Annotated in this window: 195 protein-coding genes, 3 tRNA genes and 1 riboswitch; of the genes, 80 read left to right on the top strand and 118 right to left on the bottom strand. The window is 32.5% G+C overall.

Annotation, left to right across the window (positions count from 1 at the left end):
• Positions 1–156 precede the first annotated feature (156 nt).
• Positions 157–675 carry a hypothetical protein gene (locus CHRY9293_RS02550; RefSeq protein WP_162031476.1) on the bottom strand — a complete coding sequence of 173 codons (519 nt, stop codon included), beginning with the start codon at positions 673–675 and terminating at the stop codon, positions 157–159.
• Positions 676–787: 112 nt separating this feature from the next.
• On the opposite strand from CHRY9293_RS02550, the gene CHRY9293_RS02555 reads away from it, so the two are divergent.
• From CHRY9293_RS02555 to CHRY9293_RS02575, 5 genes are read left to right on the top strand one after another with little or no spacing between them, the layout of a single operon-like run.
• Positions 788–2,524, top strand: a complete 1,737-nt coding sequence (locus CHRY9293_RS02555; protein WP_162031477.1) for a glycoside hydrolase family 3 protein — start codon at positions 788–790, stop codon at positions 2,522–2,524.
• A gap of 10 nt (positions 2,525–2,534) precedes the next feature.
• A complete protein-coding gene (bshA, locus tag CHRY9293_RS02560) occupies positions 2,535–3,683 on the top strand; it encodes an N-acetyl-alpha-D-glucosaminyl L-malate synthase BshA (protein WP_122546035.1) in 1,149 nt (382 codons plus the stop codon).
• 27 nt (positions 3,684–3,710) lie between these two features.
• Positions 3,711–4,985 carry a DUF2851 family protein gene (locus CHRY9293_RS02565; protein WP_162031478.1) on the top strand — a complete coding sequence of 425 codons (1,275 nt, stop codon included), beginning with the start codon at positions 3,711–3,713 and terminating at the stop codon, positions 4,983–4,985.
• On the top strand, positions 4,978–5,199 hold the full coding sequence (locus CHRY9293_RS02570) for a PspC family transcriptional regulator (RefSeq protein ID WP_122546033.1): 222 nt from the start codon (positions 4,978–4,980) through the stop codon (positions 5,197–5,199). Before CHRY9293_RS02565 ends, CHRY9293_RS02570 begins: the two co-directional genes overlap by 8 nt.
• 2 nt (positions 5,200–5,201) lie before the next feature.
• On the top strand, positions 5,202–5,714 hold the full coding sequence (locus CHRY9293_RS02575; RefSeq protein WP_162031479.1) for a GNAT family N-acetyltransferase: 513 nt from the start codon (positions 5,202–5,204) through the stop codon (positions 5,712–5,714).
• A gap of 76 nt (positions 5,715–5,790) precedes the next feature.
• Here CHRY9293_RS02575 and CHRY9293_RS02580 read toward each other — a convergent pair whose 3' ends face one another.
• The 3 genes from CHRY9293_RS02580 to CHRY9293_RS02590 all read right to left on the bottom strand — a co-directional run bounded on the left by CHRY9293_RS02580 (position 5,791) and on the right by CHRY9293_RS02590 (position 8,180).
• Entirely contained in the window at positions 5,791–6,525 is a 735-nt protein-coding gene (locus tag CHRY9293_RS02580) for an SIMPL domain-containing protein (protein ID WP_162031480.1), read from the bottom strand.
• Between the two features lie 90 nt (positions 6,526–6,615).
• Positions 6,616–7,389, bottom strand: a complete 774-nt coding sequence (locus CHRY9293_RS02585; protein ID WP_228455447.1) for a carboxypeptidase-like regulatory domain-containing protein — start codon at positions 7,387–7,389, stop codon at positions 6,616–6,618.
• A gap of 5 nt (positions 7,390–7,394) precedes the next feature.
• Positions 7,395–8,180 (bottom strand): carboxypeptidase-like regulatory domain-containing protein, encoded by a 786-nt coding sequence (locus tag CHRY9293_RS02590; RefSeq protein ID WP_228455448.1) that lies wholly within the window; start codon positions 8,178–8,180, stop codon positions 7,395–7,397.
• A 143-nt stretch (positions 8,181–8,323) separates the two neighbouring features.
• Here CHRY9293_RS02590 and CHRY9293_RS02595 point away from each other — a divergent pair, with 143 nt between their 5' ends.
• Positions 8,324–11,464 (top strand): UvrD-helicase domain-containing protein, encoded by a 3,141-nt coding sequence (locus CHRY9293_RS02595; protein WP_162031481.1) that lies wholly within the window; start codon positions 8,324–8,326, stop codon positions 11,462–11,464.
• Between the two features lie 84 nt (positions 11,465–11,548).
• Here the strand turns inward: CHRY9293_RS02595 and CHRY9293_RS02600 are convergent, their stop codons facing one another.
• The 7 genes from CHRY9293_RS02600 to folE all read right to left on the bottom strand — a co-directional run bounded on the left by CHRY9293_RS02600 (position 11,549) and on the right by folE (position 20,346).
• Positions 11,549–12,058: a ferritin gene (locus CHRY9293_RS02600; protein ID WP_122546029.1), complete on the bottom strand. Its 510-nt coding sequence runs from the start codon at positions 12,056–12,058 to the stop codon at positions 11,549–11,551.
• Between the two features lie 127 nt (positions 12,059–12,185).
• Complete coding sequence (locus CHRY9293_RS02605) at positions 12,186–12,641, bottom strand: hypothetical protein (RefSeq protein ID WP_162031482.1); 456 nt, start codon at positions 12,639–12,641, stop codon at positions 12,186–12,188.
• A gap of 166 nt (positions 12,642–12,807) precedes the next feature.
• The gene (locus CHRY9293_RS02610) at positions 12,808–13,758 is read right to left on the bottom strand and encodes a hypothetical protein (RefSeq protein ID WP_162031483.1); all 951 of its coding nucleotides are present in this window, start codon (positions 13,756–13,758) and stop codon (positions 12,808–12,810) included.
• Between the two features lie 138 nt (positions 13,759–13,896).
• Entirely contained in the window at positions 13,897–16,545 is a 2,649-nt protein-coding gene (locus tag CHRY9293_RS02615; protein WP_162031484.1) for a 4-alpha-glucanotransferase, read from the bottom strand.
• Between the two features lie 132 nt (positions 16,546–16,677).
• On the bottom strand, positions 16,678–17,844 hold the full coding sequence (locus CHRY9293_RS02620) for a T9SS type A sorting domain-containing protein (RefSeq protein WP_162031485.1): 1,167 nt from the start codon (positions 17,842–17,844) through the stop codon (positions 16,678–16,680).
• 231 nt (positions 17,845–18,075) lie between these two features.
• Positions 18,076–19,542 (bottom strand): cysteine--tRNA ligase, encoded by a 1,467-nt coding sequence (gene cysS / locus CHRY9293_RS02625; RefSeq protein WP_162031486.1) that lies wholly within the window; start codon positions 19,540–19,542, stop codon positions 18,076–18,078.
• Positions 19,543–19,680: 138 nt separating this feature from the next.
• Positions 19,681–20,346: a GTP cyclohydrolase I FolE gene (gene folE / locus CHRY9293_RS02630; RefSeq protein WP_122545235.1), complete on the bottom strand. Its 666-nt coding sequence runs from the start codon at positions 20,344–20,346 to the stop codon at positions 19,681–19,683.
• 331 nt (positions 20,347–20,677) lie between these two features.
• On the opposite strand from folE, the gene CHRY9293_RS02635 reads away from it, so the two are divergent.
• Positions 20,678–21,370 (top strand): hypothetical protein, encoded by a 693-nt coding sequence (locus CHRY9293_RS02635; RefSeq protein ID WP_162031487.1) that lies wholly within the window; start codon positions 20,678–20,680, stop codon positions 21,368–21,370.
• Positions 21,371–21,502: 132 nt separating this feature from the next.
• Here CHRY9293_RS02635 and metF read toward each other — a convergent pair whose 3' ends face one another.
• The 6 genes from metF to CHRY9293_RS18660 all read right to left on the bottom strand — a co-directional run bounded on the left by metF (position 21,503) and on the right by CHRY9293_RS18660 (position 30,066).
• A complete protein-coding gene (metF, locus tag CHRY9293_RS02640) occupies positions 21,503–22,462 on the bottom strand; it encodes a methylenetetrahydrofolate reductase [NAD(P)H] (protein ID WP_162031488.1) in 960 nt (319 codons plus the stop codon).
• Between the two features lie 61 nt (positions 22,463–22,523).
• The gene (metH, locus tag CHRY9293_RS02645; RefSeq protein WP_162031489.1) at positions 22,524–25,184 is read right to left on the bottom strand and encodes a methionine synthase; all 2,661 of its coding nucleotides are present in this window, start codon (positions 25,182–25,184) and stop codon (positions 22,524–22,526) included.
• A 60-nt stretch (positions 25,185–25,244) separates the two neighbouring features.
• Positions 25,245–26,255 carry a homocysteine S-methyltransferase family protein gene (locus CHRY9293_RS02650; protein WP_162031490.1) on the bottom strand — a complete coding sequence of 337 codons (1,011 nt, stop codon included), beginning with the start codon at positions 26,253–26,255 and terminating at the stop codon, positions 25,245–25,247.
• Positions 26,256–26,279: 24 nt separating this feature from the next.
• Complete coding sequence (locus CHRY9293_RS02655) at positions 26,280–27,440, bottom strand: O-succinylhomoserine sulfhydrylase (protein WP_162031491.1); 1,161 nt, start codon at positions 27,438–27,440, stop codon at positions 26,280–26,282.
• Between the two features lie 145 nt (positions 27,441–27,585).
• A complete protein-coding gene (locus CHRY9293_RS18655; RefSeq protein ID WP_228455449.1) occupies positions 27,586–29,124 on the bottom strand; it encodes an ACT domain-containing protein in 1,539 nt (512 codons plus the stop codon).
• 3 nt (positions 29,125–29,127) lie between these two features.
• Entirely contained in the window at positions 29,128–30,066 is a 939-nt protein-coding gene (locus CHRY9293_RS18660; RefSeq protein ID WP_228455450.1) for an alpha/beta fold hydrolase, read from the bottom strand.
• 59 nt (positions 30,067–30,125) lie between these two features.
• A riboswitch (SAM riboswitch) is annotated at positions 30,126–30,233 on the bottom strand.
• A 179-nt stretch (positions 30,234–30,412) separates the two neighbouring features.
• Here CHRY9293_RS18660 and CHRY9293_RS02665 point away from each other — a divergent pair.
• The 4 genes from CHRY9293_RS02665 (at position 30,413) to CHRY9293_RS02680 (ending at position 37,719) form a co-directional block, all read left to right on the top strand.
• A complete protein-coding gene (locus tag CHRY9293_RS02665) occupies positions 30,413–33,028 on the top strand; it encodes an MGH1-like glycoside hydrolase domain-containing protein (RefSeq protein ID WP_162031492.1) in 2,616 nt (871 codons plus the stop codon).
• Between the two features lie 210 nt (positions 33,029–33,238).
• Complete coding sequence (locus CHRY9293_RS02670; RefSeq protein WP_162031493.1) at positions 33,239–34,909, top strand: T9SS type A sorting domain-containing protein; 1,671 nt, start codon at positions 33,239–33,241, stop codon at positions 34,907–34,909.
• Positions 34,910–35,368: 459 nt separating this feature from the next.
• Entirely contained in the window at positions 35,369–36,328 is a 960-nt protein-coding gene (locus CHRY9293_RS02675; protein WP_162031494.1) for a T9SS type A sorting domain-containing protein, read from the top strand.
• A gap of 422 nt (positions 36,329–36,750) precedes the next feature.
• Positions 36,751–37,719 (top strand): T9SS type A sorting domain-containing protein, encoded by a 969-nt coding sequence (locus tag CHRY9293_RS02680; protein ID WP_162031495.1) that lies wholly within the window; start codon positions 36,751–36,753, stop codon positions 37,717–37,719.
• 59 nt (positions 37,720–37,778) lie between these two features.
• Here the strand turns inward: CHRY9293_RS02680 and CHRY9293_RS02685 are convergent, their stop codons facing one another.
• The 7 genes from CHRY9293_RS02685 to CHRY9293_RS02715 form a co-directional block, all read right to left on the bottom strand.
• Positions 37,779–38,198: an OsmC family protein gene (locus tag CHRY9293_RS02685; RefSeq protein ID WP_162031496.1), complete on the bottom strand. Its 420-nt coding sequence runs from the start codon at positions 38,196–38,198 to the stop codon at positions 37,779–37,781.
• A 95-nt stretch (positions 38,199–38,293) separates the two neighbouring features.
• On the bottom strand, positions 38,294–39,616 hold the full coding sequence (locus CHRY9293_RS02690; RefSeq protein ID WP_162031497.1) for a DUF58 domain-containing protein: 1,323 nt from the start codon (positions 39,614–39,616) through the stop codon (positions 38,294–38,296).
• Between the two features lie 41 nt (positions 39,617–39,657).
• Entirely contained in the window at positions 39,658–40,680 is a 1,023-nt protein-coding gene (locus tag CHRY9293_RS02695; protein WP_162031498.1) for an AAA family ATPase, read from the bottom strand.
• A 98-nt stretch (positions 40,681–40,778) separates the two neighbouring features.
• The gene (locus tag CHRY9293_RS02700; RefSeq protein WP_162031499.1) at positions 40,779–41,936 is read right to left on the bottom strand and encodes a DUF4350 domain-containing protein; all 1,158 of its coding nucleotides are present in this window, start codon (positions 41,934–41,936) and stop codon (positions 40,779–40,781) included.
• Between the two features lie 15 nt (positions 41,937–41,951).
• Positions 41,952–42,749 (bottom strand): DUF4129 domain-containing protein, encoded by a 798-nt coding sequence (locus tag CHRY9293_RS02705; RefSeq protein WP_162031500.1) that lies wholly within the window; start codon positions 42,747–42,749, stop codon positions 41,952–41,954.
• On the bottom strand, positions 42,742–43,701 hold the full coding sequence (locus tag CHRY9293_RS02710) for a DUF4013 domain-containing protein (protein WP_228455451.1): 960 nt from the start codon (positions 43,699–43,701) through the stop codon (positions 42,742–42,744). Before CHRY9293_RS02710 ends, CHRY9293_RS02705 begins: the two co-directional genes overlap by 8 nt.
• Positions 43,688–44,671 carry a stage II sporulation protein M gene (locus CHRY9293_RS02715; RefSeq protein WP_162031502.1) on the bottom strand — a complete coding sequence of 328 codons (984 nt, stop codon included), beginning with the start codon at positions 44,669–44,671 and terminating at the stop codon, positions 43,688–43,690. Before CHRY9293_RS02715 ends, CHRY9293_RS02710 begins: the two co-directional genes overlap by 14 nt.
• Positions 44,672–44,697: 26 nt before the next feature.
• On the opposite strand from CHRY9293_RS02715, the gene CHRY9293_RS02720 reads away from it, so the two are divergent.
• Both CHRY9293_RS02720 and CHRY9293_RS02725 read left to right on the top strand, forming a co-directional pair.
• Positions 44,698–45,447, top strand: coding sequence for an RDD family protein (locus tag CHRY9293_RS02720; RefSeq protein ID WP_162031503.1), 750 nt, complete (start codon positions 44,698–44,700; stop codon positions 45,445–45,447).
• A 66-nt stretch (positions 45,448–45,513) separates the two neighbouring features.
• Positions 45,514–45,804, top strand: coding sequence for a GNAT family N-acetyltransferase (locus CHRY9293_RS02725; protein WP_162031504.1), 291 nt, complete (start codon positions 45,514–45,516; stop codon positions 45,802–45,804).
• On the opposite strand, the gene CHRY9293_RS02730 is transcribed toward CHRY9293_RS02725, so the two are convergent.
• The 5 genes from CHRY9293_RS02730 to smpB form a co-directional block, all read right to left on the bottom strand.
• Entirely contained in the window at positions 45,793–46,764 is a 972-nt protein-coding gene (locus CHRY9293_RS02730; RefSeq protein WP_162031505.1) for a glycosyltransferase family protein, read from the bottom strand. The genes CHRY9293_RS02725 and CHRY9293_RS02730 overlap by 12 nt on opposite strands.
• The gene (locus tag CHRY9293_RS02735) at positions 46,761–47,588 is read right to left on the bottom strand and encodes a UDP-2,3-diacylglucosamine diphosphatase (protein WP_162031506.1); all 828 of its coding nucleotides are present in this window, start codon (positions 47,586–47,588) and stop codon (positions 46,761–46,763) included. The genes CHRY9293_RS02730 and CHRY9293_RS02735 overlap by 4 nt, the downstream gene beginning before the upstream one ends.
• 56 nt (positions 47,589–47,644) lie before the next feature.
• On the bottom strand, positions 47,645–48,385 hold the full coding sequence (locus CHRY9293_RS02740) for a YebC/PmpR family DNA-binding transcriptional regulator (RefSeq protein WP_122634869.1): 741 nt from the start codon (positions 48,383–48,385) through the stop codon (positions 47,645–47,647).
• Between the two features lie 94 nt (positions 48,386–48,479).
• Positions 48,480–49,973, bottom strand: a complete 1,494-nt coding sequence (locus tag CHRY9293_RS02745) for an OmpA family protein (protein ID WP_162031507.1) — start codon at positions 49,971–49,973, stop codon at positions 48,480–48,482.
• Between the two features lie 77 nt (positions 49,974–50,050).
• Positions 50,051–50,509 (bottom strand): SsrA-binding protein SmpB, encoded by a 459-nt coding sequence (gene smpB, locus CHRY9293_RS02750; protein ID WP_122545953.1) that lies wholly within the window; start codon positions 50,507–50,509, stop codon positions 50,051–50,053.
• 121 nt (positions 50,510–50,630) lie between these two features.
• On the opposite strand from smpB, the gene CHRY9293_RS02755 reads away from it, so the two are divergent.
• From CHRY9293_RS02755 to CHRY9293_RS02775, 5 genes are all read left to right on the top strand, one after another.
• Positions 50,631–52,253, top strand: a complete 1,623-nt coding sequence (locus CHRY9293_RS02755) for an ABC-F family ATP-binding cassette domain-containing protein (RefSeq protein ID WP_122545952.1) — start codon at positions 50,631–50,633, stop codon at positions 52,251–52,253.
• A 238-nt stretch (positions 52,254–52,491) separates the two neighbouring features.
• A complete protein-coding gene (gene recJ / locus CHRY9293_RS02760) occupies positions 52,492–54,204 on the top strand; it encodes a single-stranded-DNA-specific exonuclease RecJ (protein ID WP_162031508.1) in 1,713 nt (570 codons plus the stop codon).
• Positions 54,205–54,276: 72 nt separating this feature from the next.
• Positions 54,277–54,858, top strand: coding sequence for a nicotinate (nicotinamide) nucleotide adenylyltransferase (nadD, locus tag CHRY9293_RS02765; RefSeq protein WP_162031509.1), 582 nt, complete (start codon positions 54,277–54,279; stop codon positions 54,856–54,858).
• A gap of 55 nt (positions 54,859–54,913) precedes the next feature.
• The gene (locus CHRY9293_RS02770; protein ID WP_122634873.1) at positions 54,914–55,255 is read left to right on the top strand and encodes a DUF3817 domain-containing protein; all 342 of its coding nucleotides are present in this window, start codon (positions 54,914–54,916) and stop codon (positions 55,253–55,255) included.
• A gap of 245 nt (positions 55,256–55,500) precedes the next feature.
• Positions 55,501–57,744 (top strand): TonB-dependent receptor domain-containing protein, encoded by a 2,244-nt coding sequence (locus tag CHRY9293_RS02775; protein ID WP_162031510.1) that lies wholly within the window; start codon positions 55,501–55,503, stop codon positions 57,742–57,744.
• Positions 57,745–57,849: 105 nt separating this feature from the next.
• Here CHRY9293_RS02775 and CHRY9293_RS02780 read toward each other — a convergent pair whose 3' ends face one another.
• Genes CHRY9293_RS02780 through CHRY9293_RS02800 form a run of 5 tightly spaced genes read right to left on the bottom strand, consistent with a single transcriptional unit; the run spans position 57,850 to position 63,437 of the window.
• Positions 57,850–59,073: a serine hydrolase domain-containing protein gene (locus CHRY9293_RS02780; RefSeq protein ID WP_162031511.1), complete on the bottom strand. Its 1,224-nt coding sequence runs from the start codon at positions 59,071–59,073 to the stop codon at positions 57,850–57,852.
• Positions 59,074–59,108: 35 nt separating this feature from the next.
• Positions 59,109–60,866, bottom strand: coding sequence for a discoidin domain-containing protein (locus tag CHRY9293_RS02785; protein WP_162031512.1), 1,758 nt, complete (start codon positions 60,864–60,866; stop codon positions 59,109–59,111).
• Positions 60,867–60,907: 41 nt separating this feature from the next.
• Positions 60,908–61,831, bottom strand: coding sequence for a citrulline utilization hydrolase CtlX (gene ctlX / locus CHRY9293_RS02790; protein WP_162031513.1), 924 nt, complete (start codon positions 61,829–61,831; stop codon positions 60,908–60,910).
• Positions 61,832–61,842: 11 nt separating this feature from the next.
• Positions 61,843–62,508: a CPBP family intramembrane glutamic endopeptidase gene (locus tag CHRY9293_RS02795; RefSeq protein WP_162031514.1), complete on the bottom strand. Its 666-nt coding sequence runs from the start codon at positions 62,506–62,508 to the stop codon at positions 61,843–61,845.
• Positions 62,509–62,522: 14 nt separating this feature from the next.
• A complete protein-coding gene (locus CHRY9293_RS02800) occupies positions 62,523–63,437 on the bottom strand; it encodes a dimethylarginine dimethylaminohydrolase family protein (RefSeq protein WP_162031515.1) in 915 nt (304 codons plus the stop codon).
• A gap of 859 nt (positions 63,438–64,296) precedes the next feature.
• On the opposite strand from CHRY9293_RS02800, the gene CHRY9293_RS02805 reads away from it, so the two are divergent.
• The 6 genes from CHRY9293_RS02805 (at position 64,297) to CHRY9293_RS02830 (ending at position 73,733) form a co-directional block, all read left to right on the top strand.
• A complete protein-coding gene (locus CHRY9293_RS02805; RefSeq protein ID WP_162031516.1) occupies positions 64,297–65,904 on the top strand; it encodes a thiol-activated cytolysin family protein in 1,608 nt (535 codons plus the stop codon).
• An 18-nt stretch (positions 65,905–65,922) separates the two neighbouring features.
• Positions 65,923–67,518: a thiol-activated cytolysin family protein gene (locus CHRY9293_RS02810; RefSeq protein WP_162031517.1), complete on the top strand. Its 1,596-nt coding sequence runs from the start codon at positions 65,923–65,925 to the stop codon at positions 67,516–67,518.
• Positions 67,519–67,760: 242 nt separating this feature from the next.
• On the top strand, positions 67,761–69,365 hold the full coding sequence (locus CHRY9293_RS02815; protein WP_162031518.1) for a thiol-activated cytolysin family protein: 1,605 nt from the start codon (positions 67,761–67,763) through the stop codon (positions 69,363–69,365).
• Positions 69,366–69,477: 112 nt separating this feature from the next.
• Complete coding sequence (locus tag CHRY9293_RS02820) at positions 69,478–71,064, top strand: thiol-activated cytolysin family protein (RefSeq protein ID WP_162031519.1); 1,587 nt, start codon at positions 69,478–69,480, stop codon at positions 71,062–71,064.
• A 6-nt stretch (positions 71,065–71,070) separates the two neighbouring features.
• On the top strand, positions 71,071–72,687 hold the full coding sequence (locus CHRY9293_RS02825) for a thiol-activated cytolysin family protein (protein ID WP_162031520.1): 1,617 nt from the start codon (positions 71,071–71,073) through the stop codon (positions 72,685–72,687).
• 53 nt (positions 72,688–72,740) lie between these two features.
• A complete protein-coding gene (locus CHRY9293_RS02830) occupies positions 72,741–73,733 on the top strand; it encodes a phosphatidylinositol-specific phospholipase C (protein ID WP_162031521.1) in 993 nt (330 codons plus the stop codon).
• A 149-nt stretch (positions 73,734–73,882) separates the two neighbouring features.
• Here CHRY9293_RS02830 and CHRY9293_RS02835 read toward each other — a convergent pair whose 3' ends face one another.
• Both CHRY9293_RS02835 and eno read right to left on the bottom strand, forming a co-directional pair.
• Positions 73,883–75,169: a citrate synthase gene (locus tag CHRY9293_RS02835; protein ID WP_162031522.1), complete on the bottom strand. Its 1,287-nt coding sequence runs from the start codon at positions 75,167–75,169 to the stop codon at positions 73,883–73,885.
• An 81-nt stretch (positions 75,170–75,250) separates the two neighbouring features.
• On the bottom strand, positions 75,251–76,543 hold the full coding sequence (eno, locus tag CHRY9293_RS02840) for a phosphopyruvate hydratase (RefSeq protein WP_162031523.1): 1,293 nt from the start codon (positions 76,541–76,543) through the stop codon (positions 75,251–75,253).
• Between the two features lie 149 nt (positions 76,544–76,692).
• On the opposite strand from eno, the gene CHRY9293_RS02845 reads away from it, so the two are divergent.
• Positions 76,693–77,118 carry a hypothetical protein gene (locus CHRY9293_RS02845; protein WP_162031524.1) on the top strand — a complete coding sequence of 142 codons (426 nt, stop codon included), beginning with the start codon at positions 76,693–76,695 and terminating at the stop codon, positions 77,116–77,118.
• A gap of 56 nt (positions 77,119–77,174) precedes the next feature.
• Here the strand turns inward: CHRY9293_RS02845 and rplQ are convergent, their stop codons facing one another.
• From rplQ to CHRY9293_RS02990, 29 genes are all read right to left on the bottom strand, one after another.
• Positions 77,175–77,693, bottom strand: a complete 519-nt coding sequence (gene rplQ / locus CHRY9293_RS02850) for a 50S ribosomal protein L17 (protein WP_162031525.1) — start codon at positions 77,691–77,693, stop codon at positions 77,175–77,177.
• Positions 77,694–77,699: 6 nt separating this feature from the next.
• Positions 77,700–78,695: a DNA-directed RNA polymerase subunit alpha gene (locus tag CHRY9293_RS02855; protein WP_122545933.1), complete on the bottom strand. Its 996-nt coding sequence runs from the start codon at positions 78,693–78,695 to the stop codon at positions 77,700–77,702.
• A gap of 33 nt (positions 78,696–78,728) precedes the next feature.
• Positions 78,729–79,337 (bottom strand): 30S ribosomal protein S4, encoded by a 609-nt coding sequence (gene rpsD, locus CHRY9293_RS02860; protein WP_122545932.1) that lies wholly within the window; start codon positions 79,335–79,337, stop codon positions 78,729–78,731.
• A 19-nt stretch (positions 79,338–79,356) separates the two neighbouring features.
• Positions 79,357–79,746: a 30S ribosomal protein S11 gene (rpsK, locus tag CHRY9293_RS02865; protein ID WP_034694697.1), complete on the bottom strand. Its 390-nt coding sequence runs from the start codon at positions 79,744–79,746 to the stop codon at positions 79,357–79,359.
• Positions 79,747–79,758: 12 nt separating this feature from the next.
• Positions 79,759–80,136 carry a 30S ribosomal protein S13 gene (gene rpsM, locus CHRY9293_RS02870; RefSeq protein WP_002983260.1) on the bottom strand — a complete coding sequence of 126 codons (378 nt, stop codon included), beginning with the start codon at positions 80,134–80,136 and terminating at the stop codon, positions 79,759–79,761.
• Positions 80,137–80,145: 9 nt separating this feature from the next.
• Entirely contained in the window at positions 80,146–80,262 is a 117-nt protein-coding gene (gene rpmJ, locus CHRY9293_RS02875) for a 50S ribosomal protein L36 (RefSeq protein WP_007839480.1), read from the bottom strand.
• A gap of 63 nt (positions 80,263–80,325) precedes the next feature.
• Positions 80,326–80,541, bottom strand: coding sequence for a translation initiation factor IF-1 (gene infA / locus CHRY9293_RS02880; protein WP_089793277.1), 216 nt, complete (start codon positions 80,539–80,541; stop codon positions 80,326–80,328).
• Positions 80,542–80,544: 3 nt separating this feature from the next.
• On the bottom strand, positions 80,545–81,924 hold the full coding sequence (secY, locus tag CHRY9293_RS02885; RefSeq protein ID WP_122634890.1) for a preprotein translocase subunit SecY: 1,380 nt from the start codon (positions 81,922–81,924) through the stop codon (positions 80,545–80,547).
• Positions 81,925–81,933: 9 nt separating this feature from the next.
• Positions 81,934–82,383 (bottom strand): 50S ribosomal protein L15, encoded by a 450-nt coding sequence (gene rplO, locus CHRY9293_RS02890; RefSeq protein WP_122545930.1) that lies wholly within the window; start codon positions 82,381–82,383, stop codon positions 81,934–81,936.
• A gap of 19 nt (positions 82,384–82,402) precedes the next feature.
• Positions 82,403–82,579: a 50S ribosomal protein L30 gene (gene rpmD, locus CHRY9293_RS02895; protein WP_007839493.1), complete on the bottom strand. Its 177-nt coding sequence runs from the start codon at positions 82,577–82,579 to the stop codon at positions 82,403–82,405.
• Positions 82,580–82,590: 11 nt separating this feature from the next.
• Positions 82,591–83,112, bottom strand: coding sequence for a 30S ribosomal protein S5 (gene rpsE, locus CHRY9293_RS02900; protein WP_047401284.1), 522 nt, complete (start codon positions 83,110–83,112; stop codon positions 82,591–82,593).
• Between the two features lie 20 nt (positions 83,113–83,132).
• Positions 83,133–83,486, bottom strand: coding sequence for a 50S ribosomal protein L18 (rplR, locus tag CHRY9293_RS02905; RefSeq protein WP_162031526.1), 354 nt, complete (start codon positions 83,484–83,486; stop codon positions 83,133–83,135).
• Positions 83,487–83,500: 14 nt separating this feature from the next.
• Positions 83,501–84,046, bottom strand: coding sequence for a 50S ribosomal protein L6 (gene rplF, locus CHRY9293_RS02910; protein ID WP_122545928.1), 546 nt, complete (start codon positions 84,044–84,046; stop codon positions 83,501–83,503).
• Between the two features lie 17 nt (positions 84,047–84,063).
• Complete coding sequence (gene rpsH, locus CHRY9293_RS02915) at positions 84,064–84,462, bottom strand: 30S ribosomal protein S8 (protein ID WP_162031527.1); 399 nt, start codon at positions 84,460–84,462, stop codon at positions 84,064–84,066.
• 148 nt (positions 84,463–84,610) lie between these two features.
• Positions 84,611–84,880 carry a 30S ribosomal protein S14 gene (gene rpsN / locus CHRY9293_RS02920; protein ID WP_121462208.1) on the bottom strand — a complete coding sequence of 90 codons (270 nt, stop codon included), beginning with the start codon at positions 84,878–84,880 and terminating at the stop codon, positions 84,611–84,613.
• A gap of 3 nt (positions 84,881–84,883) precedes the next feature.
• Positions 84,884–85,435 (bottom strand): 50S ribosomal protein L5, encoded by a 552-nt coding sequence (gene rplE, locus CHRY9293_RS02925; RefSeq protein WP_042720937.1) that lies wholly within the window; start codon positions 85,433–85,435, stop codon positions 84,884–84,886.
• 13 nt (positions 85,436–85,448) lie between these two features.
• Positions 85,449–85,775: a 50S ribosomal protein L24 gene (rplX, locus tag CHRY9293_RS02930; protein ID WP_122545927.1), complete on the bottom strand. Its 327-nt coding sequence runs from the start codon at positions 85,773–85,775 to the stop codon at positions 85,449–85,451.
• Between the two features lie 21 nt (positions 85,776–85,796).
• Positions 85,797–86,165, bottom strand: a complete 369-nt coding sequence (gene rplN / locus CHRY9293_RS02935; protein WP_007839504.1) for a 50S ribosomal protein L14 — start codon at positions 86,163–86,165, stop codon at positions 85,797–85,799.
• 2 nt (positions 86,166–86,167) lie between these two features.
• Complete coding sequence (rpsQ, locus tag CHRY9293_RS02940; RefSeq protein ID WP_027381310.1) at positions 86,168–86,422, bottom strand: 30S ribosomal protein S17; 255 nt, start codon at positions 86,420–86,422, stop codon at positions 86,168–86,170.
• A gap of 12 nt (positions 86,423–86,434) precedes the next feature.
• Positions 86,435–86,620, bottom strand: coding sequence for a 50S ribosomal protein L29 (rpmC, locus tag CHRY9293_RS02945; RefSeq protein ID WP_122545926.1), 186 nt, complete (start codon positions 86,618–86,620; stop codon positions 86,435–86,437).
• A gap of 12 nt (positions 86,621–86,632) precedes the next feature.
• Complete coding sequence (gene rplP, locus CHRY9293_RS02950) at positions 86,633–87,058, bottom strand: 50S ribosomal protein L16 (RefSeq protein ID WP_122634891.1); 426 nt, start codon at positions 87,056–87,058, stop codon at positions 86,633–86,635.
• Positions 87,059–87,155: 97 nt separating this feature from the next.
• On the bottom strand, positions 87,156–87,911 hold the full coding sequence (rpsC, locus tag CHRY9293_RS02955) for a 30S ribosomal protein S3 (RefSeq protein ID WP_122634892.1): 756 nt from the start codon (positions 87,909–87,911) through the stop codon (positions 87,156–87,158).
• Positions 87,912–87,918: 7 nt separating this feature from the next.
• Positions 87,919–88,317: a 50S ribosomal protein L22 gene (gene rplV, locus CHRY9293_RS02960; RefSeq protein ID WP_048510874.1), complete on the bottom strand. Its 399-nt coding sequence runs from the start codon at positions 88,315–88,317 to the stop codon at positions 87,919–87,921.
• A 2-nt stretch (positions 88,318–88,319) separates the two neighbouring features.
• A complete protein-coding gene (gene rpsS / locus CHRY9293_RS02965; RefSeq protein ID WP_002983209.1) occupies positions 88,320–88,598 on the bottom strand; it encodes a 30S ribosomal protein S19 in 279 nt (92 codons plus the stop codon).
• A 2-nt stretch (positions 88,599–88,600) separates the two neighbouring features.
• Complete coding sequence (gene rplB, locus CHRY9293_RS02970; RefSeq protein WP_007839515.1) at positions 88,601–89,422, bottom strand: 50S ribosomal protein L2; 822 nt, start codon at positions 89,420–89,422, stop codon at positions 88,601–88,603.
• A gap of 22 nt (positions 89,423–89,444) precedes the next feature.
• On the bottom strand, positions 89,445–89,735 hold the full coding sequence (gene rplW, locus CHRY9293_RS02975) for a 50S ribosomal protein L23 (protein ID WP_034678011.1): 291 nt from the start codon (positions 89,733–89,735) through the stop codon (positions 89,445–89,447).
• A gap of 3 nt (positions 89,736–89,738) precedes the next feature.
• Positions 89,739–90,368, bottom strand: a complete 630-nt coding sequence (gene rplD, locus CHRY9293_RS02980) for a 50S ribosomal protein L4 (RefSeq protein WP_122545923.1) — start codon at positions 90,366–90,368, stop codon at positions 89,739–89,741.
• Positions 90,359–90,982 carry a 50S ribosomal protein L3 gene (rplC, locus tag CHRY9293_RS02985; protein WP_122545922.1) on the bottom strand — a complete coding sequence of 208 codons (624 nt, stop codon included), beginning with the start codon at positions 90,980–90,982 and terminating at the stop codon, positions 90,359–90,361. The genes rplD and rplC overlap by 10 nt, the downstream gene beginning before the upstream one ends.
• A gap of 410 nt (positions 90,983–91,392) precedes the next feature.
• Positions 91,393–92,157 carry a DeoR/GlpR family DNA-binding transcription regulator gene (locus CHRY9293_RS02990; protein ID WP_162031528.1) on the bottom strand — a complete coding sequence of 255 codons (765 nt, stop codon included), beginning with the start codon at positions 92,155–92,157 and terminating at the stop codon, positions 91,393–91,395.
• 112 nt (positions 92,158–92,269) lie between these two features.
• Here CHRY9293_RS02990 and CHRY9293_RS02995 point away from each other — a divergent pair, with 112 nt between their 5' ends.
• From CHRY9293_RS02995 to CHRY9293_RS03020, 6 genes are all read left to right on the top strand, one after another.
• Positions 92,270–93,865, top strand: coding sequence for a glycerol-3-phosphate dehydrogenase/oxidase (locus CHRY9293_RS02995; RefSeq protein WP_162031529.1), 1,596 nt, complete (start codon positions 92,270–92,272; stop codon positions 93,863–93,865).
• Between the two features lie 12 nt (positions 93,866–93,877).
• On the top strand, positions 93,878–95,374 hold the full coding sequence (gene glpK, locus CHRY9293_RS03000) for a glycerol kinase GlpK (protein WP_162031530.1): 1,497 nt from the start codon (positions 93,878–93,880) through the stop codon (positions 95,372–95,374).
• A 25-nt stretch (positions 95,375–95,399) separates the two neighbouring features.
• The gene (locus CHRY9293_RS03005; protein ID WP_162031531.1) at positions 95,400–96,131 is read left to right on the top strand and encodes an MIP/aquaporin family protein; all 732 of its coding nucleotides are present in this window, start codon (positions 95,400–95,402) and stop codon (positions 96,129–96,131) included.
• A 96-nt stretch (positions 96,132–96,227) separates the two neighbouring features.
• Positions 96,228–97,175, top strand: coding sequence for an alpha/beta hydrolase (locus tag CHRY9293_RS03010; protein ID WP_162031532.1), 948 nt, complete (start codon positions 96,228–96,230; stop codon positions 97,173–97,175).
• Between the two features lie 140 nt (positions 97,176–97,315).
• On the top strand, positions 97,316–98,335 hold the full coding sequence (locus CHRY9293_RS03015) for a hypothetical protein (protein ID WP_228455452.1): 1,020 nt from the start codon (positions 97,316–97,318) through the stop codon (positions 98,333–98,335).
• Between the two features lie 68 nt (positions 98,336–98,403).
• Complete coding sequence (locus tag CHRY9293_RS03020; RefSeq protein ID WP_162031533.1) at positions 98,404–101,115, top strand: hypothetical protein; 2,712 nt, start codon at positions 98,404–98,406, stop codon at positions 101,113–101,115.
• A 33-nt stretch (positions 101,116–101,148) separates the two neighbouring features.
• Here the strand turns inward: CHRY9293_RS03020 and CHRY9293_RS03025 are convergent, their stop codons facing one another.
• The 8 genes from CHRY9293_RS03025 to CHRY9293_RS03060 form a co-directional block, all read right to left on the bottom strand.
• Positions 101,149–101,643, bottom strand: a complete 495-nt coding sequence (locus tag CHRY9293_RS03025; RefSeq protein WP_162031534.1) for a low affinity iron permease family protein — start codon at positions 101,641–101,643, stop codon at positions 101,149–101,151.
• Positions 101,644–101,702: 59 nt separating this feature from the next.
• Positions 101,703–102,536, bottom strand: a complete 834-nt coding sequence (locus CHRY9293_RS03030) for a GLPGLI family protein (protein ID WP_162031535.1) — start codon at positions 102,534–102,536, stop codon at positions 101,703–101,705.
• Between the two features lie 98 nt (positions 102,537–102,634).
• Positions 102,635–103,477: a carbonic anhydrase family protein gene (locus CHRY9293_RS03035; RefSeq protein ID WP_162031536.1), complete on the bottom strand. Its 843-nt coding sequence runs from the start codon at positions 103,475–103,477 to the stop codon at positions 102,635–102,637.
• A 290-nt stretch (positions 103,478–103,767) separates the two neighbouring features.
• The gene (rpsJ, locus tag CHRY9293_RS03040) at positions 103,768–104,073 is read right to left on the bottom strand and encodes a 30S ribosomal protein S10 (RefSeq protein ID WP_002661363.1); all 306 of its coding nucleotides are present in this window, start codon (positions 104,071–104,073) and stop codon (positions 103,768–103,770) included.
• A gap of 18 nt (positions 104,074–104,091) precedes the next feature.
• Positions 104,092–106,209 carry an elongation factor G gene (gene fusA, locus CHRY9293_RS03045; RefSeq protein WP_122545913.1) on the bottom strand — a complete coding sequence of 706 codons (2,118 nt, stop codon included), beginning with the start codon at positions 106,207–106,209 and terminating at the stop codon, positions 104,092–104,094.
• 6 nt (positions 106,210–106,215) lie between these two features.
• Positions 106,216–106,692, bottom strand: coding sequence for a 30S ribosomal protein S7 (gene rpsG / locus CHRY9293_RS03050; RefSeq protein ID WP_122545912.1), 477 nt, complete (start codon positions 106,690–106,692; stop codon positions 106,216–106,218).
• 23 nt (positions 106,693–106,715) lie between these two features.
• Complete coding sequence (gene rpsL / locus CHRY9293_RS03055) at positions 106,716–107,129, bottom strand: 30S ribosomal protein S12 (RefSeq protein WP_002983146.1); 414 nt, start codon at positions 107,127–107,129, stop codon at positions 106,716–106,718.
• A 173-nt stretch (positions 107,130–107,302) separates the two neighbouring features.
• On the bottom strand, positions 107,303–108,670 hold the full coding sequence (locus CHRY9293_RS03060; RefSeq protein WP_162031537.1) for a hypothetical protein: 1,368 nt from the start codon (positions 108,668–108,670) through the stop codon (positions 107,303–107,305).
• 150 nt (positions 108,671–108,820) lie between these two features.
• Between CHRY9293_RS03060 and CHRY9293_RS03065 the strand changes: the two genes are divergently transcribed.
• The 4 genes from CHRY9293_RS03065 (at position 108,821) to CHRY9293_RS03080 (ending at position 111,944) form a co-directional block, all read left to right on the top strand.
• A complete protein-coding gene (locus CHRY9293_RS03065; protein ID WP_162031538.1) occupies positions 108,821–109,297 on the top strand; it encodes a Dps family protein in 477 nt (158 codons plus the stop codon).
• 91 nt (positions 109,298–109,388) lie between these two features.
• Entirely contained in the window at positions 109,389–110,567 is a 1,179-nt protein-coding gene (gene pncB, locus CHRY9293_RS03070) for a nicotinate phosphoribosyltransferase (RefSeq protein ID WP_162031539.1), read from the top strand.
• A 12-nt stretch (positions 110,568–110,579) separates the two neighbouring features.
• Positions 110,580–111,095, top strand: a complete 516-nt coding sequence (locus CHRY9293_RS03075) for a YciI family protein (RefSeq protein WP_228455453.1) — start codon at positions 110,580–110,582, stop codon at positions 111,093–111,095.
• A 93-nt stretch (positions 111,096–111,188) separates the two neighbouring features.
• Complete coding sequence (locus tag CHRY9293_RS03080; protein WP_162031540.1) at positions 111,189–111,944, top strand: DUF5995 family protein; 756 nt, start codon at positions 111,189–111,191, stop codon at positions 111,942–111,944.
• Between the two features lie 58 nt (positions 111,945–112,002).
• Here the strand turns inward: CHRY9293_RS03080 and CHRY9293_RS03085 are convergent, their stop codons facing one another.
• The 5 genes from CHRY9293_RS03085 to CHRY9293_RS03105 form a co-directional block, all read right to left on the bottom strand.
• The gene (locus CHRY9293_RS03085; protein WP_162031541.1) at positions 112,003–115,092 is read right to left on the bottom strand and encodes an efflux RND transporter permease subunit; all 3,090 of its coding nucleotides are present in this window, start codon (positions 115,090–115,092) and stop codon (positions 112,003–112,005) included.
• A 12-nt stretch (positions 115,093–115,104) separates the two neighbouring features.
• Positions 115,105–116,211: an efflux RND transporter periplasmic adaptor subunit gene (locus tag CHRY9293_RS03090; protein WP_162031542.1), complete on the bottom strand. Its 1,107-nt coding sequence runs from the start codon at positions 116,209–116,211 to the stop codon at positions 115,105–115,107.
• Between the two features lie 2 nt (positions 116,212–116,213).
• Entirely contained in the window at positions 116,214–117,488 is a 1,275-nt protein-coding gene (locus CHRY9293_RS03095) for a TolC family protein (RefSeq protein ID WP_228455454.1), read from the bottom strand.
• Between the two features lie 288 nt (positions 117,489–117,776).
• Positions 117,777–119,144, bottom strand: a complete 1,368-nt coding sequence (locus CHRY9293_RS03100) for a sensor histidine kinase (protein WP_162031543.1) — start codon at positions 119,142–119,144, stop codon at positions 117,777–117,779.
• 1 nt (position 119,145) lies between these two features.
• Positions 119,146–119,820, bottom strand: a complete 675-nt coding sequence (locus CHRY9293_RS03105) for a response regulator transcription factor (RefSeq protein ID WP_162031544.1) — start codon at positions 119,818–119,820, stop codon at positions 119,146–119,148.
• A 123-nt stretch (positions 119,821–119,943) separates the two neighbouring features.
• Here CHRY9293_RS03105 and rmuC point away from each other — a divergent pair, with 123 nt between their 5' ends.
• Complete coding sequence (gene rmuC / locus CHRY9293_RS03110) at positions 119,944–121,452, top strand: DNA recombination protein RmuC (protein ID WP_394351018.1); 1,509 nt, start codon at positions 119,944–119,946, stop codon at positions 121,450–121,452.
• Between the two features lie 70 nt (positions 121,453–121,522).
• Positions 121,523–122,287 (top strand): TrmH family RNA methyltransferase, encoded by a 765-nt coding sequence (locus tag CHRY9293_RS03115; protein WP_162031545.1) that lies wholly within the window; start codon positions 121,523–121,525, stop codon positions 122,285–122,287.
• 82 nt (positions 122,288–122,369) lie between these two features.
• Here CHRY9293_RS03115 and CHRY9293_RS03120 read toward each other — a convergent pair whose 3' ends face one another.
• Positions 122,370–122,711: a hypothetical protein gene (locus tag CHRY9293_RS03120; RefSeq protein WP_122545902.1), complete on the bottom strand. Its 342-nt coding sequence runs from the start codon at positions 122,709–122,711 to the stop codon at positions 122,370–122,372.
• A 185-nt stretch (positions 122,712–122,896) separates the two neighbouring features.
• Between CHRY9293_RS03120 and CHRY9293_RS03125 the strand changes: the two genes are divergently transcribed.
• Positions 122,897–124,063 (top strand): hypothetical protein, encoded by a 1,167-nt coding sequence (locus CHRY9293_RS03125; protein WP_162031546.1) that lies wholly within the window; start codon positions 122,897–122,899, stop codon positions 124,061–124,063.
• The gene (locus tag CHRY9293_RS03130; protein ID WP_162031547.1) at positions 124,047–124,628 is read left to right on the top strand and encodes a hypothetical protein; all 582 of its coding nucleotides are present in this window, start codon (positions 124,047–124,049) and stop codon (positions 124,626–124,628) included. Before CHRY9293_RS03125 ends, CHRY9293_RS03130 begins: the two co-directional genes overlap by 17 nt.
• Here the strand turns inward: CHRY9293_RS03130 and CHRY9293_RS03135 are convergent.
• From CHRY9293_RS03135 to CHRY9293_RS03145, 3 genes are read right to left on the bottom strand one after another with little or no spacing between them, the layout of a single operon-like run.
• Positions 124,577–125,152, bottom strand: coding sequence for a 5-formyltetrahydrofolate cyclo-ligase (locus tag CHRY9293_RS03135; RefSeq protein WP_162031548.1), 576 nt, complete (start codon positions 125,150–125,152; stop codon positions 124,577–124,579). The two genes, CHRY9293_RS03130 and CHRY9293_RS03135, sit on opposite strands and share 52 nt — an antisense overlap.
• Positions 125,153–125,159: 7 nt before the next feature.
• The gene (locus tag CHRY9293_RS03140; protein ID WP_162031549.1) at positions 125,160–125,390 is read right to left on the bottom strand and encodes a ferredoxin; all 231 of its coding nucleotides are present in this window, start codon (positions 125,388–125,390) and stop codon (positions 125,160–125,162) included.
• Complete coding sequence (locus CHRY9293_RS03145) at positions 125,390–126,634, bottom strand: peptidase U32 family protein (protein WP_162031619.1); 1,245 nt, start codon at positions 126,632–126,634, stop codon at positions 125,390–125,392. The genes CHRY9293_RS03140 and CHRY9293_RS03145 overlap by 1 nt, the downstream gene beginning before the upstream one ends.
• Positions 126,635–126,932: 298 nt before the next feature.
• Between CHRY9293_RS03145 and CHRY9293_RS03150 the strand changes: the two genes are divergently transcribed.
• Positions 126,933–128,462: a trypsin-like peptidase domain-containing protein gene (locus CHRY9293_RS03150; RefSeq protein ID WP_162031550.1), complete on the top strand. Its 1,530-nt coding sequence runs from the start codon at positions 126,933–126,935 to the stop codon at positions 128,460–128,462.
• Between the two features lie 53 nt (positions 128,463–128,515).
• On the opposite strand, the gene CHRY9293_RS03155 is transcribed toward CHRY9293_RS03150, so the two are convergent.
• Genes CHRY9293_RS03155 through CHRY9293_RS03165 form a run of 3 tightly spaced genes read right to left on the bottom strand, consistent with a single transcriptional unit; the run spans position 128,516 to position 131,998 of the window.
• Positions 128,516–128,971: a hypothetical protein gene (locus CHRY9293_RS03155; RefSeq protein WP_162031551.1), complete on the bottom strand. Its 456-nt coding sequence runs from the start codon at positions 128,969–128,971 to the stop codon at positions 128,516–128,518.
• The gene (locus CHRY9293_RS03160) at positions 128,971–129,351 is read right to left on the bottom strand and encodes a RidA family protein (protein ID WP_122545894.1); all 381 of its coding nucleotides are present in this window, start codon (positions 129,349–129,351) and stop codon (positions 128,971–128,973) included. Before CHRY9293_RS03160 ends, CHRY9293_RS03155 begins: the two co-directional genes overlap by 1 nt.
• A gap of 58 nt (positions 129,352–129,409) precedes the next feature.
• Positions 129,410–131,998 carry a putative LPS assembly protein LptD gene (locus CHRY9293_RS03165; protein ID WP_162031552.1) on the bottom strand — a complete coding sequence of 863 codons (2,589 nt, stop codon included), beginning with the start codon at positions 131,996–131,998 and terminating at the stop codon, positions 129,410–129,412.
• Positions 131,999–132,062: 64 nt separating this feature from the next.
• On the opposite strand from CHRY9293_RS03165, the gene CHRY9293_RS03170 reads away from it, so the two are divergent.
• The 8 genes from CHRY9293_RS03170 to CHRY9293_RS03205 all read left to right on the top strand — a co-directional run bounded on the left by CHRY9293_RS03170 (position 132,063) and on the right by CHRY9293_RS03205 (position 137,728).
• Complete coding sequence (locus CHRY9293_RS03170) at positions 132,063–133,352, top strand: N-acetylmuramoyl-L-alanine amidase family protein (protein WP_122545892.1); 1,290 nt, start codon at positions 132,063–132,065, stop codon at positions 133,350–133,352.
• Between the two features lie 58 nt (positions 133,353–133,410).
• Positions 133,411–133,482, top strand: a tRNA-Glu gene (locus CHRY9293_RS03175).
• Positions 133,483–133,496: 14 nt separating this feature from the next.
• Positions 133,497–133,820 (top strand): hypothetical protein, encoded by a 324-nt coding sequence (locus CHRY9293_RS03180; protein ID WP_122545891.1) that lies wholly within the window; start codon positions 133,497–133,499, stop codon positions 133,818–133,820.
• 66 nt (positions 133,821–133,886) lie between these two features.
• Positions 133,887–134,141 carry a 30S ribosomal protein S20 gene (rpsT, locus tag CHRY9293_RS03185; protein ID WP_122634919.1) on the top strand — a complete coding sequence of 85 codons (255 nt, stop codon included), beginning with the start codon at positions 133,887–133,889 and terminating at the stop codon, positions 134,139–134,141.
• A gap of 11 nt (positions 134,142–134,152) precedes the next feature.
• Positions 134,153–134,224 (top strand) — tRNA-Glu (locus CHRY9293_RS03190).
• A gap of 65 nt (positions 134,225–134,289) precedes the next feature.
• Positions 134,290–134,361 (top strand) — tRNA-Glu (locus CHRY9293_RS03195).
• A 1,219-nt stretch (positions 134,362–135,580) separates the two neighbouring features.
• The gene (locus tag CHRY9293_RS03200) at positions 135,581–136,486 is read left to right on the top strand and encodes a T9SS type A sorting domain-containing protein (protein WP_162031553.1); all 906 of its coding nucleotides are present in this window, start codon (positions 135,581–135,583) and stop codon (positions 136,484–136,486) included.
• A 207-nt stretch (positions 136,487–136,693) separates the two neighbouring features.
• On the top strand, positions 136,694–137,728 hold the full coding sequence (locus CHRY9293_RS03205) for an alpha/beta hydrolase (protein WP_162031554.1): 1,035 nt from the start codon (positions 136,694–136,696) through the stop codon (positions 137,726–137,728).
• A 95-nt stretch (positions 137,729–137,823) separates the two neighbouring features.
• Here the strand turns inward: CHRY9293_RS03205 and CHRY9293_RS03210 are convergent, their stop codons facing one another.
• The 12 genes from CHRY9293_RS03210 to CHRY9293_RS03265 all read right to left on the bottom strand — a co-directional run bounded on the left by CHRY9293_RS03210 (position 137,824) and on the right by CHRY9293_RS03265 (position 151,645).
• Positions 137,824–138,768 (bottom strand): transporter, encoded by a 945-nt coding sequence (locus tag CHRY9293_RS03210; RefSeq protein ID WP_162031555.1) that lies wholly within the window; start codon positions 138,766–138,768, stop codon positions 137,824–137,826.
• Between the two features lie 9 nt (positions 138,769–138,777).
• The gene (locus CHRY9293_RS03215; RefSeq protein ID WP_162031556.1) at positions 138,778–139,824 is read right to left on the bottom strand and encodes a cytochrome-c peroxidase; all 1,047 of its coding nucleotides are present in this window, start codon (positions 139,822–139,824) and stop codon (positions 138,778–138,780) included.
• On the bottom strand, positions 139,817–140,647 hold the full coding sequence (locus CHRY9293_RS03220; RefSeq protein WP_162031557.1) for an MbnP family protein: 831 nt from the start codon (positions 140,645–140,647) through the stop codon (positions 139,817–139,819). The genes CHRY9293_RS03215 and CHRY9293_RS03220 overlap by 8 nt, the downstream gene beginning before the upstream one ends.
• 226 nt (positions 140,648–140,873) lie before the next feature.
• Positions 140,874–141,248, bottom strand: coding sequence for a hypothetical protein (locus CHRY9293_RS03225; protein WP_162031558.1), 375 nt, complete (start codon positions 141,246–141,248; stop codon positions 140,874–140,876).
• Between the two features lie 106 nt (positions 141,249–141,354).
• Positions 141,355–142,038, bottom strand: coding sequence for an SCO family protein (locus CHRY9293_RS03230; protein WP_162031559.1), 684 nt, complete (start codon positions 142,036–142,038; stop codon positions 141,355–141,357).
• On the bottom strand, positions 142,025–142,300 hold the full coding sequence (locus CHRY9293_RS03235; RefSeq protein ID WP_162031560.1) for a YHS domain-containing protein: 276 nt from the start codon (positions 142,298–142,300) through the stop codon (positions 142,025–142,027). Before CHRY9293_RS03235 ends, CHRY9293_RS03230 begins: the two co-directional genes overlap by 14 nt.
• A 180-nt stretch (positions 142,301–142,480) precedes the next feature.
• Positions 142,481–142,846 carry a hypothetical protein gene (locus CHRY9293_RS03240; protein ID WP_162031561.1) on the bottom strand — a complete coding sequence of 122 codons (366 nt, stop codon included), beginning with the start codon at positions 142,844–142,846 and terminating at the stop codon, positions 142,481–142,483.
• 182 nt (positions 142,847–143,028) lie between these two features.
• Complete coding sequence (locus CHRY9293_RS03245) at positions 143,029–144,966, bottom strand: heavy metal translocating P-type ATPase (protein WP_162031562.1); 1,938 nt, start codon at positions 144,964–144,966, stop codon at positions 143,029–143,031.
• 44 nt (positions 144,967–145,010) lie between these two features.
• Positions 145,011–145,430 (bottom strand): Fur family transcriptional regulator, encoded by a 420-nt coding sequence (locus CHRY9293_RS03250; protein ID WP_122545881.1) that lies wholly within the window; start codon positions 145,428–145,430, stop codon positions 145,011–145,013.
• A gap of 11 nt (positions 145,431–145,441) precedes the next feature.
• Entirely contained in the window at positions 145,442–146,686 is a 1,245-nt protein-coding gene (locus CHRY9293_RS03255; protein WP_162031563.1) for an efflux RND transporter periplasmic adaptor subunit, read from the bottom strand.
• 1 nt (position 146,687) lies between these two features.
• Complete coding sequence (locus tag CHRY9293_RS03260) at positions 146,688–151,049, bottom strand: CusA/CzcA family heavy metal efflux RND transporter (protein WP_162031564.1); 4,362 nt, start codon at positions 151,047–151,049, stop codon at positions 146,688–146,690.
• Positions 151,050–151,291: 242 nt separating this feature from the next.
• Positions 151,292–151,645, bottom strand: coding sequence for a DUF6660 family protein (locus CHRY9293_RS03265; RefSeq protein ID WP_228455456.1), 354 nt, complete (start codon positions 151,643–151,645; stop codon positions 151,292–151,294).
• A 298-nt stretch (positions 151,646–151,943) separates the two neighbouring features.
• Here CHRY9293_RS03265 and CHRY9293_RS03270 point away from each other — a divergent pair, with 298 nt between their 5' ends.
• A complete protein-coding gene (locus tag CHRY9293_RS03270; RefSeq protein ID WP_162031565.1) occupies positions 151,944–152,354 on the top strand; it encodes a type II 3-dehydroquinate dehydratase in 411 nt (136 codons plus the stop codon).
• Positions 152,355–152,436: 82 nt separating this feature from the next.
• On the opposite strand, the gene CHRY9293_RS03275 is transcribed toward CHRY9293_RS03270, so the two are convergent.
• The 13 genes from CHRY9293_RS03275 to rimP all read right to left on the bottom strand — a co-directional run bounded on the left by CHRY9293_RS03275 (position 152,437) and on the right by rimP (position 174,502).
• A complete protein-coding gene (locus CHRY9293_RS03275) occupies positions 152,437–154,311 on the bottom strand; it encodes an FISUMP domain-containing protein (protein ID WP_162031566.1) in 1,875 nt (624 codons plus the stop codon).
• Between the two features lie 342 nt (positions 154,312–154,653).
• Positions 154,654–156,273, bottom strand: a complete 1,620-nt coding sequence (gene pckA, locus CHRY9293_RS03280; RefSeq protein ID WP_162031567.1) for a phosphoenolpyruvate carboxykinase (ATP) — start codon at positions 156,271–156,273, stop codon at positions 154,654–154,656.
• Positions 156,274–156,398: 125 nt separating this feature from the next.
• Positions 156,399–157,304, bottom strand: coding sequence for a GYDIA family GHMP kinase (locus tag CHRY9293_RS03285; protein ID WP_162031568.1), 906 nt, complete (start codon positions 157,302–157,304; stop codon positions 156,399–156,401).
• Between the two features lie 13 nt (positions 157,305–157,317).
• Positions 157,318–158,193 (bottom strand): ACP S-malonyltransferase, encoded by an 876-nt coding sequence (gene fabD, locus CHRY9293_RS03290; protein WP_162031569.1) that lies wholly within the window; start codon positions 158,191–158,193, stop codon positions 157,318–157,320.
• A 72-nt stretch (positions 158,194–158,265) separates the two neighbouring features.
• Positions 158,266–160,200, bottom strand: a complete 1,935-nt coding sequence (locus tag CHRY9293_RS03295) for a LysM peptidoglycan-binding domain-containing protein (RefSeq protein WP_228455457.1) — start codon at positions 160,198–160,200, stop codon at positions 158,266–158,268.
• 39 nt (positions 160,201–160,239) lie between these two features.
• The gene (gene bshC, locus CHRY9293_RS03300; protein WP_162031570.1) at positions 160,240–161,826 is read right to left on the bottom strand and encodes a bacillithiol biosynthesis cysteine-adding enzyme BshC; all 1,587 of its coding nucleotides are present in this window, start codon (positions 161,824–161,826) and stop codon (positions 160,240–160,242) included.
• Between the two features lie 13 nt (positions 161,827–161,839).
• A complete protein-coding gene (locus CHRY9293_RS03305; RefSeq protein ID WP_162031571.1) occupies positions 161,840–163,777 on the bottom strand; it encodes a putative porin in 1,938 nt (645 codons plus the stop codon).
• Between the two features lie 301 nt (positions 163,778–164,078).
• On the bottom strand, positions 164,079–164,903 hold the full coding sequence (locus tag CHRY9293_RS03310) for a hypothetical protein (protein WP_162031572.1): 825 nt from the start codon (positions 164,901–164,903) through the stop codon (positions 164,079–164,081).
• 17 nt (positions 164,904–164,920) lie between these two features.
• Positions 164,921–166,531, bottom strand: coding sequence for a RagB/SusD family nutrient uptake outer membrane protein (locus CHRY9293_RS03315; RefSeq protein WP_162031573.1), 1,611 nt, complete (start codon positions 166,529–166,531; stop codon positions 164,921–164,923).
• A 12-nt stretch (positions 166,532–166,543) separates the two neighbouring features.
• A complete protein-coding gene (locus CHRY9293_RS03320; RefSeq protein ID WP_162031574.1) occupies positions 166,544–169,432 on the bottom strand; it encodes a SusC/RagA family TonB-linked outer membrane protein in 2,889 nt (962 codons plus the stop codon).
• Between the two features lie 307 nt (positions 169,433–169,739).
• A complete protein-coding gene (gene infB, locus CHRY9293_RS03325; protein WP_162031575.1) occupies positions 169,740–172,703 on the bottom strand; it encodes a translation initiation factor IF-2 in 2,964 nt (987 codons plus the stop codon).
• 79 nt (positions 172,704–172,782) lie between these two features.
• A complete protein-coding gene (gene nusA / locus CHRY9293_RS03330; RefSeq protein WP_122545867.1) occupies positions 172,783–174,018 on the bottom strand; it encodes a transcription termination factor NusA in 1,236 nt (411 codons plus the stop codon).
• A gap of 16 nt (positions 174,019–174,034) precedes the next feature.
• A complete protein-coding gene (gene rimP / locus CHRY9293_RS03335) occupies positions 174,035–174,502 on the bottom strand; it encodes a ribosome assembly cofactor RimP (RefSeq protein WP_162031576.1) in 468 nt (155 codons plus the stop codon).
• Between the two features lie 222 nt (positions 174,503–174,724).
• Between rimP and CHRY9293_RS03340 the strand changes: the two genes are divergently transcribed.
• The 22 genes from CHRY9293_RS03340 to CHRY9293_RS03445 all read left to right on the top strand — a co-directional run bounded on the left by CHRY9293_RS03340 (position 174,725) and on the right by CHRY9293_RS03445 (position 196,703).
• The gene (locus tag CHRY9293_RS03340; protein WP_162031577.1) at positions 174,725–176,038 is read left to right on the top strand and encodes a UDP-glucose dehydrogenase family protein; all 1,314 of its coding nucleotides are present in this window, start codon (positions 174,725–174,727) and stop codon (positions 176,036–176,038) included.
• 7 nt (positions 176,039–176,045) lie between these two features.
• The gene (rfbB, locus tag CHRY9293_RS03345) at positions 176,046–177,125 is read left to right on the top strand and encodes a dTDP-glucose 4,6-dehydratase (RefSeq protein ID WP_162031578.1); all 1,080 of its coding nucleotides are present in this window, start codon (positions 176,046–176,048) and stop codon (positions 177,123–177,125) included.
• Positions 177,126–177,140: 15 nt separating this feature from the next.
• Positions 177,141–178,004: a glucose-1-phosphate thymidylyltransferase RfbA gene (gene rfbA / locus CHRY9293_RS03350; protein ID WP_162031579.1), complete on the top strand. Its 864-nt coding sequence runs from the start codon at positions 177,141–177,143 to the stop codon at positions 178,002–178,004.
• 167 nt (positions 178,005–178,171) lie between these two features.
• Complete coding sequence (locus CHRY9293_RS03355; protein ID WP_162031580.1) at positions 178,172–179,020, top strand: ABC transporter permease; 849 nt, start codon at positions 178,172–178,174, stop codon at positions 179,018–179,020.
• Between the two features lie 36 nt (positions 179,021–179,056).
• The gene (locus CHRY9293_RS03360; RefSeq protein WP_162031581.1) at positions 179,057–180,316 is read left to right on the top strand and encodes an ABC transporter ATP-binding protein; all 1,260 of its coding nucleotides are present in this window, start codon (positions 179,057–179,059) and stop codon (positions 180,314–180,316) included.
• A complete protein-coding gene (locus CHRY9293_RS03365; protein ID WP_162031582.1) occupies positions 180,313–180,714 on the top strand; it encodes a sugar 3,4-ketoisomerase in 402 nt (133 codons plus the stop codon). The genes CHRY9293_RS03360 and CHRY9293_RS03365 overlap by 4 nt, the downstream gene beginning before the upstream one ends.
• Complete coding sequence (locus CHRY9293_RS03370; protein WP_162031583.1) at positions 180,704–181,126, top strand: sugar 3,4-ketoisomerase; 423 nt, start codon at positions 180,704–180,706, stop codon at positions 181,124–181,126. Before CHRY9293_RS03365 ends, CHRY9293_RS03370 begins: the two co-directional genes overlap by 11 nt.
• On the top strand, positions 181,116–181,667 hold the full coding sequence (locus tag CHRY9293_RS03375; protein ID WP_162031584.1) for an acyltransferase: 552 nt from the start codon (positions 181,116–181,118) through the stop codon (positions 181,665–181,667). The genes CHRY9293_RS03370 and CHRY9293_RS03375 overlap by 11 nt, the downstream gene beginning before the upstream one ends.
• Positions 181,668–181,692: 25 nt before the next feature.
• Positions 181,693–182,631, top strand: a complete 939-nt coding sequence (locus tag CHRY9293_RS03380) for a glycosyltransferase (RefSeq protein WP_162031585.1) — start codon at positions 181,693–181,695, stop codon at positions 182,629–182,631.
• 16 nt (positions 182,632–182,647) lie between these two features.
• Positions 182,648–184,144, top strand: coding sequence for a hypothetical protein (locus CHRY9293_RS03385; RefSeq protein ID WP_162031586.1), 1,497 nt, complete (start codon positions 182,648–182,650; stop codon positions 184,142–184,144).
• A 45-nt stretch (positions 184,145–184,189) separates the two neighbouring features.
• Positions 184,190–185,293: a DegT/DnrJ/EryC1/StrS family aminotransferase gene (locus CHRY9293_RS03390; RefSeq protein ID WP_162031587.1), complete on the top strand. Its 1,104-nt coding sequence runs from the start codon at positions 184,190–184,192 to the stop codon at positions 185,291–185,293.
• The gene (locus CHRY9293_RS03395) at positions 185,280–186,788 is read left to right on the top strand and encodes a glycosyltransferase (protein ID WP_162031588.1); all 1,509 of its coding nucleotides are present in this window, start codon (positions 185,280–185,282) and stop codon (positions 186,786–186,788) included. Before CHRY9293_RS03390 ends, CHRY9293_RS03395 begins: the two co-directional genes overlap by 14 nt.
• On the top strand, positions 186,785–187,399 hold the full coding sequence (locus CHRY9293_RS03400) for a DapH/DapD/GlmU-related protein (protein ID WP_162031589.1): 615 nt from the start codon (positions 186,785–186,787) through the stop codon (positions 187,397–187,399). The genes CHRY9293_RS03395 and CHRY9293_RS03400 overlap by 4 nt, the downstream gene beginning before the upstream one ends.
• A gap of 12 nt (positions 187,400–187,411) precedes the next feature.
• Positions 187,412–188,500 (top strand): glycosyltransferase WbsX family protein, encoded by a 1,089-nt coding sequence (locus CHRY9293_RS03405; RefSeq protein ID WP_162031590.1) that lies wholly within the window; start codon positions 187,412–187,414, stop codon positions 188,498–188,500.
• On the top strand, positions 188,500–189,441 hold the full coding sequence (locus CHRY9293_RS03410) for a glycosyltransferase family 2 protein (protein ID WP_162031591.1): 942 nt from the start codon (positions 188,500–188,502) through the stop codon (positions 189,439–189,441). The genes CHRY9293_RS03405 and CHRY9293_RS03410 overlap by 1 nt, the downstream gene beginning before the upstream one ends.
• 74 nt (positions 189,442–189,515) lie before the next feature.
• Positions 189,516–190,184 carry a Rossmann-fold NAD(P)-binding domain-containing protein gene (locus tag CHRY9293_RS03415; RefSeq protein WP_162031592.1) on the top strand — a complete coding sequence of 223 codons (669 nt, stop codon included), beginning with the start codon at positions 189,516–189,518 and terminating at the stop codon, positions 190,182–190,184.
• Positions 190,185–190,209: 25 nt separating this feature from the next.
• Positions 190,210–190,965, top strand: coding sequence for a class I SAM-dependent methyltransferase (locus tag CHRY9293_RS03420; RefSeq protein WP_162031593.1), 756 nt, complete (start codon positions 190,210–190,212; stop codon positions 190,963–190,965).
• A 27-nt stretch (positions 190,966–190,992) separates the two neighbouring features.
• Entirely contained in the window at positions 190,993–192,789 is a 1,797-nt protein-coding gene (gene asnB / locus CHRY9293_RS03425) for an asparagine synthase (glutamine-hydrolyzing) (RefSeq protein ID WP_162031594.1), read from the top strand.
• Positions 192,789–193,727, top strand: a complete 939-nt coding sequence (locus CHRY9293_RS03430) for a glycosyltransferase family 2 protein (RefSeq protein ID WP_162031595.1) — start codon at positions 192,789–192,791, stop codon at positions 193,725–193,727. The genes asnB and CHRY9293_RS03430 overlap by 1 nt, the downstream gene beginning before the upstream one ends.
• Before the next feature lie 19 nt (positions 193,728–193,746).
• Positions 193,747–194,736: an acyltransferase family protein gene (locus CHRY9293_RS03435; protein ID WP_162031596.1), complete on the top strand. Its 990-nt coding sequence runs from the start codon at positions 193,747–193,749 to the stop codon at positions 194,734–194,736.
• A gap of 19 nt (positions 194,737–194,755) precedes the next feature.
• A complete protein-coding gene (locus CHRY9293_RS03440) occupies positions 194,756–195,688 on the top strand; it encodes a glycosyltransferase family 2 protein (RefSeq protein ID WP_162031597.1) in 933 nt (310 codons plus the stop codon).
• A 73-nt stretch (positions 195,689–195,761) separates the two neighbouring features.
• Positions 195,762–196,703, top strand: a complete 942-nt coding sequence (locus tag CHRY9293_RS03445) for a glycosyltransferase family 2 protein (protein ID WP_162031598.1) — start codon at positions 195,762–195,764, stop codon at positions 196,701–196,703.
• Here CHRY9293_RS03445 and CHRY9293_RS03450 read toward each other — a convergent pair.
• The 7 genes from CHRY9293_RS03450 to CHRY9293_RS03480 form a co-directional block, all read right to left on the bottom strand.
• Positions 196,692–197,585, bottom strand: coding sequence for a hypothetical protein (locus CHRY9293_RS03450; RefSeq protein WP_228455458.1), 894 nt, complete (start codon positions 197,583–197,585; stop codon positions 196,692–196,694). The two genes, CHRY9293_RS03445 and CHRY9293_RS03450, sit on opposite strands and share 12 nt — an antisense overlap.
• Before the next feature lie 37 nt (positions 197,586–197,622).
• Positions 197,623–199,038 carry an MBOAT family O-acyltransferase gene (locus CHRY9293_RS03455; RefSeq protein ID WP_162031600.1) on the bottom strand — a complete coding sequence of 472 codons (1,416 nt, stop codon included), beginning with the start codon at positions 199,036–199,038 and terminating at the stop codon, positions 197,623–197,625.
• Between the two features lie 26 nt (positions 199,039–199,064).
• Positions 199,065–199,778, bottom strand: coding sequence for an SDR family NAD(P)-dependent oxidoreductase (locus CHRY9293_RS03460; protein ID WP_162031601.1), 714 nt, complete (start codon positions 199,776–199,778; stop codon positions 199,065–199,067).
• Positions 199,775–200,173 carry a MaoC/PaaZ C-terminal domain-containing protein gene (locus CHRY9293_RS03465; protein ID WP_162031602.1) on the bottom strand — a complete coding sequence of 133 codons (399 nt, stop codon included), beginning with the start codon at positions 200,171–200,173 and terminating at the stop codon, positions 199,775–199,777. Before CHRY9293_RS03465 ends, CHRY9293_RS03460 begins: the two co-directional genes overlap by 4 nt.
• Positions 200,173–200,412 carry an acyl carrier protein gene (locus CHRY9293_RS03470; RefSeq protein ID WP_162031603.1) on the bottom strand — a complete coding sequence of 80 codons (240 nt, stop codon included), beginning with the start codon at positions 200,410–200,412 and terminating at the stop codon, positions 200,173–200,175. Before CHRY9293_RS03470 ends, CHRY9293_RS03465 begins: the two co-directional genes overlap by 1 nt.
• A gap of 12 nt (positions 200,413–200,424) precedes the next feature.
• On the bottom strand, positions 200,425–202,149 hold the full coding sequence (locus CHRY9293_RS03475; RefSeq protein WP_162031604.1) for an HAD-IIIC family phosphatase: 1,725 nt from the start codon (positions 202,147–202,149) through the stop codon (positions 200,425–200,427).
• A gap of 314 nt (positions 202,150–202,463) precedes the next feature.
• Positions 202,464–203,234: an O-methyltransferase gene (locus CHRY9293_RS03480; protein ID WP_162031605.1), complete on the bottom strand. Its 771-nt coding sequence runs from the start codon at positions 203,232–203,234 to the stop codon at positions 202,464–202,466.
• A gap of 248 nt (positions 203,235–203,482) precedes the next feature.
• On the opposite strand from CHRY9293_RS03480, the gene CHRY9293_RS03485 reads away from it, so the two are divergent.
• The 9 genes from CHRY9293_RS03485 (at position 203,483) to CHRY9293_RS03525 (ending at position 211,201) form a co-directional block, all read left to right on the top strand.
• Entirely contained in the window at positions 203,483–203,887 is a 405-nt protein-coding gene (locus CHRY9293_RS03485; protein WP_228455459.1) for an acyltransferase, read from the top strand.
• The gene (locus tag CHRY9293_RS03490; protein ID WP_162031607.1) at positions 203,884–204,723 is read left to right on the top strand and encodes a glycosyltransferase family 2 protein; all 840 of its coding nucleotides are present in this window, start codon (positions 203,884–203,886) and stop codon (positions 204,721–204,723) included. The genes CHRY9293_RS03485 and CHRY9293_RS03490 overlap by 4 nt, the downstream gene beginning before the upstream one ends.
• A 1-nt stretch (position 204,724) precedes the next feature.
• Positions 204,725–205,885, top strand: coding sequence for a glycosyltransferase (locus tag CHRY9293_RS03495; protein ID WP_228455460.1), 1,161 nt, complete (start codon positions 204,725–204,727; stop codon positions 205,883–205,885).
• A gap of 2 nt (positions 205,886–205,887) precedes the next feature.
• Positions 205,888–206,451 (top strand): acyltransferase, encoded by a 564-nt coding sequence (locus tag CHRY9293_RS03500; protein WP_162031608.1) that lies wholly within the window; start codon positions 205,888–205,890, stop codon positions 206,449–206,451.
• A complete protein-coding gene (locus tag CHRY9293_RS03505; protein ID WP_162031609.1) occupies positions 206,452–207,606 on the top strand; it encodes a glycosyltransferase in 1,155 nt (384 codons plus the stop codon).
• 13 nt (positions 207,607–207,619) lie between these two features.
• Entirely contained in the window at positions 207,620–208,174 is a 555-nt protein-coding gene (locus CHRY9293_RS03510; protein WP_122637632.1) for a serine acetyltransferase, read from the top strand.
• Positions 208,175–208,483: 309 nt separating this feature from the next.
• Positions 208,484–209,152 carry a carbonic anhydrase gene (locus CHRY9293_RS03515; RefSeq protein WP_162031610.1) on the top strand — a complete coding sequence of 223 codons (669 nt, stop codon included), beginning with the start codon at positions 208,484–208,486 and terminating at the stop codon, positions 209,150–209,152.
• A 24-nt stretch (positions 209,153–209,176) separates the two neighbouring features.
• Positions 209,177–209,491 (top strand): hypothetical protein, encoded by a 315-nt coding sequence (locus CHRY9293_RS03520; RefSeq protein ID WP_162031611.1) that lies wholly within the window; start codon positions 209,177–209,179, stop codon positions 209,489–209,491.
• A gap of 117 nt (positions 209,492–209,608) precedes the next feature.
• On the top strand, positions 209,609–211,201 hold the full coding sequence (locus tag CHRY9293_RS03525; RefSeq protein ID WP_162031612.1) for a SulP family inorganic anion transporter: 1,593 nt from the start codon (positions 209,609–209,611) through the stop codon (positions 211,199–211,201).
• Between the two features lie 87 nt (positions 211,202–211,288).
• Here CHRY9293_RS03525 and pth read toward each other — a convergent pair whose 3' ends face one another.
• Positions 211,289–211,852, bottom strand: coding sequence for an aminoacyl-tRNA hydrolase (gene pth / locus CHRY9293_RS03530; protein WP_162031613.1), 564 nt, complete (start codon positions 211,850–211,852; stop codon positions 211,289–211,291).
• Between the last annotated feature and the right edge of the window lie 106 nt (positions 211,853–211,958).

A 211,958-nucleotide genomic window follows, 5' to 3' on the forward strand; every position in this document is an offset into this window, starting at 1 on the left:
AATAATTACAACAAAAATATTTTCAAAAAAAAATAGACTATTTATAAAAAAAATAAAGCTATCAATCACATAAAAATTATCACTCCCTAATCAAAAAAAGCTCTGGAAAATAATTTTCCAGAGCTTTTTAATAATTATAAAATTGAAAAGTTTCTTTTAATTAAATTTTTTGGAAGCCACTTTTGAATCATCCAAATTGTAATATTTTATTACTGCATTATAATCATTATAATCGACCGAAGTTGTACCTTTAGCTTGAGACGCCGGCACCAATACAATTCTAAAAGTTTGATTATTTAAAAACTGGTTGGCTTCAGTAGAAGTCATTGTGGATAGATCAAAGCTAGGATCGATATAAACCTCCACTTGTTGCGAACTGAAAAGAGCATTATAGTCAAGTTCTCTCCCTGCACTTAAAAAATACGTTTTAGGTATAAGCTGCCATGCATTATTTAAATTTACATCTCTTCTATATACTAATACTACGTCAGTAGATTGGATATTGATATTTTGAGTAAATCCATAGTTATTTGCACTAGTGAAGGTTCCTGTCACATCTGTCATCTTAGCAATAGTATCACCATCTCCCACATAAGTGGTATTATCCCTATTATCACAACTATACATAAATAATGTTGCAAGCGCCAAAAATAGAAATGGAAGTATTTTTTTCATTTTTATAAAAGTTTAGTTTATTCATAATTTATATTCAAATCATATACCAAAAAGTTCCAAAAACTTTCTCTTCATTATTTTTTAGTTGTATTTTTGTTCATATTCTAAAGTTATGATGAAATTCAGTTACTCTTGCCTGATCATATGCTTACTTATGAGCTCAAAAATTATGGCACAGTATCAACCAAAAGACTTTTCACCGACTGACCTTCAAAGGGCTCATCAATGGGTCGAAAAAACATATCAATCGCTTTCTCAAGATGAAAAATTAGGTCAGCTTTTCATTGTTGCTCTTTACACTAATAAAGGTGAAAATGAAATCAATAATGTAAGAAATATAGTCATCAATGATAAAATCGGAGGACTCATTTTGATGCAGGATGATGCCGCAAGAGAGATAAACTTGGTTAATGAATTCCAGCAAAAATCTAAAGTTCCTTTGATGATAGGAATGGATGCTGAATGGGGCCTATTTCAGAGAATTGCCACAGCTCACAAATTTCCATGGGCGATGACCTTAGGAGCAATTCAAGATAAGAATTTAATTTATCAAATGGCTACCAAAATTGCAGAAGACTGCCACAGAATGGGCATCAATTGGGATTTTGCTCCGGTGGTTGATGTGAATACCAATCCTAATAATCCTATCATCGGCAACAGAAGCTTCGGCTCTGAGGTAAGTAATGTCATCACTTCTGCGCTTGCCTATTCAAATGGATTACAAGATCATCATATTCTCGCAGCTATCAAACATTTTCCAGGACATGGTGATACCGACACTGATTCTCATCTCGATTTGCCGGTTGTTTCTCATGATTTAGATAGGCTTAATAATATTGAACTGGCACCGTTTAAAGCCTTAGTGAATAAAGGAATTGGAGGGGTGATGGTTGCCCATTTATATGTTCCTAATTTAGAATCTGGTAAAGGCATTCCAGCTTCTGTGTCTAAAAATATCATCACTAACTTATTAAAAGAGAAATTAGGATATAAAGGATTGATTATTACAGATGCTCTCAATATGGGCGCTGTTGCGAACAAATATAAACCGGGAGAATTAGATGCAATGGCTTTTAAAGCAGGCAATGATATCATGCTTTTTTCACAAGGAGTTTCAGAAGGTAAGAGATTAATTCAAAAAGCTCTTGATGAAGGAGAGATTGCCCCTTCAAGATTAGAAGAAAGTGTAAAGAAAATTTTATTAACAAAATACTTTTTAGGATTAGAGAAATATACGCCAAAAAGTCCTGAAAATATTAACTATGATTTGAATAATGATTCTCATAAAGATTTAGCTCAATCCCTTTATTCTAATGCATTAACATTAATAAAAGATAATAAAAAGCTTCTTCCGCTTTCTGACAACCAGATTTATTACGTACCATTAGAAGAAGCTCCTTATCAAGCTTTTGCTAATGAACTGGGAAAAAATATCATGATGAAAAAAGCCAATGAAATCAACTCTATTCCGGCACATTCTACTGTTATTATTGGTCTTCATAAAGATAACTCGACAGCATACAAACCTTATAAAATATCGTTAGAGTCTAAAAACATTATTAGTCGTTTAGCAAAAAATCAAAAAGTTATATTGACCGTTTTTGGCAGTGCTTATGCATTAAAAGATATTGACATATCTCCAATTTCTACGGTATTAATTTCCTATGAAAACAATGATGATTCGATGATATCAACAGCTAAAGCATTAAAAGGAGAAACAAAAATATGGGGTCGGCTTCCGGTTTTAGTCAATGATCAATTAAAAACTGGAATGGGAATTGATTTAGTTCCTAAAACAACTATGTCAAATACGAGCGAAAGTTCAAAAGTATTTACAACATCAAAATAAAAATAAAGCAATGAAAATAGGTATACTTTGCTATCCCACATATGGTGGAAGTGGAATTGTGGCAACAGAATTAGGAATGTCACTAGCCAATAAGGGATATGAAGTTCATTTTATAAGTTCTGCCCTTCCTGCAAGATTAGATATCACCAATCCTAATATCTTCTTCCATAGAGTAAATGTTCAAACCTATCCTCTTTTTCAATATCAACCCTATGATATTGCTTTAAGTTCGATGATTTATCGTGTTGTAAATCTTTACAAACTGGATTTATTACATGCCCATTATGCCATTCCTTATGCCTATGCAGCATTTACAGCAAAACAAATGCTTCAGGAAGATCATAATGACATCCCTTTGGTAACTACACTTCATGGAACTGATATTACTCTTGTCGGGCAACATCCTAGCTATAAACATGCAGTAGAGTTTTCAATCAATAAATCAGATACCATTACTTCCGTTTCCGAAAGTTTGAAAAAAGATACTCTTCAGTTCTTTACTATTAAAAAAGAGATTCAAGTTATTACCAACTTTATTGACAATTCTGAATTTGATGATTGTAATGAATGTCAAAGAACTCAGTTTGCCAATCCAGATGAAAAAATCTTGATTCACGTCTCCAATTTAAGACCAGTAAAAAGGGTTGAGGAAGTTTTACAAATTTTTAAAAATGTTCAAAAGCAAGTCAAATCAAAACTTATTATTATCGGTGAAGGACCAGATATGGAGAAAGTTAACCAGTTTTTAGAGGAAAATCCGGAATTGATATCTAAAATCCGGCTTCTTGGAAAGGTTAATGACTTATATAGAATTCTTCAGCTTTCGGATGTATTTTTACTTCCTTCGGAACAGGAAAGTTTTGGTTTAGCTGCCTTAGAAGCAATGGCAGCTTATACGCCGGTTATCAGCTCGAATGCCGGTGGAATACCTGAGGTTAATATCCAAGGGGAAACCGGATTCTTGGCAGAGATTGGAAATGTGGAAGCAATGAGTAATTATACAATCAAACTACTTAGCAATGATGAACTTTTATCTCAAATGAAGAAAAATGCGAAAGAACAAGCTGTAAAATTTGATTTGAAAAACATTCTTCCTATATATGAAGAAATGTATAGAACAACCATAGAAAATTTTAAAAAGGAGCTCACAAAAGTATAATGATTCTGGTATATTTGCGGCACGCTTATGACAGAAAAACTACTTCAATACCTTTGGAACTATAAGATATTTAACAATTTTGACTTCAAAGATATTGATGGCAATGCCATTGAAATATTAGAGTTTGGTACATGGAATACAGATGCCGGCCCAGATTTCCTTAGAGCAATAATTAAAATTAACGGGTTAGTTTTAGCAGGAAATATTGAGCTTCATGTCAAGTCATCCGATTGGATATTTCATCATCACTCAAAAGATCCTAACTATAAAAATATGATTTTGCATGTCGTTTTTTATAACGACATAGATATAGATGAATTAAAAATAAAGAATGTTCCCACTCTTGAACTAAAACACCATATAGATGAAAAGATCATTGATAAATATGGAAAACTAGTCAATGAGAGTCACTTTATTGCCTGTGAAAATGTTTTTTCAAAAAATGCAATTCCTATCCATTTTCATGAACAAAATATTCTAAAAAAACTCGAAGAGAAATCATTAGAGCTAGAAAAAAGCTTAGAAAAATATACTTATAATTTTGAAGCTGTTCTTTTTCACAATCTCGCGTATTCCTTTGGTTTAAAGGTAAATGCTTTACTATTTAAACAAATAGCAGAAAATGTTGATTTTAGTATCATCAATAAAATAAGACAAAATGTAACTCAACTGGAAGCGTTACTATTTGGAATTTCCGGTTGGTTGGATACTCCACAAGACCACCAAATGCAAATATGGAAAAGAGAATTTGATTTTATAAAAGTAAAGTTTAAAATTTCAGATATTATAATTCATCCTAAGTTTTTAAGATTAAGACCTCCCAATTTCCCCACTATTCGGTTATCTCAATTAGCCAATCTCTACCATACTCATCAAAATTTATTTTCTAAAATTATTCACACAAAAAATTCAAGTGAATTATTTGACATTTTTAGTAAAATAAAAGCGACTGAATACTGGAACAATCATTTTAATTTTGGTAAGATATCAAAAGTTGATCAGCCCAAGGGATTAAGTAAAGATTTTATAGAATTAATTATTCTTAATACAGTTCTTCCGCTGAAATATAAGTATCAGCAATATCAAGGAGAAGATAATATAGATACAATATTAGATTTTTACAAAAGTATTTCTGCTGAAAAAAATTCAATTATTAATAATTGGAGACAACTTGGTCTGAAAACCAAAAATGCATTGGAAAGCCAAAGTCTGATTTATCACTTCAGACATTCGTGTGAAACAAAAAAATGCTTAAATTGCGGCATTGGATTAAAAATTTTAAAAGAGTCAGCAAATGTTTGATAATATTCGCTATAAAATGGAAAGAGAATGGTTCGGCGTTCTCACAAGAATGGGAACAAAATTGGGAATTCCGGTTTCTAAATTGCGCCTTTTCTTCATTTATTCTATATTTGCAACAGCAGGTTTTTTCTTCCTAATTTATCTTGCATTGGCTTTTATTCTTTGGATAAAAGATATGTTTATTACGAGAAGACCTAATGTTTTTGATCTATAATTATGGAATTTTTGCAAATTACAGCTTCCGATGACTATCGGCTCGAGCAAATCTACAGCTCATACTCTACCACTTTTCCGGAAGATGAGAGACGAGAATGGATAAAATTTAGTCAATTATTAAATAATCCCCAAGCTAAAATAATCTCCGTTTTACATGAGTCCCAAAATATTGGATATCTTATTATTTGGGAGCTCAGCCAATTTGTATTTGTGGAGCATTTTGAGGTTTTTTTAGAATTTAGAAGTCAAAAACTAGGTTCTTTGATTACTCAATTTTTATTTGCAAACTATCCTAGAATCATTTTAGAAATAGAACCGGGACATTTAGGAGAAGAATGCCAACGAAGATATTCTTTTTATACAAAAAATGGTTTTACTATTATTGATGAAATGTATATACAACCAAGCTATGGAGAAGGTAAAAAAGACCTCAATCTATGGCTATTAGCAAACTATTCTCCTGAAAATTTAAAAGAGACCAAAGAAGAAATTTATGATACTGTGTATCGCTAAAATATAAAATCCGAAGAACTAACTTCGGATTTTTTAATTGCATATCGATTTGTAATTTTGTTGACTGCCTGAATATTTAATTCACTTGATATTCTAACTTAATTGTAATACTTGCTTCTTTTTCTTTTGAGGAAGTATTAAACGTTCCTCCGTAAGAATAATCTTCATTAGAATTAGGTGCCGTGATCTGAATTACACCCATCGTTGCTTTTTTAAGATTACCTAGACTACTTCCTGAGTTTTCAGCAATTTTCTCGGCACGCTCCTTAGCATCTTTAGTAGCCGAAGCTATCATTTCTTGTTTTACAGTTGCTAGTTTTGTATAAAAATAGGAAGGAGAAGAAGAAGTAAATTCAATTCCTCGGTTGATAATCTCTGTAATATTTCTAGAAAGATTCTCAATTTTAGCGACTTCTTTGCTTTCAATAGAAACTTTTTGGCTCAGATTATATCCCGAAAATTCTCCTTGAACATAATTTCCATTAGAGTCATTATAGCTTCTGAATTGCTTTTGAATATCTACCGACGAAAAAACAATTTCATCTTGCTTTATCCCTTTTGATAAAAGATAATCATTAATAACTTTTCGGTCCATAGCCAATTCATCATAAGCAGATTTTAAATCAAAATTATTTTTAGAAAAGCTACCGGACCAAGTAATCAGATCTGACGTAAATTGTTTCGTCCCTAAACCTGTAACCGAAATAGTATTCTCAGATTTATTTCTATTTTTTATAGCATTTCCTAAAAGCCCTAGACCAATAATAAACCCTAGAGCTCCCACTGCAATGGCAATAATATTTTTATTCATAAAATTGGTTATTAACGATTCATATTAAGAAGAATACATCAATTCTCATTCCAAATTTTAAGATTTTTTAACAAATTTATTATTCCTTTTTTACTTCAATCTTTTTAAAAATACCGGAACAATTTCTTCCATTTTGAGTAAAGCTCCTGAAAGATTTTTAGCTTTGACATACGTTCGAACTTGAGGAGTTTCCAAAAATGAAAATTCTATAAACTCTGAAATTCTTTCCCCAGGAATTCCCATACTTATAAAATAATCATCATCTATTCTCTTGCGAATCCAGTTAATATGTTCTTGTAAGTCATCATATCTATATTGCCGCTTTTGCCTTCTCGCTTTTCCACTGATTAAATCATAGGCACCCTGAACATTCAAATTACCCAAAAGTATTGGTAATAAAACCTGCTTTATTTCGGCAGGCTTTTCTCGCATCTTTCCTACCGGCTGTGGAAGTCCAACGGCTCTTCCAACAATTTCTCCTTTATCCACCTTTGCTACCGCTCTTGAATCTTTTGTTAAATCTCCGGTTATTTTATTTACTTTTACTTCTTCAATATCCTGAGCCACTCTTATAAGAGAAATCACGAGTTGAGAATTAATTCCATCTGGAAGAACCTTCCTGGAAGCTCTTTCAAAACCAGTTCTTACAAACCTAAGTTCATCATATGCAAAAGCATCAATAGAGAATACACCCTCTGCATTGCTATATACTTTTTGATCTGTTGACATATTAACAACAATAACTCCTGGCAAGCTTATACCATCCTCATCTGTTATTCTCCCAGACACTTTCTGTTGTGAAAATGTATTAATATAAATAAAATAAGGAATAATATATAGAATCCATTTCATTGAATCTTTCATCCTATTTATTTTGATGTTTGTGGACTACGATAAGAAGCTACTCTCGAAAGAACAGCCCCCTGAAACCTATACATATCAGTATCACTGCAGAACCCATATTTTAAAATATTTTTTCTTTCAAATCCTCCTGCAAGCACATAAAAAATAAAATGCTGAATATTGGCTTTATCGATTTTAAGATCTGTAAAATAGGTATCTCCAAGATTCACTTTAATATAGTTCATCAAATCTATATCATCCCATTTATTTTTAACTTTACCCACTGAAAAACCTTGCCCTTTGGGCTGTACAAACTCTCCGGATCTTGCCGCTAAAATTCTGGGATCAGATTTGCGAACTATATACCGATCAATCTCATTAATCAGCTTCTCTACTTTTTTAGGTTTATTAAGATTTTTGACATCCATCTTTAAATCTCCTGTAATTCCTTTTTTTATTTCAACCTCAGCAATGAGAGTGGCTGCTTTTATCAGTATAATATTGATGGGTACATTATTATTTTCGGAAGTAATTTTTTTATTAATACGTTCATATCCTAATTTTACAAAACGAAGTTCATCTCCTACTTTTCCTGAAATCATAAAATGACCATCATTATTTGTCATCGCTCTTTCATCAGTTCTAATGTTAATTACTGTTACATCCGGTATTTCAACTCCGTCTTCGGAATCTACTTTTCCAAAAATATAACTTTGAGCATTGATTTTGAAGAAGAAAATAATGAATAAAATAAATAGTAGTTTAATTTTCACGGGCAGTTTTTTATAAAACAAAGCTAAAATTATTTTCATAGCAAATGATAAGTTTAACCACAGTTAACTTGTTTTAGGATTTATTTTAAGGTTTTGAATAATAAAATTGTTAAATACGGAATCTAAATTGTTAAAATCTCACCTGAAATTTAATTAACTTGCAGTTTCAATACGATCATACCATGCCAAATTCTTACACAGTTATCAATGCTTCTGCGGGTTCAGGAAAAACTTATGCTCTCGTTCAGAAACTTCTGATGATCTGTCTTCGTTATCCCAATCAGCAACAATCGATCAGAAATATATTGGCTCTTACCTTCACCAATAAGGCGGCTAATGAAATGAAAGAAAGAATTTTATCCTGGTTAGGAAATTTCACTGATGATCATTTTGCTGAAAATGCTGATTTAAAAAATATTCAGACTGTATTTGAGAGTGAAGGGTTAAAAATAACTATTGAAGAGCTTCATCACCGTTCAAAAAAACTATTGGATTATATACTTCACAATTATTCAACATTGAACATCGGTACTATAGACCGATTCAACTCCAGGCTGGTAAGAAGTTTTTCTTATGAATTGGGCCTTGCAAAAAACTTCAATCTTGAAATTGAAGCTGAACCATTTTTGATTGAAGCCGTTGACAAAATGCTTGATCAAATAGGTGATAATGAAGTTATTTCCAGCTCTTTTATGGATTATATTGACTATAGCCTTGAGAATAATGAAAGAATTAATCTCAATAAAAGTCTTTATGATTCTGCTAAAGAATTTGTAAAAGACATTCACTATGAGCACCTTAAAAACAACAGTAGTTTTGACACAACTCATTATGAAAACATAAAAAATCTTCTTCGGAAAGAGATTATATTAAATAAAAAAAAATCGGTTGAAATTACCACAAACTCTATTGAATTATTTAAGTCAAAAAATATTGAAATTGAAGATTTTGCTCAAGGTAAAAATGGTATAGGAGGATTCTTTACAAAGGTATTGGATTTTTATCAACAAAAAAGATCCGGTTTTCCTTTTCCCACCACGCAAGAAGAATCTGTAGCCAACAATTATAAAAAAGGAGCTTCTGCAAAGTCTAAAAACAAAGAGCCCGAAATTTTTGAAATTCTGGATCAACTTTTGGCCAACAGAATGCAATTAATTCTCCTTTATATTGAAACTCAAAAAAAAGAAAAAATTTTATCGGCTCTTTTACCTTTAAAAGTAAATAAAGATATTCAGGATGAATTGAAAAAGATTGAAGAAGAAAATGATCTTGTCTTACTTTCAAAGTTTAACATTCTTATCAATGAAAATCTTCGGAACGAACCTTCTGCATTTATCTACGAAAAGGTAGGATCCCAATTCCAACATTATTTTTTTGATGAATTTCAAGATACTTCAGAATTACAATGGCAAAATTTTATTCCACTAAGAGATCATAGTGTTTCCATTGAAAATACATCATTTACATTAGTCGGCGATCCTAAGCAGAGTATATATCGATTCCGAGGAGGAGAAAGTAAATTGATGTTGGATATTATTAATAAAAAAGAAATTTCTCCTAAAGACGCTGAGGTTTTAATCTTAAAAGATAACTGGCGTAGTTCAAAAAACATTGTACAATTCAATAATGAGCTTTATCAATTTTATACGAACTACTTAGAAGAAGAGCATAAAAATATCTTTGGAATTGATGCCCAACAAAATCCAAAATCTAATATGGAAGGGCGTGTAAAGGTAAACCTCATTGAGAATATGACTCAAGAGGATTTTTATAATGATACTTCGGAAAGAATGCAAAAAGATATCCAAGAATGTTTAAATAATGGATTCAGATTTTCGGATATAACTATTCTATGTCGTGGAAACTTTGATATTTTTAGCTACTCTCAAAAATTAGGAAGCTTGAAAGTCGAGTATAAAGGAAAAGAGACGAATATTAGAACCATTTCTGAAAAAGGGCTTACTTTACAATTATCAGATACCTTAAAAGCCATTATTGAGTTTCTCAAATGGGAAACCAATCCGAGAAATAAACCTAATTTAATTATGATGATGTATTATCTGAACAAATTAGGAAGGGTAAATATATCCGATTTCACATTAGAAATGACCAAGATATTGGAAATTGAATCTCATGATGAACTTCTCCAATTCCTTCAAGACAACTATTCATTACGACTTAAACAGCAACACTTTCCAAGATTTAATCTATATAATTTCATAGAATATTACATCAATGAATTTTCCATAGAAAATAAAGAAACCGACTTTCTTCTTAACTTTTTGGAAATGCTTTTTAACTTTACTCAAAATGCAGGAGCCAGTACAAAAGAGTTTTTAAAATACTGGGATGAAGAAGCATCTTCTTATACTATACAAGCTTCGGAAAATATTGACGCCATACAAATTATGACTATTCATAAGGCCAAAGGATTAGAATTCCCTATTGTATTTATCCCCATGATAAATAAAAATAGAGATTCTGAATTTACGAGTTGGTTTGATACTAATAAAGATTCCGCTTTGACATCGGTTAACATCAATCAGTTTAATAAAAATTTGGAAGTTTATGATGTCGAAATTGAAAAATTCAACCGACAAAACTCGTATAAAAACTTTATTGACAGATTATGTTTGCAGTATGTAGCCACCACTCGTCCTGTGGAACAACTTTTCTTTTATGTTCAAAAAGCCAATAAAACGTCTAATAATCTGGAACTTTTAGAGTTTTTGCAATCTAAAAATACAGAGAATCTCAATGAATTTGATTTATATAACGTTAATTCGGAAATACTAAAGAAACATTCTAAGGAAAAATATTCATCATTTAAAACAAAAGATATCCAAAGTCTGAAAAATATTTCAGAAACGAGTACTTCAATAAAAATTGCTACTCCCTCAAAAAATTACCGCGTAAAAAACGAAAAAGTAAGAATTGGTCTTTTTGTACATGAATTGTTATCAAAAATAAATACACAAAAAGATATTCAAAAAGTATTGGAAAGGTATGTTTTGGATGGGCATATCACGATGGAAGAAAAAGATGAAATTCAAGAAAAACTGCAACACATTATCAAGACATATGCTGAATTTTTTGATGAAAAATGGGAGGTTATTAATGAAAAAGACATTATGATTTCTCAAAATGGAAAAAGTAAAATATTTAGACCTGATCGAATTTTAAAAGGAACTGAAGGATATATTATTGTAGATTTTAAAACTGGGGAAGAAACAGAAAAAAATATAAAACAGATTGAGAACTATAAAGATATTTTGGAAAACCTAGGACTGAAAGTTCTGAAAACGCAATTAATCTATTTATGACAATCCTCCACAAAGTGGATAAGTTATATATTTTCGGCGACACCTTTGGTGTCGCCGAAAATTTTATGATATTCTAGTATATTATTACGCTTGTGCATCGGGAACAAAAACTCTTTGAGCTAGTTCCTGATCAAAAAGATATAAGGCAGAAGGATTCTCATTCACCATTTTAATTTTAGTAACATACTGAGAAGCACTAGCCTCTTCTTCTACTTGTTCATTAATAAACCACTGAAGAAAAGAAGTCGTTGCAAAATCGCCTTCTTCATTGGCATTTTTCACTATATTAAAAATAAACTTCGTCACTTTCTTCTCATGTTCCAATGCTTTTTCAAAAATTTCTATTGCATTATTGAACTCATGTGGTGGTTTTGCAATTTCTCCTATGATGATTTCGCCTCCTACATCATTCAAATAATCAAACATTTTATCTGCATGCATTAACTCTTCTTTGCTCTGAACTCTGAAATAATTTGCAATTCCATCAAGATCTCTTGCTGAAAACCAAGCCGACATAGAAAGGTAATATTGTGCAGCGTATTGTTCGTGAGCTATTTGTTCGTTAATTAATTGAGCTATTTTTTCGCTTATCATAAGTATAAATTTGTAGTCAAAATTAGCGAATAAAACCCCGAAATCAAAAGATTTAATAAAATTTAATATAATAGGGTGGAATAAATCCCACCCTATTATTATATTAAAAAATCAAAATTACGGGTTATTAATTTACCGCTGGAGTTCCTGCATTCATTGGTGCATTCATCACTGTGCCTCTTCTTTGCTTCATCATCATTGCTTTTTTGCCATCCATTTTAGTTTTTCTATCCGCTTGCCACTTCGTATACTGTTCTGGAGTTAAAATATTCTTCATATCAGCATCCATTTGAGCTTTTTTAGCTTTCATTTGCTCCATTTTTGCTTGTCTTGAATCTTTGTTCTTATCAAAATCGGCCTTCATTTCTGCTTTTCTTTTTTCGTGAAGTGCTTTAATTTGAGTAACTTGAGTTGGGTTCAAATTGAGATCTTTTTGCATTTGAGCTAAATGATCATCTTCTTTTTGTTGCATTTTTTGCTGAAATTCAGCTCTCTTTGCTTGTCTATCTTGAGGAGTTGTTTGTTGTGCCATTGCTACACTTCCCATTCCAATAAATGCTATTGCTAAAACTAATTTTTTCATCTTTAAAAAATTTTTAAATATTTGTTATACATCTTTTTGATTATAGAACAAAACAGAAGTTAAAGTCTAAAATTCATAAAAAATGTTAAATTTAAATATCATTTTCTTAAAAAAAGAGCAGATTTCACAATCTGCCCTCACACCACTTAAATATCAAATCAGAAAATTAATTATTGGCTAATTTTCCTCTAAATCCTGAACTCTTCCTTTCGCTCCCTGTACTTTGTTGTCTTGGTACAGAATTTCCGTTTTCTTGTCTAAAACCGCCTCCATTATTAAACCCTCTAAAACCGCCGTTATCATTTCTTCTTTTAGATTCCTCTCTTCTCACCTCATTATTTCCTCTAAATCCATTATTCATTCTATTGTTATCAGCACTTCCTCTAAACCCTCTATTATTTCTGAAATCATTATTATAAGATTCATTTTTTACATTATTATTGCTTTGAGTTCGAAAGCCAGAATTTCCATTTCTAACGGGTCCTCTAAAACCATTTCCTTCTCTGCTGCTTGTCTTCACAATATTAAAAGTAGGATTATTTGCTCTACGGAAACTTACTCTCTCTACTCTATACACATTAATATTTACATTTCTGTAGCGAGGGATTGGTCTGTATATAGGAACATAGTGAGTTCTCCTATAATTTTGAAAATATACCACAGGGCTATACCCCCGATAAAAGTTATTTTGGAAAACAACAAAAACTCTTGGTCCCATAATTCTTTCTAATGCATAGAATCTGTCATAGTACCAACGATCCGGATTATATCCATAAAAGTTATTCCAAGCTGAGAAACTTACGTATAGATTATTTAGTCTTACAATTTGATCAACCTGCCAACGTGATAATCTATTTTGGGTGAAAAAGACATTCCAATTGACATTGACAATACTGTTTCTATAATCGTTATAATAACTTTGATAATAATCCTGAGGATAATAATCTTGAGGATAATTATAGTAATAATCATCAGGGAAATAGTTTTGGTCATCTTGATCAGAATAACTGCCCTCGTTTTGATAATATCCATCATCCCCCCATCCGTTGTTTGGATACTGCTGAGCAAACGATAAAGTTGCTAAGCTCAAAGTAAATCCAAAAAATATATTTTTCATTCCTTAGTTGTTAATTAGTTAATACATAGTCAAATATCTCTATTCTATCTTTTTGATATAAATACAAAAAAGAAGTTAAATCTTTTGATAAAACTTCTTCAAACCAACACTTAAACAACTGATAATCAAATGTTAAATTTATACCCGCCCACTATCTTTTATCCAATGGGCTATTTTTTGATTAAACAGTTTCTTTTGCTTTAGATCTTCAAGACTCAGATGCATTCTATACCGCCAATAATGAGGAAAAACAGCAGGATTGTTAATACGCTCGTTATCCATGTTCGGATTAATAAGCTCTAGATCCGTTGCAAAAAATTCTTGAATAGGAAAAATAGCCAGCATGGCATCAGTATACAAATGTTGTTTCATGATGATTTCGGAGAGATGAGTATTCAATTCTTCAGGCACTTTACCTTCTTGACCTAGTTGTTGATTAAAATATTTCTGAGTTAATTCCAAATCTTCGCTCCACCATTGTCTTAGTGTAGAACTATCGTGTGAAGAGGCAGTAACTACATTCAGATAGGTTGCATTTTTAGGATTATGGAAAGGGATATTTTCCGATGGCATACGCTGAACTTTCAAAGCAATAATAGCCAATTCATCCATTACAACAGGAACGCAATCCGGAACCAGACCTAAATCTTCTCCACAAATCAACATTTTGGTCGAATTAAGTATCATGGGAAGTTTTTCCATCCCTTTTTTATACCATAAATGATCATGTCTTCTAAAGAAATAATCATGATAAAGGTCATTGATAGAATTTTTTTCCTCATCTGAAAGATACTTGAATGAGTCTGTATTATAGACATTAAATCTTGGATGATATACGGTTTCTCCTTCTTTTTCTTCCGGTAAAAACAATACATTCGCACAAAGAGATATTAATTGTTCCTCAATTGGCCCTCGAGGATTTTTTTTAAAGAAATCTGTTAGTTTTCTTTGCGTATTAAATTCCTTTTTAAATGAATAGTTTCCATTATCATTATGAAGGAACTCGAGTGCTTTACCACTATCTTCTCCAAAATAATTCCAAAGAATCTGATTGTTGATAAAAGGTTTACAATATCTATCATAATTAAAAGGGATCCCCAACGCATTAAACTCTTCCCAAACAATAGGAACCGCCGGATAAAAGTACCCTAAAATCCCTTGTGTGGCAGAGATAGGCATTCTCCAAATTCTAAAAAAACCTAAAATATGATCAATCCTCATCGCATCAAAATACTGTTCCAATGCTTGAAACCTATTCTTCCACCATTTATAATTGTCTGCTTTCATCGCCTCCCAATTATAGGTGGGAAATTCCCAATTTTGACCTAATTCGGTAAATTGATCAGGAGGTGCACCTGCTTGAAAGTCCATACCAAATAATTCTGGTTCTGTCCAAGCTTCCACAGAATATCTATAAATACCAATTGGTAAATCTCCTTTTAAAGAAACACTCACACTGTGTGTATAATTAACGGCTTCAGTCAACTGCTTATGGAGCTGATATTGTACCCAAGCGTGGAGCATAGAAGAATCATAATCTTTGCTTTGGCTCGTAAAAAAATGAGAAGCTTCTTTTGGAATATATTTTTTATGCGTTTCCCATGCGTTGAAATTGGGCGTTTTATACAGGTCTCTTAACACACAAAATGCAGAATATGGAATCAACCATTTTTCATTCTCCTGAATGAACTTTCTGAAATCTTCATCTTTATAGATATTATCTTTCTCCGCATTGAAAATAAGTTTTATATATTTCCATTTTCCTGCTATCATTTTCTCATAGTCAATAAGCTCAAGAGAATTTAAAGTATCTTTTTCAAGTTGGTATTCTTTGATAATTTCTTTAGGCAGAGAAAAATCAAGATTTTCCAATGATATATATTGTGGATGAAGGGCATATACCGAAACAGCAGCATAAGGATAAGAGTCTGTCCAAGAGTAATTGGCTGTGGTATCATTAATTGGTAATATTTGAATAATTCCTAAATTAGTCTCTCTAGCCCAATCTGCTAGTTTTTTTATATCTAAAAATTCCCCAACTCCAAAACCGTCTTTACTTCTCAATGAAAATATAGGAACAGCCACTCCTGCTTCATGATACATCTGATATAGCTTGAAGCGGAAATAATGATTCGAATTAATGTGTAGAATATCTTTATTGTGATTAGGAAGAGTAAATCTATTATTCCCAGTTTCTACATCTATTACTTTTCCCGTTTCTTTATCGTAAATACAATATTTAAATTGAATAAATTCCTTCTCAGTGATTTCGACTCCCACTTCCCAAATTCCGAAATCGGTTTGTGATAAATGAATTACTTTTTCATAATCCCAATTTCCTAAAGAAACAGTATTTCCAAACATGACAATTTTCCAATTCGGATTATAGATTGGAGCCTCAAGACGGAATAAATGAGTATGATTCTCTAAAATGGTTATTTTCTCAGGAATAAATGGGCTAAGTTTATTATGGAAGATTTTATTATTTAGATAATTTTCAGGAAAGTTTTTATTGTTCCATTCATCAAAAATGACAAACTCTTCGTAATTATGAGGAAGATTAAGGTAATGTACAGCATATTCTTCCCTCAAAACATTTTCTTTTTCATCTATTAGCTGATATTTATAAGAAATTGCCCTTGAAAAGTAATCTATTTCACACTTCCACACTCCATTTTCTATATAAAACATTATATGAGGCTTATCGGTAAATCCGGCATCATTAATCACTAATCGCAAGCTCTCTCCTACTTTCACATTATAATCTACATTAAAATATAGCTTCATTTAGATTTTTTTTATAAAAATACATTTTAATCATGAAAAATAAAACTTATCCCCTATAGACTTATAACAAAAAAACCTCTCCAAATAAGGAAAGGTTTAATAATTATAATTAAATTAAAATTTGTTCGTAGATTATTTTGTTACGAGGATTTTTTTATTCAATACTACTTTCCCCGCTTCATCCGTAATATTTACTAAATATGCTCCTGTAACAAGGTTTTTCAAGTAAACTTGTTGATTTACATTCCCTTCTTTTACCGTTAAATTCTGCATCATTACATTTTTACCTGAAATATCAAAAACAGTAAGTTTAAGATTTCCTTTAAGAATTTTATCATTACCCTCTACACTTATAACTTGTCCTTCAACTTTCGTAGGATAAATGTCCAGCTTAGCAAAAGCATTAGTGGATGTTGCTCTATCATTGGCAAAATACTTACTTGCTAAGTCATAGATATGTAAATTTTGTTCTCCCGGTAACATTTTGGCTTGCAGGTGTTCTATATCAACTTCATACAATGGAGCTCCCTTAGCACTTGCAATTACTACCTTCCCTTTAGAATTAACTGCAGCTCCATTCACCGAATAGTTTTCAGGAATTCCAGAAATTTTCCCAACAAATTTAGCTTTTAGCTCTTTCGTCATCACTTTAAACACATTTCCAGATGCAGAAAAAACATAGAAATTATTATCTGTATCAGCAATCATATCTCCTCCAAAACCAGTTTGCATACTTGTAAAAGAATTCTTTCCGTTAGAAGCATCATCTTTAATAATTCCTAAGTCCTGAACGACATACTGAGTCCCTTTTTTGCTGATTTGTAAAAACTGATTCCCGGCATTACTCGTCGCATAAATATTTCCATCATAACCTGTTGACATTCTCGTAATATGAGAATTTACATCACAAGAGGTAGCTCTAGCCACATTATTTTCTACCAAAGTAACTTCTTTAGTTGTAGGATTCAAAACATAAATATTGGAAGAAAACATAGGCATATATACCAGGTTATTATTGGAAGAATCATAAGCCAATGTTGCCATCATGGTTGCCTGAGAATGATCATAAGAGTTTTTATTCTCTGTTAGCACCCCGTTTCTAGCTTGCGAAAAAACTTTTACAGAAGAATCTGCGGTAAAAATTTTTTCTCCGGAAGTAACTGTTGCTATATCCATAGCTCGAAAGTCATTGAAAACAATATTTGGGGTATCCTTGCCCACAAGAGCAAAAAAGTCTTGTTGTGCATACATATTTGCACTTAGCAAAATAGCAAATAAAGGCAATAAATGTTTTTTCATGGTTATAGAATTTTAGTAGTAATTATTTTATTATGACTAAGTTACATAATTTTCAAAATTAAAAGAATAAAATTCTCAACTATTTGAATAACATTTATATTTTATTACACAGCAAAGAGAAAAACAAGAAATAAATGGACGTGATTGTCAAATTTATTGTAATAAAAAACTCTCACTGATTTTACAAAAAAATAAAACCAGTGAGAGAATATATTAGGATGTATTACTTTTTTAATTTAAAACGTAAGTTGTTCCTTCTCTTCCATCCTTTAATTCAATACCTTCCGCAAGGAGTTTATCTCTTATTTGGTCTGAAAGTGCAAAGTTTTTTGATTTTCTTGCCTGGTTTCTTAATTCAATCAATACTTTTAGCGTCTGATCTAATTTTTCATTGTTATTCTCCTCTATCATTTGCAATCCGAGAACATCAAAAATAAGAGCATTTAATGTTGATTTTAAATCTTCCAGGTCGATTGCTGATATCGTATCTTTTTGATCATTTAAAGCAAATATATATTTCACCGCTTCAAACAAATGAGCAATAAGAATAGGAGAATTGAAATCATCTGCTAGGGCATCATAACATTTATTTTTCCATTCTTCAAGATTGAATGCAGACTTTTTTTCATTATCCGGAATGATTGAATTCAATACTTTCACGGCTTCCATGAGACGGATAAATCCTTTTTCACTAGCTACCATCGCATCATTAGAAATATCAAGAACACTTCTATAATGAGCTTGTAAAAAACAAAAACGTACAATAGATGGATGAAAAGGTTTTTCAAAAAAGTTATTTTCTCCCGAAACTAATTGCATCGGCAAAATATAATTTCCGGTTGATTTACTCATTCTCTGAGAATTCATAGTGAGCATATTGGCGTGCATCCAATAGTTTACCGGAGATACCTCATTGCATGCTTTCCCTTGTGCGATCTCACATTCATGGTGAGGGAACTTTAGGTCCATTCCACCTCCATGAATATCAAAAGTTTCTCCTAAATACTTCGTGCTCATTGCCGTACACTCTAAATGCCATCCTGGAAACCCTTCACCCCAAGGCGAATTCCATCTCATAATATGAGCCGGGGATGCTTTTTTCCAAAGTGCAAAATCTTGTGGATTCTTTTTTTCACCTTGTCCGTCCAAATCACGTGTATTAGCAAAAAGCTCCTCTATATTTCGTTTTGAAAGTTCACCATAATTCAAACCTCTTTTGTTGTATTCTAATACATCAAAATATACAGATCCATTACTTTCATAAGCAAACCCTTTATCAATTAACTTTTGAGTCAGCTCAATTTGTTCAACGATATGTCCGGTTGCTGTCGGCTCAATATTTGGAGGCAACAAATTGAACATATCCAAAACTTTATGAAAATCAACAGTATATTTTTGGACAATTTCCATCGGCTCCAATTTCTCCAAACGCGTTTGCTTTACAAATCTATCGTTATTTACATCTCCATCGTCTGTAAGATGCCCAGCATCGGTGATATTTCTTACATATCTCACCTTATATCCCAAATGAGTTAAGCTTCTATAAATAAAATCGAAGGAGAGAAAGGTCCTAACGTTTCCTAAATGTACATTGCTGTAAACGGTTGGCCCACAAACATACATTCCTACATTTCCTTCTAAAATGGGTTTAAAAATTTCTTTTTCGCCTGTAAGCGAGTTATATATCTTTAGTTGCATTGATTTAAAATTAAAAGATTTAATGATTAAAATATTCAAAAATTAGCTAAAACATATTCTATCACAACAAATAATTGTCGTGATGAAAATCTTATCTGAAACTTTTTTAAATTTTATCATTATTATTTAGAATTATATTTAATCCAATTTTGCATGACTCCCTACATAATGTAGAAACTCTTGTCTTGTAATAGGATTGGTTTTGAAAATCCCACTCAGCTCTGCAGTAATGGTTGAACTTGCTGTATCTTTAATTCCTCTACAATTTACACAAAGATGTTTTGCATCAATTATGCATGCTACATTTTTTGTACCCAATGCTTCTTTCAAAGCATTGACGATCTGCATCGTTAATCTCTCTTGAACTTGGGGCCGTTTAGCATAATAATCTACGATCCTATTAATTTTTGAGAGTCCAATTACTTCACCATTCGAAATATAAGCAACATGTGCCCTTCCAATAATTGGTAAAAAATGATGCTCACAGAAAGAATATACTGTAATATCTTTTTCAACTAACATTTGACTATACCTATATTTATTTGAAAAAGTAGAAACTCCAGGTTTATTTTCAGGAAGAAGACCTCCAAAAATTTCATTTACATACATTTTTGCCACACGCTTGGGAGAATCTTTCAAAGAATCATCTGTCATATCCAGCCCCAACGTCTCCATAATTTCCCCAAAAAGCTGAGTTATCTTCTCTATCTTCTCTTCTGGTGATTTATCAAAAGCATCTTCCCTTATAGGCGTATGTTCTTTTCCCGTGAAAATGTCATCATCGTTATCCGTTAAATCAACCATTTCAATTTATTTTTGACAAAAATACGGATAATATCTTTTGTTATATTTCAATTTAAATTAAAAAATATTCCCTTTTCTATTCATATTCCTAAAAACAATGACCGTTATTGAAAATAGAGAGAAACGAGTATCAAAAGGAAGCTTATTGTAGAATGGAGATGAACTTTTCATAAAAAACGAAAAAAATTATGTTAAATTCTCAATATAAATATAAAACCATGAACTGTTAGTTAAATAACAAAATAAAATCGTAAAAAACACGGCACAAATAAGAATTTTATTCATTAATCTTGTATATTTGAAATAATATAACCTTATAAAATTACAAAACATGAGAAATAGTGCTTTAATACTTCTTTTGGGAATAGGATTTTTCTCTCCAGCTCAAGTAGCAAGTTCCCCTTTTTCAATGAATAGTTTGCCAACCCCTGCATCAAATTTATTTTTAAATACAATATCTACTGTAAAAAACAATGGTCTGTTAACCTATGATGAAATCAAGGGTTCCCCTTATTACACAAAAGAGTTTTCTTTAGCTAAAATGGCAGAAAATTTTGAATCCGCACCGGCAAGATATAACCGCTATACAGATCAGGTTGAATTTCAAAAAGGCGATAAAAATTATGCACTACCTAAAGAAGCAACATTTTCTCATATCCTATTCTTGAACACGAAGGAGAAATTGGTTTTATTAGAAACTAAAGATGATAATGCGGGTTATTTCTTTGAGGTTGTAGGTGGTACATATTCTCTTTATAAAAAAGTAAAAACCAAATTTGTGGATATTAAAAAGGCCGCCAATTCATTTGCGGAAGATAAACCTGCTTATTTTTTAAATGTAGATCCTTTTTATTACATACAAACAGACAAAGGTTTTATAAAAGAACCTAAAAATCAAAAAGAAATCATTGATCAAATACCTGAAAAAAGAGCTGCTTTAGAAACATTCTTTAAGTCCAATAAGATAAAATTTAATAAAGAAGAAGACTTAATAAAGTTAGTTAACTTTTTAAATCAAAAATAAAAAAGAATAGATGAAAAATAATCCTCAATACCTTTTAGTTTTCATCTGCTTATAAGAGGACACCCATAAATTACTCATTCATATAACATTAAGAGACTGGCTAACAACCAGTCTCTTTATAATTATTTTAATTTAAAATAGTTCTCTTGCTACGTTTTTTATGTTATCGCTTTTACCCATGGAATAAAAATGTAAAACAGGGACTCCAAAATCTAATAGTTCTCGGCACTGGGCAATAGCCCATTCAACCCCAATTTGCTTTACTATATCATTATTTTTTGCTTTTTCTACTTCAGCAATCAGTTCTTCAGGCAAATCAATTTTAAATACTTGTGGCAGAATTTTTAAATGTTTTTTTGTTGCAATCGGTTTAATTCCCGGAATAATGGGAACAGTAATCCCCATTTCTCTAGCCTTTTGAACAAACTCAATAAATTTTTTATTATCAAAAAACATCTGTGTCACAATATAATCTGCTCCGGCATCTACTTTTTGTTTTAGCCATTTAAGATCATAATTCATGGAAGGTGCTTCCATATGTTTTTCGGGATAACCTGCAACCCCAATACAAAACTTATTATGTTCATCACAAATTTGATCTTGATTATGAAGGTACTTCCCTCTACCTAAATCATTAATTTGATGAACCAAATCCATCGCACTGGCATGCCCTCCTTGAGTAGGCTCAAAGTACTGATGCCCTTTCATTGCATCTCCTCTCAAAGCCATTACATTATCGATACCAAGATACATACAGTCTACCAAAAGATACTCTGTTTCATCTTTAGTAAACCCTCCACAAAGCAAATGGGGAACTGTATCTACATTATATTTATGCTGAATCGCTGCACAAATACCCAATGTTCCAGGACGCATTCTTGTAATTCGTCGCTCCATTAACCCATTTCCTTTATCAATATAAACATATTCTTCTCTGGAGGTCGTCACATCAATGAATGGAGGCTTGAACTCCATCAGAGGATCTATGTTTGCATACAAATCCTCAATACCAATCCCCTTTTGTGGAGGAACGACTTCTAGAGAGAATAATGTTTTTCCATTTGCTTTTTTTATATGATCCGTAATCTTCATATTATATCTAAATTGAATATTAAAAATTGATAGCATAAAAGCTTACAACAGTAACCTTTTCTTACTCTGTTAAATTTGGAGACAACCATCTTCTTGCTTCCTGAACAGTACAACCTCTCCTTTCTGCATACTCTTTGAGTTGGTCTTCTGTGATTTTTCCTAATCCAAAATATTTTGCATGGGGACTTCCCAAATAATACCCGGAAACTGACGCAGTAGGAAACATCGCTAAACTTTCTGTAAGATACACTCCAATATTTTCTTCTACTTTTAATAAATTCCAAATTGTTTTCTTTTCCAAATGGTCCGGACAAGCCGGATAGCCTGGTGCCGGACGAATTCCCTTATATTTTTCAGCAATTAGTTCTTCATTACTTAAGGATTCCTGAACGGTATACCCCCAATATTCCGTTCTGACTTTTTTATGTAAAAATTCGGCATAAGCTTCTGCAAAACGATCGGCCAGTGCTTTTACCATAATAGCATTGTAATCATCATTGGCTTTTTCATATTTTTCAGCAAGTTCATCTGTTCCAAAACCAGTGGTCACACAAAAAGCTCCCATATAATCTGATTTTCCTGAATATTGAGGAGCTATAAAGTCGCTTAATGCCAAATATTCTTTTCCTTTTGATCTTTGAGCTTGCTGTCTTAATGTTAAGAATCTGGCTTGCTCTTTATCCGTTTCATCAAAAATTAAAATATCGTCCGTCTCATTAGAATTTGCTTTAAAGATTCCGAAAACAGCTTTAGCTGTTAATAATTTTTCATCCAAAATTTTCTTTAAAATAACCTGAGCGTCTTTGAATAATTCTTGAGCCTGAGCTCCAACAATCTCATCTTCTAAAATATCTGGATATTTTCCATGTAAATCCCAGCTTCTGAAAAAAGGAGACCAGTCGATGAAAGGCACCAATTCATTCAAATCCTGATTTTGAAAAACTTGTACTCCTAATTGATTAGGGATAAAAATATCTTCGTTTTCCCAATCAATTTTACATTTATTTTCTCTCGCTTCTTCAATAGAAACATATTCTTTATCAACTTGCCTGTTCAGGAATTTTTCTCTGAAATCCGAATAATCACTTTTTAAATTATCTCTATATTCTTTATTTCTATCTCCTAATAATGAGCTCACAACATTTACCGCTCTTGAAGCATCATTCACATGGACAACCGCATTTTTATACTTTAAATCTATTTTCACGGCAGTATGCGCTTTTGAGGTTGTTGCCCCACCGATCAATAAAGGAAAATTTAATTTCTGTCTTTCCAACTCTGAAGCAATATAGACCATCTCATCCAAACTCGGCGTAATCAATCCGCTTAATCCAATAACATCTACCTTTTCTTCAATAGCCGTCTGGATAATTTTTTCTGCAGGAACCATTACTCCAAGATCAACAATTTCATAATTATTACACCCTAACACAACACTCACGATATTTTTACCAATATCATGAACATCGCCTTTTACGGTTGCCATCAAAATTTTTCCATTGGCAGGCTTCGCTCCATCTTTTTCAGCTTCGATGAAAGGCTGTAAATAAGCAACTGCTTTTTTCATAACCCTCGCCGATTTTACCACTTGAGGTAAAAACATTTTTCCACTTCCAAATAAATCTCCTACGACCCCCATTCCTGCCATTAAATTATTTTCAATAACATGTAATGGTTTTTCCGCATGCCGCCTTGCTTCCTCTACATCTTCTTCAATAAAACGATCAATTCCTTTTACCAAAGCATGTGTAATCCGCTCCTGTAAAGGTTGAGATCTCCACTCTAAATCTTCGTTTTTTTCTTTTTTGATAGATTTATGCTTTTCAGAATATTCAAGAAGCCTTTCTGTAGCGTCTTCTCTTTTATCAAGGATTACATCTTCAACTAATTCAAGAAGCTCTTTATTAATTTCATCATAAACTTCCAACATAGCCGGATTTACAATTCCCATATTCATTCCTGCCTGAATGGCATGATATAGAAAAACCGAATGCATTGCTTCTCTCACCGTATCATTTCCTCGAAAGGAGAATGAAACATTACTGACTCCTCCACTCACAGATACATAGGGAAGATTTTTCCTTACCCATTTTGTGGCTTCGATAAAGTCCACCGCATTCTTTCTATGTTCCTCCATTCCCGTGGCCACAGGGAAAATATTTAAATCAAAAATAATATCTTCCGCAGGAAAGCCGAGTTGGTTAACGAGTATATCATATGATCTTTTTGAAATTTCAATTCTACGCTCAAAATTGTCAGCTTGCCCAACCTCATCAAAAGCCATCACTATAACAGCCGCGCCATATCTTTTAATAGCTTTTGCCTGTTTAATAAACTCTTCTTCACCTCCTTTCAAACTGATAGAGTTGACCACACATTTTCCTTGAGCCACTTGAAGCCCGGCCTCCAAAATCTCCCATTTTGATGAGTCAATCATAATGGGAATTCTCGCAATATCAGGTTCAGAAGCAATTAAGTTTAAAAACTTGGTCATAGAAGCTTTTCCATCAATCAATCCGTCATCGAAATTAACATCCAGAATCTGTGCTCCTCCTTCCACTTGATGCCGTGCAATATCTAATGCTTCAGCAAATTTTTCTTCTTTTATTAGCCTTAAAAACTTCTTTGAACCAGCCACATTAGTTCTTTCACCCACATTGATAAAATTACTTTCTGGTGTAACAATCAAAGGTTCAAGACCCGATAATTTTAAATATTTCATTCTTTGTGTATCTTCTAAATATAAATTACCCTATACTACCCTCCTTCCAATCTTGAGAATTTATATCAATTCTCTTAATTTCCTTGGTGGGTATTGTGCGACCAAATCAGCGATTGCTTTAATATGGTCCGGAGTTGTACCACAGCACCCTCCTATTATATTGATTAATCCTTTTTCTACGTACTCTTTAATTTGTCCCGCCATATCTTCAGGGGTTTCGTCATATTTTCCAAAAGCATTGGGAAGACCGGCATTTGGATAAGCCGAAATATAAAAATCTGAATGATGAGCCAACGTTTCTAAATAGGGAGTTAGTTGATTAGCTCCCAACGCACAATTAAAGCCGACACTTAATAAATTCAAATGAGAAACTGAAATTAAAAATGCCTCTGCAGTTTGTCCACTCAATGTTCTCCCAGAAGCGTCCGTAATAGTTCCTGAAACCATAATAGGAATTTTAATTCCCTTCTCCTCCTGAATTTCATCAATAGCAAACAAAGCAGCTTTTGCATTCAGGGTATCGAAAATAGTTTCTACTAATAAAATATCAGAACCTCCCTCTAGTAAGGCTTCACATTGTTGTTTATAAGCCACCCGAAGTTCCTCAAAAGTAATGGCTCTATAGCCTGGATCATTTACATCAGGGCTTAAGCTTGCCGTCCTATTTGTCGGACCAATAGAGCCCGCCACAAATCTGGGTTTATCAGGATTCACTACTGTATATTCATCACAAACTTTTCTAGCAATTTTTGCAGATTCATAATTCAGTTCATAAACTAAATCTTCCATATGATAATCCGCCATTGCAATTGTTGTTCCCGAAAACGTATTGGTTTCAATAATATCTGCTCCTGCTTCCAAATATTTTTTGTGGACCTCTTCAATTGCTTGGGGCTGTGTCAAGGATAATAAATCATTATTACCTTTCACAGGATATTCCCAATCTTTAAAGCGATCTCCGCGATAGTCTTCTTCTTCAAACTTATATCGCTGAAGCATTGTTCCCATTGCACCATCAAGAATTAAGATCCTATCAGATAATGCTTTATATAATTGTTCTGAATTTGTCATTTTATTTCTCATTTCTACATTGAATTAATCCAATGCCTGTTTTAAATCTTCAATAATATCTTCCACATTTTCTAATCCTACAGAACAACGTACTAATCCTGCAGTAATTCCTACTTCTTCTCTTTCCTCATCTGATAATTTTGAATGTGTTGTTGATGCAGGATGTGTAACAATCGTTCTTGTGTCACCTAAATTGGCTGAAAGTGAGCACATTTTTATTGTATTTAAGAAGTTTTTTCCCCCTTCAATTCCCCCTTTGATCTCAAATGCGACAATGTTCCCACCTAATTTCATTTGTCTTTTGGCCACCTCATAACTTGGATGGGATTTTAAAAATGGATATTTCACTAATTCTACATTCGGATGATTCTCTAAAAATTCGGCTACTTTCATTGCATTCTCACAATGTTTTTCTACCCGAATAGCTAACGTTTCCAAACTTTTCGACAACACCCAGGCATTAAAAGGAGACATTGCAGGTCCGGTATTTCTCGCAAAAAGATAAATTTCCCGAATTAGATCTTCTCTACCCACTGCTACTCCACCTAAAACACGACCTTGACCGTCAATTAGTTTTGTTGCTGAATGAACTACAATATCTGCTCCATATTTTATGGGTTGCTGTAAATAGGGCGTTGCAAAGCAATTATCAACTATGAAAATAAGATTATGTTTTTTTGCAATTTGTCCGAAAAATTCTAAATCTAAAACCTCAATTGCTGGATTAGTTGGTGTTTCCAGATATAAAATTTTTGTATTTGGACGAATATAACTTTCCACATTGTTAGCATTTTCAGCTTTAAAATAAGAGGTCTCAATATTCCATTTAGGAAAATATTTAGTGAACAATGTATGCGTGGATCCAAAAACGGATTGGCAACTTACAATATGATCTCCGGCATTTAATAATGCTGCAAATGTTGAATAGATTGCTGCCATTCCTGTGGCAAAAGCATAACCAGACTCAGCACCTTCCATTCGGACAATTTTATCCGTGAATTCCGTGACATTAGGATTTGAAAAACGACTATAAAGATTTTTAGCTTTTTCTTCTGCGAAACTAGCCCTCATATCCTCTGCATCCTGAAAAATAAAACTAGAGGTAAGATACAAAGGGGTTGAATGCTCATCAAACTGTGATCTTTCAGTTTGTGTTCTTATAGCAAAGGTTTCAAAGTTTTCCATAAAAATTTAATTTACCAATTTAAAAGTGTAAAAAATGTAACAATCAGATTCTTCATTCCACTTCGTTTCATTCAAAATGACAAAAGTTGAAATAATTGGTAAACTGCTACATTATTATATTGCTACATTATATTATTAGATTAATTTATTTCGTTTCACTGACTCTTAAAATATCACCAAAAACACCTCTTGCCGTAACCTGTGCTCCTGCTCCTGCTCCCATGATTACAATTGGGTTTTCACCATAGCTTTCTGTATAAATTTCAAATATTGAATCTGATCCTTTTAATTGACCTAAGGCTGAGCTTGCAGGAACCGAAATCAACTTTACATCAAGCAATCCTTTTTCCTGTTGTAAATCTCCATACAAGTCTCCTACGTATCTTAACACATGATCAGGCTGTTGGTCTTTTTTAATTTTTAAATATTCTTCGTCAAGCTCTTCTAATCGAGAAAGAAATTCTTGCTTAGGAACAGAAAGTAAACTTTCAGGAACCAGGTTCTGAATATTGATATCTTCAAACTCATTGATTAAATCTAATTCTCTCGCCAAAATCAATAACTTTCGCGCTACATCATTTCCTGATAAGTCTTCTCTTGGATCCGGTTCTGTATACCCTTTTTCTAATGCTTCATTGATAACGGTAGAAAAACGATCATCTCTCAAAGAAAAATTATTGAAAACATAGCTTAATGTTCCTGAGAAAACTCCTTTGATTCTCGTAATATTTTCACCCGAAAGATGTAATAGTTTTATGGTATCTATTAGAGGTAAACCTGCTCCCACATTGGTTTCATATAAATAACGCCTATTATTTTTACTTAATGTATATCTTAACTTACGATATTCTTCTATGGGAAGAGTATTGAATATTTTGTTAGAAGAAACTAAATCGAATCCATTTTCTGCTAACAAGTGATAGTTTTTCACAAAATCTTTACTAGCTGTATTATCAACTACAATAAGATTCTCCAATTGATTTTCTTTTGAAAAATTAATCAATTCTTGGACATCTGAGGTCTTTTCAGCATTTAAAACCTCATCATTCCAATCATTGTTAAATCCTTTTTTATTAAAAGCAATTTTTCTTGAGTTAGCAACAGCTACTACTTTCAGATGAATATTTTTGCGTCTTTTAATTTCGTCGGAAGATTCTAAAATTTGATTGACCAAAGTTTTTCCTACATTTCCATGACCAATAATGGCTAAATGAACTGTTTTTGGTTTTTTGAAAATTTCGGATTCAATAATATTTTTTGCTTTTTCATCTTGTGAAGAGGCAACTACAATATTCACTCTGTTTTCACTTGCAATTTGATTTAAAAGTAAAGGGAAAACATTATTTCTAGCTAATTCTGCTAACACTTTATTGAAATCTTCAGTTACAAAGCCTAATACAGAAACATTATTGATACTATAAATCTGCGAAACAATTCCGGACTGTCTCTCTTTTTCAAATTCATGAATCAAGCAGTTAACCGCTTTTTCTGAATCATTTTCGTGAACCAAAATGGAAATTCCATTCTCAATGGCTTGTTGGGAAATTACTCCAACACTAATACGTGCTAAAGTTAGGGCTTTAAAAATTCGTCCATCAATTCCTATTTCTCCTAAAAAATCCTCACCTTCAAATTTGATGATTGATCTGTTTTTCAAAAACTTTATTTCGTTACCGCTCTTCATCTTCTATAAAATATTTTTTATGATAGTATTTAATTGTTCATATTCCATTAAAAAAGCATCATGCCCATGAATCGATTTTATTTCATGATAGAAAACATCTCTGTTCTCTCTTTTTAGCATTTCATAGCACATTCGAATCTCACATGCTGGAAAAAACAAGTCTGAATCAACTGAAATCAAATGTATTTGGGCTTCAATCTTTTTTATCATTTTTTCATCCGTATTAATATTCATCAGCAAATGATTCATGAGTTTATAAGCTTCCAAATGATATCTTTTATGTAAAGCGTTCCCATGATATCTCAACCAATCTTCGGACTCTAAACATTGCTGCTCTTCGTTATATTTATTTTGAAATCTTACATTTAAGGATTCGGGTGTTCTATAACATAGCATAGCATGAATTCTGGCTTTTTGGAGAGGTTCATCATTTTGATTCAATAAGAACTTCTGAACCAGACACTGTGCATGAAGCCAATCATGAGTTTTAAAATCGCAAGCAATAGGGATGAAAAGCTTTGTCAGTGTAGGATTTTTGGCTACCATTTCCCAAGCAATTCCTCCTCCTAAAGATCCTCCAATTAAAGCATGTAGGCTGTTAATATTTAAAACGCTTAGACCTTTCAAAAAGATATTTGCGATATCTTCACATGTAAAATCTTCGTATTCATCAATAAGAAAATCATCATAACCATTACCTATAATGTTAAAGCATAAAACAGTATAAGTATTTATATCTATAATTTTATTTTCACCAACCAGTTGCTTCCACCAACCTTTTTCTCCCGCAACATTTGAATTTCCAGTCAATGCATGATTAATTAATATGATAGGAGCTGAAAACAAATCTTGTCCGAAAAGCTGATAGCTCAACGAAATAGCGACTTCCCTCTTGGAATGGGTTTTGTACAAAAAATTAATATAATTTAGCTCTGTTTTCAATTCTATGATTTTAATACAATTGAAAATGCCACAAGAAATGGCTGAAAAAGAGCTTCAGTAAGTTATCTGTCCAAATTATTTTTGGTAGAACGTAGCACCTTCTTTGCTTTCACAAAGGGTTGCTAAGGTTTCACAGGGTCTATTCCCTCAACCTTTCTGGATAACATTTTCAATATTTTAATGAACGATGGTACAAAGATAGGTATTTTCTCTTAATATTAAAATAATAATAAAAAATAACAATGGAATATGGAAGTGTTTTGGTGTTATATTACCCAATATTCCGACAAAAGATCTTGGAATTATTTCTCAAAAAAATTAACTTCGTATAGAAAACTAATGAGATATGATTGCTGAAAGAAAAAGATTACAAGATAATAACTGGAAAGATTGGGGCCCTTATGTCAGTAATAGACAATGGGGAAACGTACGGGAAGATTATAGCCCCAATGGGGATGCCTGGAATTTCGCCAGCCATAATAATGCGGAAAGTTATGCCTATCGATGGGGTGAGGAAGGAATTGCAGGAATCTCTGACAAAAAACAACTTTTTTGCTTTGCATTTTCTTTTTGGAACAAAAAAGACAAAATAATAAAAGAACGTTTCTTCGGATTAAGTAATCCTCAAGGGAATCATGGGGAAGATATCAAAGAGTTATTTTACTATCTGGATAATACCCCTACTCATAGCTATATGAAGATGGTATATAAATATCCTATCAATGAATTTCCTTATGATGAGATTATCATAGAAAACGGGAAGCGTAATAAAAAACAACCTGAGTATGAAATTTTTGATACTGATATTTTTAATAATGATGAATATTTTGATATTTTTATTGAATATGCTAAAGTAGATCATAATGACATTCTCATCCGCACTACCATTTACAACAGAAGTAAGAAAAGTGCCCCGATTGTAGTCGCTCCTATAATTTGGTTCCGAAATGATTGGAAATGGGGATATAATCCCTATAAACCTCATACCAACGCTTCTCAAAAAGGTTGTATCAACATTCATCATGAACATATTTCTATTAAGAAATTTTATTCAAGAAACCCAAACGTAGAGAGTCTTTTTTGTGAAAATGAAACCAATAATCCAAGACTGTATGGTACTCCTTACCCAGAAGGGGCCTACTTTAAAGACGGCATCAACCAACATATTATCCATGGAAGCCCTACCATTAATCCTAAAAAAACAGGGACAAAAGCATCCTTTCTAATTAATGATATCATTGAAGCCAGTGAATTTAAAACGTTTGATTTTAGATTATCTCCAGATGAATTAGAAGATCCTTTTTCTCAATTTGACGAAATTTTCAATACAAGAATTCAAGAGGCCAATGAATTTTATAATGAAATTCAACAGGATATGCTCGATGATGATAAAAAGAATGTCCAAAGACAAGCTTTTGCAGGCTTACTCTGGAATAAACAATTCTACCATTACAATGTGGGGAAATGGCTGAAAGGCGATCCTAATTTTGATGCTCCAAGAGATTTTAACCATTACGTAAGAAATACAGAATGGAATCACCTTCATAATAAGGATATTATTTCCATGCCCGATAAATGGGAGTATCCTTGGTATGCTACATGGGATTTAGCATTTCATTGTCTTCCTTTCGCAATGATAGATGCAGAATTTGCAAAAGACCAACTCCTTTTATTAACAAAAGAATGGTATATGCATCCCAATGGACAGCTTCCTGCATATGAATGGAATTTGAGTGATGTAAATCCACCCGTTCATGCTTGGGCATCTTTTAGAGTTTTTGAGATTGATGAAAAGCTAAATGGAAAGCCCGATCTTTTGTTCCTTGAAAAGGTTTTTCAAAAGTTGCTCTTGAACTTTACTTGGTGGGTTAATCGAAAGGACAAAAACGGCAAAAATATTTTTGGCGGTGGTTTTCTTGGGCTTGATAATATAGGAGCCTTTGATAGAAATATGGTCCTAAAAGATGGTGAACATCTTGAACAGGCAGATGGAACAAGCTGGATGGCAATGTATGCTTTGAATATGATGCGCATTGCGATGGTTCTGGCTCAATACTATCAAGTCTATGAGGATATGGCTATTAAATTTTTTGAACATTACCTCTATATTGCCGAAGCTATGGAGAACTTGGGAGAAGGAACAAAAGGGCTATGGAATGAGGAAGATGGTTTTTTTTATGATGTCCTTCAACTCGGAAATGGAGATAGTGTTTCTTTAAAATTAAGGAGCATCGTAGGACTAATTCCAATGTTTGCTGTAGAAGTTATTGATCATCATCTATTGGAAAACATGCCTAACTTCAGAGCCAGAATGGAGTGGATTTTAAAGAACAAACCTGATCTCACAAAACTGGTTTCTCACTGGGATGAAGAAGGTCAAGGTAGAAAACACTTAATGAGCATTCTCCGCAAAAATAGACTCACTAAAGTATTGGCCAGAATGCTTGACGACCAAGAATTTTTAAGCATATACGGAATTCGGGCCATGTCAAAAATATATGAAGAAACTCCTTTTGTTTTTTCTGTACATGGCAATGAAAACATAGTATATTATACTCCTGCAGAAAGTGATAGTCGAATGTTTGGAGGAAACAGCAATTGGAGAGGTCCTATATGGTTCCCTATTAATTTTTTAATTGTAGAAAGTCTCCAACGTTTTCATTATTATTATGGTAACAGTCTCAAGGTAGAATTCCCTACAGGAAGTGAAGAGAAAAAAAATCTGGAAGAAGTTGCTCAAGATATTAGTAATAGGCTCTGTTCTATTTTCTTAAAAGATGAAAATGGGGAAAGACCTTTTAATGGAGGTAATGAAAAGTTTAATTATGATGAATATTTTAAAGATTATGTCACTTTTTATGAATATTTTCATGGAGATAATGGTCGTGGGCTTGGGGCTTCCCATCAAACAGGATGGACAGCTACTGTCGCTAAGCTTATTAAACCAAGATTATTCATATAAGCTAAAATAAATTCCTTACAAGGATAATAACACTATCTTGATGTATTATATTTATCTATCAATGATTCAATTTCGAGCCTTTTGAAAATAGCAATATATGTTTCTCTCAACAGACTTTTTTTCAAATAAAACATAATTATATTTTTCACCACAAAATGAATTATGATTAATAAAAACTCTATCTTTGCGCGATAAAATTAAAAAAATATTATGCAAAGACCGCTATTTCTTATTACATGTTTAATTTTTTCAAAACTATGTCTTACTTCAGTAAATGCTCAAGAATATCAGCCTCTTCTTATTCAAAGTGGATTAAATGCTGATGTCATAGCAAATGGCATAGGTTCTTCCTCCGATACTACAAACAATGATATTGACGGTGTAAGTTATGCATTTGTTTCACAGGATTTTCAACTTACTTCAACAAGTACTCCTATTACCTATGGACTTCCTGTAGATGGTATTATTAACTCCTCAGTCACATCAACCAATGGACTAAGTTACCAAATGGCTCCTTATAGTAGCAACAACGCCTTACGACTTCAAAACCCTGATGATTCAGGCACAATTACTTTTATAACTCCAACCCCAGCTATGCATCTTTATATGTTAGCCACAGGAGGAAGTGGTGAATGTACAGTGAATGTTACCGTCAATTTTGCAGATTCAACGAGTCAGACATTTTATGATATCAGTATTGCGGATTGGTATAATGGCTCTAATTACGCCATTCAAGGAATAGGAAGAATTAATGTCACCAATAATAATTTAGAGTCTGGAAACGAATATAATCCTCGTATCTATCAAGTGCATTTCCCCATTGATATTTCTAATCAACCCAAAAATATACAAAGTGTTACTATCACAAAAACAAGTACGGATGGTGTTTCTAATATTTTTGCCTTTTCTGTCGATGTTTATAACTCTTGTGCCGTTCCTAATGATATAACCTATGATTCAACCCCCACAAGTGTTACCTTACACTGGGCTCCTACAGCTATCGATCCATCTTCAGGCTATGAATATTATTATAGTACATCTTCTACACCTCCTTCTGCCAATACCGTACCTACAGGTTTCGTTACGGCCGGAAATACATCCGTATTAATCGATAACTTAATAACAGGACAAATTTATTATTTTTGGATTAGATCCAATTGTGGTACTAACAACGGGTTCTGGAAAATGAAGCAGTTTATACCAGGACAAATTTCTTCTATTTATACATCAGGAGACATCAACACGATGTTTAATAACTTTCCTGATCCTCACTCATCTACCAATTGTCCGGGAACGATTACAATAAACGTCCCTTCCGGATATAAAATAAAATCTACAGATGTTACCTACAGCATGACTGCTCAAGGGGAAGGCTGGATATCTGATCAGGAATCTTTACTGATATGCACAACTAATAATAATAGAGAATTATCCCTTGCATCTGCATTAGGATCAGGAGGAACCAATACCTATGAAAGAACTGGATTAAACATTGCAAATGGATTAACAGGAAGTGTTACTTTTGAATTGAGAGCTTGGAGAACTTTTGGAGGTTCCGACTGTGATTCGTCATATAATAAAGTTAACAACAATTCGTGGAAAGTAACCTTGACTTTAGAACCCATTACCCTAAGCGTATCTGAAATAAAGCTTGCAAAAGAAAAGTTAGTTTACCCTAATCCTTTTAGTAATACCCTTAACATTAAAGAAATAAAAGACATCCAACATATTTCTATACTTGATCTTTCAGGTATTGTTATAAAAAGAATCAAAAATCCATCTTCAGTACTGAATTTAGAGGATCTTAAATCTGGAGTGTACATGTTGGAATTCACCATGAAGGATAATTCTTTAAAATCTGCAAAGGTAATTAAGAAATAACAAATTTGACATGAACCTTCTGCATTACGATCAAACGATGAGTTGAGAAACCATTCACATAAGAAATGCAGACAATTCAATAAAATAGGCTGTCTCAAAAGGTCAACCCATGCTCTGAAATCCCTTAAATGACAAAAGTTGTCAGACAGGAGGGCGAGAAGGAAAGACTTTCGAGACAGCCTCTCTTTATATATAATATTATTCTACATTACATACATAATTATTATGATTTTAATTAAAAAAAACTACACAGCCATTAAAGTAAAAAATATTGACTTAATATATCTTTACACTCATTAGAAGAACCTTTTTAATTACTCTATAATTTCAACTGTGGATGAGAAAAGCAAATTTTATTTAACATATACAGAAACTATATACTCATTAACTTTTCAGTTTCCTACATCTTAGTTTCTTATAAAATTATAAATATTTTAATTTTTAAATAAATACACCATTATGAAAAAAAAATTTACATTTATCATGGTATTAGCAATATTTTCATTGTTCAATCCCATACATGGTCAAACCTATCAAACCTTATCTATCCAAAGTGGTTTTACTGCTGATGTAATTGCCAACGGATTTTCCAATGCCAACAATTCTTCCACAGCATTAGATGAAAACCCTGGAGGAGATAATCATGCACTTTACTCAGCTGACTTTCTTCCACCACCTACCACTACATTACCAATAGCAGGGCTCCCTATAAATAGAATAATCAATGTCAATTCTATTCCTGGGTTAAGCTTTCAACTAGCTTCTTATAGCAGTAACAATTCTATGAGATTATCAGGGACAAATAGCTCAGGGACATTTACATTATCAACACCCACGATAGCATCCGCTATTTATATATTAGCAACTTCTGGAAATCAACAAACTAACGCAGCTGTTACAATTCATTTTACTGATAATAGTACACAGGTCTTTTCACCTATCAATGTTCCCGATTGGGTCTTCGGAGGAGCATCAGGGATTGCAGCCTTGGGAAGAGTTAATAGAGTAAATAATCAATTGACTCCCGGCATTGCTAAACTGTATCCTCATAAATATGATATTGACGCAAATAATCAATCAAAACTTATTCAAAGTGTTACTGTTGTTAACAGTTCTGGAGGAGGTATTCTTAATGTATTTGCATTAACTGCAGAAAAGCCAACCAATCTTTCAGTCGATGAAATAATTTCAAAACAAGAAAATACGATTTATCCTAATCCTTTCACTGAAACGCTCAATATTAAAGATCCCAAAAATATCCAACATCTTTCTATAATTGATCCCGCAGGTATTGTTGTAAAAAGAATTAAAAATCCATCTTCAGTATTGTATTTAGAGGATCTGAAACCCGGAGTTTATGTGATAACCTTTACAATGAAGGACAATTCTATAAAAACAAAAAAAGTAATCAAGAAATAAGCTTTTCTTGTTTTTGTTTGTAATATTTTAAATAAGTCTATATAAATAATAATTTGATTTTAATAAAGATAAATCTACAGAGCGAGTAAAGTAAAAAATATTGACATAATGTACCTTTACAAATCAAGTAAAAAAGAAACTTACTAATATTAAACAGTAAGAACGGAAATGTAGAAAGTTAAACTTTAGTAAAAATATTCTAGAAAGGAAAAAGTAAGTGAATAACTTATTTTTTCTTCAACAAATTAAAATTAAAATCGGAATTTTGATGGAATCAATATTTATATTATCCTGAAAAAAAGACTTTTAGATACAATGAAATTTTTCAGTTAGACAACCACTAACACATTTTACTGCTTTTAACTTTCTACATTTTATTTCTTAGAAAATTAAACTATTTTATTTTTTAATAAATATACATTATGAAAAAAATTTTATACCCTATCATCACCTTGGTAGTATTCTCATTTTTTAATCATATATCAGCTCAAACCTACCAAATTCTCCCTATCCAAAGCGGTTTTACGGCTGATGTAATTGCCAATGGAGTTTTCTCTACAGCCAGTAATTCTTCCTCCGGATTAGATGCCAATGTAAATGGTTTGGATTATGCACTTTATGCGTTAGACTTTATGCCTGATGCCAACAGCCCTTTACCTACAAATGCACTCCCTTTAGATAGGATTATTAATGTTGCTTCCATTCCCGGACTAAGCTTTCAACTGGCTTCCTATAGCAGTAATAATTCTATGAGATTACCCATTACTAATAGTTCAGGGACGCTTACATTATCAACACCCACTACAGCATCTGCTATTTATATACTATCAACTTCCGGAAGTGGTCCATCCAATGCAACTGTTACCATTCATTTCACTGATAGTAGCACCCAAGTCTTTTCTCCCATCAATGTTCCTGATTGGCTTTCCGGAACACAATCAAACATTGACATTCCAGGTTGGGGAAGGGTTAATAGACAAAATAATAATCTTATTCCTGGTATTGCTACACTGTACCCTCATAAATATGATATCGATGCAAACAACCAGTCAAAATCTATTCAAAGTGTCACTGTTGTTAACAGTTCAGGAGGAGGTATTCTTAACGTACTCGCCTTAACAGCCGAAAAATCATCAAACCTTTCAACTAGTGAGGTATCTTCAAAACCAGAAAATACAATCTATCCTAATCCTTTTACAGATATCCTCAATATTAAAGATCCCAAAAATATCCAACATCTTTCTATAATTGATCCTGCAGGTATTGTTATAAAAAGAATTAAAAATCCATCTTCAGTATTGTATTTAGAGGATCTGAAACCCGGGGTTTACATGATAACATTTACAATGAAGGACAATTCTATAAAAACAAAAAAAATAATCAAGAAATAGATTACAATAAAAAAACTGATTTTAAAAATCAGTTTTTTTATTTCTACAATGAATACAGATCAAACCTTTTCTCCATTTACATAGACTTCATATATAATTTCCACATTCGGTTCTAAAGTTTTAGAAACTGAACAATATTTTTCAAAAGATAGCTGAGAGGCTTTCTGAGCTTTATTAGGGTCTATATTCCCTTCTAAAAAAAACTTCACTATGATTGATTTAAAAGGTTTTGCATCATCTATAGGAATTCTTTCCCCTTCCACTTCGGCTTTAAAGCCTGTTATTACCTGTCTTTGCTTTTTTAAGATAGAAACCACATCTATCCCACTGCATCCTGCTACAGCCATTAACATACTTTCCATAGGAGAAACACCTTTCGCCCCAGGTTGAGAAGTATTATCTAAAAGTATTGAATTGCCCTGTGAGTTGGTGCATTCAAATAAGAAATCATCGTTTATTCTGTTTAATGTAATTTTCATTGTCTGAATTGATATTTGATAGTACTTCTAAGATGTAAATGTTTAGAATAATATTATCTGTTAAACCTTTTAACTACTAATTAGTATACACAAAATTACAAAATTCCTCTTGCTTTTATTTCCAGATATTTATTGATTACTTCAATATTTAAATTTTCAGGGAGAGTATAGACTGTATAAATACCATATTTACGTAATTCCTGAATGATAAGTTTCTTTTCAAACTCAAACTTTTCAGCAATTATTTCATCATAAATTTCCTGCATGTTTTCAGGATTCTTGTGTATTAGAGTTTGGAGCTCAGCATTTTTAAAAAACACCAACACTAATAAATGGTTTTTTGCGATTCCTCTCAGATATTTTAATTGTCTATTTAGCCCATCAAGAGTTTCAAAATTAGTAAAAAGAAGTACTAAACTTCTTTGATTAAATGAGTATTTAACATCTTGATATAACCTGTTAAAATCACTCTCAAAAAAATCAGTTTTAATATTATAAAGAGCCTCCGAAATTTTTCTAAGTTGACCCGATTTATTTTCAGCAGCAATTTTACTTTCTGTTTTTTTAGAAAATGTCATCATTCCTGCTCTGTCTCCCTTTTTCAAAATGATATGAGACAATGCCATTGTTGCATTAATTGAATAGTCTAAAAGACTTAAACCTCCAAAAGGCATTTTCATAGTTCTACCGGTATCGATCAACATAAAAATACGTTGGGATTTTTCATCCTGAAACTGATTGACCATCAAACGATTTGTTTTTGATGTTGCCTTCCAATTAATTGTTCTTATATCATCTCCCGGTACATAATCCTTGATCTGCTCAAACTCCATTGTATGTCCAAGCCTTCGTATTTTCTTTATTCCTCCTAATAAAAACTCACTTTGCAATGCCATCAGTTCATATTTTCGGAGATGAATAAACGAAGGATATGAAGGAATTTTTGCCTCTTTTTGAAAATTAAACCTTTTTGAAACCAATCCTATCCCCGATGAAGCATAGATATTTAAACTACCAAAATAATATTCACCTCTTTCTTTTGGAATTAAGCTATATTGAAAAAAACTATTTTTCCCTTCTCTAATTTTCTTTTCTATCAAGAAGTCTCTCTTTTGAAACTGAAACGGAATTTCATCAATTACCTTCACATGAATTCTAAAGCTATAATTATTCTTAATATCTATTTTTACAAAATTTTCATCTCCATTGGATAATTTTTCAGGCAAAATTCGTTGTGCTAAAATCTCTCCTCTCTTATTAAAAAGTAAAAGATAATCAACCATTCCCATCAAAAAACAGATCACTAAAACACTATGGGCAACGATCATTAAAAAAGGAAAGAAAAATGAAAGTACATACAGTATTCCCACTATAATGAGTGCAAAGAAAAAACGGTTATTTATATATAAGTTTCTCATTTCTTAAAGCAATTCGTTCAGGATACCAAAGACATTTTCTCCTATCTTGGAATTTCAATACCTTCCAAAATCTGACGAATAATTTCATCTGCAGTTAATCCTTCCATTTCTCTTTCAGGGGATACAATCACTCTATGTCGTAAAACAGCATAACTCGCCTCTTTAATATCTTCAGGAGTAACAAAATCCCTTCCCCTCAATGCTGCAAAAGCTTTCGAAGCCGTTAATAATGCCAAACTAGCTCTGGGCGAAGCTCCTAAATAGAGGAATTGGTTTTCTCTTGTATTGATTATAATCTTAGCAATATATTCGATCAACTGAGCCTCTACAATGATATCTTTTACCAAATATTGATACTTTTTTAATTGTTCAGCACTAATTACAGGATTTACTGCTTCAATTTTATCTTTGCGCTTATTCTCATGTTCATTCTTAATAATTAGAATTTCCTCTTCAAGGTTTGGATAATTTACATTAATCTTAAATAAAAATCGGTCTAATTGCGCTTCCGGTAGCCTATATGTACCTTCATGCTCAATAGGATTTTGAGTGGCAACTACCAAAAAAGGCTCTTCCATCTGATAGCGAATTCCATCCATTGTTATTTGTCTTTCCTCCATAACTTCAAAGAGGGCAGCTTGAGTTTTTGCAGGTGACCTATTAATCTCATCTATTAAAATAAAGTTTGAAAAAATCGGTCCTTTTTTAAATTCAAATTCAGAATTTTTAACACTAAACACTGATGTTCCCAAAATATCAGAAGGCATAAGATCCGGAGTAAATTGAATTCTACTAAATCCTACATCTATGGTCTTGGCTAACAATTTTGCTGTAATTGTTTTTGCAACACCAGGAACACCCTCTATTAACACATGACCATTTGATAAGAGTGCAGCCAGCAGATGTTCAATCATGTTTTCTTGCCCTACAATGACTTTTGAAATTTCTGACTTTACTTTCTCTAAACTCGTACGAAGCTCAGTCATATCAATCCTTGACTGAAACTCTCCCTCTTTTTTATTTAAATATATAGGGTTTTGGCTGTCTAAATTCTGATTTTCCATATTACTCTTTTAACGTACCAATAAATATCAATCCTCCTTTTTTGACTACAAATAAAATATCACATTGGTATATTATTATATCTTTTTTGATTGTTACATTATTTAATTATTTCATCTAGTAGGCTATTCAACCTTGCCAGATCTTCTTTCATAACACTTGCATATGGGTCTTGTGCTTTCTTGATTAATACAACCGCTTCATTAATCATCTCAATCGTTTTTCCTGTTTTTAAATGAAGCTTTTTAGCAAAATCTTCATTCAGGTTTTGGGTATCAATAAGCAGATCCAGTCTTACTTTATTTAAAAAATACTGTGCTTTTTTATTCATCATATCATGAAAGTCACCTTCTTGAAGATAAAGATTTCCAATGCTTTTGACAAAATCTACAGAAGTATTTTTTAAGGGATCAAGAATAGGAACAACCCTCTGTTTACGCTTTGCATTAAAAAATATAAATAGTATTAGCCCTCCAAGAAATATCCACCAAGCATATTTCAAAGCAGGTTTAGAGAGTATAAACCTCATAAAAAATGTTGATTCTTGTGTATTATTTTCTACAAACCAAAGCGTTTCTCTATTTTGAAGATAAGAAAAAATATCTTGAGTATATTTTGTATTTCCTCGTTTCAATAAATAATAATTCGTAAGAAATAGAGGCTCACTATGTACATAAATAATCCCCTTTCCAAATTGTATTTTAATAAAATTAACCTGATCCGTGTTATTCTTCTCCACCGTTTTTCCAAGGACTTGTACATTCGGTTTTATAAATGTAAATCCACGCCCTGATGGAAATTTATCCAACTTAATAAAATCATTCTGAAACTTTCGATCTGTCAACTTTAATACATTTTCTTCTTCAAAAGATAACTGTGAATCATAATAACCAATACTATCTGAGATTTCTTTGGGAATCTGGCTCATGATGAGCATCATATCCGAACCTTTTGTAACTTCCTTTAGTATTTTTTTCCACGATTCTTTATCAATATCACTCTCAATTACCAAAATATTATGCCCCCCCTTTTGATGCTGATTATAATAATCATAAGGAGTATTTTCTATTTTTTTTATATGGTGATCCAAAAGAGATTGAACTTCATTATTAAAAACGAACAATCCAAAGGGTGATTTTTCATTGACATCAAAATTCTTACGCCAATCTGTACTTTCTTTTTTATTAACTTCAAGTAATGCCAAAATAATCATGACAACCATGAAAATTACCGCATATATTTTGAAAGTTTTATTCATAATAAAGATTAAAAATTATAGCTTAAATGATTGATATTGATTCTTAAACTTAAGATAACTTTCTTCATTTATATTGAACTCTCCATACCACACGTAATCAAAAATATATGATAAATTGTAGAATTCATTTTTCAGATGTTCTGCTTTCATTTCAGAAACATAATCCTTATTGGTTTTTTCAGGATTCCAACTAATTATTTTTTTATCGCTTAATTTTTTAAGAACAAAAAGAAACTGATACCGAATCGCAGAACGAAAATCTCTCGATTTCTCAAACTTCAGGATACTTTCAGGAAAGTTGATCTCATGAATATTCTCATGTAATTGTTCTTCATGAATTTCGACTTTTTTATTCTTTTTGCCAAAAATATAATTCCCTTCTTTTCCTATTACATATCTAATGATAAAATAGGCTAGGAAACCCACAAGAATAATAGCAAAGAAACGAATCAAAATAGACGCTATATTAGCAGAATCAGTAAAAATAGTTTCGCCAAAAACACTCTGTAAAATCTTGTCTATTCTTCTCATCAGCTTTTGCCAAAAAGACTCCCTAGGTTTTGATTCCGAGTAATTAAATTCATTGCCTTTGTATGCTGATTGAAAATTTTCTTTAAATTTTTTTGGATATACCGTATTTTCAGAAATAGGTGTTTTTATTAAAACAGAATCTGCACGCAGCATGTTTTTATAATGTCCTGTTTCCATTGAATCTACATACACTTCAGCAGTCGGAGGAAGGTCCGATTCTCCCTGAGCGTACATATTTCCTGTCAAGGAAAAAATTAGCAAAAAGAAAAATATTTTATTCATGGCTGCCAATAGTATCTATTTCTGCCAATTCTATTTTTTGGTGAAGATCTGTTCTACTATCATAGTATATAAGCCCAGAATTGATATACAATATATTCATAGCTAAAAAAGAAAAAATAGCAGAGATTCCATAAATAACAAAAATCACCACCCCAAATGTTCCTCCGAAAGGATTTTGTTCAAAGCTACCGTCCGGTGTTGAAGTAAACAACGAACCATAAAACAACATCATCGGAACAAAAGTAAATATTAAGCTAATTACATAATAAATAATACCAAGAATAAGTGTAGATCCCCAATATTTCCAATAAGGAGAGCTTTCCCTTCCGTTTGTATAAGAGAATTGTGATCTTAGGGAATAGCTTAAGCTCTCAAAAAAACCTCGATTACTATTAAAATAATCATAACTCAGAAAAGTTATCATATTAAATAATGTCGGTGTTATAAATAACATGATAATCAATCCTATCAATATAAAAATCAAAATATAAGAGATTCCTAAAATCACCATGGAAACTGGTATCACAAGAAACGTCAATCCTACATAAAGTTTAAATATTTTACCGGCATTTTTTCTGAAATCACCCACGATTTCATCCGTTTTTATTATACTTTGCCCATGGGCCGCTCTATTTAAATAAAAGACAGGAAACAAAAAATTCACGATCATTAAAGCTGAATAGAGCAAAAACATTAAAATTCCGGTGATGATAAGCATTCCCCAGTTATTCTGAAAGTATTCTTCAAAATAATAAGTATTACCTCCTAAATTTGATCCAAAAAGTTGTCCGAAAAGCTCTTTAAATCCAAAAACGCCTACGACGATAAGCAGAATAAGCAAAAGTCCGTTGATCAAAATATAACTTTTAAAATAATTTCTGCCATATATTTTGAAGAAATTAAAGGTATCACTAATAAAAGTACCAAAATCTCTTTTTTTATAAAACTGCATCATGATTGTGTTTATTTATTTTTCTATTAACAATTGAGGGATACACGAAATAATAAAATCCTATAATAAGTAAGGATCCAAAAATAATCATAAGGTTTACGATCAAAGGCATCTTTAAAGCATGTCGGGTTACATAGCCTTCAATAATTCCGGCACAAATTGTAAAAGGTATAGTGCTTAGAAATATTTTAAAAGAGTTTCTAAAACCATTTTTAAAAGAGTTAAATCTTGAAAATGTCTTAGGAAATAGTATAGAGGCACCCAAAATCAAACCACACATCGCCTCTACCACCATGGAAAAAATCTCAAATACTCCATGAAGCCAAATTCCTCTTGCACTTTCTTTTAACGCTCCATAATCATAAAAAAAGTATTGAAATGCGCCTAGCATGATACTATTTGATAATAAGGCATATAATGTGCCTACTCCTCCAAATATTCCATACATATATAACTTGGCTCCTACTCCAATATTATTAAAAATAATCCCTATTGTACTGCCCCAAGTTGAACCACTTTGATATACCCCAACCGCATTTCCTTTCTTAATGTTTTCGATCGTTTCATTCACATAACTTTCTCCTAAGATAATATTCACAAAATCTTTATCATAAATACCTGAAAGAACACCTATAGAAGTAAATAATAAAAAAAACAAGAAAGCATACAACAAATACTGTCTGTATTCATATACCAATAAGGGAACCTCTGTCTTAAAAAAGTAAATAATTCGGTTTTCTTCAACCCGTTTAGTTTTGTAAATTTTTTGAAATATTTGAGAAGAGAGATGATTCAAATAGATCGTTGTATTACTTTTAGGGTAATAAGTTTGAGCAAAAGAAAGATCATTGATCAGGTTTATATACAACGAAGACAGGTCATCAGGATTTTTTTTTATTTTCCCTTCAATAACCTGTTCAATTCCCAACCATTTTTCTTTATTTTGTTTTATAAAATAAATTTCTCTCATAACGGTAAGGCTAAAATAATAAAAATATGTCTCAAATTGCGATTAATACATCACAAAATGTAAATATTAATTTCAACATTGCTAGTGTTGGAGAAAGGATGCTAGCCTTCATTATTGACTTGTTGATAAAGGTGGCTTATGCCATTATTGCGTTCTACGTATTCTTTAATATTCTTGATTTGGGATATGTATTAAATGGCCTTGACTATTGGTCTCAAATTGCGATTTATATTGCCATCACCTTTCCTATTTACGTATACCCCGTAGTCTTGGAGAGCCTAATGGAAGGGCAAACTCCCGGAAAAAAAGCGATGAAAATTCGCGTAGTAAAAATTGATGGCTATCAAGCTAGTTTTGGGGATTATATGATTCGTTGGGTATTCAGATTAATTGATACCTCTTTCGCAGGTGTGATTGGGCTAGTTTCGATGATTATTTCAAAAAACAATCAACGTTTAGGAGACATCGCTTCTGGCACTGCTGTAATTTCGTTAAAAAATAGCATTAATATATCTCATACTATTTTAGAGAATATTCAAGAAAACTACCTCCCTACTTTTCCGCAAGTAATTGCATTAAGCGATAATGATATGAGGATTATCAAAGATAATTATCAAAAGGCATTAAAGATCGATGACAGACAGATTATCAATAGACTTTCTGACAAAATTAAAAATATTTTAAAGTTGGAAATTGATCCAACAAAAATGACAGAGAGGCAGTTTATTAATATTATCATTAAAGATTACAACTATTATACAGGTAAGGATAATTAATCATAAATAATCCATATAATTGAGTCGGTGCAGTTTTTGTATTCTTTATTATATAAAACTAAATCTATGAAATTTGAAAACAATAAGTCTGGAAATGGTGGAGTCATTACATTAAATAATGATTTAAAAGAAATTGGTAGAGTTACATATACTATTTTTCCCGAAGAAAATAAACTCATTATTTCTTTTGTATTAGTTCATTCCGAATTTGAAGGAAATGGGATGGGAAAACTCCTGGTAGAGGAAGTGATCAAGTATGCTCGAGAAAACAGCTGGAAAGTATATCCCCACTGTTCTTACGCAAGAGCTGTAATGACCAGAATGAATGATGTTGAGGATGTATTTTTAAAAAACTAATACTTCATTTACTAATATTTCCTCAATATCGTCGGGATAGTGTACTTGAAGATGATGATCAGAGGCAACCCACTTTTCTATTTCTTCAAGATTTAAAAGGGTAGAATTTGAAATTCCCATCTTATCCAAAGCACACGCATTACATTCTTGTTCATATTGATTATGAATAGGAATAACAAATAGTTTTTTGTCCATAAAAAGAGCTTCAGCAGGGGTTTCAAAACCTGCATTACATAAAATTCCCTCACAGTTTTCAAAATATTTTAAATATTGAATTTCATCAATGGAAAAAACTTCCACATTTTCGTCTCTAATCGGGCTTTTACTATATTTAGAAAACACTTTCCATTCAACAGGTATTTTCTTTAAGATTTTTATAATATTTTCATCAGAAAAACTAGGCAAATACACAAGGTAGTATCCTTTTTTATCGGGGGATAGGTTTCGAATCTTTTTTCTAATAACAGGTTTTTTAATTCTCGGATGATAATTATCAAAATGAAATCCTATTTTGTTTACACTTGGAGCATAATATTGTAAGATCAGTTCGCCAAAAAAATTTTTGTTATCTGGTTTTGGGGTTTCTTTAAAACTCATAGATGCCTGATGGCTTAATTCGATCATAGGTGCATTTTTGAATTTGCACGCCCAAGCTGTCAATGGCTCAAAATCATTAATAATAAGATCATAACCTGAGAGTTCTATTTCTCTAATTGCCTTAATTGCATTCAAGAAATGATTATCCTTAAACGTTTTCCAATAAGATAATCCACCCGTTTTATTATACAAAAGAGAAATTCCTTTATATTGAGAATCAATATTAAAATCAGCCTTCAATTGAGATTGGTGACCACTGATTAAAGTATCCACTGAAGCATGTTTTTTGAGAAGCGGAATAATCTCCTGCGCTCTCGCCATGTGACCGTTTCCTGTCCCTTGAAAAGCATATAATATTTTCATTTGGAAAAGTTTGTTACCATTTTCATGAGTTCAGAATTATCAATATCTGGAAATTCTTCTACATCTTCATCTTGAAGCAAGTCCTTATGATCATCATAATAAAAAATTTTCCATTCTTTATGATCATATTCAAGAGCAGATAAATTTTCAATCCAGTCTCCGGAATTAAGATAGGTACAAGAACCTTTTTTATTGGTTACCTCCCGAATTTGTGGTTGATGAATATGTCCACAAACGACATAATCATAATGATTATCGATAGCCAATTCAGAAGCCGTCAATTCAAAATCGCTGATATATTTTACTGCTTTCTTCACATTATTTTTGATTTTCTTTGAAAATGAGTATTTCTCCTTTCCCATTTTTTCCAAAAACCAATTTACAACATTATTTATAACAATAAGAAAATCATATCCCTTTCCTCCCAATTTGGCAATCCATTTAGAATGTTGAACAGAGGCATCAAAGACATCTCCATGAAATATCCAAGCTTTTTTCTGATCCATTTCTAAACAAATTTTATTACAAACTTTAAGTTTACCTAATTCAAAATCGGTAAATTTTCGGAACATTTCATCGTGATTCCCTGTGATGTAGTATACATCTGTGCTTTTAGTGGCAAATGAAAGAATTTTCTTAATTACTTTCAAATGAGGTTTAGGGAAGTAAGACTTTTTAAATTGCCAGATATCAATAATATCTCCATTCAATATTAATGTTTTAGGTTGAATAGAATTCAAATATCTGAGCAATTCTTTAGCCTTACATCCATAAGTTCCCAAATGAACATCCGAAATAACAACTAATTCAACATTTCTTTTCATATTATATACAAAGAAACTAATTGAATATTAATTGTATATGAATGTTATATTATTTTTTATAGAGCATTCATTAACTCTTCAGTTATCTCCATATTATGATACACATTCTGTACATCATCATCTTCTTCAAAACGTTCAAGCATTTTCATATTTGCTTTGAATTGTTCTTCGCTTACCTCTTTTGTATTGTTTGGAATTCTTTGAAGTTCTGCGCTTTTAACCTCAATTTTAAGTTCATCCAACTTATGAGATAGAGAACCAAAATCTTCAAATGCTGTTGTAATCATGATCTCAGTATCGTCTTTATCAATATCTTCTGCTCCACCATCAATCATTTCCATTTCAAAATCATCCCAATCCATTTTAATTTGAGATAAATCTATATTAAAAATACCCTTTCTATCAAATATAAAGGCGAGTTCACCATTCTTACCAAGGTTCCCATCAAATTTGTTAAAAACAGCTCTTACATTAGCTACTGTTCTAGTGGTATTGTTAGTTGTACATTCCACAAAAAATGCGACACCCCCTTGTCCGTATCCTTCATATGTAATTTCCTCATAATTTTCGGCATCGGCCCCACTTGCTTTTTTTATAGCCCTCTCCACATTATCTTTAGGCATATTGGCTCCTTTCGCATTTTGGATACATCTTCTCAATGCTGGATTTGATTCAGGATCTGTTCCACCGGCTTTCACTGCTAAGGCGATGTCTTTACCAATCTTAGAAAATGTTTTGGCCATCTTATCCCAACGGGCCATTTTAGAAGCTTTTCTATATTCAAATGCTCTTCCCATTTTTATTTTTAAATTTTCAACAAAATTACTTAAAAGTCAACGAAAAAAAAATACCCCCAAATAATTGGAGGTATTTATTATTTAGAAAAATTAATTATTTTTTCTTTTTAGCCGGAGCTTTTTTCTTAGCTGGAGCCTTTTTCTTAGCTACTGCTTTTTTAACTGGAGCGTCAGCATAATCTTTTTTAGCGATTTTGTTCCACTCGTTCATATCTTCAATAGCCATTACAACTACTTTTCTATCTACTTGTCTTTCTGCGTCAGAAGCTGTAGCAGGAACAGTAGCTTTAGCTTTACCAACACCTACTGATTTAAGTGCGTTAGCATCAACTCCTCTTGCATCTAAAGCAGTAACTACAGAAGCAGCTCTTTCTCTAGATAATTTCAAGTTGTAAGCTTCAGAACCTTTAGCATCTGTTCTACCTTCTAATAGATAGTTACCTCCATCTTTCTTGATAAGATCAGCTGCTCTATCTAATGCTGGCTTAGACTCAGCTTTAATAGTTGCTTTATTGAAATCGAAATATACATTTTTGAATTCTTTTTCAACTTCCTCAGCTGTCACTTTTTTAGGCTTAGGACATCCGTTATATTCTGGAAGACCTGGAACAGTAGGACAAGCATCATCTTTATCTAAGATACCATCACCATCTGTATCTGGCCAAGGACAACCGTTGTTTTCTGCAGGACCTGCAACAGTAGGACAAGCATCATCTTTATCGATTACACCGTCACCGTCTGTATCTGGCCAAGGACAACCGTTGTTTTCAACAGGACCAGCAACATCTGGACATTGATCGTCTTTATCTGGAACTCCGTCTCCATCTGTATCAGGACATCCTTGGAATTCTGGTAAACCTGGAGTATCTGGACAAAGATCATCTTTATCTAGGATACCATCTTTATCTCTATCTCTGTTTCCAAATCTGAATAATAAAGATGCAGAAGCTTGCCAGAAGTTTGGAACTGCTGATTTGTTTCCTGGAGTAGAAACGTAATCTCCTTGAATACCAAGACCGAAGTTTTTAGTAGCCCAGAAGTTGATCCCTGCACCGGCAGAAACTGTAAAGAAATTGGCTTTACCATTTTCATCACCATTTTCCCCGTTAGGAATAATATATCCATTAGCATCCTCTCTTGGGAAAGTCAGAGATGAATGATCATGTCTTAGGTAATTAGCACCTACTCTTAAATATGGATCAAACCATGATTCTTCACTCCATAGTAAACCAGCTGCTTTGGCTTGTAAACCAAGACCTGTCATTAGGAAGAATTCTTTCCCCATGTTGAATCTTTTGTTATCAACATTCCCTACAGATGTCTGCCAATCAACAACTAAACCTTTTCTAACGTTTCTAGCCACTGTAAGTTTAGATAATGGAGGCGTAATAGAGAAGTTGTTCATATTGAACAGAGTCTTCGTCAAATTTTTTGCTGCAAAGGTATTACTGAAGGTGTTCGCCTGTGCCAAATGGTTCTCCGCATGAGCACCAACTCCGATCAACCACGGATTGTTGGTAGTCTGAGCGAATACAGTAGAAGCAACCGTCAGTGCCAATGCTGAAATTCCTAATTTTAGATTTTTCATAGAATTAAATGATTAAATAATTGATAATGCAAAATAAATATAATTTTTCTTCATATACAAAGTTTTTCAGATGAATTTTAACTTTTCTTTAATATTCTATCCAGGTTTCGTTTATTTTCTCTATCTTTTATGCTCTCCCTTTTATCAAAAAGCTTTTTCCCTCTACCTAAAGCAATTAGCACTTTAGCTTTTCCCCTATCATTGATATATAATTTCAAAGGAACAATTGTATTACCTGCATCTTTTAGCTTCTTTTCAAGTTTTTGCAATTCTCTTTTGTGCAACAACAATTTTCGTTCCCTTTTTGTTTTATGGTTATAAAATGTTCCCAATTTATATTCATCAATCATCATATTGATAATATATAATTCCTTATCTATAAATTGACAAAAAGACTCCGTAATAGACGCTTTTGATGAACGGAGAGATTTTATTTCTGTACCCGTTAAAACCATTCCTGCTTCATATTCTTCAAGAATTTCATATTCAAATCGGGCTCTTTTATTTGATATATTAACTGTTTTTTCAATCTTCATAAGTCTAAAATTTCTATAATTGAAATATACAAAAATACCTATCCTTTAAAAACTTGACTATTACATTATTACGAAATACCCAAATTCTTTTTGTATTTTTGCGCCAAATTTACAAAACTATATGTTAACAGTATCTAACTTATCTTTACAATTCGGGAAAAGAATTCTTTTTGATGAGGTAAATATTATGTTTACCAAAGGAAATTGCTACGGGATCATCGGAGCAAATGGAGCAGGAAAGTCTACGTTCCTTAAAATATTAACTGGGAAGCAGGATCCCACAACGGGCCATGTAACACTGGAACCTGGAAAAAGAATGTCTGTTCTTGAGCAGGATCACTTTGCTTATGATCAATATACTGTTCTTGAAACTGTACTAAGAGGCAATAAAAAATTATTCGAAATAAAAGAGGAGATGGACGCACTTTATGCGAAAGAAGACTTCTCTGATGAAGATGGAATTAAAGCAGGGGAATTAGGTGTAATATATGATGAGATGGGAGGATGGACTGCAGAATCGGATGCACAAACCATGCTTTCGAATGTGGGAATTAAAGATGATATGCATTGGCAGATGATGGGGGAACTTGAAAATAAAGACAAAGTAAAAGTTCTTCTTGCTCAGGCTCTTTTTGGAAATCCAGACGTATTAATCTTGGATGAGCCTACCAACGACCTTGATATAGATACTATCTCATGGTTGGAAGATTTCCTTGCAGATTATGAAAATACAGTAATTGTAGTATCTCACGACCGTCACTTCTTGGATACCGTATGTACTCATATTGGTGATTTGGATTATGCTAAACTTAATCTTTATACAGGGAACTACTCTTTTTGGTATCAAGCATCCCAACTAGCTACAAGACAAAGAGCTCAAGCTAATAAAAAAGCTGAAGAAAAGAAAAAAGAACTTCAGGATTTTATCGCGAGATTTAGCTCAAATGTTGCAAAAGCTAAGCAGGCAACTGCAAGAAAGAAAATGATCGATAAATTGAATATCGACGATATTAAGCCATCTTCAAGAAGATATCCAGCGATTATTTTTGAAATGGAAAGGGAGGCAGGAGATCAAATTTTGGATGTAAAAGGTCTTGAAAAAACAAAAGATGGAGAACTTCTTTTCTCTAATATTGATTTAAACCTTAAGAAGGGAGATAAAGTCGCTGTTATTTCAAAAAGCTCATTAGCCATTACTGAATTTTTTGAAATTCTTGCAGGAAATTCAACTGCAGATAAAGGAACTGTAGCTTGGGGGGTAACAACCAATCAATCTCATATGCCTTTAGACAATACCAATTTTTTCCAGGAGGATATAAGTTTAGTGGATTGGTTAAGACAATTTACTAAAAATGATGAGGAACGTCACGAAGAGTTTATAAGAGGATTTTTAGGAAGAATGCTCTTTTCGGGTGACGAAGCACTCAAGTCTTGTAAAGTACTTTCAGGAGGTGAAAAAATGAGATGTATGTTTAGCAGAATGATGCTTCAAAAAGCCAATATCCTTTTATTAGATGAGCCGACGAACCACTTAGATCTTGAGAGTATTACCACATTGAATAACTCACTTTCTAATTTTAAAGGAAACATTTTATTGGCATCTCATGACCACGAAATGCTTCAAACAGTATGTAACAGAATCATCGAACTTACTCCTAAAGGTATTATCGATAGAGAAATGACATATGATGAATATCTCGCAGAGAAAAAAGTAAAAGAATTAAGAGAAAAAATGTATTCTTAATCTTAGACAAATTCATACTTATTATAACAACAATTGCTCAAAGGTTCTTTGAGCAATTGTTGTTATATATTCACTTTATTATCGTTTTCAAATTTATTTCCAAATATTAATGATAACTGCTTTACCCATCCTATTCTAAAATCAAAGCTACCCCATATATATTGTTTTTAACAAGCATAAAATCAAAACTTCAAGTTAATGATTTCTGAATACTATTTTTTTTCCCTATTTTTGTGAAATGAGTCAAAAATGGATTTATAAGCCGGAACCTGATGAGGAAATTGTAGATGGATTAATTTCGTCTCTTGGTTTTGGAACTTTTGAATCTAGACTTCTTGTTCTGAGAGGCATTGACAATTACCAAAAGGCAAGAGAATTCTTCAAACCTAACCTCAACGATATACATAGTCCCTTTCTGATGGCAGATATGCAAAAAGCTGTAGAGCGTATTGCAACAGCCATAGAAAATGGAGAAAAGATATTGGTATATGGAGACTATGATGTGGACGGAACAACTGCTGTTGCTTTAATGTATCTCTACCTAAGTAAAATTGTTGAGAAAAAATATTTAGACTATTATATACCGGATCGGAATTCTGAAGGATATGGAATTTCAACGGAAGGAATTGATTTTGCCAAAGAAAATGATTATTCGCTTATTATTGCTCTGGACTGCGGAATAAAAGCAATGGATATGATCAATTATGCCAAAAGCTTGGAAATTGATTTTATCATATGTGATCATCACCTACCTGGTGAAGAAATTCCTAATGCGGTTGCCGTTCTTGATCCAAAAAGAAATGACTGTAGATACCCTTTTAAGGAACTTTCCGGATGTGGTGTAGGATTTAAACTTTGCCAAGGTCTAAATACCATATATAAAATTCCAGAAGCCGAATTATTTGAACTCACCGACCTTCTGGCCATTTCAATTGCAGCTGATATTGTCTCCATGACTGGCGAAAACCGAGTATTGGCTAAAATGGGACTAAAAACCTTAAGAAAGACTAGAAACTTGGGTTTAAGGTTATTAATTCCGGAAGATAAACTCTCTCATTTCGAAATTTCCAATATTGTATTTGAAATAGCTCCAAAAATTAATGCCGCCGGAAGAATTTCTCATGGAAAAGCAGCTGTAGAACTTATGGTTTCTGATAATTTGAAGCATGCTAATCAAATTGTGAATGATATAATGGATCTTAATGATGAAAGACGTGAATTAGATATGAATTCTACCCTTTCAGCGTTGAACCAAATTATAGAATCTCAGCAACAATCAAAATATACGACGATTGTTTATAGTCCAGAATGGAATAAAGGTGTCATTGGAATTGTAGCTTCAAGGCTCATAGAAACCTATTATAAACCCACATTGGTTTTTACTGATGGTAATAATGGAGAAATGGTTGCATCAGCCAGATCTGTTTCCGATTTTGACGTACATGAAGCTTTGGATATGTGTTCAGAATATTTTCTAAAGTTTGGAGGTCACCATGCTGCTGCAGGTCTTTCTATGGAGAAAGAGAAGTTTGATGCTTTTAAAGAAAAATTTGAAAAAGTAGTTTCTGATAAAATTCAAGAACATCAAAAAGAGCCTTCTATCACTATAGATTCCGAAATCCAAATAGAAGATATTAACCGAGAATTTATCAATTTTCATCGAAAATTAGCCCCTTTCGGTCCTCACAATATGAAACCTATCCTCACCTTAACCAATCAAAAGGTTTCTGGATTTGTTAAAACAATGGGAAAAGACAATAATCACCTGAAATTTTATATTAAACAAGAGTTTTCAGGAAGAAATATTGAATGTGTAGGTTTCAAGCTAGGTCAATTTGCAGAAGACTTTAAGAATAAAGCTTTTGATTTAGCCTTTACTTTAGAAGAAAATCATTGGAAAGGTAATATAACTCACTATCTTAATATAAAAGATGTGAAATTTAGAGATTAGATGTATCTTCTAACATTCTTAAATTCCACATTTGATTCATTATATTTCCTATCTTTTATTAAGTATTAATTCATGAAAGAAATCGGTTTATTTTTCGGCTCATTTAATCCAATTCATATAGGGCATTTAATTTTAGCCAATTATATTTTGGAGAATTCGAATATGAATGAAATATGGTTTGTTGTAAGTCCACAAAATCCCTTTAAAGAAAAAAAATCTTTACTGAAAGATCATAATCGACTGGATATGGTCCAACATGCATTACAAAACTATCCGAATATGAGGGCTTCCAATGTAGAGTTTTCTTTACCCACTCCTAGCTATACTATTGATACTTTAACGTATCTTCATGAAAAATATCCTGAATATTCTTTTAGTTTAATTATGGGAGAAGACAACCTGGAGAATCTACACAAATGGAAAAATTCAGATATTTTACTTAAAAATCATCATATTGTCGTTTATCCAAGAGTTTTTGATGGGAAAAAGGCAGGTTACGATCTTGAGCACGAAAATATAACTGTAATCCAAGCTCCTATCATTGAACTATCAGCTACAGAGATTCGAAATATGATCAAAGAAGGAAAAAATGTAAGACCTATGTTACCTCCTGAAGTATTTGATTATTTGGATGGAAGCAATTTTTATAAGTAATTGTGCCACCTAGATCACTCACTTTTGGATTTTCATCTCTAAATCATATTTCAAAATGAACTTCATTGAAAAATTCTTCTCAAAATATTCTCAAGAAAAAATCATAAAATGGTTTAAGCAAATTTGTATTGCCGAAGCAATTTCATGCTTTTTATTATATGGAGTTGCCATGATTTGGAAAAGATATGATGCTGAAGGGATCCTTTCTACTATTTTTATTATTATAGTGGGAAATATTCATGGACTCTTTTTCTCTATTTATCTTTTACTTTGTTTACCTGCCAGAAAAATTTATACGTGGGATGATGAAGATTTTGTTTTCGCCTTATTATCTGCATTTTTCCCTTTTGCTACTATTTGGGTTGATAAAAAGCTAGCCCGTTTCGACAGAGAGTAGTCTTATTTTTTCAAATATTCACCTTTACACTGTAACAAAAACCATGTTATGGTTGTCTTATTATTAAAAAACAATACTATACATAAATACTGATTTAAATTTTAACAACTGATAAACAGCTAGTTATATTTACGAAGTTAATTTTTTAAGTACTTTGTATTGCATGATACTAAATTTATTATATATCTTTGCTATATTAAATAATAGAAAATACAAGCTATTAAACTCTCTAAATAAAAAACATCATGAAAACGCCTATCCTCATCGCAGCAATATTTTTTAGCGGATTGATATTCGCTCAGGAAAAAAAATCAGATACTGTAAAGACAAAAACAATAGAAGGAATAACACTCACCAAGCAAATATTCAAAAAACAAAGTGATCGTTTTGTATACGATGTTGCGGCATCACCTGTTACAAAAGGAAACACAACTTTTGATCTTTTAAAACAAACTCCACTTTTATCAACTACCGATGATAAAACCCTAAAAATAGCAGGAAAAAACAATGCTCTAATCTATATCAATGGAAGAAAAACCAATATGGATGCGGAGTCATTAACGCAATTTCTAAAAAATACTCCTGCCGAAAACATTCAAAGAATTGAAGTTATTACCGTTCCCGGCAGTGAATATCAAGTTGAATCTTCTGATGGAATTATCAATATTGTATTAAAGAAAAAAATGAGTGATGGGACTAGTGGAAATATGAGAATGGCCAATACTCAGAATAAATACAATTCAAGCCAAGCAAGTTTCTCATTAAACTATAGGAAAGGTAAATTAGGCGTGAGTGCAAACCTAAATGGAGGAGAAAATATTAATCCTCAAGCCTATATCTTACGAAATGGAACTGATAAAATAAGAAACGAATCTGTAGGTAATATAGATGATCCTAATAAAAATATCGGTGGATACTTAAATATTGATTATCAGTTAACAGAAAAAAGCAACTGGGCTCTATCCTGGAACTCTTGGGCCAATAAAAGTTATAATTCAACAATAGATCTATTAAATACAATTACAAGATTTGATAATGGTAATTTAGTTTCTACAGATTATACCCGTACTAAAAACAAAGAAGATGCTCGTAACTACAACAACTCTGTTAACTTAAATTATGAAGTAAAACTTGACTCTTTAGGAAGCAAGCTCAATCTAAATGCGGCCTATCTCAATTATAAAAGATTTCAATATTCCGATAATAACACCATGGTTCCAGGACAAAATAATGATTTCTCTCAATTCAGTAAAAAAATCATTCAGGACATTCCTCAAATAATTAATAATTTTTCAGGAACCGTTGACTATATCCAAAAATTAAAAAATGATTACACATTTTCAGTAGGTGGTAACTTTAACAAAACCAAGACTGATAATGATACTAAAAATTATACATTTTTATATGACAACAATGGAAATCAGCAACCCGTAGAAGAAGATTTTAACCACTTTGTGTATGATGAAAACATTTATGGTCTTTATTTAACTTTTGAAAAGAAATTCTCTGATAAATTTTCAGGAAAAATAGGAACAAGATACGAGATTACAAACAGTTTGGGAACTTCCGACAACGCTTCTCCTGAATACCGAAGAATAGAAAGAAATTATAATAATTTGTTACCCTACTTAAGCTTTAATTATGCCATTAATGATAAAAATAATATTTCCTATTCATTTTCAAGCAGAATGCGTAGACCTAGTTTTTGGGAATTAAATCCTGTAAAAAACATTATTACGGAAGATAATTACACTCAAAACAATCCTTTTGTAAAGGCTTCTTCAACATACAATCAGGAACTAACCTATATGTATAAAAACTCATATTTTTTAATTTTAAATCACTCCTTATTTAAAGATGTAATTACACAAGTTCCTTTACAGAGAAAATATATGGATAATAATGTGGAAAGAGTGCAACTTGCCTATATCAGAACAAATTTTGGAACAAAACAGGAAATGTCCGCAATGGTAGGGATTCAAAAGTCTTTTTTCAAACAATATTTAACAACCAATTTTAATATTGGGGTTCAACATAATATCAATGATGGAACTTTAAACACAGATCCAACAACAGGGCAAATTTTTGACAATTATGTAAACAATACAAATTCTACAAGTATTGTTATTCAAACCAACAATACACTCCGCTTAGACAAAAAGAAAACTTGGTTTTTAGGAGTAAATTACTTTTTCGTAGACAAACAACAAATTGAACTTGGACTATTGAAAAATTTAATGAGTTTAGATTTGAGTCTAAAGAAAAATTGGAATGATTGGACGTTTGCCGTTAATGTAAATGATGTATTAAGAACAAACATTGTGGAAATCGAGGATTTCCAAGCTTCAGGAAATTATAATTACATCAGAAATGATCAATTCAGAAGAAGCATGACTGTAAGTATCACCTATAATTTTGGTAATCAAAAAGTAAAAAAAGTAAGGGATATAGAAAGTGCTTCCGATGCGATCAAAAACAGAACAAGATAAATCAAAATTCTATTCATATTAATTATATTGTTTTGAATTCGCGGCTAAGTTAGCCGCGAATTTGTTTGTTTAAAAAGGTAATATACTAGAAAAGTATGGGCTATCTTAATAACCTAACGTTTTTTTAGCTTCAAGAGCAGTCATATTTAGTGCATTAATACATTGGGGAAAGTTTTGGGCATTATTACTAAGATCCCAAAATGGTAATAATACGATTACTGAAAAGTCCGTATCAGGATCATATAACATGATAGATAAATACCCTTCTGTTGCTCCATTATGACCATACCCAACCCCAGGAAGATAAAAACATCCTAAGGAATAATTTCTATTCTCCGCAGTTGTTGCCAATCCTCTACTTCTCCTCATTAATTCTGCACTTGAGGGATAAAGTACATTTTTTCCTTTCATCACACTCCTTATATAACTAGAGAGCATAAGCATTGTTCCTACTCCATTGCCCTCAGCAATATGTGGACTTGCATTTTTCAAATCCGTCACTTCCATTGTATTGTCATTTTTTATCAATCCTTTTACATAGGGTGTAAGTAATTGTTTATCTGAAGCTAATTCTGGAAATCTGATTCCTATTGGAACTTTAGAACTTGGCCCTACAATATGATCATACATATAATTTCCATAAGTCTTTGAAGTATTGGCTTTCTGCGAATAAATCCTAGCTATTATTTCTCCTAAAATTGAATATCCGGTATTTGAATAATGATAAACAGTATTAGGAGCTCCATAAGTAAGGTTATGTTCCGTTAAAACCTTAATATATTCCGTAGTTGTGAATTGATGATCCGGATAGTTATTAAGCATATAATCACCATAAGTTTCACCATTTATATGATACTGAGAACTGTCGTTAGTTACATCATATACCCCAGCATTATGTTGTAGAAGTTGGCGAATGGTAATTTGATTTTTAAATGGAAAATTCCACTCTGCAATATTGGGTGTATACGGAATATCAGTTCCCGGAATATTAGCAGTTATTTTATCATCAAGATTAAGCCATCCATCTTGCATCATTTTTAGAATAGCCGTAGAAGTGAAACTCTTAGTATTGCTAGCAAAACGAAAGTAAGTATTAGGAGTCACCGTTGTCCCATTCGTTCCTTTTATTGTACTGAAATAAGTTCCTTTTGATGAGACTACATATACACTTAAAGAGGGTATATCAGTTTGAAGAGAATTTTGAAGATTTTCATGAATATTCTTTACAACTCCGTCCAGTTCTGCTTGATAATTTTTATTGTTTTCATCGTTACTACATCCTAAAATACCAAATAATAAAGGTATTAAGAATAGTTTATTTGTTTTCATGGTTAAATATTAGTTATTGGTGGTATTATATTAGTCTATTCTGATTGTATTACTTCTGTTCTTTCTGAAATTCCATTAGAATTAAATGCTTCTATTTGAAAATAATAAGTATCCGTTCTATCAGCTCCTGTAAAAAAATATTCATTCTTTCCATAAACCATGATACTTCCATACAGTTTATCCGGTGATTTCCCCCAATAAATTACGTACCCATCCGCTTCCGAATTTTGCTGCCATTTCATCCAAATACTCCTTCTTTCCCCATATTTTTTAGGATCAGCTCTTAGAGGAACAAAATTTTGCACTTTAGAAGGTCTCTCACTATTCCCTTTTCCAAATACTCTAAAGCCACTTAAAGCGAATTTCCCCGTGGGCATTTTTATATTTTCTATTTTCAGAAATCTTGCCGTTACGGGCTTACTAAGTTCTATATAATCATGAGGGACATCTTTTATATTTTTGCTTTTATCAACAATTACATTCCATTTTTTCCCATCATGCGACCCTAAAATTTTATATTGATGCATTTTACCTAAAGTTTTACCTAAAAATTCTACATCTTGATCCGCATAATTAATCTGAATGGCATTAACTGTGGATACTTCCCCCAAGTCAGTTTGAAACCACTCTCCAGCATTTCCGGTTTTTGCACTCCAATATGTTTTAATATCTTCATCTACCGCATAATTAGAGTGATACCCTCCTAAAGTTGATGAGACTTGAACGGGCTTATTGTAATTTAAAAGCATCCAGCCTGCAAAAAGACCTTTAGTAAAATCTTTTCCTTGGGCATATTGAGGTAAGTAAGTAGGATAATCTCCATAAGCTGTGTTACAATACATAACATCATCTTTATCAAAACCAGCAGGCCAGATCCCTATTCTTCTTTCAAAGTTATTTTTAGTAGAAATAAAAATGGTTGATACATGCCACCAATTTTTAAAATTATCTTCAAAAGTAGCTCCATGTCCGGCCCCCCTAGCAAATCCACTAGGTTTATAGGAAAATGGATTATGCTGTTGGTATTCAAATCCTTCTAATGGACTTTTACTCACATAGACTCCATCAGAATATCCACTGAATTCTGTAGCGGGCGCACCATACTGCATATAATACTTGCCATTATGTTTTGTCATCCAAGCTCCTTCTACAAAAGGCTGCAAAAAAACATTATCATTATATTCCCCAAATCTCTCCCAACCATGATCTTCCGGTTTTAATCTAAGAATTGGTTTTACAAACCCTTCAGATTGCAACGTTTTTACTTTGACCTCCGTTCCTAATAATGGCCATTCATTGCTTGACCCCCAATAGAGATAGAGCTTATTTTTATCTTCATCATAATGAAAGGCAGGATCCCACGCTCCCACTTTTAAAGTATCAACGGCAATATGCCAATCATCTTTTGTTGGATTTGTACTTTTCCATATCGGAAAATCTTGTTCCCAAGTTGAGCCAAAAACATACAACGTATCTTTCATAGACCAAACTGCCGGAGCGTTTAAATCATGAGTATATTTATTGTCTCTAAGAAATTTTCTTTTTATAAACTTCCAATCCAACATATCATCACTATACCAATAGCCTTCCTGATTTGTTGAAAAAAGGAAGAGTTTATTTTTAAAGTTAACAATTACTGGATCCGCCGTAGCCCGATGTTTTCCTTGTTTAGAAAAAACCTCAAATGGAGTATAACCATAATCTATATTGATGGGGTTACAGAACGTTTTTTGTTGAGCTTCAACAAAGCAGAATGGCAATGATGCCATCAATAAAATAATTTTCTTTTTCATGTAGCAATCTCATTTTCCATTCCGTTAATACTATATTTTAATTACATTTTGGGAAGAAAGATTTCCGCAATCATACAGCGTGCACTTCCCCCTCCATTTACCTCAATCGTATTTAAATCTGCATGAATAATTTCACAATATTTTTCAATGGTCGATATCTGATCAGCCTGTAAAGATTTATACGCAGTCTCACTCATAACAAGAAATTTTTCGCCGTCTTTATTTTGAACCTGAAGCATATTTCCCGCAAATTGCTGCATTTGATCTTCGGTGATCTCAATAATCTCTTTCCCAGAATTTTTAATAGTTTCAATGACGTTGTTTCTCTCTAGCATATCGTCTATACAGTCTAGACAAATCACTACAAATTTATCAGCTACACACATCATTACATTAGTATGGTAAATTGCCAATCTCTCTCCTCCCACAGTCTGGAAGGAATGAAAAACAACAGGACTGAACCCATATTTTTCACAAAATTCTCTGAATAGATTTTCATCTAATCTTAAAGAAACCGATCCATAAGCTATTTTATTATCATGATCAAAAATCATACTTCCTGTTCCTTCTAAAAACTTTTCATTTGCCTCAGAAGAAGACCAATCGTCAATATCTTTTATAGTAAAGCCTTTGCTTTTGATTGTTTCAAGAATGTCATTTCTTCTTTCTACTCTTCTATTGTGCGCAAACATCGGATATAGTACTGCTTTTCCATCTTTATGAAAGCTTACCCAATTATTTGGAAAGATTGAATCAGGAGTATGAGGCTGTAAAGTATCTTTTATAGTGATCACATCAATCCCTTTATTTCTTAATTTTTCAACAAAAGCATTAAACTCTTTCAAAGCCTTTTCTTGAACATCTGAACCCTTTTGTTCAACCTGAAAATAATTATTTTTTGCAGTTTCTGCATTATAACCGAAAGCAATCGGTTCTATCATTAAAACGGTATCTGTCGTTTGCATTTTTTTGATTTTTATAAAATAAAATAAAAGCCGGAATAAAACTCCGTAAGTCCATAATAGCTTAATGTAAGAAAAACCGTATCAATTAAGCCATGAACAATAATATTAATCCAAATATTTTGAAATTTCAAATATATAAGGCCAAAAGCTAATCCAAATAAAAAAGTCATCACTAAACCCGAAACTCCTTGATATAAATGAGGTAATGAAAACATTACTGCACTAAGCAAAACAATTAAAATATTTTTGTCTTTACATAGCTTCCTCAATTGTAGAAAAGCAAAACCACGAAATAAAAGTTCTTCTCCAATAGCGGCACTAACCCACATATTGAAAAGCCATTTAAAATATTTCTGAGGATTTCCTTCAATTACTTTAAAAGAAGAATAATCCGCAGGTTCATTAAAAATTTCACTTACCAACGGCTGAAAAATAAAATCCATTGAAAGCTCAAGAATAAAATAACAAATAATTATTCTTTTAATTTCTAGTAATTTAATTTTTCGAAAATTCAAGTTTTTAAGATGTCCATCTTGCAAATAAGTAAAAAAAAGTATTACGATAATAATGACACAAAATGTATATGGGAATTTTGTATAAGGGTTAAAAATTAATGAAAATACTATTACCAAAAGTAATAATGCAATCCATTTATTAAGTAATACTTTTAAATTCATTCTTATTTATTATACTATTCCCTTACCAAAGGCATTGTAGAGCATCTCAATAATCCCCCCATTTTTGAAATTTCCCTGTAAGGAATTTCTTCCACCGTCATGCCCCACACATTCCTTAGATGATTATTCATTCTTGTAAAAGCTTTATCCGAGACAATAACTTCAGGAGAGATTGAAAATATATTAGGAAACATTTCAAACATTTCCTCATCCGTCACATGGAAACAATTTTCTTCTCCAAAAATATCAATAATCAATCGATAATCACTTTCATCTACGAAGCCATTTTTGTAAATAATACATTTATCATTTCCAACCGGATTAAAAGTACAATCTAAATGCAAAATTCCCTCATATGGAATCCTATCATTCTTCTTCAATTCTAGATCTATAATCCTTTTCTTAGGGAAATATTCTTTAAGAATTTCAATAGCATATTCATTTGTTCTTGCCGTCTTATAATTTCTATAGTCTTCACTAAAACAAGTCCCGATAAAAATAAAGTCGTTCCAAACAATAACATCTCCTCCTTCAATATGCGCAGTTTCAGGCAGATTAATAATATTTCTCCATGCGACTTTTTCAAAGATTTTTTTATAGGCATCCTGTTCATCAGCCCTATCTGCTATTACATTTGAAATAATCATTTTATCATCAATCACAAAGGCCACGTCTCTAGCAAACACTTGATTGTATTCCTGGATAATACTCGGTCTTAAAACCTCAACATTATACTTTTTCAAAACTTTTTCAAAAGCATTCATTTCATTAATAATATCCTCTTCCGTAGGATATATGTTGTGTTCAATTGAATAATATGACTTAGCATCATAACTTTCCGCCAATGTAGGCACCGATCCCATAGAATTAGGCTGACCTAAAACAACAGATTTAAGCCTGCCTGTTTCGTTTTTAATATTTAGTTTCATAAAGATTTATGCAATACTACAAATATAAGTAAAGGTCTGTATTTGTAAAACTTTTGGATTGTTTTTAAAAGCCAATTTCATTTTATTCTATAAAAGATTTAAAATACAGTTTTTGCTTATAACTCCATCATTAAAACACAAATAGAATAACTACAAAAATCGTTTTTTAAAGATAATACCCAGTTACGGTCTACGATATTCATTCAATTGCGTATCAACAATTTTCATTTTATTATATATTGATCAACGAAAATAAAATTAAAACTACAAAATGTGTAAATGTAAAACGATATTAAAAAGTCACTATTTAATGAATTTTAGTGAAAACAATGATAATATAGAACATAAAACACATATTATTGATTATAATTCACCATAATTTCAATTATTTTTCGAAATATACTAAAATAGAATATTATTAATTTCAATTTAATTAAAATCAAAAAATATAAAATCTAATGCCAAATTTTAAGTTTATTTTTCAATAAGAAATCAATAATTAAATAAAATAAAAAGTACGATTTAATCAAAATAAAAACCAAAGTAGTAAACATATTACTACTATATCAAATAAATTTTATAGATTTGCAAAAATAAAACTACATAGAAATTATTTATTCTAAACAAAAATAATTGTCTAACCTCTAAAATAATTCATCAATGAAATAACCCTTACTATATACCCCAAAAAGATCATATTATGTAAATAATTATATAATACTATGAAAGTTAGTAACGAAGCATAAAAGCCGAAGTATTGGGAACACCAGTTCCATAACACACAAAAGCATCAATAAAATCATCACAATTACAAAGCGATCTAAAGCTTTGAGAATATCAACATTAAAAGTAAGTTAATATGAAATTAAAATTTTTAGCCGTTCTATGTATAGGTGCCCTATACAGTTGTAATCAGGAAAACATTCTGGACAATAATAACAATATTGATCTAAACTCATTAAGAGAAAACAATATTTACGATGGGCCTGCAACTCAATTAATAAAAAAAGAAATTAAAAACAGCCCGGCTAATACTTCAACTAAGACCCCTGAAAACTGCGTAGATGTTAGTGAACATCAAGAAAAAACCTTTGACCATTTTTCCAGACTGGGTACAGGAGCCTCGTTAATGTGGCCCGGAAATATAGTTCAAGGGAAAACCATTAAAACGGGTCAGTTAGCATCCATCCCAATTGGAGATAACGGAAGAAACTCTATTGAGGTAAAAGTGGATGCTTTTTCCTCTAGCCCAACAATTCCAAGTTCTCAACTTATTACAGATCCTACCCCCGGTAAAGTGCAAACAGCATTGCAAGCAATGTTGAACGGTTTTTATGATTCGGGTACTAATTTCCCGGCGAATTATAGTATCGACATACAAAGAACGTTCAATAGTAAACAGTTACAAATAGCATTGAATGTTGGCTATACGGGAGCAATTGGCATGGATGTAGGGGGAAGTTTTGGGATCAATTTTAACACAAGTAAAACCTATTATGCCGTTACTCTAAAACAGAAATTTTTTGAGGTATCTGTAAATCCTAAAACAGGATTGAAAGGAAATGATGGATGGATCACGAGCAGCTATCCACAAGCACAACTGGACCAATATATCGCTGCCGATAACCCTGCTGTTTATATCTCATCTGTTACTTATGGAAGGCTATATACGTTAGTGTATGAATCAGATGAAAAAGCAACTAAAATAGAACAAGCTCTTAATTTTGCCTATAAAAATCCTACTGCCAACATTTCTGCCTCTCAAAAAACAGAATTTTCCACAACTTTACAAAATGCGAGAGTGTATGTAAAACAACTGGGAGGAAGTGCTACAGCAGGATTAGAAGCTTCATTAGGCACATTAGCAGGAAACTTTGATTCGGTAAGAAATTTTGTTGTAACTGGCGCAGAAGTTTCAAAAACAAACCCTGGATATCCTATTGAATATGCTGCCGTTAATATTGGCTCTAACCTACCTGTTACCATAAAAGTAGAGGATCAGGTAAATTATCAAAATTGTACAGATAATGGATACAAATTAATCTTGAAAAATATGGATTATGCAACTCTTCCAGTAGTCTTAAGAACAGAAAACAATTGGGATAATAGTGTATACTATCTTGCAAGTGGAGAACAAGTTGTGCTTCCTTATAATGCTAACTTAATGCAATTCACTTATAATGGAAGTCCACTAGAAGAAATTGATCTTAACAATGGCAGTTCCGCAGACGACATTAAATTTTACAAGACCACTAATACTCAATATTCAAAAACTATATATTATAGAAGACAAAATTTTGGCTTGAGTACATTCCAGCCTCTGTTCTTGAACTATCCCAATATTGCCAACACCACAGCATATACTATTATTGATCATGATGGTATTAATGGAGGCCCAGCAGCAAAAATTGAGGCAACAAAAGATACAAATAACAACGCACTTAAAATTGAAATCAAAAGAAAATAATATAGTTAAACCCTTACAATGAAATTAAAACTTTCAACAGCAATTTTACTTACAGCCCTACTATACAGCTGTAATGACGACCAAACTTTAGAAGAGAACAATTATGATCAGAATTTGTTAAAACAAGCAAATATATATGATGGTCCCGCTACTCAATTAATCAAAACAAAAATAAACAACAATTTATCCGGCTCCGCAAGTCCAAGTACTACAAACTGTGAAGATATTACTGAAAATCAAGAAAAGACATTTGATAGCTTTACAAGATTAGGTACAGGCGCAGAATTAATGTGGCCAGGTAACATCATCCAAGGTAAAACGATTAAAACAGGACAAATGGCCACTATTCCAATTGGTGACCAGGGAAGAAATCCAATTGAAGTAAAAGTGGACGCTTTCTCTTCGAGTTCTACTGTTCCTAGTTCTAAAGTTATTGAAAATCCTACTCCAGGAAAAGTTCAAAACGCATTAGGTGAAATTATCAATGGATATTATGATTCAGGGACTAATTTCCCAGCTAACTATAGCGTGGATATCCAAAGAACATTCAGTAATAAACAACTGCAAATGGCTCTTAATATAGGATATACCGGAACTACCGGATTAGATGGAGGGGCTAACTTTGGAATTAATTTCAATAAAACCAAAAGCTATTACGCTGTAACATTAAAGCAGAAATTCTTTCAAGTTTCTGTGAATTCAAAAACAGGATTAAAAGGTAATGACGGATGGATCAAAAGTAGCTATCCTCAATCACAGCTAGATCCATATATCAAATCGGATAATCCTCCTGTATATGTTTCAACAGTAACGTATGGTAGATTATATACTCTTGTTTATGAATCTGAAGAAAGTGCTACGAAAGTGGAACAGGCTCTTAATTTTGCGTATAAAAACCCTGCAGCATCTATAACAGCATCTCAGAAGGCTGAATATTCATCGACCTTACAGAATGCAAGAGTATATGTAAAACAACTTGGAGGAAGTGCTACAGCAGGTCTAGAAGCATCCATGAGTACCCTAGCAGGTAGTTTTGATTCCGTTAGAAACTTTATCGTTACTGGTGCAGAAGCTTCAAAAACAAATCCTGGATATCCTATTGAATACACTGCTGTAAATATAGGGTCTAATCTTCCTGTTACAGTAAAGCTAACAGAACAAATAACCTATAAAAACTGCACCGACAACGGATATAAACTCATTTTAAAAAATGTAGATTATGCTACTCTACCTATAATTATCAAAACATCTGATAACCCTAGTAACGATGTATATTATCTTGCAAGTGGAGAAACTATCGAATTCCCATATAATATAAATTTCATGGAATTCACTTATAAAGGAAGCCCGATTAACAAAATCGATCTTAACAATGATGGAATATCTGATGACTTGGAATTCAATGGTTCAGATCCTAACTACCACCCATCCATTTCTTATCATAAAAACTTCCTTTCCAATAACATGCTAGTCAACAATTATAAAGACTTAGCTCTTGCTAACGCTTATAATATGATAGATGAAGATGGTATTAATGGTGGAGCACCAGCAAAACTTGAGGCAACAAAAGATATTGCTAATAATGCGCTCAGAATTGAAATCAAAAAGAAATAATCCTCTATAAATAGAGATAGGTGCAAGCACTCAAGTGTAGGATCGTTTTGAAAAGTATGTAAGATAAATCTTTTCATGACAACTAAACACATATTCACTTCAACACTCCTCATACTTGCCATAGTAGCATAGGCAAGTATGAGGTTTATATAAAAAAACAAAACATCAAATCAATCATTAACTTAATATGAAAAAGAAAATTAAATAAACAACTATCAACATAAAAAATAAACACTTTTAAAATGAAATTAAAACTTTCGACAGCGATTTTACTAACAACATTATTATACAGCTGTAATAATGAACAGAGTTTGGATGAAAACAACAATGATCAACACTCGCTAAAGCAAGCCAGTATATACAACGGACCTGCTAGCAAGCTAATCATAACAAAGGTAAATAATAACCTATCAAGCTCTGCCAATAAAAATGCTACGAATTGTGAAGACATCACCGAACACCAAGAGAAAACTTTTGACAGCTTTACAAGGCTCGGAACGGGTGCCGAATTGATGTGGCCTGGAAATATTATCCAAGGCAAGACCATTAAAACAGGGCAAGTAGCTACTATTCCTATCAGTGACCAAGGAAGAAATCCAATTGAAGTAAAAGTAGATGCCTTCTCTTCAAGTTCCACTGTTCCAAGCTCTAAACTTATAGAAAGTCCTACACCAGGAAAAGTGCAAATTGCTTTAGGTGAAATCATCAATAGTTATTATGACTCCGGAACTAAGTTTCCAGCTAACTATAGTATTGATATACAAAGAACATTCAGCAGTAAACAACTCCAGATGGCCCTTAATATAGGATACACAGGTACCGTAGGCCTTGATGGAGGAACTAGCTTTGGAATTAATTTTAATAAAAATAAAAACTATTACGCTGTCACATTGAAGCAGAAATTCTTCCAGGTTTCAGTGAATTCAAAAACAGGATTAAAAGGAAATGATGGATGGATTAAAAGTGATTATCCAAAATCACAACTGGATCCATATATAAAATCTGATAATCCAGCAATCTACATATCAACAGTAACATATGGCAGGCTATATACACTTGTTTATGAATCTGAAGAAAATGCTACGAAAATTGAACAAGCACTCAATTTTGCTTATAAAAATCCGGCTGCTTCCATTACTGCTTCTCAAAAAGCAGAGTATGCATCTACATTACAAAATGCAAGAGTATATGTAAAACAACTGGGAGGAAGTGCTACAGCAGGTTTAGAATCATCAATGAGTACTCTAGCAGGAAACTTTGATTCTGTAAGAGACTTTGTCGTTACTGGCGCAGAAGCATCAAAAACAAACCCTGGATATCCTATCGAATATACTGCAGTTAATATTGGATCAAATCTTCCCGTTACCATAAAAGTAGAAGATCAGGTAACCTATAAAAACTGTATAGATAATACATATAAACTTATTCTAAAAAATGCTGACTATACCCCACTACCTATTCTTTTTAAAACAATAGATAATCCTAATCATAGTACATATCATCTTACCTCTGGAGAAAGCATTGAACTCCCATACAACAGTAATCTAATGCAATTTACTTATAAAGGAAGCCCTATAAAAAGCATTGATCTTAATAATGGAGATTCTTCTGATGATATCTCATTTAATGAAGGAAGCGAAATGCCTTTAGGATCAATAACGTATAAAAAACATATGCTTTTTCAAAATAGCATAAAACTTCTTTTTGAAAACTATAAAGATATATCCAAAACATTGGCATATACTATTATTGATGAAGATGGGATTAATGGAGGAGGAGCTGCTAAACTTGAAGCAACAAAAGATGCAGCTAACAATACACTTAAAATTGAAATCAAAAAAAAGTAATACTTAATAATTACATTTTAGCTCTGAGAGCCCATAGCTGTATACTAATACAATATGGGTTCTCTATTTATAAAAAAATCAAATAGTAAAATAAAAACACACTTACATTAAAATGAACTTAAAACTTTCGACAGCAATTTTACTTACGGCTTTATTATACAGCTGTAATGACGACCAAACTTTAGAACAGAACTATTATGATCAAAATTCACTACAACAAACTAACATTTATGATGGGCCTGCTACCCAATTAATTAAAACAAAAATAAATAGCAACACATCCAGTTCTGCCAATAAAAATGCTACTTCGAACTGTGAAGATATTACTGAAAAGCAAGAAAAAACATTTGATAACTTCACTAGGCTTGGTGCTGGTGCCGAATTAATGTGGCCTGGAAATATCATCCAAGGTAAAACCATTAAAACAGGACAAATGGCAACCATACCTATTGGTGATGAAGGACGTAACCCCATTGAAGTAAAAGTGGATGCTTTCTCTTCCAGCTCTACCATCCCTAGTTCTAAAACTATCGAAAACCCAACACCTGGTAAGGTTCAAAATGCATTAGGTCAGATTATCAATGGTTATTATGATTCAGGAACCAATTTCCCAGCTAATTACAGTATTGATGTTCAAAGAGCCTTCAGTAGTAAACAATTACAAATGGCTCTTAATATAGGATATACCGGAACAATGGGATTAGACGGAGGAACTAGCTTTGGAATTAATTTCAATAAAAACAAAAGCTATTACGCTGTAACACTGAAGCAGAAATTCTTCCAAGTTTCCGTGAATTCAAAAATAGGATTAAAAGGCAATGACGGATGGATCAAAAGTAGCTATCCTCAATCACAGATAGATCCATATATTAAATCTGATAATCCTCCTGTATATATTTCAACCGTTACTTATGGTAGATTATACACTCTCGTTTATGAATCAAATGAAAGCGCAGCTAAATTAGAGCAAGCTCTTAATTTTGCCTATAAAAATCCAATAGCTTCTATTACAGCATCTCAAAAATCAGAATTTGCAGCAACATTACAAAATGCAAGAGTATATGTAAAACAACTGGGAGGAAATGCTACTGCTGGATTAGAGGCATCTATGAGTACGCTCGCTGGTAATTTTGATTCAGTAAGAAACTTTGTGATCGCTGGTTCGGAAGCGTCAAAAACAAATCCTGGATATCCAATAGAATATACTGCAGTAAATATAAGCTCTAATCTTCCTGTTACCATAAAAGTAGAAGACCAAATAGTTTATAAAAACTGTACTGAAAATGGATATAAACTTATTTTAAAAAATACAAATTACACCACTCTTCCTTTATTATTCAAAACCATGGATAGCCAAAGTCAAAGTGTATATTATCTTCCCAAGGGAGAGAGTATTTCATTTCCTTATGACACTAATTCTATGCAGTTTACTTATAATGGAAGCCCTTTAGAAAAAATTGATCTTAACAACGGTAATATATTTTCTGATAATATTCACTTCAAACCTAATTATATTTATTACAAAGGTCAGCTAAGTGAAATGATTGATAACCTTTTTGAATACTACCGTGATATAGCCACCGTAAAAACAAATACCGTAAATGATGAAAATGGTATTAATAACGGACCTGCAGCTCAATTGATAACTACAAAAGATTTAACAAATAATTCTCTTACAATTGAAGTCAAAAGAAAATAACTTAAAATGAAACTGAAACTTTTAACACCAATTTTGCTAACTGCTTTATTATACAGCTGTAATGATGAGACTATGCTAGAAAAAAATAATTATGAGCAGATTACATTACAACAAAGCAGTATTTATGATGGCCCTGCTACCCAATTGATCAAAACAAAAATAAGCAACCATCATTCCGGAACTCTCCATAAAGACTATCCAAATTGTGAAGAGATTACTGAAAAACAAGAAAAAACATTTGATAGTTTTACAAGGCTTGGTACCGGAGCAGAATTGATGTGGCCTGGCAATATTATACAAGGTCAAACGATTAAAACAGGACAAATGGCTACTATTCCCATTGGGGATGAGGGACGTAATCCCATTGAAGTAAAAGTGGACGCATTCTCTTCCAACTCTACTGTTCCTAGTTCTAAGATGATCGAAAGTCCTACACCAGGAAAAGTTCAAATTGCATTAAGTGAAATAATTAATGGATATTATGATTCTGGAACTTATTTTCCGGCTAACTACAGTATTGATATTCAAAGAACATTCAGCAGTAAACAACTGCAAATGGCTCTTAATATAGGATATACTGGAATGATAGGACTAGACGGAGGTTTCACATTCGGTATTAATTTTAATAAAAACAAAAGCTATTACGCAGTAACATTAAAGCAAAAATTTTTTCAGGTTTCTGTAAATTCAAAAACAGGGTTAAAGGGGAATGATGGATGGATAAAAAGTAGTTATCCTCAGGAACAGCTAGATCCATATATCACACCCGATAATCCTCCAGTGTATATTTCAACCGTTACTTACGGTAGATTATATACTCTTGTTTATGAATCTGATGAAAGTGAAGCTAAAATAGAACAAGCGCTTAATTTTGCTTACAAAAATCCAGCAGCTTCTATAACAACAGCACAAAAATTAGAGTATGCAGCAACACTACAAAATGCGAGAGTATATGTAAAACAGCTTGGAGGAAGTGCCACCGCAGGATTAGAAGCCTCAATCAGTACTTTAGCAGGTAGTTTTGATGCAGTAAGAAACTTTGTAACCACAGGTGCCGAAGCTTCAAAAATAAATCCAGGATATCCTATTGAATATACCGCTGTGAATATAAAATCTAATCTACCTGCTACAGTAAAAGTAGAAGATATAATATCATATAAAAACTGTCCAAAAAATGAATATAAGCTGGTATTGAAAAATATTGATTATACAACACTTCCAATCCTTATCGACACAGTTGGCAATACCAATAATAGTGTGTATTATCTTTCCAGTGGAGAAAGCATTGAATTCCCTTTCAGTACGAATTTCATGGAATTTACATATAAAGGAAGTCCTTTAACAAAAATTGATCTTAATAACGGAAAGATTTCTGATCATATTAAATTCAAAAATACCGCCTCAAGCGCTAAAATAACTTACCGTAGGCACTTTATGGGAATGAATGGGGTATTAACTCTTTTTGAAAATTATAAAAATATGGCAACGGCTACCGCATATACCATCTTCGATGAAGATGGCATTAATGGAGGTGTTTCTGCCCAATTAGAAGGATCAAAAGACCTACCCCATAATACTCTTAAAATTGAAATAAAGAAAAAAAACATTAATTTTAAGCCCTAAATTCGCAGAATGCATTCATAAATTGCATAACAGGATAAAAATCTATAAACAATATGAAAAATTTTATCGCCTTAATACTAGGTATTTCAGTAGTATGCTCGTGTAACTCAAATGATTTGAATAATGATGATGAGCTATTAGTAAAAAATGACTCTCATCGATCTATGGAAAAGAAAACGATCTCCATATATTTAAACAATTGGATGAGTAATATTCCTGATAGTAAAAATATTACACAAATATCCATTCCTGGCACTCATGATTCAGGAGCATTGCATGATCCAGTAGTAGGACCTTCATATACGGCAAAAACCCAAAACCTAACCATTAAGGAACAACTTAATATTGGTATAAGATTTTTAGACATCCGTTGTAAAGTGAGTGATAATAGCTTTGCAATATATCATGGACCTATTAATCAAAATTTGAAATTTGAAAATGTTGTAAAATCAATAAAAGAGTTTTTACAAAATAATCCATCAGAATTTATTCTACTTTCAATAAAAAAGGAAGATTTGAAAAAAGATAATACAAATCAATTTGCCAAAGTTTTTGAAGAATACTTAGCAGGTGAGTTAGGAAGTCTTGTATACAAAGACAATAAAATTTTTCCATCTATAAAAGAAGTAAGAGGAAAAGTTATTATCATTAAAAGATTTTCAAATACTTCAAAAGTTGGTTACGATGCAAACTCTGGATGGGTCGATAATTACAAGGGGGATTTTACAATTTATAATAATCTATCCTCTTTTACTATCCAAGATTATTACAATATAGATAATTTGAGTAACAAATGGGAATTAGTAGAAAATCAATTTTTAAATGCTTCTTCCTCTTATTCTACTTCTGCCATGTATCTTAATTTTACAAGTGGTATAAAAAAGAACATCCTTTATATACCTAATATTAAAACTGTTAGCGATTACATCAATCCTAAGGTTAAAGATTATTTTAATACATCTACCAAGAAGAATAATGGGGTTTGCATAATGGATTTTGCAGAAGCAAACTATACTTTCCCAGTGATTAACTCTAATTTCAAATAAGCTTTATATATAAAATATTCACTTATCTTCATTTTAAATGGATATTAAAAAGTTTGTATAGTATCCATTTAAATAAAAAAAGCCCCAGATTATTAAAATAATCTGGGACTTTTATAGTATCATTCATCAAGATGAATGTAATGTATTATCTATCTGTTTGCAATATCAATATAATCTCTTTTTTGAGCTCCTTGATAAACTTGTCTTGGTCTTCCAATAGGATCTCCTTTCAATCTCATTTCTTTCCATTGTGAAATCCATCCTGGAAGTCTTCCCAAAGCAAACATTACTGTAAACATCTCAGTAGGAATTCCCAATGCTCTATAGATAATTCCAGAATAGAAGTCTACATTTGGATATAATTTTCTTTCTACAAAATAATCATCTTCAAGAGCTACTCTTTCTAATTGCATGGCTATATCAAGAGCCTTATCTTGAATACCTAAAGCATTAAGAATATCATCTGCAGCCTTTTTAATAATTTTCGCTCTTGGATCAAAGTTTTTATAAACTCTATGTCCAAAGCCCATCAAACGGAAGTTATCATTCTTATCTTTTGCTTTTGCAACATATTTAGCAACATCTCCTCCATCCTTTTCAATCAACTCAAGCATTTCAATTACAGCCTGGTTTGCCCCACCATGAAGAGGTCCCCAAAGCGCTGAAACCCCAGAAGAAATAGATGCGAAAAGCCCAGTATGAGCAGATCCCACCATTCTCACGGTCGAGGTTGAACAATTTTGCTCATGATCAGCATGTAGAATTAATAGTTTATCCAAAGCCTGAACAACCACAGGATCAATTTCAAACTCCTGGTTCGGCATTCTGAATGTCATTTTATAGAAATTCTCTACATAGTTTAAGCTATTATCTCCATGATTAAGTGGTAAGCCTTGGGTTTTTCTATAAGTCCAAGCACAAAGATGAGCAAATTTAGCAATCATTAACTCTGCAGCATGATCCATCTCTTCTTTAGAGTTTACATTAACAGCTTTAGGATTAAAAGCCGTCAATGCAGAAGTTAAAGAAGATAAAACACCCATAGGATGAGCAGAACGAGGAAAAGCATCAATGATTTTTTTCATCTCCTCTGCTACGAAATTATATTTTTTAATGTTATTTTCAAAAGAAGTATACTGACTTTGAGTAGGTAAGCCACCGTGTAATAAAAGATACATTACCTCTGTAAAGTTGGATTTTTCTGCAATCTGCTCGATTGGATACCCTCTATAAAACAATTCTCCTTTATCACCATCTAAGTAAGTGATTTCACTAAGTGTAGCTCCTGTATTTTTGTAACCTAAATCCAGTGTAATTAAACCAGTTTGGTCTCTTAATTTTGAAATATCGATTCCTCTGTCTCCGATAGTACTATCCACGATTGGATATTCATATGAACTACCTGCGTAATTCAATATTACTTTGTTGTCTGACATTATTTATTTTTTTCTAAATATACTACTTTCCATAAAATAGGGCAAACAAAAAATATTGCTTGCCATCATTTATAAATTCAATTATCTCTTTATTTTAAAAGCGTCCAACCCAGGGAAAACTGCAGTTTCACCTAAGGCTTCCTCTATTCTCAATAGTTGATTATACTTAGCCATTCTATCTGATCTTGAAGCTGAACCTGTTTTTATTTGGCCACAGTTCATAGCAACTGCTAAATCAGCAATGGTAGCATCCTCTGTCTCTCCTGACCTATGAGACATAACCGAAGTAAACTTATTATGTTGAGCCATTTGAACAGCTGCCATTGTTTCAGAAAGAGAACCAATTTGATTTACTTTCACAAGAATTGAATTAGCAATTCCTTCTTTTACCCCTTTTGATAACCTTTCCACATTGGTTACAAACAAATCGTCCCCCACTAACTGAACTCTATCTCCAATTTTATCTGTAAGCATTTTCCAACCTTCCCAATCATTTTCTTGCATTCCATCTTCGATAGAGATGATTGGATATTTGGCTGCCAATTCAGCTAAATAAGAAACCTGCTCACTGCTTGTAAATTGTGCAGCATCTTCTGTCTGGAATTTTCTGTAATCATAAATCCCGTCTTTATAGAATTCTGAAGCAGCACAATCTAATGCGATCATAATATCATCGCCTGGTTTGTAACCTGCCTTTTCAATCGCTTGAAGTAAAGTATCCAAAGCGTCTTCAGTCCCCGTAAAAGTGGGAGCAAAACCTCCTTCGTCACCAACCGCTGTCGATAATCCTCTTGAATGAAGAATAGATTTAAGGTTGTGGAAAATTTCTGTTCCTTTTCTCAAAGCATGAGAAAAAGAGTCTGCTTTTACAGGCATCACCATAAATTCCTGGAATGCAATCGGTGCATCCGAATGAGAACCCCCATTGATTACATTCATCATAGGAACCGGAAGAGTATTTGCGTTAACTCCACCCACATATTTATATAAAGGCATTTTTAGTTCATTTGCTGCCGCTTTTGCTGCTGCTAAAGAAACACCTAAAATAGCATTAGCCCCTAATTTTCCTTTATTATTTGTTCCATCTAAATCAATCATAATCTGATCTAGAAAATTTTGATCAAAAACAGGAAGCCCTACCAATTCAGGAGCAATTACTTCTCTTACATTTTCAACTGCTTTCAACACGCCTTTCCCCATGTATTCCGAACCACCATCACGCAATTCGACTGCTTCATGTTCTCCTGTAGAGGCTCCCGAAGGTACAGCCGCACGACCCATTGCACCATTTTCTGTAAATACATCTACTTCAATCGTAGGATTTCCTCTGGAATCCAAAATTTGTCTTGCTTCTATGTAAGAAATGTAACTCATTGTTCTTTTATTTATAGTTCAGACAAATTTAATCAATTTTAACTTTTTTACCTAAAGAATGTCTAGTATTTAAAGTTGTCTTGAGTTAAATTTTAGTTAATTTTATATCCAAAATAATATTAAATAATAACACTAAAAATTTGTTAATTATGCTTAAAAAAAGTACTTCAATTCTATGTGTTTCACTATTTATAATTGCGTGCAAAAATGAAGGCAATAAAGAGGTAATCATTAAGAACTCATCAGAAACATCAGTAGTAAATAATAATGGAAAAATTGACTCCAGCACACTAAGCTCAACTACTATTGAAGTAAATGGTAAAAAAACTGAAAAAACAAATTACGTATATAAAGCAACAGATGGCACACTTGTAAAAGTTGTCTTTAAAAATGATCCCAAAGAAAGTACTGTGGCCATCACAAGCAATAAAAAAACCTTTACCTTAGAAAAAACGACTACTAAAAACGACGAAATAATCTATAAAAAAGATGACATGACAGCACGCGTAAAAGGAGATAGCCTCTATCTAGAACAAGGTGATAATATTATACCATTAAAAAGAACAAAAATCTAAATAACAAAAACCGTTCAGTTTCTCTGAACGGTTTTATATTTATATCTGAATGAATATTATTCTTCAGTTTTCTCTTCAGTAGAATTAGCCTTAGGCTCTTCTATTTTTTCTTCTACTTTAGGAGCATCAGCTACTACAGTTTCAGCTTTTTTAGCTGTTGTAGATCTTCTACTTCTTCTTGTAGCTTTTTTCTCTTCAGCATTAGGATTATAAAGCTCATTAAAGTCTACTAACTCTATAAGTGCAGTATCAGCAGCATCCCCTGGTCTGAAACCAGTCTTGATGATTCTTGTATAACCGCCATTTCTTTCAGCGATTTTAGGAGCTACTGTTCTGAATAATTCTGTAACTGCTTGTTTATTTTGAAGATATGAAAAAACTATTCTTCTATTGTGTGTAGTATCTTCTTTTGCTTTTGTTAATAGAGGTTCAACATATACTCTTAAAGCTTTCGCTTTAGCTACAGTAGTGTTGATTCTTTTATGCTCAATTAGAGAACAAGCCATATTAGAAAGTAAAGCACTTCTATGAGAGGCTGTTCTTCCTAAGTGATTGAATTTTTTACCGTGTCTCATTATTAATTATTTATCAGCGTCTAACTTATATTTTGCAACGTCGAAACCGAAGTTAAGACCTTTTGAATGCACTAATTCTTCTAGTTCTGTCAAAGATTTTTTACCAAAATTTCTGAATTTCATCAAATCAGACTTACTGTAAGAAACAAGCTCTCCAAGAGTTTCGACTTCTGCAGCCTTTAAGCAATTTAATGCTCTTACTGAGAGATCCATATCTGCTAATTTTGATTTAAGCAATTGTCTTGTATGAAGCGTTTCTTCATCGTATTGAATAGATGCTTTTACAGCCTCTGTTTCTAGCGTTATTCTCTCATCCGAGAATAGCATAAAGTGATAAATTAATATCTTAGAAGCTTCTGTTAAAGCATTTTGAGGACTGATTGAACCATCAGTTTCTATATCTAATACAAGTTTTTCGTAGTCTGTTTTTTGCTCTACACGATAATTTTCAATACTGTACTGAACTTTCTTAATTGGGGTGAAAATAGAATCAATAGCAATGGTACCAACTGGTGCATTATTTGATTTATTTTGTTCCGAAGGAACATACCCTCTACCTTTTTCAATATTGAAAGTAATTTCAAAAGTTACATCAGAGTTTAGGTTACAAATTACAAGGTCTGGATTAAGTATTTCAAATCCATTGATTGATTTTCCTAAATCTCCTGCAGTAATAATCGTTTGGCCCGAAACCTTAGCAACTACCTGCTCATTAGCTTGGTTTTCTGCTACAGCTTTTAATCTTACCTGTTTAAGGTTAAGAATGATTTCGGTAACATCTTCGATTACTCCTGGAATGGTTGAAAATTCGTGCTCTACACCTTCAATTTTGATAGATGAAATAGCGTATCCTTCCAGAGAAGAAAGCAACACTCTTCTCAAAGCATTACCGATTGTAAGCCCGAAACCTGGTTCTAGAGGTCTAAATTCGAATTGACCTTTAAATTCATCAGAGTTAAGTAAAATTACTTTATCGGGTTTTATGAATTGTAAAATTGCCATATTATTGGGTTGAGCAAAAATTTGATTAAAAAATTATTTAGAGTAAAGTTCGACGATAAGCTGTTCCTTGATATCTTCCGGAATTTGGATTCTCTCAGGAGCAGAAACGAAAGTACCTTCTTTCTTCTCATCGTTGAATTGTAACCATTCATAATTTGACTTAGAAGCTAGTGAATTTGTAACTACTTCAAGAGATTTAGATTTTTCTCTTACCGCAATTACATCTCCTACTTTAAGTAAATAAGATGGAATGTTTAAGATTTCTCCATTCACTGTAATATGTCTGTGAGAAACCAATTGTCTAGCAGCAGATCTTGTTTTAGCAAAACCTAATCTATAAACTACGTTATCTAATCTAGACTCACAAAGTTGTAATAAAACTTCCCCTGTTACACCTTTGCTTCTGTGTGCTTTATCAAATAAATTAGCAAACTGTCTTTCTAAAATACCATACGTATATTTAGCTTTTTGCTTTTCTGCCAACTGAACAGCATATTCAGACTTCTTAGCACCTCTTCTTTTATTAGGTCCATGTTGTCCTGGCGGTTGGTTCTTTCTTTTTTCGAAGTTTTTATCATCTCCGTAGATTGCAGCACCAAATTTTCTAGCAATCTTAGTTTTAGGTCCAATATATCTTGCCATAATGGGTAAATTCTAAAAATTAAACTCTTCTTCTTTTTGGTGGTCTACAACCATTGTGTGGCATAGGAGTCACATCAACGATTTCACTAACTTCAATTCCTGAATTGTGAATAGATCTAATAGCAGATTCTCTACCTGCTCCTGGACCTTTTACAAACACCTTAACTCTTCTTAATCCTGCTTCATGAGCTACAGCAGAGCAATTTTCAGCCGCCATTTGAGCAGCAAAAGGAGTATTCTTTTTAGATCCTCTGAATCCCATTTTACCGGCAGATGCCCAAGAAATTACTTCTCCGTTTTTATTTGTCAAAGAAATAATAATATTATTAAAAGACGCTTGGATGTGAGCTTCACCAATAGCCTCTACTTTTACTTTTCTTTTTTTAACTACTTTAGTTTGTTTTGCCATAATTCCTAACGATTATTTACTTGCTTTTTTCTTGTTAGCAACAGTTTTTCTCTTTCCTTTACGGGTTCTAGAGTTATTCTTCGTTCTCTGGCCTCTTAAAGGTAATCCTAGTCTGTGACGTATTCCTCGTTGGCATCCTATGTCCATCAATCTTTTGATGTTCAATTGCACTTCAGATCTAAGCTCTCCTTCCACTTTAACATTTTCAGAGATGTAAGTTCTAATTGCAGCCAATTCATCGTCATTCCATTCGTTGACTTTCTTATCTTCGCTGATACCGGCAGCCTTAAGGATTTCAGAAGATGTACTTCTTCCTACTCCGTAGATATAAGTTAAACCGATAACGCCTCTTTTGTTTTTTGGTAAATCAATACCTGCAATTCTCGCCATAATTTAATTTTAGCCTTGTCTTTGTTTAAATTTTGGGTTCTTCTTGTTGATCACAAAAAGTACACCTTTTCTGCGTACAATTTTGCAATCAGCGCTTCTTTTTTTAATTGATGCTCTAACTTTCATTTTGATAGTATTTATTTTTTCAACAATAGCCAAATGGAATATTTATTCCATTTGGCAGTTGTATTAATATCTAAATGTAATTCTCCCTTTCGTTAAATCATAGGGAGACATTTCTAATTTCACCTTATCTCCAGGTAAAAGTTTAATATAATGCATTCTCATTTTACCAGAAATATGAGCAATAAGTACATGCCCATTTTCTAGCTCTACACGGAACATGGCATTCGAAAGTGCCTCCACAATCACGCCGTCTTGTTCAATATGTTTTTGTTTCGCCATAAATTAATATCCAGTCGTTCTTGATAATTTAGACTGCATTAAGCCATCATAATGATGGTTCAGCAGATATGTATTAATCTGTTGAACAGTATCTAAAATTACTCCAACCATAATCAATAATGATGTCCCTCCAAAAAATAGAGCGAACGCATCTGTCTGAACAAAGCTTCCATGCACAATTGCTGGAAGGACTGCAAAGATAGATAAAAATATTGCACCAGGCAAGGTAATTTTTGATAAAATATCGTCTAAATAATCAGCGGTCTCTTTACCCGGTCTTACTTTAGGTACTAAGCCTCCATTTCTCTTCAAATCATCAGCCATTTGGTTTACCGGAATTGTAATCGCAGTATAAAAGAATGAGAAGATAATAATTAATAGTGCAAACAATACATTGTATTGCCAACTAAATACATTCTTGAAACCAGCAAGAAAAGTGTTAGACTCATCTACTTTTGTTAATAGTCCTGGTACGAACATCAATGCCTGAGCAAAGATAATTGGCATTACACCAGCAGCATTAACTTTCAATGGAATCCACTGTCTTGCTCCTTGCATAAGATTTCTATTTACACCTCCTCTTGCTTGAGCTCTGCTTACATATTGAATAGGGATTTTTCTAACAGCAACTGATAGTATAACTGCCAGAAGAACCACCAACATCCAAAATAACACTTCAATAAGGATCATAATAGATCCCATTCCTCCTTTTCCGTTCTGCACTGCCATTTCTTGTACGAATGCTTCAGGTAATCTTGAAAGGATCCCTACCATAATAAGAATAGAGATACCATTTCCAATACCTTTGTCAGTAATCTTTTCACCTAACCACATCGCAAATACTGAACCAGCAACCAAAATTACAATACTTGGTAACCAGAACATAATAGAATTGGGCTCTACATAATATGCAGATTGGAATTGAGCATATGGTAAAAATAATTGAGTAATAGAAGTTAAATAAGAAGGTGCCTGTACTAAACAAACTCCAATAGTTAACCATCTTGTAATTTGATTCAATGTATTTCTACCTGACTCTCCATCCTTCTGAAGCTTCTGAAGATAAGGAATAGCCATTCCCATCAACTGAACAATAATAGAAGCAGAAATATAAGGCATGATACCTAACGCCATTACAGAAGCATGACTAAACGCCCCCCCTGTAAACGACGAAAGCAAGCCAAGGAGACCTGCTCCTTGCTTGTTACCGCCTTGATTTTTATAATGCTCTAAGAGATCCCCTACCTCTGCAAGATTAATTGCGGGTAATGAGATATAAGATGCGAATCTATACACAAGGATTATACCTAAAGTAAAGAGTATTTTCTCTCTAAGTTCCTTTAAGCTCCAAATATTTTTTAAGGTTTGTATAAATTCTTTCATTATTAAGTATTATATGGTAATTGCTTTTCCACCTGCTTTAGCGATAAGCTCCTCAGCAGACTTAGTGAATTTGTCAGCAGAGATTGAAACCGCAGATTTCAACTCTCCTCTACCCATAATCTTCACTAATTCATTTTTAGTAGCTAAACCATTTGCAATCAAAACTTCTTTAGTAATATCTCCAGTGATAGATTTATTTTCTATTAAAGTTTGGATAGAATCTAGGTTGATCGCTCTAAACTCTTTTCTGTTTACGTTTTTGAATCCGAATTTAGGTAATCTTCTTTGTAAAGGCATCTGACCTCCTTCAAAACCGATTTTTTGAGAATAACCAGCTCTTGCTTTCTGTCCTTTATGCCCTTTCGTAGCAGTACCTCCTTTTCCACTACCTTGTCCTCTACCAATTCTTTTAGAATTAAAAGTAGAACCTGCAGCAGGCTTTATATTATTTAAATTCATTTTAAATTTTGTTTAAAAATTATTTTTGAACTTCAAGTAAATGACTAACTGCAGCTATCATTCCTAAGATAGAAGGAGTCGCTTCGTGTTCTACAACTTGGTGAAGTTTCTTAAATCCTAATGCTTCAAGCGTTCTCTTTTGGGTTTTTGTTCTTCCAATAGCGCTTCTTACTTGCTTTACTTTGATTGTTGCCATTGTTTTATATATTAACCGTTAAACACTTTACTTAGAGAAACTCCCCTCATTCTTGCAATCTCTTCAGGTCTTCTAATATCCAATAATGCTTTGAAAGTTGCTTTCACCACATTGTGAGGGTTAGAAGATCCTTTAGATTTTGAAAGGATATCATGAATACCAGCAGATTCTAGTACCGCTCTTACCGCACCTCCTGCGATAAGCCCTGTACCATGAGAAGCAGGTCTTAAGAAGATATCTGCACCTCCATATCTAGCAGTAGTCTGGTGAGGAATTGTATGGTTCATCACAGGAACTTTCACAAGATTTTTCTTCGCGTCTTCAACCGCTTTAGCAATTGCAGAAGCCACCTCTTTAGACTTTCCTAGTCCGTAACCGATAACTCCATCTTCGTTACCTACAACTACGATAGCAGAGAATCCGAAAGCTCTACCACCTTTAGTTACTTTTGTTACTCTGTTAACAGCTACGAGACGATCTTTAAGTTCTAATCCTCCCGGTTTTACTCTTTCTATATTATCTAGTCCTAACATATTTCCGAAATTTTTTATGATTAGAATTTAAGTCCACCTTCTCTCGCACCATCAGCTAGAGCCTTAACTCTTCCGTGATATACGAAACCGTTTCTATCAAACACTATATTTTCGATTCCTGCAGCTTTCGCTTTAGCAGCAATAGCCTTACCTACAGCAGCAGAAATTTCAGTTTTAGTCCCGTTAGCCTCAACCCCTTTCTCTCTAGAAGAAGCAGATGCTAAAGTTTTTCCACTGTTATCATCGATTAACTGAGCGTAAATTTCCTTATTACTTTTATATACAGATAATCTTGGCAATTCAGAAGATCCAGAGATTTTCCCTCTTACTCTTCTTTTGATTCTAATTCTTTTTTCTAATTTACTTAATGCCATTTTCTTATAATTTATTAAGCAGATTTACCAGCTTTACGTCTAACATTTTCACCAACGAATCTTACACCTTTTCCTTTATATGGCTCAGGCTTTCTGAAAGAACGGATCTTTGCAGTAACCATCCCCAAAAGTTGTTTATCATGAGACGTTAAAGTAATAATTGGATTTTTACCTTTTTCAGTCAATGTATCCACCTTTACTTCACCAGGAAGTTCTAATACGATACCATGAGAGAATCCTAAAGCTAGCTCAAGTTTTTGACCTGAGTGAGAAGCTCTGTATCCTACCCCTACTAGTTCTAGTTTCTTTTCGAAACCTTCTGCAACACCAACAATCATATTGTTGATCAACGCTCTATATAGACCGTGAAGCGCTTTGTGTTGTTTAGAATCAGATGGTCTGTTTACATTCAGTTCTCCATCTTTTTGTTCTAAAGTAATTCCCGCTGTAAGCTCCTGAGAAAGCTCTCCTTTTGGACCTTTTGCAGTTACTACACCATTATTTTCAGTGATTGTAACTCCTGCAGGAATTGTTATAATTGCTTTACCAATTCTTGACATTTTCCTTTGATTAAAAATTAATAAACATAGCAGATTACTTCACCGCCTACTTTCTCTTCTCTAGCTTTCTTGTCAGTCATTACTCCTTTAGAAGTCGAGATGATAGAAATACCCAAACCGTTTAGTACTCTTGGAAGTTCAGTTGAACCTTTGTACTGTCTCAAACCTGGTCTTGAAGCTCTTTGAATAGACTTAATAGCAGGCTTGTTAGTTTGTTTATCGTACTTTAAAGCGATTTTGATCGTACCTTGAACAGCGTTATCTTCAAACTTGAAGTTTAAGATATACCCTTGGTCAAATAAGATCTTTGTAATCTCCTTTTTGATTTTCGATGCAGGAATTTCCACCACTTTGTGGCCTGCGCTTTGTGCGTTCCTTACTCTTGTTAGGAAATCTGAAATTGGATCTGTTACCATTTTTCTTGTATAAATTATTGGTTAAAGAACAATCAGTTTTGAAAAGACTTGAAGAATAAAATACCAGACTTTAGAAAATCTTAGGTCTGATATTTTGTAAACTTTAGTATCTAAACAACTTAATTGTTCCGATTTTAATTAGTAATTATTACCAACTAGCTTTTTTAACTCCTGGGATAAGTCCGTTATTAGCCATTTCTCTAAAAGTTACTCTGGAAATTCCGAACGTTCTCATATATCCTCTTGGTCTCCCTGTCAATTTACATCTGTTATGTAATCTTACAGGAGAAGCGTTTTTTGGAAGTTTTTGTAATGCTTCGTAATCACCTGCTTCTTTTAAAGCTTGTCTTTTCGCAGCATATTTAGCAACTAGTGCTTCTCTTTTGCGCTCACGCGCTTTCATTGATTCTTTAGCCATTTCTTAGTTCTTTTTAAATGGTAAACCGAAGTGAGTTAATAATGCTTTAGCTTCTTTATCTGTTTTCGCAGTGGTAACAAAAGTGATGTCCATCCCTTGGATTTTTTTCACTTTGTCGATTACTATTTCAGGGAAAATGATCTGCTCAGTGATCCCTAAGTTATAGTTACCTCTACCGTCAAAACCATCAGCTTTAATACCAGAGAAATCTCTAATACGTGGCAATGCAGAAGAAGTAAGTCTATCTAAGAATTCATACATTTTATGCGCTCTTAGGGTAACTTTAGCTCCTACAGGCATACCTTTTCTTAATTTGAAAGCAGCTTCATCTTTCTTAGAGATAGTACCTACAGCCTTCTGACCAGTGATATTTGTTAATTCTTCAACAGCATAATCGATGATCTTTTTGTCTGCAGTAGCATCACCTAATCCTTGAGATAAAATGATTTTTTCTAACCTAGGCACTTGCATTACTGATTTGTACCCGAACTCTTCCATCATTGCAGGAACAATCGTTTCTTTATATGCTTTTTTGGGTCTTGCTATATATTCCATGTGTTATTTAAAATTATAAAGTTTCACCCGTTTTTTTATCAAATCTTACTTTCTTATCTCCTTCAGTTTTATAACCTACTTTGATCGCTTTTCCGTCTTTACCAACTAAAGCTATATTTGAGATATGAATAGAAGCTTCTTTTTCTGTGATTCCTCCTTGAGGATTTGAAGCTGAAGGCTTAACGTGTTTTTTAACGATGTTAAGTCCTGCAACGATAACTCTAGGGTCTTTTCCTTCTTTTTTAATCACTTCAATAACTTCACCAGTCTTACCTTTGATATCTTTTTTACCAGTGGTAATGATTACGTTATCTCCTCTTTTTATTTTTAACTTTGACATTTTTCTTTAAAATTTTAAAAATTAAAGTACTTCAGGAGCTAATGAAATGATTTTCATATATTCTTTGTCTCTCAACTCACGAGCAACAGGTCCAAAAACACGAGTTCCTCTCATTTCTCCTGCTGCATTTAGTAATACACAAGCATTGTCTTCAAATTTGATGTATGAACCATCCTTTCTTCTCACTGCTTTTTTTGTTCTTACTACTACAGCTTTAGATACCTGACCTTTTTTAGCATTTCCTGATGGTGTAGAATCTTTGATAGTAACAACGATTTTATCACCAACTGAAGCATATCTTCTTCTGGTTCCTCCCAGAACTCTGATAACTAATACTTCTTTAGCACCTGTGTTATCAGCAACTTTTAATCTTGATTCTGTTTGTAACATTATTACTTAGCTTTTTCAATGATTCTTACTAATCTCCATCTCTTATTTTTGCTCAAAGGTCTAGTTTCTTGAATAAGAACTGTATCTCCTTCGTTGCATTCGTTGTTCTCGTCGTGTGCAGTATATTTCTTCGTTTTCAATACGAATTTACCGTACATCGGATGCTTCATTCTCATCGTTTCACTAACAACAATGGTCTTTTCCATTTTATTGCTGGAAACCACTCCGATTCTTTCTTTTCTTAAATTTCTATCCATTGTAAAATGAAATTATTGTTTGTTAGTTAACTCAGTATTTAGTCTTGCGATCGTTTTTCTCAAATCTTTGATTTGAATTGGGTTTTCAAGTGGGCTGATTTTGTGAGCCAATTTCATTTTTGAATATTGAGCTTTAACATCAGCTAATTGAGCTTGAATTTCCCCTGCGCTTAAATTTTTAATATCAGCTTTTTTCATTGTATTCAAAGATTATAGAGGTTTAACAAAATCGTTAGCAACTACGAATTTAGTAACTACAGGTAGTTTTTGAGCAGCAAGTCTTAATGCTTCCTTAGCGATATCGTAAGGTACGCCTCCGATTTCGAACATAATTTTACCTGGTTTTACTACAGCTACCCAATATTCCACAGCCCCTTTACCTTTACCCATACGTACTTCCGCTGGTTTTTTAGTAATTGGCTTATCCGGGAAAATTTTAATCCATAGTTGACCTTCTCTCTTCATATATCTTGTCGCAGCGATACGTGCAGCTTCAATTTGTCTTGCAGTGATCCAAGCACCTTCTGTCGCCTTGATTCCAAAAGTTCCATAAGCAAGTTGACTACCTCTTTGTGCAATCCCCTTCATCTTCATCTTATGAACTCTACGGAACTTGGTTCTTTTTGGTTGTAACATAATTTCTAAATTTTAGATTTTAGATTTTAGATTTTAGATTTTTTTTATTTTAAAAAAGTAACGGTAATTTAAAATTCAAAATTTCTATCTAAAATTTTTAATTATTATTGTTATTATTGTTATTGTTCTTTCTAGGTCTTCTGTTGTCTCTGTCTCCTCCTCTGTTGTTTCCTCTATCTGACTGACCTCCTTTTTTCTGTTGTCCCACTAATGGAGAAAGTTCTCTTTTACCATAAACTTCACCTTTCATGATCCAAACTTTTACACCTAGCTTTCCGTACTGAGTAAGTGCTTCACCGATATGGTAATCGATATCTGCTCTGAAAGTAGACAATGGAATTCTTCCGTCTTTGAAAGATTCTGATCTTGCCATTTCAGCTCCGTTTAATCTACCAGAGATTTGAACTTTGATACCTTCTGCACCCATTCTCATTGTACCTGCCATCGCCATTTTAACAGCTCTTCTGTAAGAAATTCTATTTTCAATTTGCTTAGCAATGCTATCAGCAACTAGTACTGCATCTAGCTCAGGTCTTTTGATTTCGAAAATGTTGATTTGAATATCCTTTTTAGTCAATTTCTTCAACTCTTCTTTTAATTTATCAACCTCCTGACCTCCTTTACCGATGATAAGTCCCGGTCTAGCAGTAGTGATAGTAACTGTTACTAATTTTAATGTTCTTTCAATGTAAATTCTTGAAATCCCACCTTTAGATAATCTAGCCTCAAGGTATCTTCTGATTTTGTAGTCTTCAGCGATTCTGTCTCCATAATCGTTTCCACCAAACCAGTTAGAATCCCATCCTCTGATGATACCTAATCTGTTACCAATTGGATTTGTCTTCTGTCCCATACCTTGATTAATTTTCTTTATTACCTAAGATTAATGTAACGTGGTTAGATCTTTTTCTGATTCTATACCCTCTACCTTGTGGAGCTGGTCTTAGTCTCTTCAATTGTCTTGCACTATCCACGAAGATTTCTTTAACGATAAGGTTTGCTTCTTCGATATCCGCACCTTCGTTTTTAGTCTGCCAGTTTGCCATAGCAGAAAGAAGTAATTTTTCTAACTTGTTAGATGCTTCTTTTTTAGAATATTTTAGGATATAAAGAGCTTTATCTACCTGCTCTCCTCTAATGATATCAGCAACTAATCTCATTTTTCTTGGAGATGATGGGCAGTCATTTAATGAAGCTTTTACAACGTCTTTGTTAGCTTCTTTTCTTGCGATTGAACTATCTTGTTTTCTTGATCCCATGATTATCTGCTTCCTTTGTTTTTGTTACCACCATGACCTCTGAAAGATCTTGTTGGAGAAAATTCGCCTAACTTGTGACCTACCATGTTTTCTGTAACATAAACAGGGATAAAAGATTTCCCGTTGTGTACAGCAATAGTTTGTCCTACAAAGTCCGGAGAGATCATCGATGCTCTAGACCAAGTTTTGATAACTGTCTTCTTACCAGACTCTATATTTGCCTGAACCTTCTTATCTAAAGTATGATGAATGAACGGTCCTTTCTTAAGTGATCTTGCCATAATTATTTTCTTTTAGATACGATGTAACGGTTAGACACTTTATTTTTCTTTCTAGTTTTGTAACCTTTAGACGGCATACCATTTCTAGATCTTGGGTGACCTCCAGAAGAACGTCCTTCACCACCACCCATTGGGTGATCTACAGGGTTCATTACTACCGCTCTTGTTCTTGGTCTTCTACCTAACCATCTGCTTCTACCAGCTTTACCTGATACAGTTAATTGGTGATCAGAGTTAGAAACTGAACCGATCATTGCCATACATTCAGTAAGGATCATTCTAGATTCTCCTGAAGGCAATTTGATGATTGCATATTTTCCATCTCTTGAAGTAAGCTGAGCTGAAGAACCAGCACTTCTTGCTAAAATTGCACCTTGACCAGGCTTCATTTCAACACAAGAAATTACAGTACCCAATGGAATATTTTTCAATTTCATCGCGTTCCCTACATTTGGTTCTACGCTTTCACCTGAAACTACTTTTTGATCAACCTTGATACCGTTTGGAGCGATGATATATCTCTTCTCTCCGTCTGCGTACTCTAATAAAGCGATAAATGCAGTTCTGTTTGGATCGTATTCTACAGTCTTTACAGTTGCTTCAACGTTTGCTTTGTTTCTTTTGAAGTCAATAATTCTGTATTTCTTTTTGTGTCCACCTCCGGTGTAACGCATGGTCATTTTACCTGTTTGGTTACGTCCACCTGACTTTTTAATACCAACTGTTAGAGATTTCTCTGGCTTGTTGGTAGTAATTTCCTCAAAATTGTTTACAATTCTGAATCTCTGTCCCGGGGTGATAGGTTTTAATTTTCTAACAGACATTACTATTATTTATAATTAATAATTAATTTACAGCAAAAATATCGATAACTTCACCTTCAACAAGTTTAATTACCGCTTTTTTCAATTTGTTTGTCTTTCCTACTTGAAGACCTTTTTTAGTGTATTTCGAAGAAACCTTCGGAGCATAAATCATCGTGTTAACATCTGCTACTTTTACACCATAAGCTGCTTCTACAGCTTTTTTAATTTGGATTTTATTCGCCTTAGTATCTACTAAGAAAGAATAAGAACCTCTTAAATCCGTAAGGTAATTAGCCTTTTCTGAGATAACTGGTTTAATAATAATAGACATGATTTATTTCTTTAAATTTTCCTGGAATTTTTCAACTGCACCTTCAAAGAATACTACTTCTCCTGCGTTTACTAAATCGTAAGAACTTACTTCGTTGAAGTTCATTACTTTAGTTTTAGGTAAGTTTCTTGAAGATAAATACACATTCTTGTTAGCTTCAGGAAGAATAAACAAAGATTTTTTACCGTTCAATGCTAAAGCATTCAATAATGTAATGAAATCTTTAGTTTTAGGAGCATTTAAGCTCATATCTTCTAAAACTCTGATGCTGTTGTCTCTCATTTTCTGAGATAAAACAGATTTTTTAGCTAATCTCTTAAGAGCTTTGTTCAATTTGAATCTATAGTCTCTTGGCTTTGGTCCAAATACTCTACCTCCCCCTCTGAATGTTGGAGATTTAATATCACCATATCTAGCAGAACCAGATCCTTTTTGCTTCTTAAGTTTTTTAGTAGAAGCTGTAATTTCGCTTCTTTCTTTTGCTTTATGAGTCCCTTGTCTTTGCGCAGCAAGGTACTGTTTAACTTCTAAGTAAACCGCGTGCTGATTTGGCTCAATTCCGAATACTGATTCGTCTAGAGTTACTTTTCTTCCGGTCTCTTTTCCTGATGTATTTAATACTACTAATTCCATTTTCTGATAATTACATAAGAATTTTTAGCTCCCGGAACAGCACCTTTTATTACTAAAAGATTTTGTTCTTGATCCACTTTTAACACTTGAAGGTTTTGCACAGTTACCTGCTTCCCTCCCATTCTTCCAGCCATTCTCATCCCTTTGAATACTCTTGAAGGGTCTGAACCAGCACCGATAGAACCTGGAGCTCTAAGTCTGTTGTGCTGACCATGAGTTGCCTGCATTACACCTCCAAAGCCATGTCTTTTAACAACACCTTGGAAACCTTTACCTTTAGAAGTACCTGTTACATCTACATATTCACCTTCAGCGAATAAATCAACTTTCACTTCTTCTCCTACTTTCACTTCAGCGAACCCCTCATGGAACTCTACTAATTTAGCTTTAGGAGCAGAGCTAGCCTTTTTAAAATGACCAGCTAACGCTTTACCAACGTTCTTTTCACTCTTGTCATCGAAACCTAATTGAACAGCTGTATAACCGTCTTTTTCTAAGGTTCTGACCTGTAAAACCGAGCATGGACCAGCTTGAATAACTGTACAAGGGATATTTTTCCCTTCTTCGTTAAACAAAGATGTCATACCGATTTTTTTACCAATAATACCTGACATTGTTTATGTTATAATAAAATTTATCCTTTATTTATCATCATTTAAAAGAGGTCTAAAGCAATTTCTACTTTTGATATAGGCATACTACGCCCCTAAAATGAGTGTGCAAATTTATGAATAATTTTGCAACTGACAAATATTTAGTGTAAAATATTTTGATTTTTAATGATTTACAAAAAACACGCTTCATAGAATATTAAACTTCATTTGTCGAAATATGAATATAATATCACTATCAATTATTTATTTCGAATCTAAAAGAATAACTTCACTATAAAAAGCCTCAATAAAAAGTGAGGAAACGATTCGAGAAGTACCTAAAAAATCTTGCAAGTGAATCTGAAGACTTTACAATACATTACAAATGAGACACTACAGGGATTAAGCTCTTCTTTATCTTAATAAATAGATTATCCCACAATAACATTAATTCCTATTTCTTCAAGTTTCCTTTTGTCTTCATCCTGAATATTATCATCCGTCACTAGAGAGTCTATCTTATCAAGAGAAGTTATTTTACCAAACCCTTTTCTATTCAGCTTTGAAGAGTCTGCAACTATTACTACTTTATCTGAACATTCTATCATTAATTGATTGAGATGAGCCTCTGCAGCATTAGATGTACTTATTCCAAATTCCATATCAATTCCGTCAACCCCTAAGAATAACTTATTACAGGAAAATTGTTTAAGGATAGATTCAGAAATAGATCCCACAATCGAAGTAGAACTTTTTCTTACTTCCCCTCCTAACTGAATAATGTTAATATTAGGATTATTACAAAGCTCAATAGCCACTCGTAAAGAAGAAGTCAGAACAGTAAGAGGTCCAAAACCAACCAACATTCGTGCTAGATAATGCATCGTGGTTCCAGAAGCCAATATAATACAATCATTTTCATGAATAAATGACAAAGAAGCTCTAGCGATCTTCTGCTTAGCCTCTACATTAATATTTTCTTTTTCATCCACATTTTTTTCATATGCATAGCTCATATGCTTGCTGGCTCCCCCGTGATTACGAAACAGCAACCCCAAACTTTCAAGATAATTCAGATCTTTACGAATAGTAACGGATGATACGTTAAACTTTTCACAGAGTTCCTGAACAAGCACATAACCTTTTTCGTTAAGTTCTTTCAATATATCATTATGCCTTGATAGTAATTTTTCCATGGGATTATTTGATCAAATTTATTACTTTTTTTCGAGAATAAAAATTTCATTTATTTTCTTTTAACTTTCGATTTTAATATTTAACTTTGAAAACGAAACACAACGAAACATTATGAAACGGAATGAAGAACTTCAAAAAATAACTACTACCAGCGAGTGGGATTTTATTATTATAGGAGGAGGAGCTAGTGGTTTAGGTTCAGCATTGGATGCCACAAGTAGGGGCTTTAAAACTCTACTACTTGAATCGCATGATTTTGCAAAAGCAACATCCAGCCGAAGTACAAAATTAGTTCATGGAGGAGTACGCTATCTTGCTCAAGGAGATATAGGATTGGTAAAGGAAGCCTTAAAAGAAAGAGGCTTACTTTCAAAAAATGCAGCTCATGTCGTTAAAAATCAATCTTTCATCATTCCCAATTACACATGGTGGGAAGGTATTTATTACAAAATAGGATTGTCAATATATGATTTTCTTGCTGGAAAATTAAGCCTGGGAAAAACAAGATATATCAGCAGATCCTCTACTATAAATAAACTGCCTACTATTGAGCAAAATCGTCTTAGCAGCGGAGTGGTTTATCAAGATGGGCAATTTGATGACGCCAGACTATCCATAAATTTGGCACAAACTATTATTGAGCAAGGAGGAACTGCAGTTAATTATATAAAAGTTATTAGTTTATTAAAAAATGAGGCTAATAAAATTATTGGAGTTGTTGCAGAAGATCAATTCAATAAGCAGCAATATAAAATATATTCCAAAGTAGTAGTTAATGCTACAGGTGTGTTTACCAATGATATTCTTAATCTGAATAATCCCCAGCATGGAAAATTTGTGGTTCCAAGCCAAGGAATTCATTTGGTTTTAGATAAATCTTTTCTAAAAAGCGACGATGCTATTATGATCCCTAAAACATCAGATGGGAGGGTTTTGTTTGTTGTACCATGGCATGACAGAGCATTAGTAGGGACAACAGATACTCTACTTGAAAATCCGAGTTTTGAGCCCCACGCTTTAGAAACAGAAATCAATTTTGTATTAACAACAGCGAGACAATATCTTTCAAAAAAACCTACACGAGAAGATGTAAAATCTGTTTTTGCTGGGCTAAGACCTCTTGCCGCACCAAAAGATGGAAGCAAAAGCACCAAAGAAGTTTCCAGAAGTCACAAAGTATTAGCCTCAGATACAGGATTAATTAGTATTATTGGAGGAAAATGGACAACTTATCGGAAAATGGCAGAAGACACTATTAATAAAGCTATTGAGGTTCATCAACTCCCTAATCGGCCTTCAGCAACAGAAAGCTTATCGATTCACGGAAACATGAAACCTGAAAATGTAGATAGAAGCAATCATAAATATGTATATGGATCCGATATTCCTTCTATAATGTCATTAGAGCAAAGCAATCCTGAATATTCAAAAAAAATACATCCGGATCATCCGTTCACAATAGCAGAAGTTATTTGGGCTTTACGTTATGAAATGGCAGAAACTATAGAAGATGTTTTAGCAAGAAGAGTTCGCCTTTTATTTTTAGATGCCAGAGCAGCCATAGATAGCGCCCATATAATAGCATCCATTATAGCAAAAGAAAAAAAACACTCTACCGAATGGGCTACTCAACAGCAAAATGAATTTATAGAATTAGCAAAAAGCTATTTATTGACATCTTATTCGCCTAAAAACAATCAACTCTAAATTAATGTAATGATGAAAGAAAAGTTAATTCTCGCTTTAGATCAAGGCACAACTTCTTCACGTGCCATACTATTTAATCATAATGGAGAAATAAAGTATATATCACAAAAAAGTTTTGAACAAATATTTCCCACCCCAGGTTGGGTAGAGCATGACCCCAATGAAATCTGGTCTTCTCAGATTTCGGTAGCCGCCGAAATTATCGCAAAGGCAGGAATCTCTGGTTTGGAAGTAGCGGCTATTGGAATTACCAATCAAAGGGAAACTACTATAGTTTGGGATAAAGAAACTGGAGAACCGATCTACAATGCTATTGTATGGCAAGATAGAAGAACCTCAAAATATTGTGACGAACTGAAAGAGCAAGGTCATACAGAAATGATCAAGAAAAAAACAGGACTCGTATTAGACGCCTATTTTTCTGCTACTAAACTAAAATGGATTCTTGATAACGTAGAAGGCGCAAGAGAAAAAGCTGAAGCAGGGAAATTATGTTTTGGAACAGTCGACACATGGCTTGTTTGGAAGCTTACACGAGGAAAAATGTTTATTACAGACGTCTCCAACGCAAGCAGAACAATGCTCCTAAATATACATTCTTTAGAATGGGACGAAGATTTATTAAAATTATTTAATATCCCAAAAAATGTTCTTCCTACTGTGAAACAAAGTAGTGAAGTATATGGAGAAACAGCTACCACTTTGTTTTCAACAAAAATTCCTATCGCAGGGATTGCTGGAGATCAACAAGCTGCCTTATTTGGACAGATGTGTACAAAACCAGGAATGGTCAAAAATACATATGGTACAGGATGTTTTCTTTTAATGAATACCGGAAAAGAAGCTGTTTTATCAAAAAACAACCTTCTTACTACTGTTGCTTGGAAAATAAACAATGAGGTGAATTATGCTTTAGAAGGTAGTGTTTTTGTAGGAGGAGCAGCTATTCAATGGTTAAGGGATGGACTTAAATTAATCAATTCTGCAGAAGAAATTAATCATTTAGCTAAAACTGAAAAGGATAATGGTGGAGTTTATTTTGTTCCGGCGCTTACAGGCCTTGGAGCTCCTTATTGGGATCAATATGCACGAGGGACGATCGTTGGAGTAACTCGCGGCACAACGAATGGGCATATCGCAAGAGCTACTTTAGAAGGAATTGCTTTCCAGGTGTATGATATAGTTAAAGCTATGGAAGCAGATTCGGGAACGAATAGCCCTGAATTACGAGTTGATGGAGGAGCTTCTGCCAGCGATCTTTTGATGCAAATTCAATCTGATTTATTTGGATTTAAAATTACGAGGCCAAAAACATTAGAAACCACAGCATTAGGGGCAGCTTACTTAGCTGGACTTGCGGTTGGATACTGGAAAAGCATTGATGAAATTCAATCTCAATGGATTGTTGATAAAGACTTTACTCCGCAGCTAGAAAGAGAAAAAGCACATACAATGATCCAATCCTGGCACAAAGCAGTTACTCGTTCACAAATGTGGATTGAAGATTAATTTCAATATTTAAAAAACTAAAAATATGACCCCATTTATCGCAGAAATAATTGGAACAATGCTTATGATACTCCTCGGAAATGGAGTCGTAGCAAACGTTGTTTTAAAAGGAACTAAAGGAAATAATTCCGGCTGGATTGTTATTACTACCGCTTGGGCATTAGCTGTTTTCGTAGGGGTTACCATAGCAGGTCCTATCAGTGGGGCTCATTTAAATCCTGCTATTACAATTGGTTTAGCCATTGCCAACAAATTTTCCTGGAGCTTAGTCCCTTCCTATATCGCTGCTCAGATGATTGGAGCAATGACTGGGGCTTTTTTGGTATGGCTATTCAACAAAGATCATTTTTCGATTACCGACGATGAAGGAGCAAAACATGCCTGTTTTTGCACCAGCCCAGCTATTAGAAACCCGTTATCCAATCTTTTTAGTGAAACTATTGGTGCTTTTGTACTCATGTTTGTTATTTTTCATTTTGCAGATCCGAGTCTTTCTTTACAAAATGATCCCCATGCCAAAATTGGTTTAGGAACAATGGGAGCACTTCCTGTTACATTTCTAGTTTGGGTTATTGGTTTATCTTTAGGAGGAACCACAGGATACGCTATCAATCCGGCACGAGACTTAGGCCCTAGAATAATTCATTATTTATTGCCAATAAAAGGAAGTAGTGATTGGGGATATGCCTGGATTCCTATAATAGGTCCCGTTATAGGTACTGCTATAGCAGCGGTTCTTTACGGTTTTTTACACTAAAAATTAGAATAAAATATAGAATTGCTATGCCCAATACATTCAGGCATAGCAATTTTTTACCCCTCCATATCCCATAAATAATCATAAAATTTTACTATGAAAATAAAAATTCTACTTTCTTTATTAGCTATAAATATGTCATTAAGCTGCAGTAATGATCAATTACAAGATGATATTGATGAGATGACGATCAAAGAAGAAGTTCTAAAAAATGATCATAAAGTCAATTTTATAAATAACTATTATTCCGGATGGAATGAGAACATAAGATATCCCTCTCCTGATAATGATCCTCAGTTTTTTGATATTTGGCTTCCGGAAAAAAGGAACATTTCAGATACCCATTTATTCGTCTTCATACATGGAGGAAGCTTTACAGGTGGAGATAAAACAGATAGTGAATATGTTGCTGCCATCAATGCCATTAAGTCTCAATTTCCCAATAGTGCTATTGCTACTATCAATTACCGTGTAGGGCTCACTATGCTTCTGGACAAACCTATTATGGATGTCCAAAGTGCATTACATTATCTCATAGGGCAAGCACCACTCATGAACATTTCAAATAATAATATTGTATTAATCGGGGAAAGCGCTGGAGCATATCTCGCATTTTTTGAAGCATTTCGAAGAGATAGCCAATTAGGCAATCAGAAAAGATATAAAGCAGTTGTCAGTCTGAGCGGATTCGCTGAAATAATACCAAAATCAGATTCAAATACGACATTTGCCAATTTAATTGCTTTACAAGCTTTAACCGTGAAAGTTCCCAATTTAAATTTCAATGAGTATTCACCCCTCAATAGAATCACCAATCTAATACAAGCCAATGATTTTCCTGAGATATATTTATTTTATGGAGAATCTGACAAAGTCTTAAGTGGTTCAAATTCTAAAAATATATACAAGAAAATTCAAGAATCGGGGGTTCAAAAATATATTGACAAAAGTTATATACGGTCCTTTCCTAATCAAGGACACACAATGAATTCTTCTGTCAAGAATACAATTGCCCAAATTTTGACACAGAAATTGGTTTTTTAAAATATAAAAAAATCTATCAAAACAATAAAAGTATAAATATAATTTTCACAAATACTAAATTCTAATTATTTTAAATAATTAGAATTTTTTTTGAAACTCAACTTTTAATCTAAATATCTATAACTTAGCACAAAAAGATTATGAAAAGAATTTTTCAGCATTTTTATTTTTTATCCACACTGAAAGTATTTATCATTATGGTAATCCTTTCTTTTGTTTTATCCTGCAATAAAAATCAGAATCATTCCTATACATTTTACTATTGGAAAACCCATCTTTCTTTAAATAAAGAAGAAAAAAAAGCATTAAATCAATCTTCAACCCCTTATTTATATACCCGATTTTTTGATGTCGATAAGGTAAATGGCAAATTTCAACCGGTTGCTGTCATTACCAAAGATGAAAATTTTGAAACAGATAAAAAAATTGTTCCTGTTATATTTATTACTAATCAAACATTTTTACAAATTTCAGAGGAAGACATTACCTTTCTTGCCAAAAATGTTTTCTTTTTAATACAAAAGAAAATTTCCAGCTATCATCTTACCACTCATAATGAAATTCAGATCGATTGCGATTGGACGTTTAAAACAAAAGATGATTATTTTAAATTTCTAAAAAAATTAAAAGAAATTTCGGGAAAAGAAATTACATGTACTCTTCGTCTCCATCAAGTAAAAGATAAGAATATTTCCGGGATTCCTCCGGTAGAAAAAGTGTATTTAATGTGCTATTCAACATCTTCCCCATTAGAAAATTCAGATAAAAATTCGATTTTGGATGTCAATATTTTAAAAAGCTATTTATCAAAAATAGAAGATTACCCTATCAAAAATATAGAAGTAGCCCTTCCTATTTACTCCTGGGGGATTGTAACGAATCATTTAAAAAAGCATAAACTTATCAATGCATTATCCAAACAAGACTTGAATAACGACCATTTCAAAAAAATTTCTGACAATGAAATTGAAATACAAGCAGATGGTTTTTATTTCGGGAATTACCTCAATAAAGGATTTAGAATAAAAGTAGAAGAAATTTCGGATCAACAACTTGAAGAGGTAATCGATTTTTTAAGAAAAAAAATAACGCCATTTACTATTATATATTATCAATTAGATAGTAAATTTGTTATGAATCGAAATTTACAAAAGTTTTGATTTTATATGCAATATGGACTCACAATACCGGAGTCATCAGATCTAAATAATAAAAACACGGCAATAATATGAAAAAGTATGTTCTTTCATTTGCGATCCTATCCCTCTTCTATGTAGAGTCCAAAGCATGTGCTTGGGCAGATCCAGATTATGAATATTTCAATTTGTTTACACAAAGTATTATTAGAGACAAGTCCTATCTTCCTTTTCTTCACAGTTATTCCACCCGATTTTATACTGATTTTAAAAATTCACAGATTCCTAATGAAAATGTTGAATCATGGAAAAAATTCTTTAATAATCAACTGAGCTATGTCGAGACTGATTATTTAGTCAACAAAATGAATATCGGCGACTTGAATGAATTAAAAAATGGAAATCCAAAAAATCAATTATTAAAAAAACTTGGTTTTAATTTCTACAAAACCTATCAAGAAGGAATTGATTATTTAATCGAAGCCAAATATCTTGAACCTTATATGAGGATCAACTATGTAGAAAACCCTAACTCATTCTATTATGATAGAGACCAAGTCGACAAAAATGCAACTCAGCTGGATTACAAAAAAACATTAGCTGCCCTAACTTCATTATATAATGCCTCAAAAAATACAGAGGTTAAGCAGAGATATGGATATCAAATAGTACGTTTTAATCACTATACGAGAAATTATGACGCAGCTATTCTAGCATTTAAAAATTACGTGGAGCCCATAAAATTAAAAGGAGTACCTTATTATATGGCTTTGGACCAACTTGGTGGAGCTCAAAGAGGATTAAAAATGAATAGTGATGCCAACTGGAATTTCTTTCAGGTCTTTATGAATAGTAAAAGCCATAAAGAGTCTGCCTTTGTTTCTATGAAACTTTCAGATACAGCCTCATTCAATAATATTTTGAAAAAAGCCAGAAACAATGAAGAAAAAAACATGGCCTATTTCCTTTTAGGGTATGAAGATTTTAACAATCCAATCCCTATCATGGAAAAGATGTATGAAATTAATCCTGATTCGGAAATTTTGAAGGTTATGGCAGTAAGGAGTATTAATGAATTAGAAAGAAGCTATCTTCCCATTTATTACTATGATTCTAATGATCCTAATAAGACAGTATCTCAAAAGACTTCTTCTACTCTCTCAAATCATGATACAAATGGGGAGGCAGCAGAAACTAAAGATGAAAAGCTTTCTTTTTGGCAAAAAATTATTAGATTTTTTAAAAACCTTTTTGGAGGTTCCAAAACTGATAAAACTGATAACGGAAATAAAGATGACCAAAGTGATAACGAATTAGTTGATAATCCAAATAGAATTCCTTTTTTCACCAAAAACAATTACTGGTATGATGAATCAACCAAAAATTTTTTAGATGATCTGGAAGAATTTACTAATAAAACAAAAGAAAAGTCTAAGGATGAATATTGGCAAATTGCAGATGCCTATCTTAAGTTTTTAAAAAAAGACTATAAGAAGAGTATTCAGCTTTTAAATGATATTAAAACAAGCAATCCGGAATATCTAGAAGAAATAAAAAGAATGAAAGTTCTTAATGATATTGTTTCACAACCGAGAATTGACGCAGAGTATGAAAACCATCTCATGAAAGAATACTCTGAATATTTTGTTGAAAAAGAAGTTAAAAAAGATAGTACACAAACAGACTATGACTATTATGGGCCTAAACCTTCCACTGCTTCTTTTCTAAAAGACGTTTTAGCCAACCGATATTTTATTCAGGGAGAAGATGGTAAATCATTTTTGATGAATAATAAGCTTTCTGATCTACAATATAATCCCAATTCAAGCTTGGTAAAAAGTGTTGAAGAGTTTTATAGAAAACCAAATAAAACTCAGTTTGAACAACAGATCATTTCGAAAAATATGAATAATGTAGGCAATATTGATGCTTTCTTTAGTATCATTTATGGAGATCGCGCAATGAGACAAGCCGACTTTGAAAAAGCTCAATCGTTTTATCGAAAAGCTCAACAGTTCACAGGTATTCCAAGAATGGATTATGAATGGAATAATAATACTCAAAAAATTACCATCCATCAATATAATACCAATGAATACAATGGCTTTAATAATATATCCAATTTAGTTTTTGGGCATAATGTGTGGGTTAGCTATCAAAGCGACCCTCAGAAGAGTATGGAAAAAGAAGATTACACTCAATTTCCAATGATTAAACCTCTGATGAATAAATTGGAAATCGCAGATGCTCTTATAGAACTTAAAAAACTCGGTTCAGGGAAAGATGAAAAAGGTTCAAAAGCCAATCAACTCATAGGTAATCTTCTTTATAATACATCTATTTTAGGATATTACAGAGAATTATTTGTCATGGATATAGACAATACTAATGGAGGGAAGTATGACTTTTGGAATACTGATAAAAAAAATCCATATCAATATTATTATAAAAATTTTCTAGACAAATCTTATATTGAACCTGATAATTTTGATTTAGCCATTACCTATTATAAAAAAGCATTAGACCTCTCAAATAATAAAGAACAAAAAGCAAGAATACTATTTCAAATGGCAAGTGCAGAGCAAGGAAAATATTACCAATACGAAGCAAAAAATCCCTCTGCTATTGATTATTCTGATCCTAAATGGAGTGAAAAAAGTGATGCATTTCAAAAACAGTTAGATCAGACTAAAAATCAAAAATTCAGAACTTATTTTGCTCTATTAAAAACCCAGTATTCCGATACTCAAACTGCCAAATCCCTTATGGGTAGCTGCTCTTATTTTAATTATTTCATGAAATAAATTACATTCAATCTACATATCCAAAAGGAATCGTTACGATTCCTTTTTTTGTTTTTTTTGTAGCCATTCTTCATGCTTTCTTTTAAAAAACTCATGCTTATAGTCTTGATTTCTTTGTGCAGCATCAATAGAGTGCGACATATGAATATCAGAATCTTCTTTGGCTAAACTTGCCAGTCTCTCATAATAACAATGGAGCTGATCCAATTCTTTTTCTGTTAATTCTTCAATATCTACAATTCTATTGCTTGCCTTTTCATGAGAAGCAAGTAATTCATTTAGTTTTATCTGAATAGCTTTTGAGTCTTTATTTTGAGATTTTTGGATTAAAAAAACCATTAAAAAGGTAATAATTGTTGTTCCGGTATTAATTACCAATTGCCAGGTTTCGGAATAATTAAAAATAGGCCCCGAAATAGCCCAGGCTATTACAATAATAGTGGCACCAATGAAAGCATGAGGACTTCCCGTGAATTTCGTTGCCCAATTTGAAAATTTTTCAAAAATACTTTGATTTGACTTACCCATTTTATATCAGTTTTATAAGTATCATCAAAAACTCCGCCGAAATAGGCAGAGTTTTAAGGTTATTTTATTGGATAGTGGACCGCTTTATCTATCTCTATAGGATTATTATTTTTTTTTATATTTTTCTGCATCATATCGGACAATTCTTTCAATTGTTCAGGACTTTTCACTTCAATCCCCATTACCATGAAATGAGCATTTGGATCTGTGTTATTTTTATAATGTTCTTTAAAATCATGAAGAGGATCATTATAATTATCAAGCATCATTTTTGCCAATTTCACTTCAGAAATTTTAACAGGCTTTTGGCCTCCGAAATTTTCCAGTATTCCTATTGTTTCGTAATTTTTGGATAACTTATAACTCTTAACCAAGGAAAATTTGAAATTATCTTTATCATCATAAATTTCAAAAATCATTCCAGGTAAACCTCTAAATTTATAAGGTCCTTCATTAAGAACAATATCCTTTGTAAACCATGCAGTCCAATTTCTCCCACCAAATTTTGTAGTTGCTTTTTGCAAAGTATAACCTCCAAGTGCCTTCGTTTCATTAGACAGTTTCCAGCTTATGGTATTGTCTGTTTCTACTATAAACATATTTTGCAGCATAATATAATTAAAGTTTATAGTAGAATTTCTCTTTCTAGTAAGAGCTGGGGTATCATCCCAAATCATATTATTCTCTCCTTTTGTTTTATTTAAAGAATCGGTTACCACAAAATCATAATTATAAAATTTCACCTGATCCGGATTCACATCAAGCACCATATTGGCTTTTCTCTTTTGTGTAGAAGTAGAATCCATTTTAAAGTCATATTCATAAATAAACCGGTGAGTTTGCCCTGTTAAAGATGTACTGAGTATTAGCAATACTATTATAATATTTTTCATGATTATTTTTTTTACAAATATAATTAATATTTAGAACCTTGCAATACATAATAGTATTAAAAAAAATATCCTGATATTGCTCAGGTTATTTTTTAATTTTAAAAACCAGGATTAAAGTAAACTACCCTTCCATTCATAGGTTGAATATGTCTAAAATTGGGTGCAGGATAAATTGCTTTATAAGAATTAAACTGTGCCGTTGATAATTGTTGCTTATTTTTTAATACAAACCAAGTTACTGGTCCACCATTTGTAATTGATGAATTTACTCCAAAATTAGGAGTGGTTAATGACCCGCTATAGGTATAATATTCACGAGTATTATCAGGCAATAAATTAGAAATATTAAATGGAATATTGGGAGAATTCACAGCATCACTCATTGTTGGAGATTGAGCAAATAAGTTTTCAAGAGAAGGATTTCCATTCCCTAAATCTACCATTATGCTCAAAACTAAATAAGAGTTATCTACAGCAATATTTACAAAATGAATTTCCATCGTACTATACATACCATCAATAGTATGCTCACTACTATAATGAAAATGAAGGCTCACAAGATTATATCTCTTCCCTTCCACTGTAATATAGTTATTGAGATTATCTGTATTGTTTATATTTATTTTAAGCTCTTCCCCAGCAACATTTACTACCGAATCTAAAGTCACTACTCCATAATGAATTATTGGCATATTACTATGAAAAGTAACTGCTTTTGAAGGGATAATATTAATTGGAGTTTGTGATTCTGCCACAGCTTTCGGAAAATCGGACATAATAATGGGTGTACTAATAATATTTTTAGGGTAAGAAGTAAACTCAATACTATTGATGTCTCTATCATTGTGACATGAAGTCATTAAAAGTACAGGAACAAATCCTAAAAAGGTAACAATTTTCTTTATATTGGATTTCAATTCCAATATATTACTTTTTTTCATATTCATTTGTGATAAAAATTAATTCTATTTTTAGTTTTATAAAATTAATCAGATTAGCCATTCGTAATCAACTCAAAATCAATATTTAATAAAATATTAATCGGAATTAAAATGTCATAAAATGGCAAATAATTTCAATCTAAAAATCTATATGAATTAAGAAAAATAAGTTTAGTTCACTTTTTAGTGATAGTCCTAAAAATAGAGAGTATTTGAAGTTTAATTTCAAAATAAAAATCCGTCCCAAAAAGGGACGGATCTTTTATAGTTTACGGCAAATATGCTCGTTATCACACTTTAATTTCTACATCAACACCACTTGGTAGCTCTAATTTCATTAAAGCATCAACTGTTTTAGATGAAGAAGAGTAGATATCCATCAATCTTTTATGAGCAGAAAGTTGGAATTGTTCTCTTGCTTTTTTGTTTACGTGTGGAGATCTCAACACAGTGAAGATCCTTTTATTTGTTGGTAATGGAATAGGACCGTTTACAACAGCACCAGTAGCCTTTACCGTTTTTACGATTTTTTCAGCAGATTTGTCTACTAAATTATAATCGTAAGATTTTAGTTTTATTCTGATTCTTTGTGACATTTTAATCTAATTTAAATATTAACCTTTAGCCTTAGCGATTACTTCTTCAGCAACGTTTGTTGGAGCTGCTTCATATTTTTCAAACTCCATAGATGATGTAGCTCTACCTGAAGATAAAGTTCTAAGTGAAGTTACATAACCAAACATTTCAGAAAGTGGAACGAAAGCTTTGATTACTTTTGCATTATTTCTGTCATCCATACCGTTTACAGTACCTCTTCTTCTGTTAAGGTCACCCACGATATCACCCATATATTCTTCTGGAGTTACTACCTCTAGTTTCATAATAGGTTCCATAATAACAGCTTTTGCAGCTCTACCAGCTTCTTTGAATCCCATCTTAGCAGCCAATTCGAAAGATAATTGATCCGAGTCAACCTGGTGGTAAGATCCGTCTTTCAATGTAATCTTCATCGCTTCAACTTCAAATCCAGCTAAAGGACCATTTTTCATAGATTCTTTGAAACCTTTTTCTACTGAAGGGATAAATTCTTTAGGAATGTTACCTCCTTTGATTTCGTTAATGAATTCAAGACCAGTTTTTCCTTCATCAGCAGGCCCAATTGTAAATACAATATCTGCGAACTTACCTCTACCCCCAGATTGTTTTTTATAAACTTCTCTGTGGTTAGCTGTTTGTGTAAGAGCTTCTTTATATTCTACTTGAGGCTGCCCTTGGTTAACTTCTACTTTAAACTCCCTTCTCATACGATCTACAATGATATCAAGGTGAAGTTCTCCCATACCAGAGATGATCGTTTGTCCAGAAGCTTCGTCAGTTTTAACTTGGAAAGTAGGATCTTCTTCAGCTAACTTAGCTAGAGCATTACCCATTTTATCCTGGTCAGCTTTAGTTTTAGGCTCAACAGCAATACCAATTACCGGATCTGGGAAGATCATTGATTCAAGAACAATTGGGTTCTTTTCATCGGATAAAGTATCTCCTGTTTTAATATCTTTAAATCCTACAGCTGCACCAATATCTCCTGCTTCAATAAATTCTACAGGATTTTGCTTGTTAGCATGCATCTGATAGATTCTAGAAATTCTTTCTTTGTTTCCAGATCTTGTGTTAAGAACATAAGAACCAGCATCAAGTCTTCCTGAATATGCTCTGAAGAATGCTAATCTACCTACGAATGGGTCAGTAGCAATTTTAAAAGCTAATGCAGAGAAAGGCTCTTTTACGTCTGGTTTTCTTGTGATTTCAGCATCAGTATTAGGATCAGTTCCTTTGATATCATCTTTATCCATTGGAGAAGGAAGATATTTACAAACTGCATCTAACATGAACTGTACTCCTTTGTTCTTGAAAGAAGAACCACAAGTCATTGGAATGATAGAAAGATCAATAGTAGCTTTTCTAAGAGCTTCGTTGATTTCGTCTTCAGAAATTGAATCTGGATCTTCAAAGAATTTCTCCATTAAAGTTTCATCGTAATCAGCAACAGCTTCTACTAATTTCTCTCTATATTCAAGAACTTCATCTTTCATATCATCAGGAATTGGAACCACTTCAAAAGTAGCACCTTGTCCTGCATCATCCCAGATGATCGCTCTATTCTTGATTAAGTCTACAACACCTTTAAAATCTTCTTCAGCACCGATTGGTAAAACAATTGGAACAGCATTAGATCCTAACATTTCTTTAACTTGTTTTACAACGTTAAGGAAGTCAGCACCTTGTCTATCCATTTTATTTACGAATCCCATTCTAGCAACTTTATAGTTGTCAGCAAGTCTCCAGTTTGTTTCAGACTGAGGCTCCACTCCATCTACTGCAGAGAAAAGGAATACCAATCCATCCAATACTCTCAAAGATCTGTTAACTTCTACTGTAAAGTCAACGTGTCCTGGTGTATCGATGATGTTGAAGTGATAAGGTTTAGTTTCAGGTAAAGATTTACCTTGATCTGTTGGGAAATTCCAGTTACAAGTAGTAGCAGCTGAAGTAATTGTAATACCTCTTTCTGCTTCTTGTTCCATCCAGTCCATTGTAGCGGCACCTTCGTGAACCTCACCTATTTTGTGAGTTTTCCCTGTATAGAATAAAATTCTTTCTGTAGTGGTAGTCTTACCTGCATCAATGTGCGCAGCAATACCAATATTTCTTGTAAATTTAAGATCTCTTCCCATTTCAGATTAGAATTTGAAGTGTGAGAAAGCTTTATTAGCTTCCGCCATTTTGTGAGTATCCGTTTTCTTTTTGAAAGCAGCTCCTTCTTCTCTAGAAGCAGCAACGATTTCATTAGCTAATTTCAAAGCCATAGACTTATCATTTCTAGCTTTAGAATATTTGATTAACCATTTCATCGCCATAGAAATTTTTCTATCAGCTCTGATTGGCATTGGAATTTGAAAGTTAGCACCTCCTACTCTTCTTGAACGCACTTCTACATGAGGCATTACATTAGTAAGGGCATCTTTCCAGATCTCAAGAGATGTTTTTTCGTTATCTCCTTTTTTAGTTTCTACTACATCTAATGCGTCGTAGAAAATTTTGAATGCGATTGACTTTTTACCGTCAAGCATTAAGTTATTTACAAATCTAGTTACCAATTGATCATTAAACTTTGGATCTGGTAACAACGGTCTTTTTTTCGCTTTTGTCTTTCTCATTGTTTTTGTACCTTATTTAATGATTATTTTTTCTTTCCTTTTGCTGGTGCAGCTGCAGCTTGACCTGGCTTAGGTCTCTTAGCTCCATACTTCGATCTTCTCTGTGTTCTTCCATTTACACCTGCAGTGTCTAATGCACCTCTTACGATGTGGTAACGTACTCCCGGTAGGTCTTTCACCCTTCCGCCTCTTACCAATACTATCGAGTGCTCTTGAAGATTATGTCCTTCGCCCGGGATGTAGGCGTTAACTTCTTTACCATTAGAAAGTCTTACCCTTGCAACTTTTCTAAGTGCAGAGTTAGGTTTCTTAGGTGTAGTAGTATATACTCTCGTACATACTCCACGTCTTTGTGGACAAGAATCAAGGGCAGCCGATTTGCTCTTCTTGGCAAGCGTGGCTCTTCCTTTTCTTACTAATTGTTGAATAGTAGGCATTTAATTGCTTTTTATTTTAAGCTGCAAAAATAGGAATAATTTTTTAATTGACAAGTAGTTATATTTAAATAATCTACACAATTAAATTTTATTTAATTACATGATAATAGAGCTTTTATGATAATCCTTTTATACATAAGGAAATTCTTTATGATTACCTTATCATATGATCACTAGAATTTTAATTGGGAAGTATATAAAACTGTAGACCTATCTTTTACCGTATCATATTTTAACCATTTTATTTGAGGATTAATAGTTCCTGCTATACTTTCTTTAAGTTTTCCTTTTTGATTATTGGTATGAGGATATTTTAAGGTCTTATCAATGATAGGAAAATAATAAATAGTCGTCGTTACTCTATTTTTTTCATCATTATAAAGATATTTTTTATGCCTGAATTTTACCATTTGAGGCTGAATTTTATTCTTATTTTCCAAATAATTTCCAGGATCCTTTACGTTATATAAAGTAAGAAACACTAAAAACAAGCACCCAATTCTTAAAATCAACTTATCGGAACTCTCATTTTGAAAATATAAAATAAGAAAAGAAAAGAATAAACAGACATTAGAAGCTGCCATTAACCTTACACTCATTTCTTCTATCTGCTGATACCAACCTGATACCAATAATGAAAAAGCATATACCCCTGCCATGACCCAAAGTAAAATATGAAAATAATATATTGGACTTTTTTTAGCTTTTTTATAGAAGTGGAGAAAATAGATAAAAATACAAATATCTATTACCAAAATTAAACATTGGAATATAATACTTCCCATACTATTCGATGCTGGCTTTATCCCAATAAATGGATCTATAGCGTTAGCTACACCAAGCAAATCACGAAGTAAATATAGAGGAAGCATTTCTGCAGGCTCTCCTCGCAAATTTTCTCCTGTAAAACTTCCAAAATGGAAAAAATTAAACAATAAATACCCCATAATACCTAGGCCTGATAGGATGGTAAATCCGATTAGAGCTTTAAAATAGATTTTCTTTCTTATCCTAAAATACATCAGAAAACAATAAAGGAGAATAGATAAATAAATATAAATTCCAGAATACCTCATCATAAACATCCCAATCAAAATAAGGGAAGCCCAAACCGCATTTTGATATAGCCCCAAATCTTTAGAAAAAATTTGATGAAGAAAGTAAAAAAGAAAATAGAGTAAGAATATGAATGGACCTTCTGACATTGCTCCAAAAAAAACAAAGAAAAAGGTTTTTCCTGTGAATAATAATACCGTCTCACGGAAGTAAAATTTCTTCAAATAAGAAAATAGTAAAATACTAACCGTAAAGAGGCAATTTAAAATTTTTGAAGCCCAAAAATAATCATCCAATACCCCTTTAAAAAACCTTAATAAAATAGGATAACCTAATGGAAAAAGATTAGTTTCCGGTGTAGGTAAATCCGCCGCAATTCCAAAATAAGAAAGACTATCTGCCCCTATACCCCCAAACGAAACACAGAGAGTTTGAATAAAATAAATGATAACCAATAAGATAGATAACACTTTATATTTTATCATAGATTTAGCCCTTTTAAAACCGCAATATTAAGCAAACTTATCCAAACTATTTTTAGAAATCATACTATAGTTATGATCTATAATAATTAAAGCAGGCTCCGTAAAATATTTACTAAATTTGCTATATAAAATAATAAACTCTTTAATAATATGAAAAATACTAATATTATTGGTCTAAAAGAAACCGACTGTAAAAATATTGCAGAAAAGCTAAATATCCTTTTAGCAAATTATTCTGTATTTTATCAAAATACTCGGGGATCTCATTGGAACATAAAAGGAGATCAGTTTTTTACCCTTCATCCTAAATTTGAAGAACTTTATAATAGCTTAGTTCTAAAAATTGATGAAATCGCAGAGAGAATCTTAACATTAGGGGCAACTCCTGCTCATAACTATTCCGATTATTTAAAGGTAGCAACAATCAAAGAAAGTAAAGAAGTAACAGACTCTAATAAAAGTGTAGAAAATATCTTAAGCTCCTTCAAAGTTGTTATCGATTTACAAAGAGAACTTTTAGATATTACAGATAAAGCAGGTGATGAAGGGACTAATTCCCAAATGAGCGACTATATTACAGAACAAGAAAAAGAAGTATGGATGTATAATTCTTATTTAGGCAAGTAAAACAAAAATTCATCTGAATATTATAAAAATCGTCATACATTTAGACGATTTTTATTTTTAATCCATATATTTGCGTAAAACAAACACAATTATGATTGACATTAGACTCAACTCCATACTCGATAATGATTTTTATAAAATTACAATGCAAAATGCAGTTGTAAAATTATTTCCCAGTTCTATTGTAAAATATGAATTTATCAATAGAGGAAAACATGAGTTTCCAGAAGGATTTGATATAGCATTAAGAGAAGCTGTGAATAAAATGGCTGAGCTTAAGCTCACCAAAGAAGAAAAAAAATTCATGGCAAGAACATGCCCCTATATTGATCTTCCCTATTTAGATTTTCTAGAGGGTTATCATTATGATCCTTCAGAGGTAAAAATTAGCCAAGAAGGAACCAGCTTATCTGTGATCGTAGAAGGGCTTTGGTATAGAACAATTTTATGGGAAGTTCCTTTGCTCGCATTGATAAGTGAGCTTCATTATGAAATGAATCATATGGAAAGAGACTCTAATGAAGTTGTAATGAATAAAACCCTAGAAAAGGCAGATTCTTTAGGAAGATTAAGCGTAAATTTTGCGGAATTTGGTACGAGGAGAAGGCATTCTTATAAAGTGCAAAATCTTGTGATGGAGGCTTTAACCCAAAACAAAAGCTCTACATTTATAGGAAGTTCAAATGTGCATTTTGCCATGAAATATGGTGTAAAGCCTATCGGAACTCATGCCCATGAATGGTTTATGTTTCACGCCGCAGAATATGGTTTCAAAATGGCTAATAAGCTAGCTTTAGAACATTGGGTTGATGTATATCGAGGCGATCTTGGAGTTGCTCTTTCGGACACTTATACAACAGATGTTTTCTTTCAACAATTTGATAAAAAATTCGCAAAACTTTTCGACGGCGTTCGCCATGATAGCGGAGCGCCACTCGAATTCGCAGACAAGACTATTGCTCATTATGAAAAACACGGAATTAATCCTCTTTTCAAATACATTATCTTCTCTGATGCATTAAATCTCGAAAAAGTAGAAGAAATTACCAATTACTGTAAAGGGAAAATAGGCATCTCTTTTGGAATCGGCACCAATCTCACCAACGATGTAGGTTTAAAACCGATGAATATTGTTATGAAACTCATAGGAGTACAAGCTCCCAATCACGAATGGATTCCCACGGTAAAACTTTCTGATGAGCACGGAAAGTATACCGGTGACAAAAAAATGATTGAATTAGCAAAAGAATTTTTACGAATAAAAGAATAAAAATCATAAACCATGAAAAACACATTCTTCCTTTTAGGAATTAGTTTTATCACAACCTCTTGCTTTGTTTATACAAAAGGACAAGACGGACAGCCTGGAAAACCCGGAAAAAATACAACTATAGATACGCCTAAAGTCAGATTTAACGAGGAGCTTGCAACTAAGTTAGGCGCCGATAAATATGGCATGAAAGCCTACACTATCGTCATGCTTACAACAGGTTCAACGAAAATTGAGGATAAAGCTAAAATGAGTGAATTGATGAAAGGGCATATGAACAACATTCACAAACTTGCTGATGAAGGTAAAATAGTGGTTGCAGGACCTTTTCTCGGACAAAATAAAGAAAACTATCGGGGAATGTTTATTTTTAATACAAAATCTAAAGAAGAAGCTGAGCAATGGGTAAAAACAGATCCTTCTGTACAAGCCGGAGTATTCAGCTATGAAATTTTTCCTTGGTATGGTTCAGCTGCATTACCCATGTATTTGGAACATCATAAAGAAATATCAAAAGAAAATCCATAGGACAGAAATCCTACATGTAAATAAATTATAAAAAATGAGGTAATCTAAATAAATAGGTCACCTTATTTTTTTAAATTTATATAAAAACAATCCATGAAAACCATAGAAGAAGTTCTCAAAAAACTTGACGAAATAATTATTTGGAGTAAAGAAAACCAAAGTCCCATAGGATATTTTGCTTCAACCTACAGAATTATGACCGCACAAGTATTGAAAGGAATTCAGCAAAAAAAATTTGAAGATAATCCCAGAATGGTTATATTAGATATTGCCTTTGCACAAAGATATCTTGACGCGTGGGAAAACTATCGAAAAGGTAAAAAATGTTCCAATTCTTGGTATATAGCATTTGAAGCTGCACAGAATAAAAATCTTTTGATTTTACAACACATCTTTCTTGGCATGAACGCTCACATTAATTTAGATCTTGGAGTGTCTGCTGCTTCCGTAATGCCCTACCGAAAAATAAACCCTCTAAAAAAAGACTTTGAAAATATTAATAACATCATCTCTTCCATTAATCAAAAAGTCCAGGATTCTTTAAATAAAATCTGCTATCCTGTTGATCTTATTGATAAAATATCAAATGGAAAAGATAATACCATATTAGATTTTGCTATTTCAAAGGCTAGAGAAACCTCATGGGCTACCGCAGTAATCACATCCAACACTCCTAATTTTTTAAGAAGCTCTGTCATCAATATTGTTGATTATGCCGCAGCTAAAATAGCATCACAAATTTTAAATCCAAAAATCCTCACTCCCTCTCTGTTGAAAGAATTAAAAAAATGCGAAAGCAATGATGTAACAAAGAATATTGATATTTTAGTGTCTACAAAAAGTATGTAATAAAAATACCGGAACAAGATGTTCCGGTATAACAAGAGAATCAAATTCTATAAATGGTCTAGCGTACTTTTTTTCGATACGCATAGAAAAATATAGTAGGTAATATTGTAAATGATAATATCATACATATGATTAATCCTCCTACAATCATAATTGCTAAAGGCTTTTGAATTTCAGAACCCATACCATTAGACATAGCTGCCGGAAACAATCCCATTGATCCCATCAAAGCAATCATTACCACAGGACGTATTCTACTTTGTACTCCTTTTGAAATGGCATCTTTAAGAGACATTTTATTTTGTAGATTTTCTTTCATGACACCTATCAAAACAATTCCATCAATAGTGGCCACTCCAAACAGAATGATAAATCCTATTCCCGCAGAGATTCCAAAAATCGTTCCTGTAAACCACAAGGATAAAAAGCCTCCAATAAAAGCAAAAGCCAGTGTTATAGAAGAAATTAAGGTATCTTTTATATTTCCAAAATTAAAGTATAATAACATTAAGATAAGGACCAAAGAAATAGGAACTACCATAGCTAATTGCTTTGCCGCTCTTTCTTTACTTTCAAATTCTCCGGCCCATGTCATTTTATTTTTCTTAGGGATATTAACATCTTTAGCAACTTTTTCTTTTGCTTCTTCTATTGTACTCCCCAAATCTCTTCCTTCTATATTAAAACCAACTCCAATATATCTGCTATTTCCTTCACGATAAATAAATGAAGGGCCTGTATGATAATCGATGGTGGCAATTTCTTTTAATGGTACTTTTTTATTGTCTTGAGTCGGAATTAAAATATCACCAATCTTTTCGGGAGTATCACGATATTGTTTGTCAAATCTTAACATGACATCAAACATCTTTTCATCTTCATAAAATTTGGTTGCAGCCTGCCCCCCAATAGTCATCTCAATAACAGCTTGAGCATCTGCAGTAGAAATTCCATACTTTGACATCTTAGCATCATGAAGCTGAATCCTCAACTCCGGGAGACCTATATTTTTAAAAACATTGACATCTGAAATTCCGGGAACTGTCTTAATAGAATTGGCGACCTGATTTGCATATTTTTCAAGCTCAAATAAATCATTCCCAAATATTTTAATAACTAATGGAGCTTTTACTCCAGCCACATACTCTTCTACATTATCTTGAATAGGTTGACTAAATCCGAAATTAATACCTGGATATCTTTCTAATGATACCCTCATATCTTCCAGTAGCTGTTCCTTGGATATCTTTTTCTTCCATTCCTCTTCCGGCTTCAACTGAATATTAAATTCTATATTAAAGAAACCTGTAGGATCTGTACCGTCATTAGGACGTCCCGTCTGTGTCATTACAAATTTCACTTCATCATATTTCATTAAAATACCCTTCATTTCTTTTGTAAGTCGTACCGATTCTTCAAGATTCACACTATTAGGTAATGTTGCACGCACATAAATTGCCCCTTCATTCAGTTTAGGTAAAAATTCAGATCCATAATTTGAGAAACGCCATATACAAACTGTCATCAAAGCAACAAAACCTACCATAAAAGCTTTTCTATAACGAATGCTTAGTTCATAAAACTTATAGATATTTACGCGGAAAAACCTTGAAATAAAATTTTCTTTTTCTTCTATATTTTTAGTAAGTAATAACTTACACATAGCCGGCACATAGGTTAAACTCAGAATCAACGATCCTAACAAAGCATATCCTAAGGTAAAAGCCAGTGGAGAGAACATCTTTCCTTCTACTTTTTGGAAAGAAAAAATAGGCATCAAAGCAACAATAAGAATCAGTAGCGCAAAGAATATATAACTCGCAACACTTCCTGCACTCTTTTTAATAATCCCCAATTTGGACATCTTATTAAAGCGGGCTAAACCAACCTCTTTCGACTTATGCTCTAAGGCAACAAAGACATGTTCCACAATAACGAGTGTTCCTTCTAAGAGTAATCCAAAATCCAAAGCGCCCATCGAAATTAAATTAGCTGGTAACCCTTGAATTTTCAGCATTATAATCGCAAAAAGAAACGCTAGAGGAATAACAGAAGCCACAATAAATGTAGTTCTCCAATTGTATAGAAAAATAAATACAATAAGGGAAACTAAAATGACACCTTCTACAAGATTTTTAGAAACCGTATGAACAGTCGTATTTACAAGTTCTGTACGATCAATAATTGGCACAATCTGAACATCTCCCGGCAATTCGCCCCCATTAAGCTCAGTAATTCTATCTTTTAGTCTCGATATCACTTCACTTGGATTTTCACCACGAAGCATGATTACAATACCTTCTACTACATCATCTTTTTCATTATATCCCACTTGCCCTAATCTTGGCTTTGCAGAAACCCTTACCTCCGCTACATGTTTTACTAAAATAGGAGTAGATCCCTTAACTTCAATCTGAATATTTTCAATATCTTCTTTACTTTCTAAAAGCCCAATCCCTCGAACAACATACGCTTGATCTCCTTTAGAGACAACATCCCCTCCTACATTAATATTACTTTTAGAAACCGCTTCATACACATCCAATGGAGAAAGGTCATAGTTATGTAATTCTGTAGGATTGATTTTAATTTCATATGTTTTTTCTTCGCCTCCAAAACTAACCACGTCTGCTACACCTGGAACTGCAAGTAATTCCCTTTCAATTACCCAATCCTGGACAGATGTAATTTCTTTGATGGGTAGCTTACTTTTAATCATATAACGATAGATCTCTCCGGTAGCGCCCGAAGGGGGTTCTATACTATATTCTGCTCCATTGGGCAATTCTACATTTCCAAGTCTATTGGAAGCATATTGCTGAGCATAAAAATCACCCACATGATCATCAAAAACTACTGTGACTACAGAAAGTCCAAACAAAGAAATAGACCGTACAGAAGTTTTGTTAGGTATTGTATTCATTTCCTTAGAAATAGGTAAAGTAATAAACTTCTCTATTTCTTCTGCACTTCTTCCCGGCCACTGAGTAATTACCCTTACTCTTGTATTGGTAACATCAGGAAAAGCTTCAATCGGGGTATGAATATATGAATAAATTCCTCCGGCCAATAAAAGAATTGTTCCAAAAAGAACAATAAGTGAGTTCTTTAAAGAGAAGGAAACTATATTCTGAACAAATTTTCTCATTCTTTCGGTTTATTATTTAGATTGGGTTTTCAGATTTTCATAAATGAGCAATCCGTTTGACTCAATAATACTTTCTCCTGATTTTAAATCTCCCTCAACATAACTATATTGAGCATTTGATGCGATCTCATTCACAGCTCGAATTTCCAACTCACAATCTTTTTTATACACGATTACAAAACTTTGATTATTATCAAAAATCAATGCCTTTTGAGGAATTGCTAACGCACTTTTATTTTGAGAATTAATAGGCAAAACAATATCTGCAGACATTCCTGGTCTGAGTTTCATATTGTTATTATCCATAATAATTTTTGCTTTCAGTACCCTTTCATTTTCATTAAAAACTTGAGAAATGGCATTTACTTTCCCAGAAAAACTGTCATCCGGATACGCGAGTGTTTTTACTATTGCGGGTTGATCAACATGTACATGCCTCATATTCGTAGCATATACATTAGCCATGACCCAAACCTTATCTAGATTTGAAATCGTAAAAAGAGGATCACTTCCTGCCGTTACAGGCATTCCGTTTGATACATTTTTTTCTATTACATATCCATCAGCTGGAGCCTTAATTTGAATATTATTTCCTCCGGCAGAATACAGTTGCATATTTTTTCTCGTTTTTGAAATATTAGATTCTAAAATCTGTACCTCAGATTTTGCTTCTTGCAAATCTTTTTGAGAAGCTATATCATCTTTATACATAGCTTCTACAGAGGATAGTTTTCTTTTTGCAACAGCTAATTGCGCTTGTAAAGTCTGAGTATCATCTTGCATTTCATTTAAGGAAGTACTTTTGACATTCGCTAATACCTGACCTTTCTTTACGTAGTCTCCCAAAGAAAAATAGGTTTCTGTCACTACCCCATCTACTAGGCTTACAAACGGAACTGTTTTATCTGAGTTACTTTCAACTTCTCCGGTTAGCGTAATACTTTCTTCTATTGGCAGTGTTTTTACTTGAGCCAGCTTTATATCTTTTTTAAGCTCTTTACTAATACAATAATTTGTTCTTTCTTCAGCAGCAGCCTGCTTTTTCTCTGTACAACCCACCATTGTTACAATAGTGGCAAAATAAATGACAGCGATATATTGAATCCTATTTTTTTTCATATTTATAAATCTTGTCCTACCACATATTGTAGGTTTTCATAGTATTGATTAAGTTCCTTTTTAGTATCTAAAATGATTGTTTTATTTCCAATATAAGTATCTAGAAAATCCATATATTCTAACATACTTATATTCCTAAGTCTAAAGTTTTTCTCATGACTGATAAGCAGATTATCTAAAGTCTCTTCATAAGAAGCATCAATATCATGAGAAATTTGCTGGGTCCCTACATAATTTCTAAACACTGAACTAATCTCGTTTTCAGATTTTAGTATATTCTTTCGGGTTTCATTTTTTGTTTTCTCAATTTCTAATTTTGCTTCCTGAATATTCCCTTTATTGCGATCAAAAATGGGCAGATCAAAAGAAATTCCTAAACCAATAAAATCTTTCATGATATTCCCTCCACGATCATACCCTATTGATAATGCAAGATCCGGTGTTTTTAATGCGTTTTGTAATTCCAGATTTTTTTGAGCAGATTTTTCTTTATTTTTAGTAATAAGAATATCTGGTCGATTTTCTTTTGCTTTTTCTATCCATTGATCAAGCTCTAGCTCTGAGAGCTCTTTCTCTGGCATTGTAAAAGAATCAGAAATAACAATGTGTGTTTTTGCCGGAAACATTAATAATGCTTTCAATTCTACCTGTTGCTCTTCTACCTCCTGTCTTAAAGAAATCAGTTTCTTTTTAAAATCAATTTCTTGAGCTTTTAAACGAACATATTCTGCTTTGCTTATATTCCCTAAGTTTAATTGATTATTATATGATGCAGTAAGTTTTTCTATAGAAGAAATCTGACCTTCATACATCTTTTGCTGTTCCTGATTGTACAAGATTTCAGTGATTGTATTCCGTAAAGTTTTTTTAAGCTCACGTAAAACTTCCTGTAATTCATACTTTTCTCCATCCACTTCAATTTTCTGAAGTTCTATATTTTTCCTTCTCTTACCGGCAGTTTGTATCACCTGTTCTATTTCAGCAGAAATCTGAAAATTCTGCCCCCAATTCCCAATTAGAGCCGGCTGTTCTTCTATATCATATGTTTTCCATAAGTTCACCTCACTAATACTTAATGTTGGATTCGGCCAAAATTTCGCCTGCAACACACGAGCTTCAGCTTGCGAGATCTCCAATTTCTGAGCGATAAGATCCAAATTATTGGCAAGAAAAATAGACTCGGCTTCTTTCCTGCTCATCCTGATGGTGTCCCCGGTTTGTGCCGAGAATAGACCGCAAAACTGAATAAACAATAAAATTAAAATCGTTTTTTTCAAAATATTACATTTTAGAAGTACAAAAGTATCTTCCAAAAATTAAAGCCAATTTCAGGTGGTATTAAAGTTCAGTTAATCTAAAATTAGAATTTGATTAGAATGGAAAATGGGACTCGAATATTTGTAACAAAAAAAGGAAAGAACTTAGGAATTTGACGAAATAAAAACAGCCTACCAGTTTCATTGTAGCGAACTGATAAACAGATTATTTAAGAGAAAACGATCTTAGAAATTATTTCTTAATCTTCTATATGATGGGAAAATCTATTAAAAAATAGGATATTATAATTAAGGACTTTTCTTAAAAGGAAATATAAGCGTAACATCAGTTCCCTGATTAAGGATAGATTCAATCTTCATGACAATTTGATGATGATCAAAAATACTTTTGGATAACGACAACCCTATTCCACTTCCTTTTACTCCTTCTACATTTTTTCCTCGATAAAAGGTTTCGGTAATTTTAACCAAATCTTCTTGTGAAATTCCTTTTCCTTTATCTGAAACTCTAATATGTAACTGGTTATTTTCCTCAAAAAGTTGTATAGATACGTCACTTCCTGCAGAATATTTAATCGCATTTTCTACAATATTATACAGGGCTAAATAAAGTAAGGTTTCATTCCCTTGAAATTCTAATGAAAAAGAGTGGGTAACCAACAGTTTTATGGTAATACCTGAATTATGTTTCCTCGTATTGGGTTCTAATTTTTCATAGATTTTCCAAATCAATTCATCAATTCTAATCGTTTGATGGGATTCCTCAAGCTTGGCAAGTCCCGACATTAACAAAAGATTGTTTAAAATATTCTCAATCTCGTATACATTTTCCAAGGATTCTTTTGCAACAGCACGATACTCTTCAGGCGTTCGGTCTTTTTGGGCAAAAACCTCCAAACTCCCGGAAATTGCAGCTAAAGGAGTTTTAAATTCGTGTGAAACATAATTGATGAAATTTTGTTGCAACAGAATACTTTCTGAAATTCTACCAAAAAGTTTATTATATGACTTTATAAGGTCTTCCACTTCATCATGGGTATTCGCAGTAGTAATGGCTTGCGAAATATCATTGTAATCAACAGCGTTAATATGGTTAACTACATTAGAAATAGGCTTATAAACAATTTTTGACAAATACCTACTCAAGAAATAAATAACCAGCAAACCAATTAACAATACAGAAAGCATAATAATGGAAAGCCTAACCATTTGAGCTTTGAAAGAATTATTTGAATACTTTACAAAAACAACAAAATCTCCTTGATTGTCAGAATAAAAAATACCATAGTAAAAATTATTATCTGACATAAACTGAACCCTTTTATTACTCCTAGCAATTTTTAGGTGTTGTATTTTAATATGAGGATCATGAACATTTTTTCCAAAAGTAACTGTATTATTCTTATCATAAACTGCCACTTGCCTATTTTCAATAAGGCTATTATATTCTTTTTTTATTTGTGCATGGCGATTTTTAGGAAGCTCATCTTTTTCTAGATAATAAATGGCAGAAATAAGTGCAGTATTTTTTAATTTTTCAAAATAAAAAATCTTTGTACTATCATAGTATGCAAAAAATATTACGCCAAAAGTAATGACAGAAACAACCCCAAATGAAAGGCTGGATATCAATGTAAATCTATTTCTTAATGTCATATCAATCTTTGACCAGATAACCTGTTCCTTTTATTGTATGAATAATTTTTTCTTCTTCTTCATCAATCTTGTTACGTATATAGGATATATAAACATCTACAAGATTGGTATTATTATCAAAATTAATCCCCCAAACACTATGTAAAATTTGCGTCCTACTCAGTACTTTATTCTTATTTTCTAATAAAAAACTCAGTAATTTATATTCTGTGGGCGAAAACTCTATCTCTTTACCATTTTGAGTCACTCTATGCAAATCTTTATTAATAATAATATTACCACATCGCAAAAACTGCATTTCTTCTTGATAACTCATTCTATTTCTTCTGGTTAAAGCTTTTATTCTAGAAATCAGTTCTTCAAAATGAAATGGTTTTGATAAATAGTCATCAGCCCCCAAATCAAGCATATTTATTTTATCATCAGGACTATTTAAGGCACTAATAACCAAAATTGGAGTATAATTGCCTTTAAACCGAATCATTTGTGTAAGCTGCATTCCATCTAATCCTGGAAGCATAATATCCATTAGAATAACTTCAAATTCATAGGCACCAATCAACTCCCTTGCTTTCTCTCCGGAATCTGCTAGCGTCACATAATATCCAATCTCAGTAAGGCCTTTTACAAGAAAATTACTGATCCGTTGATCATCCTCAACCAATAAAATATTCATATCTCAGAAATTTCCCATAAATATAGGCATCAAAAAAATAACTTCACCTATTAATTTTGTGATTCGGAGGTTAGCTTATCATAATCTATTTTTTATCATTCTCTTTTTTCATAATTTTGAAAAATGGAGATGACATATTTAATCATTGGATTTATTATCGGGGGCCTTCTGGGAGCCATTATTTTATATTTTATATTGAAATCCTCAATGGTTTCAAGAACCTTGTATGATGAACTTAACACCCTACAGATTAGAAATAATTCTGATTTGGAAAATTCTAACATTAAAATTCAGGAATTAAACCTATCTATAGAAAAAGAAAAAGAATTACATCTACAAAGTGTCGATATATTAAATGATGTAAAGAATGAATTGGCAAAAATTTCTGCTGAACATTCTTCTCTTAATACCCAGTTTTTAGAACAAAAGCAAATTAATACCAAACAAACCAATCAAATCGAAAATCTTTTAACAGAGAAACAAACTATTTTTGCTAAAAACTCAGAACTTTTTGCTATTAATGAAAGTTTGAAAAACTCTTTAGAAACTCAAAAAGAAGATCTTTTAAAAATTCAAAAAGAAGCCAAACTTCAGTTTGAAAATGTAGCCAGCAAGATTTTAGAAGAAAAAACAGAAAAGTTTACGACTTTAAATCAAAGCAACCTAAAACTCATTTTAGAGCCGTTCCAAGAAAGGATTAATGATTTAAAAAACAGAGTAAACGAAGCATATGAAAAAGAAAATAAAGAACGTTTCTCTTTAGCAGAAAAAGTAAAAGAACTGGCCGAACTTAATCAACAAATATCTGAAGATGCGAAAAAGCTAACTCGAGCTCTTAAAGGCGAAAGTAAAACGCAAGGGAATTGGGGTGAAATGATTCTTGAAAGTATTCTCGAAAAATCCGGATTGGTAAAGGGAAGAGAATATTTTCTGGAACATGAACTTCGTGATGAGGATAATAAAGCTTTATTTTCTGAATTTTCTGGAAAAAAAATGCGGCCTGATGCGGTTATAAAATATCCAGATGAAAGAAATGTAATTATTGATTCGAAAGTTTCCTTAACCGCTTTTACAGAATTAGTAGATGAATCAGATCAGGATGTCTATATCATAAAATTAAATCAACATTTATCTTCTATTAAAAATCATATTCAACAATTAAGTCAAAAAGCCTATGATGATTATGGTAAATCACTTGATTTTGTTATGATGTTCATACCCAGTGAGCCCGCTTATATTGCTGCTATGCAAGCAGATCAGAATCTTTGGAATTTTGCATACGAGAGACGAATTTTATTATTGAATCCAAGTAATTTGATTACTTCTCTAAAATTGATTGCTGATCTTTGGAAGCGAGAACATCAAAACAGAAATGCCTTTGAAATAGCAGAAAGAGGAGCCAAATTATATGATAAATTTGTAGGCTTTGTAGACAATCTGGAAAAAGTGGGTAAAAATCTTGATCAAGCAAAAAGCGTTTATAATGATGCCTATAAACAACTTTCAACAGGGAATGATAATCTTGTCATCCAAACGCAAAAATTAAAGTCGCTAGGAATTAAAAACAAAAAAGAACTCCCTCAAAGTATGATTGATACTTCCAATTCTTCTATAGATATTCCGAATGAATAATCACTTAAAAATGTTGTTTCCTGAGAAGCAACATTTTTTTTAAATGTTGAATTTTATATAATTTTGTAAAATGTTAATAGAAAGCTTTCAGAACGACAAAGTAAAAAACTTAATCAAACTTATAACAGATAATAGATTCAGGAAAAAATCAGGAGTTTTCGTTGTAGAAGGACAACAAGAAAATGAACGCGCTCAACAATTTCATTTTGAAGTTACAGAGTTTTTCATCTGTGAGAATATTTATCAAAAAGAATTACCACAAGGGAAAATTCATTTAGTGAGTGAAAAAGTTTATGATAAAATCGCATATAGAGGCAGTTCGGAAGGAGTTATAGGAGTATATAATATAAAAAACGATGAATTATCATCATTCCAACCCAAAAAAGGTTCTACAATCATTGTAGTAGAAGGAGTTGAAAAACCAGGAAATTTAGGTGCTATATTAAGAAGCTGTGAAGCCTTTGGTATTGATGCTCTTATTGTTGCCGATGGAAAAACTGATTTTTATAATCCTAATGTAATCAGATCAAGTGTGGGTTGCCTCTTTGGAATGAAAATTTTTCAAGCTATGAATGAGGAAACACTAGCATTTCTTGAAAAAAATGATTTCAATATCTATACAACAATAATGGATGAAACGTCTAAAGATATGAGCCAAAGAGATTTTAAAGAAAAGTCGGCGGTCATATTTGGAACTGAACATTCAGGACTCAGCGACTTTTGGATAGGGAAAGGACAAAATACATTAATTCCAATGTCGGGAAGTATTGATTCTCTAAATTTAAGTAATGCCGTTGCCATTACCTGCTATGAAGCACTTAGACAAAAAAAATAAATCATCTTATTAAATTTAAATCGCATAAAAAAACCGCATCACTAGGTGAGCGGTTTCTTTATTTTTAAAGCGTAAGCTAGAATTATTTCTTAGCAGCTTCTTTAGTTGCATCTTTAGCAGCATCAGCAGCTCCTTTAGCAGCATCAGCAGCTCCTTTAGCAGCGTCAGCAGCACCAGCAGCAGCTCCTTTAGCAGCTTCAGCACCAGCAGCAGTAGTTGCAGCAGCAGCATCTTTAGCAGCATCTACAGTAGTAGTCGCAGCAGAATCAACAACTTGAGCAGCAGAATCAGCTACAACAGCAGCAGAATCAGTAGCAGCAACAGCAGCAGAATCAGCAGATCCTTCAGTAGAAGTAGTTTCTCCTTTTTTACAAGCAACTAGAGAGATTGCAGCGATAGCAGCTACGAATAATGACTTTTTCATAATAAATTAAATTTAATTTTGTTAATATTGTTTTTAAATAATTTCTTATCTGTTCTGTTATTTGAACAAGACAAAGGTAGAGCAGATAGAAAATTTGTCTATGAAAAATAATTGTAATAACTTTGTAAAATAGTTTTACAAAAAAACAATACTAATAATCAACATTTTAATTATTTTAGATACAATTGACAGACTTAGATCTATTACATTTTGAGCAGCTAAAAAAAGATGTCCAAGCTCAATATTTAAAAGAATACACTCCTTCCTTTGAGGATATTTCAAAATGGAAGGGCATAGATATTATATATTTTCAGGAAGATCTTCGAAAAAAGGCTAAAGGAAATATTAGTGAAAAATCATTTTATACCTATTTTAAGAATTCACCGGTAACAAAACTACCACGAATTGATATGCTTAATTTATTAAGTATTTACTCTGGCTATGATTCATGGTACGAGTTTAAAAAGCAACATCTTTTCGCAGGTGAATTACTACAAGAGGAGGAAGAAATTAATGAAGAGGATATAGTAGAATCTGAACAAACCGCTCAGGATTCTCTTACTACTACACCAAGAACAAATGTCTTCACAACCATTGAAGACATTCCATCACAAAACGCTGATTTACAAAAAAATAATACTGATAATCAACAAATTGAGCTTAAGCCCGAATTAAATAAAATAACAAAAACTCATGATATAAAATCAAAAAAGAATTTTTTCAAAAAAAATGCTTGGGCTATTGTAACGTCCATATTAATCATGATAACGGGTATTTTAGGATTTAAAGATGAAATTTTTTCAAAAACACATAAATACTGCTTTACAGATGCCGACAGAGGAGTGTCTGTAATTAATACACTAGAAATAAAAATAATAAAGGAAAATGAATCCCCCATTCTTTATAAAATAAAACCAGGTGAGTGTTTCTACTATTCCACCAAGGATAAAAATTTAAAAATGCAAATTAGTGCTCCCTTCTATGAGTATTTAGAAGTAAATAGGAATTTAGAAAATGCACCTGAAGAAGAAATGATCGAGCTAAAACCTGACGATTATAAAATGGCAGTCAACTACTTCTCAGTAAAAGACGCGAATGGAAATCCTGAGCAGCTTAGACAAAAAAGAAATCAATTAGAAAATTTAATCAGTAATAGCGCTATCATCTATCAGGTTTATGATAACAATACTTATGGGATAGAAAGGCTGGATAAGCAAAAATACATTACTTTAGTAACCACTCCTACTACGTCTTTGAAGAATCTTAACGTAATAGAAATGAAAAAAGATAACAAAGGAAAAATAATCTCCATTAAATTTAAAATTGCATCTACAGATGAAAAGAATCAATAGTTTTTTAATTTTTTCGGTATTGCTTGTTCTATTTGTTTCATGTAATAATAAAAAATCAGAGGTAAGCGATTTAGAAAAGCTCAGAAATAGCAATAATGCCAAAACTTATCCTGCTGTGCAAATGGACAGCGCACAAGCTATTAATTTTATCACCAAACAAAAAGTCCAAGAATTACTGGATTTATCTACGCTGTATCTTTCAGGAAATAGAAATACAGAGATTGATTCGGCTATATATTCTCAAATGGAAAGCTACTTTCATAAGCCAGATAGTGTTACTTTTAAAAACTTATTTAAAGAAATGGATAGCTTAAAAGTAAAAACCGTAAAAGTAAATAATCTGGAAGTTTACAAAGACTATTATAAAAAAGACACCTTGGATTTCGCAAAATTCAGTGTAGAATATTTCGATAATAAAAACAAATCTTTAGGATCCTTTAACAGAAATGCACAATACATATTGCTTTCCATGCCTAATACCAACAAAGAGTTTAAGTTCTTTTTCCTTAATTTTTATTCTACTCCGCTCAAAAAAGACAGCACTTCCCTAGGAGTAACCAAGTAGTGTAAGGAAATATCATTTTCCCAAACATCCTCAATCATTTCATTGGGGCTAAAATAATTAATCCCCACCTTTTTAGATTCAGGAGAAATATCCTGAAAGAAAGCATCATAAAATCCTTTTCCATATCCTACTCTATTTCCGTTAAAATCGCAGTATAAAAGAGGCGTAATAATATAATGAAAATGAGTTTCCTCGGAATCCCTATTAGAAATAGGCTCTAAAATTCCCCAAGGATTAGATTCAAAAACAGTATCTTCAAAAATTTCAATATTAATAAGTTTATTATCAATAACTTTAGGAACAAATACCCGAATATTTTGACTCAAAAAATAGGTAATGAACATGAATGTATTTATTTCATTAAACTTCTTTATTGGAGTAAAAATATGAATCTTCTGATCTTCAACAGGACTAAAATAGTCTACAAAATTGTTGAATATTTTTTCAGATAACAATAAAGCCTCATCGGATGATAAGGCTTTTCTTTTTTGTATATATATTTTTCTAAGTTCTGCTTTTAGCATGGCAATATCATATTACTTTAACCGAAATAATTTTCACCGGACAAGCTTTAGCAGCTTTATCACATGGTTCATAAGCTTCAGCATTGGGTGTTTTTAATGTATAAAAACCTTTTTTATCAATTGTTTTCAAAAGTACTGATTTCCCGTCTTTTTTAGACATTCTAAAAAATTCAGGAGCAAATTCTGCACAGTAATTACAACCAATACATTTATCCCTTTGAAGCGTTACTATTACCATTATGCTTGTACTATTTTATACAGTTTATCACTAGGCCTTATACGGAAAGTGGTAGGAAATGTAATTACATCCGATTTAGTTGCTTTTTCAGAATTTCCTTTCTCATCAACCATCATACTTTCAACAATCATTTCCTGGGAACCTGTAGTCGGCCCTTGAATGAGAACTTTATCTCCCACACTAAGATCATACGCTTCAATCACAAATTCAGCAATATTAGACTTTGGATAGAAATGTCTTCCTTTTCCTATATACACTTTTTTTTGAGTTGCACTTGAACCAGAATTTGGAGACCATTCACCCAATTCTTGCCCTAAATAATACCCACTCCAAAAACCTCTATTATATACAGTTTCCAATTGTGTCATCCATTCATTTACTTTTTCTTGAGAAAATGTTCCTTCTGCAATAGAATCAATTGCTTCTCTATAACATTTTGTAACAGCAGCTACATATTCAGGAGCCCTACCTCGACCTTCTACTTTAAGAACTTTAACCCCTGCTTCCACAATTTCATCCAAAAAGCCTATTGTACAAAGATCTTTTGGAGACATCATATATTCATTATCCAGTTCAATCTCAAAACCGGATTCTTGATCAATAACTGTATATTTTTTACGACAATTTTGTTTACATGCTCCTCTATTGGCAGAAGAATTATGAGAATGTAGGCTTAAATAACACTTCCCGGATACTGCCATACATAATGCTCCATGACCAAAAATCTCCACTTCAACCAGATTTCCCGAAGGACCTTTTACCTGATCTTTTTCAATTTGAGTACAGATTTTTTTAATTTGAGAAATACTTAGTTCCCGACTCATTACCATAGTATCAGCAAAAAGAGCATAAAATTTTACCGTTTCAATATTGGTAATGTTAATTTGTGTCGAGATGTGTACTTCCATGCCAATTTGTCTGGCATAGGATATTACTGCCTGATCCATTGCAATCACTGCGGTAAGATTGGCGTCTTTAGCTTTATCTAAAAGAGTTTTTATAATAGATAAATCATGATCATATATAATGGTATTAAGTGTAAGATAGGTTCTTACCCCTTTCTCAGCGCATCTTCTGGAGATTTCAGGAAGATCTTCGATTGTAAAGTTCATCGTCGCTCTAGCACGCATATTCAGCTGCTCAACTCCAAAATACACAGAGTCTGCTCCATTATCTATAGCTGCTTGTAGTGATGTAAAATCACCCGCAGGAGACATTAATTCTATTTTTCCGCTTTTTGTCATTTCTTTTTGAGAAAATTTTTGCAAAGATAGTCATTTTTCAATTGAGTATATTTATCAGATAAAATTACCACCTCTATATTATGTACAATATGTCACATTTTCTTTAATATAATTTTAAGATTCGTTAAGTCTACATTTAAGTATTGTGACATAATATAGAAATAATGGCTATCACTGTTAAATTTTAGTTAAAACTGAAACATTACATTACAATTGCATACCTATTTAGCATTAAATTTGTTTACTGTAAAATGAAAAACTTAAACATAATATATAACAAACATAAGAAAGATATACAATGAAGAGTACTTTAAAAAAACTATTACCATTTGCCGTAGTAGGAGTTTTATCAGGAGCTACTACCGTTGGGGCACTAAAATATTTTGATCACACAGCCAATAATGGGGATCAATCTTATTTTACAAAATCATCGAATACTTCATTTGTGGGTATGAATAGTGCTGCTATAGGTGATGATTTCGTAAAATCAGCTAAAACAACAGTTCCTGCGGTAGTAACAATTAAAAATTACCAAAGCAGAACAGCATCAAGCAGGGCTTCGGAACAAGATTTATTTGATTTCTTTTTCGGAGATCCTCTAGGAGGAAGAGGCCAACAAAGGCAGAAACAACAACAAGTTCCAGACAATATGCCTTCGGGGATGGGTTCCGGAGTTATTATTTCTCCTGACGGATACATTATATCCAACAATCATGTGGTGGCAGGAGCTAATAAACTAGAAGTTGTTTTAAGCAACAAAAAATCTTATATCGCTACTTTGGTAGGTACGGACCCTAATACTGATATTTCTTTATTAAAAATAGAAGAAAAGGGATTACCTTATCTCAACTTTGCCAACTCGGATAATATTGAAGTCGGACAATGGGTTCTCGCAGTCGGAAACCCTCTTGGTCTAAACTCAACAGTTACAGCAGGTATTGTTTCTGCTAAAGGTCGAGGAATTGGTATTCTAAGTTCTCAAGGGAAAGCTGCTAATCCTATTGAAAGTTTTATTCAGACGGATGCCGCTATTAATCCCGGTAACTCTGGAGGAGCTTTAGTTAATACAAATGGAGACTTAATTGGTATTAACTCTGCTATTCAATCTACTACAGGATATTATCAAGGATACGGATTTGCTGTTCCTTCCAATTTAGCTCGTAAAATTATTGAAGACATTAAAAAATTCGGAATGGTACAAAGAGGATTCCTTGGAGTACAGTCGCTAGATCTTTCTGATGAAATGCAGGTTTCCGCCTATAATAAACAAAACAAAACCAATATAAAATCTGGTTCGGGAGTTTATATTACGAAATTTGGAGATAATAGTGGAGCTGAAGATGCCGGTCTTAAAATGGGTGATATTATAACAAAAGTTGACAACTATCCAATTACTGACTTTGCCGATCTTTCTGTATCAATTGGAAGTAAACGTCCTGGTGATAAAGTTCAAGTAACTTATTTAAGAAATGGTAAAGAGAGCACCACTACCGTGACTTTAAAAGACCAAAAAGGAGGCACCTCCACAAGAACAAAGGCAGACCTTTCTGTCACTGAAAAAATTGGATCAGACTTTGAGCCATTGAGTGATAGATTTAAAACAGATTATGGATTAAATAGTGGAGTTGTGGCAAAAAATGTAACAGAAGGAAGTGAGATGGCCAAAATTGGTATAGTCGATAATTACATTGTGATTGAGATTAATGGAAAACCCGTAAATTCGCAAAAAGACGTTGAAAAGATACTCGATAGGTATCAAGGAAATGTTCAAGTTAAATTTGTAGATGAATATGGTAGAATTTACACAAAAGGCTTTAAAATGCCTTAACAATAAATCTTTATATATTGCAAATAACGCTGCGAAAATTCGCAGCGTTATTTTTATTTCTCTTTATTTACTTTATCACGTATTTTTTTATTCTTATTCCGTTCATAAATCACCTCTACAATCTTACCTCCAATCCACGAAAAAGGGAAAAAAGTAAGAAAAATAGATATTTTATAAAACGTAGGATGATAAGGAAAAATAATGACATCCAACATCGCGATGAATAGCATTATAAAGCCAATAAGAATCGCATATGCCACTTTAGCATACTTAACGATAATGGCCGTTGCAATTCCTCCAACCGTAGTTCCTAATCCTGAAATAAACAATAAAAAGCCAAAAAAAGCTTCATCATTCTTCATACTTTCAAGAAACCTTTGCCAATGCTCAAATGGTGCAAAGGCATCAAAAGTTACCCATTGCGGAAAAGCTCTTATTCCGAGAGTGATGATAAGTCCAGTAATTCCCAAACCTACTAAAACCGCAAATGTATTTCTTAAAAAATTCATTAATCTTGATGTGCAATCATTGAAATTTCGATATCAACATTTTTAGGCAAGCAAGAAACCTGTACAGTTTCACGAGCCGGATAGCTTTCTACATCTAAATATGAGGCATAAATATCATTCATTACAGCAAAATCATCCATGTTTTTAAGAAAGATAGTAGCCTTTACCACATTTTTAAAAGTCATTCCTGCCTCTGTAAGAATTGCCTCTAAATTCTTCATTACCTGATGCGTTTCTTTTTCAATTCCTTCAACTAATTTACCCGTTACAGGATCTACAGGAATCTGGCCGGAAATATATAAAACACCATTCGCCATATTGGCTTGCGAATAGGGACCGATTGCTGCAGGAGCATTAACTGTATTGATTATATTTTTCATTAAAGTTTATTTTGAATGCAAATATAAAATTTATATTCTCAAATTTCAATCCTATATTTTAGAAAGGAGCACTTGCTTGTGGAAAGCTTCTATCTTTATATTTTAATGCATCACTTAAGATATTTGCTTTAATCCCAATAAAGAAATCATATACTTTATACTGACCAAAAGGAACCCAATTAAAATTAATTGTAAAGCTTCGTTGATCCCTTGAAAAACCTATTCTTGTATAAGCCAATTGTTTAGTAATCATGTCATAATGTGTACTCCCGTTCACGTTCCAAAAGGGTGTCAGTTTTATACTTCCATCCAATCCTACAGAGGCAATTTTATTTCCAAATCTAGAACTGCTACTTCTTGTATATGCATAATTGGCATTAATATTTAAAGTCCACGCTTGATCAAAGTGAGCATAATTATCCTCGTCAAAATAATAATTCTCATTTCTTATCTCTCCTTTCGAAGAGTATTTTTTCGCATAATCTACTTTTTCGCCAAACGTTTCATTACTTAAAGGATAAGAAGCCTGCACATTAAATCCTTGAACACTAAAATGTCCAAATTGTTCTGTTCTAATTCCAACATCTTGTCCTGGTAAAAAAAGTATTTTATATGGATCTAACGATAAGCTTGTGTTCACCTTGAACTTATTATCAAAAAAAGAAGATTGTCCACTGAATGTAAAAATAGACCAAGGATGATCTTTAGCCGCAAAATTATAGTTTCCGGAAAAGGATAATGTTTCAAAAATTTTAATTTTCTTCACCCCTGTAGAATCATTTTTGGATTTCATCTTCATTTCAATATTGCTTCCAATATTAAAACCTAAAGACGCCGTCATTCCATTTGTTGGGACTCCTATGATTCCTCCATCAAATATAGAATAAGGTGTAAGTGCTCCATTAGCATCATTATAATTTCTATAATATCCAAATTTAGGATTACCAAAATCTGGAGAATAAGAAAAGTTGACACTTGGTGTCATCACATGTCTTATTGCTTCTATTTTAGAGCCTTTTTTAAATTTCAACATTCCATAAAGTATCGTTTGGATACTTGTAGATGTGGTAAATGTAGAATACCCAGCTATATTTTTTACTGTTTCATTTTTAACTACATTTTCTATAGGATCATAAAACTTATTGAGCGTTTTTGTCGTCAAAGCGTTATCAATATTAGCACTTAAACTGAAATTGAAATATTTTGCAAAAGTTGTAGTGGTACCTAGGGTAATATTATTTTTAATTCCCGTTTGCAATTTATCCCACATCGCTTTTTTGAAAAACTCTCCTTGATTGGTCTGTACAAAATTAGTGATATTAAGCCCCGTGTTTACTGTAATATTTTCTAGTAACCCCTGCCTTACCCCTGTTTTGGATTTCAATAAATAAAATTGATTAATGGCCACATTCATTTGGGGCAAACGTAAATCCGTACTTCCAGTGGCAAAATTTTGTGCATATGAAGCCGTAGCAGTAATCGTGGCAGGTAGTTTTAAAAACCTTTTGGTAAGTGTAAGTGTAGAGTTCTGCTGAGTTCTCAATACACTTTGATCCATAATATAGCTATTATTCAGGGTATTATTATAAAATTTCGTACTACTTGCATCTACAGATGCACTAAAAGTTAGGAACGGATTAGCTTTGGTGTCTTGAGTATGTCTCCATGCGATCCTATATGTACTTTCCTTTCTATAGTCATCTAATCCTTTAATACCTCTTACAATGGTTCCTATATCGGCAGAAAAATTACCAGAATAGCGATATTTTTTCTGATAATTCATCTCTGGTCTTAAATTCCAACTTCCTTTGGTATAAATATCCGACAGTATTTTAAGGTCAAAATGTTCTCCTATGGGTTGATAATATCCCAAACCATTAAGAAAGAAGCCCACATCCTGTCTTTCCCCAAAACTTGGTATTAAAATTCCCGCCGCTCTCTTATCTGAAAATGGTAAAATAGCAAATGGCATGATTAACGGTGTAGGCACCTGTTCAATATACATCTGTATTGGACCCGTAATAATCTGAGACTTAGTTTTAGTCTTTATTAGTTTTATATTAGAAGCGAGCATATGGTAATCTGCGGCTGTATCTTTTTTCTTAATAAAATAATCATCCGTAGTATAGAGAGCATGCTTCATTGCAAAAACAGAGTCATTATATTTTTTAGTTTTATTAGCAATAATAACCCCTTCACTTTCTTCTGTTCTCGCATTATAAGCAATAGCTTGTTTGGTCTTTGTGTTATAGCTAAATTGATCCGTTTCATACTTTTTTCCAGCTTGAGTTGTAAGCACGGGTTCAATTATCTTTCCTAAAGAATCTTGCTTTCCTCTGGCATATACTAGATTTTTTTGCTCATCTATTGAGATATAATCTGCATCAATTTGCATATCTTGATATTTTACTTGAGCATTTTTATTCAAGTATACCATTTTTTTAGGAAAATCTCTTCTGATATTATCAGCTTTAGTCTGTAGAATATCTTCTAAAGACTCTTTTTTTATTACAACAGTATCCTGCTTGGGAATCGTATCCTTCACCCCATTTTTAGACATTTTTTCTGGCATTTCCTGTGCTAAAAAATTGTTAAAAATTAGGATAATTAAAAATTGTAATATATTTTTGAAGACGGTTTTGTCCAATTTTTGTATATATTTATTGTATATAATTTAGGCTCAAAATTAATATAATTTTTAAAACTGCATGATGTACAAACAAAATTTTAAAATAATTTTATCATTTTCCCTCATATTCCTCTGTCATCTTATTTTTTCACAAAAGAAGTTTACTATCGTTTTAGATGCTGGGCATGGAGGTAGTGATCATGGTGCCAACCGCACATATGCTGATATTGGAAGAGTGGCAGAAAAAGATGTTACCCTTGCTATTACTCTCAAAGTGGGGGCTATGCTTGAAAAAAGTAAAGATTTTAAAGTAATATATACTCGCAAAATTGATGAATACCCTTCACTATCGGATCGAACCAATTTAGCTAATAGAAGTAAGGCTGATCTTTTTGTGTCCATCCACTGTAACTCTTCTCAAAGGCCAACCGCTTATGGAACTGAAACTTATGTCCAGGGGCCTAATCAAAATGACGAAAACTTAGAAGTAGCAAAAAGAGAAAATGATGTGATTTTTCTGGACGAAAAAGATAAACAAACGTTTGGATCTTATAATCCCAATTCACCGGAATCTTTAATTGCATTGAAGCTACAACAAAGTAAATATCTCGAATCCAGTCTTCTCTTGGGAGGCTTGGTAGAGGATAATTTTGTAAATAAAGACAATCGATTCTCGAGAGGTGTTTTCCAAAAAAACTTACACGTTCTTCGAATGAATGCGATGCCATCCGTTCTTATAGAAACCGGATTTATCAATCATCCTGAAGAAAGTCATTATTTAGCTTCAGATAAAGGGCAGAGTGAAATTGCAGAAAGTATCTATAGTGCTATTATAGATTATAAAAAAGCTATTGATAGAAAGTCCGGAGGAATTGTTACTACCACAAAACCTCAAGAACCGGAAAAACTGGCAGAAGTATCTTTAAAAAATGACTTTAGAATACTATTGATGAGCTCTCCTACAAAATACAATGATGGAGACCCTGCTTTAAAAGGATTAAATTACATACTTCCTATTAAAGAAAATGGTCAATATAAATATTATTACGGGGTTACAAATTTGGCTTCTGTAAGAGACATTAATATAAAAACAGCAAAAGATGCAGGCTTCCGAAATGCATATGCTGTAGGGTTTATGCCTAATCAAAAAATAAGTTCAGGCTATTATACTCTCGAATTATATACAGGAGAAAAATTGAATGGTAACTCCTACATTCTCCAGGCTTTAAAAGGAGTGGATAGAGATAAAGAAAGCGGTGTATTTTACTACACTTATGGAAAAGTTTACACATTAGAGGATGCCGTAAAGCTTCAAAAAGAAGTAGAATCCAAGGGAATTAAAAATACAATAATTCAAAAAATTTATAAATAACTCTAAAAATAATTTTGAAGTTAAAAAGTTAATGTTTACTTTTGCAACCTCAAAATTAGGCCTATTCGTCTAGTGGTTAGGACTCAAGATTTTCATTCTTGCAACAGGGGTTCGATTCCCCTATAGGCTACAAAATTTTATATCATGCTGGATTTAAAAATACAAGAAGCGAAATTGCTTTTTAAGAAAATCCACTCTTACCCAAAAAGTTATGATTTAAAAATCAATGAGGATGGAATAATCACAGGCAGAGATGATAAAATAAGTTTCAGACTTTACAGGAACGGAGAAAGGGTAGCCTTTGAAGTAACTATTGATGGAATTACTTTCACCAATACTACGGGAGAATGGAACAACGCGATGATCATGCTAGGGAGCACGATCAGGAAATTAGAAAAAGAAGAAGAAAATATAAAAATAGATCAAGCAATGAATAAACTTAGAAAATATTTATCTGACGAAAATTAAATTTTTTCAAAATAAATTTGGCAGATAAAAAAAAAGTTTATACTTTTGCACTCACATTTGAACGATATGGCAAATCATAAATCAGCACTAAAGAGAATTAGACAAAACGAAGCAAGAAGACTTCGTAATAGATACTACCACAAGACTGCTAGATCAGCTATGAAGATTCTGAGAAATGAAGAAGATAAAGCTGCTGCTACAGAACAATTGCCAAAGGTAATCTCTTTGTTGGATAAATTAGCTAAGAAAAATATTATCCATAAAAACAAAGCGGCTAACTTAAAAAGCAAATTAACTAAGCACGTTAACAAACTAGCTTAATAAGTATAGTAGGCCCGTTCGTCTATCGGTTAGGACCTCAGATTTTCATTCTGGTAAGAGGGGTTCGATTCCCCTACGGGCTACAAAACTAAGAGTTGATAAACTTATAAAAACAAAACTAACACACTTTAATTAGTGGAAGATAGAGGGCCCGTTCGTCTATCGGTTAGGACCTCAGATTTTCATTCTGGTAAGAGGGGTTCGATTCCCCTACGGGCTACAAAACTTCAAGGTTTAGTCTCTGATTCTAAAGAATCAGAGATTTTTTGTTTTATCTGAGATTTTTCATTATTTACCGAATCTTTATGGATAAGCGATCTACATTCTTTAAACAGTTTTCTATATATTTTATTAAAAGCTAAATAAGAATATTACATATCCTAATTAATCTTATTTTAAAACTTACTAAATCAATAAGAAAAAAACATCTCCATCTCAGCTATTATTAATTCTATTAGATTTCTAAAACAGATGCAATAGTATTTTATACTGAGGGATTTTATAATATCTTTCAGGTGTAATATCATCAATCTGTGATCTTGTTTGCATTTCATAGCTATTGTAACTAACCTATTAAGTTTGAACCCTTCTATGTACTTCACTTTGATGGTGCATAATTAATTCTTTTGAGATATCTGCTCCTTCTAAGACGTTTATAAACTAAGCTAGAATACTTCCACATATTTCAAGCCGGAAAACGGTAGGCATATTCTGAATTTATCTAAAACTTGCTATACAAAAACACAATAAAGAAAAACTTGTAATTCTTTTATTATGGTTCTGCAATTTGAAATATTTTCTCCATAAAGTGATAATTTCAATTGAGGGAAATCTCCTTCAATACAAATTTTCCAACCGGCAAATATTATCGTATTATTTTATTTTTAAATTCTCACTCTACTATTCTATGCCTGCGTAATCTCTTATCATTTTATGACATTCATCATTTTTTTCGATTTTGTAATGATTGTTTTATGTGAGATGTAAATTATTGTTGTTATTTTGCAAACCAATGATAGAAAAAACTACAATAAAATTATTCAGAATTGATATTTAATTTGACAGTATAGTCAACTTTAAAAAAGCTGAAAAAGAGGAAATACTACAGAATTTAGACTTATATCTTAAATTATCAATGAAATAAATAAACACTCCATATTATTTCATTACCAAAATTAAAACATAAGATTCGAAACTCATACAAATAATTTCCAACACTCAATTTTTGACTCATATGGTAAAAATTGAGTTGGTCATAATTTCTCAATCATTATCCACCCATTTATGGGACTTCAATACGATTAAAGTATTGTTCAATAAAATAATTTATCATTTTATTGAAAACTCCAGTTATTAATACAATGATAAACAAGAGAAATAATTTATTTTTTTTAAAATTTATTTAATCTAAATAAAAAATAACAATTTAAACAACGTTTATGAAAAAAAACACTATTCTTTTAGCGATTGCCATGTTTGTAAGCTCCGTAATCGGATCAACAACTTACGCTCAAATACAAGCACCTGCTACACTACCCTATTATCAAACATTTTCAATGGGGAACGATTTTACATTCGTGAATGGGAGACAAGTAAATAAATGGTCGGAGGATATTAAAACAGGTACTAATGATCGTTTTATTCATGTTATTCCAGACAATCTTTCTACTAATCAACCTACTATGCAAGGAAATATTGTCCATGCTTATAGAGAATTTTCTATTCCTGCTAGGATAACCAATGCTACTCTAAAATTTGATTATAAGGCACCCGGAAAAACATTTAAAGTAGATGGGCATACATTAGGAAGCTTACTAAAGGTATGGTTAGTTCCTACCAATTACGGACATAATTTTGTAGCAGGAGTTCCCATTTATGGTGCACCCAACGCTAATGCAGTATTAGTGGCCATACTTACAGAAAAGGACAACTGGACAACATATATCAATAATACATTAAATTTAAGTAATTATGCAGGCTCAAAAGTTCGTCTATTATTCGAATGGACAAATATGAATTCAGCACAAGGTCCTTTTGGTGCAATAGATAACATTTACCTATCTACTAGCCAACAAATGAATAAATTAGCTAGTCCTTCTACTCAATTAGATATTCAAATCTACCCGAATCCTGTTACTGAAATATTATACGTAAAGAATCTTAATAAAAAAGTAAGCTACAGCATATATAGAATTTCTAATGGGGAAGCTGTAGTAAATAATCAAATAAATGAAACCGGAGCTAATTTTATTAATGTAAGCATGATACAACCTGGTTATTATACCATCGAATTTAAAGATGAAAAAGGCCAAGTATTAGATGTAAAGAAGTTTATTAAAAAATAACACTATTTTCTCTAAAATAACTTATATAGCCCCGGTTTTTATACTGGGGCTATTATATTATATACAGAATATATTACCCATCACAATATCCTAATAGTACTACTACTATAGCATTTGTAATAATATATTGAATATCAATAAAATCAATATGTTACACTTTTATTTCGTATAATTTCTTTGTAATATTATACATTAAAAATACATTTTATGAAAATTTCATCTATTCTTTTTAGTATATCCATACTAATAGGCTCACAATCTCTTGCACAGAAGCCTTTAAAAGTACCTGAGAAAACGTTACCTATTCCTACAACAGTTAGCCCTCAGATGCAAAAGTTAATTGGGGCTCCTTACAGAACAGATTGGGATGTTTTACCACAAACAGGCGAACAATGGAAAGTCATAGCGGATTCAGATGCAAAAGCTGCGCAAAAAACATTACCTGAACTCGCAAAATTAATGAAAGTAAAAGTAGAACCTATCATAATCGAAGGAGTTCGTGCCTACATGATTACACCGGAAACGATTGCTCCCCACAATAATAATCGTATACTTATTAATATGCATGGCGGTTGCTATGTATTAAATGCTAGGGAAGCAGGATTACCTGAAGCAGTTATGCTTGCAGGTTTTGGAGGATATAAGGTAGTAGCTGTTGATTATAGAATGCCTCCTGAAGCATTTTATCCTGGAGCTCTTGATGATGGAATGAAAGTTTGGAAAGCTCTTTTAAAAACCAACAAACCGGAAAATATTGGAATCTTTGGTACTTCAGCAGGGGGAGCATTAACACTTGCAATGGTATTAAAGGCAAAATCAGAAAATATACCGATGCCGGGAGCTATTGCATCAGGAACCCCCATGTCGGACGTTACAAAAACCGGAGATACTTTCTATACGAATGAACTAGTGGATAATATACTGGTTTCCAGAGATGGTTTTTGTGATGCGGGGACTAAAGTGTATGCCAATGGGCATAGCCTGGAAGATCCTCTACTTTCCCCAGTCTATGGTGACTTAACGGGATTTCCACCAACCATTTTAACAAGTGGTACTCGTGATCTATTGCTTTCCAATACAGTACGTGTACATCGAAAACTAAGACAGGCGAAAGTGGAAACAGCATTACATGTCTATGAAGGGCAATCACATGCTCATTATTTATTTGATGTAAATGCTCCTGAAACCAAAGAAGTATTCACAGAGATAGCTGATTTTCTTGATAAATATATGGGGCAGTAATCCATAGAATTTCCAAAGCCTATTTTTAATAAAAACTATAATTTTATAATATAGGCTTTGGATATATATTCATTCATTTAAAATGAAATAGAATTCTAAATTCCAACATTTAGAAAAATACTAAATCTTGATCTCGCAACAATATCTCCTCCAGCTAAACGAGAATAAGTAGGAAGCATCAATTCACTTCCCAAACTCAAATTTTTATAAGAGGCTTCAAAGCCTAATTTACCATATAAAGCACTTCCTGAAGTGTTAGGAAGCATCTCCTTAAATTGTTTATTTCCATCATACACTTCGCCTTGAAAACCTAGTTTTCCCGAAAATACCATGGAATCATTTCCCACTATCTGATAAAACCCTGTTGCAGAATAATTCCATTGATTTCCGAAACGATAGTATTTTTTATTTTCAGTTTTAATAGTATAATCCGTATTCAATAATACAGCAATTTTATCCTTCTGGAATTTATAATTTAGAACCATCTGATAATCCCAACTTCCAGTCCCTAATTGAAAACTTGGATTAACACCAGAAATTCCTTTTTCATTAAATTTCCCTAAAGGAATCTTTACTCCAAGCCCTCCGTTTAATTGATGAATACTTTCTTTAGAATTTATGAACTGATAAATTCCCATTAGATTAGCATCTCCAATTCCATTAATTTTAACATCTCCCTGCATCGTTTTCTTTTCATGAAAATGAAAAGGTAAGCTACCATATAGACTTATTTTCTTTGTTATGGGAATTCTACTCCAAAGTTGAATAGTATTGAAATATTGATCTTGTGTAAGATCTTTTACAAATAGGTTTTCTTTTGCTTTATAATGCTGAGCAAAATACTTAATTCCAACAAATTGAGGATTTAATAAGGATTCAAATCCAGATGCCCCATTGCCCGCAGCACAACCGCAAGTATCACAATCTTCAACAATTATTTGATGATGATTGTCGGGTATGTAAATACTGTCTATTGATGTTTTAGCCTGATAAATATTAAATACAATCAGGCTTATTATTATTGTTATTTTTTTCTTCATATTTTTAAATTACTCCGAGAACTTCGGATTAGTAATAAAACTCTTATCGGATAATGTTTTCAAAAAGGCAATAATAAATTGCTTTTCTTGAGTATTCATATTGATCCCTACATGCCCATTCTTTTTCAATTCTACATCAAGATTAGGATTATCTTCAACATTATCAGAATAGAAATTGAGGACTGCTTCTAATGTATAGAAGCGTCCATCATGCATATAAGGAGCTGTATATTCAATATTTCTCAAACTAGGAACCCGAAATTTCATCCAATCATTTTGATCCAGAGTCACACGATAACGTCCTGCATCTTTAAACTGGGTATTATAATACATTCCAGTATTTCGGAAACTTTCATCCGTAAATAATTCCCCACTATGACAAGAAGCACATTTCTGATTAAACAAGTTCATTCCTTGAGTCTCTTCCACCGTCAAGTTTTCAAGACCTTGCTTAAATCGATCATACTTTGCATCCGCTGAAATCATAGTAGCCATAAATTGACATAAAGCTTTTAGTATTTTTTCCCCGGTAATACTTTCATCTCCATAGGCTGCTTTAAAAAGCTTTTTATATTTAAAATCCGAATTTAATTTTGAAATAATTTCAGGCATTGAACTATCCATCTCATTTTCTTCAGTAATAGGAATAATGGGCTGATCGTTCAAATTATGAATTACTCCGTCCCATGTATATTTTTTTAGAAATGCCATATTCTGAATAGGGGGTGCATTGCGAATTCCAACTCTATCATCAACTCCATGACTAACATTATGCCCATGATGAGTAAAGGCATTTTCCTGAATATGACAGAAACCACATGAAATTGTATTGTTTCTAGACAATCTTCCCTCATAGAATAATTTTCTTCCTAATTCTATCCCATTTTTCGTAATTGGATTTCCTGACGCATCAAAAGTAAGTTCAGGAAAATAGGATGGAAAGTGAAGATTAAGAGCCTCGTCTTTTTCTAATGGCTGTATAATTTCTTCGGAACATGAAATACATGTTAAAAAAGAAACAAAAACCAATCCGATGACAAAAAAAGACTTATTCATTATGAACATGATCTACTTTAAACATGTTGGCAAGATTATTCGTTACGTTTACCAAATGTTGCCCTGATCCCATCATCATATCATTTGTACCCGTCAAAGTAATGGGCGTATTACCACTTAAAAACTGATTCAAATCAGCTAGAATATGGATGGAAGGTCTCATTTGACCTATTACTCTTGCTGTAGTCGGAAGATTCAAAATTATTTCTCGATATAGATCCGGTGTATTATTAGCCGTTACATTCCCCATGTTTCCAGTATGATTCTTAAACTCTGTACTTGGAGAGCCTGTTCCATATTTCCCTTCCAGTTTAGCAAAAACATATCCTGCAGCCCATCCCCATGTCATTCCTTTTTGTTTGGCCTTATTCCAGAATATGGATTGTCCATCCTGTCCCAAAATATAGGCATTTTGATTAATTCCTAATCCAAATTTCACTTTAGTATAATTTCCTTGTGGAATACCATCAAGATTAAGATAAATAACACCTGCAATTGCATCAGCCTGATCAATAATAAAAGCTCCTTTATCAGGGTTATTTTCATTGAATTTGAATTCATTTCCAGAGGCATCAATCAAGCTTATATTACTAATTATATATTGTAAAGTTGAAAATTTATGTTTTTGTCCTTGTAAAGAGGTCTGTACCGTTTGGTTCAAAACAACTCCTCCAAGATTATTAAACCCATTTTCAAATTTAAGCTGAATAGAACCAGAAACTCCCTCCTGTACCTCACCTGAAATAGCATCATGTTGACATGATGCAAAAGTAATTGCAATAAATACTATAAAAAATAATGATAAAAATCTATATATTTTCATTGTTGATTTTAAGTTAAGATTTGAAATAAAAGAAACTTGAATGATACTACATCCATTTTTTGTAAACCACAAAAGCACAAAAAGATTCTTAGCACTTTAGAATATTAAAGTGAATAACAAGATCATAACAAAGGAGTATTTAAAATAAATATCCTTTTATATTCTAAAATCTCTGATAAAAACTTTCGCTACTTTTGTGGTTGATAACAAGATTAAAAATAATTTACTAATTCAAAACCGGCGGTTTGAAAATGTATTTTAAAAAGATATAGGAATAATATACATTATAAATATCATGAATAATAAGAAATTGCATTTTATCTTCATTTTCAATTCCTGCAATTTCCGAAGTAATATAACTATCTAATACTTTCTGGCCAGTGATTTTTATTTTATGTATTGGTAATGAAGAATCTACCTCATTAATTTTAGCCAGTTCTTTTTTGAGATAACATTTTCCGTTACAATGAAGTTCAGGTCTTTCTTTATTCACACACAAAACCTCCTTAATATACTTATAATTTACCCCATACTCCACCATTGGTATCAGAGGCCTGAACACCAAATAGAAAACAAGAAGAATGTTGCAAATTAATTTCATAATTATTTCTTACTTAAAAGATATCCTGTAAAAACATATTTAAAATTGTAAATATAGTTATGGGATGTTGTATTTGACATTTTCAGAAACTCGCGCCCTTTAAAAATTATTTTAATAACTTTTGAATATCTTTAATCAGAGCTTCTCTATCAGGATGATACTTTCCGGTAAGTTTTGGAATTTTTCCTTCAGCATCTTCATAATTAAGACCCGAATAATATAGAATTGGCATATTCGCCCTATTATATCGACAACGAATATTTCCTTTTTCATCAACAAGTGCGATCATTCCACTATGGTTAAGGCTTTCTCCTTCTTCTTTTTCATCTCCCACATAAATATTAAATTGATCTGCAAGATTTCCAATATAGGCCCTATTTCCAGTTAAAAAATGCCAGTTTGGAGATTTAACTCCTATCCTGCTAGCGTGTTCCTTTAATAAAGCAGGAGTATCATTTTCCGGATCAATACTTATCGAAATAATTCCAAAGTTAGGATTATTAATTTCATCTTCAATCGCCCTCATATTGGTATTCATAACCGGACAAATAGTAGGGCATTTGCTAAAGAAAAACTCAACTAAATATACTTTTCCGAGCATATCCTTATTCGTTACTTTCTTATTATTTTGATCGGTTAGTTCAAAACTTGGAACCTTCATCACCGTATAAAGGCTGCTCTTAAAGTACTCCATTCCAACACCAATAGCTAAAAAAAGTAATGCAATAACAATAATAGGAATGATTACTTCTTTTTTAGCTTTATTATTAAGCTTTTTATTTTTGGGCATATTTTCCAGGATTTTTCTTAAACTCATCTTTACAGTAAGAGCTGCAAAAACCATATATATTATTTTTATACACTGCAGTATCTGTTGTATATTCGGTCGTTTTCATATGACAAATTGGGTCTTCGATATTGACGACTACTACGTTTTTTATATTTGATTTAGAAGAAGTCATATTGCTTTTATGCTTTACTTTAGGACTTTCCTGAATGCATGACATCAATGATAAAGACAAAAATAGTATAGGGAAAAGATTATATTTCATTTTGGATTTTAATTGAAATAATAAGGAAATAAAAATGATATAAATTAATATCAGACAAGACTCATTTTTAGGATTAATTAAACAAATAATAATATATTATTTATATTTTCTTGGAAAAAATATAGTAACGCAAGACACTATTGCCTCGTAAACTAAATAAAAGCCTAATTTAAATTCATTTTAGATCAAAGGGGGATGAAATATTCGAGAAAAATATTCCATGGAATATAAATGAACATTGACTCTAATGTTATTTTCTTCTAAAATATTCCGTGGTATGGTATTGGTAAAATAAAGAATATTTTTGGATAAAAAAACATCCAAACCCAATAGCTTAATCGTAGATTGAGAACTATCGGACTGTTTTTCTGTCTTTGCTAGTTCTTTTTCAAGATAGCATTTACCATTACATGTAGATTGGGGAATATTCTTTTTTTCACAGAGATTTTTTACTATATAATCGTAATTAAATACATAATTAAGTAATGGCAAAACAGGGCGTATTGCAATCGTAAATATAATAAATATGAAAATAAAAAATCTCAACAATCAATTTTATGCAACAAATATACTACTCAAAATTGTTTTATACCCCATTCATGAGGAAAGTCATTGTTCTTTTTTTAATTTGTATAAAAACAAAAACACATATAAATTATTCAAAGAAAATTTTATCTAAAATACGGTATAATTATTTAATTTTTTATCCCAACAAAGCATCTTCTGGGTCAATAAAACTTCATTCTTTGAATTCTCATCGCATTTAAAATAGCTAGTAATGCCACACCTACATCTGCAAATACCGCTTCCCACATCGTCGCTAACCCACCTGCACCAAGAATTAAAACAACCGCCTTTATCACAAACGCCAAAAGAATATTTTGCCAAACTATTTTTTTTGTTTGCTTTCCTATATTAATTGCCATGGGAATTTTACTAGGTTTATCATCCTGAATAACAACATCTGCGGTTTCAATCGTTGCATCACTACCGAGGCCTCCCATAGCAATTCCAACATCACTTAAAGCAATAACCGGAGCATCATTTACTCCATCACCAATAAAGGCAACGCTTTGATTTTTAGCTTTAATTTCTTTCAACTTATTGACCTTATCTTCAGGAAGTAAATCTCCATAAGCATTTTCCACACCTAATGTTTCTGCAACATATTCTACAACAGAAGTCTTATCTCCACTAAGCATGGTTGTTTTCACTTGTAGATCATGTAATTTTTTGATGGCCAATTGAGAATCTGATTTAATGGTATCCGCAATAGTAAGATATCCAACAAATTTATGATCATAAGCTATGGCTATCACTGTATATACTATGTTTTCGGGTCTTATATCATAGTCTATACTAAATCTATCCAACAATTTAAAATTTCCTACTAATAATTCTTTTCCTTTAACCACTGCTTTCAATCCTTGCCCTGCAAATTCTTCTACATTGTCCAACTCCACTTCATGATCAATTTCCCCTACATAATTATGTATTGCAGTGGCAACAGGATGTGAACTTTTACTTTCTAATACATTAATAAGGTTTAGAATTTCGTTTTTATCAAAATCCGGCTTAAAATCAACTTCCTGAACATTGAAAACTCCTTCCGTCATAGTACCTGTTTTATCCATCACCACATTTTGAACATTGGCCAGTATATCTAAAAAATTACTCCCCTTAAATAATATCCCATTTCGACTCCCCGCTCCAATCCCTCCAAAATAGCCTAGGGGAATTGAAATTACTAAAGCACAAGGGCAAGAAATAACTAAAAAAACCAAAGCTCGATATAACCAATCCTTAAACTGATAATCTGAGATAAAAAAGTAAGGAACAAAGGTTATTCCAATAGCCAGAAACACCACAATTGGAGTATATATTTTGGCGAATTTTCTAATAAATAATTCTGTCGGAGCTTTTTGAGCAGTTGCGTCTTGTATCAATTCCAAGATTTTACTAAGCTTACTATCTTTATAAGCTGCTGTTACTCTAACTTGGCTCACCTTATTCAAATTGATCATTCCTGCCAAAACAACATCTCCTTGAGTTTTCGTATCCGGTTTGCTTTCTCCTGTGAGGGCAGCTGTATTAAAAGAAGCATTTTCAGAAATAAGTTCTCCATCTAATCCAAGTTTTTCACCAGATTTCAGCTGAATTATTTCTCCTATGCTTACTGTTTTAGCATTTACAGTTTGGGGCTTTCCTTCTTTTAAAATGGTGACCTCATCAGGGCGTTGATCTAATAATAACTTGATATTACTCTTAGCTCTTGTCACTGCCATCCCTTGAAAAACTTCCCCTATAGAATAGAATAACATGACCGCAACCCCTTCCGGATATTGCCCTATAGCAAAAGCTCCCACTGTAGCAATTCCCATCAAGAAAAACTCTGAAAAAACATCTCCATGCAGAATACTTTCATACGCTTCTTTCAATACAGGAATACCTACGGGTAGATAGGCTATTAAATACCATGCTATCCGAGCCCAATCCGAAAACCAATTCATAGTAATATAGTTATCTAAAATAATCCCAATGAATAGTAATATAAAAGAAATAAGAGCAGGAAAAAACATCTGAAAAGTCGATTTTTCTTCAGTATCATGATGATGCTCGTGATTATCATGATTATGTTTTGGTTTTGAACTACAGCATTCTTCCATAATTAAATAATTTCCTCAAATGTAGCTTTAAAATACATGCAATACTATTGCAAACTTTCCAGGCAGTTTTCACAAATACCTTTGGCAAAAAGTCTTATTTCATCTATTCTAAAGTTAGTTTGAATATTTTCAGGAAAGGAAATATCTTCTTTACAGGTTGTTTGTTTACAGATTTTACAATAAAAATGCAGATGCCAATCTTTATGTGTTTTTTCATCACAACCATCATGACAAAGTTTGTATTTAGTTGTCGTATTCTCTTGAATACTATGAACAATACCTTTCTCTTCAAATGTTTTCAGTGTCCTATAGATAGTGGTTCTATCCGCATTTTCAAATTGACTTTCAATTTCAGACAGTGACAATGCCACTTCTTGAGAACTTAAGAAGTCATACACCAAAACCCTCATACTCGTAGGCTTTGTATTCTTATCAATTAACTTATTTTCTATATCTTTTTTCATGGTTTATGGAATTAGTGATCATGCTCTCCTGCATTGGATAGTTTCGCATTAATAAAAAATGCACCTTTTACAGCAATCTTGGCATCCGATGGAATCTCATTGACCGAAGTTATAGCAGTATATCCCATATCTGATGTCCCTTTAACTACTTCAATTTTTTTAAAATTAATCGTTGTAGCTATTTTATCATTCTTCTCATCATTTTTATCTTTATGCTGTCCATGACTTTCATCATCTGACTGAATAAAAATATAAAATTTCCCTTCTGCTTCTACAATAGCTTCACTAGGAATTGCCGGCGTAGTACTTTTATCTAAACTGACAATTCCCGTAATATTCATTCCATCAATAAGTCCTGTTTTATTGCCTATAACATCACTGTGTACAGAAATCGTTTTACTTTCATTCTCAAAAGAAGATCCGATGCTATAGACCTTTGCATCATATTCTGTTTCTGGATTATTCGTTAATTTAAAATGTACAATCTGGCCTACTCTCATTTTAGGCAAATCTTTCTCAAAAACCTGTAAATCAAGATGAATCGAACCGTTATCTATAATTTCTGCCATCGGGGAGGAACTATCAACATAACTTCCTATCTGTGCAGTGATATTGCTAATCGTTCCACTAATAGGAGCTGTAATAGTAAGACCTGATCTCATACTTCCATCACTTATTTTAGACGGACTTATTCCCATCATTTGAAGTTGTTTTAAAAGGGATGACTTTTTAGTTCTTAATGTTCTTAGTTCAGCATTTGCATTTTGAAGGTTCTTCTTTGCTCCTGCATCATTGTCAAAAAGTTCTTTCTGTCTTTTATATTCTTGCTCTGCATAGAGAATTCTACTATTGGTAGTGAGATAATCTTCCTGTAACTGGATAAATTCCGGATTGGCTATCGTGGCTATAATTTGGCCCTTTTTCACAAGACTTCCTACTTGTATATTGAGAGTTTTAATAACACCTCCATACAAAGAAGTAACTGTAGCCTTATTATTATTAGGAACCCGCAAGAGACCATTTACTTTGATAGTAGAAACAAGTTCTTTCATTTCAATGGTCCCAAAAGTAATTCCGACTGCTTTTATTTGATCTTGGGTCAAAGAAGCAGTCACTTGCGGAGTTTCTTCTTCATGCTGATCACCATTTTGTTGAGTTGTATTTTCTGCATCTCCTGCAGCATTTTTATTTTCTCCACAACTGATGAGAAAAAAAGCACTAAGAATAAGATATATGATATTGTGTTTTATTTTCATATTATTTATTAATAATTGAATTAATAGTAACAACAGATTGGTTGACCTGTTGGATTGATTCCAAATATTTCAATTGAATATTGGTAGCCGTTTGTAAAGCAAAAAGGTATTCCACATAAGAGATTTCTCCTGTTTTATATCCTAGATGAGCTGCTTTTACAATTTTTTCTGCATTAGGAAGAGCTTGATTAACATAGTAATCATACTGCTGGATATCCTGTTGGTACTGGCTAAAAATATTTTCTAACTGTGTAGAAAGCTGTTGTTCCTGAAATTTTGCATTTGTTTCTACAACTTGCTTCTGATATTCTAAAGATTGAATTCTGGCTTTGGTTGCTCCAAACGTAAGAGGAATAGCAATTCCTATCGTTGCTGAATTAAATCTATTTCCGGCATTCATATATTTTTCCTGCCCATTTATATTTTGGAACCCTATCAATGATTGATTCGTATATCCTATACTGAATTCGGGTAAACCTTGAGATTTTTCTACTTTTTTATTTTTTTCAACAATTTCTATTTCCTGATATAAAGCTCTTACAGAAGGATTACTTGCTATAGACATGCTATCTAAAACATTTTCAACTCGTAAAGGAACATATTCTTTTTTTAATGGAATATCAAAACTTTCGGTGGTATTTAAAATTGTTTTTAAATTTTTATAGGCATTATTTAAATACACTCCATTTTGTTTTAATAATAAATCAATTTCTCCTTTCTGAGTTTCTGCCGTGTTTATTTCAATCTTTTTAATATCCCCTGCATTAAATCTCACTGTCGCCGTGCGTATAAAATCCTGATACAAACTATCCAGACTTTGTAACTTTGATTGATTATACTGCAGATATTCAATTTGATAATAATACGTTCTCACCTTTCTTATCAGTTCATTTACAGAAACATCCTTTTCAATATGTTTACTTTTAATATTTGCATTGATCAACTCTTTTCTGGCTTTAAACAATGTTGGAAAAGGGATGCTTTGAGACATCGAAAACGATTGATCAAACTTGAGGCTATTATACTGTCCTAACTGAGCATCGAAATTGAATTTAGGCAATTCGTTTGCGGTGGGCTTCAACGCTTCCGCAGATTTAATACTTAAATCCTTTGACTGTAACTCCACATTATTATTCATGGCCATTTCTACTGCCTGTTCTACAGAAAGTTGTTTAGTCTGTGCATTAAAAGTTTGTCCAAGCATTGAAAAACAAAACAGTAAAACAACAGGTAATGATTTTATTTTAAAATGACGCCCAGTAATTCTTGAATTAAAAATTATATACAATACAGGTAAAACAAATAGAGTAAGAAATGTAGCCGTCACAAGTCCTCCAATCACTACCGTTGCCAAAGGTTTTTGAACTTCTGCTCCTGCGCCGGTAGAAATAGCCATCGGCAAGAATCCTAATGAAGCTACAGTAGCAGTCATCAAAACTGGTCTTAATCTGGTTTTTGTTCCTTCGTACACTCTTTTTAGTATGTTTTTCTCGCCCTCTTTTTCCAGTTGGTTAAAAGTCCCGATCAAAACAATTCCATTGAGAACGGCGACTCCAAAAAGGGCAATAAAACCAATTCCCGCGCTAATACTGAATGGCATCCCTCTTAATAATAAAGCTAGTACTCCTCCAATTGCACTCATAGGAATTGCCGTAAAAATTAAGATGGCTTGTTTAAAAGAGTGAAAGGTAAAATAGAGCAACATAAAAATCAATAATAAAGATACTGGAACCGCTATCAAAAGTCGTTTACTCGCCGCCTGCAAGTTTTCAAATTGCCCTCCATAGGTAAAGTAATATCCGGAAGGTAACTTAATTTGTTTATCCAATTTACCCTGAATATCCTTTACCACACTTTCTACATCTCTATCTTTTATATTAAAACCAATTACAATTCTCCTTTTTCCATCTTCTCGGCTAATTTGGCTAGGACCTAGTTTATAACTGATATTGGCTACTTGAGAAAGAGGGATCTGTGTTCCGGATATTGTATTTATCATCAAATTATTAACATCGTCAATAGTAGTTCTATGAAGACTATCCAATCGAACCACCAAATCAAAACGTCTTTCGTTTTCAAAAACCTGTCCTGCACTTTTACCTGCAAAAGCAGTACTTAAAGCATTATTAACATCTTCAATGTTTAATCCGTAATTTGCTATTCTGGTTCTATCATATTGTACATTAATTTGAGGAAGGCCTGTCACTTTTTCTATTTGAGGAGCAGTGGCTCCTGCCGTAGTTTGGATAATTTTACCCACTCTATCTGCATATACAGATAATGAATCTAAATTTTCTCCAAAAATCTTCACCGCTACATCTTGCCGAACTCCAGTCATCAACTCATTAAATCGCATTTGTATAGGTTGATTTTTTTCAAAAAACACGCCGGGGATTACTTCTAGCTTTTCTATAATTTCATCAGCTAGCTTTTCATACGATTTTTTTGTTTTCCATTCATTCTGAGGCTTTAAAACAACAATTAAATCCGATGCTTCTGGAGGCATTGGATCTGTAGGAACTTCTGCAGAACCCGTTTTGCCTATCACCGTTTTTACCTCATCAAACTGTTTAATGATTCTGGATGCCTGCATAGAAGTTTCAATACTTTGACTTAATGAACTTCCTTGTGGCAAAATACAGTGAAATGCATAGTCTCCTTCTTGTAGCTGAGGAATAAACTCTCCTCCCATATTCTTAAAGATCACCACAATGATCACAAAGACCAACACCGTTATAGAAACTACGACATATTTTATCTGAATTATTTTCAGTAGCAGAGGTTCATAAATTCCCTGTAGCCGATTCATCATCTTATCTGAAAAAGATTCTTTATGGGATATTTTCTTTGACAAGCATAAAGCACTCATCATAGGAATATACGTCAATGATAGAATTAGGGCTCCTAAAATAGCAAAGCCTACTGTTTTTGCCATTGGAGTAAACATTTTCCCCTCCACTCCTGCAAGAGTAAGAATAGGAATATAGACGATAAGAATAATAATCTCTCCAAAAGCCGCACTACTCCTAATTTTTGATGCGGAAATAAAAACCTCTTCATCCATTTCATTTTGAGTAAGTTTTTGCACAGATTTTCTGAGTCCCAAATGATGAAGAGTGGCTTCCACAATAATTACTGCTCCATCTACAATTAACCCAAAATCTATAGCTCCCAAACTCATCAAATTGGCACTTACACCAAACACATTCATCATTCCTAATGCAAATAATAATGATAATGGAATTGCTGAAGCAACTATTAACCCTGCTCTGAAATTTCCCAGAAAAATAACTAAGACGAATATGACAATGAGTGCACCTTCAACTAAATTCTTCTCTACTGTCTTCATCGCTCTCCCTACCAAATCCGTTCTATCTAGAAAGGGTTCTATTACAACATCATCAGGCAGCGATTTTTGAATCGTAGGAATTTTAGCTTTAATATTTCTCACCACTTCATTGCTATTTACTCCCTTTAGCATCATAACGACTCCTCCTACAGCATCAACTTTTCCATCATAAGTCATTGCTCCATAACGAATAGCACTTCCAAAACGAACATTAGCCACATCTTTAATAAAAATAGGAACATTTCCGGTTTCATTTTTTACTGCGATATTTTTAACGTCTTCCAATGATGTTACAATTCCTATTCCCCGGATAAAATAAGCATTTGGCTTTTTATCAATATAAGCTCCCCCCGTATTTTGATTATTTTTTTCTAATGCCGTAAAAATATCTGTAATACTAACTCCCATGGCTTTAAGACGATTAGGATCAATAGCCACTTCATATTGTTTTAATTGGCCTCCAAAACTGTTTATTTCAGCAACACCCGGAGTTCCGTTAAGTTGTCTTCGTACAATCCAATCCTGCATGGTACGGAGCTCTTTAGCATCATATTTATTTTCACTGCCTTTCTTCGGATGGATAACATATTGATATACTTCTCCTAGTCCTGTACTCACCGGAGCAAGTTCAGGAGTTCCTATTCCTTTTGGAATTTCTTCTGAGGCATCTTTTAATTTTTCGTTGATAAGCTGCCTGGCAAAATAGATATCGACATCGTCTTTGAATACAACCGTAATTACCGATAATCCAAATCGTGAAATACTTCTTGTTTCTTCAATATCCGGAATATTTGCAATACTCTGCTCTATAGGAAAAGTAACCAGCTGCTCTACTTCTTGCCCTGCCAATGTAGGGCACACCGTAATAATCTGAACCTGATTATTAGTAATATCGGGAACTGCATCTATAGGCAATCGGGTGGCACTCCAAACTCCCCATACCATAAGTAACAAAGTCATTACACCGATAATGATTTTGTTTTTAATACTGAATTTGATAATTTTATCTAGCACAAATTGAGATTTAATTTGTAATTGTCTATTTCTATTTTATCATACATAAAAGACCTATTTTTAATAGTCATCAAACTCCATTTGTATACAAAAGGTAATTTGGAAACTGAAACCTAATTAAAATAGTTGACAATTAATTGATTATTAAAAATTCATCCACCATACATAATGGATCAGACACAAAAATGCAATAAAACCTTATGCAACAAAATGGCAAAAGTTTAAAACATCTTTAATACAAATTAAATTTTAGGAGGTTGCCAGATATGGTCATACATCTGGTAGGCGAAGTTATTCTTTTGAAAAAGAATTTTTGTAGAAAAATACGTTTGAATCTGCTCAGGAAACTCTATCAGCTTTTGCATCTTAAATGCCGTAGCTGCAATTTGGCAACAATTACAAATACACAAGGGAGAACAAATATCTTCCTTGTCTCTTGAATGTGGCTCTTCCATATTGAGTGTAAAATCCATTTTAGATGAACTTGATTGTTTATGCACATCCTGGCATGGCATTACAGTCAATACCATGAAATAGATTGCTAAAATAAATCTGAACAAGTTCATGACGACAAATATAAACCTTTTCTCACTCATGAAAGTTCAAATTTGATTAAATTTTCATTAAAATTAAAACTACTCGAAACACATTGGACAAAACTACTTTTAATATTATAAAAAACAGTGTATCCGACAATTTCCTTTTAGAAAACTTAGTCTTACACCAATTTATAGCAGATTTATAGCAGAACCTCTAATATATAATCTTAATCAACCAGAAAAAACGAGTTCTAGAAAAAGGTAATCTCAATTATCCTATGACTATTCGTTTGTGTATACCTACTCAATACACAAAAAGAAAATCTATATTGTAAAAAGTTATTAATTTTATGGTATGAAAGTTTTAATTGTAAATGGCCCTAATTTAAATCTTTTAGGCACCAGAGAACCCGAAATTTATGGAAGTATATCTATGGAAGATTATTTGGCAAAACTACAATCTGAATTTCCTTCTTATGAATTAACGTATTACCAATCGAATATAGAAGGTGAAATTATTAATCGTCTCCAAAAAGATGATTTTGATGCCTTAATCATCAATCCTGGTGCGTTTACTCACTACTCTTATGCCATTGCTGATTGTTTAAAAAATATCCAAAAAACTAAAATAGAAGTTCATATCAGTAATATTTATAAAAGAGAAGAATTTCGTCAAAAATCTGTTACGGCAGCAAATACTGATGCTGTATTATCAGGTTTTGGAATGGAAGGATATAGACTAGCCATATTAAGTATACAACATTAGCAAAACTTTATAAATGACAAAAGGGAGATTTTAAAAACCTCCCTTTTTTATTCTTAAAATAAAATTTTCTAGAATATATTATTTATTCTGCAACACAACGTACTGATTGTGCATAAGCACGAGAGTAACCCGTGAGAACAACACTAGGTGGTGTATCAAACACCATACTATAAGCATTTGAAATATTTTCCGTACTCGTCCAATAAAACCCTAAAGCACCACGCATATATAAAGATCCTCCTGAAACGTGACGCATTCCAGCAGCTGGGAATATAATCATTTTGCCTCCACATGTATATGTTCTTGCGAATCCATAATTTGTTGCATTAGAGCCATATGATCCAATCTGACCTAAGGAATTGTTATTCATCAACGTATTATATTCAGCTCTTGTTGGTATACGGAAGCCTGTAGGGCAAGGGTCGTTTGCCGTTTTTACAGGAGATGCTTCTGTTCCACTATTCCAAGAACTATCCGGCTGATTAAGGGATGGATTCCAACCTATGATATTTCCGGCAGGAGTATCTGCGTCTGCCACTACTATATTAGTTCCCCACTGATAATAATTTCCATGAAGTTCTTTCACCGGAATATAAGGGTTCGCGCTAGTATCTGCACCTATATTATACAATGACCAAGCCTTCGTAGATCCACACATCACTACGGTTCCATCCTGGTCATTCATCACCGTTTTGTTCACATTACAAGATTGAGACCCAAAAGTAATTGGAATAGTCATCGCTATAGCAGCAGCCGGAGTACCGGTTACATTATATACTAAGTTACCATTTCCTGTTGCCAATGTACCTGCAGGAAGTGTAAATGTTAATCCATTTTGAGTGAAAGACAATTGAGGGTAAGCATCACCATTTCCTCCTGTATAAGCAACAGTAAGAGTACCTGTATATGCTTCTCCTTGGTGGAGAGTTGCAGGTGCAAATACAGCCGTTCCACAATCTAGTGAAGAAACATCCGCCGTAAAATTATCCACATCCACAGTAAATGCACAAGTTTTTCCTGCTATTGTAATATTAAATGTCGCAGTTCCTGCAGCAGAAGGTGTGCCAGTAATTGCCAACATAAAACTTCCGTTTCCACTAGCTAAAGCTCCTCCCATTAAACTAGCCGTTAATCCGGTAACTCCGGTTGAAGTAAACGCCGCCGATGGATATGTTCCTCCATTTCCTCCTATATAAGGTACTGTAACTGTTACCCCACTTACAGCAACTCCAGAGTGTACTGCTCCAGAAGTAGATGCATTCACACATTCTATATCAAGAACATGACCACTTGGTACATTGGAACTACATAATGATCCCCAATTGGGCACCAATGGATCCGAAGAATCATTAACCATCACACAACCCAAGTTAGCAGCGAAACAATCCGTACAATAAATAATCAAACCTTTTGCAGGGTTCTGTATGGCATTCATTTCTACTTCAGTCATTCTTGGAGGAAGAAACCCCAAAGTAAGGCTGGTAAGATCAAGAATAGCAGAAGGATCAGGAGAAGTTGTCCCCATTGCTATTCTTCCCCCCATAAATCCTAAATTATTCCCATTCATAGTAACATTACGGGTATCAGTCAATGTTCCATCCGAATTATAAAAATTATTTCCACCTCCCATTTTCCACCATTCATTCGTAGTCGAATCGAAATAATAATACCCTATGGCATCTACTCTCACCGTTTGGCCCACCTGATTAGTTTGATCTGCCGGTGCTGTGACAAAAATTACGGTTCCATTCTGAGCTGCTCCATATACGTTTGACGCAATCGCAGCAAATAAGGCATTTCCCGTAATTTTAGGTAATATGAGACCTTCAGCAGCAGTCCCATCCGATGTTTTACCTGTAATATCTAGCGTCGCTTTGGGTGAAGGATTATTAATCCCAACTTGTCCAAACGAAAAAGCACTAGATAGTAATAAAATAAGTAAATTAGTTTTTTTCATCGTATTAAATATTTTATATCTATATTATTTGAAGCAAAATAATTATACATAATTCTAATTTATAAAATTGATTTTATCAACATAAAGCTCAATTAGAATTAATAAAAATAAACACAACGTAAATATACAAAGGATAATAATTTTTATACCACAATATATGTAGTTTAAAAACTAATTATTATTAAAATTAAAACTATAGTTAAAAATATCCAATAACTATTATTATCAATGTATTTAAAACAACAAAAACTTTAACATATAGCTAAAGTCTTTTATGCACCCTACTAAAAAATAAAATATTTCATAAAAAAAGCTGATTTAAAATAAACCAGCTTGTATATATTATTTAATTGTTTGTTCTTGCAACTGAGGTCCCGAAAAAATCAATTTCTTTCCTTCATCAGTATTACAATATTGTTCAAAGTTTTTAATATACTTCGCAGCAAGATCTCTTGCTTTATCCTCCCAATCAGAAACATTTTTATAGGTATCTCTTGGGTCTAATATCCCTTCAGAAACATTAGATAATAAGGTAGGTATTTCAAGATTCATAATTGGAATTCTTGTTTTTGGAGCGTTTTCTATAGATCCATCAATAATGGAATCAATAATTGCTCTCGTATCTTTTAATGATATTCTTTTTCCCGTACCATTCCAACCTGTATTCACTAAATATGCTTTTGCACCATGCTCTTTCATTTTCCCTATCAATGTCTTAGAATACATTGTTGGATGTAAAGTAAGAAATGCTTCACCAAAAGCAGGCGAGAAAGATGGTTCCGGTTCAGTAATACCTCTTTCGGTACCCGCTAATTTAGAAGTATACCCACAAAGGAAATGATACTGTGCCTGATCTTCATCCAAAATAGAAACTGGAGGCAAAACCCCAAATGCATCGGCAGAAAGATATACTATCTTTTTTGCATGGCCAGCCTTAGAAGGCAAAACAATCTTGTTAATATGGTAAATTGGGTAAGAAACCCTTGTATTTTCGGTAATAGAACCATCTGTATAATCAGAAACGCCATCATTTACAACGACATTTTCAAGAAGAGCGTCTCTTCTGATAGCCCTGAAAATATCCGGTTCTTTTTCTTCAGATAAATCAATCACTTTTGCATAGCATCCTCCTTCATAATTAAATACGCCCTTATTATCCCAGCCGTGTTCATCATCCCCAATTAAATATCTTTTTGGGTCTGCAGATAATGTTGTTTTCCCTGTTCCGGAAAGTCCAAAAAATAAAGCAACATCTCCTTGCTCACCAACATTTGCAGAACAATGCATAGAAGCCATTCCTTTTAATGGAAGATAATAATTCATCATCGCAAACATTCCTTTCTTCATTTCGCCTCCATACCAAGTTCCTCCAATAATTTGTAATTTTTCAGTTAGGTTAAACATGACAAAATTTTCAGAATGTAATCCTTGTCCTTGCCAATTTGGATTCGTTGTTTTTGACCCATTCATGACAGTAAAATCTGGTTCCCCAAAATTTTCCAATTCATAATGAGAGGGACGGATAAACATATTGGTAACAAAATGCGCTTGCCAAGCCACTTCAACAATAAATCTTACTTTTAATCTTGTATCTGCATTCGTTCCACAAAAAGCATCTACTACATAGATTTTCTTAGCTCCTGATAATTGATTTATTACTAATCCTTTACAAGATTGAAAAATTTCTGGGGTTGTGGGTAAGTTTACTTTACCATCCCAAAAAATTGTGTCTTTAGTAACATCATCCTTAACAATATACCTATCTTTAGGTGAGCGGCCCGTGAAAATTCCTGTTTTTACTGATACTGCACCCGATTCTGTAAGTTCAGACTTCTCAAACCCCTGATTCCCAATACAAACCTCAGCCTGATACAACTCTTCGTAAGATGGGTTATAAATAACTTTATAGTCTCCTTTAATCCCTAATCTCTCTAAATCCTGGATGATTTTAGCATTTTTCATTTTACTTATATTTTCTATTTCTATTGAGGTACGACAAAATTAATATTAATTAATCGTTAAAAGTGTTTAAATATAATGATATAAGTCAGAATGACAAATAAAAAATACGACTCACAAAACACTGTTTAACAATCAATTAAATCATTCCATTCAAAAATAGTGCTAAAACCTTTTCCCCAAAAATAGTCTTGATAGCCATCAAATTTTGAGCTCAATACAAAATCTCCTCCCCAAGCACCCAAACTTTTAACAAATACAGGGCAATCCGGGAAAAAAAGTTCTTTAACCATGGGAATTTCAAGAAAATTTGAAATTTTTTGTTCATGAAATAGCATTAACTGAGAAAATTCAAATAAATCATTACATAATAAAATATTTTTTGTAATATCCGAAAATTCATTAATGAGCTGTTGCGACTTCTTTTTTGATTTATATAAACGAATCCCTTCTCTACTATCCTGTTTTTTATTTAAATGAATGAAAATCAAATCATTTTTAAAGGATGGAGTAAAATTGATTTTTTCATATGTTAGTTCAGGCTTATTCTGAAAAAGTACGGCTGACTTTTCTTTTGCTACAGCAATATCATACCCGCTTCCTCCCAAACTGATTTCATTCAAATAAAAAGGATCTATTTCTGCCCATTTTGCAAGATTATTCATCAAAGTTGAACTACTTCCCAGTCCAAAGTTGGCAGGAAATTGAAGATTAGTTTTTAAGCGATAAGTATTTTTTTTTTTAAACTTAAGAGTAGAAAGTGTCTGAACATTCTTTAATGTTTTTAAAATAAATTCAGCACTTAACGAAATATTAGTTTCTAAAATCTGCCAGTTTTTATAATCAATGATAGTTTTTAACCATAATTTATTCTGGTGATAGGCCTCCCAAAAAATAAGAGATTGCTCATCATCTTTTTCTTCAAAGAAAAACTCTTGTCCTAGCTGGGTGGGTACTGCTAAGACAAGAGCTCCATCTATAGCGAAATATTCTGAAGTAAGCATAAGCTTTCCTGGTGAAAAAATCTCGCCCATATTATTTAGTATATTAAATTGCCACGGTAACATCTACAGTATTGTCAATTTTCTTGATCAATCCCTGAAGCGTTTTACCTGGGCCTACTTCAATAAAGTTAGTGGCACCATCTTTAATCATATTTTGTACAGACTGTGTCCATTTAACAGGGCCTGTTAATTGAGAAATAAGATTTTCCTTGATTTGATCAGGATCTATAATCGCTGTTGTCGTGATATTCTGATACACAGGAATCATTGCTTTTCTAAATTTTGTTTGTTCAATTGCTTTGGCCAATCTCTCTTGTGCCGGCATCATCAATGGAGAATGAAACGCTCCATTTACTTGCAATAATAAAGCTCGTTTTGCGCCTGCTTCTTTTAATTTTAAACACGCTTCTTCTACCGCGGCCGTTTCTCCCGAAATTACCAACTGCCCTGGACAATTATAATTTGCAGGAACTACAACACCATCAATCTGCGCACAAATCTCTTCAACTTTAGTATCATCTAATCCTAAAATCGCAGCCATAGAGCTTGGATTCGCATCGCATGCGGCCTGCATCGCCTTTGCTCTTTCAGAAACTAATTTTAATCCGTCATCAAAGGATAAAACACCATTGGCAACTAATGCTGAAAATTCACCCAAAGAATGCCCTGCCACCATTTCAGCTCCGAGTCCATTTACCGCTTTAAGGGCAGCCACTGAATGTATAAAAATTGAAGGTTGCGTTACTTCAGTTTTTTTAAGATCAGACTCCTTACCATTAAACATTATTGAAAGGATATCAAATCCTAAGATTTCATTGGCAGATTCCATCAAATCCTTTATATCTTTTCGAGAATCATATAATTCTTTTCCCATTCCTACGAATTGAGAACCCTGCCCTGGAAATACAAGTGCTTTCATGTATTATTTTAAAATATTTTGCAAATATAAATATAATGTTAAAGAAAACGTTTCTAAATCAAATTCTATTGTTTACGGAACCAACCTAATCACACGATAACCTGCATTCACATAAGCTCCGTTAGCTTTCACTTTTACAAACTCAAATTTAGTAGCGAGTTGAGTCTGTACTTTATTCATTTGTTTAAAAATCTCTCCTTTCTTATTTTCTCTGGTCAACATGTCATTTACCACATCAAAACCAATTATAGCATATTTAGGGGGCGTTTTACAATATTTACTTTTATAAGCTGCCAAAATTTCTTTTTCAAAATTTCCGTCTGTGTTTATCTTTCTATCCATCAAATACACCAAGCTAGCTTGACTAAGATCATCTACTTTCTTTTCAAAAATGGGTGAATAGTACATACTAAAAGCTTTCATTCCTTGCACTTCCTTTGATAATGAGATTACTCTACTTGAAAAGGCATCTCCAACACTATCATTAGGATTCGCTAATATAGCAATTACCGGTGCCGACTGACCCGTCATCATATTTTGATCAAGTTGAATTTCTGAAGGTGCATTTACAATAGCTATGTTTGCATTCTTTATTATTTTTTCAAGACCTGCTTTAATGTAGTTTGCATTCGTTTTATCACTATCCGCAACTATATAAACTTTTTGATCGGAATAGGCTGCCTTTACTTCCTCTACAATTTTGTCTGCATACACTTGATCATTGGTTTCTACAATAATAAGATTGCTATAATTGTATAATTCTGAAGAGTTTGCAAAAGGAGCAACAATCGGAATTTTTTGATTCTTTGTAAATTCTAATACATCAATAACATTCGATTTGAAAAAAGGTCCAATGATTAAATCTGTATTATTAGGGTTTATTTGAGTTAATGAACTTTTAAATGACGATTCATTTCCTGAATCAACTATTTTAACATCCAATTTCTGGCCGCTTTTCGCATTTCTTTCTATGGCAAGTTTTGCTCCCGTTAAGAAATCCAATGCCATGGTTCTGTATTGTGTTTCGTTTGTACTATACCCAAAAGGCAACATCAAAACAACACTCAACGCATCTCCATTCCTTTTTATATAGGCTGCATCTAGTTTTTTAATTTTTAAAACCATTCCCGCCTTAAGCCCATGTGAAAGTTCAGGATTAAGAGCCACTAAGTCATCAATAGTAACTCCAAATTTATTGATAATTGAAAAAACAGTATCTCCCTGTAAAACAGTATAAGTTACATAATCATCTGCTAATACTTTATTTTCACTTCCAGAAGCATTTGATCCTTTATGGTTTTCTGTATCAAGATTTTCTTTTTTATTTCCTTTTATTTCTTCAGTAGAAGTTACGCTAGTAGACTTCCCTACATTAATTTTATCCCCAGACTTTAATCCTTTTTCTTCTAATCCTGGATTGAGTGCAAAAAGTTGTTTCTGGGTAATATTAAACTGTTTTGAAATTCTATAGTAGTTATCCTTAGATTGAACTATATATTCTCCTTCAGCAGCCGTTAATACTGGCTTATCACCTACATTTTCCATACTTTTCGTATTCGTAATTGGAGCTAGTTGCTGAGTTCCACCATATTTTTTAATGCTTTCTAAAGGTAGAGTAATTTCATCTCCTATTTTCATATGAGAATCCAAATCCGGATTAAGCTTCCTTAAATCAGATTCGGAAATACGATATTGTTTAGTAATACCATATATTGTTTGTTTAGGTTCTAGTATAATTTTACCATATTGAGAATTATTAACAGGTTTTGTAGAAACAATCGTTCTAGATTGTCCCGCAGAGGTACCAGAGTTAACGGTCAATACATCTCCAATAGCAATCTTACCATCTTTAACATTGGGATTCAGCTTTAACAATTCATCTACAGTTATTCCATATTTTTTAGCTATATTATAAGGAGTATCCCCCTTTACAACGGTGTGTGATTTTTGAGCCGATACATTCAAAATCATACATAAACTGGATAGAATAAAAAACCTCTTTATCATAGTGGATAATTATAATCTTACAAAAATACTTCTTTAAAATTAAATGGCAACAATTATTAATTTTGATTGCTCTATCTCCATCTCTTCCAAACAAGTTTCAAGCCACTCATACCCGTAATCTGCAAAAAATACACTAAAATTATAAATTCTTTCCTGCCAGATCCCTGAAGGATGTACATCCAAAAATAAATTTTCAAGGCGTTCCCATAATTCTTTTTGCTTTATTTTCTCTGCATGCAGAAGGCGTTTTTTCATTTTTTTAAAAGATTTTAGCTGCCTTACTTCTTCCGCTTTTACCATATTTCCAAACGAATGATCTGTATTTTCTGCCACCGTCTTCAGCGTAGAAAAATCATCTATTAAAAGATTCTCCCTTTGCTCTAGCAATGCAAGAATATCATTATTTTTCAAAATCTTATTATTTGTGATCACCGTAAAATTTTGAAAAAAATCTTCTATTTTTATACCAAGTTTTTGAATTTTTTTCAAGAGTTTTTCCTTTAAGAAAAGCATAGAATTCCTAGGAATTAAAATAGGAAATGGAATATCTAGTTTTGAAAAATAATCTTTTAGTTCCAGCCAATACATAATCTCCGCATTTCCTCCAATATATGCCAAGTTGGGTAAAATTTTCTCCTGATAGACAGGTCGAAGCAATGCATTGGGGCTAAAATTTTCAGGGAACTTTTCTAGCTCCATGACAATCTCTTCTTGTGTAAACTCAATATTTTTGTCTACAACAAAGTATTTTTGTCCGTCATAATCGATTCGATCTCTGGTTTCCGAAAGATAGAATAGATTAATATCCCGAGGATTTACCTGAACTTTACCATATTTTTCAGTCAAAGAATCCACTTTCGACTTTGAAAATCTCTTCAAATCTGAGCTAATAAGTTCTTCTTTAAAAATAGGAATACATTGATTTTTAAGCTCTTTTGAATCACCATCTAAAATCAATAATCCAAAATCTGAAAAAAGCCTATTTACTATAATAGAAATAGCCTCAGCAAGTGTATTTCCAGTTTTATAAGCCTCTTTCAACATAAGAATCAGTTCCGTACCAAAAACCGTATCCTTAAATTCCTTTTCAAACTCAGAAATAAAAGAGATATCACTTACCTGTATTCGCCCAACTGCTCCTCCTGATTTCTCATTGATTTCATAATAATTATTCTCTGTTTTGAAATGATTAATTTCCAAGAAGTCATGATCTTCTGATGCCACCCAATACATCGGCACAAAATCATAGTCAGAAAAACGCTCCTTCAAAAATGAGCAAGTTTTAATAGTTTGAAGAATTTTATATATGAAAAACACAGGTCCTGAAAACAGATTAAGCTGATGCCCTGTTGTAATGGTAAACGTATTAGACCTCTTCAAATCATCCAAATTCTTTTGTTGTTTTGGAGAAAGAATAAGCTTGGATAACTGGCTTTGTAATACATGAAACAAAATATTCCTTTGCTCTTCAGTAAAAGAATGTTGTTTTGCCTGAATCTGCTTTTCAAAATTATCTAAAGAGAATGTACTTTCTTTAAACCCCTCAATTGTATGATTTAAAAAATCTTTTATTAGTGGAGGGATACTTTCTATATCATGAAATGATAATTTATTAATCGTCTTCAACTTTGTTTGGGTTTTAGTTGAACAAATACCACACAATACCAATATTTAATCTAAAATCGTATACTGGATAATGAGGGAAAGCATATGCTTTATTATGAGAAAGGAATGTTCCTATTTGTTGACCTTCTATATAGAAAAACATTTTTTTCACTTTCATATTAAAATACAGATCCAAAATAGGTTGTCCTCCAATTGAAAAAGCATCTGCACTGGGTAGAATATATTCATTAAGTATCGGAAAATATTCTCTAGAGGCAAATTTTGAGAAATAATATGCTTTTATACCGGCTTGAATTTCGGCCGCTTTTTTAAATGCTTTCGCTTGATAGAAAAAATTAGCCCTTCCTATAAAACTTGGCAAAGGCAATAGTTCTTTATTAGTCAATACATTTTGAAACTGTAATTTTGTATTCAGATGAAAATTACCATAACTAAATGTAGCCTCTCCTCCAATTTGAGAAATATTTACAGAGCTATCACTTTGTCTAGGCATCGCATTAAAATCAAAATAAGTATAATTATCAATTCTAAAATAATTAACAAATAATTCTGTTTTAAACCATTTAAGATTTACATTGCCTCCTATCTCAGTAATAGATTGATTTTTTGCATTTTGATAATAATAATTATAGTTATTATAAGGTGATGTATTAATTAAGTAATTAAATGACGGATACGCATTTTGAAAATTAATTTTAGCATTGACAATATAATCTTTTATCGGCTCAAACTTAAGATTGTTGGTAGTTTTAAGATATGTTCCAAATTGGCTTCCATTGGAGAATTCCATAAATGAATTTAATTGGATTTTGTCAAAGAGTTTAATTTGTAGATTACCAATCGCTCCTAGTCTATTTTCCTTAAGTTCAGTTGGTATTTCTAAAATGGGCAAGTTTATTTGAGTAGCACCAAATTTTAACATTTGATATCGAACCCCTGCGTCAAGTTTAAACTTTTCATTATCCCATACTAAACTCACTGTATTGCTTAAATTATCTGAGTATTTTTTGGTAGAAAAGGGAAAATCAGTTACTATTTCTGCTGGAAAATCATACCAATATGCTTCCAAAACGGACTGATTATAATAATATTTATTCCCTTGATGAGAAATTGTATGTCTTATTTTAAAAGGAATTTTTTCTGAATTAAAAGGAGCAAATTGATGAGTAAGATAATACCTTCTGTAAGAAAACTGAGAACTTGATCCTGCCAAATTCACCTGCATATTTTGTCTGTTTCTAGAATTTGAATCTCCATTTTGGAAAAGGCTATCCCCTACTATACCTCCATTTTCCTGAGCATTGACATTCTGATGTAAATAATGGGCAAAAAGTTCATAATTTCCACTTTTGGAAATATAATGTCCTGAAAATAATGTATTATTATTAGCCACTAAAGAGTTTCTGTATAGTCCTTGGGATCGAAGCCCCATATATTCCAATGCAAAATTGAATCTTTTCCCAATATTTTGAGTGTAGGTTGATTTTAATCCACCTCCATTTCTCATTGAGTTATGATAAACAAATGTTGCCGTAGGCGTTTTCACATCATAATAACGGATATCATCAACCTCTAAAATATCATATGACTTATTAGTAGGCATTAATGCTAAATTTTGCCCAGAAATAACTTCATATGACAAAGGATTAAAACCTGCCCCCACATTCGCAAACTGAACTTTTCCAAAATTATCCTTGTTATTATATTGGGAAAAAATATAGGTTTTATCAAAAGTCATCACCGTATCAAAGACTTTCTTTGCAGAATATTGTGCTTGATATAGATAGTCATTAATAGTCGGTTTAAATATTTTTAAAGAATCTTTCTTTCCTGAGTCGATGACTAAAGTATCCTCTACTTTCTGAGAAGGTTTTTTAGATTCTATTTTTTTAACTACTTGAGATTTAGCAAAAAAACAGAAAAAGAATATGATAAAGAATATATACTTCATTATTTGATTTTGTAAAGCAAAAATAAGAAATAATAAGGGAATAAAAAGTGGCAGAAGTACAACCTTGAGAAATTGCTGAATAATTTAATTCTCAAAGCAAAATGTTTTACAACTATACAATTTAGGTTAGAAACATTATTCTCATTTTCGTATAAAGAAGATATGAAAATTTCGTATAAAGTTATTTTCAAAGCTTCATAAGACTCATCTTAAAAATATCCCTTAAAGTAAAAAACAAAAACCCCCGATACTATTTGTAACGGGGTATTCTTTTTAGAGTCTTTTAGTAGAAAGAATATTCTTAAAACCCTACAAACTCTTCTTTGATATGTGGATTACCACTATCATCAGTAAATTGTCCTTGAGGAACAAAATAATTAGCATAAATTACCAGTTTTCTAGAACACTTATCAATAGTAGAAACTTTTGAAGGATCCGTAGACATCCTAATTTTAACCATTCCATATGATGAATGAACAAATCCTGTATCCTGAGTATCAAAAGTTACGACCCCATTCGCATCATACTTCACAATTAGCGGAGTCGCAGTAGGAATATCTAGAAAATCATTAATTCTCAAAGTATTAGGCTGTCCAGCAACCTCCTCAATTGTAAATACATCTGGACTTTGCCAAAACCCCGTAGTATAGTTAAAGTTACCACCACTGCCCAGGAAATTGCTTATAGGACAAGTTAATGACATATTTAATGTATAAGTCTGATTGTATTGTGCATTAGCAATAGAATTAGATTGTAATTTAAATACTGCTGCTTTAGAGGTTGTTGAGCTACCAGATTCTAAAATTCTAATAGTAAATTTTCCAGAATTCGCCCCATTTCCAAAACCAGCTCCATTGTTTAGGATTTGAAATTGGGTTCCTTCAACAGCCGTTGAATTTTGAGTATCAACTACTAAATTTACCGGATGCGAGCCATCAACGGGCTTCATAGCTCCAAAATCAATCGTCACATCTTTGTGATTTGAACCTTGCTCTACAAAAGCAACTCCTTCGTCACTCTTAAAAAACAAGTAAGGTTCCCCTTCATAATAAATATCATCTTGCTTACAGCTAGTGAAAGCCACTGCTAAGGCTAAAAATATACCAAATTTTAAGTATTTTGTCATAACATTTTTTTTAATTATTAGTAACCAGGGTTCTGAACAATTGTAGGATTTCCTTGAACCTCAGCTAAAGGGATAGGTAAAGTAAACTTGTAGCTATTGATATCTAGCGTTGTAGGAAGAGAAGTGATTCTATCATCTGTAAAGTGTCTATCAATACTTACACCTGCTATTTTCCCTAATCTTCTTAAATCAACATAACGGTGTCCTTCAAAACACAATTCTGCTCTTCTTTCTTTCAAAATATCCTGCAATGCACCTGGAATGCTGCTATAAGTAGGAGCTGTTACCGTACCAGTAAATCGTCTTGCATCTCTTATATTTTTAATATAGTTTGCTGCCACTGCAAAGTTTCCACCAAATGCCTCACACTCTGCAAGAATAAGATACATTTCAGAAAGTCTAACAGTTTTAATATCATTTCTTAAATTTTGATTTCCTTTTCCTGGATATTTATCAATAATAATTACATCAGACGTAATATAATTTGGATTCGTAGCATATCCTGCATCAACTTTAGAAGTAGTATCTACAAAAGCAAACTTTCTAATATCACTGGTATAGCTCAACAATATATTATACTGATTACGTCCCATATCAAAAAGAGGTGATCCATTGGCATTGGAAGCATTTGTTGTATACAATGCCGCAATATTTCCCCAAGCTCCTGTTAAAGGTCTAGACAATGCCCAAATATTTTCTCCTCTAAAATTTTGGAAGGAAGGCACTGCTGCTGTACCTGTATTCGATCTATCATTCCATAAGTTTCTATAAGGCACCGCTGTAGCTACCGGTGTTGATTCATTATAAAAAGCGGTAGCCCAAGTTCCTGTTAAAGCAGGTGTTCCTGCTGGCATAGGAGTTGCCGGCGTCAAAACCAAACCAGAACCTGTAATAGCTGCTTGAGCATATTGTTTTGCTAAATCATGCTTTCCTCTATTTAGGTTAACTCTTGCTCTTAAAGCGTCAATCAACGGTTTTGTTACAAAATAGTAGTCTGAAACTGCAGTATTTAAATTGGCATATGCAAAATCCAAATCTGCATTGATCTGATTGTAAATAGCTCCATTATTTACTCTAGGAAGCTTTAAATATAAATCATCACTCGCCTCAATCGACAACACTACTCCAAGAGCATTATCATCAGCCATATTTGTTGTAAAATAAGACTCCAACTGAATGTAAGCAAATGCTCTTAACGCTCTCGCTTGAGCCAATACAGAATTATAAGTTACCACTTCTCCTGCCGCAGGTGTAATTCCTTCAGCAGCTTTTAGTAATCTGTTTACTCTATTAATAGTGGTATAATGAGATTGCCAAATCCCACTGCTATATGCTTCAGAATTGTCTATAAAAAAACGGTGTAGGACAACATCCTGTCCTGTATTGGTAGGCGCAATTCCAACTTCATCCGTAAATACAGAAGTAAACTTTATTTCGTTTGTTGTGTTTACACTTGCATATACAGCACCTAAAAGATAGTTATTTAAATCCGCAACATTATTAAAAGTATCACTATCATTTAACTCATTAGATTGAATAATATCTAGAGAGTCCTCACAAGAAACAATAGTAAGTCCTAAAGTAAGTGATAGAAATAATATTTTTATTGTACTTTTTATTTTATTCATTTTTATTTATTTTTAGAATTCAACATTTGCTCCGATCGAAACCGTTCTAGGATTAGGATAAACACTCACACTATAAGTAGTAAGCCCCTCCGGATCGAAACCTCTCCACTTTGACCACCAAGCAAGATTTTCACCTTGTACAAATATTTTTAAAGATTTAATAAAGCTTGAATTCAAGAATGACTTAGGAACAGTATACCCGAATGTTACCGCTTTTAATTTTACAAAAGAAGCATTAAATAGGTATCTATCGGAATCACCATCTAATCCTGTATTAGTCGCGTTCAATGCAGGCATTGATGTATGTGTATTTTCTGGAGTCCAAGAGTTCAATAAATCTGCAGATAAGTTATACTCTCCTAAAGATGTTGGATCATATAACCATGTTAACTGGTTATCAGATTTCCAAAGTCCTGCTTGATAAGAGAATAGCGCATCTAAGAAAAATCCTTTATATGCAGCATTTACCCCGAAACCTCCTTGCCATTTTGGTAAGTAGCTTTTTCCTGTTGCTCTTCTATCATTCTCAGTTGGAGATTCTGTCACATTACCATTTGCATCCAAGAATAACATATTACCGTTACTTTCATTTACTCCAACATAAGGAACTAGGTTCCACTCATATGCTGTTCCTCCAACTCTATTAATTAGTGATCCTGTTTTTTGCTCAACAGCTAGCTCTCTAATTGTATTTTTGTTATAAGATCCATTAGCAAAGAATGATAGTTTTGTATTTTCATTATTAATCAAATGATATCTCAATAATAATTCAAAACCAGTATTTCTTAGCTTACCGTTATTTCCTGTAAATGAATAAATACTTGTTGTAGCTGCAGATACATTAATTGTATTATATAAATCTCTCGTATCTTTAATATAGTAATCAAAGTTACCCTCTAACTTTCTTCCTAATAATCTAAAATCTAAACCTACGTTAAATTGTGAAATTTTCTCCCAACGTAAATCCGCAATCCCGATTGAAGATAACGATAGACTTCCAAGCGTATTGTTATAACCTGTAGTAACAGAGTTTAATGTTCTCGTCGCATTTGGTAATGTAAAGATTGGGTTATTTCCTGCTGTTGGCGGTATCAAGTTTTGGTTACCTTGCGTTCCATAAGACGCTCTTAATTTTAATAAATCAAATGTTGAGCCTTGCATGAAGCTTTCCTGATCAAGATTCCATCTACCTGCTACTGAATAGAAAGTTGCCCATCTATAATCTTCAGCAAAACGATATGTACCATCTCTTCTTATAACCCCACTGAAACCATATTTGCTATCATAATCATAGTCAACCGTTGCAAAATAAGCAAGAGTTCCTGCATCTACCTTTCCAGCACTTGCTGAAGGCAAATAGAAAGTCGGGTTCTGATCATTAAATCCAATATATCCTGCCCCACTCCCCGGAGACCATGTCTTAGGATCTAAACCATTTCTCTGCTGAGTTTTTAATAAGTAATGTGCTTTTAAATAATCAAAATATAAACCAACATCTAAAGTATGTTTTTCACCTAGAGTCTTGTTATAATTTAAATTGACAATATTATTAAAAGTCAAATCCCTAGTATTACTTAATAGCTCAAGACCTCCATATGGATTTGGCACTGCTGTAGTTGCTGATTGCGCTGCAACAGCACGAGATAACCATAAATTAGGAGACCTTGCAAACAATCTGTCTGTCACTTTATAATCAACCCCAATTCTGTTTCCTAAAGTCAAATCATCTGTTAATTTATATGAAGCAAATGCATTAGCAAAAATACTTGTTTGATCATATCTACTTGGCATATTACCTTGCTTAAGTACATCCTCTAAAACCCAGATTCTTTTTCCTCCTGCTGTATTTAGCTGAATTGCATTAAACAAATCATTACCTGTAGGATACAATCCTGCTGCAAGATATGGTAATCCAATAATACTACCCAACAATGGATTTTGCACTACGTTTGCACTAATATTTGTATTCGTTTCTTCGTCTAGCTGGTTTCTTCTTGAAAAGCCCAAAGCAACCTGAGCGCTATAATTAAATCGACCATCTTTTGATTTACCATTTAGGTTATTTCTAAATGTCATTCTCTTGAAGTCAGTAGTCGGTACTAACCCACCTTGTTGCATATACCCTAAAGAAGAATACAATGTCACATTTTCACCACCAAATGTTAACCCTAGGTTATGTTGCTGTATAACATCTGCATTAAAAAATTGCTTTCTCCAATTTGTATTTACGGATTCACTATTGATCTGTTCATCCGTCAGACCCATACCCTTCCCTACATTAGCAGCTCTTTCCAAAGTCAAAATCTGCTTTGTATCCGCCATATTATAGTCATGATTTGGCATAAAACTTACCCCTGTTGTAGCGTCATAGGAAATTTTAAATGCAGAACCATATCTTCCTTGTTTAGTTTTAATAACAACTACTCCATTTGCTCCTCTGTTACCATAGATAGAAGTACCTGCCGCATCTCTCAAAATGGAGATAGACTCTATATCATTCGGGTTAAGGTTTCTATATTCAGTAGCATTTGTCTGTAGACCGTCTATTACATACAAAGGATCTGTCAATGCATTTAATGAAGACACCCCTCTTACAATAACATCAATCTTCGCAGACCCTGGAGATCCAGATGATGTTGAAACAGTAACCCCTGGAGCTGTTCCCTGAAGATTACTCATAAAGGAAGCATTCGGTCTGTTTTCCAAAAGTTCAGGCGATACAGTTGTAGAAGCTGTTACATCCTTCGCTTTCGTAGCCGTTTTGCTATATCCAAGAATTACTACCTCTTCTATTTTCGCCTCTTTGTCTTTTGTAGAGTCACTTGCTTTTTTCTGAGCAAATGCAGCTTGGCCTGTGAAAAACAGGACACCTGCTGTTAACACACGTAATTTAACATTCATATTAACAAATTTTAATATATTTAATGGGCAAATATGTTAATAAATATTAACACTTGCAAGTTTTTTAACTACATGGGTTAAAATTTTTTTCATTTAGAATGTTGAAAATGATGAAAAATAATCAAAAATAAACTACAAAAGACTTCTAATATTAAATAAAATGAAAAATAAGAAACATAAATAAAAAGCTTTAACATATTATAATCAAAACGAAAAATATTATTTAGATATATTATAAATTGGAAAAATATAAAATAAAAAAAGCCACTTAAAAAAAGTGGCTTTTTATCTTTATAAAAAAGTAGAGTTATTTTAGTTTCTTCTTCACGGCAACTTCTTCGTAAACCTCAAGAATATCACCCTCTTCTATATCATTATAACCTTTCAGGTTTAATCCGCACTCATACCCTTTCGTAACTTCTTTAACGTCATCTTTAAAACGTTTCAAGCTTTCCAGCTCTCCATCAAATTTTACAATGCCATCACGAAGGACTCTTACCTTAGAGTTTCTAGTCACTTTTCCTGAAAGAACCATACATCCTGCAATAGTTCCTACTTTAGAAATTTTAAATATCTCTCTAATTTCTACATTTCCGATAACCTGTTCTTTAATCTCCGGGGAAAGCAATCCTTCCATTGCTTCTTTTACTTCTTCAATTGCAGCATAAATTACAGAATATGTTCTAATTTCAATTTCTTCTCTATCAGCAAGATCTTTAGCATTAGCACCTGCTCTTACATTAAACCCAATAATAATTGCATCAGAAGCCGTGGCTAAGTTAACGTCAGATTCTGTAATCTGACCTACTCCTTTATGAAGAATATTAACATTAATTTCTTCAGTAGACAATCTTTGCAATTGGTCAGATAATGCTTCAACGGATCCATCTACGTCACCCTTTAGGATAATATTTAATTCTTTGAAATCTCCTAAGGCAATTCTTCTTCCTAATTCTTCAAGCGTTGTATGCTTTTTAGTTCTGATAGAAAGCTCTCTTTGAAGTTGTTCTCTCTTATTAGCTATAGACTTCGCTTCACTTTCATCTTCATATACTTTAAATTTATCTCCGGCAGTAGGAGCTCCGTCTAAACCTAAAATCGTTACAGGAATAGAAGGTCCAGCTTCTTTAAGGTTCCTTCCTCTCTCATCAAGCATAGCCTTAACCTTACCATGGTTTTTACCGGCAAGAACATAATCACCCACTCTTAGGGTTCCTGTCTGCACCAGCATAGTAGAAACATATCCCCTTCCTTTATCTAATGAAGCTTCAATTACAACTCCTTGTGCATTTCTATCTGGATTAGCCTTTAGCTCAAGCATTTCCGCTTGAAGTAATACTTTTTCCAACAAAACATCTACGTTATTACCAAATTTAGCAGAGATTTCTTGCGCCTGTACATTTCCACCCCATTCTTCTACTAATATATTCATCCCAGAAAGTTGTTGACGAATATTATCCGGGTTAGCATTGGGTTTATCCACTTTATTGAGAGCAATAATCATGGGCACCCCTGCAGCTTGTGCGTGGGAAATAGCCTCTTTTGTTTGAGGCATTACATCATCATCGGCAGCAATTACGATAATTGCTATATCGGTAATCTGTGCACCTCTTGCTCTCATTGCCGTAAAGGCTTCGTGTCCAGGAGTATCTAAGAAAGTAATCCTTTGTCCATTTTCCAACTTCACATTGTAGGCACCAATATGCTGTGTAATTCCTCCTGATTCCCCCGCAATTACATTCGTTTTTCTAACATAATCCAATAATGAAGTTTTACCATGGTCAACATGTCCCATTACCGTAACAATCGGAGCTCTTGGAAGAAGATCTTCTTCATTATCAATTTCGTCCTCTGCATCTGTTTCTTCAAGATCAGCATCAGAAAATTCAATTTTATACCCAAATTCATCAGCCACCAATAGTAATGTATCCGCCTCTAATCTTTGATTCATCGTAACCATTACTCCTAAAGAGAAACAAGCTGAGATTACTTCTGTTGGAGAAACATTCATTAAACTAGCTAATTCACCTACTGTGATAAATTCTGTAACCTTCAGAGTTCTATCTTGAGCTTCAAGTTCTTGCTGGCGCTCATCTTGTTCTCTTCTGAAGTTTCTTTTATCCTTTCTGTGTTTAGCAGATTTAGACTTACCTCCTTTATTGGTTAGTTTTTCAAGAGTTTCTTTAATTTGGTTTTTAACTTGTTCATCAGTTAATTCAACAGGCATAACCCTTTGTCCAGGTCTATTATTCTGTCCTCCTTTTTTAAATCCTCCACCTTGACCTTGAGGGCGATTCCCTTGATTATTTCCAAAACGATTACCACCACCTTGGCCACCTTGACCCTGAGGGCGATTATTCCCTTGACCACCTTGACCTTGAGGGCGATTCCCTTGGTTTCCTCCATGAGGTCTATTTCCTCCTGGTTGATTATTGTTATTATTGGACTGGGAATTATTTCCTTGCTGGTTATTTCCTTGTTGATTATTAGGACCAGGCTTTTCAATCCTTTTTCTTTTCTTTTTGGCACCTGCTCCTTTTGATTTGTCAGCAAATTGACTGAGGTCTATTTTTTCTCCCACAATCTTAGGACCATCCAGTTTTTGATAAACTGTTTCAATCTTTTGAGGCTCCTGAGCCGGTTCCTCGAGTTTTTGAGATTCTAATTTAGTTTCAATCGGTGCTGGGGTCTCAACAACAGGTTTTGGCATTTCTTTTTTAGGCTCCACTTTTTTTTCCTCCACTATTTTTTCCTCTGCTATTTTTTCCTCTACTTTTGGTTTATCTTTTTTTATAGGTCTATTTCTAGATTCAATTTGAGACAAGTCGATTTTATCCAGAACTTTAAATTCCTGTTTTTCAGGAGGTGTTTTTACTTCTGGAACAGGCACTACTTTTTCTTCCTTTTTTTCCTCCACCAGTTCCGGAGCAGGAACGATCTCAGGCTCTGTAGATTTAGGCTCTAAATCTATTTTACCCAAAATCTTAGTTTCAGTTTTTATATTTGCTTTAGCTCTTATTACTTCAGGTGTTTTTTTCTCTTCAATTTCCAATTTTTCTTCTGGAACTTTATTGATTACCACCTCATGGGAAGCTTTACGTTGTTCACCGTCCTTGGCAAACTCAGCCTCCAATGCAGAATATGCCGCTTCTTCTAATTGAGCGTTAGGATTAGTTTCAACATCGAATCCCTTTGATTGTAAAAACTCTACTAATCTAGATATCGAAATATTGAATTCCTTAACCGCTTTATTTAATCTAATTTTTGGCATTTATATTATTTACTGTTTTTTAATTCTTAAAATTAAAGTATTTCTTTTTTACTGTTTATTAAAATTTATTTAAAAAATCCTAATCTTCAAACTCTTCTCTTAGAACACGTTTTACTTCCTCAATCGTTTCCTCTTCCAGGTCAACCATATTTAAAAGACTTTCCGTTTCCTTATCCAATACAGATTTTGCAGTAGTAAGACCTACTTTCTTAAACTCATCCAAAATCCACTGCTCGATATCGTCATTAAATTCTTTCAATTCAACATCGTCATCTTCGCTGGATTCTCTATGTACATCAATTTCATAACCTGTCAACCAAGAAGCCAGTTTTATGTTTTGTCCTTGCTTTCCAATCACTTTCGAGATTTCTTCAACCGGCGTATAAACCAACGCATAGTTTCCATTCTCATTAATGTCAATCTTATTAATCGTAACATTTCCTAAAGCTCTCTTCACCAAGATTTCAGGGTTTTTCGACCACTGAATCACATCGATGTTTTCATTTCTCAACTCTCTTACAACTCCATGAATTCTAGATCCTTTAACACCCACACAAGCACCCACCGGATCAATTCTATCATCATAAGCATCTACAGCAATCTTAGCCTTTTCTCCAGGAATTCTTACTACTTTTTTCAAAATAATAGTTCCATCCTGAATTTCAGGAATTTCTAATTCTAATAACTTCTCCAAAAATTTAGGAGCTGTTCTAGAAATAATAATCTGCGGCTTCGATCCTTTAAAATCTACTGTTTCTACAATAGCTCTGATATTTTCACCTTTTTTAAAGAAATCAGAAGGAATTTGATTTTCTTTTGGCAAAATAAATTCATTTCCTTCATCGTCTAATAAAATAACATGCTTATGACGAATATGATGAATTTCTCCCACCACAATTTCTCCAATTCTATCTTTAAACTGCTCATACAACATAGCATTATTATGCTCCTGCAATTTTGTTGCTAAAATTTGCTTCAATGTAAGAATGTTTCTTCTTCCCAACTGAGCTACAGGAATCTCCATTGTATATTCTTCTCCCACTTCAAAAGTAGAATCAATTTTTTTAGCTTCTGAAATTTCAATTTCCAAATCATCATCTTCAGACATTTCATCCTCTACAATCGTTTTATTCAAGAATATCTGAAAATCGCCTTTATCAGGATTCACAATCACATCAAAATGGTCATCCGAATCAAATCTTTTTCTTAAAAGTGTTTTCAATGAATCTTCAATAATCGCCATAAGATCAATTTTACTGATCCCTTTTTCGTCTTTAAAATCACCAAAGGATTCAATCAACGCTATATTATCCATTTATCTCTTTTCTTTTTTAAAATTTAATTACTACTAATGCTTTTTTTATCTCAGAATAAGGAATTTCTTTTTCCTCCTCCACATCTACCTTACCTTTACCAATATCTTTTGGTTTTCTATAGCGTAAAAGAAGAGTGATTTTTTCTTCATCTACTTTTGTCAATTCGCCTTCTACTTCGGAAGTATTATGGAGTAAAACTTCAATATATCTTCCTATATTTTTTGTAAATTGTCTTGGACTTGAAAGAGGTTCACTTAATCCTGCAGACATTACCTGAAGACTAAAATCATGCTCTTCCCTATCCATATTAAATTCAATAGCCCTACTTGCATCCAAACAATCTTGAAGAGAAACACCATTGTCTCCATCCAAAATCACGGTAATATCATCTCCTGTAGAAATCTTTAGATCAATCAAAAATAAATCTTTTCTGGTTTCCAGAAATTCATTTAATAATTCTTCAATTCTTTTTCTAAACTCCATAACATAAACTAATCATGATTTACTTGTACGAAAAAAGGCTTTCTTCCGAAGCCTTCCCATTTTTTTCCGTAAATCCATTGCAAATATACAATTTTTTATTATACAATCAAAATCAACTTATTATCAAAAAGGCAAGAAAAGAGCCTTTTCCATCAAATTAAAGAATAGAGTGAAAGTATTTTTATTATTTTTGTGAATAGAATTATTAAAAAAAAATACATTTTGAACATAACAATTGTAGGAACAGGCTATGTAGGACTAGTCACAGGAACCACCCTAGCAGAACTTGGTAATTCAGTATACTGTGTAGACATCGATGAAAAAAAGGTAGAGGGAATGAAAAGTGGCATTGTTCCCATCTATGAACCCAACCTTGAGGAAATGTTTCTTAGAAACATTCAAGCACAAAGATTATTTTTCACCACAGACTTAAAAGAAGCCTTAGATAAAAGCGAAGTGATTTATCTTGCTTTACCAACGCCTCCCGGAGAGGATGGCTCGGCAGATCTTTCATATGTGTTAAAAGTAGCTAACGATATTGGGGAAATGATCACCGAATATAAGGTAATTGTGAATAAAAGTACAGTTCCTGTAGGAACAGCAGATAAAGTAAAAGAAGTCATTCTTTCCAAAACTCATATTCCTTTCGATGTAGTTTCAAATCCGGAATTTCTAAGAGAAGGTTTTGCTGTAGAGGATTCTATGAATCCCGCCAGAGTGGTAGTAGGATCTAGTTCTGAAAAGGCAAAAGAGGTGATGTCTAAAATTTATCAACCATTTACCAATACAGGAGTTCCCATTATTTTCATGGATGAAAAATCCTCTGAACTTACCAAATACGCATCCAACTCATTTCTGGCAGTAAAAATAACATTCATGAATGAAATTGCCAATTATTGTGAAAAAGTAGGGGCCGATGTTGATAAAGTACGTCTTGGAATGGGAAGTGATGACCGAATAGGCAATAGATTTTTATTCCCGGGCATTGGATATGGTGGAAGCTGTTTTCCTAAGGATGTAAAAGCCTTAATAAAATCAGGAAAAGACGAAAAATTCCATTTCCAAATCCTAGAAGCTACTGAAAACGTAAACGCAGCTCAGAAAATCATTCTCATTTCAGAAATAGAGAAATATTTTGGCGGCAATATAAAAGGAAAAACTATTGCTGTTTGGGGATTAGCATTTAAAGCTAATACTGACGATATCCGAGAAGCGTCCTCTTTAGACAACATTAAAATCTTACTTGAGAAAGGAGCAAATATTATTGCATATGATGTAGTTGCTGAAAATAACGTTCAAAAACTTATTGGGAATACTATAAAATATGCAAAAAGCATGTACGAGGCATTAGAAAATGCAGATGCTTTATTTATCGCAACCGAATGGCCCGAGTTTAAAAACCCAAACTTTGATTTGATGGCCGAAAAAATGAAGAATAAAGTGATTTTTGACGGAAGAAACATGTATCCTTTGGAAATCCCTGAACAAAATGGTTTTTTCTATAAAAGTATAGGAAGAAAAACGATATTAAATTGAAAATATAATGAAGAATATAATCATTACGGGCGGAGCCGGTTTTATTGGATCTCATGTAGTAAGAGAGTTTGTGAAAAATAATCCTGAAACCAAAATTATTAATCTAGATGCTCTTACATATGCAGGAAATTTGGAAAATCTAAAGGACGTCGAAAATGAACCCAATTATATTTTCGAAAGAGCCGATATTACAAATCCCGAGGAACTTAGAAAAGTATTTGAAAAATACAATCCGGATGCCATTATACACCTGGCTGCAGAAAGTCACGTAGACAGAAGCATTACAGATCCAATGGCATTTATCAATACCAATGTGAATGGCACTGCCAATCTTCTTAATCTCTGTAAAGAGTTCTGGACATTAAATTCTGATCATACTCATGGAAGGTTTCCCAACGAAAAAAGAGCCCATCTGTTCTATCATATTTCCACAGATGAAGTATATGGGAGCTTGGGCGAGACAGGGTTTTTCCTAGAAACCACATCTTATGATCCACAATCTCCATATTCCGCTTCCAAAGCGGCATCAGATCATTTGGTAAGAGCATATGGAAATACATACGGAATGCCCTTCATTGTTTCCAATTGTTCAAACAATTATGGCCCAAATCATTTCCCAGAAAAACTTATCCCTCTTTGTATTTCGAATATTATTAATGAAAAACCTTTACCAATATATGGAGACGGCAAATACACTAGGGATTGGCTATTCGTGATCGATCATGCAAAAGCGATTCACAAGATATTTCATGAATCAAAGACAGGAGAAACTTACAATATCGGAGGATTTAACGAGTGGCAAAATATTAATCTGGTAAAAGAATTGATAAAGCAAATGGATGCAAAACTCCAAAAGCCTGAGGGATACTCTGAAAAACTCATCACATTCGTTAAAGACAGACCTGGTCACGACAAACGTTATGCTATTGACGCAACCAAATTAAACAAAGATTTAGGATGGAAACCCTCGGTAACTTTTGAAGAAGGACTTTCTAAAACAATTGATTGGTATTTAGAAAATAAAGAATGGTTGGAAAATGTAACAAGTGGAGACTATCAGAAATATTACGAAAAACAATATAGTTAATCTAAATAAAAATAAATGAAAGGTATCATTTTAGCTGGTGGTTCAGGAACTAGGCTTTATCCCCTTACTATAGCCGTAAGTAAACAGCTAATGCCTGTTTATGATAAACCGATGATATACTACCCTCTTTCAACATTGTTATTGGCGGGCATTAAAGACATTCTCATCATCACAACGCCTTATGATCAAGCAGGTTTTATTAAGCTTTTAGGTGATGGCTCGCAAATCGGTTGTAATATAGAATATGTGGCACAGCCAAGTCCAGATGGACTGGCTCAAGCATTTATATTAGGGGACAAATTTATTGGAAACGATTCAGCCGCATTGGTTTTAGGAGATAATATTTTTTATGGCTCCGAAATGGGTACTTTATTAAAGAATAAAACTAATCCTGATGGAGGTGTGGTTTTTGCCTATCATGTTTCTGATCCCGAGAGATATGGTGTAGTGGAGTTTGATGATCATTTCAAAGCCGTCTCTATTGAGGAAAAGCCTTTACAACCAAAATCCAACTATGCTGTTCCAGGATTATATTTCTATGATAATGAAGTAGTTAATATTGCCAAAAACATACAACCATCCTCAAGAGGTGAACTCGAAATCACTGATGTCAATAATGTATATCTTAAAAAGAATAAACTTGAGGTGGGTGTTTTAGATAGAGGTACAGCATGGCTTGATACAGGAACTTTCGATTCTCTAAATGATGCCTCAGAATTTGTAAGAGTAATCGAAAAAAGGCAAGGCTTTAAAATAGGATGTATTGAAGAAATTGCATTCAGAAATCAATTTATTAACGAAGAAGAATTATTAGAAACTGCCGCAAAGTATGGCAAAAGTGGGTATGGCGAATATTTAAAGAAACTTATACTTAAATAAAAAAACTTTCTATATCTATTCCTTATAAAAGCCAATCCTTCTGTCATAAAATAATAAATATATTCAATATATTTGTTATTACCTTTCTATTGTATGCCATAAAAAATTCAAAAAATAAAGAAAGGAAAGAAATTAATTATTGTAAGTTTATATAAATTTTTACACAAATGAATGAACCACAACAAAAGTGGACGGAAACGATTGAAGCAAACCATTCTTTATTTGACTTAAAACCTCAAGAAATTTGGAGATATCGAGATCTTGTATATATGTTTGTAAAAAGAGACTTTGTTTCAAGCTTTAAACAAACAATCTTAGGTCCCATTTGGTTTTTTATTAATCCCATATTAACTACCATCGTCTATTTGATAGTTTTTGGAAGAATTGCTAATCTACCCACTGATGGTGCTCCTCCGCTATTATTTTATCTTGCAGGGGTTACTCTTTGGAATTATTTCTCATCATGTTTGTTAGGAACATCCTCAACATTTGTAGGAAATGCAAGTATTTTTGGAAAAGTTTATTTTCCCAGATTAGTATCTCCATTATCTATTGTAATTTCTAACTTGATGCGATTTGCAGTACAATTTCTATTATTCATAATGGGGTGGGTATATTACTTATCAAAAGGAGAGATTCATCCTAATATTTGGATTGTAGCAACTCCCTTTTTGATCTTACTTATGGCTCTATTTGCTTTAGGTGTTGGAATGATTTTTTCAGCACTTACGACCAAATATAAAGATCTCAGTATGCTATTAGGATTTGGAGTGAGTTTATACATGTATGCTACCCCTGTCATTTATCCTACATCCTCCTTACCCGGAATTTTCAAAAAAATGGCATTTTATAATCCTTTAACAGGAATTTTCGAATGCTTTAAATATGCTTGGCTAGGAGTAGGAGACTTTTCTCCTGCAATGTTAATGATCAGTACTTTTATTATTATTATACTTTTAGTAATAGGTACAGTAACTTTCAACAAGGTTGAAAAAACGTTCATGGACACAGTTTAAAAAAATTATCTAAATTTCCCAAATTAAATAAATAAAATGCTGGCTTTAAAAGCAGAAAATATATCAAAACAATATCGACTGGGTCAAGTTGGCACAGGTACGCTATCGCATGACCTCAACCGATTCTGGCATAAGCTAAGAGGAAAAGAAGACCCTTATCTAAAAATTGGTGAAACCAATGACAGAACTTCCAAAGGAAATTCCGAATATGTTTGGTCACTCCGTGATATTAATTTCGAAATAGAACAAGGAGATGCCATTGGAATTATAGGAAGAAACGGAGCAGGAAAATCAACCCTTCTAAAGCTACTCAGTAAAGTTACAAAACCTACTACCGGTAAAATTTATACTCGTGGGCGTATTGCTTCGTTACTAGAAGTTGGAACAGGATTCCATCCAGAAATGACAGGTCGCGAAAATGTATATCTCAATGGAGCAATTCTTGGAATGACTCGAAAAGAAATAGCCCGAAAATTTGATGAAATAGTTGACTTTTCCGGCGTGGAAAGATATATTGACACCCCAGTAAAAAGATATTCTTCAGGGATGTATGTACGTCTTGCTTTTGCGGTTGCAGCTCATTTAGAATCTGAAATTTTAATCGTAGATGAAGTATTAGCTGTTGGAGATGCAGATTTTCAAAAAAAATGTTTAGGAAAAATGGGAGATGTGACTAAAGGAGAAGGAAGAACCATACTTTTTGTAAGCCATAATATGACGGCAGTTAAAGAACTGTGTAACAATGGTATTCTTTTAAATCAAGGCATGATCAATTATCAGGGTAATATGCTGGATACCATTATTGAATATCAAAAAAATAGCACCACTGCAAATTCTTATTTTTATGATGGTAATATAGAAAATGCTGTTGGAAATGAAAACATCAGAATTAAAGAGTTTTTCGTAGCTCCTATCAGTGGAAGCTTAATTGATATTGATTCCGGAGTTCATGTTAAATTAGTTTTCCAAAACTACTGCCCTAATATTACTCTTGATACCACATTTGAGCTAAGAAATTATGAAGAACTTGTTATTTTTCATGTAGGAGCTTTCGCAGCTAAAAATCAAGATTCCAAAATCGGAGAATATATTGTAGAATTTGATATTCCGGCAGGCTTACTCAATGCAGGCAATTATTATTTCAAATTATATTTTGGAAAAGATCAAACAGTTCTTTTATTTGGAATTGACAATTTCATTGGATTTGAAGTAGAAAATGTGAAAGTGGGAAATAAACTTCATATATATCCGGGAGTAACAAGACCTCATTTTGAATATAATATACAAACACCATGATACCGCACATTATAGAACTTCCCAAAATATATGACAAAAGAGGTAATCTTTCCTTTTTTGAGCAACCTAATCAATTGCCTTTTCAAATAGAAAGGACCTATTGGATTTATGATGTTCCCGGTGGAGAAACGAGAGGAAGTCATGCATTTAAAGAACAACAAGAGTTTATTATTGCCCTTTCAGGAAGTTTTGATGTCATCATACATGACGGTAAAGAAGAAAAGAAATTTTCCTTAAACAGATCATATTATGGTTTATACATTCCTAATATGTTTTGGCGTAAATTAGAAAACTTTTCCACCAATTCTCTTGCGCTCATTGTTTCTGATAAACATTACAATGAACATGATTATATAAGAAACTTTGAAGATTTTAAAACATTAGCAAATGGAAAATAAAATTTCGGTATTCGACTGTAGCGTTATTGATTTGGGAAAAATAAGTTTTGATGAAGGAAATCTTACTGTAGTAGAAAACAATTCCTCATTTCCATTTAATATAAAAAGAGTTTTTTATTTGTATGATATTGTTGGAGGTGAAAGCAGAGGAGCTCATTCTCATAAAGAATGTCACCAATTCTTGGTTGCCGCAAGTGGAAGCTTTGAGGTTTCTCTTGATGATGGTAAGTTTAAAAGACAGGTTTTTCTGAACCGTCCTGATATAGGATTACATATTCCTCCCGGAATTTGGGCTTCCGAAATCAATTTTTCTTCAGGAGCAATCTGTTTGGTATTGGCATCTCACCTTTACAATGAAAAAGATTATATTAGAAGTTATGAAACCTTTTTAAAAGTACAGAATGAACTATAAGATTCACAATTTAGCTGATGTACAAACTGAGCATATTGGTGAAGAAACTACTATTTGGCAATTTTGTGTTATTTTAAAGAATGCTCAGATTGGCAATAACTGTAATATCAATTGTAATGTCTTTATTGAAAATGATGTAGTTATTGGTAATAATGTAACCATAAAGCCAGGTGTACAAATTTGGGACGGTGTTATCTTGGAAGATAATGTATTTGTGGGTCCGAATGTAACATTCACTAATGATCTAGTACCAAGGTCTAAACAATATCCTGTAGAATTTAAAAAAACTAGAGTCAACAAAGGAGCATCAATAGGAGCTAACTCCACCATTGTTGCAGGGAATACAATTGGTGCAAATTCATTAATAGGCGCAGGAAGTGTTGTCACAAAAAACATTCCTGCAAATACCGTTTGGTATGGAAATCCTGCCATTCAAAAAGGCTATATCACAGCCGATGGGACTCTCCTTAATAATGACCTAAAAGACTCATTTGGAAATGAATATTTTTTTGATGATACAGTATTAATTAAAAAGCTATAATGCGAAACATGTAAAAAGTCCTCAAATGGAATCGAAAAAGTTATCTTTAATTTTACTTTCTTATTACAGTGAATACCGCATTTTAAAGGTGTATGAAACTGTTAAAAAATTATTATCACAACATAATATCCCTTTCGAATTTATTATTATAGATGACGGATCTAAGGATAATTCATATAAAATCTCATTACAGCTAGAGCAACAAGAAACTAATGTAAAAGCCTTTCAATTAAGTAAAAACTATACCAGTCATTATTCCATTTTTGCAGGTCTTTCATTAAGCACAGGAGCTTGTGCATTGCCTATTGTTGATGATGAACAACAACCTTATGAAACAATTATAGATATGTATAATCTCTGGCTAAATGGCGAAAAAATCATCATCCCCCATAGAATTACGAGAGAAGATCATTGGAAAAGCAAAATATTTTCGGAAACATACTATAAAATCATGAATCGATTAACGGAAGTTCAATTTCCTACAGGAGGAGCTGATTTATTTTTCATAGACAGAGAAATCATAGATATTCTTAATACCAGAATTCATCCGCGAAACACCTCTACAGTTGTCGAAATCTTAAGACTTGGTTTTAATCCTTATTTTTATGGATATAGCAGACCAATAGGTATTAACGGAAAATCTCGTTGGACCGCTAAAAAAAAATGGAGATTAGCAAAAGATACTTTTTTTTCTTCCTCTTCATTCCCCATTAAATTTATTTTTAACCTGGGACTTTGGGTTTCTTTAATATCTTTTCTGTTGATTCTTTTTTATTCATATCTCAAAATTTCCAATAGTGATTTACTTGGAGATATGCTACCTAGAGGCTGGACAAGCATTATTTTATTCATCTCTTTCTTTGGTGGTTTAATTCTTTTTTCATTGGGAGTTATTGCCGAATATATTTGGAGAATTTTTGAAGAAGTAAAAGATCGTCCCACGTACATTATAAAAGATAAATAAGGAAATTGAGAACCCTATGCTTAAATATTTAAACAAAATACAACCCATTTATTATATTTTAGGTGTTTTTTTATTGTGCCTAACTCTTACATTCCTTGGCAACGATAGGTTTCCTTTCAAATATGCAAAGGATTTTGACGAGAAAAGTTATCTAGAGATTATAAGATATTTGCCTGATCTTTTTCATCATAAAAGTTTTGACTCTTATTATATTTCCAGGTTATTAGTTCCTGGAATTGCTCATTATATTATCCGTTTTTTACAATTAGACTACAGTAATGAAACTATTCAAAATATTTTTTTAGGCCTAAACTTTTTAAGTATTTTATTAGGATGTTATTATTACTTTAAGATTATAAAAATAAAAAATTATTCTTCAAATCTTATTGCTATTGGGTTTTGCTTCTTATTTGTGAATTTTTTCGTTATGAAATTCTCTAGTTTTTATTCTATTCTGATGGATATGTTTGGTTTCACATCGGGAATTATACTGTACTATTACTATCTTACAAAAAAGAAGATCTTATTTTACTCCCTTTTGTTAATATGTATGTTTATTTTTCCTACAACCATACTCATTGTATTAGGAGTAATGCTATCTGATATTATTACATTTGATGAAAAGGGATTAAATATAAATAAGAATTTTAATAAATGGCTATGGAGTATTCTTAGTTTTGCCTTATTATTTTTAGTAAGCATTTGTTACATAAGATATGATTTTATCACTACAAAAGCAAATGCTGATTTTGCTAATCAAATGTCTCAAAATTTTATTCCACTTACTATATTAACATTCATTATATTTTTATATTTTGCGGTGAAACAACTCCTTCAGATAGCAAATAATGTATCAGTACGCTATAAAGGTTTTATTTCTCCTACATTTTATTCGTCTATAGGAATACTTTTATTTTATTTATCAGTTTCGAAGTACTTAAGTGTTAATTTCCAAGGAACTAAAGCTTTTTCATCCACAAGTTTTATAGCCAATCTCCTATATCAAATCCTTTCATTTCCCCTAAAGTTTATGATCACGCATTTTATATATTATGGCCTATTTGTGGTCTTTATTTTATTTTTTCACAAAGTTTTATTTCTATATGCTAAGAATAATTTAGATTCATTTCAAAAAATAATTTTTACCCTTTTTATTATATTTTCTATTTTAGGAACAGAAACAAGACAATTTTTACAATTATTTCCTTTTGTTTTATTTATATTTTTAGATTCGCTCAAAAATTATAAATTTAGTGCTAATCTTGTTTTGGGGATATTTATATTCCAATTAATATGGTCTCGTTTTTGGTATATCATTGATTTACCCGAGGGATTTTTATTTTATGCTCTTAAGGATAAAGATATTTCCGATTTCCCTGCCCAACGTTATTTCCAATTTCAAGGTCCGTGGTTATCTGAAACTAATTCTATTTGGTATGGAGCAATATTTATAATTATATATTTAATAACATACACAATTTTAAAAAAGAGTCAACAAACCAATATAGATTAGAAAATAATTAATCTAAGATGTTTTATAACATAAATTTTTATCCTGATGATCAAATTTTTAGACTTACAACAAATCAATTTACAATATCAAGAAGAAATCGAAGCTAAACTTTTAGAAGTTTTTCGTTCGGGATGGTATCTTATGGGAGGTGCACTTTCCAACTTTGAGAAAAAACTGTCTCAATATACTGGAGCGAAGCATGCTATTGGTGTAGCAAATGGATTAGATGCATTACGTCTTATCTTACGTGCTTATATCGAAATGGGATTTATGAAACCCGGTGATGAGATTATTGTTCCCTCTAATACTTATATTGCCTCTATTCTTGCCATTTCAGATAATGGACTTGTTCCTATACTAGTGGAACCAGATATTGATAACTACAATATTGATATATTAAAAATTGAAGAAAAGATAACTCCAAAGACTAAAGGTATTTTGATTGTACATTTATATGGAAGAGTTGTTTTTTCAGAAGTATTAACAAGTTTAGCCACCCAATATAACTTGAAAGTCATTGAAGATAATGCACAAGCAATCGGAGCAGAATGGAATGATAAAAAATCCGGAAATTTAGGCGATGCTGCCGGCTTCAGCTTTTACCCAGGTAAAAATCTGGGGGCTTTAGGAGACGCGGGAGGTATAACCACAAATGACGAAAAGCTAGCGCAAACAATAAGAGCCCTTGCAAATTACGGTTCCAATCAGAAGTATATCAATATTTATAAGGGATTAAACTCCAGATTAGATGAAATTCAGGCTGCCGTATTGGAGGTAAAATTAAACTATATTGACGAAGAAAATAACAAAAGAAGGGAGGTTGCCAAACAATTTATACAAGGCATATCCAATCCCCAAATAACCTTACCAGAATATCCTGATAAAGAAAAGGAACATGTTTGGCATTTATTTGTGATTAGGACTACTGATAGAGATAGACTTCAACAATATCTTACGGAGAACGGAATCCAAACGCTCATTCACTACCCTATTCCTCCTCATAAACAAGAGGCATATAAGGAATGGAATGAACTTTCCTTTCCTATTAGTGAAAAAATTCATGAAGAAGTATTGAGTTTACCTATTTCTTCTATAATAAAGAAAGAAGATATTGAAAAAATAATTTCAGTCTTAAATGGTTTCGAATAAAAAACTTATCCATATTGACCAAATTCTAAAAAAGAATTTAAAACAATCTATTAGTCAGAAAAACTATGATTTAGCTTTAAGACTGATAGAATTATCTACGCATTTACAATACAATTATAGTTTCAATAAGACATTGTATGATAAAGAATTAGAAGATTCTTTAAAAACAATTGCGGAATCTCTTTTTGAAACAAAAAGTATCATTCCAACGAAAGATGTTGTTTTATTTTATGATTATTTCGGGTATGATAATAGAGGACTAACCCAACAGTATTTACGGGCCTTACAAAAATTGAATAAACGAATAGTTCTTGTTTTTGAAAATAAAAACAGACACTATAAAAATGAAGCTATTTTATCCGAAATCGAAAACTACGATAATAAGGAAATCTATTACTTGGAAGGAAATAATAGGATAGAACTGTGTGAAAGTTTGTTCAAAATTATTTTAAAGGAAAAACCAGAACATGTATTAATGCATTTAATTCCTTGGGATACTATAGCTTATATGGCTTTTTATATCATAAAAGGAATTAAAAGATATCAAATAAATTTAACTGACCATACGTTTTGGTTGGGAGTAGATATTACAGATGTTAATATTGAATTTCGTTCCTATGGTTTGAATCTATCTGAACAATTAAGAAATATTCCTAGTCATAAAAATCGGATTCTTCCTTATTATCCTATTCTATCAAAAGTCCCGTTTCAAGGTTTTGACTTTGATACAGAAAACAAAAAAATCATATTTTCAGGAAGTACATTTTATAAAATTCTGGGAAATGAATTAGAGTTTTTGGAAACTATTCATAAACTCTTACAATTGGATGACGATCTCATTTTTGTATTTGCAGGGAGTGGTAATGGAACTGCTATTAATCAATTTATCAATAAGCGTCAATTAAATAACCGTATATTTCTCATTGGAGATCGATATGACTTGTATCAAATCATGAAACGGGTCGACTATTATATTTCTACATTTCCGTTTACAGGTGCTTTAATGACACAAACGGCTGTTGCTGCAGATTTGCCTGTTTTTGCTTACGTAAATCCTCGAAGCCTTTTTAATGATTTAAAAGATCTTTTTTACAAATCTGATCGTTTTAAAAATATTGATCACTTAGAGGGCTTAATAGAGCAATTCTCCAATGAGCATAAGAAAGAAAAAAATATAAATGCAGGCCATGATCTTATGATTAGTGAAGAAGAATTTGCTGAAAATTTAAATAAAATATTTGACGGAGAAAACCCAATGGCTTTTTTAGAGAAAAGAGAAGATGTTCATGATTCTTATGATTCTTTTAATGCATTAATGATAGAATCGGAAAACTTCTACAATCCAGCTTATGAAAAGACAATCAATACCTATCTTTCCCCACAAGAAAAGTATAAAATCCTACCTGGCAATCAATTAGAATATTATAAAAACTATATAAATAAAGCCAAAAATATGGCAAAAACATTGTATTTTCGATTAGCAAGAAAACTATGAATTTTTTCAAACACCATATCATAAAATTTATATTCAACGTTATTAATTCCAACGTTTATAAGAGTTATCAACAAGCTAAAAATGATGCATGGGCTAAATCGAACTTTAAGACGTTTGGAAAAAACTCTCGTTTACCCGAAATATTTTGGATCAAAAACCCCCAATATATCTCGATGGGAGAAAACTTTAGTTCTTTATTCAATTTAAGATTAGAAGCATGGGATAGTTTTTACGGTCAAAAATTTAATCCAGAAATATTAATTGGCGATAATGTTATTTTTAATTCTGATGTTCATATTGGTGCTATAGACAAAATTACGATTGGTAATAATGTTCTAATGGCAAGCAGAATATATATATCAGATCATTATCATGGAGAGATCAGTGGAGTGGATTTAAATAAAGTTCCCAGTGAAAGGCCACTATCATCTAAAGGACCTGTAGTTATTGAAGACAATGTATGGATAGGCGAAGGAGTATGTATACTACCTGGTGTTACAATTGGGAAAAACTCTATAATAGGTGCAAATTCTGTAGTCAACAAAAGTTTCCCGGAAAACTCAGTGATTGCTGGAATACCTGCCAAACTGATAAAAACACTAGAAAAATAATTAACAAATTAAATGAAAACACGAGTTAGAGCGATTGCATATTATTTACCACAATATTATCCTATTCCTGAAAATGATGAATGGTGGGAAAAAGGATTTACGGAATGGACCAATGTCACCAAGGCAAAACCGCTTTTTCCAGGACATCATCAGCCCAACTTACCCAGTGAATTGGGATTTTATGATTTACGTATTCCTGAAATACGTCAACAACAAGCTGATCTTGCCAGAGAACATGGTATTGAAGGTTTTTGTTATTGGCATTATTGGTTTGGAAATGGAAAACGAATTTTAGATCGTGTTTTTAAAGAAGTAGTAGAAAGTGGAAAACCAAATTTTCCTTTCTGCCTAGCCTGGGCAAATGAAACCTGGAAAGGTATTTGGCATGGATTAAATGATCAGATACTAGTAGAACAAACCTATCCGGGTATTGAAGATTATACAGCTCATTTTTATGAGATCCTGCCCGCTCTTAAGGATAGTAGATATATCAAGGTAAATAATAAACCTTTGTTCGTTATTTATAAAGCTTTTGATATTCCTAACGTTCAAATATTTTTGGATTTGTGGAATAAACTGGCTAAAGAAAATGGCTTGGAGGGATTTTATTTTGTAGGCCATCTTTTTGATTTTAGAAGATACCAAGAAATGTTGGATTTGGGTCTAGACGCAGTAAACGTGGTCCGTATGAATGAAGTACAAAGACAACTTCCAAAACCCAAACTTAGCCTGAAAGAAAAGCTTGAGCATAAACTTAAAAATTTTGCTAAAGATATCCCTAAATATGAATATAAAGATGCTATAAAAGTCTTATTAGGAGAAGAGTCTAGATATAAAAATGTGATTCCGACTTTATTTCCCAACTGGGATCACTCGCCTAGAAGTAAAGGTAAAACTTTGGTCTTACACGATTCTAATCCTGAATTGTTCAGGCAACATCTAAAAGATGCCCTCAATTTAGTGCAGGATAAACCGGAAGAAGAAAGAATTATTTTCATAAAATCCTGGAACGAATGGGCAGAAGGTAATTATCTAGAACCCGACAGACGATTTGGAAGGGCATACTTAGAGGTTTTTAAAAGTGAAAATAATATTGATTAATGCAGATATCAGTAATTATCCCGGTGTATAATGCGGTATCTTTTATAGATAAAGCAGTACAATCTGCATTGCAGTTTCCGGAGGTCAAGGAGATTTTGTTAATAGATGATGGCTCAACAGATGGCTCCATTGAGATTTGTAAAAAAGTTAGCGAGCATAATGAGGTCGTAAAATTTTTACAACATCATGATAAAAAGAATCATGGTGTTTCCTATACACGAAATTTTGGCATTGAAAGAGCATCAAAAGAATTCATTACCTTTTTGGATGCCGACGACTATTATTTACCTAATCGATTTGATGCGGAAAGAGAATACTTTAAAGACCCAAAAATCGATGGTGTTTTTGGTGCCATCTCAACTGAATTTGTAACTCAAAAAGGCAAAGATGAATATATGGAAAAGTTTGGTAATGATGGATTAACAACGGTCTATCAGGAAGCCGAAGGCATCGAGGTATTTTATGGATTGTCACAGATAAATCAAGAGTTTGGTACGTTTTTCTCTATGATTGCACTTACGATTAAAAAAAGTGTATTGGAAAATCCTACGCTAAGACTTAATGAAAATTTAAAAATTGGAGAAGATAAAGAGTTTATAGTTAAGCTATCTTATTTAGCAAATTTAAAATCTGGTTTTATTAGTACTCCTGTTGCGGTTCGTACCGGTCATGAAAATAATACAATTACAAAAATTAAAAATTATTCTGCTGATTATTTTCATCATCAATCTCTTATTTTTAAAGCATTATACGAATGGGCTAGAAAAGAAAAGGGTATGCATGAAAAAGCGCTTGAACTTTTTAAATATCAATATTTATCTACAAAAATAGCAAGCCAAAAAGGAATAATAAAATTTTTGAGCTTTTTTAGATACTCTCTTTTTAATCCTCAGCTTTTAAAAACAAGATACAGATACTATGCATTAAAAAACAACGCATAAAATTTTTGCATACATTGCATAGATCGAACAAAACCTCATCATCTTAATCTCTATCTAAATAGAAAAAAAATTAAATGATTATTGGAAATGGAATATTAGCTAATGCTTTGATTCCCTACGACAGAGACGATATTATTTTCTTTGCGTCAGGAGTATCAAACTCTTTAGAAACAAGAAATAGCGAGTTTGAAAGAGAAATTACTCTTTTACAAACAACTCTTGAAAAAAATGCAAATAAAAAGTTAGTCTATTTTTCGACTTGTAGTATTTATGATAGCTCAAAAACCCAAAGCCCATATGTGCTTCACAAACTAAACATTGAGTCTAAAATAGTTCAGGATTTTGAAAATTTTGCTATTTTTAGAATTGGGAATGCGATAGGTAAAGGAGGAAACCCAAATACTCTTATTAATTTTCTAAAAAACTCGATTGAAAGTAGAACAAAAATATGGGTACATAAAAATGCTGGAAGATCTATTATAGGCGTGAATGATATTGCATTATTTATAAATTTACATTTAAATTCAATAAATAAAAAAATTATAAACCTTTCCTACCCTCATCAGTTTGCTCCCATAGATATTGTCTTTTCTTTAGAAAAATATCTGGGTCGTAAAGCTTGTTATGAGATCATAAATGAAGGTGATTTTTATGATATTGAATTCGAAAAATTGATCTACGATTATTTTGAAAATATATCCGCTACAAAATATTTAGATAAAACGATCGCTTTATATATATGATTTATACCGAAAATAACTCACACAAATGCAACTATTACAAAAAATCAAAAAAAAATTAAAGCTCATTTACTTTTCTGGATCGAACTACCATTGCCCTTTTTGTGGATATTCCTCAAAATCACTGGAGGTTGTGGGACATGATTTACCAGTGCTAAGAGAAAAGCAGGTAATCGGAGGAGGAAGAAGACCGGCAGGGTGCTATAAATGTCACTCTCGAGATAGAGAGAGACTTTTATATGCCTTTATCATTGAAGAACTAAAACTACCTCCAGAAACCCGCATCTTACATATTGCCCCTGAAATAAAATTATCAAAAATTCTTTTGAACAAAAATTTCAACGAATATATATGCGGAGACTTACATACACCTGGATATCACTACCCAGATTATGTAAAAAATATTAATATTTTGAATATTCCCTACGAAGACAATCATTTTGATATTGTAATCTGCAATCACGTTTTGGAGCATATACCTCAAGATATCGAGGCGATGACTGAACTACGCAGAGTACTGAAACCTGGAGGCAAAGCCATACTACAAGTCCCTATTTCTAAAAACAATCAATCAACTCATGAAGATTTCACCATTTCTGATCCAAAGAAGAGGGAGGAACTCTTTGGACAATTTGATCATGTTAGAATTTATGGACAAGATTATTTTTCCCGATTAGAAAGTGCTGGTTTTCTTGTAAACAAAGTTAATATTTCGGAAAAATACAAAAAGTTAGGAGTAAATCCTGCTGAAGACATTTTCTTTTGTGAAAAGAAAAATACATAAAACAAGAAAAAGCAAACATTAGAATATATGTGTGGAATAGCCGGAATTATAACACCTAATGCAAAAAACTACCAAAATGAAATTCAGAAAATGACAAATGCCATAGCGCATCGTGGTCCAGATTCTGCTCATCATGAGTTTTACGAAAATGCGGCATTAGGACATCGTAGGTTATCAATTATAGATTTATCTGAAAATGGTAAACAGCCTATGTTTTCAAATACCCAGAATGAGTGTATTGTTCTCAACGGTGAAATCTATGGTTATCTTGATATAAAAAAACAGTATCCAGAGTATCCTTATCGTGGAGGTTCCGATACTGAGGTTATTCTCGCTATGTATCAAAGAAAACAGGAAAATCTCATTCATGATTTACCCGGAATGTTTTCCTTTGCAATCTGGGATGAAGAAAAGAAACAGCTTTTTTGTGCAAGAGATCGATTTGGAGAGAAACCTTTTTATTATGCTATTGGCCCTCATAATGAATTTATTTTTGCGTCAGAAATTAAAGCTATTCTTGCATCAGGATTAATTCAGCCCACAGTAGACCAAAAGGCTCTATCCCATTATCTTCAATATGGATATGTAAGCTCCTATCAAAGTATTTATAGTAATATTTATATACTTCCTCCAGCTCATCAGTTGATTTGGAGAAATAACAAATTAAGTATTTCGCGTTATTACAGTTTACCCACTAAAGACAGAAATTTAAGCTTATCGGATGCCAAAGAAGAGTTTTTCTACTTATTAAAAAACGCAGTTAAAAAACAACTTATTGCGGATGTAGAAGTTGGAAGCTTTTTAAGTGGTGGCCTAGACTCATCTACTATAGTTGCTTTGGTGAATGAATTTTTACCCCAACAAACAACCATTAGTTTTGGATATGATCATAAAGATAACGAACTAAAATACGCAAAAGAGATTGCGGAAAAATACAAAACCAATCATATTGAAGTCCATGAAAAAAAAGAAGATTTAGCGACCTCTCTTTTGAAAGTTTCAAAGTTTCTAGATGAACCATTTGAAAATACTTCCTATATTCCTCATTATGAAATTTGTAAAAATGCCAGAAAAAATCTTACCGTAGTATTATCAGGGGATGTGGGCGATGAGCTATTTGGAGGATACCATTATTATACCGTTGAAAATAAAATGAGAAATCATTTTAGTTATAAAAGTATTATAGCAAAATTTGGATTGAAATTATATCAAAAATTTAGGACCTCATCTTATCTTTCTCAGAAAAATATAGAATACTCATCTATCTTAGACTTTCATTTAAATTCTGTAAAAAATGCCTTCAATAAAGATGAACGAAGATTATTAGGGATTTCCGCGGAATATAGTCAGGAATATAGCTTTACACCGAATCCTGATTCATTGAATGATATTATGAGGGTCGACCTTGAAAACTATGTTCCTTCTGATATGATGGTAAAATCTGATAGAATGGCTATGGCTAATTCATTAGAAGTAAGAACCCCTTTCTTAGATTTAGATTTTGCAGAATTTTGCATTCAACTCCCGGAACAATTAAAACTTGACCACAATAATGATAAAATCATCCTTCGTGAAGCGATGGGTGCCTACTGGACAGAGACCATAAGAAATCGTCATAAACAAGGCTTTGGAATGGGATTGGAAAGTTGGTTTGAAGAAGAGAACCTCATCAACTTATCCAATGATCTGCTTAAAAATCGAGATCAAAAAGTCTTTAAATATATTGATTTTGATAGGGCACAAAAGTTTTTGAATAAGGATCATAAACATTGGAATTTACTACAACTTGCTCTTTGGGCTCATAATAACGAATCTATACTATAATGTTTGAAGTTTCTGTCATAATCCCCGTATATAATGCTGCTGAATTCCTTGAAAAATCAGTAAATTCTGCAGTGCATTTTAATGAAGTTAAAGAAATTATTTTAATTGAAGACAAATCAACAGACAATTCATTAGAGCTATGCAAAAGACTCGTTTCTGAAAATCCAAAAATAAAACTATTTCAACATCCTGATAAAGAAAATCATGGAGCGGCTGCTTCCAGAAATTTGGGAATTGAAAAATCAACAGGAACATTCATTACTTTTTTAGATGCTGACGATTACTATCTTCCCAATAGATTTAATTCCGAAAAAAAACTATTTGAAGACCCCAAAATTGAAGGCGTATTTGGAGCAATCAGTATTGAATATATAACCGAAAAAGGGCGAAAGGAATTTCAATCTAAATTTTCAGATACTACTCTTACTACCGTTAACTATCCAGCAGAAGGAAAAGAAGTATTTAAAGGATTATTAGGATTGACACCAAAAGTATTTGGTACCTTTTTTCATTTAAACGCACTTACTCTAAGAAGATCCTCCATAGAAGCCCATAATTTAAGATTCAATAAAGATCTTCGAGTTCACCAAGACTCTGATTTCATTATAAAATTAGCATATCATTGTTATTTAAAATCGGGAATCATAGACCACGCTGTAGCTGTAAGAGGAGTTCATGATGATAATAGAATTACAAAAATTATTAAATATTCCCATGAATATAATCAAAGACAATTTCTCTTATGGCAATCACAATATGACTGGGCCTTGCATCATAAAGTACCTAAACAATATCAAAAAAACATTTATTTAAGATATAAATCGTTTGATTTATCTTTAAAAAGTGGGGTAAAAAAGTTTTTTTGTATCATTTTAGAATCTATAAAAAATCCAAAAATATTAAAAACTCAATATCGTTTTGCCTACCTTAAACGGTAATCTTAAGTGAACACAAATAATGAAACTAAATAATTTACAAATTTTAAGAGGCATATCTGCCCTACTGGTTTGTTGTTTCCATCTGAAAGAATATATCAACTTCACAAGCATCAATCTTGGAGATATTCTATTTGGAAATGGGAGTATTGGGGTTCCTATATTTTTTGTAATTAGTGGATTTATTATGACCTATACCACATACAAAATCAATATTGAGAGCGGAAACCTAAAAAAAGAAATAATTTCATTTTATAAAAAAAGAATCACAAGAATAGTTCCTTTATATTATCTTCTTACGCTAGGATGGATGATCATGGGGGGAAACTTTCTATTGTATTTTTATGGAGAATACTTTTCCAGGCTACTTCATTCTGTATTATTTTTGCCTCAAAAAAACACATTTCCGGTTCTTTATTTGGGATGGTCCCTTAATTATGAAATGTTTTTTTATTTAATATTTGGAATTTTCTTATTTTTTTCAAATAAAAAAAGATATCTGCTCATTATAGCTTTTTTCGTAACAAGTTATTTCTTAGGTCATATCTTTAAGCCAGAGCATCCCTATTTATTAATGATTACTAATTATTTGAATCTCTATTTTGTAGCCGGTATTATTTTATCTTTGCTCTTAAAAAGATATTCAGTCCCTAAAAATTATGCCATTATAATTTCAAGTATAGGAATACTATTTTTCGTATTGATATTATTAAATATCATTCGATTTGAGAATAACTTACTTACATTATTTACAGTATCATTATTTGTATTTTCATTTTTACTATTCGACTATACTTTTCAATATAAAGGAAATAAATTTTTAATATTTTTAGGAGATATATCCTATTCTTTTTACTTATCTCATCCTTTTGTTGAGATATTTTTTAGAAGATTCAAGGTAGATGGCTATATAAATCTTCCTTATTTTGCATTTAAAATTATAATTGCCATAGTTGTTGCTGCATTTTTACACCATTTTATAGAAAAAAAAATAACAAAATATATAATATAACATTAAAAAACTAGTCAAAATGAAGATCTCTGTAGTGATCCCAGTCTATAATGCTGAAAAATATGTACAAAAAGCCGTAGAGTCAGCATTACAGTTTAGGGAGGTATCCGAAGTCATTTTAATTGAAGATAAATCTCCGGATAACGCTTTAGAAGTTTGCCGGATTTTAGCAGAAAAATATGATAAAGTAAAGTTTATCCAGCACCCAGATAAAGAAAATCATGGTGCAGGGCCAAGCAGAAATCTGGGAATAGAAAATGCAACCGGAGACTTTATTACATTCCTTGATGCTGATGACTATTATCTTCCAAATCGTTTTGATGCGGAAAAAATATTATTTCAAAATCCAGAAGTAGAAGGTGTATATGGCGGACTTGGAGTACACTATTATTCACAAAAAGCAAAAAAACAATATTATACCGTTTTTGAAGACCGATTATCTACTGTATATAAAGAACATCACCCTAAGGAAGTTTTTCCGGGATTAACTCATATGAGAGGAAGCTTTGGAATTATTACGCTCAATGCGTTGACTATTAGGAAGAGCTCTTTATTAAGTAAAATGAATATCCTTTTTAAGCCGTTACGATTTCACGAAGATACCGAATTTCTATTCCGCCTTTCTTATTATCTACATCTTTATCCTGGGATTTTAAATCAACCTATTGCTATGAGAGGAGTGCATGAAGATAATAGAATTACCGATATTGAAACAAAAAAAATAAAACCTTCTATTACAAGAGTTTTATTGTGGAATGAGGTCTACAATTGGGCCTATCAAGAAAAAACGATGCGCGAGGATTTTAAAATCCATATTAAAAGAATGTATTTAAGTTTTGAAATAGCCAATGCCTCATTTTTAAAAAAAATGTCTATGTTAACTAAATTTGCATTAAAAGACAGTAAAATTATAAGTAAAGGAATTTACAATATAAATTTCAGACCATTTTAAATCAAAAAATAATATACTCGGACAGTAACGTATTTAATTATTAATTTTTAAATTACAACCTTAATCATAAAAAATGAAAGTCTCTGTAATCATACCTGTATATAATGCCGAAAAATACGTGTCCCATGCTGTAGAATCAGCCTTACAATTTGATGAGGTCTATGAAGTTATTTTAATTGAAGACCATTCTCCAGATAATGCTTTACCTATTTGTCAAGCATTATCTGAGAAATATGAAAGAGTAAAATTGTTTCAACATCCGGACAAAGGGAATCATGGCGCCGGCGCCAGCAGGAATCTAGGATTAGAAAATGCAACAGGAGATTTTATAGCTTTTTTAGATGCGGATGATTATTATTTACCCAATCGCTTTAATGCTGAGAAGGAATTATTTAAAGACCCTTCTATAGAGGGAGTATATGGAGCTATTGGTGTTCATTATTATACCGAAAAGGCAAAAAAACAATTTTATTATATTTTTAAAGACCGTCTTACCACCGTTTACAAAAAACATCCTCCTAAAGAAGTTTTTCCTGGGCAGCTTTACCTGAGAGGAAGCTTTGGGCTTTTCACTTTGGATGCTCTTACCATTCGAAGAGAATCTTTAAAAAAATTAAATTACTATTTTAAAGCTCATTTAAAACTGCATCAAGATACCGAATTTCTATTACGCCTTTCCTATTATTTGGACCTCTATGGAGGAATTATAGATCAACCTATTGCCATGAGAGGGGTTCATGAAAATAATAGAATCACTCAGGTTGATACAAAAAAAATAGATCCAGCGACTACAAAACTTTTACTTTGGAAAGAAGTAAATAACTGGGCTCAAAATGAAAAAAACCTCTCTCCTGAAATAAAACTTCATATTGCCCGAATGTACCAAAGTTTTCAAATTGCTATGGCTCCAATGCTAAAAAAATGGATTCTAGTAACAAAATATTTAATCACAGACTACCATAGTATCAGCTCGGGGATATATAATATTAATTTTAGAAAAAGATTATTTTTTTAAAATGTCTGAATGGACAAAAATAGAATCCGCAATCTGTGTTGTTAATATTTTTCCCGATTCTTTGTACATATGATTTCCATCTGTATAAATATAATGATCATACCTCTCTGAAAAATCAAAATAATCTATTTTGTTTTTATCTGCTATCTCTCTCATTTTAACATTAAAATGAGGATAATAAGAATATTCTAGATCAAGCATTTGTTTTGACACCGGAATTCTCACAAGATAAACAGAACCTTTATCCCTAAGAAATTTTATCATTTCCTCTAAATAATGAATTCTATATTGAGATATCTTATGATTCATTATCATAGCTGTATACTCCTTTATTTTTTTTTGCTGCCTTTTGGCAATAGTATCAGACTCTATATTTACGGTCACTTCCATCCATCCATTTTTATGCAAATAAGTTTTAGATTTTATGACCTCTTCTCTATCTCTATAAATATTAAACCAGCTGCTTGTATAATTCTTTAAAAGATATTCATAATTTGGATTCCAATCATAAAAATACATGTCCGCTAATGGTGATATAGATTCTGGATAGATCTCCACATTATTATCACTTATTTCAACTGAAATATTCCATGGGCTAACGGTTAAAATAAAAATTCCGTTTTGAGCATGAGGATTTATTTTCTTCTTTAATGCTTCAAAATAAACCTTTCCATAAGGAGATTCAGCAATATTAAACGCAAAGTTATTGAACTCTCTATTTTTAAATTTTGTGTTTAAAACATCTGGAACAATTGCCTGTGCTCCTCTAGAGTCACCCAAAATTATATTAGAAGGTTTAGCTCCTGTAAAATGCATATAATTATCATCTGTATTACCATCTGCATACGATCCTAGAAATAACAAAACTGTTATTACCCCCATAATATAAAGTGATATTTTTAATAAAAAAATCTTCATATCAGAATTGTTCATAGATAAAGTTACCATTACCAAACACACCGAAATACATAATCATGAATATAAGAAAAAGATACAACACCCGTCTCACTATAGGCGTATATCGACTAATTTCAAAACCATGATCCTGATCTTTATTTAACCAGTCAATTACAATAAGAATACTTATCAATCCCAAAATTTTAACTTTCACGAATTGTGGAATTGAAAAAAATGAAAAACTAAATATTCTCTCGTACATTCCCAACGCATCTGTAAGTGTCGGAGACACAAATAATACAAAAGCAAAACATACGATTAATAAGGTAAGCAAAATATTACCAATCTCTCGAAAAGTAGGAAGTGGCTTAGAGAGCTTTTTCTTCTTATTTAATTTATCGTTCAAGATTAATGGGATATAATAAACTCCATGAAGTAAGCCAAAAAAGATAAAAGTAAATCGAGCTCCATGCCATATTCCAATTAAAGTAAAATTTAAAATAATTGCAGCTATTAGCCCTTTCTTTTCATAATCTCTAAATTGTATAATCAAAGGAGTAAACACATATTCTGTAAGCCAAGATGTAAGTGAAATATGCCATTTACGCCAAAACTCAGCAATATTTTGAGCAAAAAGAGGAAATGCAAAATTTTTAGTTATTTTAATACCTAAAAGCTTCGCAAAACCAATCGCCATATCAGAATATCCGGAAAAATCTGCATAAATTTCAAATAGAAAAAGAATAATTCCAAAAGCTATAGTACCTCCAGAAAGGTGTTCATAATTTTGAAATATATTTTGTGTAATAGGTGTAATACTATTTGCGATCACCAATTTTTTAAAAGCTCCCCAGAGAATTTGCCTTGCAGCATCAGCTCCGTTTTCAAAAGTGAAAACTCTTTCTTTTCTCAACTGAGGAAGTAGTAAGCCTCCTTTATCAATAGGTCCGGAAGTCATACTCGGAAAAAAAGCTACGTAATTAAAAAATACCAATATATCATTCTCTGGTTTTAGTTTTTTGTTTTTAATATCCAAAAAATAACTTATTATTCTAAAAGTATAAAAACTAATACCTAAGGGTAAAATGATATTTAAGGTAAATTTATTATTAATATGAAATAAATCTGCAAAGGAATTAATAAAAAAGTTAAAATATTTAAAATAAAAAAGTGTTCCTATGGCCAAGATTAGGCCTATATTCAGAAAAAAGCTTTTCTTTTTTCCTTCGGATCCTCCAATTTTAATCCCTAAAAAATAAGATATTCCTGACGCAGCTATAAGAAGCGCTAAAAATTTCCAATCCCAACATCCATAGAAAAAATAACTAGCTGCTAACAATAAAATATTTTGCTGCTTTACATTTCTTTGGAATACAAACCAATAAAGTCCAAAAACCAGGGTGAAAAATAGGATAAAAGCAATCGAAGTAAACTGCATTAGTCTTAATTATAATTCAAATTATTTTAATAATGTGATGCATCCAAAAAAACATGATTCCCATTAAAATGTTTCCCTCCATTTATACATAGATCGATAACATTTGAAATATCCTTACTTTCTAAGTTTTCTTTCAACGGATAAGCTGAAAGTATCGTTTCTTTCATTCTTTCATCCATATTTTTATGAAAATCAGTAGGAATAAAAGAGGGTGAAATAGAATTACAGGTAATTCCAAACTTTACATTTTCTACAGCCCAGCTCTTGCTCATCTGAAGTAGGTAAGCTTTATTAGAATTATACACAGAAGTTCCCATTGCAGGTGAAGCAAGAGAAGAGGAAAGAATATTGATAATCCTGCCTTCTTTTTTTTTGCGAAATACTTTTATACTCTCCTGGGTAATTTGTAACGTAGGTATAATATTATTCTGAAAGTCGGTAAGAAATTTATTAGCATCTGTTTTATGAAAATAAGTATCTATAAAAGTCCCATTATAGTAATTATTTATGAGGATATCCGGATCAAAAACTTCGATTTCTCTCAAAAAAGTACTTAGCTGAGATTCAGAAGTGAAATCTACCTGAAAGGCTTTTGCATTCTTAAATTGAGTCATAATTTCCTCTGCAGATTCCTGAGAATGGCAATAAGTAAATAATACCTCATACCCTTTTCTCAGTAAAAATAGATTAATTTCCTTACCTATCCCAGATGAACCTCCTGTCAAAATTACTTTATTCATGATAATTCTTTTATTTGAACTTTTCCTGAAGCAACCGTTTCTTTGTTACTATTAATAAACTTAAATTTAAAAGTATTTACTTGTACCGCCTCCGATTGATCATCAACAATCGCCTCAAAATCTAAAACATCATCCAAGTAAACCGGTTTTTTAAAATTAATATTTTGGGTAATAATCATCACATCTTCTGTAGGCAAAAGCTCTCCAATAAAGTAAGAAATGAAGCCATTAAGTATATTTCCATGCATTACTTTCGATTTGAACCCCTTATTCTGTGCAAACTCCTCATTCACATGTAATGAATTATGATCCTTAAAAAGAGTAATGAACCCGTTATATACATGACTATCAACCTTAAATTGATGCTGAAATTTTTGATTGAGCTGAAGCTTCATTATTTTTTTGTTACTATACAATCAATCATTTCTCCGACATTTTGCCAACTTTGAATTTCTGAAGAAGTAAATCTTACTCCGAAATTTTTCTCTACAGCGACAATTAACTGAATATGTGAAAGAGAATCCCATTCCTCAATATCATCAGCTGTAGTCTCAAAACTCAAAATAATATCTTCATTATCTAATTCTTCGTGAAAAATTTTGGTGAGTTTAGTTAAAATTTCATTCTTGTCCATAAAACTATTTTTTTATTTATTCGAAATATATACTTGTTTAGATTGATAATCTTCCACATCTAATACCCATTTTTCCCCGTGTTCCTTAAAGCCTAACCTTTCATAATGATCTTTTACCATTTGATTTTTTGGAGTGGGTATATATTCCCCAATAATATATTTAAATTTATTCGCTTTAGCTACATCTACAATAGTATTTAAAGTAAAATCTTCCATTCCTCTCTTTAAAACCCGGCAGCTCATCAACCAAGTATCCACGAAAAGAATCTCAGGATTTTTCTTTTCTAGCACCACAACACAAATCAATCCGTTGTCTCCATACTTATCTTCTAATGTAAAAGAAATAGTATGATGATCATTTGATGTAATTAAGCGCTCAACTTCTTGTTCAGTATATCGTATTGTTCTTAAATTAAACTGATTTGATCTTTGTGTTAATTGTGAAACCCTTGGTTTTGAAAAACTATCAAACGTTTTCACTTCAGAAACCATATTCATACTTTTAAGAAAATCTTCCACATTCGTAAAGTTCTCCAATTCAACAGCTCTTTTCGCTTCAGTCTGATATTGCTTGGTTCTTTCAGCATCATTTTCCGAAAAACTAGCAGTTTCAAAAAGATTCAAACTATATAAATATTCTAAATATTCTGCAGGGTCTTCGGGCAATTCCGGAACACATACTTCTGGTAGATTTTCTCGAACAAGATTTCTTTCAAAAGGATTATCATCTAAAAATACCATAGAATCAAAACCTATATTGAGTATGCTTTGAATTTGCCTAATATTATCCGCTTTATTCTCCCAGTTAGCAATAAAAACCGCAATATCATCCAACTTTAGAACCATATCAGGATGCTTTTCAAAAGGCTCTTGAGCTTTATCCAGATCATTTTTGCTGCAAACAGCCAATATGACACCTCTTTTTTGCAATGCTTTAACCCATTGTTGAAACTCCGTAAAAGCTTTCCCAATCCCTAAATTTCCGATCTGAATTTTTTCTAGCCCATCATCTCCAATTATTCCTCCCCAAGTCGTATTATCTAAATCTAAGATCAAGCATTTTTTAAACTTCCCTTCTAAAGAAGCCATAATACTTATCATTTGGTGGGCAACTATGGGTAAAACATCTAGCGATAACACCATTTCCGTATTTACATAAATGCTAGGAGAAAACATAAAATTTCGTCCCCATTTATTTTGAATGGACATCAAATCTGCAATGAAAAAATTATCTTTTTCAATAGCTAGTTTTGATGATAAAAGGTAATTAAGTTTATTTTGTTGAAAAATAAATGAAGATTCTACTTTGTTTGCAAAACTTCCAAAGACTTGATTGTTAATAATCGGAAAATTGCAATAGATCACTCTACTTTTTGTTCTATTTTGAATTGTACTGTACAACTCTTCAATATAATCGATTTTGCTCTCCGCAAAGCTTCTCTGAGAATCATATGATTTATAAAATAAGCTTAATAATTTATGGGAAGATTCAAAAATGATGGTATAATCAGGATTAAATTCATAGTATTCTGATGTTGGATCAAGAATTTGTCTAGAAATTTGCCCAAAATCTGATTCAAAAACTTCGATATTATATCCTTCTTCAATAGCTGCTCCTTTTAATGCTATCGCTAAAAACTGAGTTGCGGTATCTCCAAGTAAAGCAATTTTTATATTTTTAAGGCCTTCCGTATTTTTTTTTATATTTTTTTTTAATTCCGAAAACTTTTTATACATACCATTGAATAGTTTTGTAAAAATATGTTACTTTAAAGATAAATAGATATTCTTCACCTTCCCTTTTCACGAAAATTCGCTATACAATATACTTTATACTTTGGAAACCCGTATTGTTTTTAAACATGATGTATCCAAATTTTTTAAGATAATTGTATTATATAAACTCCTTTCATTACAACCATTATTATAATAGCCCAATATTTGAAATAGCATATTTCATCTATTCCTTCCTTTGGCAAGAAATGGATGAAACATACTATTTATACAAAAGTATAGGAAAGAAAAAATATTTTTAAGAAGATACATCAGTTTTATTTTACAAAAACTCCGACATATTTACCTTCAAATTCAACTACTGTTGTTTTAATATTATTTTTTTCACAGAAATCTTGATAAGCAGAATTGTCACCAATATCATCACTGATAAAAACCCCACCCTCTCTTAAATGTTTATATAATTCATTATAAGCCCAATAACGTCCATTATAGCTCTTATCTGAATCATAATGCACAACATCAAAAGTTGAATTTTCTTCAAAAATCTTTGGTAAAGATTCTTTATCAGCAAAACGGAACAACTTCCATGATTTTTTTAGATTATCCGGTACCACATAACCTACATATTGATCTCCATCTTGATCTAAATAGGGCATATCTGAACTATATAAAGTTCCTTCTCTATTTTTTAAGGATAACAACATCGCTAAAGAAGACCATCCATACGCAACCCCTGTTTCTATGACATTTTTTGCATGGGTGAATTCGCAAGCATAATATATCAATTCAAGAGCTCCTGCTCCTCCCATCTTAATGGGGCATTCGCTTTCATTTTTTTGAGCTTTTTCCAGAACTTCATCAAAGGTTCTCCTGAACTCTGTAGCATCTTTTCCAAAAAGCTTCATCACGGCCTCCTGTTGCGAAATAGACTCAGAAGCGGCCCACAGACCGGTTTTCTCTTTACCTTTAAAGGCATTTCCTCTATTAATTGTATTTTTTATTATTTTTCGGGATAACTCGGGATAAAGGTTGGGCCTTTTAATATATGCTAAAAAAACCTTAGCAACCCTAACAATTTCATTCATTTGTTGTATTTGTAATTTAAAATGACTACGTAAAAATAAGATTTTTTATCTAACTTAGTAAAAAAATTATCTTTGTAAAACAATTGAAGAATTTAAATTTAGAATAATACTTTATGAATTTTTTTGAAACGCTTCAAAGAAAAAAACAAATTTCACTTCTTAAAAGACATCCAAATGTTTTTTTTAGAAATCTCAGATTAGGCATAGAAAATCGTTTTATTCTGCATAAAGATTTAAAAAATTTGACTATGGGAGATTCTATATCATTCAGGAATTTTATCCACATTCTGGTTGAGCGAAACGCTACACTACAAATAGGTGATAATTTCTTTATGAATAATTTTTGTTCTATCAATTGTCTTGAAAGTATAACCATTGGTGAGAATACACTATTTGGTGAGAATGTGAAACTATACGATCACAACCACTCTTATGAAACGTATCCGAAATATAAAGTATCCCATTGTAAATTCAATACAGCGCCAATAAAAATTGGGAAAAATTGTTGGCTTGGAAGTAATGTTACAGTCTTAAAAGGTGTTTCTATTGGAGATAATTGTATTATTGGTGCAGGATGTATTATTTATAAAGATGTTCCGGAGAATACAATGGTTTTGGATCAACAAGAATTAATTTTTAAGAAACGTCAATGAAATTTTCTGTCCTTATAGCTCATTATAATAATGCTGCTTATTTTAAAAACTGTTATGATCATTTATTAAAACAAACTTATCCCAATTGGGAAGCAATCATCGTGGATGATGCATCTTCAGAAGAAGAAAAAGAAATATTAAAGAACATCATAAAAGGAGATCATAGATTTACTCTTTATGAAAATGCTCAAAATTCAGGAGTAGGCATTACTAAAAAAAAGTTAATTGAACTTTCTACTGGTGATATTTGTGGATTTGTTGATCCTGATGATGCTATCCTTCCCACCGCTATTGAAAAATGCATTAAAGTTTTTAAGGCAAAAAAAGATGTTGCCCTTACCTATTCAAAATTTATAATGTGTGATGAACACCTTAATCCCATTTCTCCATTTAGATCGGCTATGCAAGTTATTAATAACTATCCCTATTTTTTCAACTTCCCAATTCAAGTAGGACATTTTGCAGCCTTTAGAAAAAATATTTATCTTGAAACAGAAGGAATGAATTCTGATCTTAAAATAGCAGAAGATCAAGATCTCTATTTAAAAATATATGAAAAAGGGAAATTTCATTTCATAAATGATGCGAATTATCTTTACCGACAACATTCTGGAGGAATCTCTCAAAATGATAATAAAAAAAGATCATACGATTACTTTGCAAAGGTAATTTTCAATACCATGAAACGGCGTAATCTCACCATGATAAATGGAAAAAAAATACCAGATCATTACACCACTTTTGAAGAGATATTTCAATTACTTGAATATCAAAATAAACTTCCTTTTAGAATAAAGAAAAAAATCATTATTACCTTTCAAAAAATTTTCGGATAAAGTGACAACAAATACAAAAAAAATAAAAATTTTATTCAGGCATCGTTCAATGGAAATGGGGGGAGTGGAAAAAGTTCTATTAAGTATTCTTAATAATATCAATCCCAATATATTTGATATGACTGTTTGCCTTACTCTCAATCAAGGTGAATTACGGAACGAATTCCCTTCACATGTTAAGAAAATATATCTTACTGATGGAAAAGAAAACTTTTCAAAAAATTCTATTCTGAGAAAAATACAACTTATCAGCCGAAGAATAAAATTGAAAAGGTTAGACAAAAATCGTCATATTATTGATAAGATTATTAATGATACTTTCGATATTGAAATCGGAATGGATTATAGAGATTATGACGCAGTACTAAATTCAACCAATAAAAATTCAAAAAAAATTGGTTGGTCTCATTCAGAAATCAACGTTCCGAAATTAAAACCTCTTGTTCCTTATATTCTAAATAGCTTTCCAAAATTTGATCATATCATTTATTGTTCCGTTAGAATTAAAGAGATGATGCACCATTATCATCCTGAGCTTAAATACCCTCCGGAAAGTATTATTATCAATGCAATACCTATTGAAGAAATCAAAAAGAAGGCAGGAGAAAAAATAGATGCATTTCCATCTGTGCCTACCTTTGTATCAATAGGAAGACTCCATACCCGAAAAGGATTTCATAAATTAATTGATGCTCATACACAATTAATGAAGGAAGGATTAATTCATCACATTATTATATTGGGAGATGGTGAAGAACGAGAAAACTTACAAAGCCAAATCCGTTCTAATGGGGTAGAGAATAGCTTTATTTTAGCAGGGAATAAAATGAATCCATATCCTTATATTAAAAACGCTGATTACTTTATATTGCCATCAGAATCAGAAGCTTGGCCTTTGGTTATTGCAGAAGCTCTCATTTTACAAAAACCCATCATTGCGACTAATGTTGGAGACATTGGAATGATGATTAAAGATAGAGAGACCGGCTACCTTATCAATTATGATACGACTGAAATGTATCATGCCATGAAAGAATTCATAAGCAATCAAGAGCTCACAACACATATTAGGGAAAAATTGAAAAATATAGAATCTCAATTTGATAATAAAAAGATTTTTGATGAAATAGAGCAAACCCTCATTAATTTAGCAAAAAAATAATTATGATATTCCTATATCGTGTAATACTAAAAATACATACTACCTACCAACTTATGATTCAGAGAATTTATCTCAAAATCTGCATCAAAAAGGGATTAAAAGTGGGAAAAGATGTTCGCTTTGTGGAAGTTCCCCAGTTTGGAACTGAACCTTTTTTAATTGAAATCGGCGATGAAACCACATTTTCTAATAATGTAAGATTCATAAATCATGATGGAGGATATAATGCACTCCATTTCTTTAAAAAATATGAAGATGTAAGAGCATTTGGAAGAATAAAAATTGGAAAACAATGTCTCATCGGAGCAGATACCACCATCATGTTGGGGGTAGAAATGGAGGACAATTGCGTGTTAGGAGCCGGATCAATTTTGACGACATCTATGCCAAAAGGCACGGTTTATGCAGGAGTTCCGGCAAGATTTGTCTGTACCATTGAAGAATATGGTGATAAGGCATTAAAAAACAATGTAATGTATCCTCGAGAACTTGAACTCAATAGATCAAAATTGGAAGCTTATATAAAAGAGCATCTTCCTCATACCTATAAACCTATTAAAAAATAAATGACAATAAAAAAGAAAATCCTTATTCGTATTGGCTCTCTCCGCCATGGAGGTGCAGAAAAAGCATTGATTAACTTTTTGAAAAATATCCCATCTGATAAATATGACATTGACTTATTAATCAATTTATATTCAGGGCAATATATTCAAGAAGTTCCTTCTTGGGTAAACTTGCATTATTTATTAAAGGGGGAAATGATAACAACCAATAGATTACAGGATATTCCCGTAAAAGCATTTCGTGTATTGTATCAGAAAATGTTTATATGGTTCCCTTCTCTTCTTTATGGCAGAATATTGAAAAAGAAAAAATATGATATAGAAATTGGAGCCATCCATGGTATGTATAAAGAAATTCTTTCGAGTCCTATTAAAAGTTCAAAAAAAATAATTTGGGTACAAAACGACATATTTAGTTTAAAAGAATACCCTCCTGAAGTGGTGCTACAATTCTTTAATTTTGATAAAATCCTTGTGATTTCCAACAAATTGGAAGAAGAAATGATGAAGCTTACAAAAAATGATTCTCAAAGAGAAAAATTGGTCAAGATTTATAATCCTATAGATAAAAGTGATACCCTCAATAAGGCCAATGAACCCATTAATGATATGCCTTTTGAAAATAGTCATTTACCCACATTTGTATCTATTGGAACTGTGTATCCACAAAAAGGATACGACAGGCTATTGAATATTCATAAAAAATTATTAGATGAGGGTTTACAACATAATCTCATCATTATTGGAGATGGATATGATTTCGATAGTATTCAAGCATTATTAGACAAATTAAGCCTACAAGAAACCGCTAAAATGCTAGGCTATCGAAGTAATCCCTATCCCTATCTGAAGAAATCAGATTTTTATATTATGTCTTCTCGCCATGAAGGTTTTCCTACCATTATTGCAGAGGCACTTATTCTAAATAAACCTATTTCAGCGACTGATATTTCAGGAATTAAAGATCTTTTACAAGATGGAAAGCTGGGGATTATTACTCAAAACTCCGAAGATGGAATTTATACCGGCATGAAAAAATTCATTATTGAAAAAGACCTTGCCAAACATTATGAAGAACAAATAAAATCTACCGAGCTTCCATTTGTGTTGGAAAAATCCGTTAAGCATCTACAGGAAATAATTGATAACGCCTAAAGAGTATTCCGTTATGTCAGATTATTCTATAATTCAAAAAGATCTTTATCGTGAAAGCGGAAAATGGCTTTCAACAGTTGAGATATGGAGGAAATGTTTCAATCCAAATCTTCATTTTGTATATATCCTCAGAAAGGCCCAAAAACATAACAAAAAAAATATGTTAGGATTTTTTTGGAAATTAGTATTAAGAAGATACCAAATAAAGTATGGATTTCAAATTTATCCAGAGACAACAATAGGGGAAGGGCTCTATCTTGGGCACTGGGGATGTTTGGTTATCAATCCAAAAGCAAAAATTGGGAAAAACTGTAATATTGCACAAGGGGTAACCATTGGCCAACAAAACCGAGGAAAAAAAACAGGTTCTCCTATTATCAATGATGAAGTCTGGATTGGCGCAAACGCTGTAATTGTTGGAAATGTTACTATTGGTAAAAATGTATTAATCGCTCCTAACTCGTATGTTAATTTTGATGTCCCGGAAAACTCAATAGTAACAGGGAACCCCGCTATTGTCTATCCTAATTTAAAAGCTACTGAAGGATATATCAATAACAAAATTTAATTCATGTTATAATTAATTAACAATCAGTTCTTATTTTAGATTTAAGGATATTTTAATTTCCAACATCTTATTTATCGTTGATTTGTTTGTAATTTTATCATAGCCTAATCTACACAATAGTGCAGCGATCTGTATTTTATAATAATTTTACAAGGCATTGTAGTTTTAATTGGGCGTGAATATTAAATTTTGTTAAAAATGTTTCTTTTTTTATCAAAAATTTTATTTTTGCATAATTATTGATTCAATCTATTGAATTTGGAAATAATTTAAACGAAATAAATAATTATAAACCTTAAATTTTATTTTATGTCACAATCGTACGAAGTTATTTTCGAAAACAACAAAAAATGGGTAGAGTCTAAGATTTCAGAAGATCCAAATTTCTTTCATGAATTAGCAAAAACTCAAACACCTGATTATTTATATATCGGATGTTCAGATAGTAGAGCTACAGCGGAAGAATTGATGGGGGCTAAACCTGGAGAAGTATTTGTTCATAGAAACATTGCTAATGTGGTAAACACTTTAGATATGAGTTCAACAACAGTAATCCAATACGCTGTGGAACATCTAAAAGTAAAACACATTATTGTGTGTGGGCATTATAATTGCGGAGGTGTAAAAGCAGCAATGACTCCTCAAGATTTAGGATTACTGAACCCTTGGTTAAGAAACATACGTGATGTTTACAGATTACACCAAGCAGAATTAGATTCTATCACAGATGAAGGTAAACGTTATGACAGACTTGTAGAACTTAACGTTCAAGAGCAGTGCATTAACGTGATCAAAATGGCGTGCGTGCAAGAAAGATACATTTTAGAAGAGTATCCTATTGTTCACGGATGGGTATTTGATCTTAGAACAGGAAAGATTATTGATTTGGAAATCGATTTTGAGAAAACCTTAAAAGACATTCAAAAAATTTACAATCTTACAAGTTCAGATTGGGTAATGAGCAGAAAAACAAAATAGTTTTTCTAAAAAAAAGAGAATGAAATGAAATTCTGGAGCACTATTACATTATTATTTGTCATCAACTTTACAGCACTACCTAGTATTGCTTCAGTTTGTGGCTGGGATATCCTCAGAACAAATATAATAGTGAATGAAGAAGAATCAAACTCTCACCCAACTTCTTTAATTGTTTACGAAAAAACACTTCCAAAAACTTTAGACGTATTTGATTATCTAAAGTTTTCTGAGCCTCAATTACAGGCTAAATCTTTTGTGTTGATAGACGATTCATTTCATCTATCCCCATTTCTCACTATCTATTCTCCTCCTCCAGAAGCTGATCCTATTTTTTATTAATGTTATGATATTTGATTCATTAGAGAATGAATACAAATACTTTAAATAAAATTTTCAATCTTTATATAATTGACAAATTAAAAAGTCAGTTATATTACAGCATTTTTCACAAACATCATGAAAAACACATCATTATTTGGAGGAATAAAGGAAAACTTCCCTTCAGGACTCGTTGTATTCTTAGTTGCACTTCCACTCTGTTTAGGAATTGCATTGGCTTCCGGAGCACCTCCTTTATCCGGCGTTATTGCAGGTATTGTAGGCGGATTAGTAGTAGGATTTATAAGCAATTCAAACATCTCTGTTTCCGGTCCTGCAGCAGGGCTTACTGCTATTGTTTTAACTGCTATTACAGATTTAGGAGCTTTTGAACTTTTTCTTTGTGCAGGTATCATTGCAGGACTTATCCAGTTAATTCTAGGATTTATAAGAGCCGGTAGTATATCCAATTACTTTCCTAATAATGTTATCGAAGGAATGCTTGCAGCAATAGGTATCATTATTATCTTAAAACAAATCCCCCACGCGTTGGGATTTGATAAAGACTATGAAGGTCATGAATCTTTTTTTGACAACGGTTTTAACTTCAATTATTTTACACAGTTATTTGCTGCAATTCACCCTGGGGCTATTATTGTAACAATTGTTTCCATCGTAATTCTTCTAGCTTGGGATAAAGTTCCGGCATTAAAAAGAATGAAAATTCTACCTGGAGCTTTGGTTGCGGTTGTCACCGGAATTTTATTAAATGAAGTTTTCAAAATAACAGGAAGTAGACTAGCCATTGGTAAAGAACATTTAGTGGTACTACCCGTTCCTAAATCCTTTGAAGATTTCAAAAGCTTAGTTACAATGCCTGATTTCAATGGTCTTACAAACCCAAAAGTTTGGATTGTAGGTGCTACTATAGCTATTGTAGCTTCTATCGAGACATTACTATGTATTGAAGCTTCTGATAGACTTGATAAGCAACGAAGAATTACAGATACAAACCTAGAACTTAAAGCTCAAGGAATAGGAAACTTAGTAAGTTCTTTTATTGGAGGACTACCAATGACCTCTGTAGTAGTTAGAAGTTCGGCAAATGCAAATGCAGGAGCAACATCAAAACTATCTGCAATAATTCACGGCGTTTTATTATTAATTTGTGTTCTTACAATTCCAGTAATTTTAAATTTAATACCATTAGCAACGCTGGCTGCAGTATTAATTCTTGTAGGCTACAAATTGGCAAAACCAGCTACATTTAAGCATTTTTGGCATTTAGGAAAATTTCAATTTATTCCTTTTGTAGCTACAGTAGTGGCTGTAGTTGCTACCGATCTATTGAAAGGTGTGGGGATTGGCCTCGCCATTTCTGTCTTTTACATTCTTCAAGGAAATATGAAACGTGCCTATTACTTAAGTCGAGAAAAATTAAATGACGCTGATGGGATCACCATTAAGCTAGCCGAAGAGGTATCATTTCTAAATAAAGCAGCAATAAAAAAAACATTGAAAAATATTAAACCTAATTCTTCGGTAACCATTGACGCGAGAAATACCTCTTATATAGCGACTGATGTTCTTGAAATGATTCAAGATTTTGCTAATATTCGAGCAAAAGAAGAAGATATTGATGTTGAACTTTTAGGCTTTAAAACATCATATAGAGATTATGAAAAAGATGAGGATTCACATATCCTAATAACTCATAAAAGAGCCATGTAGTGCATAAAAGCATTAAGTAAAGATTGCAAATTTTATTAAAAAGGCCTTGGAATATTACTCCAAGGCCTTTTTAAATACACATTCGTATTATTTTCCATTAAAAGCAGACATCGTATTATTAACTCCTGCAAACACAAATGAAAGACAAGCCTTAGCAAACTTATCAAGTCTTTCAGGAAGTCTTTCCGACTCTTCTTCGTTCCAAGTTCCCAAAACATAATCGACCTGTCTACCTTCGGCAAACTCAGCAGAAATTCCAAATCGAAGACGGGTATAATTTTGAGTTTGTAAAACTTCATTGATATTTTTAAGTCCATTGTGACCCGCATCAGAACCTTTCATTTTCATTCGCAAAGTCCCAAATGGTAATGCTAAATCATCGGTTATAACCAAAATATTTTCTAAAGGTATATTTTCTTTTTGCATCCAATATTTCACCGCATTACCCGAAAGATTCATATAAGTATCCGGCTTTAATACAAAAACTTTTCTTCCTTTATATTTTCCTTCTGCCATCCACCCAAAATTAGTAGTATTAAATGATGCTTCTAGCAAATCCGCTATTTTATCTGCTACCTTAAATCCCACATTATGCCGAGTATTTTCGTATTCAGAGCCTTTATTACCCAATCCAATAATTAGATACTTCATTAGAATTTTTTTACAAAATTAAGACTAAAAAACTAAAAACTCAATTCTTTAAAGAATTGAGTTTTTAGTTTTTTTATAATGATATATTATTATAACGGTTTATATA

The sequence above is a fragment of the Chryseobacterium potabilaquae genome, from assembly GCF_902728265.1.
GTDB lineage: Bacteria > Bacteroidota > Bacteroidia > Flavobacteriales > Weeksellaceae > Chryseobacterium > Chryseobacterium potabilaquae.

Bases quoted from the DNA above. Each gene is read 5' to 3' on its own strand.
- fusA (WP_122545913.1), bottom strand. From the start codon at position 106,209: ATGGGAAGAGATCTTAAATTTACAAGAAATATTGGTATTGCTGCGCAC.
- CHRY9293_RS03225 (WP_162031558.1), bottom strand. From the start codon at position 141,248: ATGAAATTAATTTGCAACATTCTTCTTGTTTTCTATTTGGTGTTCAGG.
- CHRY9293_RS02700 (WP_162031499.1), bottom strand. From the start codon at position 41,936: ATGAATAAAACTTTCAAAATATATGCGGTAATTTTCATGGTTGTCATG.
- CHRY9293_RS03155 (WP_162031551.1), bottom strand. From the start codon at position 128,971: ATGAATTTTTTAAGAAATACATTTGCGGTTTTAGTAGGTTTGGGAATT.
- CHRY9293_RS03285 (WP_162031568.1), bottom strand. From the start codon at position 157,304: ATGGGCGAGATTTTTTCACCAGGAAAGCTTATGCTTACTTCAGAATAT.
- metH (WP_162031489.1), bottom strand. From the start codon at position 25,184: ATGAAATATTTAAAATTATCGGGTCTTGAACCTTTGATTGTTACACCA.
- CHRY9293_RS03150 (WP_162031550.1), top strand. From the start codon at position 126,933: ATGAAGAGTACTTTAAAAAAACTATTACCATTTGCCGTAGTAGGAGTT.
- rplW (WP_034678011.1), bottom strand. From the start codon at position 89,735: ATGTCTATTATTATTAAACCAGTTATCTCAGAAAAGGCTAATTACCTT.
- CHRY9293_RS02810 (WP_162031517.1), top strand. From the start codon at position 65,923: ATGAAATTAAAACTTTCAACAGCAATTTTACTTACAGCCCTACTATAC.
- CHRY9293_RS02795 (WP_162031514.1), bottom strand. From the start codon at position 62,508: ATGAATTTAAAAGTATTACTTAATAAATGGATTGCATTATTACTTTTG.
- CHRY9293_RS03145 (WP_162031619.1), bottom strand. From the start codon at position 126,634: ATGACAAAAAGCGGAAAAATAGAATTAATGTCTCCTGCGGGTGATTTT.
- CHRY9293_RS03170 (WP_122545892.1), top strand. From the start codon at position 132,063: ATGTACAAACAAAATTTTAAAATAATTTTATCATTTTCCCTCATATTC.
- fabD (WP_162031569.1), bottom strand. From the start codon at position 158,193: ATGAAAGCACTTGTATTTCCAGGGCAGGGTTCTCAATTCGTAGGAATG.
- CHRY9293_RS02555 (WP_162031477.1), top strand. From the start codon at position 788: ATGATGAAATTCAGTTACTCTTGCCTGATCATATGCTTACTTATGAGC.
- CHRY9293_RS03510 (WP_122637632.1), top strand. From the start codon at position 207,620: ATGTCAGATTATTCTATAATTCAAAAAGATCTTTATCGTGAAAGCGGA.
- CHRY9293_RS02730 (WP_162031505.1), bottom strand. From the start codon at position 46,764: ATGAAAATATTATATGCTTTTCAAGGGACAGGAAACGGTCACATGGCG.
- metF (WP_162031488.1), bottom strand. From the start codon at position 22,462: ATGAAGATTACGGATCATATAAAAAAAGCAAATGGAAAAACATTATTC.
- infA (WP_089793277.1), bottom strand. From the start codon at position 80,541: ATGGCGAAACAAAAACATATTGAACAAGACGGCGTGATTGTGGAGGCA.
- CHRY9293_RS02635 (WP_162031487.1), top strand. From the start codon at position 20,678: ATGAGAAATAGTGCTTTAATACTTCTTTTGGGAATAGGATTTTTCTCT.
- cysS (WP_162031486.1), bottom strand. From the start codon at position 19,542: ATGCAACTAAAGATATATAACTCGCTTACAGGCGAAAAAGAAATTTTT.
- CHRY9293_RS03405 (WP_162031590.1), top strand. From the start codon at position 187,412: ATGAAAACACGAGTTAGAGCGATTGCATATTATTTACCACAATATTAT.
- CHRY9293_RS02565 (WP_162031478.1), top strand. From the start codon at position 3,711: ATGACAGAAAAACTACTTCAATACCTTTGGAACTATAAGATATTTAAC.
- rplN (WP_007839504.1), bottom strand. From the start codon at position 86,165: ATGTTACAAACAGAATCAAGATTAAAAGTTGCTGATAACACAGGTGCT.
- CHRY9293_RS02780 (WP_162031511.1), bottom strand. From the start codon at position 59,073: ATGAAAACAAATAAACTATTCTTAATACCTTTATTATTTGGTATTTTA.
- CHRY9293_RS02575 (WP_162031479.1), top strand. From the start codon at position 5,202: ATGGAATTTTTGCAAATTACAGCTTCCGATGACTATCGGCTCGAGCAA.
- CHRY9293_RS02835 (WP_162031522.1), bottom strand. From the start codon at position 75,169: ATGTCAGACAACAAAGTAATATTGAATTACGCAGGTAGTTCATATGAA.
- rpsK (WP_034694697.1), bottom strand. From the start codon at position 79,746: ATGGCAAAACAAACTAAAGTAGTTAAAAAAAGAAAAGTAAAAGTAGAG.
- rplB (WP_007839515.1), bottom strand. From the start codon at position 89,422: ATGTCTGTTAGAAAATTAAAACCTATCACCCCGGGACAGAGATTCAGA.
- CHRY9293_RS03180 (WP_122545891.1), top strand. From the start codon at position 133,497: ATGCTGGATTTAAAAATACAAGAAGCGAAATTGCTTTTTAAGAAAATC.
- CHRY9293_RS03235 (WP_162031560.1), bottom strand. From the start codon at position 142,300: ATGAAATATAATCTTTTCCCTATACTATTTTTGTCTTTATCATTGATG.
- CHRY9293_RS02655 (WP_162031491.1), bottom strand. From the start codon at position 27,440: ATGGAAAACTTTGAAACCTTTGCTATAAGAACACAAACTGAAAGATCA.
- CHRY9293_RS03485 (WP_228455459.1), top strand. From the start codon at position 203,483: ATGGGAGATTCTATATCATTCAGGAATTTTATCCACATTCTGGTTGAG.
- CHRY9293_RS03465 (WP_162031602.1), bottom strand. From the start codon at position 200,173: ATGAAGCTTCAGCTCAATCAAAAATTTCAGCATCAATTTAAGGTTGAT.
- CHRY9293_RS03320 (WP_162031574.1), bottom strand. From the start codon at position 169,432: ATGAATGTTAAATTACGTGTGTTAACAGCAGGTGTCCTGTTTTTCACA.
- CHRY9293_RS03480 (WP_162031605.1), bottom strand. From the start codon at position 203,234: ATGAATGAAATTGTTAGGGTTGCTAAGGTTTTTTTAGCATATATTAAA.
- rplD (WP_122545923.1), bottom strand. From the start codon at position 90,368: ATGGAATTAGTAGTATTAAATACATCAGGAAAAGAGACCGGAAGAAAA.
- CHRY9293_RS03475 (WP_162031604.1), bottom strand. From the start codon at position 202,149: ATGTATAAAAAGTTTTCGGAATTAAAAAAAAATATAAAAAAAAATACG.
- rplF (WP_122545928.1), bottom strand. From the start codon at position 84,046: ATGTCAAGAATTGGTAAAGCAATTATAACAATTCCTGCAGGAGTTACA.
- CHRY9293_RS03310 (WP_162031572.1), bottom strand. From the start codon at position 164,903: ATGACAAAATACTTAAAATTTGGTATATTTTTAGCCTTAGCAGTGGCT.
- rpsE (WP_047401284.1), bottom strand. From the start codon at position 83,112: ATGTTAGGACTAGATAATATAGAAAGAGTAAAACCGGGAGGATTAGAA.
- CHRY9293_RS02605 (WP_162031482.1), bottom strand. From the start codon at position 12,641: ATGAAAAAATTAGTTTTAGCAATAGCATTTATTGGAATGGGAAGTGTA.
- rplR (WP_162031526.1), bottom strand. From the start codon at position 83,486: ATGGCATTAAGTAAATTAGAAAAAAGAATTAGAATCAAAAGAAGAGTA.
- CHRY9293_RS02600 (WP_122546029.1), bottom strand. From the start codon at position 12,058: ATGATAAGCGAAAAAATAGCTCAATTAATTAACGAACAAATAGCTCAC.
- CHRY9293_RS02670 (WP_162031493.1), top strand. From the start codon at position 33,239: ATGCAAAGACCGCTATTTCTTATTACATGTTTAATTTTTTCAAAACTA.
- rplX (WP_122545927.1), bottom strand. From the start codon at position 85,775: ATGTCAAAGTTAAAAATAAAAAGAGGAGATAACGTAATCATTACCACT.
- rplQ (WP_162031525.1), bottom strand. From the start codon at position 77,693: ATGAGACACGGTAAAAAATTCAATCACTTAGGAAGAACAGCCTCTCAT.
- CHRY9293_RS02755 (WP_122545952.1), top strand. From the start codon at position 50,631: ATGTTAACAGTATCTAACTTATCTTTACAATTCGGGAAAAGAATTCTT.
- CHRY9293_RS02770 (WP_122634873.1), top strand. From the start codon at position 54,914: ATGAACTTCATTGAAAAATTCTTCTCAAAATATTCTCAAGAAAAAATC.
- recJ (WP_162031508.1), top strand. From the start codon at position 52,492: ATGAGTCAAAAATGGATTTATAAGCCGGAACCTGATGAGGAAATTGTA.
- pth (WP_162031613.1), bottom strand. From the start codon at position 211,852: ATGAAGTATCTAATTATTGGATTGGGTAATAAAGGCTCTGAATACGAA.
- CHRY9293_RS03250 (WP_122545881.1), bottom strand. From the start codon at position 145,430: ATGAAAAAAGATATAGAAAATAAGTTAATTGATAAGAATACAAAGCCT.
- CHRY9293_RS02610 (WP_162031483.1), bottom strand. From the start codon at position 13,758: ATGAAAAATATATTTTTTGGATTTACTTTGAGCTTAGCAACTTTATCG.
- CHRY9293_RS03420 (WP_162031593.1), top strand. From the start codon at position 190,210: ATGCAACTATTACAAAAAATCAAAAAAAAATTAAAGCTCATTTACTTT.
- CHRY9293_RS03100 (WP_162031543.1), bottom strand. From the start codon at position 119,144: ATGACATTAAGAAATAGATTTACATTGATATCCAGCCTTTCATTTGGG.
- CHRY9293_RS02685 (WP_162031496.1), bottom strand. From the start codon at position 38,198: ATGAAAATTACATTAAACAGAATAAACGATGATTTCTTATTTGAATGC.
- infB (WP_162031575.1), bottom strand. From the start codon at position 172,703: ATGCCAAAAATTAGATTAAATAAAGCGGTTAAGGAATTCAATATTTCG.
- CHRY9293_RS03375 (WP_162031584.1), top strand. From the start codon at position 181,116: ATGAACTATAAGATTCACAATTTAGCTGATGTACAAACTGAGCATATT.
- rpsN (WP_121462208.1), bottom strand. From the start codon at position 84,880: ATGGCTAAAGAATCAATGAAAGCGCGTGAGCGCAAAAGAGAAGCACTA.
- CHRY9293_RS03255 (WP_162031563.1), bottom strand. From the start codon at position 146,686: ATGAAAATAAAACACAATATCATATATCTTATTCTTAGTGCTTTTTTT.
- rmuC (WP_394351018.1), top strand. From the start codon at position 119,944: ATGGAGATGACATATTTAATCATTGGATTTATTATCGGGGGCCTTCTG.
- CHRY9293_RS03160 (WP_122545894.1), bottom strand. From the start codon at position 129,351: ATGAAAAATATAATCAATACAGTTAATGCTCCTGCAGCAATCGGTCCC.
- CHRY9293_RS02650 (WP_162031490.1), bottom strand. From the start codon at position 26,255: ATGACAAATTCAGAACAATTATATAAAGCATTATCTGATAGGATCTTA.
- CHRY9293_RS03355 (WP_162031580.1), top strand. From the start codon at position 178,172: ATGAATGAACCACAACAAAAGTGGACGGAAACGATTGAAGCAAACCAT.
- CHRY9293_RS02690 (WP_162031497.1), bottom strand. From the start codon at position 39,616: ATGAGAAACTTATATATAAATAACCGTTTTTTCTTTGCACTCATTATA.
- CHRY9293_RS03230 (WP_162031559.1), bottom strand. From the start codon at position 142,038: ATGCCCAAAAATAAAAAGCTTAATAATAAAGCTAAAAAAGAAGTAATC.
- rfbB (WP_162031578.1), top strand. From the start codon at position 176,046: ATGAAGAATATAATCATTACGGGCGGAGCCGGTTTTATTGGATCTCAT.
- CHRY9293_RS03135 (WP_162031548.1), bottom strand. From the start codon at position 125,152: ATGCTAAAAGCAGAACTTAGAAAAATATATATACAAAAAAGAAAAGCC.
- CHRY9293_RS03120 (WP_122545902.1), bottom strand. From the start codon at position 122,711: ATGAAAAAGTCATTATTCGTAGCTGCTATCGCTGCAATCTCTCTAGTT.
- CHRY9293_RS03410 (WP_162031591.1), top strand. From the start codon at position 188,500: ATGCAGATATCAGTAATTATCCCGGTGTATAATGCGGTATCTTTTATA.
- CHRY9293_RS03270 (WP_162031565.1), top strand. From the start codon at position 151,944: ATGAAAGTTTTAATTGTAAATGGCCCTAATTTAAATCTTTTAGGCACC.
- smpB (WP_122545953.1), bottom strand. From the start codon at position 50,509: ATGAAGATTGAAAAAACAGTTAATATATCAAATAAAAGAGCCCGATTT.
- CHRY9293_RS03500 (WP_162031608.1), top strand. From the start codon at position 205,888: ATGATATTCCTATATCGTGTAATACTAAAAATACATACTACCTACCAA.
- CHRY9293_RS03060 (WP_162031537.1), bottom strand. From the start codon at position 108,670: ATGATAAAATATAAAGTGTTATCTATCTTATTGGTTATCATTTATTTT.
- ctlX (WP_162031513.1), bottom strand. From the start codon at position 61,831: ATGCAAACGACAGATACCGTTTTAATGATAGAACCGATTGCTTTCGGT.
- CHRY9293_RS03455 (WP_162031600.1), bottom strand. From the start codon at position 199,038: ATGCAGTTTACTTCGATTGCTTTTATCCTATTTTTCACCCTGGTTTTT.
- CHRY9293_RS02785 (WP_162031512.1), bottom strand. From the start codon at position 60,866: ATGAAAAAGAAAATTATTTTATTGATGGCATCATTGCCATTCTGCTTT.
- rplC (WP_122545922.1), bottom strand. From the start codon at position 90,982: ATGTCAGGTATTATTGGTAAAAAAATCGGTATGACATCTTTGTTTAAC.
- secY (WP_122634890.1), bottom strand. From the start codon at position 81,924: ATGAAAGAATTTATACAAACCTTAAAAAATATTTGGAGCTTAAAGGAA.
- CHRY9293_RS03460 (WP_162031601.1), bottom strand. From the start codon at position 199,778: ATGAATAAAGTAATTTTGACAGGAGGTTCATCTGGGATAGGTAAGGAA.
- rplE (WP_042720937.1), bottom strand. From the start codon at position 85,435: ATGGAATATATAGCAAGACCCAAAAAAGCATATAAAGAAACGATTGTT.
- folE (WP_122545235.1), bottom strand. From the start codon at position 20,346: ATGGTTGATTTAACGGATAACGATGATGACATTTTCACGGGAAAAGAA.
- CHRY9293_RS03305 (WP_162031571.1), bottom strand. From the start codon at position 163,777: ATGAAGTATATATTCTTTATCATATTCTTTTTCTGTTTTTTTGCTAAA.
- rpsD (WP_122545932.1), bottom strand. From the start codon at position 79,337: ATGGCAAGATATATTGGACCTAAAACTAAGATTGCTAGAAAATTTGGT.
- CHRY9293_RS03415 (WP_162031592.1), top strand. From the start codon at position 189,516: ATGATTATTGGAAATGGAATATTAGCTAATGCTTTGATTCCCTACGAC.
- CHRY9293_RS03025 (WP_162031534.1), bottom strand. From the start codon at position 101,643: ATGGGTAAGTCAAATCAAAGTATTTTTGAAAAATTTTCAAATTGGGCA.
- CHRY9293_RS02775 (WP_162031510.1), top strand. From the start codon at position 55,501: ATGAAAACGCCTATCCTCATCGCAGCAATATTTTTTAGCGGATTGATA.
- CHRY9293_RS02665 (WP_162031492.1), top strand. From the start codon at position 30,413: ATGATTGCTGAAAGAAAAAGATTACAAGATAATAACTGGAAAGATTGG.
- rpsC (WP_122634892.1), bottom strand. From the start codon at position 87,911: ATGGGACAGAAGACAAATCCAATTGGTAACAGATTAGGTATCATCAGA.
- CHRY9293_RS02815 (WP_162031518.1), top strand. From the start codon at position 67,761: ATGAAATTAAAACTTTCGACAGCGATTTTACTAACAACATTATTATAC.
- CHRY9293_RS03505 (WP_162031609.1), top strand. From the start codon at position 206,452: ATGACAATAAAAAAGAAAATCCTTATTCGTATTGGCTCTCTCCGCCAT.
- pncB (WP_162031539.1), top strand. From the start codon at position 109,389: ATGATTGACATTAGACTCAACTCCATACTCGATAATGATTTTTATAAA.
- CHRY9293_RS02995 (WP_162031529.1), top strand. From the start codon at position 92,270: ATGAAACGGAATGAAGAACTTCAAAAAATAACTACTACCAGCGAGTGG.
- CHRY9293_RS02825 (WP_162031520.1), top strand. From the start codon at position 71,071: ATGAAACTGAAACTTTTAACACCAATTTTGCTAACTGCTTTATTATAC.
- rpmC (WP_122545926.1), bottom strand. From the start codon at position 86,620: ATGAAAAAAGCTGATATTAAAAATTTAAGCGCAGGGGAAATTCAAGCT.
- CHRY9293_RS02745 (WP_162031507.1), bottom strand. From the start codon at position 49,973: ATGAAAAATCTAAAATTAGGAATTTCAGCATTGGCACTGACGGTTGCT.
- CHRY9293_RS03220 (WP_162031557.1), bottom strand. From the start codon at position 140,647: ATGAAAATATATAGATTTTTATCATTATTTTTTATAGTATTTATTGCA.
- rpsM (WP_002983260.1), bottom strand. From the start codon at position 80,136: ATGGCGAGAATTGCAGGTATTGATTTACCAAAAAACAAAAGAGGCGTT.
- CHRY9293_RS03470 (WP_162031603.1), bottom strand. From the start codon at position 200,412: ATGGACAAGAATGAAATTTTAACTAAACTCACCAAAATTTTTCACGAA.
- CHRY9293_RS03200 (WP_162031553.1), top strand. From the start codon at position 135,581: ATGAAAAAAAACACTATTCTTTTAGCGATTGCCATGTTTGTAAGCTCC.
- rpsJ (WP_002661363.1), bottom strand. From the start codon at position 104,073: ATGTCACAAAGAATCAGAATAAAACTAAAATCTTACGATTATAATTTA.
- CHRY9293_RS18655 (WP_228455449.1), bottom strand. From the start codon at position 29,124: ATGAAGAGCGGTAACGAAATAAAGTTTTTGAAAAACAGATCAATCATC.
- CHRY9293_RS03385 (WP_162031586.1), top strand. From the start codon at position 182,648: ATGCTTAAATATTTAAACAAAATACAACCCATTTATTATATTTTAGGT.
- asnB (WP_162031594.1), top strand. From the start codon at position 190,993: ATGTGTGGAATAGCCGGAATTATAACACCTAATGCAAAAAACTACCAA.
- CHRY9293_RS03005 (WP_162031531.1), top strand. From the start codon at position 95,400: ATGACCCCATTTATCGCAGAAATAATTGGAACAATGCTTATGATACTC.
- nadD (WP_162031509.1), top strand. From the start codon at position 54,277: ATGAAAGAAATCGGTTTATTTTTCGGCTCATTTAATCCAATTCATATA.
- CHRY9293_RS02735 (WP_162031506.1), bottom strand. From the start codon at position 47,588: ATGAAAAGAAATGTTGAATTAGTTGTTATTTCGGATGTTCATTTGGGA.
- CHRY9293_RS03395 (WP_162031588.1), top strand. From the start codon at position 185,280: ATGGTTTCGAATAAAAAACTTATCCATATTGACCAAATTCTAAAAAAG.
- CHRY9293_RS03130 (WP_162031547.1), top strand. From the start codon at position 124,047: ATGAAAAGAATCAATAGTTTTTTAATTTTTTCGGTATTGCTTGTTCTA.
- CHRY9293_RS03115 (WP_162031545.1), top strand. From the start codon at position 121,523: ATGTTAATAGAAAGCTTTCAGAACGACAAAGTAAAAAACTTAATCAAA.
- CHRY9293_RS03080 (WP_162031540.1), top strand. From the start codon at position 111,189: ATGAAAACCATAGAAGAAGTTCTCAAAAAACTTGACGAAATAATTATT.
- CHRY9293_RS02595 (WP_162031481.1), top strand. From the start codon at position 8,324: ATGCCAAATTCTTACACAGTTATCAATGCTTCTGCGGGTTCAGGAAAA.
- CHRY9293_RS03215 (WP_162031556.1), bottom strand. From the start codon at position 139,824: ATGAATAAGTCTTTTTTTGTCATCGGATTGGTTTTTGTTTCTTTTTTA.
- CHRY9293_RS02585 (WP_228455447.1), bottom strand. From the start codon at position 7,389: ATGAAAGATTCAATGAAATGGATTCTATATATTATTCCTTATTTTATT.
- CHRY9293_RS03360 (WP_162031581.1), top strand. From the start codon at position 179,057: ATGCTGGCTTTAAAAGCAGAAAATATATCAAAACAATATCGACTGGGT.
- CHRY9293_RS03205 (WP_162031554.1), top strand. From the start codon at position 136,694: ATGAAAATTTCATCTATTCTTTTTAGTATATCCATACTAATAGGCTCA.
- rpsH (WP_162031527.1), bottom strand. From the start codon at position 84,462: ATGGTAACAGATCCAATTTCAGATTTCCTAACAAGAGTAAGGAACGCA.
- CHRY9293_RS02830 (WP_162031521.1), top strand. From the start codon at position 72,741: ATGAAAAATTTTATCGCCTTAATACTAGGTATTTCAGTAGTATGCTCG.
- CHRY9293_RS03450 (WP_228455458.1), bottom strand. From the start codon at position 197,585: ATGGGGGTAATAACAGTTTTGTTATTTCTAGGATCGTATGCAGATGGT.
- rpsQ (WP_027381310.1), bottom strand. From the start codon at position 86,422: ATGGATAGAAATTTAAGAAAAGAAAGAATCGGAGTGGTTTCCAGCAAT.
- glpK (WP_162031530.1), top strand. From the start codon at position 93,878: ATGAAAGAAAAGTTAATTCTCGCTTTAGATCAAGGCACAACTTCTTCA.
- CHRY9293_RS03370 (WP_162031583.1), top strand. From the start codon at position 180,704: ATGGAAAATAAAATTTCGGTATTCGACTGTAGCGTTATTGATTTGGGA.
- CHRY9293_RS02820 (WP_162031519.1), top strand. From the start codon at position 69,478: ATGAACTTAAAACTTTCGACAGCAATTTTACTTACGGCTTTATTATAC.
- CHRY9293_RS03520 (WP_162031611.1), top strand. From the start codon at position 209,177: ATGAAATTCTGGAGCACTATTACATTATTATTTGTCATCAACTTTACA.
- CHRY9293_RS03315 (WP_162031573.1), bottom strand. From the start codon at position 166,531: ATGAATAAAATAAAAAGTACAATAAAAATATTATTTCTATCACTTACT.
- bshA (WP_122546035.1), top strand. From the start codon at position 2,535: ATGAAAATAGGTATACTTTGCTATCCCACATATGGTGGAAGTGGAATT.
- CHRY9293_RS03210 (WP_162031555.1), bottom strand. From the start codon at position 138,768: ATGAAGAAAAAAATAACAATAATAATAAGCCTGATTGTATTTAATATT.
- CHRY9293_RS03015 (WP_228455452.1), top strand. From the start codon at position 97,316: ATGAAAAGAATTTTTCAGCATTTTTATTTTTTATCCACACTGAAAGTA.
- CHRY9293_RS02710 (WP_228455451.1), bottom strand. From the start codon at position 43,701: ATGCAGTTTTATAAAAAAAGAGATTTTGGTACTTTTATTAGTGATACC.
- rplP (WP_122634891.1), bottom strand. From the start codon at position 87,058: ATGTTACAACCAAAAAGAACCAAGTTCCGTAGAGTTCATAAGATGAAG.
- rpsG (WP_122545912.1), bottom strand. From the start codon at position 106,692: ATGAGAAAGACAAAAGCGAAAAAAAGACCGTTGTTACCAGATCCAAAG.
- CHRY9293_RS03445 (WP_162031598.1), top strand. From the start codon at position 195,762: ATGAAAGTCTCTGTAATCATACCTGTATATAATGCCGAAAAATACGTG.
- CHRY9293_RS02720 (WP_162031503.1), top strand. From the start codon at position 44,698: ATGTCTCAAATTGCGATTAATACATCACAAAATGTAAATATTAATTTC.
- CHRY9293_RS02550 (WP_162031476.1), bottom strand. From the start codon at position 675: ATGAAAAAAATACTTCCATTTCTATTTTTGGCGCTTGCAACATTATTT.
- CHRY9293_RS02580 (WP_162031480.1), bottom strand. From the start codon at position 6,525: ATGAATAAAAATATTATTGCCATTGCAGTGGGAGCTCTAGGGTTTATT.
- CHRY9293_RS03365 (WP_162031582.1), top strand. From the start codon at position 180,313: ATGATACCGCACATTATAGAACTTCCCAAAATATATGACAAAAGAGGT.
- rimP (WP_162031576.1), bottom strand. From the start codon at position 174,502: ATGGAGTTTAGAAAAAGAATTGAAGAATTATTAAATGAATTTCTGGAA.
- nusA (WP_122545867.1), bottom strand. From the start codon at position 174,018: ATGGATAATATAGCGTTGATTGAATCCTTTGGTGATTTTAAAGACGAA.
- CHRY9293_RS02715 (WP_162031502.1), bottom strand. From the start codon at position 44,671: ATGAGAGAAATTTATTTTATAAAACAAAATAAAGAAAAATGGTTGGGA.
- CHRY9293_RS03105 (WP_162031544.1), bottom strand. From the start codon at position 119,820: ATGAATATTTTATTGGTTGAGGATGATCAACGGATCAGTAATTTTCTT.
- CHRY9293_RS02620 (WP_162031485.1), bottom strand. From the start codon at position 17,844: ATGAAAAAACATTTATTGCCTTTATTTGCTATTTTGCTAAGTGCAAAT.
- CHRY9293_RS03515 (WP_162031610.1), top strand. From the start codon at position 208,484: ATGTCACAATCGTACGAAGTTATTTTCGAAAACAACAAAAAATGGGTA.
- CHRY9293_RS02725 (WP_162031504.1), top strand. From the start codon at position 45,514: ATGAAATTTGAAAACAATAAGTCTGGAAATGGTGGAGTCATTACATTA.
- rplO (WP_122545930.1), bottom strand. From the start codon at position 82,383: ATGAATTTAAATAATATAAAGCCTGCTGCAGGTTCTACTTTTAATTCT.
- rpsS (WP_002983209.1), bottom strand. From the start codon at position 88,598: ATGGCAAGATCACTTAAGAAAGGACCGTTCATTCATCATACTTTAGAT.
- rpsL (WP_002983146.1), bottom strand. From the start codon at position 107,129: ATGCCTACTATTCAACAATTAGTAAGAAAAGGAAGAGCCACGCTTGCC.
- CHRY9293_RS03380 (WP_162031585.1), top strand. From the start codon at position 181,693: ATGGAATCGAAAAAGTTATCTTTAATTTTACTTTCTTATTACAGTGAA.
- CHRY9293_RS03075 (WP_228455453.1), top strand. From the start codon at position 110,580: ATGAAAAACACATTCTTCCTTTTAGGAATTAGTTTTATCACAACCTCT.
- CHRY9293_RS02675 (WP_162031494.1), top strand. From the start codon at position 35,369: ATGAAAAAAAAATTTACATTTATCATGGTATTAGCAATATTTTCATTG.
- CHRY9293_RS02570 (WP_122546033.1), top strand. From the start codon at position 4,978: ATGTTTGATAATATTCGCTATAAAATGGAAAGAGAATGGTTCGGCGTT.
- CHRY9293_RS02740 (WP_122634869.1), bottom strand. From the start codon at position 48,385: ATGGGAAGAGCATTTGAATATAGAAAAGCTTCTAAAATGGCCCGTTGG.
- CHRY9293_RS03030 (WP_162031535.1), bottom strand. From the start codon at position 102,536: ATGAAAAATATTATAATAGTATTGCTAATACTCAGTACATCTTTAACA.
- CHRY9293_RS03435 (WP_162031596.1), top strand. From the start codon at position 193,747: ATGAAACTAAATAATTTACAAATTTTAAGAGGCATATCTGCCCTACTG.
- CHRY9293_RS02615 (WP_162031484.1), bottom strand. From the start codon at position 16,545: ATGAAGCTATATTTTAATGTAGATTATAATGTGAAAGTAGGAGAGAGC.
- CHRY9293_RS03525 (WP_162031612.1), top strand. From the start codon at position 209,609: ATGAAAAACACATCATTATTTGGAGGAATAAAGGAAAACTTCCCTTCA.
- CHRY9293_RS03275 (WP_162031566.1), bottom strand. From the start codon at position 154,311: ATGAAAAAAACTAATTTACTTATTTTATTACTATCTAGTGCTTTTTCG.
- CHRY9293_RS03065 (WP_162031538.1), top strand. From the start codon at position 108,821: ATGAAAAATACTAATATTATTGGTCTAAAAGAAACCGACTGTAAAAAT.
- CHRY9293_RS02845 (WP_162031524.1), top strand. From the start codon at position 76,693: ATGCTTAAAAAAAGTACTTCAATTCTATGTGTTTCACTATTTATAATT.
- CHRY9293_RS03020 (WP_162031533.1), top strand. From the start codon at position 98,404: ATGAAAAAGTATGTTCTTTCATTTGCGATCCTATCCCTCTTCTATGTA.
- CHRY9293_RS03090 (WP_162031542.1), bottom strand. From the start codon at position 116,211: ATGAAAAAAAATAGGATTCAATATATCGCTGTCATTTATTTTGCCACT.
- rpmJ (WP_007839480.1), bottom strand. From the start codon at position 80,262: ATGAAAGTTAGAGCATCAATTAAAAAAAGAAGCGCTGATTGCAAAATT.
- CHRY9293_RS03295 (WP_228455457.1), bottom strand. From the start codon at position 160,200: ATGATAAAGAGGTTTTTTATTCTATCCAGTTTATGTATGATTTTGAAT.
- CHRY9293_RS03035 (WP_162031536.1), bottom strand. From the start codon at position 103,477: ATGAAAAAAAGTAATATATTGGAATTGAAATCCAATATAAAGAAAATT.
- CHRY9293_RS02855 (WP_122545933.1), bottom strand. From the start codon at position 78,695: ATGGCAATTTTACAATTCATAAAACCCGATAAAGTAATTTTACTTAAC.
- rplV (WP_048510874.1), bottom strand. From the start codon at position 88,317: ATGGGATCAAGAAAACAAGATAGTTCAATCGCAAGAAAAGAAGCTAAC.
- CHRY9293_RS03430 (WP_162031595.1), top strand. From the start codon at position 192,789: ATGTTTGAAGTTTCTGTCATAATCCCCGTATATAATGCTGCTGAATTC.
- CHRY9293_RS03010 (WP_162031532.1), top strand. From the start codon at position 96,228: ATGAAAATAAAAATTCTACTTTCTTTATTAGCTATAAATATGTCATTA.
- rpsT (WP_122634919.1), top strand. From the start codon at position 133,887: ATGGCAAATCATAAATCAGCACTAAAGAGAATTAGACAAAACGAAGCA.
- CHRY9293_RS02705 (WP_162031500.1), bottom strand. From the start codon at position 42,749: ATGAATAAAATATTTTTCTTTTTGCTAATTTTTTCCTTGACAGGAAAT.
- CHRY9293_RS02695 (WP_162031498.1), bottom strand. From the start codon at position 40,680: ATGGAAAATCAGAATTTAGACAGCCAAAACCCTATATATTTAAATAAA.
- CHRY9293_RS03440 (WP_162031597.1), top strand. From the start codon at position 194,756: ATGAAGATCTCTGTAGTGATCCCAGTCTATAATGCTGAAAAATATGTA.
- eno (WP_162031523.1), bottom strand. From the start codon at position 76,543: ATGAGTTACATTTCTTACATAGAAGCAAGACAAATTTTGGATTCCAGA.
- CHRY9293_RS02680 (WP_162031495.1), top strand. From the start codon at position 36,751: ATGAAAAAAATTTTATACCCTATCATCACCTTGGTAGTATTCTCATTT.
- CHRY9293_RS03140 (WP_162031549.1), bottom strand. From the start codon at position 125,390: ATGGTAATAGTAACGCTTCAAAGGGATAAATGTATTGGTTGTAATTAC.
- CHRY9293_RS02590 (WP_228455448.1), bottom strand. From the start codon at position 8,180: ATGAAAATAATTTTAGCTTTGTTTTATAAAAAACTGCCCGTGAAAATT.
- CHRY9293_RS03245 (WP_162031562.1), bottom strand. From the start codon at position 144,966: ATGGAAGAATGCTGTAGTTCAAAACCAAAACATAATCATGATAATCAC.
- CHRY9293_RS02800 (WP_162031515.1), bottom strand. From the start codon at position 63,437: ATGAAACTAAATATTAAAAACGAAACAGGCAGGCTTAAATCTGTTGTT.
- CHRY9293_RS03390 (WP_162031587.1), top strand. From the start codon at position 184,190: ATGATCAAATTTTTAGACTTACAACAAATCAATTTACAATATCAAGAA.
- CHRY9293_RS03400 (WP_162031589.1), top strand. From the start codon at position 186,785: ATGAATTTTTTCAAACACCATATCATAAAATTTATATTCAACGTTATT.
- CHRY9293_RS03265 (WP_228455456.1), bottom strand. From the start codon at position 151,645: ATGAGTGAGAAAAGGTTTATATTTGTCGTCATGAACTTGTTCAGATTT.
- pckA (WP_162031567.1), bottom strand. From the start codon at position 156,273: ATGAAAAATGCTAAAATCATCCAGGATTTAGAGAGATTAGGGATTAAA.
- CHRY9293_RS03085 (WP_162031541.1), bottom strand. From the start codon at position 115,092: ATGAGAAAATTTGTTCAGAATATAGTTTCCTTCTCTTTAAAGAACTCA.
- CHRY9293_RS03490 (WP_162031607.1), top strand. From the start codon at position 203,884: ATGAAATTTTCTGTCCTTATAGCTCATTATAATAATGCTGCTTATTTT.
- CHRY9293_RS02805 (WP_162031516.1), top strand. From the start codon at position 64,297: ATGAAATTAAAATTTTTAGCCGTTCTATGTATAGGTGCCCTATACAGT.
- CHRY9293_RS02990 (WP_162031528.1), bottom strand. From the start codon at position 92,157: ATGGAAAAATTACTATCAAGGCATAATGATATATTGAAAGAACTTAAC.
- rpmD (WP_007839493.1), bottom strand. From the start codon at position 82,579: ATGGCAACAATCAAAGTAAAGCAAGTAAGAAGCGCTATTGGAAGAACA.
- rfbA (WP_162031579.1), top strand. From the start codon at position 177,141: ATGAAAGGTATCATTTTAGCTGGTGGTTCAGGAACTAGGCTTTATCCC.